This window comes from Haloplanus rubicundus, from assembly GCF_003342675.1.
In the GTDB taxonomy this organism is placed as follows: Archaea; Halobacteriota; Halobacteria; order Halobacteriales; family Haloferacaceae; genus Haloplanus; species Haloplanus rubicundus.
In genome coordinates this window covers 1,212,589-1,443,274 of sequence record NZ_CP031148.1, presented here as the reverse complement: position 1 = coordinate 1,443,274, position 230,686 = coordinate 1,212,589, and the positions used below count along the sequence as shown (strand labels likewise).

Below are 230,686 nucleotides of genomic sequence, written 5' to 3'. Positions count from 1 at the left end.
GAAGGTCCGCAGCGGACGGGGACAACAGCGACTTCCGCAACACCTTGTTGGCGCCGCGCCGGAGGTTTTCGGAAACCGACTGTTCGGTGACGCCGAGTTTCTCGCCGACTGCGCCGAGGGTCGTCCGGCGCGGGACTTCGAAGTAGCCGTCCTGGACCGCGGTGACGAGCGCGCTTCGCTGGGCTTTCGTCAGGTCGAACGAGTAGCCACCGTCCTGATCCTCGGCCAACGTGTAGACTCGATCCAGTTGGAACCGGATTTCGTGGCTCGTACAGTAGTTGTGGAAACCGGTCATGCCGGAGTGGTCGTCGAACCGGATGCGGAAGTGCCACTTCTCGTTACCGGCCGCCTCCAGAATCGTCGCGTTCGTCTCGGCCATGCCGTAGATGAGGCTCTCGACCTGTTCGTCCCACTCGACGCGGTAGAGGGCGCTGTCCTCGACGACGTCGAGTGCGGTGAGACCCTGTACGTACTCGCTGGCGCGAATGGCGGCTTCGAACGCGTCCAGATCGCCTCCCTGTACCCAGACGTAGGGCATCACGCGGCCCGAGGCAGGGACGACACGCTCCATTTCGACGTGGGTGTCCGGGTCGAGTGCGAGAACTTGCCCGAGAATGAACTGATCGGAGTCGATGGTGAACTCGGCGATAACTGCCATGGACATTGATGGCATTCCACCCATGTAGAACCAGGGGGCGTCCACCCCGCACCCGAGCGAGCGGGTTAAGATGCGGGCCGCGCTACCACTAGTCATGAGAACGATCACCTGGGACGACGAGCGCGACTGCATCGTGATGATCGACCAGACGAAACTCCCCGCGGAGCACACTACGTACCACGCCGAGACGGTGCCCGAACTGATCGAGAGCATCGAGATGTTGCGAATCCGCGGGGCCTCGGGGCTCGGGGCGGCCGGTGCCTACGGCGTCGCCCTCGCGACGCGCCGGAACGACGCCGACGACTTCGAGGCGTTCGTCGACGCCGTGGCGACCGACGCCGAGGCCATCGCGACTGCGCGGCCGACGGCGGTGAACCTCTCACGCGAGGTGGACTCGCTGCGCGGCGTCCTCCGGAGCTGTACGTCGATCCCCGAGGCGCGGGAGCGGACGCTCGCGGCGGCCGAGGAACTCGCCGACGTGGACGTGGCACGGAACAAGCGGCTCGGGGAACACGGCGCCGAACTCCTCGACGACGGCGACACGGTGATGACCCACTGCAACGCCGGCGCTCTCGCGACCGTCGACTGGGGGACGGCGCTCGGGGTCGTCTACTCCGCACAGGAGGCGGGCAAGCGGGTCGACGTGATCGCGAACGAGACGCGGCCGCTGAACCAGGGCTCGCGGATCACGACCGTCGAACTGCAAGAGCGCGGCGTCGAGACGACGCTCGTCCCCGACAACGCCAGCGGGCTGTGCATGCAGCAGGGGATGGTCGACGCGGTGATCGTCGGTGCCGACCGGGTCGTCCTCGACGGCGGCGAGGAGTTCGGCGATCAGGGAGTCGTCTTCAACAAGATCGGCACGTACAAACAGGCCGTGCTCGCCGACCGCCACGACGTGCCGTTCGTCGTCGCCGCGCCGCACGCGACGATAGACACCGAGCGAAGCGCCGACGAGGTGGAGATCGAACAGCGCGACGGCGACGAACTCAGAGAGATCTACGGGACACAGAACGCGCCGCCGGAGACGGCCGTCTACAACCCCGCCTTCGACGCGACGCCGATGGAACTCGTCGACTACCTCGTCACGGAGACGGGCGTGTACGAGCCGCCGCTCGACCGCGCGGCCTTCGAGGCCGAAGCGGATCGGGCGACCCCGTGAGCGGCGTCACTCGATCTCGATTTCGACGCCGGCGTCCCGCGTCGGCGTCGAGCCGTCGCGGGCCAGGTCGGCGAGCGCGAGGCCGACGTTCCGCGTGTTGGCCTTCCACGCCGCGTCGAAGAGGTCGCCGACGACTGGCACCGAGCCGCCGGCCACGTCGATACCGATGTGCGCGAGCATCCGGACGAGAGTCCGGGAGGAAACGCCGAGGCGGGCCGACTCGACGACGATGTACAGCGAAAGCACGCCGCTCACCGCGTCGCCGGCGACGGGGAGGAGGCCGAGCAACGGGTCCAGACCGATCCGGAAGTCAGTCCCCGGAATCCGGACGCTGTCGTCGAGGACGCGCGCCACGACGCGTAGCCGCCGAACGGCCGCGCGGTCGACCGACTGGGGCAGGTCGTCGATCGGTGCGTCGAACGCGGACGCGAGGTGGTCGCTCATGGTCGTCTCTCGGGCGCGAGCCGCATAATCCCCGTGGCTTCACTGCCCCGGGACGAGACCGGCGTAACAGACGACGGCGACGGCGGTGACGCCGCCGAGCGCGAGGAAGGCGGCGTCGAAGCGGCCGGCGTCGGCCATCGCGCCGACGAACAGGGAGCCGGTCGATCCGACGAGAAACAGGCACGTGCGGAGAAAGCCCCACGCTGCACCCTGCACGTCGTCGGGGAGTCGCGCCACGACGTAGGCGTTCGTCACGGGGGCGATGGCCATGCGGGTGCCGAGCAGGAAGACCAGGGTCGCCCACGCGAGGCGGCCGTCGACGACGGGGACGACGAGGAGGGTGACGACGGCGAGGGCCGCGACGGCGACGAGGACGGGGCGGGCGCCGTAGCGGTCCGCCGCGGTGCCGACGCCGAGCTGGCAGACGGCGCCGCCGACGAACAGGAGCGCGAAGATGGGGCCGGCGACGCCCTGTCCGATCCCCTCGTGGGCGACGAGATAGGTCGGGAGGAAGGCGGTCAGCCCCTGAAACGCGAAGAGGTAGAACATGATCGCCAGACTGGCGAGGAGGACGTTGCGGTCACGGAGGGCGCGCGGGAGGCGGCGAACCGCCTCGACGGCGGACGGTCCGGGGACGGGCGTCGACCCGCCGTCGGACCGCGTCGCGCCGATAGGCTCCGGGAGCGTCACCCACGCGAGCGCGGCCACGGCCACGAACGCGGGCGTCGTGCCGCCGACGAGGAGGCGCCAGCCGAGCGCACCGACCGCGGTGCCCGCGACGAGCGGGATGACCGCGGAGCCGACGCTTCCCGCCGCGAGCGTGATGCCGAAGGCGGCGCCGTCGTTGTCCGGGAACGCCTTCGAGAGCGACGTGCCGCGCGCGGGACCGTAGAGGCCGGAGCCGACGCCGAACGCCGCGGCGGCGAGGAGGAAGACGGCGAACAGTGGCGCCGCGGCGAGGAGGGCGAGACTCCCGGCGCTGAGCGCGAGACTCGTCGCGAGGACGGTCCGCTCGCCGACCCGGTCGGTGAGCAGGCCGGCGGGAAACTGCATCAGCGCGTAACAGCCCCAGATGACCGTCACGGCGAAGCCGGCGGCGGCGTTGTCGAGGGCGAACGTCGTCTTGACCTGCGGGAGGAGCGTCGGGACGAGGAAGCGAAGCCCGAGCGTGAACAGCCAGCCGGTGGCGACGGTCAGGAGAACCCAGCCCCGCCCGTCGCCACGGAGCGGAGCGAGGGCGTCGTGGAGGCGACGGCGGGAGCGGGTCACGGCTGGTCGAACGAGCGGCGGCGTGAAGAGCGGTTGGGACCAGACGACGGTTGCCGGTTGTGGAGCGACGGTCTCACGACCCCGCCACGAATCGGCGCGCCGACACGGTCACGAAGGGAACGAGGAAGCCGAGCGCGTAACCGAGGAGGTGGCTGTAGAGGTTCAGGACGCCGGCGCCACGCTCCGGTGACGCCGGGAACGCGACGAACGGCACCGCGAACACGAGCGCGGCGGCGACGGCGGTCAGTTCGACCGCACCGGGCGTCCCGAGGAGGCGCCGGCAGCGTGCACGGAGGTCGGACCGCTCCGCCACGACGAGGGCGTACCGAAGGGCACCGAGCGACGCCGCGAGAGCCAGGAGGGTGGCGCGGTCACCGACCAGAGCGAACGCCGACCGGACGCTCAACACCGCGACGAGGGCCAGACTGGACAGAAACAGGGCGGGGGCGAGCTGGGTCGCGGGACCGATGCCGAAGCGGGCGTCGAGGTAGTCCGCGAGCGCGAGCGGGAGGTAGCCGACGAAGGCCATCGCCACCCCGGAGAAGCCGAGCGTCGTCGCCGACCGCGGAACCGCGAGATTCAGATACGAAAGCACGACGGGAAAGACGAGGACGAACGTCGGGAAGGCGGTGTAGAAGCGGCGTCGATGCCCGCTCGCGAGGTCGAGCGCGAGCGACGTGGCGGCGAGGAGGGCGTACAGGACCACGTTGACCAACAGGTGGACGGGGTCGAGATGGACGAATGCCGAAGCGAAGGCCGTGGGCAGCGTCGGCGCCGCGTAGTCGAAGACGAGGGACCGACGCGTCGCCCGCGGGAGCAGCGAGACGAGACCGAGCGTCACCGGGACCGAACCGAGAAGTGCGACGTCGGCGGGGCGGATCCGGTCGCCGAGCGCCGCGCTACGCGGGCCGGCGTGGCGAGGACGGGCGTTCGATTCGGTTGCCATCTCCGTGTCGAGATGGAGGAACGAACCACCCATAACGGTGGCGTCAGCAGTGTCAGAATCGATAACGGGAGCGCCGTGTCGCGCTAGAACACCTTTAGGATCATATGTGGACACTACTATACGGGGCCTGCCGAAACGTCGTGACATGTTAGCACACAGCGCGACGTACGTCCAGAAGGCGTGTGCCTACGTCACCCGCGGCGGGTCGGAGGTGCTGGTGTTCGAGGGGCCGGGCCACGAGGGCTTGCAGATACCGAAAGGAACCGTCGAACCGGGGGAGACGCCGCGGGAGGCGCTGTATCGCGAAGTCGTCGAAGAGAGCGGCCTCGCGACGTTCGGGGACGTCGAACGCCTCGTCACCGACGTGTGGACTCGCCGTGAGTCGCCGCCGAAGCGGTACGTCCGGCACTTCTATCACGTCCCGGTCCACGAACCGCGGGATTCGTGGACCCACACGGTCACCGGAACCGGTGCCGAACGCGGGTCGGAGTTCACCTTCTCCTGGCTCGACCTCGGGACGAACGCTCGTTTCGCCCTCGACCTCGACGACTACCTCGGCACGCTGACCGGCGTGGACGCCGACGGATCGGGACCGGGCGTGGCCGCCGACTGACGGTCGCATAACTACCGAATATCGTACATTTTGTCCGATAATTCTGATATATGAACGTATTTTGGGCGAGACGTCGTTTCGTGGATCGATCGGCTGATTCGGCGTTCACTTCCCCTTTGGCCCGATTTACGGCAGTATCGGCCGATCGATGCACTCCGAGTCTGTGTGCGTCGATTCGGTGAAAATATCGCGTTCATACCCGCTGAAGCGTCAATATCCGCGATAGCGGACTGATTCTGCCGAGGATAGTGCAGATCGAATATTTCGGATTTCATAGTATCACTGATATCCGGAACGTCTTCGTTCCGAAGCAGCCCGACGGGCCGGGGGAACGGCGGGGTGGACCTTAGCGCTGGCCGTAGCCCTCGAACAGCGAGCGGAGACGGTCGACCTCCTCGTCGGGGAGGATGATCGGCTCGCCGACGCTGATGGCCTGATAGTGGATGCGCGCGCAGTATTCGACCATCAGCGCCACCTCGAACGCCGCTTCGGCCGTCTCGCCGACGGTGATCGTCCCGTGATTCTGGAGGAGGCAGGCGTCGTACTCCGTCCCCATCGTCTCGGCCGCGAGTTCGGCCAGTTCCTCGCTTCCGGGTCGGTCGTACCCCGCGACTGGAACCCGATCACCGGCGAAGGCGATCAGATAGTGCGACGCCGGGATGGGGTCGCCGAGCGCGGCGAACGTGCTCGCGTAGGGGGAGTGTGTGTGGACGACGCCGCCGATGTCGTCCCGTCGACGGTAGAGCGCCGTATGCATCGGCGTCTCGCTGGAGGCGTCGAAGTCCCCCGCCACCTGCTCACCGTCGAGGGCGACGAGCGGAACGTCCGCCGCGGTTACGTCCCCGTAGGGGACGCCCGACGGCGAGATGGCGACCGTTTCACCGTCGGCGCACAGTTGGCTCAGGTTGCCGCCGGTTCCCGTCGTCAGTCCCTGTGCGAGCAGTTCGCGGCCGAGGTCACTGACTGCCGTCCGTTCTGCGCCGTGTAGTAAGTCGTCCGTCATGGTGGGTCGGGGTGGCCGTCCGCGGTGTGGTTGGTCGCGACCCCTCCTGAATCCTTCCACGCACGAGCGGGCGACGAGGAGCCACCGCGACGACACGCCGAGCGCTCGGTCGGCGGCGACGCTTCGGACGAAAGATATTCGATCTGTTATATCTGTAGATCGTATATGATGGCGTCAGTGTACGACCAGAGACCTGCGATCAGGCATGTCGCTATCGTAGTCTCTCAAACGCGTCGAGACGTGCGTTTACACTCTTTCACGTCGTTTCGGTCGTTTCGGAGCGTGACTCAGAGACACGACGAGATTCGGCCGGTCGACGAGGGCCCTTTGGCTGCTTATCGGTCGATCGTCGCGTACATCGCCCCGTGATCGAGGTCGTCGTCGCGTTCGGCGACATGAAATATAGTGTAATTGAGAATTGTTAGTAACTATAAAACGTGTGAACTGTCGTATCGTCGTCGAGTGGGTGGCGTGCACGGCCGAAGCGAGCGCGTGGATGCACGAGGAAAGGAGGCGTCGGGACGACGGGCACCCCTCGGAGCGGCGTGTGGCCGTTCCGACGGCCGTCCCGAAACTCGGGCCATTGAGTGATCGACTCCACGTCCGGCTCGACGCAGCGCTGGATCGCGACAGACGCCCGACCCCGTCGGGGAGGCGTGCTGCAGGGCGGGTGGATCGCACACGCCCCGGTAGGCACTGCGGGCCGAACGATCCGATCGACGTTGGCTCTCTATAACAATCTTTCGGTCAGCCGACACACGGGGACGCCTACGGCGAGGGCGACGACGGATACGCTGGCCCGACGGTACGGGATGTACGCGAAATGATAACAGAGTGGCGGCGTGCGTCGCGACGACGAAAGCCAGCCCTCGACGCGAGGAACGGGGTCGGTCGAGGCAGTCGAACGCGAGAGTTCGGAACCGGGGAACGGGTCGCCGCCAGTCGACCGAACGGTCCGGCGGTCGTCGCCTCCCCCCGCGAACGAAACGACGAAGGCACGAGTGCACGCCGGGTCGTGGAACGTACCCTGCCGAACCGGATACCCCTCAGACGAGGGGTAGAATAACACTGATATTTTTGTTATTAGAAGGTAGCCCATCCCCCGCGAGGGCAGTGTCGTTCGGCTTCGAGCACCCGTCGGTCGGTCGGATGTTCGTTTGTAAAATGCAAAAGTCTCGGAGCGGAAGCTTCGCCCGCATGCGGTCGATTCGGCGGCGTACGGACGGTCGAAAGCGTTGCATCGTGCCGGGAAGGGCGGCACACGGGTGTGATTGCGGCCGATAGACGGGGAGAGCGACACCTGTTCGCGTCCGACGAACGCGTTCGTCGTGGACCGTCGGCAACGCCAACCTCTAAATGGCTCCTCGTCGTCCGATTGGACATGCTACAAGCCACCGACGAGGCGCCCGAAGTGACGGCGGCCGATCACGACGGAGAGACGGTGACGCTCTCCTTTGCCGAGCCGACGGTACTCTACTTCTACCCGCGCGACGACACGCCGGGGTGTACGGTCGAGGCCGAGGGGTTCGACGCGGAACTGGCGGCGTATCGCGACGCCGGCGTCGCCGTCTACGGCGTCTCGACCGACGACGTCGAGAGTCACGCCGCCTTCCGCGCGAAGTACGACCTGGATATCGACCTCCTCGCCGACCCCGACGGCGAGGTCGCGACCGCCTTCGGCGTCGCCGTCGAGGGCGGGACCGCCGACCGCGTGACGTACGTCCTCGCAGACGGCGAGGTGAAGCGCGTCTACCGCGGCGTCGACCCCGACGGACACGCCCGCGACGTACTGCAGGACCTCGTCGACGACGGCGTCGTCGCCGGCGAGTGAGGGGCCAGTGGGAACCCCGACCCGCGAGGGACCCATTCCCGCTCACTCGATGCCGGCCCGCCGAACCACGTCGGCGGCCGTGCGTTCGGCCGTCGAGAGGAGGTCGGCGAGGGGGCCGTCCAGCGTGCGCAGCTCACGGTCGTCCATCAGGACCTCGCCGGCACAGAGGACCGTCTCGACTTCGTTGCCCTGGAGCCCGTAGACCAGCGCGTGCACCGGGTCGGGCGCGGGCGTGAGGTGTGGGCGGTCGAGGTCGATCACCGCGATGTCGGCCTGCGTGCCCGGTTCGAGCGACCCGAGGTCGTCGCCGCGTCCGATGGCCGCGGCGGCGTCCCGCGTCACCATGTCGAACGCCGTCGATGCGGGGACGACCCCGGAGTCGCGGTGGTAGCCCTTGTGTGCCGTCGCGACGGCGCGGGCGTCCGAGAGCGGGTTGGCCGTGTCGTTCAGGATGGTGTTGTCCGTCCCGACGCCCACGGTGACGCCGCGGGCGAGCATCTCGACGACGGGCGCGAACCCGGTCGCGAGCCGCATGTTCGCCCGGAAGTTGTGGACGACCGGCGTGTTCGTCTGCGCGAGCAGCCGCACGTCACGGGCGTTCGTCTGGACGCAGTGACCGAGCAGCGCGCGCTCACCCAGATAGCCGACGTTGCGGAGGTACTCGATGCTGGAGACGGCGCCCCGCTCCCTCGTCTCGGCTTCCGCCTCCGCGACGTGGGCCGTCGTCATCACGTCGTGCTCCTCGGCGAGGCGGTACGCCCCACGGAGCAGCTCGGGCGTCGTCGTCGCGAGCGTCGCCGGGGCGGGCCAGACCGACTGCCGACCGTCCGGCTCGTGATACGTCTCGATCAGTGACTCGACGCCCGCCAGACCCGCCTCGGTGTCGACGACGAGCGCGTCCGGTCCCGGGTGGACGGCCCCGCCGCCGGTGTCGGTGATCTCCTCGAACAGGCGCCTGAACTCCGCGTCGGGTGAGCGGTCCCGGAGCCCGGCGCCGTAGACGTTCCGGACGCCGAGTTCGTCGTAGACGCCGAGTTTCCGGCGCGTCGGAGCGAGATCGGCCCAGTCGAGGGCCGTCGCGTTCTCGACGAACGTGGTCGTGCCCGACCGAATCGCCTCGACGCAGTAGAGCCGCGCCGCGAGCGCGTGTTCGTCGGCGTCCATCACGGCGAGTGCGGGCTGTTTCACGTTGAACAGCCAGTCGTACAGCCCCCGGTCGCCCTCGAACGCGCCACGGAGGAAGATGTCGGAGACGTGGGTGTGGGCGTTGATCAGCCCGGGGATCACCGCGCCGCCGTCGGCGTCGACGATCCGGTCCGGATCCGTGTCGGCTTCGAGACGGTCGGCCGACCCGACCGCCGTGATTCGGTCGCCCTCGACGGCGACGGCGCCGTCTTCGATCACCTCGCGGTCCCGGTTCTGCGTGACGACCGTTCCGTCGGTTACCAGTACGTCCGTCATGCGCCTCGACCGCCCTTGGTCCGTCCGTCGACGGTAGACACACTGCCGGTCCGTCGGCTCGGTTGCGCGGATACCATGTGGGTCGATCGGACCCGTCAGCTAATAAATATCCGTGACCGCCCGTGTCGTCGACGCGGCTCGAATCGGGGGGGACACCGTCGGCGTCCCGTGAACGGATACCTCATGGAAAATTTTAACTGCTCCCCTACTACATATCTCGTGCGAGGAAGTAACATGCCGGACATCTGGAGGTCAGGTCGACCGTTCGCCCCGTCGCGGGCCTCGGCGACGCGACGCCTCCGTCGGCACGTGTGGACCGACTTTGCGATCACCATCAAACGGAGATACGTATGGAAATCGATCTCACGCTGAACGACGACGACGTAACGTTCGAGGCCGCGCGCTCGGATACGCTGCTCGACGTCCTCCGGGACAACGGGTACACCGGCGCGAAACGCGGCTGTGACACCGGCGACTGCGGGTTCTGTACCGTGATCGTCGACGGCGAGCCGGTCAAATCCTGTATTCGGCCGATCAGCCAATTCGACGGCGCGGACGTCGAAACCATCGAGAACCTGGGCACACAGGACGACCTGGGACCGGTGCAGTCGGCGTTCGTCGACAACGCCGCGCTCCAGTGTGGCTTCTGTATTCCGGGCATGATCATGCGCTCGAAGGTGTTGCTGTCGGAGAACCCGAACCCCGACGAGGCCGAGATTCGCGAGGCGCTCTCGGAGAACCTCTGTCGGTGCACGGGCTACGAGAAGATCATCGACGCGGTGCAGGACGCCTCGACTCGCATGACCGGCGAGGCGGACGTGGCGGCCGACGGCGGCCGCGTCCCCGGCGACGGCGCCTGTTCGGGCTGTGACTGCTTCGAGGGAGGGGTCGACGAATGAGCAAGACCGACGAGCCGGAGCCGGAAGAGGAGGAGGAGGCCGACGACGCCTCGAAGATCGAGGCGGCCAACCCGATGGAGTGGGACGAGGCGCCGAACAACCGGAAAGCGCCGGCGGAGCGCCGAACGGTCTCACACCGCGAGGAGAAAGACGACGCCACGAAGATCGTCACCGGCGAGGCGAAGTACGCGGCCGACTACGCCCGGGAGTTCCCGGACCTCGCCGAGGCGAAGATCGTCCGCTCGGACATCGCCCACGGCGTCGTGACGGACATCGACACGAGCGCGGCCGAGGCGATGGACGACGTCTACGCCGTCGTGACGCCGGACTCCCCCGAAGTCCCGAACGAGCCCTACACGTCGGCCGGCCAGTCCTACCCCGAGCCCTCCCCGTGGGACCTCCGGGTGCTCCGTCGGAAGGTGCGCTTCGTCGGCGACCCCATCGCCGCCGTCGTCGCCGAGGACGCGGACACCGCGAGCAAGGCCGCGCGCAAACTCGACGTCTCCTACGAGGAGTACGACGCCGTCTTCGACACCGCGGCGGCGACGAAGCCCGACGCGCCACAGATTCACGACCCCGACGAGGTGGAGAACCACCAGCCCGGCGCGGACTACGAGCGAAACGTCGAGTCCAACATGGCGGGCGAAATCGGCGACGTGGACGCCGCCTTCGCCGAGGCCGAGGAGCGGGACGATCTGACGGTGATCGAGACGGAGTGGGAGACGCCCTACCAGTCCCACTGCGTCCCCGAGCCGCATACGACCATCGCCCACCGCGACGAGGACAACCGGTACCACCTCATCTCCAGCACGCAGGTGCCCTACCACACGCGCCGACAGCTCTCCCATCTCTTCGACGTGCCGATCAAGAACATCCAGGTGTCGAAGCCGCGGATCGGCGCCGGCTTCGGCTCGAAGCAGGGGATGCACACCGAACCGATCGCGATGGCGCTCGCGGAGGCCGCCGGTCGGCCGGTGATGGTCGAGACGACGCGGCGCGAGCAGTTCCACGCGGTGCGCAACCGCCGGCCCGCCCGCGTCACGCTCCGGAGCGTCGTGACCGACGACGGCGACCTCCGGGCGCTGGACATGGACGCCGTCACGAACTCGGGGGCCTACGGTCCCCACGGGATGACCGTCGCCAGCGCCGTCGGCAAGAAGCCGCTGCCGCTCTATACGCACACGCCGAACATCCGCTTCGAGATGACGGCCGTCCACACCAACCTGCCGGTCGCGGGCGCCTTCCGCGGCTACGGCGCCCCGCAGGGCCACCTCGCCGTCGAGGGGCACATGGACGAAATCGCCCACGAACTCGACCTCGACCCCATCGAACTCCGGTCGCGGAACGCCATCTCGGAGGGTGACCTCGACGTGGCCTCGGGCATCCTCAAGGAGAAGGAGTACGGCCGACGCATCCGCTCGTGTGGTCTCGACGAGTGCATCGCCGAGGGCCGGGCGGCCATCGGCTGGGACGACGTCGAAGGGCCCGACGCCGACCACCTCCACCGGGCTTGTGGGATGGCGCTCACCATCCAGAGCAGCGGCGTCCCCGGCGACGAACTCGGCGCGGCACACATCAAGATGAACGAGGACGGCTCCTTTATCCTCCAGACCGGCGCCGTCGACATCGGGCCGGGCGCCGACACCGTGATGGCACAAATCGCGGCCGAGGTGCTCGGCGTGCCCCCGGCGGACGTACTCGTCCAGCCGTCGGACACCGACATCTCGCCGTTCGACCACGGCGCCTACGCCTCCTCGACGACGTACATCACCGGGCAGGCGGTCAAGAAGGCCGCCGAGGACGCCCGCGGGATGCTGTTCGAGTTCGCCTCGCGGATGCTCGACGAACCCGAGGACGCGTTCACCGTCGACGACGGGGCGGTCGTCTCGGCGGTCACCGGCGAGTCGGTGTCGCTCGAAGAGATCGGCTACGAGTCCATGTACGGCGACGAGGTGCGCGCCCACGTGATGGGCGACGCGAGCCACTGCACGGAGGAGTCGCCGCCGCCCTTCGGCGCGCAGTTCGTCGACGTGACCGTGAACGAGGAGACCGGCGAGTTCGAGATTCACGACATGGTGTACGCCGTCGACTGCGGCGTCGCCCTCAATCCCGACCTCGTGGAGGGCCAGATCGAGGGCGCGATGCACATGAGCTACGAACTGGCGACCGGCGACGGCATCGGCTTCGACGAGGACGGCCGGCCGGAGACGCTCGGCTTCCGCGACTACGATATGCCGACCACGGCCGACCAGCCCCCGATGGAATCCATCATCGTCGAGACCCACGAGCCGACCGGTCCCTTCGGCGCGAAGTCGGTCGCCGAGATTCCGGTCAACGGGGTGCCGCCGGCGCTGAGCAACGCCGTCCGCCGCGCCGTCGGCGTCCGCATCGGCGACATGCCGATCACCGCGGAGAAGATCAAGAGCGCGCTCGACGACGACTGAGCCGACTCGCCGTTCCCATTTCTCGTTTCGTCGACGATTCCGAGTCCGTCGCCCGAAACGCCCGCTGGCGATCAGGACCGAACCACGTCGACGTGTTCGCCCGCTGCCACGTCGACCAGTCCCCGGTTCGTCAGCCGGTAGGTCGGGATGACCTCCAGCGCGAGGAAGGACAGTTCCATCAGGCCGGCCTCGACCAGCCCGAGGTCGGCCGCGAGCGACTCGACCCGTTCGTACCCCTCGTACACCGTCTCTATCGGCTCGTCGGACATGAGCCCCGCGACCGGCAGCGGGAGCGACGCCATCGTCCCGGCGGCGGGGTCGAAGGCGGCGATGCCGCCGCCGACCTCGCGCAGGTGGTTGGCCACGCGGGCCATGGCGTCGTGGTCCGCGCCGGCGACCACGCAGTTGTGGGCGTCGTGGGCGACGGTGGAGCCGATAGCGCCACGGTGCAGGCCGAGGCCGTGGACGAAGCCCCGTCCGATGCCGCCGTTCCCGCCGTGGCGCTCGATGACGGCCAGCGAGCAGACGTCGTCGTCGACCGGTGGCACCAGCGCGTCCGCGTCGACCGGGACGGCGGTCTCCATGGGATCGGTCTGGAGTCCGCCGACGGCGTCGATGACGCGGACGCGAGCCGTCTCCCCGGCGTCGGCGGGTGCCTCGACGGCGAGGTCCGCGCCCGAGACCGGGTCGAACTGGACGGTATCGGTCGCCAAGTTCGTCGAGTCGGGTCGCTCGTCCGCCGTGGGGTTCAGTTCGCCGTCGACCATCACGTCCGCGACCGTCCACGACGCCAGATCGTCGAGCAACACCAGATCGGCCGGCGCGCCGGGTTCGAGCCGTCCGAACGGCAGGTCGTAGCTCTCGGCCGTGTTGAGCGTCGCCATCTGGACCACCTCGACGGGGTCGGCCCCTTCGTCGATGGCCTTCCGGACCGCGAAGTCGACGCCGCCGTGGTCGACGACGTCGACCACCTCCCGGTCGTCGGTGCAGAGCGAGAGCCGGCGGGTGTCGATGTCGTCGACGAGCGGCAGGAGGTCGGCGAGATTCTTGCTCGACGAGCCCTCGCGCAGGTAGACCCGGACGCCGAGCGACGCCCGCGCCCGCGCTTCGGCGAGCGTGATGCTCTCGTGGTCGGTGTCGAGATACCGGGCGGCCTCGTGGAGGGCTGCGCCCTCGACGCCGGGCATGTGGCCGTCGACCGGGAGGCCGCGCTCCCGGGCGGCCGCGATCTTCGCGTGTACCTCGTCGTCGCCGGCGAGGAGTCCCGGCACGTCCATCACCTCGCCCAGCGCGACGACGGAGTCGAGGTCGAGCAACGACGCCACGGCGTCGGCGTCTATCGTCGCCCCCGCGTCCTGCAGCGATGACGCCGGGACGCTCGACGGGACGGTGAAACGGGCCTTCAGCGGCGTGTTCGCCGCGTCCGCGACGACAGCGCGAACGCCGGCCGCCCCCAGCACGTTCGCGATTTCGTGGGGGTCGTGGACGACGCTCGTCACGCCACGCGGCAGGACCGCGTCGCCGTACTCCGGCAGCGTCACCATGCTCGATTCGACGTGCATGTGCGCGTCGACGAGTCCGGGCGCGACGTAGCCGGCGTCGAGGGTTCGCTCGGCCGGGCGCTCCGCCAGCGCGACGATTTCGCCGTCGTCGACGGCGACGGCGCCGTCCTCGAGGGTCCCCGTGTGGACGTTTACTAGCGTGCCGCGAACGAGGGTATCGACCGCATCGGTCATGGGTCTCGGGGGTCGCGGCGGTGTCGGTCACGGCTCGGACACGCACGGACGCGCGCGGCGACCGCCGGTTCGGGTCGGGTGTCAGGACGCCACATACGAACCGACACTCGGCGGAGGTAGAAAGTAGTTTGGCTCGGCGCGGGTCGCACGAACGCGCCCCTCACGACGTGTCGGAGTGGGTCGTGGTCGTCTCGGTTCGGCGCACCAGATAGGCGAAGACGCTCAGCCCGCCGAGGAGCGCACCGGTGCCCCAGAACAGCAACAGGAACCGGTAGCCGGCGACGGGCCTCGCGAACGCGTTCTGGGCGATACCGGTGAACACGACGGGGCCGACGGTCTGACCCAACCAGAGCATGCTCGTCAGGACGCCGAGCATGCTCGCCCGCAGTTGGCCGGAGACGAGGCCGGCGGTCGTGGTGTCGAGCGAGGGCATCACGACGCCGAAGCCGAGGCCGAAACAGACGAGCATCGCGCCGATGGCGACGGGCGTCGCGGCGGCCCAGACGCCGAGCAGGCTGACGCCGAACCCGACGAACCCGAGCGCGACGAGCTGTCTCGCGGGGAGAAAGCCCGACACCCGACCGTACTGCGACGCCATGGTGGCGTTGGCCAGCGACACCATGCTGAACAGCAGGCCAATCTCCCCGGCCGCGAGCCCGTAGACGTCGCTCAGAAGGAGCGAGAGCGTCGTGAGGACGCCGCCGTAGAAGAGAAAGAAGGTGAAGAAGGCCGCGAGCCAGAGGCCGAGCGCCTCCGGGACGAAGGCTGCAGACGCCAGCCGACCCGCGTAGACGCGAAACGACGGCGGGTCGTCGATGGCGGGCTCGGTGAGCGAAAAGAGGGCGACGACGCCCACGACGAGGCTGACCCCGAAGAAGGCGAAGGGGACGTTCCAGCCGACGGAGGCGAGGGCGCCGCCGATCAGCGGGTACGACGCCGCGCCGATGCCGATGGCGCTGCCGTTGACGCCGATGACCGCGTGACGCTGTGGACCGTCGTAGAAGTCGCCGATGAGGGTGATCGCCAGCACCATCAGGCCGCTCGCGCCGACCCCCTGCAGGAGACGGAGGAGCAACACGACCTCGAAGGCCGGGGCGAAGCCGATGGCGGCGCCGGACAGGCCGAACAGGAAGAGCAGCGGCAGGACGACGGGTCGGCGGCCGAAGTGATCCGAGAGCAGCCCGATAAAGGGCGTGAGGAACACGCCCGGGAGGGTGTAGGCCGTGATGATGAGCCCGGCCTGCGTATCGGAGATACCGAACACGGTCCGGAGTTCCGGCAGGATGGGACTGATGAGCGGGACGCCCATGACGCCGATGAGCGAACAGGCGAGTATCGTCCGGAAGGCGGCGGACGACCAGGGAATCTCGACACGCTGCTCTGCGGACATGCGCTCTCCTCTCGTGCATCCGTCGCCGCGAACAAAAAGCCTCGTATCGTGGGAGGCGCGCCCCCCGTCTCAGCCGCCCATCACGCCGCCGGCGGTGACGTAGAAGTAGAGGACGAACGACCCCGCCAGGATCCACTGAGCGACGTGGATCGAGCGGTGTTCACCCTGTGCCGCCTTGACGATGGGGTAGCTGATGATCCCGGCGGCGATGCCGTTGGCGATGGAGGCCGTGAGGGGCATCATGACGATGGTGAGACCGCCCGGGATGAGCCACTCGGCGTCGTCCCACTGGATGTCGGTGACGCCCTGGAGCATGATGAGGCCGACGAGCACGAGGCCGAGGTAGGAGGCGTAGGTCGGGATGGCCGCGACGACGGGGACGAGGACGAGCGATGCCAGAAAGAGGAGCGCGACGACGAGCGCGGTCATCCCCGTCCGCCCGCCCTCCTCGACGCCGGTCGAACTCTCGACGTAGGTGGTCACGGTGGTCGTGCCGACGATGGCGCCGAAGGTGGTGGCGACGGCGTCGGCCATCAGCGGCTTCTCCATCTCCGGAAGATTTCCGTCGTCGTCGAGGAAGTCCCCGAACTGGGAGACGCCGATGAGCGTGCCGGCGGTGTCGAAGAAGTCGACGAAGAAGAACGTGAGCACGACGATCAGGAACGATATCGGCTCGATGTTCTGAAAGCCATCGACGAACGCCCCGACCAGCGGCGTGATGTCGTAGTTGATCGGCGGGAGGCCGTCGGGGGTGAGCACACCGCCGTCGACGACGCCGGCGAGCGTCAGCCCCCATCCGGCGGCCGCCGTCGCGACGATGCCGGTGATGATGGAGCCGGTCACGTCCATCGCGTAGAGGACGATGGTAAAGGCGAGTCCGGCCAGCGCCAGCAGGGCAACGGGGTCGGAGGCGACGTTGCCGAGCGAGACCAGCGTCGCCTCGTCCGCGACGGCGACGTTGATCTCGATGAGGCCGAGCAGGAGCAAAAAGAGGCCGATGCCGGCGCCGACGGCGAACTTCACCGGCTCCGGGAAGAACTCGATGATGTACCGCCGCGCGCCGACGCTGGACATGGCGATGAAGACGATGCCCTCGACGAACACCGCCGCGAGCGCGGTCTGCCACGGGATTCCGAGCGCGATCACGACGGTGAACGCGAAGTACGCGTTCAGCCCCATGCCGGGCGCGAGGCCGAACGGTCGGTTCGCGTACAGCGCCATCACGGTCGAGCCGACGGCGGCGGCCAGAATCGTCGTGATGGCGAGCATCTGGAACACCTGCCCGTCGGAGTAGCCCTCGATGGAGATGGCCGCCGACAGGATCGCGGGGTTCACGACGATGATGTACGACATCGTCAGGAAGGTCGTGATCCCCGCGACGACCTCCGTCTTCGCGTCCGTGCCGTGCTTGTCGAACTCGAAAAACGACGCTACGCGTGACTGGCTCTCGCTAGTGTCTGTCATCCATGTCACCGTCTCACACCAATATAAAAAAGTTTGTGATTCAGGCGAACGCGTTCGGCCGACTGAGGGGAGTGTCGTTCGGCGGCCGACCCCGAACGACGGGTCGACAGCAGTCGTGGCGCGCGGATCGAGGGCGTTCGTCCCGACGGCGTGTCGGCCCGCCGTCGCCCGCTCCGAATTCAGGGCTTGTGCTGCCGTGCGGACCGCCGTGCGTCCTCCAGATCCATGCCGAGGCCGACTTCCGACGCCTCCCGGCGGACCGCCTCGGCGTCGATGGCGGTCACCTCGCCGCCCTCCTGCAGGACGGTGCCGTCGACCATCGTAAAGCGCACGTCGTCGCCGTGGGCGGCGAAGACCAGGTGCGAGAGCACGTCGTGGAGCGGGGTCGCACGCGTGAGGTCCGTGCTGAGCCCCACGATGTCGGCGCGCCAGCCCTCCCGAATCGCGCCGAGTTCGTCGAAGCCGGCGGCCCGCGCGCCGTTGATCGTCGCCATCTCGAAGATGTCGCTCGCCGGCGTCGCCGTCGGGTCCAGTCGATCGACCTTCCCCAGGAGGCTGGCCTGGCGCATCTCCGTGAACGCGTCGAGCGTGTTGTTACACGGCGGGCCGTCGTTGCCGAGGGCGACGTTGATGCCGCGGTCGAGGTAGTCCCAGACCGGCGCGACGCCGCTCGCGAGTTTCATGTTCGAGGACGGGCAGTGCGTGACGTGCGTGCCCGTCTCGGCGAGCACCTCGCGCTCGCTCTCGTCGGTCCAGACGCAGTGTGCCAGCACCACATCCTCGCCGGTGAGACCGACCTCGTCGAGCCAGTGGATGTTACGCATCCCGGTGTCCGCCTCCACCGTCTCGATTTCGCTCCGATTCTCGCTGGCGTGGGTGTGGATGCGGACGCCGTCGTACGCGTCCGCCAGCTCGCGCGCGCCGCGGAGGCACTCCTCGGAGCAGGAGACGGCAAAGCGCGGCGTCACGGCGTAGCGGATGCGGTCGTCGAACGAGCCGTGGTACTGCTGGATGAGCCGTTCGGACTCGTCGAGGGCCGCCTGGGTGTCTTCGAGCAGGTCGTCGGGCGACCGCTGGTCCATCAGGACCTTGCCGAGGACGCCGCGAATGCCGATTTCGCCCGCGGCCTCGAACGCCTCGTCGGCGTGGGCGACCGAGAGGTGATCGACACAGGTCGTCGTCCCGCTCTCGATCATCTCCAGGTAGCCCAGCTTCGCCGCAATCGCCATCTCCTCGGCGGAGAGCGAGGCCTCCATGGGGAGGATGTAGTCGAACAGCCAGTCCAGCAGTTCGGTGTCGTCGGCGATGCCGCGCCCGAGGCTCTGGACGGAGTGGATGTGCCCGCCGACCAGCCCCGGCAACAGCACGTCGTAGGACTGGTGCTCGTGGTCGGCGTACTGTGGGGCGACCGTCGACCGCTCGCCCACCGCCTCGATCCGCGATCCCGAGACGACGACCGCCCCGTCGGCGATCACCGTCTCCGAGTCCGCGACTACGGTTCCGGTCAGTAACATACGTTAGTTGAAAGCAGTCGCGGAACAAAAGCGTTCCCCCGTCGGAGGGCCGAATCGGGGACCGTCGCGGCCGAAATCGCGGTGGTGACCCGTTCGGCGGGGGCGTCCGTCCGCGACCGGGGTTCAGTCGTCGTCGACCGGTTCGGAGATGGGCGGGACCTCCTCAGTCCGGTCGAACAGCGGGCTGGACTCGCCGGGGACGAACGTGTTCAGCCCGAGCGCCACCAGACCGGTGACGATGACCGGCTCGCCGAAGAACGTCTGGGCGCCGGTCGGCAGCCCCGAGAGCGCGTTCGGCACCGTCGCGACGCCGAGTCCGAGACCGAGCGACGTGGCGATGATGACCATGTTCCGACGGTTCATCTCGATGTTCAGGAAGAGGAGCCGCATCCCGCTGGCGGCCACCATCCCGACCATGATGAGCACGGCGCCGCCGAAGACGGCGGAGGGAATCGTCGTCACGATGGCACCGATCTTCGGCACCAGTCCGAGCACGATCAGGATGCCGCCGCCGATGCCGACGATGTGTCGGCTCATGACGCCCGTGAAGTTGATGATGCCGACGTTCTGGGAGAACGAGGTCTGGGGGAACGAGCCGAAGACGGCGCCGAGGGCGCTGATGAACCCGTCGGCGAAGATGCCGCCGCGGAACTCATCCTCGGTCGGGTTACGACCCTCGGCGGCGGTGATGCCGGACATGTCGCCGATGGTCTCCATCCCCGAGACCAGAAAGAGGAAGGCGAACGTGAGCAGCGGGATCACCTCGAAGCTGAACCCGAACCGGCCGGGGGTGGGCACCGCGATCCACGCCGCTTCGTAGAAGGGGCTGAAGTCGACGACGCCGAACGCGATGGCGACGACGTAGCCGACGCTGATGCCGATGATGACGCTCAACATCCGCCAGACGCCGCGCAGGAGCAGGTTGAACAGGACGGCGATGGAGAGGACCAGTCCCGCGAGCCCGAGGTTCTGCATCGAGCCGAAGTTCTCGGCGCCGACGCCGCCGGCGGCGTACTGGATGCCGACCGGGACGAGATACAGGCCGATGATGACGACGATGAGTCCCGTGACGAGCGGTGGGAAGAAGGACTGGAGCCGCTTGAACTGCCAGCCCAGCAGGAACGGGACGACGACCGCCGCGGCCACGATGGAGCCGAACACGACGTCGAGGCCCGAGTTCGCGCCGATGGAGGACATCGCGCCGACGAAGGCGAAACTCGTCCCCATCACGATCGGGAGCTTCGCGCCGACCGGGCCGACGGTGTAGGCCTGGACGACGGTCGCCACCCCCGCGAAGAGGATCACCATCTGGACCAGGAACGTCGTATCCGCGGCGCTTACCCCCGCTGCCCCCGCGACGATGAACGCGACGGCCGTCGAGGGGACGATCATAACCGATACGTGTTGGAGTGCGAGCAGGAACGATTTCGTCAACGGTGGCTTCTCTTCCAGACCGTAGGCGAGATCTATTCCCTCGTCTGGGCTGTCAGGCATGTCTCGCCATACCAATGCAACTACTGATAATTAAAATCTTCTATCGAGAGAGTATTTTCCACCTCTTGAATATCGAAATAATACTATTCGGGCGGTGAGCCGACGGCACGCTCGGTGCCCGCTCGACGCGGACGGCCGCCGAGAGGGGGATATCTATAAAACCGCAGCCACACAGTTTCGGATATGAGCGACGGAAGCACTCATCCGTGGAGCGTCACGACCGGTGATCTGCGGCGACGGATGCGACGGGAGTTGGACCGCGACGCCGACGGCGTCGTCGTGACCGTGGCGGACGTCGACGGGGCCGCGTACCGCCGACCCGGGGCGAAGATGCTCGTCGACGCCGACGGCGCGCCCGTCGGTGCGGTCACCGCCGGGTGTCTCGAGGATCCGATCACCGAATCGTCGATGGACGTGCTCGATGCGGGGACGCCGCGGCGGGAGACGTTCGACCTGACGGAAGACGACGACGACACCTGGGGCCTCGGCCTCGGCTGTAACGGCGTCGTCGACGTCCTGCTCGAACCGCTCGACCGGAGCTGGGGCGCTCCGCTCGACGAACTCGGCACCGGGACGCCGGTGACGGTGCTGACGGTGACCGACTCGACGACATCCGAGGTGCCGGTGGGCGCCCGATCCTACGTGGTCGACGGCGGGCGGCCCCGCGGGGTGGCGGACCGCGACCCCGTGCCGACGGGCGTCGTCGACGGTGCGGACGCGACCGTCTCGGCGGTACACGGCCGTGAGAAGGCGACGACGGTCGACGTCGAGCACGAACGAGGGACGGTGTCGCTGCTCGTCGAGGGGCTCGAACCCGTCCGGAAACTGCTGTTGGTCGGCAGTCAGCCGGACGTCCACCCGGTCGGCCGCGTCGGCTCGAACGCGGGGTTCGAGGTGACCGTCCACTCGACCCGCGGCGCGCGCGGCCCCGAGGACTTCCCGAGCGCGGAGCGGGTCGAGACCGGTCGGCCGTCGACGGTCGCCGGGAGCGTCGCGGTTCCCGAATACACGTACGCGGTCGTCATGACGCACAACCTCGTCGACGACCGCCTCGCCGTCGAGACGCTCCTGTCCGAGACGGCGGTTCCGTACGTCGGCGTGATGGGACCGCGCGAGCGGTTCGAACGGCTTCGGGCCGAGAGCGATACGATCACGGACGAAGCCCTCGACCGCGTCGCGACGCCGGTCGGTCTCGACCTGGGCGGCGGGGAGCCGGCGGAAATCGCGCTCAGTGTCGTGAGCGAGGCCCTCGCCGTGAGCAACGACCGCGAGGGGGCGCGGTTGAAACGGAGGGAAGGGCCGATCCACGCGCGCCTCGAAACCCAGTAGCGGGCCGAGACGGCGTCAGCTCCCCCGGTACGTGGTGTAGCTCCCGGGGGAGAGCAACAGGGGGACGTGGTAATGCTCGGTCGGGTCGTCGATCAGGAACCGAACCGGCACCGCGTCGAGAAACGTCGACTCGGCGGCGCGCTCGCGGTAGTAGTCGCCCACCTCGAAGACGAGTTCGAAGGTGCCGGCCTCGATTTCGTCGGCGTCGAGCAACGGCTCGTCGACCCGGCCGTCGTGGTTCGTCGTCGCGGCCGTCACCCGCTCGCGCTCGCCGTCTTCGAGTCGGTAGAGCGTCACGTCGACGCCTTCGGCCGGCCCCTCGCGGCTCGTGTCCAGGACGTGCGTGGTCAGGCCGGCGGTCACTCCGCTCCCCCCTCGAGGTCGCTGTGGTCCATCGAGAACCGCTGGAAGCCGGTCGGGCGGGGCGGCTCCCGCAGCACCTTCGCGTCACCCTCCAGGTCGTCTTTGCGCACGCCCAGCCAGGTCTGGTTCCGGGACTCGAAGTTCACCTCGGCCAGCTGCGGGAAGCGCTCGAGCACCCGCAGTCCGATCTGATAGACGAGGTCCTGAATCGAGTTGACGTCCTTCTCGTCGAAGACCACCTGGGCGATGTCCCGAACCTGCTCGGCCGGGACGTACTCCTCGGGGTCCTCGCCGAGCGCCGCCTCGGGGTCGTCGTAGGTCCAGAAGATGTCGAGACCGATGTACAGCGTCCGGTTCTCCCGCTCCGGCAGCGTGGTGTACTCGTCCTGAACGTAGCCGACGAAGGAGTTGTCCTTCACCTTCACCAGTTCGATGCCGGTGACGCCGCTTCGCTGGTCCTCGATGACGACGTCGCCGTCCTCGCGTTTGAGGTAGTACTCGCCGAACGCGGATTCGTTGTCGGAGACGCGGAAGACCAGTTCGCTCGGCTCGAAGCCACCCTCGCCGTCCGGGACGGGCCGCTCGTCGAACTGGAGTTCGTCGGCGGACATGCGGACCGCCTCCATCTGGTCGTAGGTGTCGAGGAACTCCGAGCCGACGTAGTGAAGGAACCCCTCCACCGTCGCGCCGTCGTAGTCGCCGGCGTGGTGCAGGATGAAGTTCTTCATCGAGTCCGTCGCCACGACTTTGGAGTTGTCGCCGTCGCGGAACGAGGGGAGGAACTCCTCGCCCTCGACCTGAGCGCGCACCTCCATCCCGAGAAGCGTGTTCGGCTTCCCGGTGAAGTCCGATTCGGGGATCTCGCGAAGCCCCGTCAGCGGGGTCGCGTACGTCCGGTAGACGTTGACGTGTTTCTTACCGTAGTTCATCGTCCGTTCGTTGGCGTCTCGTTGGTCGTCGGTCATGGATTGTCGTTGGTATCGTCGTCGGTTATCGCTGCCACCGCGTGCAGTGATCGCTGTGCGCCGGCCTGCGGAGCGTAGCTCGCCGTGCTGTGCTCGTCACCGTCTACCAATCCGATTCATACGCGAGGTTAAAATTCTTTTGTTGTCTGATCGACAATTACTGAGACCGTCGTTACGACTCCAGTCGTTCCTCGAGTCGCAGGCGGGCGATGGTGTGGACCTCGTCGATGGCGGTTCGGAACTCCTCGTCCCGGGAGTGTTCGACCCGCTCTTCCATCGCCGCCCTGATTGCGTCGGGCGACTCGTCCCGGACCGCCATGATGAACGGGAAGCCGAAGGCGTCCCGATACCGCTCGTTCAACCGCTGGAACGCCTCGTACTGGTCCGGCGTCAGCTGATCGAGCCCGGCGGAGGCCTGTTCCTCGACGGAGGCGTCGGTCATCTCGGTGCGCTCGCCGAGGTCCGGATGCGCCCGCAGGAGTTCGAGTCGCCGCTCCCGGTCGGCGTCCTCGACGACCCGTTTCATCGACGCGTGCAGATCGTCGACCGAGTCGAAGGGGCGGTCGGCCCACGATCGCTCGGCCACCCACGGTGAGTGTTCGTAGACGCTCCCGAGTCGCTCCACGAAGGAGTCCCTGTCCGCTCGATTCAACGCCGCTATCGTAAGGTCGCTCATCGTCTTCCTGTCGTCGGTCCGCCCGCCACTTAAACCTCGTGCCGAGCGGAACAAGCGTTAAGAGCGGCCCCCGAGTAGCCCGGCGCATGTTCAGCACGGAGACCGACGCGAGACGACTCGACGGCGCGACGCCCGTCCCCGTGGAGCGAGGTGGCTGACGATGGCACGGATCGACACCGTCCTCACCGGGGGAACGGTCGTCACCGCCGACGCGACGTTCGATGGCGCGGTCGGTATCGACGACGGCACCATCGTCGGCGTGGGCGACGAACGCGCGTTTCCGGCGGCGGAGGAACGGATCGACGTAGCGGGCAACCTCGTCCTCCCGGGCGTGGTGGACCCGCACACCCACCTCGCGGGCTACAACTCGATCGACTCCTACGCGACCGGGACGGCCGCGGCGGCGGCCGGCGGCGTCACCAGCCTCCTGACCTTCGCCTGGCAGGGCTGGGACGACGGCGAGTGGGACGACGAAGGGACGCTCGCCGACGCCGTCGAGCGACACCGGCGGGGGGCCGAACCGCTCGTCGACTGCGGGGTGCATCCGGTCGTCACGCGGGAGTCGCGGGCGACCCTCGAGGAACTGCCGGGACTCGTCGACGACGGGGTCACGTCGTTCAAACTGTTCACCACCGACGACATCCGGCTGTCGAACGGGTTCATCGGCGAGGTGTTCCGACGGCTCGCCGACCTCGGCGCCGTCGGGATGGTCCACACGGAGGACTACTCCGTCTGCGAGCACCGGACGGAAGCAGTGAAGGCCGCGCCCGACGGGGCGTCGACGGCGGCCTACCCGCGGTCACGGCCGGACTACGCGGAGGCGATGTCGGCGGGGTCGGTCGCGCGCCTCGCCGTCGCGGCCGACGCGAAGTACTACGGCGTCCACACCACGTCCGAAGCGGCGGCAGAGGCCATCGACGCGGTGCGAACCGACGGCTCGAACGTCCGGGCGGAGACGTGTACGCACTACACCGCGCTCACCGAGGAGACCTACGAACGCCTCGGCAACCGGGCGATCATGGCCCCGCCGCTCCGGACGCCCCGCGACGTGGACGCCCTCTTCGACCGCCTCCGCGACGGGACGCTCTCGGTCGTCTCGACGGATCACGTCCCCCTGCCCCGCGACCGGAAGGAGGGCGGCCCGTGGTGGGAGAGCGCGTTCGGGATCAACAGCCTCCAGACGAGCCTCCCGGTCTTTCACGACGTGGCCGTCAACGAGCGGGGCCTCTCGTATCCGGCGCTCGTCAGGCTCATGTGCCGCAACCCGGCGCGGACGTTCGGCCTGCCGCGGAAGGGGCGGATCGAACCCGGTGCCGACGCCGACCTCGTCGTCTTCGACCCGGACGAGACGTACACCATCACGGCGGCCCGGAACCACTCGAACGCGGACTACTCCGTGTACGAGGGGCGGACGGTGACGGGTCGCGTGAAACGGACCTTCGTGCGGGGGACGCTCGTGGCCGACGACGGCGACATCGTCGCCGACCCGGGTCACGGCGAGTTCCTGACGCGTGCCGTGCCGGACTGGAGTTGAGGCGCGACGGAACTTTTATTCGAGACGCCGTCGTTGCGAGGAACGTGACACAGTTAGAGTTCGACGTCGACGGACAGGTGTTCGTAGCCGACCTGCTCGAGGACGAAGCGCCTCGGTCGGTCGAAGCGCTCCGGGACTTCCTCCCGCTCGAATCGGAGTTGATGCACGTGCGCTGGAGCGGCCACGCGACGTGGATCAACATCGACGAGATCGATCTCCCGGAGATTCCACGCGAGAACCACACGGTCTACCCCTCACGGGGCGACATCCTGCTCTATCCGGGCTACCGGAACGAACAGGAGATTCTGGTCCCCTGTGGGCCGACGTGTTTCAAGAGTCCCGCGGGCGAGCTCGCCGGCAACCACGTCGCCCGCCTGAACGCGTCGCGGGAGGAACTCCGCGAACTGGAGGAGGCGACGCTACAGACCGGCGCGAAGGATATCGTCGTCCGGGAACGGTAGCGGGCTGTCGGGCGATTTTTTCGGTATCGTGGTGGAGAGCCGCGGCTGTGAGTCCGTGATCCGGCCGACGCGCCGGTATATTAACATTGGAGCGGCTGCAAGGGGCGGTAGAGCATGAGCACCACGGAGTCCGTACACCGATGTGTAAGCGAGGAGCGCCTCCGCGACGACATCACCACGAACGCGGAGTTCGGCGCCATCCGGACCGACGAGGGACACGGCCGCACGGTACTGACCGGGACGGACGCGAACCGGCGAGCGCGGGAGTATCTGGTCGACCGACTCGACGCCGCCGGCCTCGACGTGCGGGTCGACGCCGTCGGTAACATCACCGGCCGGTGGGTGCCCGACGGCGCCGATCCGACGACGCGGGCGGTGGCGTGCGGGAGCCACCTGGACTCCGTGCCCGAAGGTGGCATCTTCGACGGCGTCCTCGGCGTCTACGGCGGGCTGGAAGCCGTGCGGGCGCTTCAGGCGGCCGACGCCGACGTCGACCGGCCGATAGAGGTCGTCTGTTTCACCGAGGAGGAGGGCGGGCGGTTCTCCAACGGCGTCCTCGGCTCGTCGGTCGCGAGCGGGAAACGGAGCGTCGAGGACGCCCTCGCACTCGAGGACGGCGACGGGGTGACACTCGACGCCGCCCTCACCGACATCGGCTTTCGGGGCACCGACCGCCTCGACGCGAGCGCGTGGGACTCGTGGCTCGAACTCCACGTCGAACAGGGGGAACGCCTTCAGGACGCGGGTGCGGCCGTGGGGATCGTCTCGGCGATCACCGGGACCATCCGGTGTGCGGTCGAAATCGAGGGGGAAGCGGACCACTCCGGGTCGACGACGATGGCGGAACGGACGGACGCGCTGACCGCCGCGAGCGAACTCGTCCTCGAAGTCGAGCGCGCGACGAACGACGTGGTCGCCGAGAACGGCGACACCGTCGTCGGAACGGTCGGGAAACTCGACGTGGCGCCCAACGCGATCAACGTCGTCCCCGGGCGCGTCGAACTGGGCATCGACGTCCGCGACGTGGAGTACGAGTCGATGGAATGGATCGTCGCCCGTGTTCGGGACTGTCTGTCGACGCTCGAAACCGACCGCGGCGTCGAGACGACGTTCGAGCGGCCGTACGACATCGCCCCGAGCGCGATGAGCGAGCGGTGTACGACCGCACTCCGGGACGCGGCGGCGGCGATGGACGTACCGTCGCTGTCGCTGCACTCCGGGGCGGGCCACGACACCATGCATATTGCGAGCGTCACCGAGGCGGGGTTGCTGTTCGCGCCCTCTCGCGGCGGGTTCTCGCACAGCCCCCGCGAGTGGACGGACTGGAGTAGCTGTGCGACGGCGACGCGGGTGCTGACGGCCGGACTGGCGACGCTGGCACGCGAATGAGGCACGGTACCGAGAGTCACTAAGCGTTCGTCGAATGAAAACAGGTGTGCGACCGACACGTCGAGACGCGATCAGACCCTCGACTCCGACCCGTGGGTGGCCATGTTGATGTTCACCTCGATGACGTTCGCGGCGCGCTGGACCTGCTCGGGGAGTTCCTCGTCGAACGGCGTGCCCTTCAGCCGACTCGTCGGGCCGGCGACGCTCAGCGAGCCGAGGACGGTGTCGTCGCGGTCGATGACCGGGGCGCCGACGGCGCGAAGCCCCTCAACTTCCTCCTCGTCGTTGTACGCGTAGCCGCGCTCGCGAACCGTCGCCAGTTCGTCGTGGAGTTCGTCCCGATCGGTGATGGTGTTTTCCGTCCGCTCGGGCAGGCCGTGTTCGTCGAGGATGTCGTCGACGCGGTCCTCGGGGAGAAAGGCGAGGATGGCCTTTCCCGTCGCCGTGCAGTGGAGCTGGTCCGGCTGCTGGAGTTTGTCCGTCTGGTAGCCGCTCCCGACGGCGTCGCTGCCGCGGACCTTGTAGAGGTTGATCCCCTTGCCGTGCTGCTCGGTGAAGAGGTTCGCGTACTCGCCGGTCGTCTCCGCGAGTTCCTCCACCTCCTCCTTGCCGTACCGATAGAGGAGGTTGCGGTTCCGGACGTACTCACCGGAGAGGAGCAGTTGCAGGCCGAGTTCGTACTGGTCGCCGTTCTTGACGACGAAATCCTCCGCCCGGAGCGTGGCGAGATAGTGGTACGTGGAACTCTTCGACATGTCGAGGTGGTCGGCCAACTCGGTGACGCCGGCACCGTCGAGCGTTTCGAGCGCCTTGATGACCTGCGCGGTGCGCTCCACAGTCTTCAGCGTGCGCGGCGACCCGTCCGGATTCGGTTCGGCTGTCATGCGTTCCCGTACAGCACGGTCGCACTTAATCGTTTACCTCTCGCGAACGACGAAGACGGGAGATTGGACGGACCGATCAGTCCAGCGGCGATTCAGTACCCGAACGAGGGTCCGATACGTCGAATCGCGACTGTCCGTCCACTCTCGGGGCGTGGGACCCGCCTCGAACCGGCGGCGTGACGCGCAGAGGCGTTTTTGAAATGCGAACGAACGGTGCTGGCGTGCCGACGACTGTGATAACAACAATATGCTTGTTATTTGAATGGCGGGAGCGGCCGTCTCACAGCAACGTTTTTACGATCCGCGTTCGAGACACGCGTACGATGGATACGGAACTGCTCGGACAGCAAGCCAGCCTCGAGGTACGGAACGTCGGCGGCATCGACGAGACGGCCGTCGCGTTCGACCCCGGGATCACGATTCTGACGGGACGGAACGCGACGAACCGCACGTCGTTGCTTCGCTCGATCATGGCGGTCATGGGAAGCGACGACGCCTCCCTCAAGGCGGACGCGGACGAGGGACGCGTCGACCTGACGGTCGGGGACGAATGCTACGTGCGAACGTTCACGCGGTCGAACGGCACCGTGACGACCGGCGGCGAGCCATTTCTGGACGATCCGGAGCTCGCCGACCTCTTCGCGTTTCTGCTGGAGTCGAACGAGGCCAGACGGTCGGTGGCGATGAGCGAGGACCTGCGCGAACTCATCATGCGCCCGGTCGACACCGACGCCATTCACGCCGAGATTCGGGAACTCGAACGCGAGAAGTCCCGGATCGACGACGAACTCGACGACTTGGAGGACCTGAAAGGTGACCTGCCGGAGCTCGAACGGAAGCGGAGTCGGCTCGAGGACGACATCGAAGCGAAACGCGAGGAGCTAGCGGCGAAAGAGGAAGACATCGAGGCGCTGGACGCCGACGTCGACGAGACGCGAGAGGAGAAACGGGAGCTGGAATCGCGGCTCGACGACTTACGCGAGAAGCGGTCGGCGCTGGAGCGGGTCCGCTCGGACATCGATCTCCAGCAGGACAGCATCGAGTCGCTCACGGCCGAGCGACGGGAGCTGGAGGCCGAACGCGAGGAGCTTCCCGACGCGCCGATGGGCGAACACGCCGAACTCGACGACGAAATCGAGCGGCTTCGTGGACGAATCGACAGCCTGGAACGCGAAGTGAGCGACCTCCAGGACGTCATCGGGTTCAACGAGGACCAGCTCGACGAGACGGGGGCGATCACGTCACATCTGGACGCGGGTGACGACGAGGGGGCCGTGACGGACGCGCTCGTCGACGACTCGGTGGTCTGTTGGACCTGTGGCTCCACCGTCGAGACGGAGCGAATCACGAGCACGCTCGATCAACTGCGGTCGGTCCGCCAGGAGAAGTTGGAGACGACGCGGTCGCTCGAATCCGAGCTGGACGAGTTGAAAGAGCAGCGCCGGACGTACCGGAAGCAACAACAGCGCCGGGAGTCCATCGACCGCAAGCTCGACGACGTCGCGACCGAACTCGACGACCGCGAGGAACAACTCGAGAGCCTCCGCGAGGAGCGCGAAGACCTCAACGACGACATCGAGGCGCTGGAAGCGGAGATCGAGACTCTGGAGTCCGACGACTTCGGCGACGTACTCGACCTCCACAAGGAGGCGAACCAGCTGGAGTTCGAACTCGGCCGCCTCGAATCCGACCTCGACGACGTGACCGACCGGATCGGGTCGATAGAGGAGCGCCTGACCGAGGAGGAGCAGCTCCGCTCCCAGCGCGAGGAGGTCGACGCGGAACTGCGGAACCTCCGGACACGGATCGACCGGATCGAGGAGAACGCCGTCGAGCAGTTCAACGAGCACATGGCGGCCGTCCTCGACATCCTCGGCTACGACAACCTCGAACGCATCTGGATCGAGCGGGTCGAGCGCACCGTCCGGGAGGGACGACGGAACGTCGACAAGACGCTGTTCGAACTCCACATCGTCCGCAGCACCGAGAGCGGCGCGACGTTCGAGGACACCATCGACCACCTCTCGGAGAGCGAGCGCGAGGTGACCGGCCTCGTGTTCGCGCTCGCGGGCTATCTCGTCCACGAGGTGTACGAGACGGTGCCGTTCATGCTGCTCGACTCGCTGGAGGCCATCGACTCCGAACGCATCGCCGCGCTGATCGAGTACGTCGCCGACTACGCCGAGTTCCTCGTCGCCGCCCTCCTGCCCGAGGACGCACAGGCACTCGACGACGACTACACCCGCGTGACGGAGATCTAGTCGTCCTCGCAGTCACACCCACCGCGTTCGAGCAGTTCGGCGACGCCGTACTGGGCGCCACAGTCCTCACAGAGCACGTCGACGTCGACGAACAGGCGGAACGTGCCGAGGGTGAGCCGGTCGGTCGACCGGAGGCGATCCAGACTCCCCTCGGTGATCGAGCGCAGACGGGATCGAAGGCGCTGGATCGTCTCCAGAACGCTCTCGATCTGTTCGGTCGCGGACGGCTCCTCGTACTCGGCGTCGCGGTACTCGGTCAAGTAGGAGCGAATGGCCTGATACGTGACGAAGTCGCGTTCGAGTCCGTCGACGTCGACGCCGTCGCGTTCGAGGCGCGCCCGCGCCTCCGTCCGCATCCCGCTGCTCACGTCGTCGGCCGTGAGGAGTCGATAGAGGTTCTCCACCTCGCCGCTGACCGTCGATGCCCCGGCCGCGGTCAGCGCGCTCTCGAGGAGCCGCCGGTTGAAGCGGTCGGCGAGGTCACGGAGACTCTCCCGCTCGTCGCCGTCGGCCGTCCAGCGTCGTTCGAGTTCGTCGCCGTACGTCACGCCGAGGTCGTACTCGTCGATCAGTCGGGCGACCTTGCTGGATGGTCGGCCGCCGTCGTCGCCGTCGTGTGCCATATTTCCGTAATCGAGGAGGGCCGAATATATAAATTGCGTGCCGAGGAGCCGACGGCCATATGATGGAGCCGAGTGATGGCGATTGGAGATAACAAAATTATTGATGTTAGTCAGTTTCGGCGAATCACCGATCCGAACGGCTGTTCGGCAGGAGTGAATTTCGGTGGGTCGGCGCGCGTGGGTCAGGAGTACGTCGCTCGGAGCCCGAGGTGGTAGACGTTCCCCTCGGTGACGACGTAGCCCAACTCGACGAGCGTCGTGAGGTGGTTGTGAATCGTACTCTTCGAGGCGTCGAGGTCAGCGGCGAGTTCCGTGACGGTCGCGGACAGTCGTTCAGCGAGAACTACGAGGTCCAGCAGGTGGGCGAGAACCTCGTCTCACAGGCGGCCGACAGCGCTCACCGACCGGGAAGGCGCTGTTCGGGAGCGTCGCACAGAAGGTGACCCGCCAGTCGCCCGTGCCGGTGCACAGCGTCTCGGTGGGGTGTGATTGGTGACGAGAGGACGGTGATCGGCAGAAATGTCATATAAATATTATATTCGAAAAATAAAAGGTAGATGATACGAATGCGTGCGAGGGGCGTCTTCAGTGACACGTACGACGAGCTAACGCCTTTTCGAAGCTTTTTCGATGCGATACTATTTTTTATTTCCCTTTTTTAATTCGATACGAACGACGAGTTGATCGACCGGATCGATTACGAGTTATTGGAGTTTTTCGGTGTTTCAGGCGTTTTGTTGGCTATCGAGGAGTAAGATGGTGCAACGAGCGACCGCGGTCATTTCGTCAAATTCACTACTTTCTTAATATATATTTTTCTGATATTTTCGGTGAGAGGATCGGAAACACGTCTCGACTGGACTCACGACTCTCCGCCGATAGTTGCGGCGGTGGCGCCAGTGGTCGCCGCCTCGGACGGGGTCGGAACCGCTACTATGACGACGTTCCCAGTCGACGAAACGGCAGGGAACTGGTCGGGACGTGGGACCGTCGGGGCGCCGGGAACTCGGTGTGTCCGCGCGGCGGCCACCCCACAAGTCAGCCAAAATGTAATTCTCGAGAACGTACGTGAGCGCACGCTCGACAAGCGGGGAGCCGTCGGCGGCGACGAGAACGATCAGCGAGCGCGGTCACGAGGCAAGTGCGGTCGACGTGCGTGACCGACCGGACTCGTTCACTCCCGAAGAGTATGACGCCGTGGTCGTGGGCGCGTCGATCCACGTCGGCAAACACTAGGACGCAATCCGCGACTTCGTCACCGGCGACCGAGACGCCCTCTCGGGGATTGGGGGATGGATTTCACGTCTGGTCAGCCACTCGTCTGTGCTTTCTGAATCGCCCCAACTCCCCGAATCGATCACGGTGAAGAGTTTGCGTCAGTTAACCCACGAAATCAAGGAGTGTCACTCGGGCCGCAGCCGGCCAGAACTATCGGTGGTGGTTTCCGTGATGCTTCGGATCTACCTCCTTCAAGCGGTTCGGTTGAGCAAAATTTGATTCGATCCGTTCGTCGACAGACCAGCCAAGGGAGCCTTGACGAATAATGAAGTAGGGTCCGTCACGTAATCTGAGGCCGCTGGAAAGTCATTCTCCTCATCGTGGACGCGCTTGCGGAAGTGCTGTCCGCACTGTCGGCAGCTGATGTGTCCGACGACACTGGGGTGCTCCCAGAACCGAAGAATCGCCAAAAGACAGTCCGCGTGTCCGGTTGTTCTGAAACGAATAGTAATCCTACCAACATTTGAGAATTGACAGCAGCTACAAAAGGACTCATCGCGTCTTGAACAGTATGTACGATACCATATTGGTCGCGACCGATGGAAGTGCCGACGCGAACCGCGCAGCGACACACGCACTCGAACAGGCCGAACAGCACGACGCTGAACTTCATGCGATCTTCGTCGTCGATACCGATCGATACGCCGAACCGGCCCTGAGTAGCACGGAACTGGAAACCATGGAGATCGAAGAGTGGGGCAATCAGGAACTCTCGGAGATTGCCGACCGGGGCGAAGAACTCGATATTGCGGTTACTACTCAGTGTTGTCATGGGAAGCCATATATCGAGATTATCAACTACGCTGACGAGATTGACGCCGATCTGGTAGTTCTCGGCTACCACGGGCACTCCCACGCAAAGGGAGAGCAGATTGGGAGCGTGACCGACCGCGTCGTCCAGAATGCGGGAAGACCGGTCTTGGTCGCCACGTAAACTACCCCACCCTACTCGCTCACGGCTCCACCGTTCGCTTCGTTGAGGGTGGGGCTTTCGCGTGGACTCCCGTTCTGGCCGCCGTCGGCGGCAGGCCGGTAATTGCCGTTCACGTTCAATGTCCCGCGATTCAAGCGCACGTTTACGGGTGCGCCTCCGCCCGACGACTTTTGCGCCGAGCGGAGATACTTTAGACCGATATTCTTCGCCGCGTTGTAGTCCGCGTGTGGTGAGTACCCGCATTTCAGGCACTCGAATACAGCCTGTCTGTCCGAGGCCGGGCGGTTGTTTTCGTGAGTGAAGCCGCACTTAGAACACCGCTGGCTCGTGTATGCGGGACTCACCTGTTCAACCGAGATGCCGACGACTTCGGCTTTGTATTCGACGTACTCAAACAGGCGTCGGAACGCCCACGCGTGGAATTTCTTGGCGTTCGGCATCCGCTCACGAATCCCAGTCAGGTACTCGAACGCGATCACGTCACAGTTGTTTTCGACGGCTTCCGCGACGAGTTCCTTCGAGACAGTGTGTAAGAAGTGGTCGTAGCGACCCGTCTCGGTGCATCCGATCGACTGGATGGTTTCGTGGGCGGCCCGTGTTCCATGCTGTTGGAGCGACCCACGCCGTTTCTCGAACTCGCGGTGCCAGTGGTTCAACTCCGACCCGTTCCAGAACGAACCTGTCGAAGTGACGGCGACGTTCTCGATGCCGAGGTCAACGCCGAGGACTGTGCTGTGCTCGTCGTTGCCTTTGTCGGCGGTCTCGAACTCCACATCCGCCTTTGTCGGCGGTCTCGAACTCCACATCCGCCTTTGTTCGGACGTGAAGGTAGAACTCACCGTCGCGGTAGTGGAGTTCCCCGCCCGTCACTTCGTAGTCATCGTTGAACAGATACTCCGAGTGGGGCGTCTCGCGGCTCTCGTCGGGGAGGACGTACTTGGCGGTGATACGCCCTTCGACGGTTGAGAGCGTCGCGTGGTCGTCGTTGAACGTCGCACACCGCTTGTCGTAGACGAGCGTCGGGGCGGTGAAGCGCGGCTTCCCCGCGCAGTCACCTTGCTTCCACCGAGAGACGACGCTCTGTACGGCGTCGGCGGCCTTGTTGCGAGCGTTCTGAACGAGGTTAGCTTGGAGCCTCGTTTCGGCCCGCACGTCGTCGTATGTTTCCCGTTGGAGCTCGGCTTTGCTCGTGGTCTTGTACTCGCCTTGCCACGCGTGGTCGACGACGTAGTTGGCGGCCCACAGGAACTCGGAGATGGTTTCGTGGAGAAGGTCGGCGTCGCTGTCGGCCACGTCGAGTTTAACGGGGACGGTGCGACGTATCTCCATCCGTACTTCAGGTGTGAGTCTATGTCTTTATATTAGTCACGATTCGGTGGGGGAGTCGGCCAGCCATCGAGCGTAGTTAGTGTAGTACCGTGTCGGCTTCCTCTCCGACCTACTCGCTCGCGACGCTCGCTCCTTGAGGTCGGAGGCTCCACCTTGAATTATGCTGAATCTACCCGAAATGGGCTACTGAACACTTCCCAATCTCTCGTAATTGACGGGTTCTCTTTGTCCCTCCGTTGGTGATAGTTCGGTATGTACGAGCAGATACTGCTCCCGACGGATGGAAGTGAAGGAACGCGAGGCGCCGTCGAACACGCAATTAATCTCGCAACGACCTACGACGCCACGCTCCACACAATTTACGTCGTCGATACGAACGTCGGGATCGATGCTTCAGTCCCTGGGACGCTCGATACCCTCGAAGAAGCTGGAGAGAACGCGATCGATGGGGTGCTCCAGCAAGCAGAGGCAGCCGGCGTGAAAACGATCGAAGGCGTCGTTGCACAGGGCACACCTCACCAGGCAATTCTCGATCATATCGACGAACACGATATCGATCTTGTCGTTATGGGAACGCACGGCCGAACGGGGCTGGATCGATATCTCCTCGGCAGCGTTACTGAAAAAGTCGTCCGCCGCTCCGATGCTCCGGTGTTGACGGTTGGTATGCCTGCTGAATCCTCCGACGAGTCTTCGTAATCGGACAGCGCATCGTTCGTACGGATTCCAAGAGCGGTATATTCGACGGTCGTCTCGATGCTTCGTGTTTAGTTAACGATGAAGAGTGAGGCGAGTGAATTTCTTGCTGGTCTATGGCAGAAATCACACGCCTCAGCGGGAATAACGACTGGATTGATTTGGATTTTGTGGAGCGAGAGCGGACACCCGAGCCGGCGATGAAGCTCGGTATTCAGATGCATCTGGCTGGACTATCACTTTCGAATACCGTCTCTGCTCTTGATAGTTTGGGTGTCGAACGTTCTCGAAAAGCGGTTCACGATTGGGTACAGAAGGCCGATCTACAGCCGGTCAGCGGAAAGGCTCCGAATCAGGTTGCGGTTGACGAAACCGTGATTCGAATCAACGATCAGCAGTTCTGGCTGTACGCCGCCGCGGATCCACAGACGAACGAATTACTCCATCTACGGCTGTTTTCGACCACTACAATCGGTCTCACCGAACTCTTTCTCAACGAACTGCGGGAGAAACACGATGTCGAATCCGCCCTGTTTCTCGTCGATGGCGCCAAACATCTCCAAACTGCACTCGACCGATCGGGGCTCCGATTTCAGACAGAACGCCACGGAAATCGGAATGCCATTGAACGTATCTTTAGAGAAGTAAAACGACGAACCTCTTCGTTTTCAAACTGTTTTAGCCACGTCGAACCAGCAACAGCTGAAAACTGGTTGCAGAGTTTCGCTCGCTGGCACAATGCTCCAAACTAAACACGAAGTCTCGATGTCGAGTAATACTCTTGATTCGCCGACGTTTATTGTAGGTTTTCTTGGATAGGGTAGGATAGGTTGCGGCGATTGCAGTCGTTCGGATCACGAAACTACTCACTTTCGTGGGCGAATTACTCCGATGCCCGTGACTCGAAGAGTCGGTTATTCGATGCGGATATGACCACGTTGAGCAGGAGGAAAACGACGAATCCAGCGGCGATCAACGCCCACTCGACGAGGGTGAGGGGAACGACCTGAAAAACGTCGTGAAGCGGGGTATACAGGACTGTGATGTGAACGAGGAGCGAGACACCGATAGCACCGACGAGCCACAGATTCGAACGCAACGGCTGGTCGTACCGCGAGCGGATAACTTGGATACGGATCAACTCGACAACGACGATGAACGTAAACAGTAGCGACTGGGCTCGCAGCAGCGACCCAGTGGTATCGAGGGCGTAGAAGAAGAGCCCGAGGCCCGTCACTGCTAGCAGGGTTGCAATCGTCAGAATCGACACCAACACGCGAGTGTTAATCACGCCTTCGTCAGGGGGTCGTGGTGGCTGGTCCATGAGCCCATCAGCGTGTGGATCGGCCCCGAGTGCAAGCGCGGGAAGCGTATCCGCAACGAGGTTGATCCAGAGGATCAGAATCGGCGTCAAAATCAACGCTTGCGACGTCCCCGAGAACTGTGCGGGGAAGAGCAGACTCCCAAGCAATACGCCGAGGAACACCACCAGTACCTCCCCGGTGTTGGTCGAGACCAGATAGTTGACGAACTTGCGCACGTTCTCGAAGATGCCCCGTCCCTCCCGGATCGCGTCACGGATTGTCGCGAAGTTGTCGTCCCGCAGAATCATATCGGACGCCTGCCGAGCGACGTCGGTACCACGCCCTCCCATCGCGACCCCCACGTCCGCCTGCGTGAGTGCTGGCGCATCGTTGACACCGTCGCCAGTCATCACGACAGTGTGTCCATTGTTCTGAAGCGCGTTAAGCAGACGAACCTTGTGATCTGGCGTCACTCGAGCGAACACATCGATATCTTCGACCGTACTCGTGAGCTGATCGTCCGATTGGTCGTCGATGTCACTGCCCGTAACGGCACCGTCGGGATCGAGCCCGACCTGCTCGCCGACAGCCTCGGCCGTGGTGAGGTTGTCTCCAGTCGCCAGTACAGTCCGGACACCGGCTGATTGGCAGTCGTCGATGGCCGCTTCGACCCCTTCTCGGGGTGGATCGAGCATCCCCTGCAGGCCGAGAAACACCATTTCGTCCTCGATCTGATCCGGTTCGGCCGACGGATCGTCGATAGCCTTCGACGCGAATCCCAGCACTCGAAGCGCGTCCCCGGCAAACGACTCCGTTTGGTCGAGAATTTCCTGGCGTTTGTCGTCCGTGAGATCGTGTGTCTCACCGTCCTCGAGGATAGTATTACATCGATCTAGGACGACTTCCGGTGCCCCCTTCATATAGGCTGTCACCGCTCCATCGTCGACGAGTACGGTCATCCGTTTCCGTTCCGAGGAGAACTGAATGTCACGGCACCGCTCTCCAGTGGGTTCGACATCCGCCTCGTCCGCGATCCGCTGGAGGGCGACCTCGGTCGGCTCACCACGATACTCGTCGTCCGTCCGCTCGACGTTGTTACAGAGCGCGCCACATCGTAACAGTGGAACGAGTGCTGGAGTCGTCAGTTGGTCGCCGTCGGCGGTACTTTGCGCGCTTTCCCCGGGATCACCCTCCGATTTCGTGGTCGAATCGGACAGATCAACGACGGAGCCCGACGTGTACAGCCGCGTCACTGTCATCCGGTTTTCAGTGATCGTCCCAGTCTTGTCGGTGACAATGACGTCGACCGAGCCGAGACTTTCGACGACCGGGAGTCGTCTGACCAACGCGTTCCGGTCAACCATCTCTCGTGCGCCCAACGCCAGCGTGAACGTCACGACTGCAGGCAATCCCTCCGGTACGCCGGCAACGGCAAGGGTGATTCCAACGAGGAGGATGGCAACTGGATCCGTTGCGGTGAACAGAAATTGAACCGCGACGACCAAGACGATCAGCGCGACGACCAGCCCACCGATCTGTTTTCCGAGATGCTCGACCTCTGCCTGAAACGGTGTCTGTTGATCGTCAGCCTCACCGAGCTGGGTCGCGATCCCACCGACCTCGGTCTCCATGCCGGTTTCGACGACGACCGCGCTTCCGCGACCTTTCACGACGGTTGTGTTCTTATAGACCATATTGCGGCGCTCGGCCAGCGGCGTCTCTTCGTCTGCGGTCTCGGTCGCTTTCTCGACGGGTGCGCTTTCCCCAGTGAGCGGTGACTCGCTCGTCCGCAACTCGTCACTCTCCAGCACTCGAGCGTCGGCTGGAATTGCATCCCCTTGTTCGAGGTGGATGATATCACCGGGGACGACCTGTTCGGCATCGATCGTCTGCTTCCGCCCGTCGCGGTAGACGGTCGTATCCGGGCTTGCGAGTTCACGAAGCGCTTCGATTGACCGGGTGGCCTGATAATCCTGAACAAATCCGAACAGCCCGTTGACACCGATGATGAGAACGATGAACGCTGTTTCGGTGTAATTGGGCTCACCGCCAGGGATGAACCCGATACCGAGAGACAGGAGTGCTGCTACGACGAGGAGATAGATGAGTGGGTCACGGAACTGTGAGACAAGTAGCTCGAAAACCGATGTCCGTTCAGCGTCGTGGATGTCGTTCGTGCCGTACTCCGACAGTCTGCGAGCCGCTTCATCGGACGAAAGTCCCGTCTCACCGGTCGCCAACGCCGAGAAGACGTCGTCAGTCGACATCGTGTGCCAAGGCTCCGAGATCTCCGAATCAGGCCGAGTCATACTGTTGGATGGCTTCTGGTAGGGGCACTGCACGCGGCTTCGTTCGATCTGTAAATTCGTTCCACGCCGATCTGCCGCGTGTCATAGTCACGCGACGAAACACGGGCGATACGCAAAACACTCCCGAAGAGCGTACGCCGTTCTCAACACTACCCGGAACCGTCCTTTGTGTCCGCTTCGGGTGCTCGGACCGTCAGTACCGGAATCGGCGATGTACGAACAAGATACTCGGTGACGCTTCCCAGCACGTACCGGTCGAAGCCCGTACGCCCGTGTGTGCCGACGACGACGAGGTCAATGTCGTGGTCGTCGATGTGAGTGAGGATCGCCTTGTGAATCGAGGGGGCGTATTCGACCGTTGTCGACGCTGTTTCGATACCAGCGTTTTCGGCGAACGCCGCAGCCTCGTCAAGCAGTTCGTGGGCATTCTCTTCTAACATCCCCATCTGGATATCGGGGCGAGCATCGGCCCCCAGCGCCGTGATAGCGATCACGGATAGGAGGTGCAGTGTTGCATCCTCACCGTCAGCGACGTCGGCGCCGATGGCGAGTGCTTGATTGGCACAGTTACTCCCGTCGGTGGGGACGAGGACGTTCTGGTAGGGATGAGTAACCCTGACGTCGTCGTCGGGTCGAATCGTGAGTACGGGAACATCTGCCCGACGGACGACTCGCTCGCAGGTGCTACCGAGCAGAAACCGTTCGAGTCCCCGGCGTCCGTGCGTTGGCATGACGACGAGATCGAATCCGTGTGTTTCGGCGTAGTCGGCGATTTCGCGATACGGTTCTCCCTGGCGGACTTCCGTGACGGTGTCTATTCCACGCTGGTGTGCCCGGTTGGCAGCCTCGCTGACTATTCGATCTCCCTCCTGTTCGAGAGAGTCGATATCGTCGCCTCGAATCTGTAGAATACCGTTCCCCGTCGTATCTGCGACGTTGAGGATGTGGACTGTTGCGTCGTGGCGGGCTGCGAGGTCTACGACGTGATTGAAAGCGAATGCTGCTCCGTCACTCCCGTCAGTGGGAAAGAGAATCTGTTCGAACACACCTTCGATGACGGCGCGAGCACACAAAAATCGGACGCGATAGTCTCCGTCGTCGGAGCCGTCGGTGCCACGAGGAACTTCGTAATGAGATAGTTTTGCGACAACGCAGTGAAGAGTCGAGCCGACTCAAGAGCGGTAAGAATAGACGGTCTACGCGACGAAGATTCGGAGCTCTGGTACGACGAGGGCAGTCACTGATTCGGTTTGTGTGGCTGATGTCGAAACAGAGCTAGATCACGTGCGAAGACGTTGCGGATTGAACTACTACCCCGAGGACCTAGTCCCGACCTCACCCGAAGAACGGCACACTGGCAGTTAGATGCCCCAGAACGTGGCGATTCCGAGCGTCGTTACGATTCCCAGAATCACTTGGAGCGGCCCGCCGACACGAGCGTAGTCACTGAAATCGTACCCTCCCGGACCGTAGACAAAGAGGTTGGTCTGATACCCGACCGGCGACATGAACGCCGTGCTGGCGGCGAACGTGACCGCGAGAACGAACGCGAACGCGTTCGCGTTCAGCCGAGCGGCCGCGTCGACGGCGACAGGGATGAGCAACACGACGCTGGCCTGGTTGCTGATGAGGTTGGTCATCGCCACGGTCAGCAGATAGAACAGCCCGAGAACGGCGATTTCGGGCAGGAAGTCAGCCGTGGAGACGACGAACGTACCGAGCAGATCGGCACCGCCCGTCTCCGACAGCGCCCTGCCGAGGGGAATGACGCCGGCGAGCAGGAAGATCACGTCCCACTGGACGGCCCCGTAGGCCTCCGCCGGCTTGACGATTCCAGTCACGATCATCACCATGACGCCGCCAAGCGCTGCGACCATGACCGGCAGGAGTCCGAATGCTGCCACTCCGACGACCGAGAGCACGACACCGACTGCGATCGGGAGTTTCGACGACCGGAACTGCTGGAGGGCGAGTTCACCAGCCACGATCACGTTCGGATCGTCTGCAAGTCGGTCGACAGTGTCCGGTTCGGACTCGATGAGGAGCAGGTCGCCCGGACGGATTCGGTACTCTGTGAGGCGTTCGTAGGCGGTCTCACCGCCACGGCGGATGGCCAGCACAGCCGTCTGATACTGGTCTTGAAACCGTGACGACTCGACCGTTTCGCCGACGAGATCGGACCCGGCGGTGACGACGATTTCGATGAGCGTTTGCCCGGGGCCGAGCGCATCGAGCCCACCTGGCGGCGTGACTTCCGGAACGAACTCGATCCCCTCTACCTCGTGGAGCGTCCGTAACGCGTCTTCGGTGAGCCGGATCGTGAACGTGTCCCCCTCCCGTATCGTCATCGACAGTCTCGGCTCTCGATGATAGTCACCGTCACGAATAAGTTGGGTGACGTTCGCTTCGAAGTCGACCTCTTCGAGCGCTTCCCGGATCGTCGAGCCGATGAACGGTGATTCTTCGCCCACGATCACCTCGGTGAGAAACTCCTCCTTTTGTGTCGTTTCGAGCTTACTGCGAGGGGTCACGTGAGACGGAGCAAGCCAGTACCCGATCGTAAGGAGGTACACCCCGGTGACGAGAAATACCACGAGACCGAGGTGGGTGAACTCGAACATCGAGAACGCGTGCAAGGAGGGATAGTCGGTGGCGAGTCGACTCGCCACGTCGCTGGCCAGAAGGTTCGTGGACGTTCCGATGAGCGTGAGCATCCCACCAGCCATCGACGCGTAGGAAAGCGGAATGAGCAACTTTGACGGCGATGTCCCGTTCTCGTGAGCAAGATCGCTCACCATCGGCAGCAAGACGGCGACGGCAGCGGTGTTGTTGATGATTCCCGAGAGCGGACCGACGAGCCCGACCGTTGCGCCGAGTTGCTTGTGTTCGCTCTCGCCCGTGTAGGAGGCGACCGTCTTTTCGAGACGCTGAATCGCACCCGTCCGACGGACGCCTTCGCTCAGGATCATCATCGCGAGAATCGTGATCGTTGCGGGGTTCGAGAAGCCGGAGACGCCCTCGCGCGGCGAGACGCCCGTCCACGGACCGAGTATCATCAGCGTGACCATGATCCCGATCGCTGTGACGTCGATCGGGACCGGCTCGGTGACGAACAAAACGAGAGCGGCGAGGATAATCAGAAAGACGAGGAACGTCCCAACGGTCGCTGCAGGCATCGATATATGCTGATATAACGATGGGAGTTGGATGTACTGGTCGACGATTACTATCGAGCGAGAATAGCTGTCAAGGTTTTTGGAAATCGTCTACGACTAAGAAGACGTCGAAACAGGACTTTCCCGATCATGACCTACACGCTCGAAATCAGCGACGGCCTCAAAGACCGACTGGACGACCACCTCGAGGAGGACGAATCGTACGAGGAGTTCATCACGGAGTTAGTTTCCATCTACGAGACGGAAGGGGAATTCCTCCAAGAGGGATATTCGGAGTGAGTCACCGTTCGAGGTGAACGTCCGCTATGGAAGAACGCGTCTCCGGCTTTCGTGTCCGCGGATCGTGGGAAGACGTCGTCGCACACGGTGAGCGGATCACCCGTGCGTTGCGGGAGAGCGATGTCGATGAGGACGCACTCGCCGAGTGGGACGACTGGCGGCCGAAAGCCCACGAAGACCTCGGTGAGGAAGTGAGCGAGAAGACCGTCGAGAAGGCCAGTCTCGAACGAGGTGCTGGCGAACGGGCCGGACAGGCTGCCACGGAGGATCTCGAACGGGCGAGCGAGCACGCTCTCGAATCGATCGAGAAAGCCGAAGGGGACGGCCCCGAGGACATGCTCGAGAAGTGGGAGGACGCCCTCGAACATGGGCTCCGTGCGGTCGACACGACCACGCGGAAGGCCATCCGCACGCTAGAAACAGCTGTCTACGAGCGAGTGATGACTCGATTTGCACCATATTACTTCGATAACGAACTCGTGAGTGCGAACCTTCGAGAGACGACACGGCTGGAAGATGGAGACGAGTTCGTATTCCAGGTGAACATTCACGACGACCAACTCAAAGAGAAAGTCAGCCAGCGACTCGACGTGGTCGAAGAGGCCGGCCGAGGGGACGTATGACGCTCCAGGATCGCACGTCGTGGACCGAACCGGGCGACATCGACGCGGCCGTCGCCGACGTCCGCTCGACGGCGCACGGACTGGAACAGCCCTCCGATCTGGATCGTCTTGTCGAGCAATTCGGAGATCGAAAATACGTGTTGCTGGGGGAAGCTTCGCACGGCACCACGGAGTACTACCGCTGGCGTACGCGGCTGACGGCCCGACTCGTCCAAGAGAAAGATTTCTCGTTCGTCGCTGTGGAGGGTGACTGGACGGACTGTTACGAGATCAATCGGTTCGTCAAGGGTCTCCCGGAGTCCCCCGAGACGATCCGCGACGCTCTCGAGGCGTTCGAACGGTGGCCGACATGGATGTGGGCGAACTGGGAGACCCTCGAATTCCTCGATTGGCTGGAGCGTCACAACCAGCGTCTCCCCGAAGACGATCGAATCGGGTTCTACGGCCTCGACGTGTACAGCCTGTTCGAGTCGATGGACGCAGTCGTGGATTATCTCGAAGACGTAGACCCGGATGCGGCAGCCGAGGCCAAGGCCGCCTACCGGTGTTTCGAACCGTACGGTGAAGACGCACAGGAGTACGCGCGGGCGCTCCAGATGGTTCCCGAGACCTGCGAGGACGAGGTGGTGGAACTGTTGACGCGGCTCCGCGAGCAGGTCGCAGCGTACGACCACAGCCGCGACGACTACTTCAACGCCGAACAGAACGCCTTGGTCGCAAAAAACGCGGAACAGTACTACCGAGAGATGGTTCGTGGCGAGGTCGACTCCTGGAACATCCGGGACCGGCACATGGTCGAAACGCTGGAGCGTTTGCAGAAGCATCACGGATCGGATAGCAAGGGCATCGTCTGGGCCCACAACACCCATATCGGTGACGCTAGAGCGACCGACATGGAAGCACGGGGACGACTCAATGTCGGCCAACTCGTTCGCGAACACGAAGGCAGCGCCGACGTGGCGTTGATTGGTATGGGTTCACACCAGGGCACGGTGATCGCCGCGGATTCGTGGGGCGCACGGTTGGAGGAGATGACGGTCCCACCCGCACAGGAGGGAAGTTACGAACACGTCTTCGAGCGGGCGGGTGGAGGCGACTGTTTCCTCGTAACCGGGGAGCTTTCCGACGACTCGCCGCTCACCCGACCTCGGGGGCATCGCGCCATCGGTGTCGTGTATCACCCGGCTCACGAAGCCGGGAACTACGTGCCGACGGTTCTTCCCGACCGATACGACGCATTCATCTATCTCGACGAGACGAGCGCCCTCCATCCGCTCGATGTCCACGCCGACATCGAGGCGATCCCGGATCTGTACCCGTGGGGATTCTAACCGCGCGCGGTTCTCTCGTCGGACGCTCACTGGAGCGCTCGTACTGGGTGTCTTCGGGCCGCCTTCCAATTTCTCTTGCTAACGCCCTCTCGGGCGACGATACACCGTCGAACGTGTCGATTAGCAGGGATGGGCGTCGAGTAGCCGCTGGGGCAACTCGTTTCGCGACGGGCGCTGTTCGTCGCTTTCCAAATATCGGGAACGACCAGCGAATACTTGTAAATCTATATTGAAATGGCACGTGTTACCACTACGGCCGCGGCCGACCCGACCGACAATCAACCGGAGTGGACATCCAAGCAACCATGGACATTGCCGATATCGTCTCAGGAGAGTACGTAGCGCTCTCACCGGACACGCCCGTGTCGAAGCTCGTCGGTGCGTTCGACGATCCGACCGTCAAGGGGGTCGTCGTACACGGCGACGAATTCGAGGGAATCGTCACGAGGAGACAGCTCGCCACCTCGCACCACCAACCCGACGAAAAGGTCGGTTCGCTCGTCTGGCACGTCCCCAGACTGGCCCCCGATGAGGACATCCGCAAGGTTGCCCAGCTCATGATCGACAGTGATGCACAACTCCTCCCGGTCTTCGACGGGGGCGAACTAGCGGGCGTCGTCACCGTCGATGCGATTCTGGAGAAAGTCCGGCCGTTTCTCGACGCGGCGACCGTCGCCGAGGCCTCCACTGCCGACCTCGTCACGCTCGATCCGGAGTCGACCTTCGGTGAAGCACTCCACGTGTTCCGAGAGAATCGGATTACACATCTCCCGGTCGTCGAGGACGACACCGCAATTGGCATCCTGAGCCTCTACGACGTGACCGATCTAACGGTTCGTTCCGCGAAACAGAGCCAAGGCGGCGATGCAGGTGGCACGGACTCGTTCGGCGGGGACATTTCGGCCAGTTCCGGTCGGGCTCACGGCGGTTTCGGCGCCCGGGAAGGAGAACTCGCCCGCATTTTGGATCTCCCCGTCAGGGACGTCATGGTCTCGCCGGTACGCACGATTTACCCGGACGCGACACTCGAGACGGCCGTCGAGGAGATGTTCGCCATCGGCGGATCGTCGCTCGTCGTCACGGAAGACGGCCGGCCCTTCGGTATCGTCACGAAGACCGACGTCCTCGATTCGCTCACGTGGGAGGCTGGCGGCAATCGAGCCGTCCAAGTCTATGGCACCGATTTGCTGGATGACGTGCAATACGAGGACGTCGTTGCGATGATCGAGAAGTTCGACGACCGTGACCACGGGATGTCCGTTCTAGACGCGAAGATCCACCTTCACGAACACGACGAGAAACTTCGAGGGACGCCTCTTCTGCTTGCCCGCATCCGTCTACACACGGATCGAGGGCTGTACATCGCCTCCGGAGAAGGCTATGGGGCGAGTCACGCACTCAACGAGGCACGCGACGTGCTCGAACGGCAGATTCGTGATCGCAAGACGTACGGCGAAAGCAAGAAGCCCCAGACCAAGGAGTTCTGGGAGAAGCGCTTCGGCTGGATGCTCGAATGATGGCCCGTGGCTCCTGTCGCATCGCCGAAGATCGGTGCCCTCCCTTGGTTACACTGCGACAGCGCGGTACGTGTACGGAGCACGCCGGGGGAGTCCCAGCGAGTTGTAATCGGATACGATGTTTTTGTGCGGCTAGGTCCAACGTCCCTCTACGAAATCGACGCTATCGACCACGAGGTGAAAAAGATGAGTTCCGTTCCCCCTGAATCGGACGACTGGGAGCCATTCCGGCCAGCACACGACGAAGCGTTCGTGGCGAACATCACAGAACGAGCGGACGACGTGGAGACGTGTTCGATATCGCCGCTGCCGAGGAGCGAGGGGATGTTGGAGTCCGAGTGGATCACCGCCACGGAGGGATCGTTCGTCCCACTCGACGACATGCGCTAACGAACGCGTCTCCGTGTCTAATCGGCCATCGTCTCTCTCTCCGAACGAAGTATCGACGTCTCTGTGGTATTCCGCTCGATACTCGCCACCATTCGCGTTTCTGCCAGTTCGAACATCCTTCGCCGCCGTCGGTAGTGAGGTGAGAAAGTCAGGACGATATAGATTGATTGCGCACGGATAGATGTTGTCAGAACCGCTGGCCAGCGCCCGATTCGACTTGTGCTACCGATACGGTGGGAGTGGGATTCGAACCCACGAGGCCTCTCGGCCACCTGCTTTCCAAGCAGGCACGATAGTCCACTCTGTCATCCCACCACTCACGATGTTCGTTGGGCCGGGCGCGTAAGGGACCATTGCCAATCGCTCGAAATGTGGGTTTTCGCCAGTGGGGATCAGCGCTCCGGAGTTGCGGCTTACTCTGCTGTGTCGGAGCCACGATCCACATCGTCGAGTTCGTCTCGACTCGTCGCGTCGGGCTGGGGACCGCCACCTGTCTGTGCCTCTGCGGCTTCACTCCATCCGCCAGCATCGACGATTTCGAAAAGCTTGCGCCAGTTCTCCTCGTCCTCGCTTTGGGGGAGCGAGTCGCGCAGTTGTTGGAAATCCGACCCCGGAACCAGCGTCTGTACGATGTCGACGATGACGCGAGCGTGGTAGGCCGCGTCGGCCGGGTCGGCCTGTTCGATGTCGCTGACACGCGAGACGAATTCCTGCCAGTCGAAGCGCTGGCCGTGTTCGTGGACCGCGCCGGTCAGATACCACTTGATCTCTACTGGGAGCGACGCGGCGAGATCTTCGGCGTTGCCCTCGGGAAGACGCTGACCAAGTGTCATTAGTGTCGCCCGGATCGCCCGGAGCGACTCGCCGGTACCGGGTAATTCGAGTCGATGTTGTACCGTGCCGGTGAATTCGTCGAAGTTCATACGACCGACCTGTTGGTCGAGCACCAACATGAATCGACGTACCCTTTCCCACCGCACGAAAAAGGGGACAACGGCTCGACGGCTCCACTCGTGATGAGCGGCCGGATCGATCTGGACAGTCAAAAACAGCACGTCCCACTTCAGGTACACGTTTTTTACCTCAAAACTGCACAGTTAGCATTGTGATCACCGAACACGAAGAACTTTGGAACGCCGTCCGAGAACGGTGTGCAGCCCTAGAGCCTGGGACCGAGCTGGTGACGCCGCTCTCGAACCGGCCGTTTCGAGTCAGGGAGATCTCGATCGACCACCTCCAGATTCGTTTCGACGATAGCGGCGAGAAGCGTTTTCTCTGGCGCGAGCAGTTCGCGGTTCTTGCCGATCGCTTAGAGGAGCATCGACTCGCAGTGTCCGAACTCCCACCCGGTGTCGAACCGTACACGACGGTCTTGACGCTGCTAGCCGACTTCGGCGTCGAAGACGACGAAATTTCCTACGTCCCCGAACTCGAGACGGGCGGGGGAAGTCCGTATCTCCTTTCGCCGGCGGAAGCACGCACTCGTCCGGAACGCCTCCACGATGATGCGCTCCTACTGGCAGACTTGCTCGATACGTCGGCTCCCGTCGCTCCCGAGACACTCGAGACGGACACACTAACCGATCTGTACGTCCTCCTCTCGGACGTGCAACACGAGGCCGATCGACTTCGCCAGACTGCTCGAGAGGCACTTCTGAGCCGCCTCGGTCCGGATCAGGAGTTACACGGCCGGTTCGGCACGGTCCGCCGGACGACACGCGAACGCCGACGACCGAAGGACGACGAGACGATTTTCGATGCTTTGAACGAGCACGATATTCCCCGGGAATGGGTGCTCGGAGTTGATCCCGACAAACTCGACATCGTCTTGACCGCGACCGATCTCGAGGAAGACGAAGTGTACGATGTCGAGGAACAGGTCTACGTCCAGAAAACCGAGGTCGAAGAGGACGAGAAGTACGCCAGACTGCAAGGGCTCGCGGAGCGAATCGAGGAGCTGGAGGACGACGAGACGGCCGAGGAACTGCGCGAGGAACTTCTGAACCTCGAGACGCGACTGGACGAGGCGCTGTCGGCGTGACGGCGCTGGACGGCGTCCCGAACGTCCCCGCTGGCGGCTGACCAGCGGCCCGGCCCGAACGGCTCTTTCCTCCGAGTGGCCCGATATTTTCCGATCGGAGCGGCGCGTCGGGGTCGGGCTACTGAGCGTCGATCACTCGGTCGTGTCGATGCCTGCGGCCTCGTTGATGGGACACTTTTGTGTCGTTCCGGTCACGAGGAGGATCGCTCCGATAACGAGAGCGAGCCCTCCGATCACCGCTCCAGCAGCCCAGTAGCCGGTAAGTGCGGCTATACCCGCTATCGCTATGACGATACCCACGACGATGCGGCCAGTTCGGTCGATTCCGCCCACGTTCTTGTCCATGTGTGTCCCTGGATCCCGCAGCGCTATTGATATTGTAGATTTTTCCCAACACCTTGGAATGTCGGCGTGTCTGATCCACTGGGTGGACACTCTGAGCAGATGACGACGGGTAGCCGAGTCGCACGCCTCCGGAGTGTACCTCCGAGGCAGTTCGCGCTCACCGCAGCGACTCGGCGAACCAGTCGGCCGCTACGTCAGCGACTTCTTCGAGCTCACCCTCGCCCTCGAAGAGATGCCCCGCGCCCTCGACGACGTGCAGTTCCTTCTCGCAGGCGAGTTGGTCGTAGGCCTCGCGGTTGCGTTCGAGCACCTGCGTGTCGGCGCCGCCGACGATAAACAGCGTCGGCACCGTGATTTCGTCGAGAACCTCCGATGCCATGTCGACGCGTCCGCCACGCGAGACGACTGCATCGATCTCGTCTTCCAGCCGAGCCGTTGCTCGGAGGGCGGACGCCGCACCCGTGCTGGATCCGAAATAGCCCACGTTCAGATCACGAGTAGCAGTACGCGAACCCAGCCACTCGGTGACGGCAACGAGCCGATCCGTCAACAACGGGATGTCGAATCGATTCTCTCGGATCCGGTCCTCCTCTTCGGTCAGGAGGTCGAACAGGAGGGTTCCGAGCCCGCGTTCGCGGATGACCTCCGCCACGAAGTTGTTGCGCGGGCTCTTCCGACTCGATCCGCTCCCGTGGGCGAAGACCACCAGTCCCTCCGCCCCGTCCGGAATATCGAGCATTCCCTCGAGTTCGACATCTTCGACCGGAATATGTACGCGATTCTCGGTCGGCTGGGACATAGTGAGCCCGACACCTGCTGTGGGTATTATCTCCACGGTAATTCCGATTTTGTGAGAATAGTCACATGTTACAGGCGACTGTGGCAACTCGTTTTATCGAGGACTTATGCCAAACACTTCCCGATTCAAAGATCGTACTGAGGCTGGCGAGCAACTCGGAAAAGCACTCCGCGAGCGAGAGGTCGACGTGGATATGGTGCTCGCGATCCCGCGAGGTGGCCTTCCGCTCGGACGAGCCGTCGCCGACGTGCTCGACGTCCCGCTCGATATCGTCGTCGCGTCGAAGATCGGCGCGCCAGGCAACCCGGAGTATGCCATCGGTGCCGTCGCCAGCGACGGGAGCGTCTGGCGCAACGAGAGAGCGTTTCGTGGGACGGGATCCGACGAGGAATACTTCCAACAGGAGAAGGAGAAGGAAGCCGAGAACGCGCGTCAGAAAGCCGAGCGCTACCGGGGCGAACGCTCCGAGCCCGACTTGGCCGGGAAGACCGTCGCCGTCGTCGACGACGGTGTGGCCACGGGTTCGACCGTCAGAGCGTGCCTCGAGATGCTCCGGAAGACCGACGCCGATCGCGTCGTGCTGGCAGTCCCCGTCGGACCGCCCGACACCGTTCGCGAGTTACGGGAGTTGGCCGACGAGGTGATCTGTCTCGAGACGCCGAGCAGCTTCAGGGGGGTCGGACAGTTCTACGAGCGCTTCGATCAGGTCTCCGACGAAGAGGCGATGGCGTATTTCGAATCGTCGTCCTGAACCGCGGATTCGTCCGCCACCGTCGGACCGCAGTCTCATCGACTGATACGGATTATTGTAACTGTGTACCGGTGGTTCGCCGAAACAGTCCGGCGAACCACCGGTAATGACTTATAATAAACAGTATGACTCAGTAGCTCTCCACCTCGGTTACCATCCGACGAACGAGCTCCGGTTCCTGGAGGACGTGCCCCTCGTCATCGACGTTTCTGGAACCGATATCTTCGGTCAGAACGACCGTGTCGTCGTAGAGGTCATCGGTTCCGTCGACTCGGTCGAGACGTTCTGGGCACCCATATCGGTCGACGAGGCGGCGCTAGACCGATCACCCATCGCTTTCGACATCGGGGTCGAATGGACTCCGCTCCAGATAGAGGAATTCGAGCAGAAAGATCGCGACGAAAATGCCGAGGATCCAGAGCAGTATTTCGACATCGGTGAGATAGAGGTGATAGAGGACGATCGGGATCGCGACGCCCGTTCCAACGAGACCGAGCGCGGGAACGAGCCGGTTCGACGCTGTCACGTCGGCGAGTCGGAGGTTCGTGTAGTTCGTGACGGCGAACGAGAGAAGGAATGCGACAGAGCCAAACTCGGTAATCTGCTTGAGCGAGCCGAGGGCGGCGAACGCGGCTGTGAGCCCGCCCATGACGACAAGCGCATACACGGGAATTCCCTCCCGATTTCGGAAGGAGAAGGCCCGAGGAAGCGCTCCCTCCGTCGAGATTTTGTGGACGAGCCGCGCCGTTCCGAAGAGGGTTGCGTTGATCCCCGAGGAGGTGCTCTTCATCGCCGAGAGGATGACGAGGACGAACCCGGCGGCACCCAGAACCGGGATATGAGAGACCGCTTCGGCGAGTGCCACTTCCTCGTGAGCCACGAGTTGCTCGGGCGTCAGGTGAAGCGTCGCCATGAACGAGACCGAGACGTAGATCAGGATCGCGATGGCGATGGCGGCGTACATCCCGACCGGCAACACTCGCTCTACGTTCTCGATGTCCTCGTAGTCGTACACCAGCAGCTGAAACCCCTCGTAGGAGACGAAGATGATCGCAAACCCGGTAATTGGGCTGACGACCCCCTCGCTGAAGAAGGTGACAGCCGTCACGCTCCCGTCGTAGAAGACGATCCCTAGGACTGCGAGGGAGAGCAAAATCGCGATTTTGATGTACACCGCGATGTCCTCGAAGAGACCCGTTTCGTTGACACCCTTCAGATTGAGCCCGACGAAGCCAGCGACGATCAGGATAGACATAATCGGACGAAGATACTGTGGAAGCGCGATTCCGAAGACCGCCCGGGCGGCCGTGAGAGTGTATGCACCGAACGCAAACGCGTACATCGCCATCACGCCGACGTAGCCGACAACAAGTACCCACCCGACGTACGCAGCCACCGTCGGACGGTCGACGACGTGCTCGACGAAGGAGAAGACGCCGCCGTGCTCGCCAAAGTGCAGGGTGAGTTTGAGATAGGAGTAGGCGGTCAGCAGCGTGATGATGCCCGCGATGAGATACGATATCGGGACGGCGTTCCCGGCCTGTGCCATCGCGACGCCGAGCACGGCGTAGATTCCGCCCGAGACCATCCCCCCGACGCCCATCGCGATGACCTCCAGTAACCCGAGTTTCCCCGGTCGACTCCGCGTTAGGAGCGATCGAAACGAATTCATATCACGTCACAATCGTTGTTCAGTTCGTCTTCTTCATGACTCAAGATTCCCATCTACTGATAGAAGCAGGTTGGCTATTTGTAACCGAACGACAACTTTCTCCGTGTACTATGCCAGTCAAGAATCTCGCGGTCGGTGTCGTCACGGCCAGTGCGGACGCGTCAGTCAAAGACCTCGCTCGGACGATGCTGGACGAGGAACTCGGCGACCTCGTGATCGCCGAGGACGACAAGCCGGTCGGCATCGTCACCGACCGCGACATCGCCCTCGCAGTGGCCCGATACGACGATCTGTCCGAGCTGACTGCCGAGGATATCATGACGCCGGATCCGGTGACAATTCAGGAAGATGCTACGGCAGTCGACCTCCCCGCGACGATGGCCGACGGCCGGGTTCGGCGAATTCCAGTCGTCGACGACGATGGCAGGCTCGTCGGGATCGCCACGCTCGACGACGTCGTCGCGACTGCCGGCGAAATGCTGGACGACGTCGCTGCCGTGATCGAGAGCCAGTCCCGCGAATTCGAGCCGAACGAGTAATCCGTCCCCCGTCGCAGCGGGTTCTCACAGGATTCGTCCCCCGATCAGTAACTTCATCTCGTGTCCGACCGCTCATGTAATTGGTTCAGGGTGGATACGCCGAAATTGAGGCGGTCGCTCATTCGCTCACATATGTTCCTTGCTCGAAAACGACGTTCGTACTGCAAGTTGTCGACCACCCCCTTCGTATATTTTAAAGAATGAGAGGGATGTCCCGTCGATATCTGGTCGTCATCTTCCAATTTCTCCCCTTCGCGCTGGCATTTCTTCGTGATCGGCGGCGGTTCGTACTGTTCGGATCGGGACGGCAGGTTACTGACGACAGACATCGACAGAGAGCCGAACGGATGCGTGACACGATGCTCGAACTCGGACCGGCCTTCGTCAAAATCGGGCAGGTACTCTCAACACGCCCCGACATTGTCCCACCGATCTATGCCGACGTTTTCGGGACGCTTCAGGACGAAGTCCCTGAAGACGCAGGGGGAGATCCAACGCGGATCGTCGACGAGGAATTCGGTGACGAACTCGATCGGTCGACGCTCGAACCGATCGCCGGTGGCTCACTCGCGTACGTCTATACTGCCCAGTATCAAGGGAAGCGAATCGCGCTGAAAGTGCGTCGTCCCGGTCTGGAACCCCTGATCGAGCGTGACCTCCGGGTCGTCCGCGGGCTGATTCCGCTGGTTAGTCTCTTCGCTACCGAACGCCAGCAATATTCGATCGAAAACGCTGCCGACGACTTCGAGGACATCATCTCGGACGAGCTGGATTTCGACCGAGAGGGGACGATCATGAGAGACATCAGGGAGAATTTTGCCGACGACGATCGCGTCGTCATCCCCGAGGTCTACGAAACCCTGTCCTCGGAGCGTGTGCTAGCCATGGAGTACCTGACAGGCCGAAAAATAACCGACGATGACGCCTTCGACGGGGTCGACGTGACGCCACACGAGATGGCAACTCGAATCATCGACGTGTATCTGGAGATGGGTCTCGTCGACGGAGTGTTCCACGCGGATCCACATCCGGGCAACCTCGCTGTCACGGACGACGGCCGTCTCCTCCTCTTCGACTTTGGGATGAGCGAACGCCTTTCAGCCACTATTCAGGAAGATATCGTCGGGCTCTATCGAGCGCTCGTCCGTCGCGACGTGGACGACCTGGTAGACGCGCTCATCGCGCTGGATGTCCTCGAACCACACGTCAATCGTTCCGAGGTCGGTCGGGTTCTCGAACTCGTCATCGAGAATCTCGAAGGCCGGTCGGAGGTCACCTGGCGGATGATCATTACAGAATTGACGACGATGCTTCGGGACTTTCCGTTTCGCATCCCGCCGGACGTGATGCTACTCATTCGGGTCGGGACGGTCGGGGAAGGCGTCTGTCGGCAGCTAGATCCGGAGTTCGACTTCCTCGCAGTCGTGCGCTCGTTCCTCGCCGAGCAGGGGCTGATCGAGAGCGAACTCGATACGATCATCGAGGAGACGTGGAGGGATGCGCGCCAATCGCTTCCTGCACTGACACGGATTCCCGCTCGGTTCGATCGAACGCTGTATCGGCTCGAACGTGGCGAAGTCGTCGTCCGCACAGAGCCCGTCGATGACCGGAGAGTGGGCGATCCCTACCTCGGATACGCAGTGGTTGTCGGAGCGCTCGTCGTGGCAGCATCGATTCTGACGTTCCACGCTCGTCCGTACGAATTGCCCGTCCTCGCCGTCGCGGCCGCCTTTTTTCTCGTCTACCTCATTCGCCGTCGGGCCTCGTAACACCAGTCGGCACCCAACTGGGAGCGGCATCTACCGCACGGTGAGGACAGGCACGTCGCTCGTTCGGACCGTCCGCTCGGTGACGCTGCCGATGAGATAGCGTTCGAGGCCAGTCCGGCCGTGCGTTCCCATCGAAACGAAGTCGATACCCTCCCGGTCGACGTACTCTTGGATCGCGCGATACGGCGGTCCCTGGACGACTTCCGTCACGATATCGATGTCACGGTTCTCGCATTCCTCCTCGACGACCGTCACGGCTTGCTCGCATTCCTCTTCGAGGCTATCGATCAACTCGGGAATGCCGGGTCCGGCGTCGTAGGCCCCCACGACGCCACCGACATCGACGACCGAGAGCGCGTGGACAGTCGAATCGAATCGGTCGGCGATAGCAACTCCGTGAGCGATTGCTGCAGTCGCTGCCTCACTGCCATCCGTCGGGATCAGGATGCGATCGTAGCGTGAACGGTCTGGTTCGTGTCGGGTCGTGAGAACGGGCACGTCACTCGTCCGAACGACGCGTTCCGTGACGCTTCCAAGCAGCAATCGGTCGAGACCGGTTCGTCCCTGAGTTCCCATCGAAATGAGGTCGATGTCGTGGTCTGCGGCGTAGGACCGAATTTCCTCGTGGGGGACTCCGTGTTTGACTGCTGTCTGGCACGTGACGGGAGGTTCAGTGACCATCTCTTCGAGACACTCGACAGCCTCGGTGGCCTGTTGTTCGAACCCTTCTCGTTGCTCTCCGACCGTCGGGTCGAGGTCCGCCAGCGCACTACTGTACGACCGCTCGTCGACGACACTCAGGAAATGAATCTGGCTATCGAATGCCGTCGCGAGATTCAGCCCATGTCGCGCCGCGGCTTCGGCCCCTTCACTACCGTCGGTTGGAACGAGTATGGAGTCGTACATTGTCCTCACGTGGGATTCGATTACGGCGTAGTAATTGTGTCAAATATCCGAAAATTAGTGCTGGGACTGCTTAGGGCCTCGTCTGTTCGATATTCAGAGATCCCTCTTCGGCGGTCTGTGCTTCCTGTCGCCATACCAGCTCGAATTCGATGCTCTGTTTGGCCTCGGTATCGCCCTCGGTCCAGTCCGATTCGCCTTCGAGTTTGAACGTGATCGGATCGGCGGGATCAAGCTCCACGCGTTGAGTCCCGAGTTCGAGCGTCACAGCGCCACCTTCGTCGAGCTGATCGGCCAATTGACGGAGATACGAGGCGACTTCGGCCCGGGTTTTCTGCGCTTCCGTCTCGAGTTCTCCCATGACCTCGTGTAGCGCGAACAACCTGTTCAATAAGTCGACAAATCTCATCTTTCGGGAACAGCCCCCTGGATATGAATAGTGGGGTCATGATACGTCCGATAGCAGTGATCAGGGGTTCCATCCCTGCGAAGCGGTCAGTTTCTATGCTAGAATGACGAAGAAAGCAGGCTCCAACGTCGGCGAACGCCTGAATTGAGAGGGGCAATTGTAATCCAGTACCGATTTGCAGAATACATATAATCCGCGTCGGCGAGTAGTGGAACGGACCGAGCTATGTCCCAAGAAGCTCCCACAGCACATTTCGAGCGTGTATCCGACATCGACGCGGAATCGCCAACCCTCATCGAGGGGTTGCCCGGACTGGGGATGGTCGCCTCGATAGCAGTGGACCAGATCACCTCCCAACTCGATCTCGACTACCACGGGAACATCCAGTCGGACGCGTTGCCACCCCTGGCTGCGTTTAACGAGGGGCGTATCCGCGATGCCGTCCGCGTTTACGCGGGGCGGGAGCCCTCCGTGATGACGCTCCAGAGCGACGTACCCATCCCGCCGAACGCCATCCAATCGTTGAGCGAGTGCGTCTATCGAGACCTCGCAGACGAATTCGACCGGGCTATCTTCCTCGTCGGGGCACAGGCGGAGTCGGAGGACCAGATCGGAGCGGTCTCCGGGGTCGCCACCTCCGACGAGATGGCATCGGCGTTGACCGACGCCGGCATCTCGTTGGCCGAGGAATCGGGAGCGATCGGGGGCGTCACCGGAGGACTGGTGGTCGACTGCTACCACAACGACATTCCGGCCGCCGTCCTCATCGTCCGCTGCGACCCGCGTCTCCCCGACCCCAGTGCCGCACAGGCGGTCATCGAGAACGCCCTCGAACCACTCGTCGAGTTCGACATCGACACGAAAGAACTCGAAGAACAGGCCGAGAAGATCCGAGAACAAAAACAACAGATAGCTCGACAACTCCAACAGATGCAACAACAGCAGGAGGGCGAACCGACCCAGACTCGGACGATGTTCCAGTGATCGGTGCTTTGACATCCTCCCGCGCCTAAAGACGCGGGAATCCACGAAGTGGATATTCAGGTTGCGCGTTTCCTCGGTTCTCAGGTACGCTTTCGCGTGGAACGTCGAAGGTCGCCACCGAGTTGTGACCAACGGTGTACTTTCCAGCGCATGTAGCCCTGTCAATGGGGCCTTCCTCCCCGCATACAGCGAGCGTCAAAGACGGCTGGCTGTTCAACCAGCGAGGTAGCACGGTTCGCGTCAGCCGAACTGTTACGCCGTGCATGGTTCACCCTCCCGTTGTGCGATATTCTCTGAAGCGTTCAGGTCAGCGTGGCGTCCTCGATCACACGCCGAACACGAAAAGTGGTCGCCATCACGAGTGCCCATCGAACCGCACGCCGAACACCGCTGACTCGTGTGGTACGCATCGACCTTTTCGACGCGAATACCAGCACGTTCGGCTTTGTACGTGATGAACTGTTGGAGTTGGTGGAAGTGCCACGAGTGAACGCCCGACCACGAACTGTTCTCGCGGATGTCTTCGAGGTCTTCCATCCGAATGACGGGGTTCTCGAACTGTTCCGCGAACGTGATGAGACGACGGGAGAGTTTGTGGTTCAAGTCTTTGATTCGACGCTGTTCTTTGTCACCCACACGGTTTCGTGCGCGAAGCGCACCCGCTTGTGAAAGCGACTCGCGTAGGGAACGATATTTGCGTCGAACGTACTTCGCCTCACCACCAGATACCAGCATAGACTCGTCCTCGCCGTAGGCCGTCCCAGCGAGGATGTGCCGTTCGCCAATATCGACACCGATGGACGTTTCACCAGACGCGTCGGCGTCGTAGTCGATGTTGAACGTACAGTACCAGTCATCACCGCGACGGTAGACCTGTAGGCGGGTCTTGTCGGCTTTCCCGTCTAGGAGCTGTTGAACGTCGCCTGCAATGTCGTCGTACACTTCGATAGGCGTGTACCACCATTGGGAGACACACGGAAAGCCAACGACGACCGTTCCGTTCTCAGTCGTGTCGAGTTCCCAATTCTGGTTGTTGACGGCGAACGGTTGACTCTCTCGGTAGCGAACTTCCCCGTCCTTGCTGTGGTCGGATTTGGCCTCTCGGATGGCTTGGTTCTGGATGGCCGAGTAGAGGTCGTTGTCGATGCTGGCAGTGGTCACGGATTTGTCGAAGTCGTCGTTTTCCCATCCGTCGATACAGAACTGCTTGGTGTCACGGTAGAGACAAGCAGCGTGGTGCCACTCTTTGCGCCGTGAGAGGGATGGGTTGTGGAACTTCGCGGTGACAGTCATCGTGACCATTACAAATGTAATTAGTTGCGTTTTCTTAAGTAGCTGTTGGAATATCAGGCCGTGCTATCGACGGTGGATTGTGTAGCCGACTGTCGGATTCATCCTGACCCTAAAGGGTCAGGCATTCTCCTCGGTATTCTGTAAATCGACCGGGGAGGAGGAATACCCTACTCATCAGTGTGGTATCGAAATGGTACGACCACCATCACCTCGGCACCCGAGATATATGGGAGATGTGCTGTTTTGAGAACGACCGTATACAACGTACTGAAGCGCTCAGCGGCTGACGAGCATTCTGGGTTGAACGGGCGATTCGCTCCGGATGGCGTGAGATGGCTTGTCGCCGGACCCCTCGGACGTAGCGTTTTGTGTCTGATGGGACAACAGAACACCATGGCCAAAGGGGATCTTGACGGCGCCGAGAACGTCAGCGAGGACAATCCGTATATTGTCGAACCGGAACGAACGCAAGCGGAAACCGGCGACGAACTGACTGATGTGACGATCGTGTTCACCGGGAGCGTCGAGAGCTGGACCCGGGACGAGCTGGAGGCACTCGTCGAGCGCCACGGCGGTGACGCGACCGATAGCGTCTCCCGGAACACCGAGTACCTCGTGGTCGGCGAGAATCCCGGCGAGACGAACCAGGAGGACGCTGAGGCCGATAATATTTCAGAACTCGATCCAGGCGAATTCTTCGACCTGCTTGCGGATCGGGGCGTCGACTTCGAACGGGAGAGCAGTCAATGATCCCGGAGCCAAATTCACGTGCTGCTGTCACTCGACCGCCGTCGATCTACTGGGCACTATACGATTTCCTCGGGCACCACGTTCGGCGTACTTCGTGGGAGAGCCTCCGGCCTCGAGACACGATTACTTACCCGACGACTGCGATAGTCAGGGGTAGGAGAATCAGTTCGAGATGAAGAACCAGGAAATCGCCACCATGCTCCGCGAGATCGCGGATTTCCTCGAAATTCAAGAGGAAGAGTACAAGCCACGCGCCTATCGGACGGCCGCACGGAATATCGAGTCGCTCTCGGAAGACATCGAAGACATACACGATCGTGGGGAACTCGAAGAGATCGAGGGCGTCGGGGAGTCCATCAGCGAGAAGATCGGGGAGTATCTCGAAACCGGGGAACTGGAGTACTACGAGGACCTCAAAGCGGACCTTCCCGTGGACATCGAGGCGATCACGAGCGTCGAGGGCGTCGGTCCAAAGACGGCCAAGAAACTGTACTTAGAACTCGATGTCCGGACGCTCGACGATCTCGAGAGCGCGGCCGAAAAGGGAGATGTCGCTGATCTCGAGGGATTCGGCGAGAAGTCACAGCAGAATATCCTCGACCACATCGGACGAGCGAAAGAAAGTCAAGAGCGGATGCTTCTTGGCCGGGCCTTCCCCATCGCGCAGGACATCGAAACCCGGCTTCACGACGACGATGCGTTCGACCAGGTTGACATCGTCGGCTCGTTCCGACGGCGCCGACCCACCGTCGGCGATATCGACATCCTAGCGACTGCCCCCGACCCAGAAGCGGCAATGGAGGTCTTCTGCAGCCACGACGACGTCAAGGAGGTCCTCTCCCGGGGGGAGACGAAGTCGTCGGTCGTCGTCTCTGGTGACCTCCAGATGGACCTCCGGGTCGTCGACGAGACGGAATACGGTGCGGCCCTCGTCTACTTCACCGGCTCGAAGGACCACAACATCACGCTCAGGAATCGGGCGATCGACCACGACTGGAAGCTCAACGAATACGGCCTCTTCGACGTCGGTGACATCGACGATGGAGAGGGCGAACGACGCGCCGGGGAAACAGAGGACGGCGTCTACGACACACTCGACCTCGACTGGATTCCGCCGGAACTCCGAGAGGACACGGGTGAGGTCGACGCGGCAGCCACAGGAGACCTCCCGAATCTGATCGAACTGGACGAGGTTCGCGGCGACTTACAACTGCATACCGACTACTCCGACGGCTCTCATAGCGTCCGCGAGATGGCCGAGGCTGCAGTCGAGCGAGACCTGGAGTACATCCTCGTTACCGATCACGGGCCGCATGCGCCGATTCCCAGCACACTCGATCGAGATTCGTTCGAGGAACAGCAGGCGGATATCGAGACGGTGAACGACGACCTCGACATCACAGTTCTCCAGGGAATCGAGGCCGAGATTACCGACTCGGGACTGGAACTTTCCGACGACTGGTACGAACACTGTGATCTGATCGTTGCGGGGATGCACAGCGATCCGTCGAATTCAACCGAGCGAGTGGTCACTGCGCTGCAGGACTTCCCCGTCGATATCTTCGCACACCCCTCGAACCGGTTGATCAACGAGCGAGAGCCGCTGAATCTCGATATGGAGACGGTGATGGAAACGGCCGCCGAGGAGGATGTCGCGGTCGAAATCAACGCCCAGCCAGAACGGCTGGACCTCGATTGGGCGTCCGTCAAGGAGTATCGCGAGACTGTTTCGTACGTCGTCAGTACGGACGCTCACACGACCGGCGAACTGGATTTCATGCACCTCGGGATCGCGCAGGCCCGTCGCGGGTGGTGTGAAGCGAGCAATATTCTGAATACACGCTCGCTCGACGACGTTCGGTCTGTTTTCGAGATCTAACCGCTCGTCGGGTGATGCTCTGCATCGTACTATCGAACCGAATGCTCCGTCACGTCCCGTCGGGTACCGTATCGCTACTCGGCCTCGAGACCGCTCGTCACAGGTTGGCGTGCTTACTCGCCTTCTTTGAGTGACTCGATTCGCTGTTCGAGATCGTCGATGGCGTCCTCGACGCTCTGCTTTGCTTGTTCGCTCATTTCTTCGGTTTCGTTGACCACGTTCTCGAAGGTATCCCTGACTCGCTGCATCGCCTCATCGACGCTGTCGGACTCGCTCATGACGTGAGTTATGTTGTTTGTCCAAGTGATTAATCGTCCGTAGTGTTCTCATCTCTTGGGAACGCCCGAGGACGGGGGTAGTGACTCTGTACGACGAAAGCGTGGTCGAAGACTACATCAGCCGCCGGTGCGGGATATTTCTCAGCAGGGCCTATTTGCACCAGATCGCAACCCTACAGCTCTCTTCCTCCCTCACGCGAGAGTGAGTCTGGTGATCCTCTGGTTGGCGTCACAACGTGCCCCCTGGCGGTGTTCTCACGAAACATTAACCGCAAGCATCGTATTGTCCGAGTATGTTCAGAATCGGTGCCCACGTCTCGATCTCGGATGGAGTCGAGGCAGTCGTCGACCACGAGGTGGAACTGGGCGGAACCTGTGGACAGATTTTCGTCGGATCCCCGCGCGGGTGGGCAGTCAGTGAGATCGACGAGACGGAAGCCGAAGCGTTTCGAACCGCCGCTGACGAACAGGATGTCGGCCCGTGGATCGTCCACGGCACATACCTCATCAATCTCGCTACGCCGAAGGACGACCTCGCGAGCAAGTCTCTCGACTGTGTGCAGGATGAACTCGATGCAGCGGCGACGCTAGACGTTCCGTACTACGTGTTTCACCCCGGAGCCCATACCGGCGCCGGCGAGGAGACTGGCATCGAGAACGTCGGCGAGCGGCTGTCCGAGGTCGACGTACCGAGCAACGTGACGCTTCTGCTGGAGAACACGGCCGGAAAGGGTACCACCGTCGGCAAGCGACTCGACGACCTCGACGACATGGTGGAGACATCAGCCTACGAGTACGGTGATCTCGGGATCTGCCTCGATTCCTGCCACCTCTTCGCCGCGGGGTACGACTTCACCGACGAGACAGCGATGGATGACCTCGTCGCGGAGGTCGATTCGACCGTCGGTATCGAGCACGTGCAGTATCTCCACCTCAACGATTCGAAACATCCGCTCGGCTCGGAAAAAGACGAGCACGAGCACATCGGGGAGGGTGAAATCGGTGAGGCGGGCTTTCGCCAGTTCGTCAACCACGACGCGCTTCGCGAGAAGCCGATGGTTCTCGAGACACCGGAAGACGGGAACGGCTACGAGTGGAATATCGAGAAGATTCGGGAGTTACGGACGGGCGATTGATCCACTCAGACATCGGACCCTCGGCTGCTATCGCACTCCCGATGCTTCCACAAGACGAGAACAGACTCCAGGGGTAAGGCCGATTCGAAACCAAGTGTCGGTCGAGAAGACTATGTACGATCATATCTTGCTCCCAACCGACGGGAGCGATGTTGCACAGGTCGCAACCGCGAGTGCGGCGAACGGATCGGCGCTGATCGACGTGAGCGGAACGACGTTGTCCAGAAACACCATGTGTACGTAGACGAGAAACGAGCCCAGGATGGTAATATTCACACCGGTGGTTCGTGATGTCAAGTAAAGCGATCCGCTCCACGTGGCCATCCAGAGAACGGCAACGCCAAGAGTGCCTACCTGAAGCGACGGGGCGAGCGTCGACACCGCGGTCAGAACGTCGCCAACACCGACGACGGCGAGCAAAACGAGTAGGATGCCGACCCCGACGACGAATCCCATGACCGTTACCCACGTGACTCCGTCTGAGGTACGCATCTACGACGTGGTTCATCACCCGCGTCGTTAATCGTTGCGTAGCATCTCCTTCCTGCGACTGGTTTGTCCGGAGCGCGCGAGTACACATCTCCCTCTTCGGTTGCAGTGGTGCAGACGTTTCCTCCAGTTTCCACAACCAGTGGCTCGTCGGGGCGGTCCACGGAAATCGAGGTTTTGTAGCCCAGAGTACGATGATCCGCCACGGGTGAGAGTTAACTTCCCGTCTGACGAATGGCAGGTATGGAGATAATCGAAGGGTACGATCACCAATCTGGCGGACACTGCGGAGCGATGGCGCTCCGGAACGTTGCGGAGTACTACGGATGGAACTACAGCGAGGCTGCCTGTTTCGGCATCGGTGGCGGCCCGGCGTTCGTCCTCTACGAGTACCCGGACGAGTCTTGGGTCACGTTCCGGGCCAGTCCAACCTGGCTGGAACGGGCCTTTTTCGAGCGACTCGGCATCCCGAATTCGTATCGGCGGGGAGATGACTTCGAGACGGCTTGGGACAGCGTGACCGGACACATCGACGAAGATGATCCGGTAGTCCTGTTTCTCGACCCGACGTCCCTAGACTATCTCTCGGAAGAACCGGATCACGTCCCACCGCACGTCGCCGTGTTGATCGGGTACGAGGACGAGACCGTACAGCTCTCGGACGGGACAATGGAAAACCGCCAGACGATTTCCCGCTCGACGCTCGCGGACGCCTGGGTCGATGAGCGGTTCGTGTCTCTGCAGAACGAATATCTCGTCGTGACGCGAGCCGCACGCACCGAAGACGAAACTGACGCAACCGCAGCCGGCCTCAGACAGGCCGCAACGTACATGCTGAATCCACTCGACGTGAAACGGGATGCGCGCGGTCCCGGCGAGGAAGGACTCCCCGCACTACGGTCGTTCGCGGACTATCTCGGCAGGTGGCCGGACCTTCCGGACGCGGACAGGCCGGTACGTGCGGCCCGTCGAGCTATCGACGAGCACGGAGAGGGCGCAGCGTTCCGCAGCCTCTACGCCGAAGCACTCGGGGAACTGGGACAGCAGACCGACCTCACCCCCGATCTCGCCGACCGGATGCAGCTCGTCAGTAGAGAGTGGCAAACCGTCTCGGAGCATCTGGCCGAGATTCTGGAACAGAATGAGCCCCAGCCGGAACTCTTCGCTGAGGCTGCGAGCATGGTTAGTGACATCGCCGACCGCGAGGAGAGCATTTTCGCGGACCTCGGCGACGAACTGGGATACCGCGGCGGTCGCGAGTGAAGGAACACCGCCACAGCGAAACACAGCCACGTTGTCGGCGCGTGCACCGGCCGAACACGGTCGAGGAAGATATGTTCGGAAGCTCACCAGGTGCGATGCCGGTTCCGGACACGGGCCCCTGTCACTCAGTGAGAATGTCCCCGTTCGTCTAACTACCTCCCAGCCGTCATTACACGAGCGGATAGAGAGTCGAGTCAGAGCAATCGGCTTGCGTTATCCAGACCACTGGCCGATTCGGCGTTCCATCATGGCTGGCGGAAAGCGACCGGACGCTCCGTCCGGATCAGATCGATCATGACCGAAACTGACATCCTCGACCAGGTGTATCGTACGGGCGACTTCGCGTCACGAGAGCAGGCCAAGGCGGTGACGCGTGCGACGCTCCGGAATCTCGGGAGCAGTCTCTCCGTCGGCGAGGCCCGCGACCTCGCGGAGTTTCTTCCCTCAGATTCCGGTAATGTACTCGTCGGAGCGAGTCGGAAAAGAGACGAACCGATGCCCTACGAAACGTTCCTCGAACAGGTGGGGGGAGAGGCTGACATCGCCGATAGTGATGTCGAGCGGTGCGCACGGGCGGTCGTCGCTGTCGTCGCGGGGCGTGTTGGCGTCGACGAACTCGAAAACGCACAAGCCCAGCTCCCCTCGAACTACGGACGCCTCTTCGACGTGGAGCCCGTGCCGGTCGGACGACCGTTCGTGACCCTCGTCGCCGAACGTGCCGCCTTCCCCCCGGACGTCGAGGCAGAAACAGTCGCCCGTGCCGTCATCGAAACGCTGGGCGAGCGGCTCACTCGGGGTGAGGCCGAGGACCTCTCGCGCTATCTCGAGGGTGAGGCGGGGACGTGGGTGATCGATCAAGAGTCTCCCAACGCGGCAGCGTTCTCGGCGGACGAGTTCGTCGACCGAGTCGCCCGGCGAGCTGATGTCTCCAACGAGGCAGCTCGCAAATGGGTTCGCGTCGTCGCCGGCGTACTGGCTGAGGTGGTTCCGTCCCACGAACTCGAGCACGCTCTCGACCAACTACCGACCGAGTTCGACTCACTGTTCGACTTCGAAGTCTGAATGCCTCAATCGACTCTATTACTCTCTTTTCCCCACAACTCGTCGTCGTACGCGTTGTCGGCTACCCTCACAGGTTGTTCTTCGGGGGAATGACTGTCGGTATGAGGCACCGATGCGTGCTCATTCGCACCGACGATATGGCTAGGATCGCCTCATCAACCGATAGTCCCGAATGGTTCGACCGCTGGGGAAGTCCCGGGGTTCGTAGGGAGGCGTTCCCATCGCCGGTCACTACTGCAGCGGACGCGCCCGTCGGTCTCACCGCGTTTGGCAGAACAGGCTGACGAACGGGGGCGCTGCTTGTCAGATCTCGGGGCCGATCTGTTTGACGCGCCCCTCCGCCCCGGATTTTAGCTTCACGAGGATTCCCTCGGGATGAGTTCGTTCATCCGTGAGGACGACGCCTACCTCGCCCACGATGCGATCCCCGTTCACCTGCTCGATCTCCACGGTCATTCCTTGTCTGAGTTCGTCTCTCGTAGGTAGATCAGCTGACATACTTCGACCTCCGACGGCGCACATATAGATGGTGCACATCGTTCTCAGCCGCCGAAAAGAGCCGCGTCGTATCGGTATTTCGTGAGTACGCTCTCACCCCTGCTTGACGGCCTCGACGACGGCTCCGGCCTCTTCCCACTCCTCGCTGTCGAGTGGTCTGCGACGGAGACGAACCGGTCCGCCCGGTTGCTTGCCAGTCGTGAGTTCGTACAACATCCCTCGTTCTTCGTTGCGGCCCTCTGCGTGGAACCCACGCTCCTCGCTCACCTCGACTTCGTCGAAAAATGCGTCGATGGTCTCCCCACCTTCGATCCGGAGTTCCCACGCACCGGAACCGATCTCGCCCATCGTGGTCGCTATCTCGTTCAGTGGCACGACTCAGGTGTGGAGAGCTACGGAGGTAAAGACTTGGGAGATGGCCCGGTCTCGTCGCTAAGATTGGAAGGGCATCGAAGGGTCCACAGTCTCCCGGTGACTGGTCGGGACGATTATATGTATTGCCAACGAATGCTGGTCGAAGGTGGAGCAACCACCGTTTCACCGATGGAGCCATCGCCCATGACAGTAATCGCTCGGTTCGAAGTGATTCCAGTCCACGACGGGAGTCTTTCGGACGACATCGCACAGGCAATCGAGGCGCTCGAAGAGTACGACATCTCGTACGAATTAACCGCGACTGACACCGTCATCGAAGCCGACGACGTTGATACGGTGTTCGACGCCGTCCGTGCGGCACACAACGCCGTTGGGGGCGATCGCGTCATCTCGTCGCTGGAGATCGACGAACTACGAGATCGCGAACAGCACGTCGAGGACCGCGTCGAATCCGTCGCGAGTATACTCGGCCGCGATCCGAAACGTGACCGGGGCGTCTGACACTCGCTCACTCCCCGGCGACCACTCGGGATGCATCGCCAAATCGTGATTCCACCGGTCCGAAGAGAGGGTTCGGAGGAGGCCGTGGAAACAGTATCGATCCAGCTGTCGCGTTCGAGGCGGCGTTGCATACTATCTCCGTCGTCGAACAGGACGGATGATTCGGTTCCGCAGGACCGGGTTCGTCGATGCCGATATAACGGCGACGCTGACTACGGCCTCGCAATCGATCGGACGTGAGCCTGTGGCGGCGGATGGGGTGGCCCGTATCTTGACGTGTACTCGGTTCGATGGTGTAAGTGGTGACCTAATATGACGACCGCTGCCATCGTCGACGGACTCAGAGAGCGAACGGACATCGAGACGGAGGAGCGCGCGCTGGAGGTGATCGAGGCGACGCTTCGGACACTCGCCGAGCGCATCTCGCACGAGGAGGGGCTTGACATCGCGGACTTTCTTCCAGCCGCTCTCCAGACGTGGTCGGTCGATCCCGAATCGTGGTCCGAAGGTTCGTTCTCCTTCGACGAATTCTTGTCACGAGTTGCAGAGCGTGCCGGTCTCGACTCGAAGAATCAAGCGTTGACCTACGCACAAGCTGTATTCGAGGCGCTTCGGGTCGACGTCACGGAACCAGAACTCGACCGCATGCAGACACAACTGCCCGCATCCTACGACACGTTGTTCTCCTAGCGGTCGAGACAGAACGGGGTTCCGACGTCGTCGAACGGTGTCGGGGTCGGCGGCTATGCTGGATACGAGGTGCGTTTCCTGACCGATCGAGTCGACGATCTCCGCTCGGCCGCCGCCACCCACCTCCAGCGAGACATCAAAGAGTGATCCCGACTCGATTCAACGAGGCAGCCGAAGGGGGTATTCGACGCGAATCCACACGAAGTCGTTCTCAACTACTCCGAGGAGATGGAAGCTGATATCGTGCTTATCGGCGAACACGAGGTTCTCGGAGGTCAGGCGGAAGGGACTCGAGGAGAGAGGGAGGGACGGTCACGTCGTCGGAGCGGGCCCCTCCGAACTATCCACGGACTCGGTCACTGAGCCCGCATCGGCTACTATAAAGTACAAATTCTTAATATGTATATTTTAGCAACATTTTTTGTAACATCTATACTCTTGTTACGGGAATATCCAAACACAGGCAACTATCGCATCTCCCACCACATCTGATCGACATGTAACGGGTTCTGCGGAGTTACGGCCCGGGGTGGCCGTCGAGACACGTACGGTGAAGGCAGATTGGTCCGTTGTCCCGGCTACTGTGGCAGCAGAGTTCGCTGTGGATCCATGCAGGGTCGTTTCGCGTCCAGATAGACCTGAAATACGTGCGTTGTCCAATCACGACCTGGCGGCCACCCCGTTCCCGGCACTGTGGTCGGCCTCGCTGCGCGTCGGTCCCCTCGAACGCGGTGTTTTTTATGTCGTCTACGAGACAGGGTGACTGATGCCGGAGTTGCGTCGGGAACTCGGACTCCTCGAAGCGATCGTCTACGGCGTTGGCCTGATCCTCGGCGCCGGTATTTACGCGATTCTCGGCGAGGCGACGGGCGTGACCGGCGGCTCGATCGCGATATCGTTTCTGCTGGCTGCCCTGATCGCGTCATTGACGGGCTTGAGCTATGCCGAACTCGCCTCGATTTTCCCCAAAGCGGAAGGTGATTACATCTACGTTCGCGAGGCGTTCGACCGAGAAATTATCTCAGACGTGACAGCCCTCGGCCGGTTATCCATGGGCGCCATCTCGTCCGCGGCGGTGGCATTGGCCTTCTCGGGCTATCTCTCTTCCTTCGTCGACGTGCCGTCGATCCCGATCGCCGTTCTCCTCGTCGTAGTCATGACCGGCGTCAACTACTGGGGGATCGAACTATCCACCAAAATAAATATCCTCTTTACCGGGATCGAGGTCGCCGGACTGGTGATAATCATCTGGATCGCGAGTGGTTCTTGGGGTAACGCCGAGGTCCTCCACGCCCCGAACGGCGTATTCGGCGTCATCCACGCGGCGTTTCTGATCTTCTTCGCCTATCTTGGCTTCGGATCGATCGTCAATCTCTCCGAGGAGACCGAGGACGCGACCGTGACGATCCCGCGCGCTATCCTCCTCTCTATCGGTATTACGACGCTCCTGTACGTACTGGTCGGGTTATCCGCGGTCGCGCTGGTCGACTGGCGCGTTCTAGGCCGTTCGGCGTCGCCGCTGGCAGAGGTTGCCCGGGTCGGTTGGGGACCGCTCGGGTCAACAGTGCTCGGCGCAATCGCTCTCTTCTCGACGACGAACACTGTACTCATCCTCCAGATCTCGACCTCGCGCCTGTTCTACGGCGTGTCGAAATCGGAGTACCACGTATTTCCGGAGATGTTCTCTCGTGTTCACTCGTCCCGTCAAACACCACACTATGCAGTGGTGGTAGTCGGACTCATCACGATTCCTTTCATTTTCCTCGGCGATATCGGACTCGTGGCAGGATTGGCCAATCTCATGCTATTAATTGTCTTCGTGCTGGTGAACGCCGCGTTACTGAAACTCCGGTATTCACGACCAGATCTGGAACGGGGGTTTCGAACGCCGCTTAACGTCGGCCAACTGTCGATCACCGCAGTTGCAGGGCTGGTTTCGTGTCTCGGGCTGATCGTGTTCTACGTACTCACGTGGTAACATGACTGCCGATTCGAACGGCCACTCCGGAGACCCCATCTACTACGGGAAGCACGGTAGTGCTTGGTGGTCACGAAAGCAGGTAACGCTCCCTATCACCGCCCAGGATTGGAGTGAATCGGCCGAATCACGAGAGCAGCGGCTTGAGAAATGTGATGCCGTACATGATCCCGATACCTCCGAGGATGATGGCGAGCTGGAGCAGCGAATTAGACTCTTCGGTGCGTATCTCGGGCAACAGATCGGCACCGGCCACGTAGACGAAGTTCCCGATCGCCAGCGGGAGGAGGAATCCGATGAGTCCTCCGACACCCGAGAAGACGATAACGCCGATGGCACCGGCGAACCCGAAGACGTTGGTGAGGACGTTGATCTCGACAGCGCGCCACTTGGAAATACCACCCTGCAGCAGGACACCGAAGTCGCCGATCTCCTTGGGAACCTTGTGAAACATGATCGCGAGCGTCGCTGCGACGCCTACGGGCAGCGAGACGTAGTAACTGCTCGCGACGATGATGCCGTCGATGACGTTGTGGATGGCGTCACCGACGACGAGCGTGACCGAGAACGCCTCGAATTCACAGTGGCGGTGACAGTGCCAGTGAACCACCTCTTCGAGCGCGTACGAGCCAACGAGGCTGAGCACGACGACGAGCCCCGCCAACTGAGTGAACCCGAATCCGGCGGCGTATCGAGGAATCAGATGGATGAATGCACCGCCGAAGATCGCCCCGACAGAAAGAGATGTCAGGTAGCGCTTCCACACGTCGAGTCGTTCCTCACCGAACACGATGATCAGTGCCCCACTTGCCGAAAGCAAGCTGGCGACGAGGAGACTGCCGATGATGTATACGGGTTCGTTCACGAGTGTTGTATCCTCCCTCTGCCTACAAATTCAAACGGATCGAAGCCGACCGAGACGGCGCGTCCCGTGGCGCCGTCTAGTAGGGTGGTGATTCCGCCTCGATGACGCCAGCGAGATTCCTCAACTCGCCGGTCAGAAGAACGGTCAGGTCGTCGAGCGTAATGATCCCGGCGAGTTCACCGTCGTCAACGACGGGCATCCGGCGGACTCCTTCCTCACACATCCGGCTACACAGTTCGAAGACTCCGGTGTCGACATCGACCGTGACGGGGTCCTCGGTCATTATGTTTTCTGCGGGCATCGCCGCCGGATCGAGTTGATCCGCAGCGACTCGAACGGTGATGTCGCGGTCAGTCACGAGTCCAGCGGGGATATTATCCTCCACGACGACGGCGCTTCCGACGTTTTCGTCCCGCATCGCGGTCGCTACCTCGTTGACCGGCGTCTCGGGGGATGTCGTTACGACTTCCTTCCGCATCAGGTCGGCAACTGTCATGGTGTGGGCCTCATGTGATACTCGAAACACGAGTACGAACAGTGGCTCGCCCATTCTCACAGGTTGGGAATGCTCAGTAACCAACCCCGTGGCGGACGGCACGCTCTCGCTCGGAGTGCCTGTCTGCGATCATGAGTACTCTACTCGGACGCCTGCTATAGGGTGTCCTCGATGGTACTCGTCTGGTTTGGGATAGTGTAATTTGGTGTCGAGTACGGGCGTCCCATTCACCAGATCAAGCCCCTCGACGTGGAGCACGGTATCCCTGATATCGATCAAGCGGACGACAGTGAGACTGATCGGGGTCGGCCGCATCGGGCCGGGCGTGTCGAATGGCGAACGGACGACGCCGATTGGATGGTAGACGACCGTGGCCATGGCCATCGTGTGACCTCCCGTACGGCACCGGCGTACGTCGGAACGGTCACACTCGTCTGCGTAACCGGAGTCGATAGCCGTCGGCCCGCGTCGCGCGTCTCAGCGGCCATGCGTGTACCCCCTATCGGGAAGCGGCTCGTCATCGATTAGCACGTCACGATCGGTGACGTTTCCGACGATCGAGATCGGGACTGGGGATGCGTCTCGTGCAGCGTCGATCCGATCGTGGGGAATCGTGAACACGAGTTCGAAGTCCTCGCCCGTGTAGAGCCCGAATTCGCGTCCTTCCGCGTCTGTCGTCGCCAGCTCGCTGACTGTCTCGTCGAGGGGAACCCGATCCCATTCGATCGCGAAGCCGCAGTCGCTCGCGTCAGCTAACTGATGGAGCGAGCGAGCCAGCCCGTCGCTCGAATCCATCATCGCGGAGACGTACGGGGCGATGGCCTGGCCAGCCGCGACTCGGGGTTCGAACTGAAAGAGGGCATTCGCCCGCTCATGCGCGCCCCGCTCGAACAGTCGCAAGGCCGCCCCTGTCCGTCCGAGCGTCCCGGTCACACAGACGACGTCTCCGGGGGATGCCGTCGACCTGAGCGTGGGGGTGTCGGTGTGTCCGATCACTGAGGAAGCAACCGTGAATTCATCGTGCTGGTCAAGATCACCGCCGACGTATCGACTGTCCGTTAGTTCGCACACGTCTTGGGCCCCCTCAATGAAGGCATGCAGTTCGTCGGGATCGAATTCGGGGGCTGCGTACACGGCGATGGCGGCGGTCGCGTCGGCTCCCATTGCGGCGACATCGGACAGGGAGGCACCCACGGCCCGCCAGCCGGCCGTATATCGTGTCGTCCCCGACGGAAAATCGGTCCGCTGGTGGAGCATGTCGGTCGTGAATATCAGATCATCGACGACGGCAGCGTCGTCACCGGCATCGGGGAGCCACTCGTAAATCGCGGCGAGTGATTCACGTTCGTCCATACTCAGAGCACGGAAGCCACGATGGACTATTTTTCCCCGGAATACACTGCTGGCGATGTCCACGGGAGATCCCCCGTTTACAGTTCGTCATCTCGATGGGAATCCAATCTCGTTTCCATCGGAGTGGTTTCATAGGTTACGTCGACCGCCAACAGAATGACGCGGCCGGATCGGGCCAGGTGAAGGAGCGCGTATTCAGCAGTGGAAGTGAGCCAATACTGGGCTGCGGCTGCTACATGGTTGCCTTGATACCGACGAAGGACCCGTCACCGTGCCCTTCTTCAACCGGTTCGGGCTCGTCGATCTCGTCAGGCCAGTGGTAGATGGTCTGCACAAACTCGAACTCCGAGAACCCCGCAACGTGGAGCGCGTCAACGAGTTCGTCGGTCGAGACGAACACCGCCTCCCGATAGAACGGGTTCTCCGACTTCGTCTCCTGATATATCTGACCGACTGGGCTGTCCTTGTCGATGTAGCCGATGACGAGCGATCCGTCCGGACGCAGCACTCGCCGGGCTTCAGCCAGTGTCTGGGGGATGTCGTCGACGAAACAGATCGTCGTGACGATCAACGCAGTGTCGAACGTTCCGTCTCTGAACGGGAGGGATTCGGCGACGCCTTTGACGACGTCGATCCCTCGCTCGCGGGCGTGAACCAGCATGTCGCCAGCAGGATCGAGCCCCACTTGCATCCCGAGCGGGGCCGCGAACCGGGCGCTGCCGACGCCGATCTCCACACCGAAATCTGGCTGCGGAATTAGTTGCTGGAGTGCCTCGACTTCGGACTGGTAGGCGGCTTCGTGTGTGTCGAACCAACCCTCGTATCGCTCGGTGTATCGTTCGAAAGGTGCGGACTTGGGCATGGTAGTCGTTCACGCGTGGTCCCCTTACGAGTACTGGAAAATCACTTGACGTATTCTGAGGCTGAAGTTGCCACCGATTGCGATAGAGACTAGTCGGCATCTCTGTCGTGGTCATTCTCGTGAGTGTTCGGCTACAGTTGTTCTTTGCGCACCATGAGAACGGGAACCGAAGAGTGGCGGACCACACGTTCAGCGACACTTCCCATCACGAAGCGATCGATGCCAGTCCGGCCCTGCGTCCCCATCACGAGGAGATCGATCCCCTGCATCGCACTATACTCCAGAATCTCTTGAGGTGGAACCCCTTCAACGACCTCTGTGACGACGGTGAGCCCGGCTTGAGTCCCTGCCACCTCGAGGTCCCGTACTGCCTTTCGCCCTTCGAGCTGGAGCGATTCGAGAAGCGGACCGGATCGTGACACTCGCGTATCGACCACGTACAAGGCATGAACCGTGGCTTCGTACTGTTGTGCGATTTCGAGTCCGTGTTCGATAGCTTCCTGCGCTCCCGGGCTTCCATCCGTGGGGATCAAGATATCGGAGTACATACTGTCCACTTAGTCGTATGAGGGCATCAACCCTGTTCCACGGGAACAACCACGTAGAGTTTCGCGGCTCGATTAGGAAGGAGTAGATATAACCGTGAAATGAGGCGCCCCGATCGATCGACGACACAGTCCAAGAGGAGTTCGATCTCGGGACGCGCCGCCAGACGAAACAGAAGGAGGGGTCCCGTCGGAGCGTATACGAGAAGTCCCTGCGAGAGGTTAAACGAGTCGCCCGGCGATAAGGAGATTGAGGTGCTGAAGCGGTGGATCATTCAGTTCATTCAGGAGAATGAACGCTTCCCATCCGGTCGAGAAACCCACGCGGAAGCATATCTCCACGGCTCTGTTGAAGCCCTCTAGAGTTGGCATTCGGAAGAGCAGCTTCTCACGCGAGTTTTCGCGGATCCGGTGAGAATCTGGCTTCTCATCAAATCGCCAGACGTAAAGAGGATTTCAACAAAGCCATCTCCACGGATTCGTCCCCCGGTTCTGATCTGTCCCGTTTTATTCGCTATTTGAGGCTGGTGACTCGGACCTCCTGTCTGTCACGGTGACGCCCCCCGAAAGCAACTGCGCGGATGGGGGAGCGAGCGTAATATCTTCCTCATCGAAGTGCCGTTTCACTGATCGGCGGAAGTCAGAACGAATCGTTAGAATATCCGTGTGTCTCGGATTCTCGGTCCAGAATTCGGCTTGTATCGTGATTGCATTCTCCCCGAGTTTGACGATACGTGTGTTCGGCGCTGGATCACCAAGAACCGATTCGAGGTTCGTGGCGATCTGTTGTAACTCCAGCAGGGCCCGCTCGGTGTCCTCGTAATAGGCGACGTATACCTGTTCGGTCAGTCGATACCTGTTCCGACCGTAGGGCCGGGTGATCGCGTTGGTTGTGAGTTCAGTGTTAGGGACCGAGATCGTTTCGTGGTTCGGTGTCCGGATACGGGTGACGCGAAAATCGACTGCTTCAACAGTACCTTCTCCGCCCGGCCACTCGATCCAGTCGCCGACATTGAAGTCTGGATCGGCGACGAGGAACATCCCACTGATAAGCGACCCAAACACTTTCTGGCCAGCGATGCCGAGGGCGAAGGTGAGGGCGGCGATGATGATCGCTGACTCGGAGAGTATCCGTCCGTAGCCAGCGGCGATGATACCCGTTAGCGTGGCGAATCCGATCAGAACGACCCGAAGGTACGTTTTTGTTGCTGTCTCAATTGTTGGGTTATTGCGATTACGCGATCTGACGACCTGGGTCGCGAGTGGAATGAGAAAAACCCGGCTTATGAGATACACGACGCCAAATCCCACGATGAACCAGAACAATTCCGACAACACCTGCTCGTACGCCGCTAGGATGTCTATCAACCACTTGGGTGGAGAAACCTGGCCGATCATACACCCCGTGTCGGAGCAGACGGATAAAAAGCCTCATCGCTGGCCGCTCACGTCGTGTTAGGGTAAAGAGGTATTGTCGGTGTGCATGACTCCTGGCTTCGACCGGATTCCGTTCAGTTGCTGATTCTGGCAGTAACGGCGGATATTCCCCTTCCTAGGTGGACGGAAAGCCAGAATGAGGACGACAGGACGTCAAACGCTCGCTCCGTCCCTATTGTTTGACAATCCACTGGCTGGAAAGGCTACACAATGGTCGATCCTACAACTGGTCCTCTTGTGGGGACCATCTTCCATCTCCTGCTCGCAGCTGGCCTCGGCGCACTCATCGGTCTGGAACGGGAGCAAAGCGAGTCGGGCGGATCGTTCGCCGGGAGTCGGACGTTTCCGCTGATCGCGCTCTATGGGGCGCTCGTTCAGGCCTTCTTCCCGTCCGTACTTCCGGTCGCTGTGGGTACGCTCGTCGTGCCACTCACGGTCGCGTACGTCGGGAAGATCTGGTACGAGGGTGATATCGGCCTGACGACGCTCGTGGCCGCCCTCGTCACAGTCATCCTCGGTGCAATGGCGATGCATTCCGACCGCGGCGCGATCATCGCGATCATCGGCGGCGGCGCCATCACAGTACTGCTCTCCGTGAAAGACCCCGTACACGAGTTCGCCAATCAGATCGAAGAAAGCGAACGGCGGGCGTCGGCGAAGTTCATCATCGTCGTCCTCGTCGTCCTACCAGCGCTCCCCGACCGATCGCTCGGCGTCCTCTATGGCCTCAATCCGAGATTCATCTGGTTGATGATCGTCTTCGTCACTGGCCTCGGATTCGCGGCGTACGTGCTCGGACAAATGCTCGGCCCGGAACGGGGGATCGCCCTCACGGGGATCGTCGGTGGGTCCGTTTCGTCCACGGCCACCACGGTCTCGATGGCGGAGAAGACGACCCAAAACGCGACGCTCTATCACGTCTGCGCATTCGCGGTCGTCACCGCCTCCATCGTGATCTTCCCCCGAGCACTCATCGAGATCGCGGTGGTCAACCCCGATCTGCTCTCGAGCGTCGCGCTGCCGCTGGGAGCGATGACTGTCGTCGGTGCGGTTGCTGCCGGGGTGTTGTACTGGCTGACTGCATCCAACGAGACAGTCGAACCGGAGGAGCTCAAGAACCCGTTTCGCCTGCGGCCTGCCCTCCTCTTCGGGGTCATATTCGCGGCCGTATTGCTCGTCTCCGAACACGCCAACGAGTGGTTCGGGGCATCGGGCGTGTACGCGACGGCGTTCGTCTCCGGGCTCGCCGATGTCGATGCGATGACGATCACGTTGAGTCAACTCGCAGCCGAGGGGGCAGTCTCGACGGAGGTCGCCACGACGGGAATCGTCATCGCGGCGATCGCAAACACCCTCCTCAAGGCCGCGTTAGCGTGGGTTCTCGGTACCCACAGGTTGGGACGGCTCGTGTCTATCGTCCTCGGCGCCGTCGTCCTGAGCGGTCTGGCTTTTCTCGTCGTTTGAACGGTCATCCGACCCGCGCACGTTCGCGAACGCCGTCTCGCACGGTTGTGGAGGCCGACTACTCTACTTCCAACCCGACATCGTGTGGTGATCTGTCTTTACGATTCGATAGATGCTTTTCGACCTATAGTAGCGTTTGTAGGTCATTGCACACCTGACACGCTGTCCTGCGGTCAGGTGTGTAAACAGTTCCAAACGCTACTATAGTACCAGTCACCTGTTCCCCGAACCACGTATTCGATGACTGCTTTGACAGCGGCGAATCCATACAGGACGAAAAGGGTGGTGCAACGAGCCAAGCGATCCCAAACCGGGGGAGAGGGCCGCGACGACAGTCGAGAGATCGTATCATGACTGCGAGTGCTACGACTACACAGAGCGGTATCATCGGCAATATTCCAGGCTCAATCACGGACGGTACGAGGAACTTCGAACGGAGTGAGGTCAACAGGACGCCACCCAGGATTCAACGCGCCCCTATCGTGGGAAGTTCCCTCTGACGGCGTAACCTTTGTGCGCCTGCCGCGTGGTCATAAAAATAAGATCCGTGGTTTCGAACGTCGACGAGATACTGGCCCGAGGGCGTGAATCCGGCCAATTAGTCGTTGGCGCTTTCGTCTCTTTGCTCTTGTTCCTGTTCGCAGTCCAGTTGTTGGGTGCGTCCACAGCGGCCGCGGCCGCTCCGCTCGAACGGTTCTTCAGGCGATACGTCGCCGGGAGTGGACAAGCCCTGGGTGCAAGCTGGCTCGCCACGTACGTGCTCACCAACGGATCAGTAGTAGCGGCCCTGTCCGTCTCGCTGTTCAAGACCGGCATCCTCACGGCCTCACAGCTGTTCCTGATGCTTGCTGGCTCACGCCTCGGGGGCGCCGCTATCGTACTCCTGATAGGGGCGCTGGACTACTTCCAGAAGCGGCGCTATTCGTTCAGCGAGGCGACCGAGTTGGGGGTGCTGACCTTCCTCTTGTCACACTCAATTTATTTACCAGCGACTGTCCTCGGATATCTCCTGTTGCCGAGACTCCAGACGGGATTCGGGGACATCAGTACCCGGATCGAACTCTCGTTTGCTCCGCTGGCGGTCTTCAATCCGGTGACGGGAGCCATCGTCGATACTGTTGGTGTGGGTCTGGCACTCGTGATGGCCATTCTCGTGTTGTTTGGTAGCCTCACTCTCTTCGATCGGGTACTCAAGCGGATCAACACCGAATGGCTCCGCAAGCGGTTCTTTCGCCGATTTCAGCACAAGTGGACCTCGTTTGGACTCGGTATCCTCATTACCGGCGCGACGACCAGCGTTGCGTTCTCGCTGGGAGTCATTGTTCCGCTCTACAATCGTAACTACATCAAACGGCAGGAGATCGTTCCCTACGTTCTGGGGGCTAATATCGGAACCTTCTTCGACACGATCGTCATCGCTGTGCTTCTGGAATCCCCACCGGGGGTAGCTATCGTGCTATCACTCGTGGCCATCGGCACGATCATAACGGTCGGAACACTGGTTCGGTTCTCGACGTACTTCCAAGCCGTCGAGACCATCCAAACCCGTCTCGTTACCAACCGTCGGTACCTGACTGGGTTTCTCGTCTCGTTGGTTATTCTCCCGATAGTGCTGGTTCTACTCCCATTCTAGTTCTGTGGCCGAGACAGCCCGTTCTATCGGGAGAGGTGGGACCTCATCTTCCGCAGGCTCAGTTGTCCCCGTGCCTATATGTGGCTTTGACGCGTCTCCCAGAGTATGTCCTCCGTCGACGAGGTACTCGTCGCGTTCGATGGGACCCCGCTCTCGGAGAAGGCGCTGGCACACGCGCTCGACGTGTACTCGGATGCATCGATCACCGTCTTCCATGTCATCGACTACATCGAAGAGAGCTACACCGCGAAAGCACTGGTCGGGGACGAAACGCTCCGGAAACGGGCCCAGGAACGCTCGGCAGAACTGCTCGCCGAGGCTGAAGCGAAGGCTGCTGAGCACGACCGGGAGGTACAGACGGCGAGCAAGGTTGGCAAGTCCGCAGACGAGATCCTCAAGTACGCGGAAACACACGGCATCGACGTGATCGTCATCGGGAGCCACGGACGTTCGGGTGTCGCTCGAATGCTCATGGGTTCGGTCGCTGAAACGGTGATGAAGCGTGCATCAGTGCCTGTGACTGTCGTCAGGTGACCGCAAACTGTGCCTCCAGATTCGCCCTGAAACGGTGAACCACAGAGCAAAAGGCTCTCGATCTGGATAGCTGGCGAGTGCTTCTCATAACCCTTCAGTTTCGAATTGACATGCTGATTTTTACATTTCCTTGTCCTACGAACAGCCATGGCACGAATTCCAGAGGTCAAGTCGATTACGACAGAGGACGAGTACATCCACGTTCGGTATCGGGACCCTGACCAGTTCGATCAAATTCGGACGCCAGACTGGGCGGACCGTGTCTCTGATTCCGTCTCGGAGGGAAGCGAGGTCCGGATGGGGAAGCGGGAAGCCCCCGATAATTGGGTAGTCCAGTCTGTGTTGATCCAGAAGAACGTGGGTGAGCAAAAAGCTCGTGAGCAAGCCGACGAAATTATCAGAGAGATCGAGTCGTGATCGGGTGCTTCGTCTCCTGTGGTTGTTGAATCCGACTTGGAGACTCATTCAGAAAATCTCTGGCAGTTGGGTCAGACAAAAACGCCGCCAAGCGGGGATGTTGTCTTGGAATCGGAGACAGAACAATAATCCATACAAGCCAGGAGATATCGACTCTCGCCGGAAATCTCCGCAAAAATACCGATTCGCCACAGAGAACCGCCTTCACTCGATTTCCAACCCACCACCGCTTTCACCGTTTCCGACGTCTCCATCTTCAGCCCACTCGATCTCGAACTCGATACTCAGCTCACCAGGACTATCGGTCGGTCCCTCGCGCTCGGCTTTCACCTCGAACGTCGGTTGGGAAGGGGGTGTCATTGTCACTGACTGTTCGCCAGCGGTCAGGGTGATATCGTCACCGGCATCGAGTTTGTCTGCGACTCGACGAAGATACGACGCGATCTCCGATCGACTTTGGGATCCCTCTGACTGAAAGAGGACTTCTTCGGGCATACGGTATCTCGTTGGACACACAGACCCATAAGTGGGGGCTGTAGCCGACTGGCTTTGATTCGGGTCCGAATAACCCTGGCAGTCGATGGCAATCAAAGTGGTCTACAGCTGAGATGATATCGAATCTTTTTGCCATTGCTCGACAAATTCGTAGTTGTGAACCTCAGCAAGGGGTTTGTCCTCGCCCTCATCGTCACCCTCCTCGTGCTATCGGCCATGCTGATCCAGCCGTTTCTCCAGTACGTCCTCGGTGCCGTCCTCCTCGCCTACGTGCTCTATCCGCTGCAGATCCGCCTCGAAGCGTACGTATCGCCGATGGTCGCTGCCCTCTCGCTCGTGATCCTAGCAGTTTCCGGATTCGTCGCACCGCTCGTAGTCGTTCTCGGAACGGTCGTGGATAGTGCTGACCGGGTCCTCGAGGACTTCGACACTGACCCAGTGCAGATCGAGATGATCGAATCCCGGATCGAGGAACTCACCGGACAAGAGGTCGATATCACAGGCGAGCTCGTTAGCTCAGGGCGGGAAATCGGGACGATCGTATTCGAACGGTCGACCCAAGCGTTCGGGACGATCACCTTCCACCTCATCGGAATCGCGTTAGCACTCTTTCTCGTGTACTACCTTCTCAAAGATGGCGACGACCTGGTCAACTGGCTCCACCGAACGGTCCCCCTCCCAATGGACAGTCAGCGCGACCTCTACATCGAGATTAACGACGTGATGTGGGGCGTTCTCTTCGGACACGTCTTCGTTGCCATCGTCCAGGGGGTCGTCGCCGGAGTCGGGCTCGTCGTTACTGGCGTCCCCAATGCGTTGTTCTGGACGGCCGTCATGATCGTTCTCGCGATGGTTCCGCTCGTCGGTGCGATCCCCGTCTGGGGCGGGGCAGTGGTCTATCTGTATCTCACTGGCGAACCGCTGCTCGCCGCCGGATTATTCGTCTACAGCGTCATCGTGGTTGGGCTCACCGACGACTATCTCCGTCCATTCGCCGTCGACAGGTACGCGAAGCTCAATCCTGCCGTCATCCTCCTCGGTATCCTCGGTGGGGCGTACGCATTCGGGATTATGGGACTGTTCTTCGGTCCCGTTGTCCTCGGGGCACTCAAAGCTGCCCTCCGCGTCGGCTTGGATAATTGGTCCCAGCTCGACGAGAGCGACATCGGTTGACCAACCGATCGTAATCAATCGAACAACAGCTCTTCGAGTCGCGTCCCCAGCTTCGGAGTCCCGAACCGACGGCGAAACTCCAAGAGCACCTGCCCGGCGCCGAGGGGCACCAGGCTCATTCCAAGCACGACGAGCCAGCTTTCGAGACCGATGGAGGCGGTGCTCAGTGCCAGCGAAACCCCCGGCAGGTAGACGGTGCCGATCACCAGCAGGGCAGACAGGCCGAGGGCACCCCAGACGTACGCGTTCTTGGTGACCTCGTTGCGCACGATGCCGGATGTGAGCTCTCGCATGTTGAACACGTGCCAGAGTTGGGCGAACGCTAGCGTGAGGAACGACATGGTGACGACCTCTTCGGCTCCCATGCCGCCGGCGTACATGCCACCCCCGATCACGAACGTGCCGACAGTCGCGACTGCGATCATCGTTCCGTATAACCCCAGTTCGGTCCAGTGCGTCCGGGTCAGGATCGACTCGTCGGGATCTCTCGGCGGCGTGTTCATTATTTCCTTGCTGCCCCCACAGGCCCCCAGCGCGAACGCCGGGAAGATGTCAGTCACGACGTTGAGAAAGAGGATCTGCAACGGGAGCAACGGCAGCGGAAAGCCCAGCAGTGCGGCGATCAGAATAGCCAGCAATTCACTGAGATTACAGGACATGAGATACAGCACGAACTTCCGGATGTTCCGGAAGATGATCCGCCCCTCCCTGATGGCGTGGTAGATACTGGTGAAGTTGTCGTCCCGTAGGATCATGTCCGCCGCCTCCTGGGCCACTTGCGTTCCTCGCTGACCCATGGCGACGCCGATGTCGGCCCGCTTCAGCGCCGGCGCGTCGTTGACCCCGTCGCCGGTCATGGCCACGATCGACCCGACTGCCTGGTGAATCCCGATCAGATCGAGCTTGTTCTCCGGGGCGACCCGCGCGAAGACCGACGCGTTCACGAACCGCTCCATCTCGTCCTGGGACAGGTTCTCGGGGTCGTCGAGTTCGCTCCCCTGGATGACCTCGTCGTCTTCCGGATCCATCAACCCGACACTCCGGGCGATGTTTCTAGCCGTCCCAGGATGGTCACCGGTCACCATGACAATTCGCAACCCCGCGTCCAGACAGTTCTTAATAGTCGATTTGACCTCCTCGCGTGGTGGATCGATCATGGCGACCAACCCGAGCAGCGACAGTTCCTCGTACGGCGGGTCGTCCGTACTCTCGACCTCCTTCCTGGCGAGAGCGAGGACGCGCAATCCGTCTTCGGCCATGTTTTCGCTCTTCTGAATCCACTCTTCTTTGTCATCTTCCGAGAGGGGATCGGTGCCGTCACCCGTTACCAGCCGGGTCGACGACTCGACGACTGCCTCCGGCGCCCCCTTCACGGCAACCCTGTAGTTCCCGTTCAACTCGTGGTAGGTCGCCATCATTTTGACGGACGGATCGAACGATACCTCGTGGGCCTCCGGCATCGACTCGAGGAGACCGTCCCGATCGATCCCGGCCTTCAATCCCGCTACCAGGAGGGCAGCTTCCGTCGGATCACCCGTCACAGCCGTCTCGTCATCCTCCTCAGTCACTGACGCGTTGTTACAGAGAACGCCCACTTCCAGCGCTTCCTGGAGGGCAGGATCCTGTGGCTGATCCCGATCCTCGTCGCCGTGCTGGAACGTCCCCTCGGTGTCGAGTCCGGTCCCGGTGACGGCGACCGAGCCGTTGGCCAGCTCGTACTGGCTGACGGTCATCTCGTTCTCCGTCAGCGTGCCCGTCTTGTCGGTACAGATGACGTTCGTCGAGCCCAGCGTTTCGACGGAGCCGAGGTTGTTGATCAGGGCGTTGCGGTCCGCCATCCGCCACATCCCGCGCGCGAGCACGAGCGTGGCGACTACCGGCAGCCCCTCCGGAATGGTCGCGATCGCCAGTGCGATGGCCGTCTCGACCATCAGATACAGATCCTGGCCCCTGAGCCATCCAGAGACGAGGACGATTGCAGCCACGACGAGCAGGAACGGAACGAGTTTCCGCCCGAGACCATCGAGCTTCTGCTGGAGCGGCGTCTTCTCCTCAGCCTCTCCCAGAAGGGACGCCGAGATCTTACCGAGTTCCGTGTCCATCCCCGTGGCCACCACGATCGCTTCGGCGGTCCCCCGCGTCACGCTCGTCCCCTTGTAGAGCATGTTCTCCCGCTCGGCGAGGGCCACGTCTTCCTCGAGGACGTCGCTCGTCTTTCCGACGGGAACGGACTCGCCGGTGAGGGCCGATTCGTCGGCCTGGAGCTTGGAGGGCTCGATCACTCGAAGGTCGGCCGGAACGACGTTCCCGGCGTTGAGGACCACGATGTCCCCCGGTACCAACTCTTCCGCGGAAACATCCCTGATCTCCCCCGCACGCAGAACGCGGGCCTCGATCTCGACCATCTCCTGGAGACTCTCCATCGATTTGAGTGCCCGCATCTCGGTCACGAACCCGATGAGCCCGTTGATGAGGAGGACGACGAAGATAGCGACGCCCTCGATGTTCTCGTTCAGTGCAAAAGCTGCCACACCCGCCACCGCCAGCAACAGGACGATAAAGCTCTTGAACTGGTCCGCCAGAACCCCCCACCAGCCCCGCTGCTCCGCTTCGCGCAACGCATTCGGGCCGACCCGCTCGCGCCGGGTTGTGGCTTCGTCCTCGCTCAGCCCCTCGTCTACAGAAACCTCGTAATGCGCTACTATCTCATCAGACGATTTCGCCCACGGCGTTTGAATCGGATGTTCATCCATTTCCAGCGGAGAAGTCCCTGTGAGTAGCCATGGTCGATAACAGTAAAAAAGCGGTGTGAGTCACATCCCCTGTCTCCGGCCACGAAAGCAGGACAGTGACGAGAATCCAGACATTCCGTGTCTAGGTACGGCCGTGAGTAGGAAACTGCCGTACACAAGTATACTGGGTGACGGAGCGAGAATTATCGAGGTTAGGCGTTCGCACACCCTCCGTGTATTGCACCAGTGTTAGCTGAGCACCGGGGATGTAGAGGCGCGAACCGTACTACTATGTTGGCACCACGAGAATTTACTCCCGGTTGATTCGTGACGACCGTACTGCTCGGATCCGTACCGGCACCGCTGGCACTACTCCAGCAGTTTCCCGTGCAACTGCCAGTCTCTGTCGACGTACTCGTCGTTCTTGCGGTCATCGTCGTCGCGCTCGTCCTGTTCATCTTCCAGCCGGTTTCGATCGACACCACCGCGATCGCCCTGATGGTCGTGTTGATCCTCCTCGGTCCGTGGACGGGTGTCTCCCCCGAGGAAGGCGTCTCGGGCTTCTCGAATCCCGCGACCATCACTGTGCTGGCGATGTTCGTCCTCAGCGAGGGGGTACGACAGACCGGAATCATCCAGATACTCACGCGAAAGATGGAGACGTTCGCGGGCGACAGCGAATCCCGTCAACTCCTCGCGACAGTCGGGCTGGGTGGCCCGTCAGCGGGTTTCGTCAACAACACCCCCATCGTCGCCGTACTGATCCCCGCTGTCACGGAGCTCGCCCGGAAGACCGGCACCTCGCCGTCGAAGCTTCTCATTCCGCTCTCGTTCGCCGCGATGCTGGGCGGCATGCTCACCGTCATCGGGACGTCGACGAACCTACTCGCGAGCAAGTCTCTCGACTGTGTGCAGGATGAACTCGATGCAGCGGCGACGCTAGACGTTCCGTACTACGTGTTTCACCCCGGAGCCCATACCGGTGCCGGCGAGGAGATGGGTATCGAGAACGTCGGCGAGCGGCTGTCCGAGGTCGACGTACCGAGCAACGTGACGCTTCTGCTGGAGAACACGGCCGGAAAGGGCACCACAGTCGGCAAGCGACTCGAAGACCTCGATGACATGGTGGAGGCATCAGTCTACGGGTACGGTGATCTCGGGATCTACCTCGACACGTGCCATCTCTTCGCTGCGGGGTACGACTTCACCGACGAAGCGGCGGTGGACGATCTCGTCGAGGAAATCGATTCGACCGTCGGCATCGAGAACGTGCAGTATCTCCACCTCAACGACTCGAAACATCCGCTCGGTTCCGAGAAAGACGAGCACGAGCACATCGGCGAGGGAGAAATCGGTGAGGCGGGCTTTCGCCAGTTCGTCAACTATGACGCGCTTCGCGAGAAGCCGATGGTCCTCGAGACGCCTGAAGACGAGAGAGGATACGCGTGGAATATAGCGAAGGTGACGGAACTACGAACCGACGACTGACAGAACCCCATTTGCGAGCGTGCCACTCGTCGATGCTCTGCGAGAGTTTGTGAGTGTGTGGAGTGAGAGCACGTCTTAAGACAACGCGCAACTCGTCTAGACCTATGGACTCACTCGACAGTGTTGCCGAGACCGTTCTCCATCGGCGGTATCTGCAACAGGACGAGGAGGGAACCATCGTCGAAACGCCGGACGAAATGTTTCGTCGGGTCGCTGCAGATCTCGCGACGGCCGAGGCACAGTTCGGTGGTGATGTCGAACCGACCGAAGAGCGATTCTACGAGGCGATCAGCAATCTCGATTTTCTCCCGAACTCTCCGACACTGATGAACGCTGGCACCGAACTCCAGCAACTCGCTGCCTGCTTCGTCCTGCCGGTCGAGGACTCGATCGACTCGATATTCACGGCCGTCAAGCAGACCGCACTCATTCACCAGAGCGGCGGGGGGACTGGTTTTTCGTTTTCGCAGCTACGTCCCGAGGGCGACGTCGTGAAAAAAACGGGTGGTGTCGCGTCGGGACCGGTGAGCTTCATGAAAATATTCGATGCCGCGACCGAACAGATCAAACAGGGGGGCCGCCGCCGCGGCGCGAATATGGGTGTCCTCGACGTGACACATCCCGATGTCGAGGAGTTCATCACCAGCAAATCGGACGACGACGTACTGCGGAATTTCAATCTCTCCGTGGCGACGGACGCCGAGTTTTGGGAGGCCCACGCGTCCGGAGACGCCTACGAGATCGTGAATCCACGAACGGATGCCACCGTTCGGCAAGCGACTCCCGACGCTATTCTCGATGAAATCGCCGAAGCAGCGTGGGAAACCGGCGATCCGGGACTGTTGTTTCTCGATACGATCAACGAGCACAATCCGACACCCCACCTCGGACGGATCGAGGCGACGAACCCCTGTGGCGAAGTGCCCGAACTCCCATACGAGGCGTGTATCCTCGGCTCGATCAACCTCGGCCAGCACACCGACGGCGAGGAAGTCGACTGGGAGAAGCTCCGCGACACCGTCCACCTCGCCGTGCGCTTTCTCGACAACGCGATCGAGATGTCGGAGTTCCCCGTGCCCGAGATCGAGGAGATGGTGACCAACACGCGTAGATTGGGTCTCGGCGTGATGGGCTTTCACGACATGCTCGTCGACCTCCGAATTCCCTACGTCTCCGAGGGAGCCGTCGAGTTCGCGGACGAGTTGATGGAGTTCGTTCACGAGGAATCGTGGGCGGCGTCTCGGCAACTGGCGGACGAACGCGAACCGTTTCCGGAGTGGGAAAACTCGATCCGGGAGGCGCCGATGCGGAACGCCACGACCACGACCATCGCCCCCACGGGGACGATTTCACTCATCGCGGGGTGTTCAGCCAGTATCGAACCCATCTACAACGTGGCGTACACGAAGCACGTGATGGGCGGGCTAGACATCGTCAACGACCGTTTCGTCGATATGGCGAGAGAACGAGGGTTCTATTCCGAGGAACTCGTGGAAGACCTCCATGGTCGGACCACGATCCAGAATGTCGAGCGGATTCCGGACGACGTGAAGCGGCTATTCCAAACGGCCCACGACGTCCCAGCCGATCACCATCTCCAGGTTCAAGCGGCGTTCCAGGAACACGTCGATAACGCGGTGAGCAAGACGGTGAATCTCCCCCAATCCGCCTCGGTCGACGATGTAAAAGAGATTTTCCTGTCCGCGCGTGATCTCGATCTCAAGGGAATCACCGTCTTCCGAAGTGGGTCAAAGCCCGAGCAGGTACTCGGTGAGAGCCCACTCAAAGAAGAGTGCGTGGGTGAGTGTGATTATGTTTCCCCCCGCCAAGAATCGTGAGACGGGGGGCAGGTTGCTTCGCTTGAGGAACGGTGATTCTCTTTGAGCACTTCAGCGACTTTTCGCAGTCGCACATGCGAATGAGGTGTATCGCCCTCTACCGACCTGTCCCGATTGTCTCCGAGTTACGTATGGGCTCGGTCTGAGTCGAGCACTACAGCACAGAGAGGTGTTAGTCCACATGCTCCGAATAGTGCTGCGCCTGTTGCGAGATGGGAACAAACGGTGGTGTAATACCCATTCGCAATTGCCGACGCATGGGAACCTGGCTCATCTACTTTGTTTTGGCTGTTGTAATACTGATCGAGAACCGATGCAATTAGAGGGAAAAACCGCGATTGTCACGGGTGGGTCATCAGGCATTGGGAAAGCGATTGCGACTGCGTACGTCGAGGAAGGTGCGAACGTCGTCATCGCGAGCCGTACCGAGTCGGAGGGAACCGAGGTTGCCGACGAAATCGGATGCACGTACGTCCAGACCGACGTTCGGGAGTACGATCAAGTCGAGGAACTCGTCGAGACGACCGTCGACGAGTTCGGCAAACTCGATGTGATGGTAAACAACGCCGGCATCGCGAGCGAAACCCCCGTCGAGGAGATGGAGTTAGACGAATGGGGAAATGTCGTCCAGACTGACCTCGACGGCGTCATGCACGGGACGAAAGCTGCACTCCCACACCTGGAGGAGACGGATGGCTGTATCATCAATACGGCCTCGATCTATGGGCTGGTTGGGGGCAAAGGCGCAGCGGCCTACTCCGCGGCGAAGGGTGGCGTCGTGAACTTCACCCAACAGGTTGCCGTCGACTACGCCGAAGAGGGCGTCCGCGTCAACAGCATCTGTCCGGGATTCGTCGAAACCCCGATGACCGAGGAGTTGCTCGAAACCGATCGCTTCTACAGTTACGTCCGGGACAACACGCCGATGAACCGGCCGGCACAGCCCGAGGAGATCGCCCCACTCGCAGTGTTTCTGGCCTCCGACGGAGCGGGCTACGTAACCGGCGCGAACATACCGATCGACGGCGGGTGGACGGCCCACTGAGGCCCACCGATCGTCAGTCGATCGACGGCTCCGTCCCGAGTAGCCGATCGGCGGCCATCGACAGCAGGTAGTTGCCGACGACGACGACCGACACCGCGGCGACGATGTCCAGCCACCCAGAGAGGTCGATGCCGTAGACGCCGAAGAGTCCGGCGATCGGGGTGTAGAGAACGAGCAACTGGAGGATCAGCGAGGACACTACAGCGCCCACGAGCCACCGATTCGAGAGCACTCCCTGGCCGAACCGGCGTCGGATGACTTGGATGATTCCCATCTCCGAGACGACGAAGAAGGTGAACAGGAGCGTCTGGGCGACGAGTAGCTCCTCGAACGTCGCCAGTGCCTCGAAGAAGACCACGAGACCGACTACGGTCAGGGTCACGCCGATCGTGAGGATGGACATAAGAACACGCGTGTCGATGACTGGTTCGTTCGACTCCCGGGGCTCCCGTTCGAGGACATCCGGCGACTTTGGATCGACGCCGAGGGCAAGCGCCGGCAGGCCGTCGGTGACGAGATTTATCCACAGTAGCATGACCGGCGTGAGGATGAGCGCCTCCGACTGGGCCGCGAACAGTTCGGGGAAGAGAATACTGCCGACGAGGACGCCGATGAAGACGGTGAGGACTTCCCCGGCGTTCGCCGACAGTAACAGATTGACGAATTTCCGGATGTTGTCGAAGATGCCGCGTCCCTCCGCGATCGCATCCCTGATCGTCACGAAGTTGTCGTCCTGGAGTACCATGTCGGACGCTTCCTGGGTGACGTCAGTCCCACGGATGCCCATGGCGATGCCGACATCGGCATTGCGAACTCCGGGCGCATCGTTGACACCGTCGCCCGTCATCGCCACGCGGTGGCCGTTCGCCTGCAACGCCTCGAGGATGCGGACCTTGTGGTCGGGGGAGACTCGGGCAAACACCTCGACATCCTCGACGGCCTCCCGGAGTTCCTTGTCGCTCAACCCCTCGACGTCGGCACCGGTCATCGCACCATCGGGGTCGAATCCGATCTCCCCGCCGATCGCCTTCGCCGTCTCGAGATTGTCGCCAGTCGCCATGACGACGCGAATACCAGCGTCCCGACAGTCGGTGACGGCTTCGTCGACTTCCGCACGTGGTGGGTCGATCATGCCCTGCAAACCGAGAAAGACCAGTCCTCGTTCGAGCGAATCCTCGTCGGCGTCCGGATCGTCGACCGCTTTCCGGGCGAACCCGATCACTCGAAGTGCGTCGCCGGCGAACGATTCGGTCCGTTCGAGGATCTGCCGTCGCGTCTCGTCGGTTAGCTCCCGCATCTCGCCGTCGACGAGGACGCGGTTACACCGCTCCAACACGGTTTCGGGAGCGCCTTTCATGTACGCGACGTGGTCGCCCTCAGCCTCGACGACGACGGTCATCCGTTTTCGCTCGGACGAGAACGGGACTTCACGGACGCGCTCCACGTCATTTTTGATACCTGCTTTCTCGGCCGAGACGAGCAACGCCACTTCCGTCGGATCACCGTAGTACTCCTCGTCCTCCGAATCGGGGGCTCGCTCGGCGTTGTTACAGAACGCGCCACATCGTAACACCGGTTCGAGCGTCGCCGGGTCGACCGTCTCGTCGTCACGTCTGAATTCGCCCTCGAGGTCGAGTCCAGCACCCGTCACCTGGTACACGTCGTCGCCGAACGCGATTCGTTTGACCGTCATCTGGTTCTCGGTGAGCGTCCCCGTCTTGTCGGTTAGAATGACATCGACCGCTCCGAGACTCTCGACGACGGCGAGGCGGCGAACCAGCGCGTTCTTGTCGACCATCTTCTTCGACCCGAGCGCGAGCGTCAGCGTCACCACTGCGGGGAGGCCTTCCGGAACGGCGGCCACTGCGAGGGTGACGGCCGTCAGGAGAATCGCAATCCCGTCGGCTTCGGTGAAGAGGAACTGCACGACGACGACGAGAGCGATGAGCGCCCCGACACCGTAGCCGATACGCCGTCCGAGTTCGTCGACCTCCTCTTGAAACGGCGTCTTCCCCTCTTCCGCTTCCTGGATCTGGGACGCGATCCCCCCGACTTCAGTATCCATCCCCGTCTCCACGACGACGGCCTTACCGTGGCCTTTGACCGCGTCCGTGTTCATGTAGACCATGTTGGACCGCTCTGCGAGCGGCGTCGCCGCGTCGAGTGCGCCGGTCTCTTTGGCGACGCTGGCGCTCTCGCCCGTCAGCGGGGCTTCCATCGTCTCCAGGTTCGTGACCTCGATGAGTCGGGCGTCCGCGGGAATCGCGTCACCCTGTTCGATGACGACGATATCACCGGGGACGACTTGGGTAGCGGCTATCGTCCGTTTCTCTCCGTCCCGCAGTACAGCCGTCTCCGGGGCGGAGAGCTCCCGTAATTTCTCCATGGCCTGTTCGGCGCGGTAGTCCTGCACGAAGCCGAAAATCCCGTTGCCGAGCAGGATGAGGAGGATGAGTCCCGCGTCGACGTAGTTCGGGTCCTCACCCGGAAGGAACCCAACTCCGAGCGAGAGGAGAGCCGCGAATATCAGGATATAGATGAGAACGTCCCGAAACTGTGAGACGAAGAGTTCGACGGGTGAGATATCCTCTCCCTCGTGTATTTCGTTGTGCCCGTACTCCTCCAGACGACTCTCGGCCGTCGCCTGTGTGAGGCCGTCTTCGTTCGTGTCGAGGTCGCCGAGAACTCGGTCGACGGAACGCGTGTGCCAGTCGTCCCCGTTCGTGTCGAGGTCGGCTTCGGTTTCGGTACTCATGTTCGTCTACCCCCCGACGACGAGGTCGACGGCAGTGGCGTACACGACGATGGCCCGATGCGCGCCTCCGTCAATAACGTCGGTCGGCACGAGGGGATCCTCGTACATATAGTGACAGTTATGGCGGCATCTCATAACGTTCCTTGTCGTTACCGTTCGCTGAGAAGTATTCACCCGTAGGCGGGAGATGCCCCGGCGACGACACCCACTCGTCCGTCACTGATGGTGGCGGATCGTAGCGGAATCGATGCTCGCCCGAGTCACTGGATTCGAGAGTCGTTGCGATGCATCGGTCGTACTCCTCGGCCACTCGAGCGCATCGCGGAATACGATTTCGCCCCGCACCAGTTCTCTTGTACTGGAAATCGTCGCCGGACTTAATGGTTGCAAGATTAACACGACGACCATGCCGCCGAAGATAGCGAGCGTTGCGAGTACGAAATACGACGAACACCCCGACTCGTCCTCGCGGGAACTGTTCGTCGAAGCCGCCATCGACGCGTTCGAGGAGACGGACCTCGGTCCGAGCGACCTCGACGCCGTCTACGTGGGGAACTTCATGGGCGACCTCATCGAAGACCAGGGGCACATGGGTGCGCTCCTCGCGGACCACGTCGGCGCACGCGAGGTGGCGTCGATCCGCATCGAGAGCGCGTGTGCCTCCGGCGGCGCGACGTTTCGACAGGCGGTACACGCCGTCGAGTCGGGGGCCGCGGATGCGGTCCTCGCGGGAGGCGTCGAGCAGATGTCCATCGCTAACATCGAACACGTAACCGACGCGCTCGCCAACGCTGCCGACGATGTCTACGAGAACGAACAGGGGCTGACGTTCCCAGGTATCTACGCCCTCATGGCCCGGCGCTACATGCACGAGTTCGGCGCGAGAAAAGAGGACCTCGCTGCAGTGTCGGTCAAAAACCACAACAACGCCGTCGAAAATCCTCTCGCACAGTTTCAGAAAGAACTCACCGTGGACGACGTACTGGCATCGAAACCGATTGCCACCCCGCTCGTCCTCTACGACGCGTGTCCCGTTTCCGACGGCGCGAGCGTGGTCATCGTCGTCAGCGAGGCGTTCGCCGCCGACCACAGCCTCGACACGTCGGCTAGCGTTCTGGGAACGGGGCAATCGAGTGACGCCGTCGCGCTTCAGGACCGAGCAACCATCACGCGAACTCCTGCAGCCGAGCGCGCGGCCGAGGAAGCGTACGACGAGGCCGATACTGCCCCCGAAGACATCGACGTCGTCGAAGTCCACGACTGTTTCACCATCGCCGAGATTCTCGCACTGGAAGCGCTCGGGTTCTACGGCCGAGGAGAAGGCACTCGCGGCGCAGTCGACGGCGAGACGGCACTCGACGGGAAGCTCCCAGTCAATACGTCGGGCGGCCTCCTCGGGAAAGGCCATCCGGTCGGTGTGACGGGTATCGGACAGATAGTCGAGCTGACGAAGCAAATCGACGGACGACACCCAAATCAGGTCGAGGGTGTAAATACCGCCCTCGCCCACAACGTTGGCGGGAGCGGCGCGAGTACGACGGTGACCATCCTCGGAGGTGAGTGATCATGCCGAAATGGTTCGATAGCTTCACGGACACGATCGAGTCGGACGAACAGCAATACCTCGCCTGCGAGACGTGCGGACACGGGACGCTTCCGCCTCGTCGGCTGTGTCCGGCGTGTGGGTCGGCCGACCTAACCCGAGAGCCACTCTCCAAACGCGGAACGGTTCTCTCGTTCACCGAGATCTCGATCACGATCCCGAAATTCCACGGTGAGACACCCTACACCGTTGCGCTCGTCGAACTAGACGAGGAGATCACACTCACTGGACAACTCCGGGATGCAACTGCCGACGATATCGCCATCGGCGATGCGGTCGTACTCGGGACGGAACCACGCGACGCGGGAACGGCTGTCCTCACGTTCCGACCGGCGGAGGAGTGAACTGATGCCGGACCTGTCGGGGCTGTTCACTCCGGATCGCGTCGCCATCATCGGTGCGAACGACGAGGAGGGCTCGGTCGGGCGAGCGCTGCTGAAGAATCTCTCGTCGTTCGATGGCGACGTGATCCCAGTCAATCCGAACCTGGAAACGGTGCTCGGCCGGGAGTGCTATTCGGAGATCGGCGACGTTCCCGACGCCGCATCGATCGATCTCGCCGTCGTCGCCGTTCCGGCGACGGTTGCCGTCGACGTCGTTCGCCAGATCGGACACGCTGGGATTACCGATGTCGTCGTTATTACGGCTGGGTTCAGCGAAACCGGAGGGGAGGGCGAACAGCGGGAACAGGAGTTGATCGACGTCGCCGAGGAGTACGACCTCAACCTCGTCGGACCGAACTGTATCGGCATCATCAGTACCCCGTCTGGACTCAACGCGACCTTCGTACGAGGTGAGCCTCCGGTGGGTTCGATCTCGTTTATGAGTCAGTCCGGCGCGTTCATCGCGGCGGTACTCGGCTGGGCGGCCCAGCACGGCGTCGGATTCAAAGACATCGTTTCCCTGGGAAACGAGGCCGTTCTCGACGAGATCGATTTTATCGAACAGTGGAGCGACGATCCAGACACCGACGTCATCTTGGCGTATCTCGAGGACATCGGTGACGGCCAGCGCTTCATCGAAACGGCCCGCGACGTGACGATGGAGACACCGATCGTGGTCATCAAATCGGGCCGGACGGAGGCCGGGGCTGAAGCCGCAGCCTCACATACCGGGTCGATCGCCGGGAGTGAGGACGCTTACGAGGCCGGTCTTCATCAAGCTGGGGTCCTCCGGGCAATGAACATCCAAGAGGTCTTCGACTACGGGCAGGTGCTCGCCGGACAACCGCTACTCGAAGACGACGACATCGCAGTGGTCACGAACGGTGGGGGGCCCGGCGTTCTCACGACCGACGCCGTCAGTGATTCCCGACTGACGATCGCGGAGTTCGGCGACGACGTTGGGGCCGAGCTTGCAGACGTGCTTCCAGGCGAAGCCGACGTGGCGAATCCCCTCGACATCATCGGCGATGCGGACATCGACCGGTTTCGCGAGTCTCTCGACATCGTACTGGGTGGCGAGAGCGTCGCCGGGGCTATCGTCCTCTGTGTGCCGACAGAAACGCTCGAGTTCGATGACCTGGCCGACGCCATCGGCGATCTCCAACGCCGGCACGAGAAGCCGGTCGTGACCTGTCTGATGGGCGGCGAGGAAGCGGATCGTGCAGCCAATACGCTGGAATCGTACGGCATCCCTAACTATTTCGACCCAGAGAGGGCGGTCTCCAGCCTCGAGGTACTCGCGAAGTATCGGGACGTCACAGAACGCGAGTACGAATCTCCCGAAGCATTCGATATCGAGAAAGAGCGCGCCCGAGAGATTTTGATGCAGGCGGCCGAGCGTGACGTGGATCATCTGGGTGTCGAGGTGATGGGGTTACTCGACGCCTACGGGATCCCCATTCCAGCAAGTGACCTCGCCGAGAGTGCTTCAGAAGCCGAATCGATCGCCGAGGAGATCGGTGGCCCGGTCGCCATGAAGATCGTCAGTCCAGACATCCTCCACAAGTCCGACATCGGTGGCGTCGAAGTGGACGTTCCAATCGAGGCGGTTCGTGGCACCTACCAGACCCTCCGCGAGCGGGCGATCGATCACGATCCAGATGCGACCGTTCTCGGGGTACAGGTCCAGGAGTTCGTCGACCCGGACGAGAGTACGGAGACGATCGTCGGTGTGAAGCGCGATCCGCAGTTCGGCCATCTCGTGATGTTTGGACTGGGAGGAATCTTCGTCCAGATTTTCGAAGACACGGCGTTTCGCGTAGCCCCCGTCAGCGAACGGGAGGCACGCGAAATGACCGAGGAGATCCAGGCAGCGCCGATGCTCCAAGGAGCACGCGGACGCACTCCGGCCGATGTCGACGGCGTCGTGGAGACCATCCAACGAATATCCCAACTCGTCACTGATTTCCCCGCGATTACCGAATTCGACATCAATCCGCTCGTCGTTTCTCCGGAGGGCGTGCATGCCGTCGATCTGCGATTGACTGTCGACAGGGAGGCGCTACCAGTCGAGACAGCGCGGGAGACCGACGGATGAGAGACCGTATCCGGCGTGAGCACAGACTGACTCGCGAGATCGACCAGCCTCGACAGGCAATCTCCTGTGAACGCAGTCGCTGTGGCGGTCCAGCGGCTGAACTATCCTCTCTCGACGGTGATCTCTCGTGAATCTCGAAGTGTTCTGTCAGATCGGCGGGGGTGCCGTCGCTGGGTATCAGCGCCGAAGGGCCATCGTCTGTGCGAGCCACCCCGACGCGTCGACGGGGGTCTGTACAGACCGTGTTGGCATATCTCCGGACCACGGACGGATCTGGTGATCACGAGTACATGACTGGACCGGACGAGACATCTGAGGCGGCTACGCGGGCCACGAGACTGCTAGAATTCGTATCCGAATCGGGGCCCCTCTGGGCCGGCGGGCTCACGGCACTTCTCCTGTTTCTGTTTGCCGTCCAGTTACTCGGGACGGCAACGGAAGCGGCGGAGCCCCTCATCGAGCGCCTCCTCAGGACGGTCGTCGTCGACAACGGCTCCGCACTCGGACTGAGTTGGCTGGCGACCTACGGGGTGACTAACGGATCGGTGGTGGCGGCACTCACGCTCTCGCTGCTCCGGTCCGGTATTATCTCCGCGTCGGAGGCGTTCCTGATGATCGCTGGTTCCCGTCTCGGGGCGGGCGCTATCGTCGTCCTCGTCGGCACGCTGGACTATTTTCAGAAGCGCCGTACGCGTACTCTGAGGGAGAGAACGAGCCTCGGACTGCTAACCTTCGTGGTGACGTTCACCGTCTACCTCCCGGTGACCGCGCTCGGGATCGTCGTCCTGACGACGTTCCAATCTGAACTGTTTGCCGCAACCGGCGGACTGTCTCTGCCCGTCCGATCGCTGCGATTTTTCGAACCAATCACCGAGACCGTCACCCGTTCGTCCGGACCGGAGATAGCACTCGTCATCGCGATCGCGTTGCTGTTGGGGAGCCTCTGGCTGTTCGACGAGGTGTTAGAGCGCGTGGAGACGGAATCAGTCCGGACATACCTGTTCCGACACTTCGAAGGGCAGTGGACGGCCTTCGGAATCGGATTCCTGATCACGGGCGTCACGACGAGCATCGCCTTCTCCCTGGGTGTGGTCGTGCCGTTGTACAACCGTCAATTCGTCCGGCGTGACGAGATCGTGCCGTACATCCTCGGCGCGAACATCGGGACGCTGTTCGACACTCTCGTCGTGGCGTTCGTGCTGGAGACGACCGTCGGCGTCGCTATCGTCCTGCTTCTGATGACTCTCGGGACGTTGCTCACGCTTACGGTACTCGTCGGGTACGAGCCCTACACCCAGATCGTGGACGTCACACAGGACAGGCTCCTCACGGATCGCCGGTTCTTCGTCGGATTCGCCATTCTGTTAGTCGCCGTACCACTCGCACTGTTACTCGTCCCGCACCTCTGACCGACACACAACAAACAATGCTGACGGATCCATACGAAAACCCATGACAGACCACCTCCTCGTGCCGATGGACAGTTCGCCGATGGCGAAACGGGCGCTCGAACACGCCCTCTCGACACGGCCCGATGCACGGGTCACAGTCCTTTACGTCATCGACTATATCGAAGAGAGCTATGGCGCCCGAGCACTGATCGGGACCGAGAAACTCCGGGAGCGAGCCCAGCAGCGGGCCGAGGAACTCTTCGAGGAGGCAACGGAGATCGCCGACGAGTTCGACGAAGCGATCCAGACCGAGACCGTCGTCGGCGATCCAGCACGTGAAATCGTCGTCTACGCCGAAGACCACGACATCGACCAGATCGTCATCGGAAGCCACGGTCGGTCGACGATGTCACGCATCCTGCTCGGGAGCGTCGCCGAGGACGTCACTCGACGGGCGCCAGTTCCCGTCACCGTCGTCAGATAGGCCAGCCGAGCGATGGTCAGACTCCAAAACCGGTGGTTGCCGGAGGTCAATCGCCCCTGCCCCGAATGTCACCGGTACCGGTGTAGAGTCGGTCGCCGCCGAACGGTCCCGCTGATCGCGTACCTATCTTTCTTCAAGGCGAGAATCCCGCCCTTTAGGGCGGGCGTGAAGCCGACAACTGCCTCACGTTCCACCGTCGGTTGCAGGCCGAATACCCCACGATGGCAAACCTTTTATTAAAATTGGGTGTGTAGAAATTAGTATGGCCAAATGAAGTACAACCTCGAAAAAGGGTCGCAAACGGTCTACGCGCTCCAATACCACTTTGTGACCGTCACAAAGTACCGCGCGGACATCCTCACCGACGAGATAGCCGAACGGATCGGTGAGATTGCCAGCGACATCTCCGAGGACTTCGGCGTGAGCATCCAGAACGTCAACGGCGGTTCCGACCATGTTCACATCCTGTTCACGGCGAAGCCCACCACGAACCTCACCAAGCTCATCAACTCTCTCAAAGGCGTCTCGTCTCGCAAGATTCGGGACGAGTACCCCGAGACTCGGCAGGCGCTCGACAGCGCGTTCTGGCAACCGGGGTACTTCCTCGCAACCACCGGACAGGTGAGCATCGACGTGCTGATGGAGTACGTGGAGGAACAGTAGCGATGTCCACGACCGTCACGAAGACGTTGCAGGCGACGTTCGCGCCACCCACCGCGCACAAGCAGTCGAAACTCAACGACCTGCTCGAAACCTACCGCGACGGTCTGCAAGAGGCGTTCGACTCCGGGGCGAGTACCATGTCGGCGGTGAGCGACATCGTGACGCCCTATGACCTCCCGTATCAGGCCAAAGCCGCACTCTGCAACTACGTCCCGAAACTCCGCAAGACGTACAACGCGAAGGAGTTGGACGACGAACACCCGATACGGCTCACCAACCAAGCCGCGAAGTTTGACCACTCCGAAGAACGCGACTACGAGTTCACGTGGTGGGTTCCCCGGCCGGGACGGGGAACGAACTTCTGGATACCGCTCCGTATCAATCCCGAGCAAGAAGACCTCTGGCACGACCTCGTATCGGAGGACGCGAAGGCGGGCGAGATACGGCTTCAACAGCATCGGAAGAACTGGGTACTGCACGTCACCGTCGAGTACCCGGTCGAAGAACCAGCGACGGACGGTGACGCCACGCACATCGGCTTGGACATCGGAGAAACCGCCCTCATCACGGGCTGTGCCCTCAAGGACGGTTCTCCGACTGACCCGCTCGTGCGTAGCGGAAGCAGAGCGAAGCATCTCCGCAAAGAGATGCACACCACCCTGAAACGACTCCAAGAGCGTGACGCTTCGGAGTGGCGTACCGACGAACGGTTCGACCACTACCAGAACGCGCTCACCGACATCGTGGAGAAGGCGTCTCGGGAAGCCGTCGAGTACGCCAAACGGTTTGAGGACCCGGTGTTGGTGATGGAGAATCTGACGTACATCCGCGAACGACTCGACTACGGGAAGTACATGAACCGTCGCCTTCACTCGTGGGCGTTCGCCCGACTCCAAGGGCGCATCGAAGACAAGGCGACGGAAGCAGGTATCCCGGTCGAGTACGTGAATCCGGCGTACACCAGTCAGACGTGCCACTCGTGCCACCGCATCGGTCGGCGGGACTCCCAAGCCGAGTTCCGGTGTCCGAACGACGACTGCCACGTCTCGACGTTTCAGGCCGACATCAACGCTTCCGCGAATATCGCACGACGGGTTGACCCGTGGGGAGAGAGCGTCCCGCTTGACAAGGCGGAACGCGATGACTCGTCTCGGGATGGGAGCGGTAGTGACACCGCCACGACTCACCGTGAGATGAGCGAGACACCCTCGCAGATGACGCTCACGGCGTTCCAAAAGTCGGAACCCTCTGCCAGCGACGACTGACTGGTATTCCCCATGCAGGGGAAGCCTCGCCGTTTACGGCGAGGAGGATGTCACTTCTCTGTCGGCCCGACCAGTTCGCGTGCCCGATTGATCCAGGTCCCGGCGAGTTCCTCAGTTGCCTCGGCGGCCTCCGCGACGCGTGCGTCGTCGGCGACAGCGAGTTCGGGGACCGACTCGATCCCCGCGGCTCGAAGCCGCTTGGCATACGTCGCCCCAATTCCGTTGACATCTTCGAGGTCGTACGAGCCAGCGATGGCGACCTCTTCAGCGGCCTCTTCGACTTCGGTGCGAATCGCTTCGCCGATATCCTTGACGACCGTTGTCACGACGCCCTCGTCAGTTTCGACCTCGACTGCGATCCCCTCCGGGCCGGTATCTAGGCCGATTTCGACGCCGAGGGCGTCCTCGAGAAACGTCTCGATAGCTGTCGGATCCCGCGTTATCACCTCACGTGCGATTTCACCGTCGTCGTCTGCAAGGACGACTTCCACTTCGTCGACATCTCCGACCGTGACATCGGTTTCGACATCGACGCCGAGTGTTTCCTCGATACCGTCGCCGATAACATCGGCAAGGGTCGGCCGCTCGGAGTGTTCGAGAAACCACTCCGCGACTTCGGGCCAGAGATCCCGATGAGCCCCGTTGGACATCGCAAGGCCGACGTGACCGCTCGGATATTCGATAGTCGTGGCATCATCTGTACCCACGACGTCGTTGAACGGTTTGCTTGCTTCTGGCGGCACGAGATTGTCATAGTCACCGAGGATCTGCAGGAGTGGCATATCGATATTCGTTACGTCGACGTGCTCGCCGCCGATTGTCAGTTCGTTTTCGTAGAGGCGATTGTCCTGATAAATGTCCTCGAGGAATTGGGCGTAAACCTCACCCGCCACGTCGACGCTATCCGAGAGCCACTGCTCCATTCGGGCGAAGTTCCTGACGAAATCCTCGTTTTCGAGGCGGTCGTAGAGATGTGCGTATTTCGTGACGTTGTTTGCCACCGGATCCATCTGGTCGAATCCGGCGGCGAGAAATTCGCCAGGGACGTTCCCGAACGTCTCGGTCACTGACCGGGGATCGTAGTGCTTCTCGTCGCCCCACAGCTCGAGAATACCGCCGGTATCGTCGAAGTACAATCCGGTCGCCATTAGGCCGAGTGCGTTCACCTTCTCGGGGTAGAGAGCAGCGTACATGACTGACATCGTCCCCCCCATGCAGTATCCGAGGACGTTGATTGCGTCCTGGCTCGATCGCTCGCACACTTCGTCGACGCAGTTGCGGATGTAGCGATTGACGTAGTCATGCAGCGAGAGGGACGTATCGAGTTCGGAGGGTTCGTGCCAGTCGATGAGGTACACGTCGTGACCGGCTTCCAGCAACCGACGAACGATCGATCGGTCCGGCTGAAGGTCGAGGATATACGGCCGATTGATCAGGGCGTAGACGATGAGAATCGGCACCCGGTGTTGGTGCTCGGTGAGCGACTCGTAGCGAAGCAATTCGAGTTTGTTCTCCGTGTAGACGACCTCGGAGGGAGTCTGGCCGACGTCGGCGGACGCGGCGTCTTCGAGACGATTCGGGACGAGCGTCGTCTTGTGAAGCCCCTCAGTAGCCGTTTGGAGTACGGTCCGTTGGGATGAGAGAAGGATATCGAAAGGGAACCGTAGTTCCGGCCGTTGGTCAGTAGGCATGGTGAAGAGCCATCTCGAACGAGGCATTAATTTGGAGTGTGACGATCATCAGCTTTCACTCTCCCTCTGTCTCTTGCTCCTCAGCCTCGATGACGCGAACTTCACGGTCACTCGCTTCGAGGACCTCCCGTCCAACGCCCGAGAAATGCTCCTCGTGGCTCCCATGTTCCCCCACGACGATGAGTTCTGCATCTATCTCGTCGGCGTACTCGCGAATGACTTCGTGCGGAATTCCGTGCCGAGTGTCTCCTTCCACACGAACGTCGTGTGCCTCTGCCATAGCCGTTACCTCGCCCACACAGACTGCGGCATGATCCTCCGCATAGATGGTCGCCAGTTCCGACGAACTAAGCGCAGGGTCGCCAAATCGCCGCTGGTCAACGACACAGATGACGTGCAGCGTTGCGCCCCGTTCCTCCGCGAGTTCGATGGCTCGTTCGGCCGCCTGCCGTGCGTACTCGCTCCCATCGGTGGCCAACAGAATAGTTCCCATAGCCAAGGATTTCGATGCGGAAGGATTAACAGTTTGTCATGGTTCCCAGCGATTGACCTCCTCCCGCGCCTGAAGACGCGGGAATCCCACCACGGGATTTCAGGCCTGTCGTGACCCTATGGTTTCAAGACGCATACGTCCCAAGCGTCTCTTGCTTGGTAGCATCGGCTTGGGTGTCTTGCGGGGCGGTCAAACGCCCCCCATCCTCAACCGAGTCATTGCCATCCGTGTGTTCTCTTGAATGGCTCTCTCCGCTGAGGTAGCGGTCCGCTATGTTAATCGCGCCGTTCACGTCCGCTTGGTACTCACCCATCCAGCAAGCGTCGTTCGTACACTTGAACGTCGCCTGTCGCGGGCGGTATCCTACCTCACCGCACGCATGGCACTCCTTCGACGTGTTGCGCGGGTTCACCGTCTCGACAGGGATACCCTTCTCGACGGCCTTGTAGCGTATCTGCGCGTGGAGTTTGGCGAATCCCCATCCGTGGAGACGCCGGTTCATGAAGTCGCCGTAGTCCATCGACTCCCGTATGTACGTCAGGTCTTCCAGAACGAGAACCGGGTTCTCGACGGACTCGGCGTATTCCACGACTTCGCGGGTGACGCGGTGGAACACGTCATCTATCTGTCTCCACAGGTCGTCTCCGAAGGACTCCGCGATACGCTCGCTTCCTCGCGTCTGGAGTCGGCGCTTGGCGGTGAAGTAGGTCTTGCGGAGCCGACGAACGGTCTTGCCCTCGTCGGCCCACAGTTCGGGAGCGGTCGGAGAACCGTGTCTGTCGCGGTGACACACCGTGACGAGTGACGCTTCCCCGATGTCCACTCCGATGGGCGTCCGTTCTTCGGCGGACACCCCGGAGCGTTCCTCCACCTCGCGGGTGGCGGTAACGTGGAGATACCACGTCTCGTCCCGCTCGAACAGCCGACTCTCGCCCATCGTGGCGTCTCCCGCGTTCAACGCTTCCAGCCAACCCCGCTGTTCGGGGTTCGGTTGTGCTGGCATCCAGAGGTGGTAGTCCTCGTGGTGCGGGATTTTGACGTACCACTCGATAGCGTTCTCGGGCTTGTGGTCGAGCCGTAGCCCCTCGTTGGTGAAGCGTACAGGGTGGTCGTCGTGAAGTTCGCCCGCGTTATAGGTCGTCGTGAGTTGCGGGACGTACTTCTTGAGCGCGTTCTTCGCGTACCCACTCAGGTCGTAGTTGACCACCACGTCGTTCGCTTCGGTCTGCGTGGTACATCGGGCGTCGAAGGCGTCTTGGAGGGCGTGCTGGTACGCTTCTCGCGTCTCTCGGAGTTTCCTCCGCTTGTGGGCGTTCGGGTCCACAAGTTTGAGTTCGAGCGTCTTCGTGAGTTCGGTCACGAATCGCCCTCCTTGTGTTGCTGGATGTAGTTCTCGACTGTCTCACTCGAAACGTGCCCGGCGGTCCCTGCGTAGTATCCTCGGGCCCATCCGATTTTCTCGCCGTCGTGGTCGGCGTATCGGTGGTTGTACTTGCGTGAGGAGATACCCTTGAACCAGTTGGCGAGTAGCGCCGGTTCGTTCTTGGGCGGGCTACTGACGAACAGGTGAACGTGGTCGGGCTGTACGGTGAGGTCGAGAATTTCGACGCCTTTGTCGTCGGCTATTTCGTGGAGGATGGTTTTCACACGGCTGGCGACTTCGTTGACGAGTACCGATTGACGGTACTTCGGCAACCACACTATGTGGTAGTTGAGGTTGTAGGTCGCGTGCCGTGTGGTCTTCATCCGTGTTGCACACTATGGTCCGTCGGCGTCTTAATACTACCGATAGAACGGTGGGAAATCCAGCCGTAGCGTCGTCGGTGGGAGTGTAGGCTATTGTCCGCTTGACCCCCGCCTAAAGACGGGGGTATGCGCTCGTATCTTCATCGACCACATCTTCGCCTTCGAGGACGATTTCCGGACGCTAGGGATGATCCGTGTCCCGGTCGACACCGGCGACGTGTGACGGATGACACGGATCGACCGAGACGAACCCCGGGGAGTGGCCGCCAGCACACTCGTCGCGTCCGCAGTGTGCGCTATGCCGAGTCTTTCCGAGCGCCTGGATCACCGGGGTCGTCCTCGTCGCTCTCGGGATCGGTCGAGGTTCCTTCCGTCGGTGGATCGAGTACCTGCACGACGAACTGGTAAATTTCTTAAGGAAGCGGATTAGGTCCGCTAAACCTCTTCCTGACGGATCGACAGTTATCGTGCCGAACCGGTGCTGCTAGCTTGCGCCAGCAATGCATTCTTTGAGTGAGTGGATAAAATTCTATGGATCTAGCTCTAGTAAGTCATCCGTCAGCTCGCCGCCGACGATTCTGGTAGTGAGCGATCATTTCGGGTGTGGAGTACGCAGTAGCGGCGCTGGGGAGGAGGGCAGGGAGTTATCGCGCAGGCCGCGGGGGGGGTCGATGAGCGGCCTTTCGATAGCGGGGATTTGGGTGCCCATTGCAGGGCAGAGTAACGTCCCTCAGCAGGTGATTTAAATCCTCGTCAGACAGGAGTCAGTGTACAATTCATTCAACTCTACAAGATTCCATGACCGATACGCACTCTGTATCGGCCACGTCGCTACTGAGCGACGTTTGAGAGGTCCCTATCCGTGATGGACACGACGCAGTGCATCAGCCGTTGCTGTCCCCGAGATACGGCTGTATTTCTGCGCAGTCGCCAGATCGCTCCACCCCATTAGAGCTTGGAGCGGCACCGGGGCGACACCCTTGTAGGCGTGGTAGCTGGCGGCGGTCGCTCGCAGACAGTGTGGATAGACACGTCCCGGGAGATCAGCTGCGCTCGCGGCAGCCTGTACTCGTCTGTTGATTGTTGACCGTGACCGGGGAAACGTATCGTATCGTATCTGTTAGCAAAACACTCGACACACAGCTCCAGTCGAGAGGTCAAACGGAATGAGTCAAGCCGAGTCCACTGTCTTCGGATGCCAGCGAGATGCGATAGCATCCTCGACACAAAGGCCGTCATTGTGGGCAGTTTCCTGTCGAGTCTGCCGTCGGCAGTACCCGCACTGGCACGGTTCGTGTTGTGGGATGCGAATCGTGCGGCGGTTACAGTTCACCCACGCGGTCTGGAAATGTGCAATCTCCCCAGCGCGAAGCCCGAGTCGCCCTGCGAGGAGACAAATAAAATCGCGCTTCAAAATCGTGTGGTGCTGGAAGGGCCGAGCATGCTTCCAGTAGAAATTCAAACTGACGGTCGGTGAGAACATCTTCGTGAGTGTGCCGAGTCGTGAGTGTCCGCCGATGACGATCTGCCCATTCTGTCCCGGGTTGGCTGTGATGAGACATCCGTGGTCGTCCTCATGCTGGCGGGTTGGGAGTACCGTTGAGTTGTGCTGAATGTACAGCGCAAATACAGCACGACGGTATTTCCCGATTGAGATTATCCACTACCAGATTTAGTATTCTCGAAGAATTGGATCAATTCAGAGTCGATCAGAACGGAGTATCCCCATGATTAGATTGAGATTGTGGTCGGAGCATCTGAATCAGAGATTAGTGTCTCAAGAGCATTTGGATTGACGGAATCGGACAACGTTTCTTTATCGATTCCAACATTTTCTCCTGCTTTCGAAAAATGCAGTTACGACCGCAACCGCGATGGGTGTAGTAGTTTGGTTATAAGAATAATTGACCAGTAATTCACGGTTTATTTCTAATTCTCCCTTCACGATTATAATTGCCTCGGATAGACATGTAGCACCACTTGAATTAATTCACAAAATCGTAATATCTTCTCACTGAGGGCACACAACTTCGTCACAGGTCGGATAGTTATCGACGAGGATCGACGAGGATCGACCCGCGCCACTTGAACCGTAGGAGTCCGGCGCTTGATGCAGGAGGGAACGCTCTCCGAATTCACTGTTTCGATACGCGAGCGTTGGTGTGTGACTCTCTCGTGGCCAGTTGGTAATTCGGGACATATCGATTAGAAGTGGATGTCTGCGGGGACGATGCAGAGCATCTGGCTGTCTTCCTCTTCCTCAAGGGCACGATCGAGCTGATCGTGGTGACGAATCCCCATGGCGTGCTGGTCGTACGTCGGGACTGATGCTCTCTCGTAGGCGCCGAGTTGAAAGAAGACGTGCCGGGCGAGACTCTCATCACGCATGATCGCCTCGTCGCTGAGCTCGTTAAGTCCCTCCTTCACGCGATTGGCAACGGACAGCCAAAGCTACTGACGGCCCCGCACTCACAGGTTTCCACCCATTATGATACTAGTCTGATAATAAGTACCGACCGCTGATCCAGTGTTGACATCCGATAACGAACAACGTCTCCGATATATCGTTGATCTCAAATATGTAGAAACAATATATCAATTAAATTGAAGAGACGAAAGGTATTGGGACTCACAGCCGCGGGAATGACCTCTCTCGCTGGATGTTCTCAGCGAATTCGACAAACAGTTTCAGGCACCGCTGGCGACGAGCCGGCAGCCACCGGAACCGTCTCCACAGGTGGTGACACGCTATCGGACGCGTCGGTGACCGCTTATCGAAATGGCAGCGAAATCGCACGAGCCACGACCGACGTCGACGGAACGTACGACCTCTCTCTCGGTGGTTTCCCGGCTTGGGTTCGCTTCGACCACCCGGAACACAGCTCAGTCACGAGGGCAATCGCACCAGGCTCGACGAGGACTATCACGCTGGCTTCGGGAGAGGAGGCGGTCAGTTTAGCGTTCGGCGGAGACGTGATGTTTGGACGGCGATACTACGAACCGAGAGACGATCCGCTTCGGTTTTATTACCGGTTACAACCGGGCGACCGCCGGGACTCTCATGACCGATTGCTCGACTCGGTTTCGCCGCTCTTCCGGGACGCCGATATTGCGTCGATCAACCTAGAGACACCGCTGACGTCATCAGAATGGCGGCATCCATCGAAGGCGTTCGTCTTCACCAGCCATCCCGTCGCTGCAGCGGCGATGGCCGATGCCGGAATCGATTACGCGGCACTTGCGAACACGCACGCCTTCGATGCCCTCACGCCGGGGCTTGAGGAGACGGTTGAGTCCCTCGATGAGGCTGGTATCGGCCATTCCGGCGCCGGTTCGGACCCCTCCACCGCCATTGCTCCGGCCGTTCTCGAACGCGACGGGGTGACCGTCGGCTTCGTTTCGGTGACGACGACCGCGGGCAGACAGTACGACCGCGACTGGGCGGCTGACGAGACGACTGCGACGTACACTGTCAACCGCGACGGCCAAACCCTCTCGGTTCGGGATCGTGCAGGGGTTGCCGAAGCGACGCCCGAGACGATCCGCGCCGGCGTACAGGCTGCAATCGACCGTGCGGATGTGGTCGTGACACAGATCCACGGCGGCGAGGAGTACCAACGGACGCCCACGCGGGAACTCCAGAACCTGACCGACACCGCGATCGCTGCCGGCTCGGATCTGGTGGTAAACCACCACCCACACGTGTCGGGGGGACTCGAGACCCGCGACGGCGCGCTCGTCGCGTGGTCAATGGGGAACCTCTTTTTCGACCAGAACCTGTGGGCCACATATCGGTCGTTTGTCCTACAGGTGACAGTCACTCCGGACGGAATACAGTCGGCACGAGCAGAACCGATCCTCATTGAAGGGTACGTCCCACGTGGCGTGACCGGACCGCTCCGAAACCGGCTGACGTGGGAACTCGCCGGACTCTCGGACAGTTCGTTCACGATCGCCGACGATACAGTAGCGTACCGGCCTGACGACGAAAGATATCCACCCGAACAGTTGACCCTCGACGGTGGGATTCAACGCAGAGCCCGCGGGTGGGTTACTGAATCCGATGACTCGGTGCAACTCGGTCGCGAACGGTTCATCACCGGATCGTTCGACGATCACGATGTCGACAGCGACGCGTACGAAGGCACGCTGTGGCGCTACGGCCGTGAATCGCGTGGCAGCGACCAACCTATCGGGCAAGACGGGTCTGGCGGTATCGAACTCGTACGCGTTCGAGCGAACGAGAACCGAGCATTGCTGTCGCCGTGGAACCGCCTGCCAGTCTCCAACGAGGATTTCACGCTATCAGGAACGTACCGAACGAACGCAGACGGAGAGCTTCGCCTGCTCGTCTCGTGGTACGACGATACCGCCGGGAGTTCGTTCCAATCCCAGGAGACGTCGCTCGCGTCGACGGAGCGTGAATGGACCGATTTCGCACTCGATCTTGAGCGGCCCGACGATGCCACACATATCGACGTCTTCCTGCTCTTGACCCCACCAGACGGCGTCGACATTCTGCGTGTGGCGTTCGACACGCTGAGCCTCGTCGAGTGGGAGCCGGCCGATGTCGCCGGTGGCCGGCAGTTCGATGCTATCCGAGGCTCGTCCGGAGCGACCGTCCGTGCAGTCCCGGTCAACGGTGAGGTGCGCTGGCAGTGATCGTCACAGTCATCGTCACCGCGTTCGGACTCCTCGCAGTGGTGGGATTGACACAGGTGTACGGCTACCGGCTGGGAGGCACGATTGCGATACCGATTCTCGCCGTGTACACACTGAAAAGCTTCGTCATGCTGCCGATCTACGTCCTCAGTGCCGCGGTCGCGTACCTCGGACTGAGCCTACTGAAGAACAACACGCTGATCTATGGTCGTGCCGAACTGATCTACGCGATCCTCATCGGGAGTCTGATACCGGTCACAATCTTCCTGACCTTTGGCTTTCTTATTCGAGATATCTTTCAGACCGTCGTGTTTGTCGGGAGTATTCTGCCTGGCCTTGCCGCATATAATTATCACCAACTCGACGCAGAGACCCGTCGCTGGGACCTACTGACCGCAGCGGTGTTGTTCGGATGTCTGTTCGGGCTTGGATGGTATCTCGTCTCGGCGGAGTTTGCACCCACACTTGCGACTGCGGCGCCCGTTACGCTCTACTCACGCACAGCAGATGTGGCGACGTGGAAAGGCGTTGCCGTCAACGAGCCCTTGTCGCCGGTTATCCTCCCCCGGCTTGTAACCGTGTTGTTGTTCGCGATCGGGATGCTCCTGTCAGAACGTGTCCGCGAGCGGTATGACATCCGTATCGGTGTGGTTTCGGTGGCGTTGCTTGCGATCTTCTCGCTTGCGGACCGCCGGCTCGTCTATCTATACATCTGTCTAATCGTGATATCGTATGTCGCCGTGCAAGCGATTCACTATTCATCGCTGTTGTACGGGCGCGTACTCGTCGGTATCGGGGCAGCGTTTGGCATCGTCGCGGCCGTGCCGTTGTCGATCGAACTGGGAATCACACGCGGTCTCTCGGCGTTCTTTGTCGGGATTCTCGCGGGGGTGAACGCGTACAACGTCCACGTCGCACAGCCATCAAGTCGACGGTTGTTCGTCCCGCTTCAGTTTGGATCGTTCGTATCCTTGCTGTGCTTGACGAGGCTCACCGGAGCAGTCCTACCGAGGGGGTTCCCCCGCCAGTTCGGCATCACCGAAGCAGTAATAGGCTTGAGTATCATCGCCGTCTGCTTCGGGTACGCTGAGTGGCGAACGATTCGGAAACCCGACGAGGAAGCGATTTCCGATCGATCCATTTTGAACCAACCTAGTACTGCCCACGAGACTGCCACTCCGCTTGATGAGACATCGCGAGAGATGGACCCATGACCGAGGGGATTCGCTTCGAGGTGTACGACACCGACGCCGGGTGGCGGTGGCGATTGCGAATCGACAGCCTCGTCTTGAACCCGTCGAAGGAGACGTTTTCTTCACCCGATCAGGCTCGCGCGGCCGTCAATCGCGTCCGTGCAGCGGCATCAGTCGTTGAGGATCTGCCGGAGCAACAGTTCAACGGTACCCACGCAGGTGACCACGTTACTGACGTGCAGTGTGCGACTGTCGATGTTGCCGGCCAGTACGAGTGGGTTCTTACTGCGGACGGCGACGTGCTTGCGCGATCAACGTCGGCATACGAAACCGAATCTGGCGCGCTGACGGCTGCAACGGAATTCTGTACATATGCTAGCGTCACAGAGACCGTGTTCATCTTCAGGAACCAGGACCAGCCATCATCGTTCGATGTCGGCTCAACATCGATACTGGCGGCGCTTCGATCGTTAGCGACGCTCCCAATCCGGGGGTTCAAACACCGTCGAGCGCTCCAGAAGATCGACACCCGGATCGTCGTTTCTGGTATCCGTGGCAAATCTTCGACTACCCGCCGACTCGACGACGTGTTAAGACGTCGCGGGAACGACACACTAACAAAAATCACAGGTAATCAGCCACATCTGATCCACAATGGTGGTGTGGTCCCGTTGAACCGCGAAGGACCCAGAACGACCCTGTATGAAAATATCGACGTTTTCAGAGAATACGTCCCAAAACTCGCGAAATACGCTCCTGATGATGTCGCAATTTTCGAGAATCAAGGTATCACGGAGTACACGACCCGTCTGATTAACGAATCGTTCCTGGACCCACACGTTATTGTTCTGACCAACATCCGTCGTGATCATCAAGACACGCTCGGCGAAACCCGAGCTGACATCGCACGGTCGTTCGCCAAAGCAATCCCTCCCAGTACCCACGTCGTGTGCGGTGAGCAGCACCCGATCATCTACGAGTATCTGGAACGTGAGGTCACGGCTGTCGGGTCGACAATCGAACAAGTAGCGATCCCGGAGGAACACCAAGGACTGCTCGGGGCGGAAACGGTTCACGCGGTGAACCACACGCTCACAGCCGTCGGTGAGCCTCCCGTTCCTGACGATGAGATTCGAACGTATCTCAAACAGATCCAGCCGAAATGGACGACCGTCCCGAACGGGCTCGTGTTCAACGCAGCCGAGGTGAACGACGTCGAGAGCACGGAAGCGGTCAGACAAGCACTTGAGAACTCTGATTGTATCACCCCATTTGTCTTCTTGCGGCCGGACCGACGCGGGCGAACCGCCTCGTTCGTGTCGTACTTCGATCACCTCGCCGATCGTGGAATTATCGACGTCGGATACGTGATGGGTAGTGACAGCGCAGTATTCGTAAATGAGACGACGTGTGGGGTCACGGAGATCGACTCCGACGCCGATCCGGGAGCCGTGTTGGATCGGCTGCTTGATCGTGATCGACCGGTGATACTCATGGGCAACACCGTTGACGAATTCATGCGAGAGCTTGATGCTGAAATCGAGTCGCGAGCACAGCGTAGGTTTCTGGTGGACAGGCCACGAGGGTCGCCAGCCGCGTAGTTCTCATACGATTGCTCCCACGGTCTCCCGGCGGGGATCACCGTGCTGTGACACATTCGTCTATCGCCACCGTGTACCTCCTGTCCGACAGAGCGGTCGCTCCTCATGAGTACAAGCGTCAGCGGAACCATACCACCCAGCCATTCTAATGTCGCTGTTATGCTGAACTCATCCGGATCCGCTGTCGCGTCTCAATCCGGTGTACACCGTCGGCAACCAGATCAAGGAGTCACTACGACTCCATCAAGGACTCCGCGGGAAATCGGCGACAGAGGAAGCAATCGCACTATTAGAGGCCGTCGGTATCGCGGATGCACCACGACGACTCAACGAGTCCCCCCACAAGTTTTTCGGGGGAATGCGCCAGCGGGCGGTGATCGCCATGGCACTCGCCTGCGACCCCGATGTGTTGATCGCCGACGAGCCGACGACAGCGCTCGACGTGACCACCCAAGCACAGATTCTTGAACTCCTTGCGAAACTGCAGGCCGAGCGCGATTTGGCGATTCTGTGTATCACAAACGACATGAGCATGATCGCGGAGGTCTGCGACCGGGTAAACGTCATGTACGCCGGCGAAATCGTCGAGACGGCCGCGGTCGAGAACCTCTTCGCCGCCCCGGCGCATCCGTACACCCAAGGACTCTTAGCAAGCATCCCGGGTACGCAGTCGAGCACACAACGGTTACGGACCATCGACGGGGAGGTGCCGACGCCGACGGAGGCAGCGACGGCGTGTCGGTTCGCACCTCAGTGTCCGAAGGCGTTCGAGGAGTGTGAACAGGTCCACCCACAGTCGGTGGCGGCGAGTACCGACGACCCGGATCACACAGTCGCCTGTCTGCTGTATCCTGAAGACCAGGATCCCGAAGCGGAGGCGACTTCCCGATACGGCGAGGACCCACAACGCCAGGCCGACAGCGCCGACCGAACTGCGGGCAGAACCACCGCTCTCGGGAGCGGTGCGGTGCCGAGCACGGACGATCCACATCCTTACGAGTGGGACCGCTCCGACGAAGGGGGTGGGACGCTGGTCGAAGTGCGTGACCTGAAGAAGCACTACGGCGTCGGGCTGAACCTGTTTACCCCATCGAAGGTCAGTGCAGTCGACGGCGTCACCCTCGATATCCAGCGGGGCGAGACGCTAGGCCTCGTCGGAGAGTCGGGGTGTGGCAAAACAACGCTTGGGCGCACGCTCCTCCAGTTGGAGTCGGTAACAAGCGGCACTATCCGATACGACGGTCGCGATCTCACCGATCTGTCGGCCGCGGAGCGCAGACGGTGGCGGCGCAACGTCGGGATGGTGTTTCAGGACCCCGAATCAAGTCTGAATGACCGGATGACGGTAAGCGAACTCGTCCGCGAACCACTTGACGTCCACGACTGGAAAACACGGCCGGAGCGTCGAGAGCGGGTTCGCACCCTTCTCGAGACGGTAGGACTGCAACCGGTTCATTACCACCGCTATCCCCACCAGTTCTCGGGCGGCCAGCGTCAACGGGTCGCCATCGCAAGGGCGCTGGCACTGAATCCCGAGTTTCTCGTCCTCGACGAACCGGTGTCGGCACTGGACGTCTCGGTGCAGGCGCAGGTACTCAACCTCCTCGCGGATCTACAGGCCGAATACGGCCTCACGTATCTGTTCATCGCTCACGACCTCTCCGTAGTCAGACATATTTGCGACCGAGTCGCGGTGATGTATCTCGGGAACATACTCGAACGCGGCGAGACGGCAGCGCTGTTCGAGTCCCCCGTAAATCCGTACACCATCTCGCTTTTGTCAGCAGTCCCGACGGCCGAACCGACGGACGAGACGGCCCGCCTGACGCTCCGTGGATCGCCACCGACGCCACGCGACCCGCCAACTGGGTGCCCGTTCAGCACCCGTTGTCCGATGAAAGTGCGACCGTGTGGTGGGCGTAGTACTCGCAGCTCGGGTGATGCGCGAGCAGCAGCGGGTCGCGCTCGCCCACCGACCGAACCACACGGCGGATCGGGTTCGGCCTCATCGGTACTCGTCGAGGTCGGCGCTACACTGGCTGCACGTCGACGCGTTCACCGGGATGGTCTCCCGACACTCCGGACAGACGGCGACCTGCTCGCGGTTGTCCAAGTAGTAGTAGAGCCCGAAGGGGAGACAGCAGAGGGTCCCGACGATTATCCAGCCCGTGTCGCCGGTGAACGCGTATTTCGTCTCGATGCCACTCGCCGCGTTTCGGTCGCCGGACCCGGGCTCGGGCTCCGACCCGTCGTTCTCGTTCGCTGATATTACCGACGTATTCAGGCTTCACATTCATTATATTATGCGTCGCCCCTAGGCGTCCCGGTACCGCCGTCGGAGTACGTCACGTGACGTTCGTTTCGTAGTAGCACGCGTGTTTCGTCTCCTCTCTCAGGCGTAGAGTTCGGTGAACCGCTGGACCCCTCGTCGGTTTCTGCGATCATGAGTTCGTCCCCGTCTTGTACATTTTGGGGATTCTCTGTGACTCCTCGAGTTAGGCGATGATGTTCGTGTTGGCGTTTGAGTCCCGAGCCACGAGTGCCCTGAACTCGGCGGTCGCGTCCTGGGGAGCACCAGAATGGCCGCGCTGGTGTCGCCGATGCCCGTCCCTCGAAGCGACTTGAGCTCGGTTGCGTCCCCGACCACGTCGACACCCTCCAAGTCGGTCCGGTCGACGACCGTGCATTGAACCCCGGCGTGGGTGAGCGCATCGGTGACGGTCCGACCGATCTCCGCGTGTCCGACGACGACCGTGTCACTCCGGTTCGGCCGTCGCATCCCCGATCGCGTGAGGTCCTTGAGTCGTGCAAGCTGAGCCTCGCGATCGGTGGCCAGCAACACCGTGCCGTTCGTCAGCATCACGTCGGGATCAGGTGACGTCTCGAACTCGCTGCGGAACCAGGCCCCGATGACGTTGACACCGGCCCATTCACGGATGCCACTCTCCGCGAGTGTCGTCCCGACGAGCTGACTCCTGCGGTGGATCGGAAAATCGGCGATTTCGAAGTCGTCACCGATTTACATCACGTCCCCCAGTTCACTCGTGACTGAAGTCGTCACCTTCGAGGCGAGACTCTGGCCGAGCAGCGGACGCGGGGAGAGAACCTCGTCGGCTCCATCGAGACGGTCGTAAACATCTTTGAGGAGACCGGCTGCCTTCCGCTGGTGGGTCAGGTCCCGGGGTGTTGCGTCGCCGTGGTGACCTACTAGCAGTTCTCAATTGTGGAGCCCACACGGTGAGAGAGGGACAACAGGGGAAACGGTGTTCCATATCGAGAACCTACTAGTAGACACGAGTCTGCAAAGCACTAGCAATCAGAGCCAATTCTCCGAATCGAACCCCTCGATCCGGATATGATTTTGGAGAGTTGCTGAATACAGAGCGCGTATGTCGCGTGGAGGACAGCTGACGTTGGCGCCGAAATAGTCCGTATAGTGGTCTCTGAAGTCGTCTCCACCTGGTCGAAAGGTGGTTTTCCACGGTGCAGAGTTCGGTGTCGGTGAGCCACTGAGCGTCGGCGAGCACGTGCCGAACCCTAGCCGTCTTGGGATCGAACCGTGCCTCCCATCGTGGCATCGCCTAGCCAGTCGACGAAGGTTCCCTGGACGAACGTCTCTTCCTGCCTGTCGATGTACGTAGTCTGCATCTCACGAATCGCGTCGGAGAGTGACAGCCCTTGGTCCACGTACTCAGTCACGCGATCGTGCTTCCACCCGGCCGGCGAGGTCCGTCGATCGACTCGCTCCTCGAGCGGGGACACGTAGGTGTCCACCTCCGCCGGTGTCAGTCCAAAGGACCCGAGTCCCTCGCGAGCGTACTCGAACAGTTCGGTAAAGATGGCGTCAACGTCGGTGGTTTTCGCACCCTCGACCGTACGCCAGACCAAGTCAGCCTCGAACCCGTCCCTGACTGCGGCGTAGAAGTTCTCCTTCGCTCGCTCCCACTCCAGCCGAGTCAGCGGGTGGTCCTGACGAGTGAGTCCCTCCAATAGTCCGCCGAACACCGCTTGGAACGCCACCGTATCTCGAAGGGTCGGTTGGGCCGAAAGTGGTCGAAATTCGATGCGTGCGTTCGCAGCTACTCGATCCTCGGCGCTGAACATCGGGCGGATCCAGCGCCAGTAGGTCCCACTCTTCCTCAGGAAATGTGCGAAGTTGTCGTCGAATCGAGCACCCAGTTTCACGTCATCGTGTGGGAGAGCGACGGGATCGGCCGCGATCCGGTCGATCGCCTCGTCGATCGATTCGATGTCGCGTGGGAAGCCGACCTTGTCCGGGACAGTACTCTCACCCTCTGCGGGATTCAGGGCCGACTCGAACACGGGAATTCGATTTTCCATCCAGCAATCATCAAGAATCGCTTCCTGATCGTCGACATCGTAGAGGTCGGGCGGGAAGAACGGTGAATTCGCACCCAGTACGACGAGCGGGCCAGCGATCCGAACCGCGTACTCGAAGTATTGGGGGAAATCTTGGGCCTGCGGTACCTGGTAGTGGGGCTGGATCGAGGTTGTGAGCATCTCCGGGCGACCTCCCTCGAATATCACGTGTGGCGTATCGATTCGCATCTGCGAGAGGTATTCGGAGTTGGCGATTCCGTGATACCTGACGTCGTCACTCACGTTCGTCCCGAACTCGATGCCGTGATTGATGACGCGATCGCTAAGATACTCCGCTGCAGTCTCACCTTCGGGCGGAATTGTCCACATTCCGTCGCTCACCAGTCGGACGGTCTCGGCCTCGGCCCCTTGGAGGGCAACCTCGAATCGCGCCTGGAGTTCCTCACGCTGGGCTCGCAAACCAGCCGCCGAGAGCGGTTGCGGTTCCGTGTTCATCTCGGCGTTGTGCAGCCCCAGTTCCGGCTCGAAACCTATGAGACCGAGGATCCGGCGCGGGAGTCGCCGCAACTCGCTGGTTCGTTTGTCGACGCCGTAGAGCTCGAACTCGAGGCCAACGAGTGCCTGCTGGTTGTCGAATGACCCGTCCTTGATTTCCGCTTTGAGCCACTCGGCATCGCGGGCGACCTGGTCTTGGTAGGCTTCTACGTCGGCCGCCAGGCGTTGACGCACTCGCTCGACGGGGTCGGTTCCCCTCATACGCTGCCATTGCCGATCGGTACGTTTCAAACTACTGAACATGAAGGGCGGATCGCGAGTGGCCATGGAGTGACCGATTCGACGGTCACCGTACTGACTGATCGATTAGCAGCGAGTTCGTGACGGCGACGGGGTCTGTCCGCGTCCGAGCGCCCCCACTCCATCCGACCTCGAATACCCCATCCATCGAAACGTTGATTGCCCAAACTTGGTTACTCCGAGCCGACCAAGATCGACCATGACTGATAGACCCCGGCTCGCGGTGATCGTCTACGGCAGTTTCCTCCATCCGGACGACCTTGCGGAGCTGTTCGACGACGTCCCGAGCCGTGTCGTTCCGGTCGAAGTACGGGGATTCGGGCGACTCTTCAATCAGGAGGCCAGCTGGCGAGAGACGAACGGGGACCGGAAGGCGGTGCTGAACGTGACTCCAGCGAGTGACGAGTGGTTCAACGGTATCCTCGTCGTGGATCTCTCCCGCGAGGAGTTCCGAGAGTTCCGCGAGCGCGAGCGAGGCTACCGACTCATCGAAGTGGGCTTCGACGCGATCGAGAGCTACGACCGATCCACCATCGAGACCGACCTTACAGTCGACGAACCAAATATCGAGTCACAAGACCTCGTACTTACCACGACGGGTCTCAAGACACGGAACTCTATTGACCCCATAGATAGCTACGTCGACCTCTGTTACGACGGGGCAAGTCAGTGGGGAGCGGAGTTCCTCCACGATTTCCTCCGAACGACTAAACTGAGCACCGGCGAATCGCTCGAGTCGTACGTTTCGGAGTAATCGTCCTGTAGAACGGGAATCGGCACCCGCCGGCGCTCTACAGCCGACTCCGACTCTCGACGAACAAGACGCCGAACCAGAGGAGTACCCCAGCACTCCACAACAGGAGCGTCGCGACCCGTCCTTGGACCTCGAATCCGGTCGCGAACAGGACGATGACGAGCGGAATCGAGAACTCGTGTAGCTGCTGTTGAAAGAGATACCACGAATCCCGGTAGACGCGTACGGGGTGACAGACGCCGTCTGTTCCGGTGTCGTCCAGCCCGAGCCGCGATCTTGTCTCCTCGTCGATCCAGAGTTCTGGAAGGTCGACTTCTGTTCGACGGATCCGATCTAGGTCGAGGAGGTCTGCACACTGGGGGTACCGGTCCTCGTCGCGTTCTATTTGTGCTTTTTTCGTCTCTCTCCGTTCCCTGTCGATTTCGAAGGCCTTGATCCCCCGTACAATCCGTTCGCCCCGTGAAGATTCGATCGTGATGTCGTCGCCCTCGTCAACGCCAATCATTTCGAGCGTGTTCGACGGGAGACGACACACCTTGTCTTCGAGGTCGGGAAACACGCCCATCCGAACCCGACAGACTTGGGGACGAACCCCGAGAAGGTCGTTCAGCTGTCGTCGCTCCCACCGCCCTTCCGGATTGGAAACTGATTCGACTTCGACTTCCCCTGCCGATTCTGCCTTGCTGTACTCGATATCCCGTGGCGAGGGGACACCGAGTGCAGTTCTCACCGTGAAGTCCAGCCCGATCAGTTTATCGCCCTCGCTGACGCTCCGGTCGTCTACGGCCATCTCATAAAGATCGTCGTTGACGAACACCCGAGCGTGAATTTCGAGCGACGGGTGTCGCGTACTCCGGATGAGCAGGAACTCGCCTTCATCCGTTTCGGGAAACTGTTCCGAGAAGTCTGCCTCCGTCAACTGGGTGATATACTCCTGCTGGAAGTCGCGATCGGACGTCGGACAGACCTGGAACCGGGCGGGTTCACCCCCAGTCACAGTCAGGTTGTTGTGAGTAGAGACACTTGAAATCACACGTGGTATCCGGCGGATTTCGATCCCCTTGCGAGGTTCACCGTCACTCGTTCGTGCTGAGCTCGCCCTCTGTATCTCGCACGCCGTGTCTATCAATTACTGAGAGTTTCAACAGAGTCGCCACGCTCACTCCAGAAAAGAGAGTCAGTGTGAAACAGCACCCGATGACACCCGACATGTTCCTCGAGTGAGTGGGTTACCAGTGCAACGCCGCGACCCGCCGTTACTTGTCCAGCTTGTCCCAGGCGTCATCGAAACGTTGTTTGAACGATGGTTTGGTACAAGGTGGGAAGGCTGTTCAGGACCCCTCTTACGACGCGACGGGTATTCGCGGGATTAGTGTTTACCCGACTCGCCACCAACGATGTCAACATCAAGATGGACCCACTTGGCAAGATATAATTTTGTTGAGTTTGCATCTCAACAAAGGAGAATGGTGCCTGCGACGGTCGTGTACCGGGAAGAAGACGAGAAGCCGGACGGAGCCGGTACGAGATGGTCGCGTGGCAGGTCCCGGTGCGTGAGGACTTCCCGCGGGGGCTGAAGTACAGCTTCCAGTACATGGACGCTGGCGGCAACACGCTCCTGCGGTACGATAACGCGATCTACCACCTAGATGTCGGACGGCATCACACACCGGAGGCTGAGCGATATCGGTTCAATCGTGTGTCTGATTCAACCGTTCCTTGAGCGTTTCAGCGCGAACCTGGAATTGGGTTGCTTTCGCCCGGACATCCTGTCCAACGCGCTCCAATTGCGCAAGCGCAAGCTGACTCTCTAACCCAGTCTGTCCCATCCCATCCGTCTCTGCGGCGGCCCGTTCCTCGTAGGCCTGCGTGACTGTCTCAATGGTCACCTCGGGGTTGAACAGAATATCATTCGCCGACCGGATGTACCGATCAAGGGCGACGCCTTCTCGCCCGGTAAAGAAGTGCGTCAGGGCATACGTCGCACCGGAGTGGAGTGTCCACATGTCAATTTCTGTTGATGTATCGGCCGCTGCCCGGGCATCCTCAGCCGCTCGTTTGGCTAAATACTCGGGGAGGTCGAGTAGCGTGTAGAACTCACTGAGAGTGAACGGGACATCAGTGAACTGAATCGTGAGTTCACTAGCCCCCTCAATGAACGCGCAGAGATCGTTGGCGACCAGCCCAAGTTGGGCGAGGATTGACTGCCACCATCCCTCAAAGTCACCCACGTCACCGACGTGTTTGACTGTCTCACGATCAGTCAATTGTCGGATCGAGTTCGCACAGGCAGTATCCCGGGCAAATCCCTCGACATAGACCGCGTGGCCGCCGAAGAAGTCGTAGCCGGCCGTCACACCCATCGTAATTGGCTCACTCCGGCTGGGGAGGTCGACGGTAAGTCCGTCGAACAGGATATCCATGTGTACTTCACCACCGCCACGGTACTGCCGGACTTCGCCGAACATCACCTCTGCGAGCGGACGACCGTCAATTGTCTCCGTTCGGAGGACGGCTTCCAGTGGTCCGAAGATATCGAGTGGATTGATGACGCTGTAGCTATCGGTAGGGATGAAAAACAGCGGGTCATCACTCGTCTCACTGTCCGCCTGCTTCACGAGTCGCGTCGGCTCAACGATCGCATTGTGTCGGTCCGTCTGCATCCATTCGTCCACGTAGGGATTGTGGTAGGCAACCTCGGTGGTCGTCGCTTGCGGAAGCGCGCGAACGGCCGTCGTGAACGTCGTTGATTCCTCACTTGATCGTTGTCGTGCGTACCACGCTGGGAGGTGAGTCTTTGTTCGCCCATCCAACCCGGCAAATACCATCGTCGTCTCTGGGTTTGTCATCACTAGTCACACTCCGCAGGTGCTCATTCAATCACACCTGCACCACATTGTGGATGATAAAGTCCCGAAGCACAGCCCTGCCGACCTCGCCCATCAATTCAAGTCGTCCTCTAGTACCCACTTGCTAGAGCGGCATCCCGAGATCCAAGAATCGTATTTCTGGGGTGATGGATTCTGGAAGGTTGGGTACGACATGACTACATGGGAACAACGGGAGCGGGGTCGGAAGAAGTAGGTGAACAGTATATCGAGGAGACAGAGCAGTAGGCCGAGTGTCAGGCTTCACCCCCGACCTAGTGGTCGGGGAACTCGCTCTCGCAACTAGTTCATAACTAGTAGGTCTCGACTGGCACACCCAACGCTTCGAAATCTTCGACGTTGTCTGTCAGGACCGCGTCGTCAAGGACGTCGGCCATCGCGGCGATGTACCCGTCATTCGTCCCGACGCTGGCGTTCCCTCCCCCACGGTCGTCTGCCGCCGCGAGTAGTTTCCCGGCTTTCCGCGCGATCTCTTCGTCAACGTCGATGCGCGGGTACCCGAGGATGCGATTCCGCACCTCCTTCTCGGTGGTATTGCTACGGGCCGTAAAGACGCCGTAGTAGGCCTCAGCGACCACCGGAGTTGGCAACCACTGCATCTCGCCGTCCTCGACGAGTTCCGCACCCTTCGAGAACGCATCCGGGTCCTCCGCCATCAGGTCGAAGAGATACGAGGAATCAATGATCATTCATCCGTCCCTCGCTTTCAAATGCGCTGCGGGCGGTATCGAGGCGGTCGCGGTCACGCCCGCGCAGACGGTTCACCGCTTCCTTGGCGTCCGCGGCTTCCTCCTCGGTCAGGAGACCGGCAACGTCGCCAGGGTGAGGGCCGCGCGTCATCCGGCGCAGCGTTTCCTCCATCGTCTCGTCGTCCTCCTTGTGGGCGCTGAGCCACTTGTGGTACTCCTCCGAGACTCGGATAGTTTTGACCATGCGATATATTGAGATATATGCGTCTAAGAGTCTTACGGAGCTACTTTTACTCACCGCCTGATGTTGCGAAGACACCTCTATGATACATAAATTTCATAACTAATCAAACTGAAAGAAGGGGCCCCGTGGCTCTCGAAACGCACTTCTGAGAGACCTATCGGATACCGTTCCAGAACTTGCCGGAGAAACCGTCTTCAGGACAGCGCCGCGGCTCCCGCGAGCTGGAGAACGCCAGTGGAAACGGAAGGGTTAGTGAGGTGGATCGAGGCCGTAGCTTTTCTTCGCGAACGTCAAGAACGAGTTTGCCGTGATCGCCGGTTCGTCGCTGACCTCGCCGTACAACTCCAACTGAACGAGGATGTCGACGAGACGCCAGCAGTTGTACAGCACGCAGGCGAACACGAAGTTGAAGTACCGGAACCAATGGTCCGGCGACTGCGTCTCCGGTGAACTACCCGACCCTACTCGCTCACCGCTGACGCGGTTCGCTCCTTGAGGGTAGGGCTTCCTGCTTCTATGACGCGCTTTGCAGATACCGAATCGGTATCCACAGGAAGAGCAGTCTCCACAGGCGTTCGTTCGGAGTGTCCCACTCCTACTTTTTCGATACCGCGAGAAAGGATGTTCCACGCCGCGTTCGCATCCCTGTCCGTCTCAAACCCGCAGGCAGGACAGGAGTGTTCCCGAACCCACAGCGGTTTCTCCGTCGAGACGCCGCACGACGCGCACTCCTTGGTCGTGCCGCTCGGGTTGACCGCGACGAAGTGCGTTCCCTCTCGCTTGCACTTGTATTCGAGCAACGAGAGGAACGTCCGCCACGCGGCAGATGCCGTGTTGCGGCTGTTCGACGGCGACTCCATCATCCCCTTCACGTTCAGGTCTTCTACCGCCACTAGGTCGTACTCCCGAGCGTAGTAGTTCGAGAGTTTGTGCAAGAAGTCGCGGCGCTTTCGCTTGAGGGCGGCGTGGCGTTCAGCCACGACCTGCCGTTGTTTCTCCCAATTCGCGGAGCCGTGTTCCTTCCGCGAGAGGTCGCGCTGTTCGCTTTCGAGCCGTTCGCGCTCGTCGGAGAGGTCTGGCGACCCGACCGCCGTGCCGTCGGTGTCGTGAGCGTACTTGAGAATCCCCACGTCGATGCCGACGCACTTCTCGGGGTTTTCGGGCTTCGCGGGTGGTTCGCGGTCCATTTCGACGCCGAAGGAGGCGAACCACTCGCCCGTCGGCTCCTTCTTGAGCGTGACCTGCTTGAGTGTCGCGTCGTCAGGGATGGCGCGGTGGAGCCGAATCGGTATATCTCCGAGTTTCGAGAGTGATAGGACAGTCTGACCGCCCTTCTTGTCGAGCTTGAAGCCAGACTGACTATACGTGAAACTGCGGAACTCCCGTGGTGGCTTCCATTTGAGTTGGCCGACGCCGTATCCGTTCTCCTTGAGCTTGGAGAGTCCTTTAACGTTGTCGAACAACCGTTCAACGACGGTTTGGAGAACTTTCGAGTACACGTCGGAGAGATCGTCCCACCACTGTTTGAGGTCGGGAAGTTCCGACCGCAGGGTAGTCATGGACGGCAATTCGCCGTGTTCGTCTTGGTACTCGTTGAGGCGGTAGAGCGTGTGGTTGTAGAGTTGCCTACAAATGTCTCGGTGGCGGTCCAACTCCTCGCGGTGTGCGTCGGACGGCTTGAGACGGTACTTGTAGGCGTAGTACATCTGTTACTCTCGTTCTTCAATTAGTTCGTCCAGTTTTTCGCGGACAAACGACGAGAGGTTGAGGTGTTGGTCCTCAATCCACTCGTCTTGGTCCTCCCGAATGGTGATTGTCTTCCGTTTCACCGTAATGCACACTATGCACATTATACATATGGTGTCTTCGGTGGCGTGGGCCTGTGGGCCGAGCGTCGAACGTGTTTGAGAACTGTGCAGCACTGTATCCCCTCCCTACTGCGCTACTCGGTCGCTTTGCTCCCTGCGTTGCTCCTTGAGGAAGGGGGCTTAGTGCCTCGATTCAGCTAAGAACGTCTTCGATTTGCGAAACGCGTTTTCGACGCCCCAACGTCGCTTATAGAGGGCCATCACGCGGCCAATTTGATGCTTCATCTCCCGCTCATCCGTAGGGTCAGTATCGACGAGAGGGAGGTTGGTCTCGAACGGCACGGTCAGTGCCTCGATCTCCTCGCTATCGCGTTCTTCTGCCTCATCGTGGATGTCCTCAGGAGATCAGCAAACGGCGAGTCGTCATCGGCGTCCGATGGCGTGTCCATCCCCAGTGTGTCGGTGAAGTCTTCTACCAACTCTTGACGAATCATGACATCTGTGCCGTCGTCGTCTTCCTCTTCGCGCTCCCACTCGCGCTTCGGGAGGTAGACGGCCTTCCGGCTCGGCCCATCGTCCAGCCGCTCCTGCTCGACAACGGCGAAGTCCTTCTCTTCGCTGGCGAGCTTGGCGATCTTGTACTCGTGGTCGCTGCTGGAGCGGACCGTACTGGGATTCAGCATTTTCGAGGTGGAGTCTCCGACCTCAAGGAGCGAACGGAGTGAGCGAGTCGGGTGGAGAGGAAACCGACATGGTACGACACAATCGGCATACTGCGACCACCCGACTCCCAGATATTTAAGAATCATTAGCACTACATCTGAAATATGGAGGTCCGGCGTACCGCGCTCGTCAAACTCGTCGTTCCCGATGAGCGACGCGACGACCTCCACGAATCCGCCCGGCAGTTCCTTCACTGCGCTAACCGTGCCGTTGAGTTCTGTTGGTCTAACAGCTCCTACACCGAGTGCGTCACGGCCAACACGACCGCACGAGACGCGCTCTACGACGAGCTCCGCGACGAAACCGATCTCACCGCGAATCTCGTCCAAGAAGCCATCCGACGCGCCGTCCAGGCCGTCAAAGGATGCGTCGAACGGTGGAAACAAGCGAAACGAGTGAGTCAACCGGAGTTCACCTCGTGGAGTATGCTCTACGACAAACGGAGTGCCACATTCTACCGGAACAAAGTCTCGCTCTCCACCGTCAACGGGCGTGTCGAGTGCAGCTTTGAACTTCCTTCGGACAGCCCTACGCCGTATGAGCGATACGTGTTGTCCGAGGAGTTTGAGTTCCGAGCGAGTACACTCCAGTACGACGCAGTGGACGACGAGTTCTACTTCCACATCCCCACTCGAAAGTACGACTCTGTAGGAGACGGCGAGTCGTCCGAGATTTCGGAAGATACCGAGCACCAAACAGTCCTTGGTATCGACCTCGGCGTCAATTCACTCGCCGTCTCCTCCACGGGGAGATTCTGGCAGGGAGACGACTACGATCACTGGTGTCGGGAGTTCGAGAAGCGACGTGGAGAACTGCAACAGTGCGGCACCCAAGCCGCGCACAACGCCCTTCTTCGACTCGGCAAGCGCGAAGACGCGTGGCGGAAACAGTACATCCACACGGTCGCCAACGAGCTCGTCACCGAAGCCGTTGAACACGACTGTAACGTAATCGTGTTCGAAGACCTAACCAACATTCGAGAGCGTCTCCCGCAGGCGAAGTGGCACCACGTGTGGGCGTTCCGACGCCTGTACGAGTACGTTTCCTACAAGGCCCCCGAACAGGGTGTCTCCGTGGAGCAAGTCGAACCGAACCACACGTCTCAACGCTGTTCTCGAATTGACTGTGGGTTCACGCACGAGGATAACCGCCACGGAGAACACTTCTGTTGCCAGAAGTGCGGGTACGAAGTGAACGCGGACTACAACGCTGCGAAGAACATCGGGACGCGGTACGCTCGTAAGCGGACACACAGACTCCGTTCCTCGCCCAAGTCGGGGAGCGGAGACGTACCAGTAAACGTGCGTTTGAATGGTGGGATGTTGAACGGCAAGAGTTACCAGCGTATTGCTGGCGACTGATTGCCGGGAATCCACATCAAAGCACCACCCTCGAAGACCGAGGCGCGGAGCGCCGAGGGAGTAGGGTGGGGTAGTTTACGCCGATGCGGCCGATTCTGACCCTTCACCGCGGGGGAGGCCGAACTCAACCTCGATTCGGACCGTGTCGTAGGGAACGTACGGCCTCTTCGCGCGGCCGTCCTCCTCGAAGTGGATGATGTCGTACTCGGCCAGCAGGTGCAGATCGTCGTGGACGTCGTGCACGTCACGGTCAAGGCGGTTAGCCAGCGCGCGGATACTCTCGGGCGGGCGCTCCATCACCGCTTCGAGCAACTCCATCCGCCGGTCGGTCAGCAACTGGCGGAGCCGCGAACGGTCTTCGAAGTTGACGACGTGCGGAACCTCCTCGCCGTCCTCCCACTGTTCGGCGCGCTCGATGGCTGCCGCCTGCGCCTGCTTCGCGGGGAGCGACGTGATGCGGAGGGTCGAAGGGTACTCGACCTCGTCCGGGTCGGGCGTAAATTCGTCGTGTGTGGGTTCGGTGTCAGTTGGTTCGTTGCTCATAGATTTCGGTCACCTCGTTCTGGAAGTCCTCGATCAGGTCGGAGAGGTCTGTAAACTCCAGTTTCGTGATGTCGCCCTCAGGTGGGTGCCGATGATGCCGTCCGACATCCAGGTGGTAGGGCGCGTTGTCGTACCGCAGGAGTGTGTCGCCGTCAGCGTCGATGTACTGGAAGCTGTACTTCAGTCCCTGCGGGAAGTCCTCGCTCACCGGGACCTGCCACGCGACCATCTCGTACTGACTTCCGTCCGGTTTTTCGTCTTTTTCCCGGTACACGACCGTCGCTGGCATCGTTCTCCTATGTTGTGCTACAACCCCAACAGAGTTAAATCTTACCGTTGGGAACGAACCCCAACAAACAGATTCGTAGCAGTAGTTCCTAATGCAAGTCGGCGATGGCGACATCTGCAATACAGACAGTCTCGGTCTCGGCGTTCTCCTCTCAGTCGATGAGGAGGGCCTGGAGGTGTTTCCAGCGAGTACGTAGCGTCACCGGCGTAATGCCCGCTGCATCAGCTAGCACACGCTGTGTCACTCGTTCGCCTTGCTCTAGCCCAGCCTGGTAGAGACACGCCGCTGCGATACCGGCTGGCTTACAGCCACTGATGGCGCCGGCAGCGATCATCACGCGGGCGAGGTCCGCAGCCCGTCGACGAGTCGCTGGCGAGATATCGAGCTCTGAGGCGAGACGAGGGATGTATCCAGCAGGACCAACCGTCATCGCCGGAAGCCGGAGTTCTCGGTTGAGAACGGTGTAGGCATTTTGCACGCGGTCATGCGGGACGGCGGCCACAGCCGTGATTTCCTCAAGCGGCCGAGGAAGCCCAGCACACCGGCAGGCGGCATAGACACTTGCAGCGGTCATCGCCTCGATCGAGCGGCCGCGCATGAGACCTTGTTCGGCGGCGATCCGGAAGATCTGGCAGGCCTGATCGCGAAGGCTTCGTGCCAAGTTGAGTGCGCCACTCATTCGTCGCACATCAGAGAGCCCGTGAGCAAGGTTCTTCTCTGCCTTGCTGGCCCACCGCCCTCGACGATTTTCTCGCCGGAGGCGGGCAAGCTGCCCGGTCTTCCGACCCGACAGCGCAATCCCGTTCGCGTCAGTCCGGTCGAAGCCGATCTCACTCGATAGCCCGCGATCGTGACGGGCAGGCGTCAGCGGTGGCCCAGTTCGCTTTCGTTCGGTGCGCTCGCCCCCGTCGAGTGCTCGCCACTCCGAGCCGTGGTCAATCGGACGATCCTCAAGGACCAACCCACAGTCTTCACAGGTCGTCTCAATGCTGTTCGTGTGGACAAGGCCGCCGCACTCGGGACAGCCTCTACTGGACTGGCCGGCAGCGGGAACGTCCTCGTCGAAGTTCCGCTCATAGACATCTTTCAGTGGCATGGTTCACACGAGGGCTCAACGCTCTCGGTCGGGTCCTCGCATCCCATTGTGAATGCTAAAATAGCTCGCAGCGAGCCCTATTTGGATTTCAGTAGGAAGGGACGCCGTTCGAGGATTACTGGACTGATGAATTGGAGAAACGCGAAGCAACGCTCCACAAGCGAGATGGCACGTATTCACTTCACGTCGCCGTGAAGAAAGGAATCGAACCAGATTCTAGCGACGACGAATCCGAGAACGGAGTGGTTCTCGGTGGAAACCACAACGTCGATGGCTACAGCCACTCGAAACAGAAATAATCCAGTGCTCGTTAAATATAAATCGCTTTAGGCGGTAGCTCCAAGTACGGACTTCACAAATGGATATCACCAACATTCCCGATGAGGCGTACGCTGGCGACGAATCACCGCCCGATTCCGGCGAACTAGAGTCACTGGAATCGCTCCTCACGGGCGGACCGATCCGCGAGCGGCTTCTTGATGTCGTCACTGGGCTTCGAACCCCCGCGAAGGTCTCCGAGATCGCTGACCTCGCTGGCTGCGATACCGAGACTGCCCGAGACTATCTAGCGTGGTTTGACGAGATGGGAATGGTCCACCGCTACGGCGGCCGCCCTGTCCGGTACGAACGGAACGATGCGTACTTCCAGTGGCGACGCATCGACCAGATCCGCGAAGGATACAGCGATCAGGAGATCGTCGGGGCGCTCTCAGACGCCATCGAACAGATCGAAGAATACAGATCCCAGTTCGACGCAGACGATCCCGACGATGTCTCCCTCGTCGAAGCGAGTCGGAATATGGCAACCGAGGACGCGTGGGAGGCACTTTCTGAGTGGAAGACGCTCGAACGCAGAGCGGCCCTGCTTGACGCGGCGCGACGTGGCTACCCGGCCCTCAGGAAAGGCCCAGATCATATCGATGCCTGACTCCCCGGCCGAACCGCCCAGTACTGGCCCCATCGATGCCGAGATTCTCGATCGGATTGCCACTCACCTCGCCCGGAGTGCTCGATTCGACGACGTCCGAGTACGCCCATCGTATGCGCCGAACGCTGTCGTCGCGGATTACGATCTCGGCTACTTCCCAGGTGGGATCACGCGTGCGTACCTTCGAATCCGGTGGTTCGAAACCGACGACTTCAGTATCCATTACTCCGAGCAATATCGGACGAGGGACTCGTGGGAGTGCCGCTGGGATCGTCACCCAAACGATCACAATACCCGCGAACACTTCCACCCACCTCCAGATACACCAACCCTAGGCGAAGACAGTGACTATCCAGTGGAGTGGCGGAAGGTGCTCGCAACCGTACTCACTCGTCTCGACAATCGGATAGAGGCTTTCTGGGAGACATGAGATTGCTCCGATGGGCCGGTCACGTGTCGACGCCGAGTACCGCTTCACGACCATCGGCGCCAGAGCCACCGCTTCAGCCGTGACGGTCCGTCGTCGTCGGATGGTACGTCCGCTGTCTCGCGGTCCAACTCGGATGGCCTAAGCGTGTGCTTCGTGGACTCGCCAGCATCCCGGGTACTGAGACGGAGCTCCTCGCTATCGAGAGGTCCCTCAGGCGGGGCAGCAGGTTCGCCTGGAGGATCGATATCGTGCGTTGCGAGTGCGTTCTCAAGCGGGACGCTACTATGGCCTGACAACTCACGGGAGTGGATATCAAGCGCGATGCGGTACCATCGAAGCCGTGTTTCAAGAGCCACGATCCGCTGTTCGTAGGCGTCGAGTTGCGCCTGTTGGCGCTTCAGCTTGATTGCCAGCCGCTGGACATCCTCAACCGCATCCATCTCGATTGGCTGTGCTGCACTGTCCCCAGACGGCCGCGTTGTACTGTCACTAGACGCTTCGGTGGAATGATTCCGATTTGATTCGTAAATCGCCTCGGGGTCAAGCCCCGAGGCTTTCGCGTGGACTCCCGTTCTATGCCCCAGTAGAGGCAGGGGGGACGTACTCCCCGCTCACGTTCAGCGTCCCGCGATTCAAGCGCACATCTACGGGTGCGCCTCCATCGTTTGCATTTTGCCGACGACGGAGATACTGCAAACCGATGTTCTTCGCAGCGTTGTAATCCGCGTGATTCTCGTACCCACACTTCTGACACTCGAACGACTCTTGGTGGCGGTTGTCGTCGTGGGTAAACCCACACGTCGAGCAACGCTTCGACGTGTTACGCGGGTCAACCTGCACAGCTTCGATGCGGTGTTCTTCGGCCTTGTATTCGACGTACTCGTAGAGGCGTCGGAACGCCCAGACGTGTTGCCACATCGCCTCGGGGATGTTCTTCCGAATGTGGGTCAAATCCTCGAACACGATATGCGAACAGTCGCTCTCGACGGCCTCCTCAATGATCTCGTTCGCCACAGTGTGTAGGTGTATCTCGAAACGTCCGTACTCTTTCTGCCCGACGTTCTCAATGTTCTCGTGGGCATAACGAGAACCACATTGTTGGAGTGATCCACGGCGTTTTTCGTATTCTCGACGCCAGTGGTTGAACTCGTCTGCCGACCAGAATCGCCCCGTTGAAGCAACGGCGAAGCTATTCACACCCAAATCCACACCGAGGACTGTTCTGTGCTCGGACTCGGATTCGGACGATTCCTCGCCTGCTTCGACCTTTCGCATCGAGGCGTGGAGATACCAGTCACCGTCGCGGTACTGTAAGTGCGCCATCCGAAACTCGAAGTCCCCGTCGGAGACGTACTTCGTTGGCGGCGTCTCCGAGCCGTCGGGAAGGATGTAGTCGCACGCAACGCGCCCGTCAACGGTGGAGGGATACGTGGTCGCGGTGGAACGTTGCACTTCGTTTGTCGTACACCGCGCTGTCTGCCGAAAAATACGGTTGCGACGTGTTTTCTCCACGTTTGAGCCGTTCGACTCCGCTTTTGACGGCTTCGACAGCTCTGCGAATCCCTTTCTGGACGAGATTTGCGGTGAGGTCGGTTTCGTCGCGGAGTTGGTCGTAGAGGGCACGTTCCGCTTTGGCTTTCGAGGTGACGTGGTATCCGTCGTCGCCGTGCCAGCACCAGTCGCTCGCGGTGTTGGCGCAGTATTTGAATTGCTCGACAGTCTCTTCGAGGAGCGAGTCGGCCCCTTCGGGAGTGTCGAGTTTGATGACGGCGGTGCGACGGTATTCCACTATATATTCACATATATGGCTGGTGTTACTTATACATTTACCAGTCGGCCTGCCATCGTGACGTGATTTGTGTCATCAGTGGCTGGCTTCCTCCCCGACCTCAAGGGTCGGGGCATCCGCCTTGCCGATCTGTGAACACTCCTGTCCCGCCTGCGGGTTTGAGGCGGACAGGGACGCGAACGCGGCGTGGAACATTCTTTCTCGCGGCCTCAAAGACGTAGGAGGGGGATACTCCGAATCAACGTCCCCAGAAATCGAAGATTTCTGGTGTGCGAACGAATCGCTTTGCGATTCGTTAACGCCTGTGGAGACTGCGCTCCCTGTGGATATCTCGGTATCTGCAAAGCGCGTTGTGGAAGCAGGAAGCCCTACCCTCAAGGAGCGAACGGCGTCAGCCGTGAGCGAGTAGGGTAGGGTAGTTCACAAACTGGTTCATCCACGCGACAGGCGAGTTCTCTACGTCATGGGCCTTCCAGTCGTCGATTGTGCCGGTTTCGGCATCGTGAAGCTTGTCAAAGCGCCGGGTTTACGGCGCGGCAGTGGCCGTGTCGCCAGCCTCTGGATCGAACGGGAGGTTGATGACGAGTTCGTCGAACCAGACGACCGGGCGCTTACTCTGGCCGTCTTCCTCGAAGAAGATGATGCCCAGCTGGGCGAGCCAGCTGAGTTCCTCGTGGACGTTCTTCACGTCCCGGTCAACGACCCGTGCAGTCTCGTTGATGCTGGCTGGCTCTTCCCGGCGGATGGCTTCGATGAGATCGAGGACGCGCGGCGTCAGCGTCTCCATCAGATCGTCGTAGCTGGTGAACGAGAGCGTCGGCGTGGAATCCACCACGTCGCCCCGTTCGAGCGTCTCGATCCCGTCGGTGACGTCGTCGTGGAACTCACTGGACGACTTTACAGTCACGACGAGGGTTGATTCGGCCCGAAGCTGTTCGCGCTCCATCGGGTGCAGCGGCGGCGTGGTATCGTTCATGGGTATCACCGTGGTGTGATGGGCTCACTTGACCTCGAACTCGGATTTCGGGATTTCGCTCCAGAACCGGTCCCAGAGTTCGACCATCCCGGGGAACGTGATGATGTCTGGGTTGGGGGCCGGTGCAACGTGCAGTTCGTGCCCTTTGGTGTCCTCGTGCGAGTTGTCGTACCGACGGATCGTCCCATCGTCAAGCGTGCGGGGCGGGTCCGGCTCCGTCGCACCGTAGTGGAGCTTGTAGGCCCACCCAGACGGGTACGCGTCACGGTCTGTCCGCATGCAGAACACGCGGACGACAGTCCCGTCGGGGTACTTTCGCCCCTCGTTCACGCCATTGAGGTCGTCGTCGGTCAGTGAGGCCATCCTCACCTATTGGTACACGGGCCAATACGATAGGTCTATTGGTCTGGGGAACAATAGCAGTCGTCGCACTCCCAATACTCATACGAGTCCTCGTCACCAGTCCATTTCACCACGTTGTGTCCCACCCGTTCGCCTGTCTGCTTGTATTCTCCGTCGCTGTCTTCATCAGGGACAGTAAATTCGCCGAAGTAGTGGCCTCCCTGGTATGTGTTGTCCTCGTAGACCGTGATTTCGATTGTCTTGCCACACTCTATGCAGTCTCGTTCGATTGTGCGTTTCTCTCCGTCCCCATCACTCATTTTTCGAGTCCTCACTCGGCCGTTCCTCAAGCATCTCCTGAAGGCGGTATGCCTCACCATGGGCGACAGGGTACATCGTGGCCCGAACCAGACTGAGTACCCTTTCAGCCTGTGCTACGAGTTCTGGATCTGGATGATCGGACTCATCAATGTCGCACAGGTTCTCTTTGCTTGCTGTGTTTCCCTCGGCGATGTCCTCAATCCCGCGAAGGACACCCTCAGGTACCTCGGGCCGCTCTTCGTTTTCGCCGTCATCCTCACAGTCGTCACACGTCATCTTCGGGGCGTTCCCGCAGTTGCTCTTCAGACAGTCCTCCGAGCAGTTCTTCATCGTCGATCGTCACTCGGAGCCCGTCATCTTGAACCCCTTCTACGCAGACATTCGGGAGAGATGTTCTTCTGACCATTCACGAGCAAAGCGGTCGAAATCCGTATCTATACGAAATCGCAAGACTGCAAGAGAGTTTCAACAAGGCCAACCTAGTAGGTCTCGACTGGCACACCCAACACTTCGAAATCTTCGACGTTGTCTGTCAGGACCGCGTCGTCAAGGACGTCGGCCATCGCGGCGATGTACCCGCCGTTCGCCCCGACGCCAGCGTTCCCTCCACAGTCGTCTGCCGCCGCGAGTAGTTTTCCGGCTTTCCACGCGATCTCTTCGTCAACGTCGATGCGCGGGTACCCAAGGATGCGATTCCGCACCGCCTTCTCGGAGGTATTGCTGCGGGCCGTAAACACGCCGTAGTAGATCTCAGCGACTACCGGAGTTGGCAACCACTGCATCTCACCGTCCTCAGCGAGTTCCGTGCCCTTCGAGAACGCATCCGGGTCCTCCGCCATCAGGTCGAAGAGATACGAGGAATCAATGATCATTCATCCGTCCCTCGCTTTCAACTGAAACGGTAGCGCGGAGTCCCCCTCCGCAAGGAGCGACCGAAGGGAACAAGTAGGGAGGAGAGGAGCGCGTTCGTATAGGATACGAACACTATTTTTTAAGCAGCCACCTGCATACATTGAATATGTGGCAGACGACTACGTGCGTCGGACAGCAATCACCCGCCTCTCAGTGGATGGTGAGCAACGCGAGTTGCTAGAGGAAACCATCTCCGAGTGGAAGCGTGGGTGCCAACTCGCTACGGACATGGCGTGGGGCAAATGCGACGCCAAAAGCGACGTACAGCCCCTCGCCTACGACACCGTCCGCGAAGACACCGACCTCAGGAGTCAGCACGCGATTCTCGCCACCCACCAGGCCGCACAAGCCATCACCGGCTGTCTCGAACGCCGGTCAAAAGGCAAGAAGGTGAGCAAGCCCACCTTCACTGCACCGACCGTGAAATACGACACTCGAACGATGACACTGTTTGACGACGATACGGTGTCCCTCTCCACCACGGAGAGTCGCGTCCGGTGTGACCTTGCTCTCCCTGACGCCGACGACGGCTACCAACGGCAGTACCTCGACTCCGAGGAGTGGAGCGTCACGGAAAGTACGCTCACTGCCCGCGACGGCGACTACTTTTTGCATATCGGTTTCCGCCGACACAAGAACGATACCGAACGGAACACCGCCAAGGACGGAACGGTTCTCGGGGTTGACCTCGGTATCGAAAACCTCGCCGTTACGAGTACCGCCTACTTCTTTAGCGGGCGAGAACTAACCCATGACCTCCGCGAGTTTGAGAAGGTACGCGCTGGACTCCAACAGACCGGGACGAGAAGCGCCCACCGAACGCTTGACCAGTCCAGTGGTCGGGAACTTCGCTACGTCAGAGACGTGCTTCACCGAGCGTCGAACGCCATTATTGCGGAAGCACTCCGGTACGAGTGCGACGTGATCGCGTTCGAGGACTTAACCCATATCCGCGACCGTACGGGAGCGTCGTGGGGCCACAAGTGGGCGTTCCGAACGCTCTACGAGCAAGTGGAGTACAAAGCTGAAGCCGAAGGTATCTCGGTGAAACAAGTTGGTTCGGCGTACACATCAAAGCGGTGCGCCGAGTGCGGATTCACGGCTGACGAGAATCGACCGACTCGCAACGACTTCAGATGCGTGAAGTGCGAGTCGGAGGCGAACGCGGATTACAACGCCGCGAAGAATATTGGACTGCGGTATGTCCGTCGGGGCCAACAGTCGTCTCGACGAACGGGCAACAGTCAGCTTGCCCTAAAGTCTGGAACAGTGACGCCGAGTGGCGGATTCATCGCCCACCCTGACGGGGTCGAGGCCGAGGACACGGACAAGCCCCACCCTCAACGAGCGAACCCGTCAGGGTGAGCGAAGTAGGGTGGGGTAGTTGACTATCGTACGTAGCGCTCTCGACCTCAGGTGAGTCGTCGGAAAAAGACGCGTCGCTGGACTGGTGATTGAGCGCGATCCGGTACAACCGAAGGTGTGTTTCGAGGTCCGCGATCCGCTCCTCGTAGGCGTCAAGTTGCGCCTGTTGGCGCTTCACCGTGGTGGCCAGCCGCTGGGCATCCTCAACCGCGGTCATATCGATTGGCTGCGCTGCACGATTGGCAGACGGCCGCGTTGCACTGTCCCCGGACGCGTCCGTGGAAGGATTCCGGGGTAGTTCGAGAGGAGATTGGGAGATATCGGTTCGTCCAGTCGGTTCCTTCGGAGCCGGCCACTGGCTCGCGTTGGTATCCGCTCCAGAGCCACCGCCTGGAGGAGTATAGTAGTCATTGAGTTTCAGCAACGTCCGAGCAATACAGACATTTCCATAGGTCGCCCCATTGGCGTAGTGACGCCGGTCCCACTTCTCGCGCATCAACCCGGACTCACGGAACAGTCGATCAATTCGCTCAGGATCGCCGCCCGTCCAGAAGGCCAAATAAAAGCACAGCCCCATATCGGCCTCAGACTGCGAAGGATACCGGCTGTCCCGCCCGCACCACAGCGAGCTATCGCCGTCCAAGAGTGCCTGGATAGTCCGGCCACTTTTCGAGGCTGTTGCCCGCCTGAGCAGTTCCGTATCGGAGAGATTCACGCCAGGACCGGCAGCCTCGTCGATCGTTCGGGGGATCGGTTCAGGAAGGTCGTTCAGCGACAGCCCGTGCAGCGCTGCCTCAAGCGCTGGATCGTCCACTACTGAAAAATCATGGGCGGACGGTCCGTGAGTCTCTGAGTTTGGACCACTCAGACGAGTGGATGATGATCTTCTAGTTACCTCCGCTTCATCCACCTCGGTCTGTGACGGACGATTTGTTGCCATCTCCGGCAGCGTCGTGGCCTCGTCCATGTCGCCGGCGGTTTGGACGTAGTCATGATGCACGGCTTGCAGAGCATCCTGTCGACGAGCGATATCTTCGCGCGTCTCGGGCACGTGAGAACCGGTCACGGTGAAAAACCGATCCCGATCATACATCTCGACATCACCCCGGCGATTCCGTCCCGGGTGAAGTTCACCCTTGACGAGGACGTGGATGCCCGTTCCCGAGGGAGAGACCTCCGTGTAAGAGTCCAGTCGGTCGATAATGTCGACAGCCCACGGCTCCAAGTCTCCACTCTCAGCGTCGCGACAGTTGTCCAGGTCAACGCCGACGATCTCCGCCTCGGGGTCGAACACGAATCCGACCCCGTCGGTGCGGAAAGCGCTCTCGCGATGATACGTGAGTGCGGTCTCGAAATCCCGCCATGTTCCAGAGTCGGTCACGCTCGCGAGCGGGTTGCCACTAGTCCGGTACGGTTTGATCGGGACCTTCGTCGGCTTGCCGTCGCGCTCGTCCTCGCGCCAACAAATCCACTGCTCGAACGACCGGATTGTATCAGGAATCTTACTGTCGGTGACAGTGTTCATCGACATAGATGTAATTGGGTGCTCACCAGCATTTCTCGGCCTGGTTGACCCGTTCGCGAAGCGGCTGGTTCTTCAGTATCTTTTCCTTCGAGCGTTGCTCCCCGGGGTGGACTAGTCCAAAATGGGCGGCGGCGGTGAGAGAGAGCAGATTTGTGCGCGTTCCCAATACCCTACCTAAGCCAGTCTTTCGGTGAACTAGTCCAGTAACGCGCCAGATCGGCCGAGAAAAGCTATTGAGCGCACTCAGAGCGCCGCAACTAGTCAATGGCTGCATCTCCTGATTCGGCGTCGAAATTCCGCACGGCTTCGACGATGTCGCTCCCACTGTGGACCTGCCACTCGCTGTGTTCGCCGAAGACGACGTCTGCGATACGTGTATGATTCTGGAGAGATTTTGGCGGCACCGTGTCGACTCGTCCGGCGTCGTGGAGCGCCCGGACGAGGTCATGGGTGACGGTGATGTCTTTCACGATCCAGTGTTTGGTGACCCCATCGTACTGGGCAAAGTCGTCATAGTGTTTGATCACCCGTTCAGGCTTGACAACCGTGATGACTTCCCCGATTGCGGTGAGGTTCTGCTGGCCGCCCGGAAGGTCAACGAAGCCGGCCACGTCGAACACCATTCCGCCGCCCATCGGTTCGTAATACTTCTCGACATGGTGACCCTCCGTCTGTTCGAGATATCGGGCAAAACACTCAGTGAATACCTTGTGGTGGACCTTCTCGTGAAGGTCACCGTAATCACGGCCGGTGTAGAGTTTGCGGTCGACCGCCTGCTGCCCTTTTTTTGTGACGTAGTAGTACTTCCGGGTCCCGACGTAGGGATTTTCGAGATAGCCTTCCGCAACCAGTTTGTCTTCGTCGATATTGCTTCCCGAGCGGTTCCGGATCGTGGTCATCGAGTCGGTGAGCTCATAGCCGTCGAGTTCGCCGTTGAACGCCGCGATCACGTTCCGGAGGAATCGGCGCTCGTGTTCGGTCAGCGCGTCTCCCGAGATACTCCCGCTGGCGTCCGTCGGTGAAGTATCGGTGTTCGACGGCGGAGAATCGCTGCGAGACGAGTCCGATCCCGATCGGTCTGCATCGCGAGGTCGATCAGGTGTCTCGCCGGCAGGGCTGTCTGTCGCGTCCGGCGTGGGTGCGGTGCCGGTTCCGATAACGGTTCCGTACTGATTCGAGGCACCACCTGGCCGAGACTGCCGCTCATCGTCAGTCCCTCCCTTCTGTGTTCCGCGGTCGCCAGACGAAGACGCGTCGTCGGCATCTGTACTCTCCGGGTCAGTGTCGATATCAGCCTCTGCCTCAGCGTGTTCGACCGGCATCGGCGCATCTTCGTCGCCACTCTCGGAGTTCGTGGCGCCGACCCCCCAGCGGGCGGCGCGCTGTGCGGCGTCAGGGGGACAGTTCACGCCCGGCAGCAGGCAGTAGGTGAACCGAGTGCGTGACCACTGAATGTAGTCGGCCTCCTGATAGGTTTGTCCGGGACTGTCCGGATTAGCAGGATCAGCGCGATGCGTCCCGGCGTCAACGGGGTCGTCACTGTCACTATGCCCAAGTGGTATCGGGAGTGGTTTGAGCGTCACCAGTTCCGGCGTGTCGGTCATAAACCCCGTATCGGGGAGCTGGGCCAGCCACTCGCCACGCGGAAGGGAGGCGATCCGGTTGGCCAGTCCCTCCGCGTCGAGTCCCTCGTGGAATAGCGTGGCCGCGAGTTCGTCGTCGATGGCGAGCTTGCCGATGAGCTTGGTGTTGATATTCCGGAGGATCTCTTGGTACGCCCGCGTATCCAGCGCGTCACGCTTGACCTGTGCTGGGAAGTGAACGATCACCTCGAAGGCGAGGGCGAACTCCCGAGCGTCGGGGATCATCTCATCACGGACCAGACTGGCCTGTAAGATCGGCGCCGCCTCGTCAATAATCAGATTGACGCAGTAGCCGTCGGCAGGGCCGGGTACCCCTCGGCCCCATCGCTTGCGAAGTCGAACCCACGACCAGAGACAATCGAGGAGCAAGACGGTGAAGAGGTTGCTGGAGGCAGGCCGAAGGTCGCCCGTGTCGATAAGGACGACTTTCCGCGAATCGAGGATAGCGTCTAGATCGAACAGCATCTGGCCGTCGGTGTAGGCCTGTGCATCCTCATCCCATTCGGGGACGAAATTGAGCAGCCGCCAGATGAAATCTCGCTCGCGAAGCTTCGTGATGCGGTTCATGACGGCGTCGATCGAGGTGGTGAACCGACGCTCTTCGGCGTCAAAATGCCGCGTGAGTGTCGCCTCCAGTTCGGGATCACTCACCTCGGGCACACGGCGTTCAGTCTGCATCCAGCGGGCCGCTGAGAGCAGATCGCTGATGGCGAACGCGTCGTCGCCGTGAATCGGGTCAAACAGCGCGGCGATCAGATTCGAGAGGATTTCATGTGCGACGAACGCTTGGGTGTGTTGTTCCTCGCCCAGGACGTATGTGAGTAGCTCGTTGTAGCGGTCGATTTTCTCCTGGACGGCGGTCTCACGGGAGACGCCAGCGGCGAGTTGCGGCCGAATATCGAAAAACGGGAATGCCGGCAGTTCACCATTCGGCCCGGGAACTGGCAGGTGGATGATATCGTCGAGATCGCCAAATCGATGGAAGTGGGCCTGCTTGTACTCGCTAGTCATACTGCCGCCCTTCTTGTCAAAGATGAAGATCGGGCCGTCGAGTTCCTCGTACGCAGTGAGCGCGTCATTGATCATCGCGGTCGTCTTGCCACTGCCCGTCGTTGAGGCGCGGAGAATATGATGAACGAGCTGTTCGGCGGTGAGGTGGACGGGGATGTTTGGTCGAGAGAGCGCGGCTGTTTCAGCCTCGCCAAGACACATACCATGGTCGAATGTGCCGAGCAGTTCCTCGTTAGTGGCCGTCAGTGGCGACCGCACGTCGGGCGTCCCCCCAGAAGCTCCGCGACTTGCTTTGGGGAGAGCATCCGTACTTGGGACAGTCACGAAATTCGCGAGTTCGTCCGGGCTCGCAACTATGACCGGCGAGTCGTCCCTGAAGCGGGTCCAGAATCCACCCTGGCCAAATCCCGCGTCGACGAGCTGCTCGTACTCGCGCTCATCCTCGCCGAGGACGCTGCCCTCAATGCCGTAATAGGGACCACTGAGGGCGGCAAACGCGCCCGTCAGCCCGCCGATAACGGCTCTGTCGCCCGCAGCACGGATGGAGACATCGAATGTCACAGCGGGCTGTTTGAGATCGATCTGGCCCATCCGGCTATGCTGAGTGGACTGCCCGCTCGTGTCCGGCCCGCTGATCGTGCCGCCGATCTGTTCGGGTGTATCCGGGCGGTGACGCTGGCGTCGCTCCTCCTCGGAAGTGCCGAGGAGCACGGCGGCCGCCTCCTGTGTGAACGCACTCCACAGACCCGTCGTTCCCATCTTCAGGTTGCGCTTGTGTTGTTCGGCGTCTTTCGTCCAATCACGTTTGGGGGTGAACACCACCTGGTAGACGAGCGGGTCGTCAGTCGCAAGTGCCTGTTCGAGGAGAACGCTCAACGGCGAGCGGTACCCATCGTCGGCGTCGAGGGAGAGTTCACTGAACCGGGAGAGTAAGGTCATCCAATCGTTGTTCTTTGCTTCGACACCATGCCATCGGATGAGGTCGGCCGTGGCAGCCTCTTCGAGAGCGGGGTCAGTCTCGCCTTCGAGGGGAGCTTGGACATCACCATCGACCAGTTCGAATCCGTCCAATTGGTCGAGTTCATCGATGCCCTCGAAGGCAGCGAGTTGGGCGCTCGTTTCACCGTCGGCAGTCGGGTCGAACACCTCACTCACTGAAAAGGGCACAATCTCGAAACGGAACGACTCGGGGTACATCGCTCGAACGTTCGCCGCGAGCGTCTCGAAGGCCTCGCGTTCGTATGGATGGACACCGAGATAGAAATCAAACCGCTGGGTGTGGCGTGGTTTGTGGATTAGAAACTCGAAGCTGAAGTGCGTCCTGACGGACGAGAGCCGCCGTTCGAGGCCGAATGGTAGCTGTCGGCCGCTCCCCGTCCGGTAGAGTCCGTATAGCGCCTTGACGATGTGGCCAGGAGTGACCTGCTCGCGGGCCGGCGTGATCTTGATAAACGGTCGCGTCGTCTCGTCCGGCTCGGTCGTAGCGGATGCATTCGATGATCCCTCAGCAGTGTGTGTATCTTCGCCGAGATTCGGGTGGGTATTGGACGTCTCATGGGTCTCTGGGCCACTGCCGATCTGGCCTGCAGACGCAGACGGGGAGATGTCCTCGCTGTCGGCATTGCACTGCAGTGAGTCTGTCTCCTGAAGCCGGGTCTTGACCGCTCGACGGAGTTCGTCGTCACTAACGGACGGGATCCGTCCGTGACGGTCCGATCGATCCCAGTCGCTCATCGGCACTCCTCCGTCCGTATCCGCTGGCCAGACTGCGTGCTATTTTTCTGGCTTTCAGTTGATACGACAAGGCGTTGAATACACAGTAGATCCGTGGATAGTGTGTGGCAAAGGATCGGCAGGTTACGGAAGTTCGAGGAGAAAGCCTCGCCGTTCACGGCGGGGATGAATCCGCCAACACCGTCACAACCGCCGGAATTAAGCCCCGTGACAGCGTATTGTGCGGTAAGCACAGCGGGCAAAAACTGGCGGTTGGATTGGGGTCTGCCCGGATGACGAAGGCTACCACACCGTCCCCGAGAGGGCGTCTCCGAGGCCGTGGCGACACGGCAGGCAAAAAGCAACCCTCGCCCGATTGTGCCTGCCCACTGTGGCACGAAGGGCAGGCAGGCCGATGGCACGGCCCGTGCCCGGACGCAGGGAAACCTGCGACCGGGGGCACCCCCGCCGTCTCCCCGAGACGAACGGGATGCACGGTGCAAGCGGATACCGCGTCCGAACGGACGCCGAACACGCCACACCCCTCGCGGGGCCGACGTATCGCGCACGAACCCGGTATCGCCTTGCTGGACCCCGTTCGGCGGGCGAGAAGTTGCCAGCGGGGATGTGGGACTGGCCCGCCGTCCCACGGTGGAATCCTCGCGCTTCAGCGCGGGGAGGATGTCAACCAAGGATTGGCCGGAAGAGAGAGATGAATGCTCTAACCCGGAGGCGGCGATCACCATCGCAGGCCCATCCATTGTCAACGTCATGTGACTCTCGGTGCGCTGGGGGCGTCACTCGTCGCGATCCACATATCCAATCCACGCATGAGAATGGGTAAGCCAGCGTATTCTAGTGTGAGGAAGGGAGCAGTATCCAGACGATCAAGGGTCGTCCTCCACCTCGCCGTTGTGCCACCACCATCACGCATCGGCGTCTGTGCCGCGACTCTATTAGCAAGGAGTAGGACGGTGCTGAAAACGCGGTTACAGCTCACGGCCGATTTCGGGTATTCACGCTGAATCGATAGTCGTCCAAGTGTGTGTTTTGCGATCATCTCACGCCTGTCGTTCGCAGCCACCCGTTATATTTGCTCCAACAGTGCGCACTGCGCACGTGTACTCGCTGCGCACATTGGCGAGTGAAATCGATCAACTAACTGAATTAGGTACGCTCCACATCGAGATCGGTGCCGAACTGTCCGTGGGATAATCGAGAGATGGCAAACGACTCCCACCTAATAATAGCGACTGCTAGCAACAGCACGTAACACGGAACGTACGGATTCATCCCACGGCTAAAGCCGTGGGCTTTCTCCTGTACCTTCTCTAATGGAGAGAACTATGCGCGGATCTAACACTTAGTCAGAGATAGCTGAACGTAGGTATGAGGGTCGGGGCTGCCCGCGAAACCCTCCTTCTGGCCGAAACTGGGTGAGGAACTACCGTCGCTCGGATTCACCGCCCGGATTTTGAAGTCAATTGGCCGTTGCTTATCCTTGAGAGACGGTTGCCCTCGGATACAACAGTTAGTACTCTCATGCTGACATTATTCGTCGGCGCAACGACGCTACGCGACTTGTTGTCCGCCGGACTACGTCGGACGACCACGTTGGAGTCGCTGTGGAGTTCGTATCCCCACCTGCGGTTCGAAAACCAGCCGTCTGCTCCGCGATTCGTCGACAATTGGTGTCCGGCCGCCGAACACATTTGCAATGAACACGTGGGTGGGATGGGTTCGACCAGGATGCCGTCCGCAGTGGCTGTCCATTCGAGACTGTCCTAGAATTCGCGACATACCCCGTTGTGCATCTGTCGCGTGGGGCCGCCATTCCCATTTTCGATTCGGCGACATCGGTGTCGCACCGGTCGAGGTTAGTACATCGTTGAGTTTGAGAGTGCTGATAGCAGTCGGTATGTTAGGTCCAGTACGGGCGCAGTCTGTGAGTTTTGTTGAGAATAGGTACTCAAGAGAAGTCGGTGTGGAACATGATGGATATAGTAGGTATTGGCGTATTCCCATCGCTGCATTTGCACCCGCGGAGCCGGATCGAAGCCCGCAGTTCGAATCCTCGCAGCTAACTATATACACTCTAGCGGCGATACGGGTGGCGGTGCAGGATCGTATGCAGTTCGCGTCTCACCCCCACTCAATCCGCTCACCGGCGCCTTGCCGTCCGCCTCGAACGCCGAGGGCGCGACGCAACGAGGCAGTCGCCTCAGCAAGCGTCACGCTCCAGTCCCGGCAGCGCAACAACCACCAAGATTCAGCATGAGCAAATCCCCATCGCGACCAACCGGAGACGACACACCTGAGGAGCCAGCACGAACAGTCGAGGGACCGGTCTTCAGCGAACAGCCCCGCCGCGAAATGGCGCTTCGACTCTGCTTACCGGGACGTGACACTGTCGATCATCAACTCTCGCCGGAGACAGCCTTCCCGCTGACGAATACGCTGATCAAGGGGCTCTCTCAGCCACCACACGTCAAAGAGCTTGAAGTGCTTGCCATCTCGGGTGAACAACAACTGGAGTATTTCATCACGCCACGACTGGAGTCGGCCCCGATAGCCTCGCGAGCCGTGCCATTCCAACAGTCGCTATCCGAGTATAGCTCGGAGACGCCGACCGTCCCTGACAGCACGACCGACAAGCTCGCCGGGGTAGCTTCGAAACACTTGCCAGAAGAACTGGGGATCGAACTCTGCGATGTGGATCTCAGATCGATCCGGATGTGGCCGGTGACGACCGGGCGCGTTCTCTTAGAGACGAACGGCGCGCTTCGGCAATCCCACTTCGACTGGAATGATCCGTTCGTCGAAACGGTGAGACACTTAGCTGCGACGGCGCGACCGTTCGTCGTTCAACTCCTCGTCGGTTCCGGGTCGCGTGCGAAGTACGTCGCGACACTCCGGTATGCAATCCTTCATCCGAACTACGCGATCGCTTCGGGGCGCGACGAGAGTGAGCATCTCGACACGGGGAGACAGCATCCGATCGAGCACATCTGGCAGAACGCTGGCCTCCGGACGAACTACGACTTGCCAATCTCGGAGTTCGCCTCACCCGGGCTGTGGGCATCCCATCTCTATTGGCGAGCGCTAGAGCCTGAAGATCAGAAACCACGGCTGCGCAAACGGCAGTACATGGAACGTTCAGATTCACGGACAGCGCTCGACCTCTATACGGGCACGACCGAGTATCGGGCACTGTTCCATGGGCGGCCAAGTTCGAATAAACTCTACGAGAAGCTCGGCTTTCACGCCCGAATTCCGCTCAACGACTACACGCTCCGCTTGTTCGGTGCCGTCGTGCCGTTGTATTATACTGAATCGCCGTGGGACAGCGTTCCGGGGCGGGCAGCCCCCGTGATCACGACGCGCGCAGTAATTCGGCAAGCGCCCGGAACGGAACACTCGCATGGGCACACAAGTCGGTCGTCCTCGACAGACCACACCTCCGGAGTGACCGTCAACACTGGCAGTGAGGGCCACGATCAACTCCTGCGATTCGCCGTCGAGTACTTCCGCGGCCAGGGTGACGATGCCTGGATCGAAACCCAAGATGGCACGTCCATACCAGATGGCGGACATCAACCAATCGATGGCAGAGTGCGAACGATCGAAGTCGAATTTTCGAGTCTCTCGAAGCCTGCAAATCCCCTGACCAACTACGCTCGTGCAGTCGCAGCAGACCGGCCAGTCGAATTCGTCGTGACGAATCAGCAGAAAGCACGCCGGCTATCGGAGATGCTTCGCCAGCCATGGAAGGACGTAACTGATACTGGAGTTCATCTGCACACACAGACCGCGACAGTCCACCTTCCGACCGGACAGATTCCCGTGGTGCCTGCGAAAGGGGACGAGTCCAACTGGTATCTCGACGCGACCGGTGAACTCACACTACGTGATAAGACGGGTGTGGTACTAGCGAGCGGATCAGCCACTGAATCGGTGTGTACCCTCGAATACGACAATCCTCGATACGAGTACAGTGAAAGTGACGAGTCCCATCGCATCGTCACTGCCGACGGTGTGACGAAAGCGACCTATCGGACTCGGAGCCAACTCTTGGATAAGTGGACGCTCGTCCACACCCCGTTTGTCCCTGGGCACCTCCACTGCCTGTCGGGTGTGTACATATACTATCAGTCGGGCGACGAACTCGTCGAATTCGACATCCAGGCCAGTTGGGACCGGACCGCAGAGTCGGCAACGGAGCGCTTCCGCGGCGGTCTGCGAGAGTTCGTCGAGACGTACACCACGGAAGCGCCCGGTGAGTCGATACTGTATTCGACCTTTCAGGAAGAGTGCCAATCGCTGTTTGCCGTACGGTCACACCATGAGCCACCGAACAAGACACATATTGGGCGAGCGCTCCCCGACGCTGTTGCTGTTGACGACCCGAGCGCCAGCGACCGGAAGATACGCGATCGCACGCTCCTGTATCCACCCGGACTACGCTCACCTGATTTGCCGTTTCACAAGCAGGGAGGGGATGAAAGTAATCCAGATACTGCCGATACTGCCAGTGGGGAACTCGACGAAGAGGACTAAAACCTGCCCTGAAGAGCGAGGAGGATGTCAACGGGAATCCGTCTGACCCAGTCGTCGTGGTCAGTGGCTGACTGGCGATGCCAAACCGCTGTTACACAAGATCGTTAATCGCGTCGAGGAACGCTTGGAAGTCCTCAGCTCCGGCCTGTTCGGCGATGCTCTTCAGCGTCAGGGACTGGCCGCTCGTGGAGCACTAGTGCCTCAGCGAGATTCGCGAGCGCTTCGGCCCGCGTTTTCCCCTGGCTCGCGACACCCGTCTCCTCATCGCGAGCGACGTACCACTCGTCCTCAAGGGAGAGCGATACGTCGCCAGCGTCGTCGGAGTCGTGGGCCTGACTCATACTAACCACATCGTGGCTATTGGTGATATGCCTTCAGGACAACGTCGACGAACCTCGCATCGGCCCTCGGTGCGAGACTGCTCACCTGTGAACGTGCGGCGGTGCCGCGAAGGCGGCGTCTAATTCGCAGCCAGTCGTGATAGTATACCAGACACATATCGGTACCTGACTCGTGACGATGAGATTTTCTGCGGATTTCGAGCCATCTCCGTGGGATTCAGGCGACACTTGATAACAGATAATCCGTCGCAGGGGTGCACAGGATGGGCAATCGGCGGTGGCGAAGCCGTCGCAGGTACCATGCAGGAGGAGTCGTCAGTCGATTCTCACCTCCATCGGTTCCCCCATCGGGACACTCGCTGAATGCCGGACGAATTGGATGGCCCCGTATTGCGGCACGGACCGTCGAGCACCGGTTCTATCTATCCTCCTGCCCGATCGACTCGCCGGCCCCACGACAGTGGTCGGTAAGACACGTCTCGGCCGAATCGATCGAATCGGGGCATACAGATTGGATCAGTCCGTATGGTCGGATTTAACTGTAATTAGGCGCTAAGTCCCCTTCCTTAAGGAGCAACGCAGGGAGCGAAGCGACCGAGTAGCGCAGTAGGGAGGGGATACAGCGCCGCACGATTCTCAAACACGTTCGCTGCTCGGCCCACAGGCCACCCCCACCTTTATGTCTATCCAAAGTCTATACATCGGTGATGGATAGGTTTGAAATCGAAGGAGAAGAAGTCCTCGACGGAACTGCAAAACCGTCGGGAAATAGTGCCCACGTCATCGTCCCCAAACGCTGGCGTGGAGCCGACGTGAAAGTCGTCCGCGTCTCCGACCCCGACTCTGACGAATAGCCTATGCACTACAACTACAAGTATCGACTCAACCCGTCAGAAGCCCTCGAAGAGGAGCTTCTGCACCACGTCGATACTTGTAGGCAACTGTACAATCACGTCCACCACCTGCTCAACGAGGCAGACGACATTCCCGCTCGCTACGAGGTGCAGGGGCGACTCCCCGACCTCAAAACGTGGTGGGACGACCTCGGAGATGTCCACTCGAAAGTTCTCCAGATGGTCGTCAAGCGCGTCTACGACAACCTCTCAACGCTCAAAGCACAGAAGGAGAACGGACGCGCCGTGGGGATGCTCAAGTGGAAACCACCTCGGGAGTATCGGTCGCTCACCTACAACCAGTCCGGCTTCGAACTCAAGAACACGAGTGGTCGGCCCACGTTGTGGTTGAGCAAGATCGGCGAGATCCCGATTCACCTCCACCGAGACATCCCTGAGAACGCGACCATCAAACAAGTCGCGGTCAAACGCGAACCCACGGGCGAGTGGTATGCCACGTTCGGTATCGACGTGGACGAGGATACACCAGAGATGCTGGAGAACCCCGAGAGGGTGGTCGGAATCGACGTGGGCATCCTCAAGTACGCACACGACACCGACGGGTACGCCATCAAAAGCCCTGACTTCATCGAGGAGCGCAAACGACTCGAATGCGCTCAACGCGATCTCTCGCGGAAGGAACACGGCTCTGAGAATTGGGAGAAACAGCGGCAGGTCGTTGCCGAACGACACGCCAACCTCAAGCGGAAGCGTCGGGACTTCCTTCACAAGTTGTCGAACTACTACGCCCGAGAGTACGACCTCGTGGCTGTGGAGGACTTGGACGCGAAGGGGTTGGTCGAACTGCCGGGCAACTCGCGGAACCGGGCAGGAGCGGCTTGGGGGACGTTTCTGCGGATGCTCGAATACAAGTGCGAGCGCGAAGGGACGTACTTCGTCGCAGTTGATCCGAAAGATACGACGAAGGAGTGCGCGTCCTGCGGCGTCAAGACGGACAAGCCGCTGTGGGTTCGCGAACACTCGTGTCCGTCGTGTGGGTTCGAGGCGGACAGGGACGCGAATGCGGCGTGGAATATTCTTTCTCGCGGTCTCGAAGACGTAGGAGTGGGATACTCCGAATCAACGCCTGTGGAGACTGCGCTCCCTGTGGACACCGTTGTGTCTGCAAAGCGCGTCGTGGAAACAGGAAGCCCCACCCTCAAGGAGCGAACCGCGTCAGCGGTGAGCGAGTAGGGTGGGGTAGTTCACTTGCGTACTGTACTTATGCGGAGTCGAATGCCGACGGTTCCGAACTCGCTAGCCGCATTTATCGAGCGCGGGGAGACGCGTGATCTGTCGCTGGCCGTCGTCAACCGAACGCGCCCACGACCGATCCAGCACATGCTGGAGGAGACGTTCGACGAGCGAACAGTCGGCGTAGAGGAACTCGATCTGCCGGACGCGGCCGAGAACGTGGTCGTGTTGCTCGACGACGACGACGTCGTCGCCTCCTAGCCGCTCGAAGCGCTCGAACGGGAACTACTCTTTGTCAACTCTGATCTGTACGTCACGGGGACGAAATCCCTCGGCGACGTGACCCTGCCGGCAGTCATCGAGGGACTCGAGGAGACGCCGTTCAGGGTTCGGGGATATCCGGCCTCACACTCGGAGAAACTCCCACTTATCGTGATCTCGCGGTACATCGAACAGCTCGCTTGGCAACACGGCTCTGGACGCCTGCGCTCGTCGTTCCAGCGGCTCTCCCGCCTCGACGACGAACGCGGGACGCGGGAGGTGTATCGGACGGTCGGCGAAACCGACGTGGCGGTTCACGTCTACGGCGTCCCCGACTGGATCCCACCGAGGTCGTTTCCGGGGGTCATCCACGCGGGCTATCGCGGCGAGTTTCGCTCCTCGTGGTTCGTCGTCTTCCACGTCGACGACGCGGACGCCCGAACCGCCGCGCTCGTCGCCGAACAGGTCAACGACAACGAGTGGGTGGCGCTGTGGACGTTCGACGATGACCGAATCCGGTCGGTCAACCGGTACATCGAGCGAGCGTTGTGAGCGCGTAACGCTATTGTGGCAACGCCAGCATACGAGTATGCGACTGGAGTGACACATGATGACACACGTCTCGGCGCTCGACTTGCTCGATCGACTCAACGACGAGAACGGAAACTACGCTGAAGTGTTGGACGAGGGGTCGATGCGGGTGGAAATCGGCCGCCACGCTGCGGGCGACGCAGCGCCCAAGAACCCGCATACCGAGGACGAACTCTACTACGTCGTCGCCGGCTCGGGGAAGGTTCGGGTGGGCGACGACGTCCACGCCGTCGAACCGGGCGATACGGTCTTCGTCGAGCGAGGACTCGAACACGACTTTTTCGCCATCGAGGAGGACCTCGTCACGCTCGTCGTCTTCGCCGACTCGTCGAATCCGAGTTCGTACTCACTACGAGAGTAAGCGGTCCCGGAGCGCCGCCCCACCGACGAGACAGGCTAAGAGCACGGCGTACCAGACGAGATGTGCGGGGCTGTCGGGCAGGAACCACACCTCGATGGCGACCATTCCGGCGGCGTAGGCGACGCCGCCACCAACGGCGAACGACAGAACGTCGACACCGGTGAGCCACGCGAACGCCGCGCCGAAGGTGACAGCGAGGAGGCAGACGACGGCGAGTGTGACGCCGTCGCCGACGACGGCGGCGAGGCGCATCCAGTAAACCGCACGCGGCGGCCAGAGCGCGAGGCCGGCGAGGAAGGTGGCGACGGCGCTGCCGGCCACGGAGCGACGGTGGAGGGCCATCGGTGGTCGTTCGCCGTATAGGATCAAAACAGTAGGGGAGAACCAGTGTGTCCGTCGTGACAGTCCGTATGTCCTGACTGAATTCACATAGATCCAAGGAGGGAGCCCACGGCTTCAGCCGTCCCCAGAACGTTCCGCATTCTGGTGGGCTGCACAAGCGCGTCGCTCTTGTGAACGTAATAGTAATCTGACACCGGTGATCGACCAGTAGTTGAAAACGGATCAAATCCGGAAGTCGGTTCTATTTCGTTCGTATCATCTTGAATCATTTTCTTCCGTGGTTGTCGCCAGTCATATGCTCCGGCACACTGACAACGCTTACAGTAATACGAAGATAATACAGATGTATGTCCGACTCTGACGCAGGGGCCAACGACGACCCCAACATGACCACCATCACGCTCAAAATTCCGCAGGCGTTCCTTGACGACCTCGATGCGACCTGGCGGGCCGAAAACTTTCCGTCCCGGAGCGAGTTCATTCGGTGGGCGCTCCGTGACGCCGTGAAGCACCCCGCGTTCTCGCGGAAGGGCTGGAAAGACATCGCCGCCAGTGAACACCGGCTGGCGACCGGTGAGGGACGAACCTACAGCAGCGACGAGATTCGAGCGCGTCTGAACGAGGACACGGATGCCGACGAGTGACGACGAATGGGACTGGAAGCTCACTAATCCCGCAGAACGTGAATACGAGAAGCTCCAGCCGCACGAGCAGGAGCGCATCGTCTCGAAACTCGACGAGATCGTCACCGACCAGTGGCGTGATCCGAGCGACTACTTGGAACCGCTCACTGGTGCGCCGCATTCGAAGCTCCGTATCGGTGCGTTTCGTCTTGGCTGTAAGGCAGTCCAGGCTGACCACGTTCTGTGGGTCTACACCATCGAGAAGCGTCCAGGGGCCTACAAACCCGGCGACGACTAATCGGCTAGCCGAGAGCTAAAACAGTCGTCGCACTCCCAATACTCGTACGAGTCCTCCTCACCAGTCCATTTTACCACGTCGTGTCCTTCCCACTCGGCCGTCTTCTCGTATTCTGCTTCGCTGTCTTCATCAGGGACAGTGAATTCGCCGAAGTAGTGGCCGCCCTCGTATGTGTCGTCCTCGTAGAGCGTGATTTCGATTGTCTGGTCGCACTCCATGCAGTCTCGTTCGATTGTGCGTTTCTCTTTCGGCATCGTATCAGTCGCTGCATGTGATCTCTACCAGCTGGCCGTCCGTGAACTTCGCATCGAGACTGACGTAGTCGCCATCGATGGTTCGATGGAACTCGAATATCCCGTGGTACTCTGTATCTGACCAACCCTGGTGGATCTTCTTTCTGCTTTCCCGGGCACGTTCAATTCCGTTCTCAAACCCGCCAATCTCTTCGTTGTATCCAGGCCGCTCTTCCTCAGGAACGTGCTCATACTCGGCAACTTCCTTGAACAGACGCCCGTTTGCCGTTACCTTGTAGTTCTCCATCATCGGCTCGTGGCGAGCGATGGACTTCGTCTGCCACGTGACCTCGAACGGATCAGCATCGATGTCCGGGAACTCTACGTCAAGACCGTCTTCGAACGTGAGCCTATCGAACAGTCCCATCGTTACTCCTCCTGGTCTTGAGATGCCCTCCACCACTCCCAATCGATGTCTTGGAGATCGAGGCCGCGGTCACGTGCTTGGTCAAGATGCTGTTCTGTTCGTTCTACGGGATCAAAGCCCCTTGCCTTTACGTCTTCAAACCGCTCCACTGCGTCTGTATATGCGCGGGCGTGGTATCCCTCTTCCCACGCTTGTGCCGTCTCATCATCAGCTTTCTCGACATTCTCTACAAGATGACTCGGCACATCATGGAGTGGAGCTGTCAGTTCGAGAGGCCATCTATCGTCTTTGAAGACCTCAAAGAGATGCGCGACAGTATCGACTACGGTACGCGGATGAACCGACGCTTGCACCACCTCCCGTTCCATGCCCTTCAGTTCTATACGTCGTACAAGGTATCGTTTGAGGAGATTCCGACCGCTTGGATTAATTCTGAGTCACGAGCTAGCGGTGTCTGATGTGCGGACACACGGAGCGAGCGAACCGCAACAAGAAGCGATTCAAGTGTCGGGACTGTGAGCATCAAGACCACAGCGACCGTGGTGCAAGCGTAAACATCGCCGTGAAAGGTGTGAAGAAACTCGATTGGAATGTGCCTGCTCTCAACAGCCTTCCCGTTGTTCGGACGGTGCGACGGCAGGCATCGGGGGCTGTGAACGCCCCGACCGTGACCCACCCAACCGTTCGAGGCTACCCTGCCGATGGTCGAGTGGGAGTGTCTAATTAAACCACGGGAAGCCTCGGGGCTTGACCCCGAGGCGGTTCACGACATCCTCCTCGGAATCACGTCGCCAATGACGTACACGGAGATTGCAGAGCGTGCAGATTACTCTTCGAATGCCGCAAAAAAGCATCTCGAACGCTTAGCCGAGATGGGTATCGGCCGCGCGAATCGGGAGAGTCGCCCGGCGAGATATGAACGCAACGAAGGCTACCTCGAGTGGCAGGACGCCAGCCGGATCGCGACGGAACTCTCTGTCGAAGAGATTATCGACCGCGTGAAACCGCTCGAAGAGCAACGCGCAGAGTACGAAACGCAGTTCGGGACGACAGACCCGAGTGCGGTGTCCGCCTTCGGTCACGACGATCACGAGACGATCCACGAACGGATGACGACGATTAGTGAGTGGCAGGGCGTGGTCAGGGATATCCAGCTGTACGAACTCGCTCGTCAACTTGCCCAGAACGATGGCCACCTGCTTCCAGCGTAGATGAGCCACCCACCGGACGATACAGCTCCTGAATCGATGGGACCACTGGATCGACAGACGCTGTTTCTTCTGGAGCGACATTTGGCGTCGGACGCACTCGTCGTCGACACGACGTTCGATCTGGACGTATACGAACCTCGTCTGCTTCGTGGATACCTCGATGCGGGGCGCTATCCGGATTCGGTGACGGCAGGTCGACTCGACATCCGATGGTTCACCACAGGTTATTTTTCGCTCCACTATGTCGAGGAACACAACGATAGAGACCACTGGGAATGTCGCTGGGACCGACATCCGAACGCACACAACACCCGATTGCATTTCCACGAACCGCCATCCGCGACCGAAATCGTCGATCTCGAACTCCCCTCACTACACCCGCTTGACGTGTACGGGACGGTCTTCACGGCGATAGCACAGCGAGTCAAGACACTGTGGTCGACTGAAGGCTAGCCACCAGCAGCGCCACCGCCGACACCACGACGGTCGACAACCAGACCGCCGTCGGAAGCGGGAGGAGGTGGACGACGAACAGCCACCCGAGGAGGTAGCCCACCGGGGCGACGGCGACGACGACCGAGACGGCTGCAATCGGATCGAGCGGAGAGAGGCGGGAGCGCACCGACATACTGGACGATGACGCGGGGAGGACATGAAGTCGGCGTCGAGCAGCGGGGAATCGAGGGATGGATAGGGCCGGCGGCCACACGCCCACGCATGGACCCGACGTTCGTCTACGACGACGACTGCGGCTTCTGTACGTGGTGGGCCGATCAGTTTGCGACGCGGACTGACCTCCGTATCGTCGGCTTCTCCGAACTCGATGACCGGCTTCGCGACCGGCTTCCCGACGACTACGAGGACTGCGCGCACCTCGTGACCGACGACGACGTCCACTCCTGTGGCGCCGCCATCGAACGAGCGCTCCTCCGGATGGAACAGGCCGAAGACGCCCAGCCTGTCGTCGACTTCCTCCGGCAGTTCGAGGACTACGAGCGACTGCGCGAGCGGGCGTATCGCTGGGCCGCCGACCGCCGGGAGAAACTGGGGCTGATCGTCTCGAAGACCCCGCCGGCACGACGGGAGCGGGACGAGGACTGAGAGGCGGTATCGTACCCGTCCATAGATTCCCCTCGGGCCGTCCCGACAAGAATCGCTGCTGACGTCCGATAATCTACGAGCGTCGGGGGCCGACGCGACCGAATCGGCAGGATAGCTTTTGTGCCCCACCGACGAAGTGCCGACCATGTCCGGGTCGCTCCCACGCCAGCGGTTCGTCCTCGATACGTCGCTGTTCATCACCGAGGAGATTCGACGGGACGACGAGTCGCTGGAGGCGGCGGTCCGCCGACTGCTCGACCTCGTGGCGACGGCGCGTCTCGAACTCAACATCTCCTGTTACATGCCGCCCTCGATCCACGACGAACTCGCGGCGATGCTGCGGGACCGCGGCGTCGACGACGAGGTGTTCTCGCGACTCGACACCTGGGTCGTCCGCAAGAGCCCCGACCGCTACGGCGTGACCATCCCCGCGAACATCGTCTACGACTTCATCGACGAGATGAGCGACCGGGTGGACCGCGGCCTCCGCGTCTCCGAGGAGGCGCTCCGCGAAGTCGAGCAACTCGGTCCCGACGACATGACCGCCGACGATCCGAACGAGTACATGACCGCCGCCGACCGCGTCCTCTCGAACATGCGCGATAAGTACCGGCGGGCGCTCCGCCAGGGCGTCCTCGACTCCCGCGAGGACTTCGACCTGCTCGTCCTCGCGCGCGAACTCGACGCCGGCGTCGTCACCGAGGACCGCGGTATCGTCTCCTGGGCCGACGAGTTCGGCCTCCGGTACGTCCGCGGCGGGCAGTTCCCGACGCTGCTGGAAGAGTACCTGCGGGCGACCGGCGTCGACGACCGGGCGTGAGCACGGCGGACGCGGCGTCGGCGACCGGTTTCGTTATCCGAAACCGGGAATCTACGGGAACTATTTAGCGTGTGTGAGACACCAACCGGTATGGGCGAGACGACCGGGTCGGGGCGCGTCCTCTACGTCGACGACGACGAGGAGTACGCGGCGCTGACGGCGACGTTCCTCGAACGAACGAGCGATCACCTCGTCGTGTCGACGGCGGCGAGCGCGAGCGACGCGCTCGACCGACTGGACGACACGACGTTCGACTGTGTCGTCTCCGACTACCGGATGCCCGGGATGGACGGCCTCGCGTTGTTCGAGCGGGTTCGGGACCGGGACGACGACCTTCCGTTCGTCCTCGTTACCGGTGTGAAAGACGAGTCCATCGCGAGCGAGGCGCTCGCCCGGGGCGTGACGGACTTCGTCCGGAAGCGGCCGGGATCGGAGGCGTTCGAACTGTTCGCCAACCGGATCGAAAACGCCATCGAGCGGTACCGGGCGACGCGGCAGTGCCGACAGTTCCGGAGTGCGGTCGAACACGCCGGTCACGTCGTGTTGATCACCGACGCGGACGGGAGAATCGAGTACGTCAACGACGCCTTCGAGGCGGTCACCGGCTACTCGGCGGCGGAAGCGGTCGGCCGACGCCCGTCGATGCTACAGTCCGGACAGCACGGCGACGCCTTCTATCGCAGCCTGTGGCGGACGATTTCGTCCGGCGAGGTCTGGGAGGGCGAACTCGTCAACGAACGCAAGAACGGAGAACAGTACGTCATCGACCAGACCATCGCGCCGATCACCGACGAGGGGGAGACGATCACCGGCTTCGTCGCCATCAACCGAAACGTCACGGAGCGCAAGGAGCGGGAACTGAATCTGGCCTTCCTCAAGCAGGCCATCGATCAGGCGGGCATCGGCATCGGCACCTACGGCGCCGACGGCTACGCCACGTACGTCAACGAGCGGCTCGCGGAACTGTTCGGGACCGGCCGCGACGACCTCCGGACGCGCCACATGGCCACGCTCGATCCGGATCTCGATCCCGACCGCTTCGAGGCGTACTGGCGGTCGTTCGACGACAGCGAGCGGCGAATCTACGACACGCGGATCGAGCGGGTCGACACCGGCGAGGAAGTGCCGGCGGAGGTCGTCACCGCCCGGGTGACGATCGAGGGCGAGCCGTATCAGGTGAACACGGTGCGCGACGCCGCGGCTCGCAAGCGACAGGAGCGTGATCTCGAACGGTTCCGGAGCGCGGTCGAACACGCCGGCCACAGCGTCCTCATCACCGACGTGGAGGGAACGATCGAGTACGTCAACGACGCCTTCGAGGCGGTCACCGGCTACTCCGCGGCGGAGGCGATCGGTCGGACGCCCGCGATGCTCCGCTCCGGCGAACACGACGCGGCGTTCTACCGCGATCTCTGGGAGACGATCCTCGACGGCGACGTCTGGCAGGGCGAGGTGGTCAACGAACGCAAGGACGGCACGCGGTACGTCGTCGATCAGACCATCGCTCCGATCGACGGCGACGAATCGATCACGGGCTTCGTCGCCATCAACCGCGACGTGTCGGCCATCAAGGAGTACGAACGGGAACTCGAAGCCCAGAACGAACGGCTCAAACAGTACGGCCAGACGGTCGCCCACGACCTCCGCAACCCGCTCGCGCTCCTCGACGCCGAACTCACGCGGTTCGAGATGGCCGTCGACGACGCGGGCGGGACGGTCGACGCCGAACGCGTCGAACGACTGTGTGCGGACATCGGTACGACCGTCGACCGGATGGAGACGCTGATCGACGACTTGCTGGCGATGGCCGAACAGGGACAGCGCGTCCTGGAGTTCGAATCGACGTCGGTCGAGGCCGTCGCGACCGAGGCGTGGGCACAGATCGACACGGCGTCGGCCGCACTGTCCGTCGAGGACACCGACGTCGACGCCGATCCGGACCGCCTGCGGGAGTTGCTGTCCAACCTGTTCCGGAATAGTGTGGAGCACGGCTCCGAGGACGTACACGTTCGGGTGACGCCGCTCGACTTCTCCGCGGGCTTTGCCGTCGCGGACGACGGCCCCGGCATCCCCGAGGACGAACGCGACGACGTGTTCAACCACGGCTTCACGACCGCCGAGGACGGCACCGGCTTCGGCCTCGCCATCGTCGAACGGATCGCCCACGCACACGGCTGGTCCGTGTCGGTGACCGAGGGCCGAGACGGGGGCGCGCGGTTCGAGTTCCGTACCGACGAAGACGGGTAGCGGCGGCGCGAACGTTTATCTCGTCGCCGCTGCAATCAGTGTTCATGCTCATGTTCAGACCCGTTCGTGGTGAGCGCTGAGCGTGGCGGGAGTCGGATTCTGGGCGCTCGTCGTCGTGGCGACGCTCACCAGTTTCGGCACGGCGTGGACGCTCGGCGCCAACAGCAACTCGCCACCGTTCGCCCCAGCCATCGGGGCCAACGCCATCTCGACGATGCGCGCGGCGTTCCTCATCGGCATTCTCGCCGCACTCGGCGCACTGACACAGGGTGGCGCCATCTCCGAGACGGTGGGCGCCGGCCTCGTCGGCGGGGTGCAGATCACGTCGCTGGCGGCGACGGCCGGCCTCCTGACCGCGACGGGCTTTATGGCCCTCGGCATCTACACCGGCTACCCCATCCCCGCGGCCTTCGCCACCACCGGCGCGATGGTCGGCGTCGGCCTGTCGCTCGGCGGCGACCCCGCCGTCGACACCTACCGTCGCATCGGACTCTTCTGGGCGCTCGTGCCGCCGACCTCCGGTGGCCTCGCCTACCTCACCGCGACCGTCCTCCGCCGCGACGACATCCCGGAGACGCTCGGCGTTCCCCTGCTCGCGGCCGTCGTCGGCGGCATCGTCGCGAACGTGCAACTGGGCGTGATTCCCTCGCCGCCCGGTGCGACCCAGAGCTCCGTCGCCGGCTTCGTCGCACGACGACTCGCGCCGACCGTCGGCACCGTCGACCCCATGATCGTCCTCGTCACCCTCGTCGCCGCCGCCGCGAGCTTCCAGTTCATCCGCCGCCGAACGCAGGCGTCGGTCGAGGACGGCGTCCGCACCTTCCTCGTCCTCCTCGGCAGCGTCGTCGCCTTCTCCAGCGGCGGCAGTCAGGTCGGGCTGGCGACCGGACCGCTGGAGAACCTCTACGGAACCGAACTCGGCCTGCCGGGAGTCGTCCTCCTCACCCTCGGCGCGACGGGCATCCTCGCCGGGGCGTGGATGGGTGCCCCCCGCCTCCTACAGGCCACCTCGCGCGAGTACGCCCAACTCGGGGTCAGACGCTCCATCGCCGCGCTGGTTCCGGGGTTCATCATCGCCCAACTCGCCATCGCGCTCGGCATCCCCATTTCCTTCAACAACATCATCATCTCGGGCGTCATCGGCGGCGGCCTCGCCGGCGGGTCTGCCGGCGTCTCGAAGCGGAAAATCGGCGTCACCCTCACGTTCTGGATCGTCACGCTCGTCACGTCCATCGCCGTGGGGTTCGGCCTCTACCGGGGTCTCGCGGCCGTCCTCGCTTAGCGCACGACCGTCACCGTCACCGGCGCCTCACCGACGACAGCCGTCGCGACCGTCCCGAGCAACCGCCGGGCAACGGCGCCCCGTTCGCCGCCGTGGCCACCCATCACGACCCGGTCGACGTCGTGGTCGTCGATATAGGCGAGAATCGTCTCCGCCGGATCACCCGATCGAACGACCGTCTCGACCGTCCGGTCGGCGTCTGCTGCCCGGTCCTGCGCCTGGTCGACGAGGCGGTCGGCGCGGTCACCCGCGCGCTCACGCCGGTCCCCGCCAGCGTCGAGAACCCCGCCCTCGCTCATCCCGGTGTCGAGCGGCGTCACGACGTTCAACACTGTGATCCGACAGTCGAAAAGCGAGAGCGCCTCCGCGAGCGCCGCGTCCGCGAGCGGTGAGCCATCGAGGGGAACGAGGATGTGGGCTGGGGGCATGGGTGTGAACCGCCTCGGGGTCAAGCCCCGAGGCTTCCCGTAGGTTAGTCGGACACTCCCATCAGACCATCGGCCTGATAGCCTCGAACGGTCGAGTGGGTCACGGTCGGGGCGTCCACGGCCCCCGATGCCTGCCGTCGCACCTTTCGAACAACGGGAAGGCTGTTGAGAGCAGGCACATTCCAATTGAGTTTCTTCACGCTTTTCACGGCGATGTTGACGCTTGCACCACGGTCGCTGTGGTCTTGATGCTCACAGTCCTTGCACTTGAACCGCTTCTTGTTGCGGTTCGCACGCTCCGTATGCCCACATATCGGACATCGTTGACTCGTGTACTCAGGATTAATCCACGCGGTCGGGATGCCCTCGAACGACGCCTTGTACGACGTATAGAACTGAAGGGCGCGGAACGGGAGGTGGTGCAAGCGTCGGTTCATCCGCGTACCGTAGTCGATACTGTCGCGCATCTCTTTGAGGTCTTCAAAGACGATGCACGACTTCTCGAACTGCTGACTCCACTCCACGATGTGCCGAGACACCTTGTGGAGTCGGTCGCGGACAAACCGTTCCTCACGCCCTTCCAACGTGTCGTGGACGCTTTCCTTCCCCGCGTTCTGGACGCGCTTCCGCATCGTGAAGTAGCGGTGGCGCTCGAACTTGATTTCGGGAGAGTCGATAACTAGCGTGTTCTCAACCCCGTCTTCGGACAGAGCGGTGAGGGCTACGTTGTCTTCGTTCACGTCCACACCGATGACCGTCCGCGAGTCCTGCTTGTCTCGAACAGCCTGCTCGGTGTTGGTGATATTGACGTGCAACTCAGCGTTGTCGTTGTGGAAGAGGGCTTCCGCTGTCCCAATCTTCCACTCGTCTCTCGTGAGCGCAGTCTTGAGAATATCGAGGTGGGAGTCACTCCCTTCGAGGACGCCCTTGACGTGTTTGTACGGCTTCGCGCTGATACGGAACGCCACGTCACCGTCGTCGGTGGGCGATAGGTTGTACCCTTCCTCGTAGTTCGCACGAATCGGGTACGCACCGTCCTTGGTGTGACTGGGGAGTCCGAAGTTGTCGTACTCGTAGTAGTTCTCCATCGCACCGAGAGCCTTGGCAACGACGCGCTGAGTCGTGTTCTTCACGAGGTTGGCATCGTCGGCCACGCGGCCGGGAATGGCGTCCCAGTCTACGCCGTCTTTGGCAAGTCGGATGGTTTCGTTGTACACTCGACGGGCTTCGAGTGTGGCGTCGTACAGCAGACCCTCGTTGTCACTCTGGATGTTGAGCTGGAAATCCAGAGTCTTGACGAGAGCCTGTGAGTCGCTCATTCTTCGTCTTGTTCGGTGGGTTCTGAGGTTCGGACGACTTTCACGTCGGCTCCACGCCAGCGTTTCGGGACAGTGACGTGGGCGCTGTTCCCGAACGGTTTGACCTCGCCATCGAGAACTTCCTCGCCGTCGATTTCAAAGCGATTCATCATACCCGCGTATATCCTTTGGATATACTTAACTGTGCTGGTGGGGTGGGTTCGATATGGGTGAGAAGCGGTTGAATCACACGGTGTACAACGTCAACTACCATTTCGTGTGGTGTCCGAAGTACCGCCACGCCATCCTCGAACCAATCGAGAATTCGCTGGAAGCGAGTTTCCGTGATGGGTGCAATGAGTACGGCTACGAGATACTGTCGTCGTCCGAAAATCTCCGATTTTTGTGATCACGAGAGACGGAGTCTCTCGAACGACTCCACTTCTCACCCGACCACGTACACCTGTTCCTTTTCGTCCACCCGAAGCACGCGCCGAGCAAGATTGTGCGGACGGTCAAGAGCATCACGGCGCGGGAGATGTGGGAACAGCACGAGTCATTATTGGAGGAGTATCTGTGGGGCGGTGGGTTCTGGGAGGAATCGTACTACGTTGGGACGGCAGGCGACGTTTCGACAGACACGATTGAGCAGTATATCGAACGCACGGAACACGTTTAGCGGAGCGTACGGCCTTCACCCTCGGGATCAAGCCTCGAGGCACTCGGCCTGCTCAGCCTGTAGACTTGCGCGGATCGAATGCATCAACCCGTTCGAAGTCGGCCAACCGGCTGCTGTGTCAGGCCGGTGCGGGCTCTTCGTCCGGTTCTCCGCCGGCGAGTTCAACGTCGAGGTGAATCCGCTCGTAGGGCAGGTACGGCCGCTTCGACTGCCCCTCGTCGACGACGAAAAGGAGGCCGTAGTCTGCGAGCAGGGAGACGTCGTCGTGGACCGTCCGGTAGTCGCGGCCGAGATCCTCGGCCAGCGCTGAAATACTCTCGGCAGCACCGTCGGTATTCAACAGCGTCCGGAGGAGTTCGATGCGGCGGTCGGTCAGCATCTTCCGCAGCTCTCCGACCGTCGCGAACGACACGACTGCCGGTGCCGATTCTCTTTCGGCAACTGCGTCGACAGCCCCGACCGTACCCTCGCGGGCCGCGTCGAACGACTCGACAGTCACGCGAAGGATGTCTGGGTGCGGACGGTCGCGGGGGTCGCTGTACTTGTCGGGCCAGCCGTCGGTGGTGTGATCAGTCATGGTTCGTGTCCTCGATATCGGTGAGGTGGACGACCTCTTGGAGGAAGCGGGCGACGTGCGCACTGATGTTCTGGAACGGAATCTCGGAATCCTCGCCGAATCGAACGTGTCGGTGGTGCCAACCGAGATCGTCGTCATCGTGCGCGTTGTCGTAGCGCAGGAACTCGCCCTCTTCCGGGTGGTAGTACTGGAACTGGTAGAACCAATCACCGGGATACTCGTCGCGGGTCGCGAACAACTCCACGCGGCCACCTGGGACGGCGCGATTGAGTTCAATCGGCTGGTTCTCCGGCATCCTGCTATTCTATATGATTTATGACCTCATAGGACATAAAGATTTGCGGAGCTGTGCTATAATCAACCACGAACAGCAGGCTGTAGTCGGATTCCTCCCATGGCTGAAGCCGTGGGCTTCCACCTCGCATCTCTGTGAGCGACAGGGAAGGTTGGTTCTGCGCTCGTCGTCTTCCCTACTGGTCGTCGACCTGTGTGTCCCGTTTGCGGCGTTCGTGGCGGAGATACCGCGAAAACGCTGTATCGGCATACTCTTCGTGGCCGGACCGATCGGGCACGTAACACGGCGCGCTCTTGGTGGGAGAGAAGATCGCCGCTTCGATATCGGCATCCTGCCGGTCATGTGGAGGTCGACACAGTGTGACTGGCGGCGTTTGCCGAAGGGTCTCCGGGCTGATCGAGTCCCGGTGGATATCGGCCGCCTTGGGTGGCCGCTTGCGAGTCAGCGGTGGGAGCTCGTCACCGTCGAGATCCTCAAGCGTGAGCAGGCGGACGTCAAAGGCCTGGGCGAGTCGCCACGCCCGATCCGTGAGTCTTGAGGTGTGACAGAGAACGGGCATGGCCCGACCCAGGAAGGCAAGCAGACAGAGGCGGATGATCACCGACTCGTCGATGGCGCGACTTTGCCAGTCTTTGCATTCGGCGACGAGGTAGTCGGCGGGCTTATCTCGGGGCTCTTGGCGACAGGCGACGACATCCGCGGTGAGTGCGACGAGGGGTTCACGACGGGCGGCGGCATACCCCCACTCTTCAAGGGCCTGCTGGAGTTGGATCTCGAGCCACACGCCTTGGCCGTGGCCCCGTCCACGGGTAGTGTCGCGTGGGGGGTCGTGGACGGGCTCGTCGTCACCGGAGTCGTCACGATCGCTCATGGCGCACCTCCTGCTCAAGCGGGTCGTCTGGTGTGGGAGATGACTCGTGGGTGTCAGTGCTAGTGGCCGTCGTCGAGGATTGACTGTTCTCTGGAGCCGACTCCGGGGTAGTCTTGAGTTGCTCGGCTGCGTGTTCAAGCGCGCGGGCGAGGTCACGGGCTTGGGTTGGTGTGAGTTCGGTGGTGGTCGTCCCCCAGTGGCCACCGAATCCGACGAGGAGCGTTTGGTCGGCCGTCGCTTTGGAGGTAACCTCGAGAGCGGCTTTGGAGTATTCGTCTTCGAGCTGGCGGGTGACACCGGTCTCGACGGTGAAGCCGGTCTCAGTGGTGGGCTGATCGTCGTCTGGGAGGTGTGTCATTGGTGGGTGGATGGGGTGGTACTGGCCGGTGACTGTGCGGGGCTGGGACAGACCGCTTCAAGGACCCACGACTGGGGGAGCTGTCGCGTGTGGAGTCCGCGGAGGCCACAATGGTGTGTGGCGAGAATGTGCAGAATTCGGGGTGGGACGAAGGTGCCTGGGCCACCGACGACTTCGAGGACCGGATGGTTGAGGAGGGGATTGTCGGTGCAGACGTCCGCGGCCTGGACGCCGGAGACGGGTGAGAGTGCGTCTGCACACCGCTGGAGCGTCGCTGTGTGGGTAGTGCGGGACCGGGGGTGGGCTGGGTCGGGAGTGATCCGAGTCGTCTGGGGGTGGGTGCTGGGCGTGTCCTGGCAGGTGTGGATCGCGATCCGTTCTGGGAGTCCAACGACACCGCAGACAAGACAGCGGTGGAGCTGTGAGTCGGCTAGGTCGTGGTCCAATGACTGTGCGACAGGTTCTTTATTTGGTGGATCAGAGTTCGTCATGCTTCGTAGGGGTTAGCGAAGCACGGGTCGGTGTTGCAGCACCGGCCTCGGTTTTTCTGAGACATCCCGTGCGTCGCACTTTTATGTATTTCCCCACCCGTATTAAAACTTGCTCTATACAGCAACCATGCAGAATAGTAAGTCTCTCTCGGAGGCACGAAGTCAACAAAGATTAGATAGCTACAAGCAAACAATGTATTGTGTCAACTGGACGTGGACTACTCACCGACTACGAAAAGAACTGCCTTGCAGGTGAGAAAGAAAAGCAACGAGAGTATGAGGCACGCTCTCGAATCCGTGCGCGAATTGAAGGGCCACTTATGAATGATATCGTACATTTGAAAAAACACGATCCAGAGTTGCTCAACGAGCTTCGCCAAGTCGTATGTGACGATGTAATTGAGTAGTGGTCTGATTCAGCAGGTTTTATTTCGGTACAAGCGTCAGATCTCACAGATATCGGGCGTTCTTGAGCTGGTTTTTGAGCAACAATTCACGGCCCTCCAACCACCAACTCCGCAGGCACACGGTTGCGTTGAGCGTGCACTTGATGCTAGATTAGAGCCGGGTTGTCAGACAAATAAATATCAGAATTAACCGCTCCTCCCACACCCCACCGTGTCGAATGTTCTCCAAACGAGGTTGGGGCAGAGTTGGATATCTCCATCAACTGTGACGAACTCACCCCACCATGTCGAATGTTTAGTTACGTGGAATCGTAGAATAGCGTGGTTATACAGTCTATATTGCTTAGTCTATCTTCTCCAGATCTTCGATTATCTTCATTCGACGCACTTGACGCAGTGGTTTTATTACCCCTGAATCAAGAGGTATGAGTAACTGATGCCGACGTTCACTCGTGACACCCATATCTTCCGCGACGAGGATATGCTTCGGGATGATTACCAACCGCAATCAATCATGGCTCGAGAGGCGGAACTAAGTGCGTACAAAACCGCACTCCAACCGGTAATAAACGGTGCCCAACCACGGAACGTTTTCTTATATGGGAAAACTGGTGTTGGGAAGACAGCTGTCTCACGGTATCTGCTCGAACAACTGCAACAAGACTCAGCCCAGTACGACGATGTTTCTCTGTCGGTGTTTTGGCTTAATTGTACGAATCTCTCTTCGTCGTATCAAGTAGCAGTCAACCTCGTCAATACACTACGTCCAGCTGAGGATCAAATCAGCACAACTGGATATCCCCAACAACGTGTCTTTGATCTCCTGTATGAGGAACTCGATGCAGTCGGTGGAACAGTCTTGATCGTCCTCGACGAGATTGATCACATTGGTACCGACGATGAGATCCTTTATGAAATTCCACGAGCGCGCTCAAACGGCTACCTAACAGCAACGAAACCCGGAGTAATCGGAATTAGCAATGACTTCGGCTTTCGGGATAATCTCTCTCCGAAAGTGAAAGACACACTTTGTGAGGAAGAGATCCACTTCTCACCGTACAATGCGCCCGAGCTGGAAGCAATTCTTGATCGACGAGCGGAGGGTGCTCTCTTTGATGATGCCACTGAATCGGGCGTACTCGCATTATGTGCTGCTATTGCCGCACAAGACACAGGGAGTGCAAGACAAGCGCTTGATTTGTTGTACCAAGCCGGCGAACTCGCACGAGCTGCAAGCCATGACAAAATTACCAAGGACGATGTTCACGAAGCCCGGAACAAACTTGAGCGGAGCCAAATCGAACACGGGATGCGCGAACTCACACGCCATGGACATCTTTCGCTCGTGGCGGTCCTACAATTAGCTCTTGAGTCAGGAGGGCCATTTCGCGTACGGGACATTTACCCACAGTATCGTACAATATCTGAGCAGTCGGATATCGATCCGCTGGTTCGCCGTCGTATGCATGACCACCTTGCTGACCTTGCAATGCTTGGTATCCTTGACCGTCGTTCTCGTAACGAGGGCCGTTCCGGAGGACAGTACTACGAGTACGAGTTCGCTGTCGGCCTCAATCTTGTTGCTAACGTTGTGAGTGACTTTGAGGCACTCACGCTACCGCGGCGTGTCGTAGAATTGATTCAGTCAATGGAGTAGATTGCCTTGGGGAAAGTGCTAAGATCAATAGCTTTCCAGCTTATAGAACCTCTATCGGAACACTTGACGCGGTGGGGTGTCGGACGTTAATCACAGCATCTAGCCTTGTTTAGACCTTTCGCCGCAAGGTTCGGTAGAGGAACTCTCTTAGCCACTTGCGACCATAGCAACAGAAACTATCCCGCATACGGAACTGCAAGATATTAAGCGAAATAACAGAATTGAGCAATTCTGAGATGAACACTTGACATGGTGGAGTGGTGAGGAGGCAGTCCCGAATAGCTACTCGAAACATTCGGCACTCGCGAACCGATGAGTTCGGTATCGGGAATTGCTGAGAACACTCGACACGGTGGGGTGTGAGAAGATGATTCCAACTCGGTACTGAAGTCCTCATCAAGAGTGCCGAAGACAGCTAGAACTGTCGCATAGCGTTCAGATTCTACTCCTTCAATTTCGCTTGGTGTAGGTGGAGTGACGGCGCATATTCACGGCCTGAAAGCCGTGGTATTGCGCCTGTTCAGCGTATGATTGCTCTTTCGCCGCAGTATTGCCGCCATTTTTCGATCAGACGGTTACAGAGTCTCCCGACTGGACCATGCGTTCGGTGATTTCGACGGTCCGTTCCTCCACTCCGATGCGGTACGTCCCCGGATTGGCGACCGTCACCTCGAACGTCCCGTCCGTGACCGTCGCCCGTCGGACGTATTCGAACTCGTCGCCAGGAATCGACACGTCGGCAGCGAGCCGAACGCGCGCCGTCTCCGCCGGTGCAGGGCCGCGGATCGTCGCTCCGGGGACGACGCGGAACACCTTCCGCGCGCCGTCGTCGGTGGCGAACATGGCCCGGAAGTGACCGACGCCGCCGATGTTGCTGATCGTGGCGCTCCCGAAGCGGTCGTGGAGCGTCGACTGCACGGTCGACGCGGAAATCAAGCCGAGATGCGGCAGGTCCCGGGTGACCACGAACCCAACGCGGTCCGCAAACTCGTCGTACCACGAGTCGGCGTCGTTCGAGAACAGGAACTCCTCGTACGTGCGCTCGGCGTAGGCATAGGACGCCGCCTCGCCGTTCGCGAAGTAGTTGTAGACGCGGTTGCGGCCCCACTTGCTGAGGACGTAGCTCTGCGGGTAGGGAATATTCCTCTCGTCAACGTATTCAGTGATCCAGCGCGCCGCCTCGTAAGTGGCGTCGGTGATCACGAGCCGGCGATCGATGAGTGCGGCGTAGAGGGAACCGGAGCCGACGGCGACGCCCGCGAGCCCGGCGAGCAGCGCCACGCGGGTTCGATCCGGGACGACGAGGTCATCGTCGTCATCGCCCCCGTCGGCGGCGACGGCTGGGGTCGCAGTGTCGTCGCTCCCGTCACGTCGGGGTACTGGCGGCCGCACAAGGTCGAACCACGACGCCAGCATCACGAAGCCCACGCCGCCGAGGATGGCGGCGAAGGGGGCGAGTTCGCCGGCGAATCGCCGCTGGAGCGCCGCGATCACCCCGAAGTGGACGGTGTACACGACGACGACGAACCAGCCGGGGTCGAGCCGTTGCCAGCCCCACTTAGCCGCGAAGGGGAGCATCGGCGCCGCGAGCACGGACGCGAAGCCGAGGATGACGAGCACGCCGACCGCCCCGTAGTTGGCGCCGACACCAGCGAGTTCGGCCGGACCGCTCCGCAAGAAGAAGGAGAGCCCAGACTCCAGTTCGGTCGCGACCGGCGGGAACTGACGAACGGCGACGATGGCGACGACGCCGAACACCACCTCGGTGGCCGCGAGCCACGCCCACGACACTCCTGCCCGTCGGACGGCGACGACAAGCGCCAGTAACCCGACGCTCCCGAGCGCAAGCAGGTTGAGCGCGTAGATTACGGCTTCGTACTGCCAGCCGAGCAGTAGGTGAACGAGGGAGGCAAGCGCCGCCCCGCCGACGAGACCGACGACGACCGGTGCGAGCCGTTCCGGCCCGTCCCGGCGAATCTCCACCAGTGCAACGAGAGCGAGCGCAGGGGCGAGTGGGACGAGCAGGAGTGGTGCAGCCTCCCACGCGAGCGCCTGTCCAGCCACCGCGACGGCAAAGGCACCCGCGGCGAGCCACGTTCGACGGTCACGCTCGCTCCGTGCGAGCAGTTCGATCACGGCCAGCGCCGTCAGCGCGAGCCACACGTAGTCGAAGGCGTGGTGGTCGGCCACGCCGAGGGCCGTCCGGTAGGCGTGCGCCGGCGTGACGGCCAAGAGTCCAGCCGCTGCGAGGCCGACTCGCACGTCGCCGGTGAGTCGTGTGGCGGCGCCGTAGACGAACGCGGCCGTGAGCACGGCCGCGACGACGGGATACCACGCGACGACGAACCCCGAGCCCCACGTGCCCGCGCCGAACGGCCACGCCGCCACCGAAAGCGTCGCGACGAGAAGCGGTTCACCACGGATCGCCCGGTCGGGAAGCGATGGGAGCGGGCCACTCGACAGCGTCTGATCCACTAGATAGCGGTAGAAGTAGGGGTCATTCGAAGCGAGGACGACCCAGTCGTCGCGAAACACCTCCTGAATCGTCGGGAGGCGGACGAGAACGACGAGCAAGAGGGCGAGCAACAGCGCCGTCCGGACAGGAATGTGACGTTGTCGGTCTGCCTGATCCGCTGGCTCGTCAGACCGCTCGGCTTCGCTCATCTCGTTCCCCACTCAAAATAATCAGGATCCTTCACCGCCATTCGACCAGACTGTGGGGATAGAGATACATATAGCCGCCCATCTACCGAAATGTGCCAGATTCACCAGCATAGAGCGTGCGCTGATCGGCTGTGAGTCGCTCCAGACTTTGCTGGTGGGTTCTAGCGCGCTACCCGACAGCCGCCGTAAGCTCTGTGTCGCCGAGCTGATTCACACCAGCATCGCAGGCATGACGAGCAGCCTCCCGGAGGATACAAATCCCAAGGTGGACGTCACCGCCGGTGACTTGAGCGATCTACTCAAGAAACCGATCCGAAACCGCAGACAGCTCGTGTAACGCGCGAGCTGAGAGAGTCCTGAGAAGGTATAGCGACCGAACTGTAGACGTTGTTTCCGGGATGGTATCTCCCCTCAAATGGAAATCAGCAGCTCAGTAACCTCGTTGTAGACGTTGACGATACAGGCAATACTCTGGCTGGGGGCGTCAACCAATTATTGGGGCGGCGCGGCCTCGTCAACTATCTCCAGTTCGTCTAAAACAACGAGTCCAGCCGTGTCAGTTGGTTGCTACAGTGCGTCCACGCGCCTGGTGCGAGCCGTCGAATTGTGGGAGATAACATCCAGTCCAAACCGATCACCGACCTAGGCCGACAGATGATAGTCATCGTAATCGGTCCAACAGTCGACATAGGCCGTCCGAATATTGTCCTGCTGGGCCACATGTCGGAGTGCATTCCGCGCAATCAGGGTTTTCCCGGTTCCTGGCGGCCCAGTCAGCATAAACGGCGATGGCATTTCTGCAGCCGCCATGCGTTGGAAGGAGACACGCACGTCCTGGAGGTGACCCCCGCGGTGGACGATCAGTTCCTGATCCGGGACCTCTTTTGGATCAAGGACCCGCGAGCGACATATCATATCCTGGGAGTTTGGCGGGTGGGAGAATAAAGCCCGATGTGGGGGGTTCACAAAAGCGGACTCGTGGCAGCTGTAGCTCTGTAGGCCCTTTCTACGAAAATGTCCTCGAAATGGTCAAGTAACCAGCGGACCAACCGTCGACGCTGGTTACACGGGGAGATATTCGTGTTTCCTGGATGTATCTTTGACATATTACCTGGATGAAGACATCGGAAAACGGGTAGTACGAACTAGCCGACGCAGTCGATCGGTTGTTCAACAAGTATGGGGTGATGTACCTCTGATTCGCCTGAATGGGTGTATAACAAACGGGAACATAGTTCGGAGTAGTAAGAACGTGAACCAGAGGACCTCCCGCGGATCTTGTTCGACAGAACTCACGAGGATGTCCGTGCAAATATGTTGCGCTGTGTTTGATCTGGCGATAATTTAAACAATGCCATTGATAGAGTATAGATATGCGCATTCGATCCAAACTAAATAAATTATTTTTACTAGAAGGTTCGGTTTGCAATATTGGGGTATGCCTCGCTGTCCTTTTTGGGATCGGTCTTCGTTTCGCACCCCTCAAAACTGGGTTTCCCCTCGACTATCCTCTTAATGGCGGTGGCTTGTACCTCCAGTTTATCCGCACGATTTTGAATATGAATTTTACATATCCAACTACTATTCCGTATTATTCCGACGGTGGGCTCCCTTTCGCGTATCCGCCACTCGTTTTTTATATATTGGCCGTGATAGCAACCGTCTTACCAATATCCGCGTACGATCTCCTTCTTCATACACCCTTTCTGTTTAGTGCGGCCACAGTCCCTGTGTTCTACCTTTTGAGTCGTGATATCTTTGACTCAAACGAACTTGTCCTTATCAGCACGCTGCTCTATGCGGTCCATCCAGCAACGTATAATGATTTTCTGGTCACGGAAGGGCTCATAGAGGCCGCTGGAACATTTCTATTCCTTCTCGGAGCACGGGAAGCACTCCGGCTCACACGTATTCCATCGCGATTGAACGCCCTCAGACTTGGAGGTATTCTTGGGATCACCGTTCTTGCATCACCTGGCGGCGGATATGGTCTCGCCTTGCTCAGCGTCAGTTGTGGTGTCGTGACGATTGGATTAACGCGAACGCGAAAGACGGTGGCCTCCTTTTGTTTAGCTGCTGTGATCGGTATTGCTATCAGTGCTTTTTGGTGGGGAATCGTCGCTCTCAAACACGGATTTGAACCAATCGCAAACGGAATCCTTCGATCCACTCGCTATACATTTGACCAGTTCATTCTCGATATACTCCACTTTCGGGGAGATAAGCTCATAATATCTCTAACTGAACCAATATTTGTTTCACTTTTCTTTATCGGTACTGTGATATTTTTAACAGGTGACCGGGTTTGGATGTCGATCGCAGTTGGGGGGGGCGCTGTCCAAATATCCCAAGAACTCGGATACATAGTCCCAATATTTGCATTTCTTGCGGTTACAGCGGGGATTGCAGGAACAGCAGATCTTGCCGCAGAGAGGTTATCAATGCAATGGGAAGAAGCAGAATTCAAGCTATTGGCTATTAGTGAAATCCCCGTACAACAAATACTCACTTGGCTGCTCACAATCTTTCTTATATTGACAACCGTTACATCAGCAGCGGCGATCGCTATGCAGAGTCAACAGCCGGACCGCGTCACTGAGCGAATTGAAGGAGAAATGACGGCGATGACATGGGTCGCCAGCGAGACACCGAGCGACGCATCATTTCTAATGATCACAGGACGTGATGAGTGGTGGGCTCGTGACTGGGGTCCAACCCAGATGCAGCGCACCGTCGTTAACGTCCCATACGGTCGAGAAGTTATTGGGCCAGATGCTGCACGACAGTACCGACTTGAGAACCAACGACTCCGCCGTCATACAACAGTCGCCGACGTTGAATCCCATTCCCGACAGCTCGGATGGAAGTATGACTATGTATACATATCAACGGCAGATAGCGAAGACCAATTACTCAATTCGTACCGAACTACGGATTGTTATGTAGCGGAATTTTCCAATAAAGAAGCTGTTATTTTTCATCGACAGTGCTGGAACACGTAACAAGCGAAAAACCGTACCACTACTTGAGTTCATTATCGGATTTTACCCCATAGGATTCAGTAACTAGGTAGGCACACCAGCGCCAGTAATACTACTGCGTCCAGCGCGACAGCAGATCTCTCGATCTTCGAATAGTCCCAGCCTTAGCGCGGAGAGGTCTTTCGCTTTGCTGCCCCCCGTTCAATAATCGAGCAACACCAGCTGAAGCTGTTAATTGGATAGGGCTGCTATCTCTAACACACTACGTAATCATATATTTCAGGATATGGCAATTCACAGTGACCATAGGACGATAACGTTATATGACGAGATTGATCATGTTCCTCCAAATGGCCAGTGGGAACCACCACAGTTGATATAGATGTCATTATCAGATTCTGAACCAGCATCTAGACTCGAAAAGATCAACGCACTACTTGACGTTGCGCAGTACAAACCTCGATTTACTGTTGGTATTTTAGTACTTGGAATACTAGCAGCAATACTGGAAGGCGTCGGATTAGGGTTTATCCTCCCAATTGTCGAACTGGTCCAACTCGAAAACCCTGCAGCGCGGGCAGACGGTGTGCTCGGGGTATTTGTAAACGTGTATCAACTAATCGGTGTCCCGTTCACACTCAGATACGTGGTTGTCGGTGTGTCACTTGTGATGGTCGCACGGTACACCACAAGCTTCACTGTTGCGTGGCTCCGCGAGGCAGTCCGAACCTATTATATCCGCGATCTTCAAGACCGAGCGTTCCGGAATGCGCTTAATGCAGAAGTCTCTTATTTCGACGAGGAGGGTTCCGATGATATTCTAAACGCGATCGTGACCCAGACAACGTATGCGGGCCGAGTCATCGCACGCGGAATTCAGTTTCTTCAGCAAATGTTTCTCGCCGCCGTTTACTTTTTCATCGCGCTGGTGATTGCACCCAAGCTAACGATTGCGACAGGCATCGCCCTCGGCGGATTTACTATCTTTTTCAGGCGGGTGCTTGAATCTGGATACGATATCGGAGATCGTGTCGCCGATGCGAACGAGGAACGTCAAGAGGCGGTGCAAGCCGGAACGCAAGGGATCCGCGACGTTCGGATCTTCGACGTTACTGAGGAGCTATATGACGATTTTAGGGATGCGATCGAGAAGTTTACTATTGAGCAGATATCTCTCCGTCGGAACGAGGCAGCGTTCAAAAACTTCTATAACCTCATCGTCGCGGTGTCAGTATTCGTGCTCATCTACTTTGCGTTGGCATTCGCCAATCTTTCTCTTGGGTCGTTAGGGGTGTTCTTATTCGCGATGTTCCGTCTTGGTCCGAGGGCAAGCAATGTAAATCGGCTATTTTATAAGATCGAAAATGATCTTCCCCATTTAGTCCGAACACTCAAATTCGTTGAAGAGCTTGAAGCTCGACAGGAACCCCAACATGGAACAATCGCTGTACCCGATGAAGTGACACATATTGAGTTCGATGATGTCCACTTTTCATACGGTGACGACGAACAAGTACTCCGTGGCATCAACTTTGAGGTAAAAAAGGGTGAGTTCGTCGCCTTCGCTGGACAGTCTGGCGCTGGGAAGTCAACAATTGTTTCGCTTCTCGCTCGAATGTACAAAGTGAAAGATGGCGAGATCCGTGCAAATGGTGAGCCTATCAATGCGATGGACATCAGAGAATGGCGCGACCGGCTCGCCATAGTTCGTCAAAATCCCTTCGTATTTAATGACACTCTGCGGTACAACCTGACACTCGGGAATCGAGATGTTTCGGATGCCAAGCTCAATCGAGTATGCGAGATCTCAAAAGTCAATGAATTCATAGATGATTTACCAGATGGTCACGATTCACTTCTCGGGGATGATGGGGTACGTTTGTCCGGCGGCCAGAAACAGCGTGTCGCGCTAGCGCGAGCACTACTAAAAGATGCCGACATACTCATTCTTGACGAAGCTACTTCGGATCTCGATTCGAATTTGGAAAACCAAGTTCAGCGGTCTATTGAAGAGATGAATCGAGATTATATGATCATTACAATCGCCCATCGACTATCTACCATCAAGAATGCAGACCGGATATACACTCTTGAGAATGGAGAGATTATTGAATCGGGAGAGCACAAAGAACTTATAGATGGTGATGGCCAGTATGCAAGATTATATACTATTCAATCAAATAAACGGTAGCTTCTCGACCAATGTTTTTGGGCTAAAATGACAAAGGTTATTCAATGTCTCTAATAAAAAAAGGAATTCGGATTTTAATAGCTGATGGTCCCGTAGAATTTGCTCAACGATTGTATCGTTCAGCTAACTCCCGGGCAGCAAGGAGAGTAATTGATTTGTTATACGATTCAATTGTGATTGATTCAAATGAATTAAAACAACTATCTTCTGAATACTATACTATAGAAAATACTGCAGAGTTGCCAACCCCCCAGGAACAAAGTAGTTTAGTACCACTAAGTGCATCAGAATATACTGAGTTACATTTAGAGCCAAGATATCGATTTAGAGATCCATTCGTAGCATCTATATCTAATGTGTTTGTAGCTGGAAAAAACAGCTTGGCATATCCAGAGCGAGGTGGAATGATTGGGGATACGATCGATTTTGATATTTACAATGAAATATTCACTGTAGATAGAATTAGACGCTGTTTAATAGAGGATATCAGCAAGGATCCTGGGTCGATTTATCCACTCCTATTCGGTCTCTCATCGCCGAAACAGTGCTCGAACTACTCCTACGTAACGATACTACACGGGCGATCACATACCTACTATCAATGGATGATCTATCATCTTCTCAAGATTCGAGCTGCTGAATATTACAAAGATAAGACAGGGAATGAAGTACATCTGATTATACCCCCGGATCCGCCAGCATATATTAAAGAATCCCTTCAATTATTAGGATACAGTGAAAATGAGTACACAGAATGGAATGGAAAGACAATTAAAGTAAAAAAGTTAATCGTGCCATCGTTTCCCGAACCGACGCCAAAGGCAATCCAATGGCTGCGCGGTCGGTTATTAGCACAAGTTAGCAAAGAAGAAACAGTATCAAAATGGGTCTATATTTCAAGGCAGAGCGCAGATAAACGCCGAGTACTAAACTTTCAGGAAATAGAACAAGTATTGAATGAATATAATATCGAAATCATAGAGCTCGAAAAATACCCTTTATCCAAACAAATAAGTATCATTCATAATGCGGATGGAATTGTCGGACCACACGGAGCGGGACTGGTGAATATGATCTGGGCAGATAACCTTACTGTTGTTGAGCTGTTCGGCGAAGTCGTAGATGCCCCGTTTTTTATATTAGCAGATATTCTTGGCCATAAATACAAAGCTCTATCTGGTAAACAGGTAGATTCCGATAAAATACATCGAGATGCAGATTTTGAAATCGAAACTAAAAAGCTTAGAGAAATATTAGATTCAGTAATTCACAATGGAAATTAGGTCCCTGGTCGAAGTGACAATTGAAAATAGCGACGCGATGATAAAAAAAACCAATGTTAATGTGTTAAATCTAACCAAGGCAATTGGCATAATCTCACTTATTCCAATATTTGTAATATATATTTTCAGGTATCATTTAAACAGGTATGTTTATATACCATTTCCCCCAGTAGAGATTGCAAGCTATTATTATTTAATAATCTTCGCGGTAGCCGGTATATTAATTATTTATCCGAATTTTTGCCGAAAGCGTATCACCATCAAATCGTTAGGTGTTTGCGTTCTTCTCTTTTCGTACTATGCCATAACAAGTCTTTGGACACCGGAGACACATTACAGCATGATAAAAACATATCGTATAATAGTCGAACTTCCAACAATACTTTTATTTTCGGCTATATTGTTTTCAAGAAACAAGTCATTGGTAAAGATATTTTATATCATCATATTCCTATTTGTAGGATCTGTTGCTCTTGAAATGGTATACGAATATATGATCATTGGTCACCTAATTTCGCCCCACTTCATCGAACGTTACATAACAATCAATCGTATTTTGGGGATAGGAATTCCCATCTCACTTTTTATTATATTCAATTATGAAAAATTACTGGTGCAGAGCATTGCTAGTATCTCTATCATAGTTTTCTTTTTCTTTATGCTACAAACAGGCGGTCGAGGACCAGTGATCGCATCAATCACTTCAGTAATTGTCTACTTTTTCTGGGTTTCTTTGAATAATAGGACACATATATCTTCAAATATAAAAAAATATTCTGTTGCAGCAGGTGTTATTTTCGGCATTCTTTTCTTTTTGGGGCCATCGTTATTAGATGGGGAAACTCTATACAGGATCCAATTGCTCCTGACAGAGGGCCCAGGAGACAGTTTGCAAGGGCGGATAAATATGATAAAAGAGAGTCGCATTTTATTTATAGAAAATCCAATTTTCGGCCATGGAATTGGATCTTTCAAGTCGATGTATGAATTAGGTTCATTTAGATATCCTCATAATATCTTCTTGGAATTTTTAGTTGAAGCTGGATTGATAGGGTTTGTTTTGTTCACATCGTATATACTCACTATATTTACAATTATAATCCGATTCGGGAGGAATAATCCAATATATTCAGGCCTCATACTATCAGTATTGGTTTTTTCACTACTCAATGCTATGGTATCTGGAGACATTCCATCCAATAATAAAATATTTGTCTACTCAGTTACTGCCTTTTCTCTAATAGATCTGGAGGAGAACAGTTGATCAATGAAAGATAGAATACTATTCCATACACCCCAACCGTTAGAAGATCTTGATAGCGGCTCAAGTGTTCGACCAGCAAAGATGATCGAAGCATTTGAACAATTGAATTATACAGTAGAAACAATCATCGGAAATGCTGAGGAGAGACGCGATAAGATTCGTGATCTTCGACAAAACGAATCTGAATACCGTTTTTGTTATTCCGAGCCCACAACTTGGCCGCTAAACCCACTTGTGGACTACCAGCTATATTGGTACCTTTGGAAAAAAGATATACCGACTGGCATTTTTTACAGAGATATATATTGGCAGTTCCCAAAGCTATTCGACCATTCGGGGTTAAAATACTGGGAGCTACAAGCTCGATATCGATTAGATCTATCCGTGATCTCAAGGATTGGGGATTGCATATACGTACCGTCTTCCTCGTTTGGCGAACAACTTTCTCTCAAATCATCTACAACGCCTCTTCCACCAGGAGGAATAGACCGAACCGAAACAAATAAATCCACGTCCCAGCTGAGGCGCGTAATATACGTTGGCGGTGTCTCGAAAAAATACGGAACTGAGCTTCTGTCTAAATCTTTGGAAACAGCCGCGGAGAACCAGAATATTACTCTTATCCTTATTTGTCGTGAGGCAGAGTTTCAGTCACTACCGAAAACAGTCCGCGATCGCTTTGATTCGGATTGGGCAGAGATCCATCACGTGCATGGTGAAGAACTACACTCCCTCTATCAATTCGCCGATGCAGGAATTATCCCGATACAGCCAACCACTTATAATAATATAAGTATGCCAGTAAAGTTATTCGAGTACCTTTCGTATGGTCTCCCAGTAATCACTACCAATGTTGATGAAGTCGCTTCATTCGTGCAGTCCTCTGACTGCGGTATTGTGTGCAAAGCAAACTACGAGCATTTGGCTCAGGCATTAACCGAGCTTTCAACAGATGAAAAGCTATACCAGCGTAAAAAAGAGAATGCAATACAGACACTGAAACAAAACCGATGGATTGATCGCGCCGATCAAGTCGCCTCGGATTTAATTGACGGAGGATCCCCTAACGACAATTTCTAACTTCTTTAAGGGTTATTCTCATGACATCTCACCACGCACTACTATCAAACAATAACGTTCCGGATATTCGTTCATCAACAAGTACAGGCCCACAGGCGAAACGATAGGGGGTTTTATTGACTCCGTATGTTCCGAACCATCCAAATCGGCTAGACTGCTGAGAGTAATTTCGAAAGGTCCTAGCTATAGTCGACACGATTGTTTCACGTTTAGGTTCTGATACTGTGGGCTGAAATTTTTACTCGGGCTTGCACTTTGAAGTAGGACTGTGACGTAGACGGTAGCAAGGACGGTGATCCCGACTACAGATTCTGCGTCTCCTGTTGTCCGCGAATGTGTTCGACGAATTCGAACCCCTGTCACCGTCACAACGTCATCACGCCAGAATCTACGTTACAAGTCTTGTTGCGACCAGCAACAAGATCATGACAGGTATCGCACCAGAGGTCCTTCCAGCAAAGCGCAAACGCACCCTTAACAAGTCTCTCACTAAGTACGACTGGGATGTCAGGATTTAGTTGGTTGGGAGCTCAACCATCACAGATACATTTCGCCTACGTGATGTTGATCAAAGATACCCCAACGCTTCAAGCTCTTCTTGCTTCTGTGCAGTTACGCCTGATGTCGGCGGGTGCTGTTGCGTCAATTTTTCAAGGGCCCCCTCAACATAGTTGCGGACAATATCTGGTGCCTCCCTGACATTTTTGGGCGCGCCCGCGCGCCACGCGTGACGATCCCCGCCTGAACTGGCCACCAACTTCCAGTCATCCAGATATCCAACTACCGTATGACGGCTTAGTCGATCAGCGAGTGATTCCTCACTTGCTTTCGGGTATTTCTCACGTATTTCCTCACCGCCAACAATGGGGTATTCTGCTAATATTGGTGTGCCTGGATCAGGAAGTAGTGTAGATAGTACATCATCCGATTGCAATTTTCCTGAATCCAGTCGAATTATCAGATCATGGAGCGCCCGGATTGACATTCGTTGGTCAACAGTCTGGGCGGAGAGGTCAGGGTGGGCAATCAATAAGGGTACATGAAGCAACTGATCGCTAACTGATGATTCATGCCCCATTCGTCGCCGTCCAAAGGAGTCTTGTTCACCAAGATTCTCGCCGTGATCGGCGGTCACAATAATAAGTGTATTATCACGCATGCTGTTGGCTTCCAATTCTGTTAGTAGTTGTTTTAGATGTGTATCAACACGTTCAACCTCGGCAGCGTACAGCTGGCGAATCATCCGAAGATCCGTTTCCGAAATTTCCTCTCCGCTATCTACAGCTTCAATAAACTTCCATGGTGGCATCAATTTCTCTGTCAAGCGATCAAATTCGGACGGTGAAATATCGTCATCAAGATGTTTCTTCCGAAACTCTGCGGGCGGATCGTACGGCCGGTGGCAGTCCATATAATTCGCGACGATAAACCACGGCCGATCAGATCCCTGGGCCCGCTGGAGAATTTCTAGTAATTTTTGCGTGTTACGTTTTGCGGAGTATTCAGATGGTCTGGCGGATATTGATGTGTGCGCAGCCATCAAGTTATGCAATTCAGTTCGCAGCAGATCGCCGAGATTTGCGAGGCTTCCTATCGTGTTTTCATGCTTAAATGAAGATTTTAACAGATCGAAGAAAATATCGGGTTTAGAATAGCCTTGGCGTCGCATATGATATGCTCTGCTTCGTGCAGGAAGTCCACTACCGAATGGCTGGAAGCGCTCACGCGAATAATAGAATTCATCGAATGCGGTCTCAAATCCGTATCTAATGGAAAAAAAGCCGTTGCCAGAGACTGCAAAGCGCTGATATGTTTTTTTTTCTAACTCTGAGCCAATTGTAAGTTCCGAGACTGAATGGTTCAGATGGTACGTACCATGTGTGTGCGGTAACGTGCCGGTGAATAATGAGGTATGTGACGGCAGTGACCACGTGGCTGGGGCAATGGCATTTGTGAATGAGAGATTGTCTGACGCCAACTGGGAAAATGTCGGGGCGTGTTCCATTACATAATCAAACCGGGCAGAATCCCAAATGAGAAACAGAATATTAGGTCGGGTCATGACAGCGAATACCTTTTCAGGAATAATAAAGGTAGTCTCTGTAGCTGCGGAATAGGGTACAGAATTTTACCGATGAGGGATATCCAAGCGGAGATCGTAGACAGTCACTTTGAGCAGTATTTCATAGAATTCAAATCGCCACCTCTCGCACGCACCGGGGTACCCGCATATTCTTAAGATTATAACGCGGTGAGCGTGTCATAGAAAGCCTCCCGTGGGAGACCGCGGGGCTTGGATACTGTATCCACCAGCTCCGACACCCTGCAAGACGTAGCTTCAGTCAACGACTTCTTGAATGCAGCGGCGACCGAAACAGTACCGCTGTTTGAACACCTTGAGTTCGGGTTTCTGCTGGATTACGACGTGTTCGCCCCCTCGAAGCGGGGGCGAACACGAGTTCACGAGCCACCAGACCTTTTTTGCGGCTTTCTGCACTGTTACTACGAGGGTGCGACCTCGGGCGCGGACGTGCCCGAGGCCGCGTCCACCCACGAACAGAAGTGTTCGTTGCGCTCTGTCTACGACTCGTCGTTGCAATCACCAACTACGAGCAAGGAAACAATCCAGGCTGTGAGAAGCTATGAGATGGGTTCTATGACACGCTCATGAGGTATCAGATTGGGACAGACACCGTTTCACCGATATCATCGCAGAAGACTCCTCGCCGTAGTCCCAATCAACGGCCTACGATCTCACGTTTATTCGGTGATCGCCTCTCAGTCCTCACCAGAACTTTCGTTCACAATCATTGATCCACATACACCTATCAACACCACAGCTGTCGGCGAACGACATTAATATTTCCGTCAGAAAATCAGAAAAAAGCAATGCAGGCCTTAGGATAGAGCAGGTGGATTGATGATGCAGCGCGACTCCCAGTAATTTATACACACAATGGATATCCTCATCGTTTCACATCTGTTTCCGACCCCAAACGACTCCGTTAGGGGGATATATGTTCTACAACAGGCCAGGGCCTTGTCCGAGAGAGGACACAATGTGGAAGTGATTTCTCCCATTCCTAGGGTGCCAGAGATCGCCGCCAAGATTCTTAATCGCACCTCCTCAAAGAATGTCCCTGAGTCGGACTCATATGATGATATCACTGTCCACTATCCGCGCTACTGGTCGCTTCCATGCTTGGGGACGTTGCCGATCGTTGCGTACTCCTTCCGGAGGACATTATATCAAAATAGACATCTATTCGAATCCGCGGATCTGATCAACGCACACGTAGCACTTCCTGATGGATTTGGGTCGTTGAAACTCGCTCATTCATTAGACGTACCACTAGTGACAACAGTACACGGCTTTGATCTTCAACACTCGATTCATCACAGGTTTTGTAAATCCCAAATAAGATCAGTTTTTCAATCGTCAACTCGAATTATACTCAACAGTGGAAAATTAAAACGAATATATGCTGATAATTTTGATGATTTGAAAAAAGTTGAAGTCGTACATAATGGGTTCTCCGTAGAAAAAGCACTTAACGCTCAGTCAGTCGAAGCGCCGAGATCGAGTCTGCGAATCACTAGTGTCGGGAATTTAGATCCTGAAAAAGGCCATAGATACGTCTTAGAAGCCTTATCAGATCTTTCGCTTGATTATGAGTATGTGGTTATTGGAGACGGTCCGCTTCAATCAGATCTTGAAGAAAAGGCTAAGACACTCAATATAGACAATAAAGTCTCCTTTATTGGAAAAGTTGATCACGAGGAAGTCTTCTCGTACCTCAAATCAGCAGACTTGTTCGTTCTTCCAAGTTATGAGGAAGCATTCGGGATTGCGTATCTGGAAGCGATGGCCTGCGGACTACCCGTTATTGCTTGTGAAGGAGAGGGTCCAGCCGACTTCATTACACATAGAGAGACGGGATTCTTAGTCCCACCTCAGAATTCAGGAGCAATCACTGATCTGATCCGGGAACTCAATGAAAATCCAGAGTTACGGCGCCACATCGGAGATCGGGCACAGAGAACAGCACTTAATGGATTCAGTTGGGAACGGAACGCCGAGTCCATTGAACGAATCTTCCGGGAGGCAATCAAGGATCACAACTAAACTGTACCGCACCAGTTATTGGCTTACTATACCCTGTTTGTAATCATGGATAGTTTACACTTGACAACGGTGCATAACCCAACTGATACCCGAATCTTCGATAAAGAGGCGATTAGTTTAGTCAACGCAGGTTTCGACGTCGGCATTCTTGCTCATAATACCCAAGACCAGAATCGAAACGGAGTCAGGTTCTATGGCCTCGGATCGGTTTCGACACGTTTGGAGCGATGGCAGAGTATTCCGACAGTCGCCCGAACCGCGAAACGCCTCGACGCGTCGATCTACCACTTTCATGATCCGGAGTTAATCCCGGTTGGACTTTATCTCTCAGCGACAACTGATTCAGCTGTGGTGTATGATGTCCACGAGGATTATGGACATGTGGCCACGACACGTGAATGGATCCCCAAGCCGGCATCGATTCCTCTGTCTTATGCTATCCCCAAGATAGAACAGAGAGTAGCAGAGGAGTTCGATGGGATCGTTACGGTTTCTGACTGGATCGCTGCTCCATTTCGGGATTGTGAAATACCCGTTACGGTCGCACACAATTTCCCACGGACGGAATCGTTACAACCAGCTACAGGTCAGGTAGAACGGAATCAAGAACATGTCCTCTGTTATGTTGGTGGGCTACAGAAGCTGCGCGGGATCTACCGAATGCTTGAACTTCTCGAGGCATTGTTAGAGCGTGGCGTCGATGTGGAGTTATGGGCACTTGGAGAATGGTCACCAGATGAGGATCAAGCACACGTGGAGCGGTTCATTCACCAACGAGATCTAGAACGCTACGTTCGATTTCCTGGATATCTTGCATACGATGAGATGTTCCAGTATCTCCACTCGGCTGATGTAGGACTCGCATTGGTTGACGTTGAACACTACAAAAAAACCGTACCAACGAAGTTTTTTGAATATCTCTATGCCGGATTACCGATTGTCACCACACCTGTCAACGCAGTTAAAGCATTCATGCCGGAACAGTATTGTCATGTTGTTCCGCAGGGGGATACCGAGGCTGCGGCAGATGCCGTCGAAACCGCCATACAACAGGATTACGATCCTGTTCAAATGCGCTCACTCGTCGAGACTAAATATAGCTGGGAAGCCGAAGCGAAAAAACTTATCGCCCTATATGAGCAACTTCTCGAATAATGTGTTCAGCAATTGAATGGTCTGTTACCTGTAATATTATTTATGATTTTCCGAGTTTGAGATGATAGAGGAGAATTCCATCTGGGCCAATTATGGTATTTCGACTCTATTGAAATCTCCCAGAACTGCAGAAGAGAGCGATTCTCCGACAGACTTCGCAGACACGTCGAAAATTGGCTGTTTAACAAATCACAAGACTGCAAGAGGATTTCAACAAAGCCGCAAGATGGCCATATTGAAACTGTCAAACGCTGTGCACAGCATTGACGGCGCAGGAGGTTCGGTGATGTTGGTTGCTTTCCGAATGCGAGGCATCTCAAAAGGGTTGTCGAGGAGAGTTCGATAGGTCGTGTCCTTCCGCACTTTGAGACACAGGAGATGTGTTCATGAAGCGTGTAGCGCTGTTTCGAGAACTTCGGTGAATATCGAGCTACAGCACGTTGCACTAACTGAAAGACTTCCTCGGCAAATCGAAGCAACCGAGATCTTAGAGGGTCTGCATTCGGTTACACTACTGGGCCAACATGTAGCTTGTTAAGTATTTCAACAGAGCCAAAGAAGCCTATCAGTTCGTCACCTCCGAAGATGATAAGTTACTAAGAACGAGTCTTAGCTTATGGTAGATGAAGTTCCATTTGTAGATATCACAATCGATGATAAAATGATATCCGACGCTGTGAACGTACTTGAGAGTGGACGTCTTGTAAAGGGGCCTGAATGCGAGGCTCTTGAAAATGCATTTGCCGATCTATGCTCAACCGACCATGCAATTGGTGTCTCGAACGGAACTGCAGCTCTTCTGTTGTCAATGAAGGCGCTCGATATCGATTCGGGGGATCACGTGTTCGTTCCAGGGCACACGTACTTTGCGACGGTTAGCCCCGTTCTTGAACTCGGGGCAGACCCCGTCTTTGTTGATGTTGATCCTGACCGCTACGCGATGGATCCTAAGCTATTGAAAGATGCTATAGATGAAGCTACGAATCCGGAGGCAGTCGCTGTTACTCATATGCACGGTCAGCCAGCGGAGATGGATGAAATTCTTGAGATCGCCGATGAATATGGGCTTACAGTTATTGAGGACGCAGCCCAAGCACATGGGGCGACACATAATGATCAGCCAGTAGGATCATTCGGAGATGTTGGTTGTTTTTCCTTTTATCCTACTAAGAATATGACCGTGGGCGGTGACGGCGGCATGATTACGACGGATGACCACGAACTTGCGTCTGAAGCTCGTGCTCTCAGAAATCATGGTCGCGATGAGAGCGGAAAGCACACTCATCTCGGATTAAACTACAGGCTAGATGAAGTCAAGGCAGCTATTGGTCGAGAACAACTCACGCGTCTTTCTGACTGGACACAGGCCCGTAGAAAGGCAGCTTCACAGTATGATGAGCGGCTACAACATATTGAGGAGATCACTATTCCCAAAACATATACTCAGTCAAAACACGTGTATCACCACTATCCCGTATTAGTACCAGCAAGAGAACGAAAGGAATTCAGAGCACACCTTGACGAACATGGGATCGGTACAGGAATACACTACGAAAATGCGGTTCACCAACATGAGGCCGTTCGTGATCGAGTGGCGAGCACGACTGTGCCTATCGCTGAAGACATCTGCTCACGAACCGTTTCACTTCCCATGCATCCTCAACTGAGTGAACCAGATGTCAAGTACGTCTGTGATCAGATTCGGGAGTACTTCCAATGAAACTTGGAGTGATCGGCACAGGCTACTGGGGCTCAAACCACGCACGCGTCGCGGTGGAACTCAAAGAAAATGGTCTCTTAGAAGAAGTCATCTTTTGCGATGTCGATGAGAATCGCGTTGCAGAACTCGCCTCCAATTACGGAGTTGAATTCGTCACCGATCATCGAAAGCTAATTGCAAGGGTGGACGCTGCAATTATCGCGACCCCATCGCACACCCACAGAGACATAGCTATAACCTTACTCTCAAACGGCGTGGATTGTCTTGTAGAGAAACCATTAGCAAATCACGGTGATACAGCATGGGAGATCGTTGATACGGCGAAGCAAAACAACCGAATACTCGCAGTTGGGCATATTTTCCGCTACCATCCTGCGTTACAGGCTGTCAAAGAACGGATCGAGCGGGGGGAACTCGGTCAAATCAAATATCTTCATACCAATCGGTATTCCTTCCGTGTCCCCCGTGAATCAAGTGGGGTCCTACATCAACTAGCAGTTCACGATATTGATGTGTATCGCTATCTGTTAGGAGAACATCCTGATCGACTATTCTGTGCGACAAACTCGTGGATCCGAGACGATGTTGAGGAGACGGCAACGTTAACACTCAACTACGGAAATACTATTGGCACCATTAACGAATCGTGGCAAGTTCCCGTATTCGGGAAGAAGCGTGAACTTATTGTTGTCGGCACGGAGAGATCTATCCACCTCGATTATTTAAAGGACACAGAATTCGAGATGTTCGACACGCGAATTCGGCGTGAAAATAACGAGTTCCGGGCGATTGAAGAGGGTCAGACAGCTCATGAGACACGGAACGCAGAGCCTCTTCGAGAGGAAGTTACAGATTTCCTCATGGCAATTGAGGATGATCGATCACCTCTTGCCAATGGACAGATCGGCGCTGAAGCAGTCTCGCTGTTGGATCTGGCCACCGAATCAGATCAGACCAATAAAGCCGTTCATGTAGATGCGGATCAACTCCGTATGAATAAATAAGTCAGTACCTCAACTCAGTCTCTGTAGTCAATGATCTCAGCTGGATTGCCTGCTACAACAGCATTTGGAGGGACGTCGTCAACAACGACTGCCCCTGCCCCAACCATTGCATTCTCGCCAACTTCAACAGGCATAATCACAGCGCCGGTCCCAAGCGACGCTCCTTGACGGATCGTCGTCGATTCCCAAGAGTCTGAATTGCCACTCGGAGGGTAACGGTCATTGACAAATTTAACACCATGGCTAACGAAGACATCCTCTTCTATTTCTACTTTTGAGCAGATAAATGCGTGCGATTGGATCCGCGTACCTCGTCCGATAAGCACATCCTTTTGAATCTCTACTAAACTCCCGATCATACACTCTGAACCAACCTTACAACCATACATATTGACGAACCGCCAAATTCGACAATTAGATCCAATTTCGGAGTCTTCAATCGACACGAAATTGCCAATTGTTGTTCCATCACCGATAGCGCAGTTTTTGATCTGCCTCGTATTCATATTTGTTTTTCTAACAGGATAGAAGTTATACGTTCGCATTAACCCCAACCGCCAAGTAACCAGTAGACCTGCTTTAGCGGATCTGCTAAAGGAAGTCAGAAGATCTGAATTCTTTGCAATGGCCTTGTTAGACGCGGTATAGCTCATCCGTCACGACCGTTGCCAAAAGAAGTAGATCGATAAGAGGAGAGCTCTTTGTAGATTCTGCATTCTCAATAGAGCCACTAACCGGCGTCACGAACGTCTAAACAAGGCTCTTTGCGTCTATATGAATAAGTTCAGCATATACTCACGATATCATATACCGAAGTGGACGATGACAGAATGACCGATAACACGTGAAGAGATATTTTAAGTCCGTGTCTTAATATAACCGTACTATGAATCGGTGGCAGACAGCACAGCAAGCAGAGAGGAACCACTCTGCACATACCTCGATTGTTTCGGACCAGGAATCTGCAAAATCGCTGTTTGAGAGACTCTGGCAAGAAGATATATCAGTATTGTCAAATAAGGACATGTTAGCGGTCGGGGGTGGAACGGGGATAATCCATGCTCTGGAACATCCCCGGTTACAAGTTTCAATTGATCCACTCTATGAAGAGAAGCGGATTCCACGTACCAAAACTAACGCAGAGATTATTTGTGGAAGTGGTGAACACCTTCCTTTTTCCAACAACTCCTTTGACATCGTATATTCTCAGAATGTACTTGACCACACACGAAATCCAAATGAGGTTTTAGATGAAATAAGTAGGATTCTAAAGCGTGATGGTCAGTTTTTCTTCTCAGTCAACACATTCTCGCTTCCTAAAATAATCCGAAATAAACTTGACGTGGTTGATACACCACACCCACATCACTTCGGTCCGGAAGAAATCAAACAAATGCTGCAATCCTCTGGATTTAAGTTAGAAAACATTCATATGAGAACCCATTCATTTACTGAAAAGAGCGTTTTCTCGCTATTGTGTCAAAAAGAGTTTAAGAAGGCAGGTGGGAAACTCGCTCAGATTAAAGATTTCTGTGCTATCTGTCGTCTCTCTTAATTTTAATTAGTGTCTTTTCTCAAAATAGTTTCGTTGCTGATTTAATGACTACTTTTAGATATTTTCAAGTGGATCATGGCACTCGATGCTCATCTATTCACACACTATAAGACTAATTTGATAATTGTATTAACTAATAGATGATCAAGCAATATATAGAATCCGTAATTAGACTAAAACTATGCCTCCTCTCACTGCAACATACTTATATCAAAAAGCGCCGATTGTATCGGTTGATGAACAGTAGTAGCTCCAAAACGGCTTCGATTTCAGTTATTGTGCCTACATATAATGAAGAGCAAACAATAAAAAACTGTTTAGACGCGTTAATTTTTGCGGATTATAAGGGCCGTAAAGAGATTTTAGTGGTCGACGGTCGGAGTGAAGACCGGACTCGGGATCTGGTTTCGTCGTATGAGCATGACCACCAATGTGTATCTCTCTATGACAACCCTGGCCGAACAACACCACACGGAATAAATGTCGGGATTAAAAACGCGACTGGTGACATCGTTTCGTTTATTAGCGGGCATAGTATCGTACCTCCTCAATTCTTCAACGATATAATGACCGCATTTGAGCGCGCGCCTGATGCTGATGTGGTTGGTGGTCGAATGATTCCCAGGGCGGATACCTACTTTGAGCACTCAGTGGCAGCTGCACTCGTCTCCCGGTTAGGAGCAAGTAGTGCACGGTTTCGTCCTGTGGAAGGCTATGTTAATACGGTGAATTTCGGAGCTTACCGACGTGAAGTTATTGACACGGTTGGGAAAATGGATACCGATCTCCCCCGGGCACAAGATTACGAGTATAACAAGCGCGTTCGTGCAGCTGGCTTTCGTCTTTATCAGTATCCAGAGCTACAGATCAGCTATATCCCCAGATCAACACCGTTGGCACTTGGAAAACAGTACTATGGAAACGGTTACGGGAAAGCCAACGTCTTCGACAAATTAGACGAATACCCGCTCTCACCGCGTGTTTGTGGCTTAGCTATGATTTTTCTTAGTGGTGTCACTGTTCCACTATGGTCACTGATACTCGGTATATATCTTGTTATCATTAATCTCGTGGCTATCTCATCGATTAGAGCGTCAGAAGTGGATGCAGGTATTAGGCATATTCCCGGAGCCATGCTCGCATTATTCATAATGCACTCCAGTTTTGCTTTTGGACTCCTGCACGGCTCGATTTTTCCATAGGATCATATGAATTTAATCATTCGGTAGTGAAGAGAGATGACCAAGAACAACAGAAAATTATAAAATATCATTGGTAAATAAAATTTAATTTATTGACTTCTTCGCTGTTCATTCAGCAACATTCTCCCGCAACTGGTCCGTGAGGGTCCGTCAAACGTAGAGACTACACCGTATCCACAAAAATAAACCTACATCTAAGCGTGCAGTCAACCAGCCAAGCTACACTCGTGAATGGATCCTTGTCTTCAGTTAAATTGTTAATGAAAGGGTGCATTCCCTTGAGTTCCTGTCATTCACCCGTGGATTGCCTGCCTTTCTTTAGCCAGTAATTTTTCCATCACCTGTGCGAGGCACTCCGGACTCTACTGTCCTACTCACGGAATGGTCTATCGCTACTGAATCAGGGAGTTCCCCTGTCGCAGTTATCACCGACAATTTTAGTACCTGAATAAACTCCAAACCACCTTGATCATCTGTGTCAATACAGAATTCTTATCGGCCCTCAAAAGAGAATTCGAGATCATGAAAGCTGTCGTACTCGCGGCTGGGAAAGGCACGCGTCTCCGGCCGCTAACTGAAGATAAGCCCAAGGGGATGGTCGAAGTCGACGAGGAGCCACTCATTACTCACTGTTTTGACAAGTTGATTGAACTTGGTGCGGACGAGCTCATCGTCGTTGTCGGATATATGAAGGAGATCATCATAGATCACTACGGCGACGAGTACGATGGCATCCCGATTACCTACACCCACCAGCGCGAGCAGAAGGGACTTGCCCACGCCCTCCTGACAGTTGAAGAGCACATCGATGACGATTTCATGTTGATGCTCGGCGACAACATCTTCCAGGCGAATCTCCAGGACGTGGTCCGCCGACAACATGAAGACCGTACAGACGCCGCTTTTCTCGTTGAAGAAGTTGAGTGGGAGGAGGCGTCCCGGTACGGCGTGTGTGACACTAACCAGTACGGCGAGGTCACAGATGTAGTGGAAAAACCGAAAGATCCACCGAGTAACTTGGTGATGACTGGGTTCTATACCTTCTCACCCGCCATCTTCCACGCATGTCATCTCGTTCAGCCATCGGAGCGCAACGAGTACGAGATATCCGACGCCATCGACCTTCTCATTCAGTCGGGGCGCACTATCGACGCTATCGGCCTCAGCGGCTGGCGGATCGACATTGGGTACCCTGAAGACCGCGAGGAGGCTGAACGCCGCCTCTCAAATAATTCATATTAACAGCGTAGCGACAATTAAGACAGCTGATCCGGCGACGAGAGAGGCAAAAATCATCGAATTATCTATACTACCCTAACCAGGGATTGCGATTTCTGTAGAATTTCGCCTAATGGCCTATATTTCGTTGCGGAAACCAGTTATATGAAAGCAGTCGTACTCCCAGCGAGGGAACCATCAACATGATGAGCGCGTTGATGGCATTGAGCCGACCAAACACACGTCGGTTATCAACTCCATACGAGATCTCCCGGGATCTGAGAGGATCAGAATCCACTAAATCTCAGTCACGAAATGTGGACTATCGAATCAGTCCAACTCAATGATTTTTAGCTGTGATACGCGATATAACGGCTAATGAGTCGGCTGCAGACGATTAGCGCAACCATTGTTTCCTTTTTTTACGATGATAATAAGGAGGTGGATTATGGCGGCGAAAATTCAAAACGAGAGCCACGATTCCAGTCGCCAGTTGAACTTTTCCCTCGAGCTGCAAAAATATAGGTTGCTCCCGAGGACAAACTGGAGACACTTTCACTGAACGATCCCGTTGACGTGAGCGTCTCTACCGACGTAAAGTCGGCTGTCGACGACTTCGAACCCTTCTCCCAATACTTGAAGTACACATCCACCGAGTCAGCACCACCGAGACTCTCCAATGTGCCGTTCAGTGTGGCACTTGCTGAGTTAATGGTTGCCTCCATCGTCGAGATGGAAAGGCTATCTGGAACAAATTCCAGACGTGTTCCGCGATTCCAATCTCCATCCGAAGCTTTCCCGCGAGCCGCGAATACGTAAGTTGTCCCCGACGACAATCCAGACAGATTGCTACTGAATGGTCCCGTCGATGAGAGCGTCTCTACCGACGTAAAGTCGGCTGTCGACGACTTCGAACCCTTCTCCCAATACTTGAAGTACACATCGACTGAATCCGCTCCACCGAGACTCTCCAGATCGCCATTGAGAACGACAGAGTCTGATTGGATATCTGAAACTTCAAGGGAAGATATACTAAGCTCGGTTGAAGATGGAACAGTGGCTTCCGCGTTCAACAACCCGTTCCCACTTTCCGACGCGGATAAGCCGATATCCTCCGTACTCCCTTGCAACGCCGACCGCGCCTCACTCCCGTTGTATCCATTCGCCATCAACAGACCACCAACCCCACTCACGTGTGGACACGCCATTGACGTCCCGGAGTAGTACGCGTACCCACCGGGAACCGTCGACTTGACCGACGATCCAGGTGCCGCGATATCGATCTCCGGCCCGGTCGAGGAGAACGAGGCCAGGTCGTCCGAACTGTCGGTCGCGCTCACGGCAACGACCGAACTGTACTTCGCGGGATAGGACACACAGTCCGAACAGGGGCCGTCATTACCCGCAGCTGCAACCACCAGCACGCCCTGATCCACGGCATACTGACACGCATCCTTGAGCGTCGAGTAATCAGAGGAGGAGCCGAGGCTCAGGCTCGCCACGTCCCAACCCTGATTGGTCGTATATTCGACGCCAGCAGCGATGTCGGAGAGATACCCAGTTCCGCTACAGGAGAGTGCCTTGATCGCGTGGAGCGTCGCGCCCGGAGCGACACCGATCACGCCCTCACTGTTGGCGACGCCGGCGGCGGTGCCGGCGCAGTGGGTCCCGTGGTCGTTGTCGTCGTCCCACGGCTCGTGATAGGTGTTGCCATTGCCGCTACAGCTACTTCCGTCGTAGTCGGTACCGGCCTCAACATACGCCTTCCCCGCTCCAAGATTGTCGACCAAATCTGGGTGATCGCTGTCGATGCCGGTGTCGATGATAGCGATATCCGCGCCGTCGCCGGTCGTGCCGCCATCGTGGACGGTGTCTGCATCAATGCGGTCGGCGCCCCACGGGAGTGACTCGCCGATAGCTTCGAACGTCGCGTCGGGTTCGACGTAGCGCACGTCGGGGCGGTTCTGAAGCGCCTGCTGTGCCTGCTCGGGAAACCGCCCTGCGACGGCCTTGCCCCGGTCGCCGAAGTCGAGTTTGTGGCGGACCTCACGAGCCTGCTGTGCGGCCTCGTCAGCCGCGGCCTGTGTCGTCGTTCCGACGATGACCTGGTCCGGCGGACCACGACCTTGCTCGACGCGGTCGTTGTTACCCGCGGGATTATTTCGAACCGGCCGATTATTGCCGGCGCCGTTACCGTTTGGACCACGTGCCTCAGCGGCGGCCGAGGCGCCAAGGCCAATCGCCGTCGCGCCAGTCGTAAGCCCGACCAGAAGCTGCCGTCGTGTCGCGCCGTCAGTGCCCGGAGAATCGTCAGTCGTTGCGTCATCGCCCGATGAATCGCTGCCCGGTTGGGGGGTGCCCGTTCCCATACACAATGCCCGATTTCGGGGGATTTAGACGTTGTGGCAGCAAAATCAAACTTGATACTTAGGTTCAATTTATCCTTGAAATCGCCAGACATCGCCCTCTGTCCTCTGGCCTATATAATGATCAAATATGATTATTCGAGAGAGCGTTGATGTCTAAAGCCAAGGAATGGGGAGATGAAATCAGTGAGAGAGAGCATAGAGTATCCGGTTGGACAGTAAGCAAGTCACAACGAACACACAAGTCGCCCTCGGGTCGGTGGCCTACCAAATTGAGCTACCCACCCCTAAAGCGGTGGGATTCAGCGTGGACTCCCGTTCTGGCCGATTCCTCGGCAGGAGAATAGCCTCCGTTCACGTTCAACGTCCCGCTGTTTAAGCGCACGCCCAAGGGTGCGCCTCCGCCGTTCCCAGTTTGGTTCCGGCGGAGATACCGCACCCCGATATTCTTCGCGGCGTTGTAATCCGCGTGGTTCTCGTACCCGCACTTCAGGCACTCGAAGTCAGCGCCATCGCGGTTGTCGGGATGGGTGAAACCGCAGTGCGAGCAACGCCGACTCGTGTTCTCGGGGTCAACCTGTTTGACCGCAATATCGTATTCTTCGGCCTTGTACTCAACGTAGTTATAGAGGCGGTCAAACGCCCACTTGTGCCCCCACGACGCACCAGTCCGTTCACGAATGTCCGCCAACTCCTCGAATGCGATGACCGAACACTCGTTCTCGCGGGCTTCTGCAGCGAGTTCGTTGCTGATGCGATGGAGCATCTGTTTGAACCGGCCTTCCTCTTTCTGTCCGACTGAGTGGATGTTCTGGTGTGCCCATCGCGTGCCGCACTGTTGGAGTGAGCCACGGCGGTTCTCGTATTCTCTGCGCCAGTGATCGAATTCGTCTCCTGTCCAGAACGTGCCTGTCGAGGTGACCGCGAGGTTGTTCACGCCGAGGTCAACACCGAGAACCGTTCCGTTCTCAGGTGGTGCCTGTTTCGACGTGTCGGACTCCACTTCCTTCTTGCAGTGGATGTGAAGTGCCCAGTCGCCGTCTTGGTAGTGTAGTTCCGCACCCGTAATTTCGTGTTTATCTGCAAACAGGTACTCCGAGTGCGGCGTGTCACTATCCTCGTCAGGCAGTACGTAGTCGGCTTCAATCCTGCCGTCTGTGGTGGCGAGGCTTACGTAGTCGTCGTGGAAGGTGGCGGTGCGGTGGTCGTAGACAACGTGTGGACTGGTGAAGCGTGGCTTCGACGCTTTCTTGCCGTTTTTCCAGCGTGCGACGACGCTTTTGCAGTCGTCAGCGGCCTTGTTCCGAGCGGCTTGTACCAGTCCACCGTTGAACCCGTCCGTTTTCTCGCGTACGTCGTCGTAGGTTTCGTCGTCCAGCGTGGTCTTGCTGGTGGTGACGTACTCGCCTCGGAAAGCGTGGTCTACGACATACTGTGCCGACCAGAGGAACGTGTCTACGGTGTCTTCAAGGAGTGCGGCGTCATCACTGTCCACATCGAGCGCAACGGGAACAGTACGCCGCACCTCCATATCTTATATGTAAGACGGGCGCTTCTTGAGTATTGGGGAGTCAGCCTGCCACTGTCGCGTGGTTTGATTCCTAGTTGTCGGCTTCATCCCACGGCTCAAGCCGTGGGTTTTCGCCTCACACTTCCTAAAATACGCGATGAGCGGTTCTGTGTCGAACACGTAGTCCGTCATTGATGCCGCTCAAGTCGCTCATCGCGCTCGCGTTCGAGCTTCTTGTCTTCGTCGTTCATCTCGCGTAGGTGCTCGAGGACTTCGCCCTTCTCGTAGCGACCAGCGTGGACGCCCTGCATCTCTTCGACCGAGGGGAGGGGTTCGACCACGATCTTCCCATCCTCTTCGTGGATGAGTACCTTTCCTGGCGTGTCGATACCGAACCGTTCCCGCAGCTCCTTCGGGATCGTCGCCTGTCCCTTCTTGGACACGCGGATGACTCCTCCATCGCCAGTATTACGGGACATATCTGTATTAAATTTAGAGTTTGTACTACTAAATGTCTTCCGTGCTACCTGTCGCTTCATCTATAGATCATCGACAGCTCGTCGACACAGCCACGCTCGGTCCCCGATCCGACCCCGTAGTAGCACCGCTCCTCACCGCTCGGAGTCGAAGAGTGTCGCGAGCTCCGGGATGCCGTACAGCGACGCGTCGGACCGCCCATCGACGACGGTCTGTAACTCATCTGTAAAGCCGGCCCGCGAAAAGATTACGTACTGCACCTCCCGGTCGGGTCCCTGCCACCGAACCTCCGATTCGAGGGTCTCCAGCTCGTCGAACACCGCTCGTCCAACGGGTTCTGTGGTCCACTTACATTCGCCGAGCAAGAGGGTCCCGGTCTCTCGATTGATCCCGGCGACGTCGATCTCCTCGCCGCCGTACCACCAGCGGCCGACCCGCGAGCAGGAGACGGGAAACGCCGGCGTCCGAACCGCCTGCTGGCACACGGTCTCGAAGGTCCGACTCGTATGCGTCGGCAGCGTCTCAGCGATCGCCGATCGGACCGGTGTCGTCCGCCCCTGTTCGAGCGTTCCTCGATTGGGCGCCACGTACCGAAACCAGAACCGAAGGAAATCGTCCGTCAGCCGATACAGTCCCCGACCGTCAGGGTCCGTCACCGGCTGCTCCCGCTCGAGGATCGCCAACTGCATAAGGTTCTGGAGATACCGGGAGAGACTGCTCGCGTCGCGACCGATCTCGTTGGCAATCTCGGTGACACGCGTTGCGCCCCCAGCGATGGCTTCGAGGATCGCCATGTACGTCGCGGGCTCACGGAGTTCTTGGCGTAACAAAAACTCCGGCTCCTCGTACAGGAACTCGCCTTTCGAGAGGATGGCCCGCTCGACGTTCTCGAGGAGTCTCAGACCTGGATCGAACTGTTCGAGATACGCGGGGACGCCTCCAAGCACGCTGTACAACTGGATCTGCGTCTCCAGATCGTCGTCCGGGAAGAATGCGCGAACGTCCGCGAACGAGAGCGGGGCGAGCTCCCACTGTCCGGTTCGGCGCCCGTATAGCGGGCTCTCATAGCTCAACACGCCCTCCTCCATCATCGAAATCGATGACCCTAACAACACGAGCGAGACGTCTGTCCCTGCGAGTACGTCGTCGACAACGGTCTGAAACACCGACGGGATCGTGTCGTCCTCGCCGACGAGATACGAGAATTCGTCTAATGCCACCACACACGGACCGTCGGTGCGCGCCGTGAGATACTGAAACGCCTCAACGAACCCGTCGACATCCGGAGTGATGTCATCGAACGCGGCAGCGCACTGTGCCGCGAATCGCCGAGCGTTGTGCGTTGCGCCCCGCTCGTCGCAGAGATAGTAGACTGACGTGTCTTCGAGTGCGTCGAGCGCCGACGTCACCAGCGTCGTCTTTCCCACCCGCCGTCGCCCGTATATGACGAGAAGCTGTCGCTCGTCTCGTGAGAGGTGCGACGTGAGCCACTCGAGTTCCGTCTCTCTGTCTATCATTATGCATACAATAATATTATCGTGTTCATAATAACTGTTTGGGTCCGCTGTGGTAATTGTTCTCAGGGATCAGCGCAAGAAAGCCGCCTACAGTTTAGTGCCAGCGCCGTTCGAACTCCCGATGTTTAATACGTTGTTGTCGGCCGCGTCCGACCTAACAGCGTGCGGTTCGTATCCGTCACATCGGCCACGTCCTTGAGCTACCCACCGCTAAAGCGGTTGGATTCAGCGTGGACTCCCGTTCTGGCCGATTCCTCGACAGGAGAACAGACGGGTTCAACGGTAGCCTTGTGCAAGCCGTTCGGAACAAGGCCGTCGACGCCTGCAAGAACGTCGTCGCCCGCTTGAAGAACGGGAAGGAAGCGTCGAATGGAGATCGGGGGCTGTGAACTACCCTACCCTACTCGCTCACGGCTTGTGCCGTTCGCTCCTTGGGGATAGGGCTTCCTGTTTCCACGACGCGCTTTGCAGATACGAGTGTATCCGTAGGGAGCGCAGTCTCCATGGGCGTTGATCGTTCTCAACAACATTAACGGAGTTTGTGTTGAGAGCCAGCTCTGGACATGGTGTAAGACTAATAATACCGTAGCACATATAATACTCTATGGGAAGTGTCAGTTTCCGTGTCCCCGACGAAGTGAAAGCACGGATGGATGAACACGATGACGTAAACTGGAGTGCAGTGCTCCGTGACCACATCGAGGAGGAACTACAGAGTCTGGAATCGCGGAACCTCGCCCATGCAGTTGCGACCAGCGAGCGATTGAGCGGTGTCATCGACGCCGACGAGGTAGCGACGACGAACACGGCAGAACAGATTCGTGAATTCCGTGACACCCGATATAGCGAGGAGCGATCCTAATGGCCGATGTCGTCGTCGACACTAGTACTGTCGTCAAGTGGTACATTCCCGAGCAGCATCACGAACAGGCCCGAGCACTTCGTGACGAGTTCCTCAACGGCAAACACGACCTGTGCGCACCGGCGCTCATGCCTTTCGAGGCGGTCAATGCACTCAAGTACAGCGGCCACTACGATGGCGAGCGACTCCATGAAGCCGCAAACTCGCTTGACAACTACGGTATCGAACTCGTTTCGTTCGGATCAGTCGGCCCCATCGCGGAGATCGCGAACACCGTTGACATCACGGCCTACGACGCTGCCTACGTCGCACTCGCCGTCGAACGGGATGGGATAGCCTACACCGCCGATGGGAATCTCTTGCAGGAGTTAGATGGGAGTGAGTATGAGGGCACCGTCGCCCACATCCAGACCTACTGAGCGATGAGTTGCGTTTTCTGCTGCACACAGCCTCTTCCTCCGCAAGTTCAGAAGAGTATTACAAAGATTAAAGTATTACCGAGAACCCTCATTACACATGAGCGAGTCTGAAGACGGGACGACCGTAACGGTCACCAGCAAGGGGCAAGCAACGATCCCGAAGGAGTTTCGTGACAAACTGCATATTGACACCCCAGGCCGGGTCCGATTCGTCGAGAATGAACAGGGCGAGATCGTGGTCCGGCCGGTCAAGCGTCCGGCTGAGCTTCGGGGCGCACTTGCATCTGAAGATGAGCAAGAGCAAACGCAGTCGGCCACGGAACAGCTTCGTGCCGAACGAGAGCGAGACAAGAACCAGACCGACGAGAAGTACGAACTGTCGCAGCAGGATAAATGACGATCGTCTTCGATGCCGAGGCACTGCTCGCCTTTTCCTTTGACGAACCGGGCGCAAGCGAGGTCGAACGCTGGCTTGACCGCGTGTACGACGGCGAACGCGACGGATACATCGCCACGATCAACCTCGCGGAATTCCGGTACATCACCACCCGAAGAACATCTGTCGAACAGGCTGATACCCATATTGATGCCCTCCGAGATATAGGTGTGACCGAATACAACGTCGACCCCCTGTGGGAAACTGCGGCAGACGTGAAAGCCACGTACAGCCCAGCTATCGGAGACGCATACGCTATCGCCGCCGCCAAAGACCTCGACAACAACAGTAATCGGACTGTCATTCTCCTCGTTGGTGCTGATGACGACTATGACGTGTTCGAGGACGAAGACGGGTATGAGCACCTCATCGAACGCTTTCGTGACGAGTCCGCCTAACGCGAGCGTGGGTGAGACGACTCGTTTGAGACAAGCCGTTCTCTGAATCACACGTCGCGACCGAATCAGTAACAGGCTCACTCGCAATTACCCGATCAGTAGCCTCTAGAATTCTCTACAGCGGAATTCGTCGGTTTCCATCTTGAATATTTAATGGTTCGTCAAGGAGCATCAATCTCATCAAGCATGTGAGTTTGGAACAGATTCTCAGGGTGTCTCCATATCAAGCGTAGGTAGAGACTGCCGCACTTTCGTGGCGATTGTGACACTGCCACTCACGAATCCGATCGACAGAAATGCACACGCAAGGACAGCATTCCCGGTCGCGACCGGCCACGGGACAGAGAGCCGAAAGCCAATCAAACTCAGGAATGTTATAGAGAACCCGGCAACCAACGCAAGCAAGGGCAGGAGGAGGGGCGTCGGGGGCGAGGGATAACTCATTGGGTCCCCGGCAGCTGGGTCCGGACTATCGGACGTTGCCGATTCTTGTGAAGGCGTAGCATCCAGCGAGTAGGCTAGCCAGTAGCGGTGTGCTTGGCCTTTTTTATCTTGATTTAGGATATCGGCCTTCACGAGTTTGTTCAGTGTGTTGTTACTCGTTGATCTAGTATTATCAAAAGAGAAATCGTCACTACGCTGTTCAAGTGACTTTTCTACCATTTCGCGCGTAAGTGCTTCTTCATACGTGTCAGCCCCTTCACGGACGAAGACATCTGCATAGGTCCACGGTGAGTGTTTTGGCTCTGGATCAAATCCTGCGTCCTTGAGAGCGGCACGTATCTGACCCGGGAGTCCTCCAAGTCCCGTTGTCATCTCACATACCTTTGTGTCGCAACCCCTATTAAATTTCGCGGGGCGGTGAATTCAGTGATATGCATTATGAGAATATAATCTAAGATAATAATACGGCCGTATGTCTTGTGCAAAGCGGCGGATACACCCGTACTGGTAAAAAATGGCTGATTATGCCCCCGTCCGTTAACTGATTCGCTCGCTCATGATGAACGAGAGAGACTGGGGGAATCCCCTCCCCCCCGACGATGGTAGTATCGTCCACGACACACTCGCCCCCGACGAATCGACCACCGAAGACGGTGTTATGAAGGTGACTGGTGCCTGCAGGCCGGGAGCGCTCGGCCAGCGGCTGAAAGCGGCCACCCAGACGGGCTCGACCACGCGCGTGATCGTCCCGAACAAACACGTCGCCAGGGCAGTCCATGAATTCGCGAAAGCTCCTATGAAGGACCTGACCGACAGCGGGGCCGTCCCGTACCGGACGGCAGCGTCGCTTCTGACACCTGCTGGAGACCGCCTCGTCCGAGAGACAAGCACACCCCCGGCCACGGTTGAGTTGCTCGCCACCGGTGGGGTCAACCTCACTGTTGGCACGGAGACGCTCCGACTGCCGGGCGGTGAGGCTGCGATCGACGCCGATACCGACCTGCCGGATGGCGTCTTCATCGCCAAGGATGAGGACGGAACGGCTGAAATGAAACTCACGCGAGGTGGCGGGACGACTGTCGCCACCCTCGACTCGGAGGCCGACCTCAGGGCGTCCTATGCCCCCATCCAGGGCTGGTTCAGGCCGGATCGTCTCAGCTACCGGTGCGACATCACGATCCACTACCCGGATCCAGCCGACAGCGACACGCTCTGTACCCACGACTGCCCGCCACAAGAGTCGACTATGGCGACGCCGGCCACGCTGACTGCGTTCTTTGAGCAGTTCTCAGTCAGCGCTGAAGGTCATCAACTGGAGAAAGCGGATCTCCGCAGTCGCTACAGAGCTTGGCTGGATGCCGCTAATCAGACGCGCCTGTGCAGTACCGAATTCGGCGAGGCCCTGCATAGTGCGCCGAAGATCGAGACCACAAGGAGAGAAGAATCGACGGTGATCCCGGATCGAGCCTGGCGGTTCTCGGTCACCTACGAACGCTGACCGGATCGGCACGCAACGACCAACCGAATCTTCATTTTTCGACAACTTGAGGTATTGAGCCGGCGTCCACAGCGAACACCAACCGACGGATTTGGTTCAACCGAGGAGAGATCGTACTTCACAGGACGCCCCTCCAGCAGGGGACTTCTGTCCCGCCGGAATTTCACCGCCAACCTCTGCGCAATATTCTTCGCAGCATTGTAATCCGTATTCACAACGTAGAAGCAATCCAAGCAGTTGAATTGTACTGGATGTCTTCCACTCAGAATTGTTCCAGTAGTACACTTGATCACCGGTCCGATAGACACAGAGAAATTTAGTCAAGTAAATCGTGTACTGAAATTGAGCCTTGATCTTGGTCAACTAGCCCAATATAGACGAAATCAAGGATTCTCTTTCATCGGAGCCGGATCAGTAAGGTCAATACACAGAACAGCCGGTTCAGGCCACCACTCCGCAACGTACCGGGTTGTGGTCGTATGGTGGTAGTTATGTTGCTGGAGAAACCGCCGACAAGTTATTTCGCCGGTATAGCGGGTATCATCTATTTTGTAGGCGAACTCGGTAACCTCCTTAGGTGGGTCCCCAGTCTCAACGGTTACCGGTCGCACGAAAATCAGATCCAAGTTCGGGTGTGTCCCGAGGCGAGCGTACTCTGTATTGGTGAAATGTGGCTGGTACACGCCTGCGTTCAACCGTAGTTCATCGTCCTGAGAGACAGTAACTGTCTTACCAGCCGAGCTGTTGGGAGCAGTTTGGTCGGTCATTGGAAGGGTGAGTACAACAGGTGATCAGATAGCGATATCAAATATCGGTCTCCAAACCATCTGCTGTCTTCGATTCAACTTCACTCCGATGATCGAGCCCGTAGATCAGCGGCTCCCGGAGCACGTCTTCAGAAGCGATGTTCCAGCGATCGGGGAAGATTGGCCTAGTGTCGAGTCCAGGCAGGTCTAGGGAGACGAGCCCGCGTGGATAGCGGAATGAGATACCAGGATAGCTAGGCTCCATTCCAAATTCCGTTGAGATCCGCTTGCGTGGATAGTAATCTTTTCTGTAGTTTCCGAAGATATTATTTCCCGGATGATCGTGAGTGCTGAGCTGCGCGATCCAGTCTTTGATAAATGGTCGGCACTCCCGCTCGAGGATCGGCTCGTCGTTTTCGTGTTCGACGAGGAACGCCTCAAACGCCTGCTGATGACTTTTTTCGTTTCGGGTCGAGGCCTGTTCGACGTCCCACTGCGCGGTCATCTCTTGTTGGACGAGTTCTTTGGTGTCCGGATCATAACAGTAGAGCGCCTCCACGAATCGAAGATAACTCAGATCGACCGGCCGATGGCACGGGCGTATTTTGGTGTTTTCGATGTCTGATTCGTCTTCGTATGTCTGGACGGTTTTCCCATATTCGTTTTCGACGACGTAGTGGTCGTCTTCCTCGTAGTATCGCGGGAGATTGAACTCAAATTCCTTGAACTGCTCCGTCGCGTCCCCGCGTGCGAGTATTTCGCCATCGTGAACGAGTAGAAACTCGGAATCACAGGTTAACCACCAGTTTGATTCAGAGACCCCTTCAGGCAACAGCATCGTTTTGCCGTCGACAACTATCGTCCCTGTACCGTTGTGAAGCTGTGTTTTGGTTGGATCACGATGTTTCATCGGGATTGCAAGGCTGTTAAGCGCCCATGTGCCGAGCGTATCGAGTGATTCAGTATTCCCTTCATCATCTTTTTGCGCTACCATTACGCAGATAGTCTTATATCCCCAGACAGCCTGCCGGATGAGATTCGTATAGACGCTCGCAGGTTTAGATCTCGTTTGGCATTCGACTTCGACGGCGAAGATTTCGCCATCATCACGACGGACCCATAGGTCTGGACGCGACCTTGTATCTTGGACGACGACCCTGACGTCGTACCCTTCGCTTTGGAAGGCAATGGCGACATGTTTGATTGCTTCCCGGTGTGCTTTACTGCCGTCGTTGGCAGTCGTTAGGGCTTGATCAAACTCGCTATCCTCTATTGGTGCATTGACGCCGATTGTCATTTTTTCCGGGAGCAGTTCTTCGGGATCGGCACCGATATCGTCAATATCCAAGCCGATCGCCTGCGGGGCCTTTTGCCAAGGATCGACGCCCGGATCGATTGTACCGAGTCCGACGTAGTGTTCGAGATCGATCTCCCGAGCAAGGAGGCTCGTATACGCACAGCGATCCTCAAGCAGATCGGAGGCACCGTACTGACCTCGCTGCATCTTTGTGAACTCCCTTTTGCCGGTGATAAGCGATTGTCCCGCGGTAAAATTCGGGAGCCCGCTCTCCCGAGTGGGCATCACTACATCATCATCAAGCCACGAGACGTTATACCCGTCATCAATTACAGCGAGACTCGATGAGACTCCAAGGTCCGCAAATGAGTCAGCAGGGTCACATTCTCGACCGAACCGAAGACAGCGGGCGTATTCACTTTCAGTGCTGATCTTATATTTCGGATTGAACAGGAAGATCCGAACGGTAACCTGATACTCGTTGCTTTCTGGGAGCCCGCTCGACTGGCGGTATAGCACGTGATAGAGGAACGGTTCTCCGGCAAGATCTTCGAAAAGCGCGTTTGCGTCCGCCTCGGACACTTTTCCGCGACCAGCAGGCTTCTGATTTTTATCCTCCATCACAAGTCGTGTTCCAAGCGCTGGCGACGACCCGAAAAGTCCCAGCGGGAGTGTACCGATACGTATCTTGAGTGCGTCCGGCAACTCAATACTTAGTGTCTCATAGACCGTTTGTAGCGGCTCTGGAAGCGGTTCACCGTCTGCTCCGCTGGGTTGTACTCTCTTCTGTGTCGTCGATTGGACCGTCGAGCTGTATGCACCGAAAGCATACATCAGCCCGTCAGCGACGGGCCAGGTAAACTGTTCAACGTCGTCAACCTCGGTTTGGGTTTTCGCGAAGATGTCTGCAAGTGCGAGCGTGCCTTTCGTTGGCCCGGAGTCGAAGGTACTTTTCATCGACGCAGGGACTTTGACGAAAACGACCTTCTCGCGGTCGAATTTGGTCTCCTCAACGATCGGGGGACGAATACCGATTCCGAGCTGGGAGTCCGAATCGTCAGTTGTTGCCATGGGTGTGTGTGGCGAGTGGCGAGTGGTGTTTCGCGAGCCGTGCGCGATACGTTGTTAGCCACCCCATCGCTGGCTTGGTCCGCTCGGGCGGCGTCACTTCAGTCCAGCTGGCAGGGGAGTGTCTGTATTGCTGAGAGGCCCCACGCCGTGGGATGGCTATGTCGATCAGTCGATAGTTTTGATTGACTTTCATCGTGGTAATTGGAGGGGTATATAATACAAATTGTTAGAGCTAGCAATTCTACCGCGTATCTCGGGAGAGTATTCGAAAGTTCAAGAACAAAGACAGTCTATCCCAGGAATATCCATCCGAAAAGGACAGTATCTGTACTCGCGACCTTACCACGGAATCAGTTTGTTCGGGCCCTCAAGTTCGACTCACTCATGCCGCACATTCGACTGAGAGTCCAATCGCACTCCATCGTGAGCATGTTGAGAGAGACCCTAGCAGGATCCGCGAACCACCTCAGCTCGATGCTAGAAGGGGGACAAATGTCCACCAAGACAGGATTGGGACAGCGACAACCTTTCATCAAGATAGCGAGGGGGATTCAGCCAGCTCTCCACCAAGACAGAGACAAGGGATCCCTCACCAAGGCGACGATAGGTCAGCCAGATCTTCACCCAGACGAAGACAAGATCCAGCCAACTCTCCACCCAGACGAAGACAAGATCCAGCCAACTCTCCACCCAGACGAAGACAAGATCCAGCCAACTCTCCACCCAGACGAAGACAAGATCCAGCCAACTCTCCACCCAGACGAAGACAAGATCCAGCCAACTCTCCACCCAGACGAAGACAAGATCCAGCCAACTCTCCACCCAGACGAAGACAAGATCCAGCCAACTCTCCACCCAGACGAAGACAAGATCCAGCCAACTCTCCACCCAGACAGAAACAAGAGAACACCTCAACTATCCCTGTCCTACTACTGGTGGAGACCACCGAAGCGTGAGCCATAGATTCGGATAGCTGTCTCAAGAACCGCTGCTTGTTTCCTAGAGACACACCGCTTGCACACTCGCCCACCCCATGCGATTCTCTCGTTTGGCCCCATCAACAAACAATCAAGAGTGGACTCCGGACGACCCCGCTCCCAATCTCGTCCATCCGACGATCGGGAGCAAAACTACCCCAAGTGATCCCCGCTCCTAAGACTGAGATGGGATCACTACGGCACGTGGTCGTCTCTGTGGGGACCGCTCAGAGGAGTGGTCGATGACCATTCTAGACCAGGTCCCGGACCACAGCCAAGACATCTGCAGTCACGTTCATCTCGGCCGCAGGTTCCTCGCAGGACCACTCCTGGGGAGCGGGGATGAAGATTACCTGTGGCACCACTACCGATGGGCTTGCGATGACGACGATGACCAGTATAGTCTTCGATCACGAGAGGTAGTAGTTGCCCATGAAGAAGGGACGTGGAAGAGTCCCGAAGGGGACACAAAAGGTCTGCGTGAGGCGCTCGTGAGTTTCTCATGGAGGGTCCAAGGGAGTCTTACGCAGGGCTCGGAACGCTTCGCAGAGAGGCACCATCCCCATCTCTACCTCAGATCTAACCGGTATCGTAAGCACAGCAATCATCGACAAGAGACGGCGTCGTCTAGATCCCGTATCGTTGGTATGCCCCCCAGCATCAACACCGAACGGCATGGTGTGAGGCACGGTGGGCAGCACCGCTCAGACTGGGCGGCATGCCCCTGCCTAATCGCTAAACGGCAGCAGGTGTGTGGCACTCAGCACCGACTGATATAATACTAATAGCCATGCGTAACACCAGTAGTTGCCACCAGCCACTCGGGCCGCCCAGGAGGGGCCCAAGTACCTCACCACCGGCGGCTCTTAGCTGGGACACCAACAGAGAGGGCCCTAGCAAAAACTGTCTGTGGCTTGGCTCCCACCACGATACTAGACCCTCGTCGATACCGACCAACCGTGTTGGTGAAACCGATAGTGTGGCCGGACCGACAGGCCTCCAAAATCAACGAACATCACTGCACCGACAACGGTGGGACACCAGCGATCGATCGAGACGCATGGCTTCTGTGTCCGCGTTCCGAAGCGGACGTCTCACGACCGTCCCAAGTCCGAAGCAACATCAGCTCGGAACACCCCGCGGACCACAGCACCCCCGAGTGCTGACCAGGCTACCGGGCGCGGGAAGATGGTCGCGATCATTGATCGGGGAGCGACACATCGGCTCCATGGTCAGTGTTGCTGTGTTCGCCCAAGTCGGGCGCTGGGTGGACCGCGGCCGCGGCGACGAGCGCGGCGTCACGACTCGGCCTACAAACTGGTGGGAGCACGCAGCGACATCAAGTCGAGACCGGACCACGACAGTGACCAGTTGGCTCAAGCAGCGTATCGGACCTGTCGGTGAGAGACAGTAGCTCGGACCACGGTAGGTGGACGCAGCAGTGGAGTGTTGGGAGACACACTCAACCCACCCCGATACAACAGAGAGACCGATGGATGGATTACGTCGGCTCCCCTCCTTGTGACGGGGCCCATCGATGTCGGAATGATGCACCCGGAAGTGTTGCTACGTGTCTGCGTGACCGGATCGTCAGTCTCGGAGCGACCTCCTCTCCCGAGTGGTGGCGACCAGACAGCGTCTCGTGTGTTCTACATGCACACCGACGAAGCGATCCACCACTCCACCGACAGGCATCTCATCGACTCGACCCGGATCGTTACCGGAGAGGTCGCCCCATCATCCGTGACCCCTGTCAAACTATCTCATGCCAGCCATTCCGGTAGGTGCGGATGCGGGTACATGTGTGATGCTCGCGGTTCAAATGGGACGATCGCACGCAAACGCCAAATATGTAATTGATATAACTGATACGCAGTTCAGTAAATTGACCACTCAGCGAAATAAAAAATATCTGGAATAGAAATTGATTGGGACACACTATTCTCGAAGGACCCAGCCCGCAGTCGAATGGTGCTCAGGGCTATCGTAGGGGTGTCGCCCTGTCGTTGGAACCGGTTCTTTTTCATCCCACTCAATGGCATCTACGATCGCTTTGCGGGGTGCTGTCTCGCGGTCTGGCGGTTCGTACTCAATCCCGATTTCGTCCAGTACCCGTGGTAGGTACGCCGGTGCATAGGTGACCCCAAAGGTCGTGTCAAGAATCTCTACGACCTCTGTTGTGGTACAGGGTTGCTCTCGCTCAATGATCGCTCGAAATCGCTCCCGTTCTTCCTTGGACAGTTTTGGCGGCCGCCCACCAGCATAGTCGGGCATCATCGCCGCAATCCCGCCTGCATTCCATGCCTTGAGCCATCGATAGCCGGTTGAACTGGAGAAGCCCTCCCGGGCGATTGCCTCCCGAACCGAATCACCGCAATAGAGATTTTTGATAAAGCCAAGTCGGCGGATGCGTGGTCCCTCGTTTGCTGCCTGCAGCCGATCGTCTAACTCCGCTTCGGAGAGCCGCCGTGTAACCGTCACCGACTCGCTCATACAGACGCTTATTCTCAAACCTTTTCTATATGCTGGTTATTGATGCGCTGCTACCCGGGACAGCGTTCCCCGCTCCCAGCGGTCCGCTATTCCGGTCTACGTACTAGGCACCTCCCCAGCCTGTGATCGCCGACGCCGGGGCCGCCGTGCCGGCCGGTCGGCATGTTGTGCCCTTGATGGGGGGTCCCCTCTGATCCGTCATCACACTCTATCGGCAGAGCAACTGATAGCTGTACTATTAGTATTATATCAGTCGGGGTGGAGTGCCACACACCTGCTGCCGTCTAGCGATTTGGTGATGGAGTGCCTCCCAGTCTGAGCGATGCCACACACCGTGCCTCACACCGTGCCTTACACCTCGGAGATTACTCTCTAAAGCGGTATGAGCATCTCGTCCAGTGTGACTTCTCCCACGACTAAAGTCGTGGGCTTCCCTCACTGAGGGTTAGGCCCACGTCGGCTGGGGAGTTCGCAGGTTCCATCTCACCGTTGGTTCCCTTGAGTACGACCTGCGTTTTGGGCTGAGCCACAACAGCCCCCACCGTCGATAGCGGACTCTGAATGTTCTTACCGACGGCTCGTTTGCCGATGTTCGTCGCGCCATTCTTGTCGCCGTTGTCGTCCAATCCACAGTCGTGGCACTCGACACGCCCCTGCACCTCCCGACTCGTGTTCTGCGACCCACACCGCCAACACGTAATAGACGTGTCGTACTCGTTCACGGAGAGGCACTCCCGCCCGTCAAGATGGGCTTTGTACGTGAGGATGTTCGCCATCTTCGCGTATGGCATCTTGTGGGTCTTGTCGTTCACGTACCGACCCTTGTCGTTATCGAAGCGCAACCCCGTCATATCACCGAACACGATGACAGCGTTGCGCTCCCGAGCGCGAGCGACGAGTTCGTTCGCCACTTGGTGCAGTTCGTGTTCAACCGTTCTGGATTCCTTGTCCCCGAGGCGTTCGATGACCTGCGCTCCCGAACGTACCTTCGCCTTCCCGATGCTCTTGCGGAGTTGCTTGTAGTGTTCACGGACGCGACGGACTTCCGCTCCGTGGAACTGCGTGTCGCGGTCAGAGAGGAACGTGCTGACGGCGATCCACTTCGCACCCATATCAACGGCGAGAACGTCATCGTATTCGTCTGCAACGGCCACAGACCGCTTGCAGACGAGATGGACATACCACTCGTCGTCCTGGTGGACGAGTTCCGAGTCGCGGATGTACCCGTCTTCGAGGAGGTTCGTGTCCTTCTCGGGGACGCGGACGGGAACCCAGATGCTATCCCCGCGTTCCTTCTTGGGGTTGTAGACGGGGAGTTTGAACCACCACGACGAGAGAACCGTGTCCTCGTCGTGTTCGATAGTGATGCAGTCGTTGCGGAGGACGACCGGTTGCTCGGTGTCTTCTCGCGGGTTCTTGTTCGAGCGGACTTTGCCCGCCTGTTGTTTGGTGGCGGAGTAGAGGTTCGCGTCATCGTCACCGTGCACGGCGTCTTGGAACGCGGTGTATTCGCGTTCGACAAGTCGGGCTTTCCGCCCGGTGAGCGAGTGGAGTTTGACCCGTACCGTGGTGGTGACTTCTCGATGCATCCTATTGTCCGGTCTGTGCTTCGATGTACTCCTCGATGGTCTGACTCGACACCTCTCCTGCCGAGGAGACGAAGTACGAGCGCGTCCACAGCGAGGGGAGGCCGAAGTCGAACTCCTCGCGGAGGTTCCGCGAGGTGTAGCCCTTGACCTGCTGGATGATTTTGTTCGGGGCAAGTTTCGGGTCGCCAGTGATGAACAGGTGTACGTGGTCGGGCTGGATTGCCAGTCGGAGAATGTCGAGGTCGAGTTCGTCGGTCTTCTCCTCGATGAGTTGTTCGAGGCAGTCGGCAACCTCGTCTGTGAGTACCGGCTTGCGGTACTTCGGGCACCACACGAAGTGGTAGTGGAGGTTGTGAACCGACGTTCGCTCTCGACTGTACCCGCGTGGCATACGATTAGATAGAAACCATCTGTATTATATGCTACTCCACTATCAACCCTCGGTCGGCTATCGAGGAGTGATTGTGTCGTGTGTGGTCGGATTCATCCCACGACTGAAGTCGTGGGCTTTTCGCCTCGATTTCGTGTAAACAATAGGATGTGTCGGTGAATTCCGATTCTGTCGACCCGCACGTTTCAGGTTCGCAGTCCACCTAGCAGACCACCAGTCCTTTCGGGCACAGGGAGTCCCCCAGCATCGGACTGGTAGACTAGCAGTTCCAAGCCCTACCCCTTTCCTCGACTTGGGAGCCGCCGAGAATTCTAAGTTCGCCACTAGAGACTACTGAATCACCGATGAGTGAGACTCCGGATCCAACCGAGGACCCACTCGCGGCGGTCCGCACCCGCGTCCGCGGTGATCTCCACGTTCCCGAGACCGATCATGGCCGACGTATCGTCCACGAACCCAGCGGCACGGAGCTCATTTCCGGGCGCCGGTTCGAGCCAACCCGATGGGTCGACCGACGCTCGCGATTCGGGAATCCGTTCAAACTCGTCAAGGACGGTGGCGAGGTGGAATCCCGGGAGCAGTCGGTAGCGCTGTATGAGGGCTGGTTTCGTGGGAACCTCGTTGAGAACGGCGAGTTTGCTGAGGCTGTTCAGGAACTCTACGGCGAACGATTGGGGTGTTGGTGTCTTCCACAGCAGTGTCACGGCGAGGTCATCCTCAGGCATCTCGCCGCGGCGTACGATTCGTAGTAGACGCTCGGGGAGACATCATAAGATGCTTGAAACTACACTCGCAGCACCCACGCGGGCAATCCCGACGATGGCGAACAGATCCGGGCCACCAGCGCCACCTACCGATTTTTGTCCCCGCGCCGAACAGCGTCCCTATGCTTCTGAGCAGTTGGATCGGTCCCGTCCTCAAGCGGCGATCTCTCGCCAAGCTCCGAAGCCGTTTCCCGAACGAGTTCTTCTAAGCGCTCGATGATCTCTTCGGGGTTATTTGCCACTTCAATGACTGCCTTCCCGTCTTCTTCATAGATCTCGACTTCTGTACCGGGGGTGAGTCCAAGGCGATCTCGTATCTCTTGGGGGAAGATGATCCGACCTTTTCGATCCACCTTCACCATGTGTCTACTCAGAGGAGGAGCAAATATACCCATTTTGATCAGAATACTGATTTGCGTTAGAACCCCGTCTGTGCCATCGTCGGCGGTTGAATACTGTTGGTCAGCTTCATCCCAACCCTGAAGCGTGAGGCTTTCGCCTCGAATTTTCCGTAAAATCCCAACGTGCCAAAGGCCTATGTCACGTGGCGGAAACCTGCGAGTATGAAAGCAGTCGTACTCGCAGCGGGGAAGGGACGACGGCTCTGGCCACTCACAGAGAACCGTCCAAAGCCCATGCTCCCGGTCGCAAACCGTCCCATTCTTGAGCATATTATCGATGCACTCACCCAAACTGCGATTACCGAGGTACTCGTTGTCGTCGGATCGAATCGAGATCGCATCCAGAGTTACTTCGAAGACAGCTACGGCGATCTGGAAATTTCCTATATCGTACAGGAGCAACAACTTGGCACGGGCCACGCACTGCTCCAAGCAGAATCGCATCTCGGCGACTCATTTATCGCATTAAATGGCGATCGAGTCATCGACACAGCAGTTATTGACGCAGTCATCAATCGCCGGAAAGAGACAAATGAGCCAGTGATGGCGATCACCCGCATCGAACGGCCGAGTCGATACGGAGTCGTTGAATTTGACGGGCAAACTGTCGTCGGATTGGAAGAACAGCCACATCCCGACCGCACAAAATCAGACTACATCAACGCCGGTGTCTATGCCTTTGGACCCGAAATCTTCGCTGCGATCCGGCGTATCGAGACACACGGCGAACAGGCGCTGACAGACGCGTTGGACACGTTTATTGACGACCAGCGACTAGAAGCGGTTCGATACCAAGGGACGTGGTTAGACATCTCGGAGCCGTGGGATCTACTCACGGTCAATACTGCGCTTCTCGGGACGGAGCGATCGCCAGGCGCAATCTCCGAGAGCGCTACGATTGACCCCTCGGCAGTGGTCAGAGAGTCCACAACGATCGGAGAGAATACCGTTGTCCACCCACAGGCAACCGTATTGGATGGGGTTAGCCTTGGTGACAACGTTAGTATCGGTGCTGGGGCAATCGTAAAAAACGCGATCATTTTATCTGATGTGACAATCGATAGTGGAGTTGTAATGGAAGATTGTATCGTCGGCGCAAATACAACACTCGGCCCGAACACCACGGTTGAAGGCGGCCGTGCTGACGTTGTCCTTTCGGATACCGTCCATCACGATGTCACACTTGGAGGGTTGATTGGCGATAATGTAGCCGGAGGAGGCAACGTAACCATTACTCCGGGGACAATCGTCGGAAACAACGCCACACTCGACAGTGGGACCTACGTGTCGGGTCGGATTGACGACCGCAGTCACGTGCAGCGAGGATAATCGCATGTGTGGAATTATTGGCTACATCGGCCCAGACGATACGGGACGGATCGTCCATCAGGGACTCAAAAATCTCGAATACCGGGGGTACGACTCAGCGGGGATCGCACTCACCGGTGAGACGCTTACGCTCGCCAAAACCGCAGGGGAAGTCGACAAACTCACCGCGCCACAGTCGGCTGACGCCACAGTGGGGATTGGGCACACGCGGTGGAGCACGCATGGTGAACCTACCGAAACGAATGCCCACCCACATACGGATTGTACGGGCGAGGTCGCTGTTGTACACAACGGCATCATCGAAAACTACGATGCCCTCAAACAAGAGCTCAGCGAGCAGCATGTCTTCCAGAGCGAGACCGACACCGAAGTGATCCCGCATCTCATCGAGATCCATCTCGCTGACGGCATTTCTCTGCTGAGCGCGGTTCAGCGGACAACCCAACGACTAGAGGGAAGCTACGCGATCGCTGCAACAGCAGCTGGTCACGAGGGGATCGTCGTTGCACGCGAGGATAGTCCACTGCTCCTCGGTCACAGTGATGACGCGACATTCATTGGGAGTGACGCTACCGCGTTTATCGAGCATACAAATCGGGTTACGTATCTCGAATCGGGCGATATTGCGCACCTGACGGCTGATGAGATTACAATCTACAACGGCGGTGAACGAGTTGAGCGGCCAATCGACACACTAGATTGGGATGCCGAAGCCGCGGGCAAAAGTGGGTATGACCATTACATGCTCAAAGAGATCCACGAACAACCGCGCGCACTCCGGCAGGCAATCTCTGGCCGGATCGACGATCTCGCTACGAGTGTCGACCTCGAGATTGCTCTCCCCACGGAATATCTCCAATCCATCGAAGAGATTCAGATCATCGCCTGTGGCACCTCATATCACGCCGGCCTCTATGCGAAAGAACTCCTCGAAACGCACGCTGGCGTCCGCGTGACGGTACACATCGCCAGCGAATACGAGTTCAGAGGGGACCGCGATCCATGGCGGACACTGGTGCTTGCCATCACCCAGAGTGGAGAAACAGCGGATACACTCGCTGCACTCCGCGAGGCTACTCGAGCAGGCGCACGAACACTCGCGCTCACCAACACGCTTGGGAGTACCGTGACTCGGGAAGCCGACGATACGGTCTTTATTCGTGCCGGGCCGGAGATTGGCGTCGCAGCGACCAAAACGTTCGTCTCCCAAGTGGCAACCGCCACACTCCTCACAGTACATCTAGGACAGATTCGAGAAACACTCACGTCACAGGCCACAACGGAATTTCTCGAAGGGCTTCGAGACCTCCCTGGGGCAGTCCAGCAGGTGCTGGATCAGGAAGCGACGATCAAACGCGCTGCTGAGACCTACGCCGATAGTAAGGCGTTCTTCTATATTGGCAGAAAGACTGGCTACCCAGTCGCACTTGAAAGCGCCCTCAAACTCAAAGAGATCTCCTACGATCACGCCGAAGGATTCGCTGCTGGCGAGTTGAAACACGGGCCACTCGCGCTGGTGACTCCTGAGACGCCCGTCATCGCGATCCTCACTGATCAAACGTCGGCCAAAAAGACCGTCAACAACGTCAAAGAAGTAGAATCCCGGGGGGCGCCTGTGATCGGAGTGACGAGTAATCCGTCGATCACCTCGAATGTCGATACCGTATTCGAGATTCCGGCGTGTGGGCCGCTAGAGCCAGTCGTCGCGAATGTCGCTCTCCAGTTGTTTGCGTACCATGTCGCAAACGAGAAAGGGCGTCCGATCGATAAACCACGCAATCTCGCAAAAAGCGTGACCGTGGAGTGAGGGAGTTGTCGCCAGCTGTTGAGTTGAAATGTGCTGATTTTCCCAGAGATCTACGGTCCGCACCGTTTCAGAGGTGTAGTGATCGATAGGGGCAACCCACATCGAACAGCGCTCCTCCGCAGGCGTTCCCAACGATGTCGAGGATACTGTGGCTATGCGGCGATTGGATCCCGCTTCGGAAATGATTTAGTCACTCGTTAGTTATCAACGGACAACATGCGTACGGGGGGCGGAGTCAATGCCACTGATTGACGACGAGGGGAATCTGTTCGGTGTGATTAATGTTATTGATGCGCTTGTTATTTTACTCGTCCTTGCTGTTGTTGCTGCAGGTGCTGCGTTCTTACTGCAGCCGGCTGATTCGGGGCCAGATCTCAGCTCGACCCATGTGACACTCGATATGGGTACACAGCCAGACTATGTAGTGACGGAGATTAACGAAGGAGATACATACAGTCCGAATGGCAATAACCAACTCACAATTACGGATGTCCATCTGACGCCGTCGGAGGAGGGGACACGCGTCATCGTCCGCGCGGAACTGCAGGGCCCGATGAACGGTGAGAGTATTATCTACGCTGATGCACCACCCCGGTTAGGACGAACCCTGGATATCGAGACGAACCGATACGTCGTGAACGGGCAGATTCGAGAGATTGGTGACAGTGATACGCTTGCTGGTGACACAGCGACGGTCGTCCTCCGAGATACGATGCAGGCTTCTGACGCCCGAGAGGTCACTGTTGGTGATACGATCCGCGTCGCCGGCCGTACCGTGGCGACGATTAACGATGTTGCCGCCTATGCGACCGATAATGGTGTCGAGCGGGGGGTGTTCGTGGAAGCGACCCTGCAAACACACCGCGAGCAGGGACAGCCCCACTTCGGCGGCAATCCATTGCGGCGCGGGCAAGTCGTGCCGCTCTCGACTGGAGACTACACGTATAACGGCCGCGTTGAGCGCGTTGGTGGTGGGTTCGAACGCGGGAGTGCAGAGGTGTTGCTTGAGACAGTTGTTGATATTGAAACGGCCAGCCGAATGGCCGAAGGCGACATCGCCACCGTCGCCGGGCACAGAACAGCAGAGATTGAGAGTGTCACAACCTATGCCACGCAGAATCCGGATCGAAAACGGGTATTCGTCGGAGCCTCACTGCAAACACTTGGCTACGGCGAGCGCGAACAGTTTGGGTCGACGCCGATCCAACGGGGCAACACGATCAGTCTCGAAGCTGAGAACTATCAATTATCGAGTTCGATCGAACGCGTGGGAGCGGTTGAACCCCGCGGAACATCGACAACTCGGACCGTTGTGCTCCGGATGAGTGAGATTCGTGAACAGTTTGCAGAGTCGATCCAACCAGGGATGACCGAGCGGGCCAATGGACAGACGATCGCGACCATCAACCATGTGGCCGTGGAACCGTCGCTCATCATCACGACCGGAGACAACGGATCGGTAAACGTTGTTGATCATCCCATTAACCGTGATGTGACAATTACCGCCCAACTCCGCGTCCGCGAGACGACTAGTGGCCTCCGCTTCAAGGGCCAGAGTATTCAGCAACAGTCACAAGTCGTCATCGACCTAGGTACAATAACCATTGAGGCAACGGTCGTCTCTGCATAGGCATGTCCGCCCACGATTCAGACACGACAACGAACTCCGATCTGCTGGCCGGCTCCACGATAGTAGCGATCCTACGATCGATTCAGGAGACATTCCGCCCTCGGCTGTCCACTTTGGGTTCGTGGGCAGGCCGTGTTATCCGCAGTTCCTTGCTCTATCGCTGGTTCACCATGGAACCCGAGCCCGAAGTGATTGTTATTGATTTGCGGAGAACACGCACCGTTGGGCCATTCATCGCGATCCTCGACAGGATTGTCGAGACATTGGCTCCTTACTTCGAAGACTCGCAACTGAAAACCGGTCTCGACGTGCTCGCTGCCTGGATCAGCGCGCTGGCTGAGACTCGTGTCGGCCAACTGATTGTGACCCTTCTTGAACCGCCAACAACCCCAGATCAGCCAGAAGAGCCTAATCGCACCGGCAATTCAAAAGATGACTGTGACCGACTGGAGTGAATCGATATCGAGATGTGGTCGCAAAATTGTGGCCGGCCGGTAGCATTCTATCTTATTCACTACTGACTGTCTTCGTGTAATTCCAGCGGCTTCAATTGCGGCGCAGTATCAGCGGTCGAGTTCATGGGTCGCAATCCTGACTAAAGGCCGATTGGTACTCACAGAGGCTCATGGCGGAATCCAACTGAGATACACTAATCCTCAAGAAGAGGCATATGTACTGGCTCCAGATGCACCGTCAAGTACGATTCGATCGAAAGCCAGCAATGGCATCTCGGAAGACCTTCAAGATCTGCATGATAACGAGTTGCAGGTCATACGGGAACGACTGATCACGCACATACTCCAGATCATATCGGATTTTCGTCTCGGGGTCAGCCCCAGTAACGCCGTGTACCTGTGCCGGCCCTGTCAGCCCTGGTTTCACGAACCACCGCTTTTGCCAGTCACCCACGCCAGCTTGGATAGCTGATTCCAGTTCAGGTCGTTCCGGACGGGGACCGACAGCACTCATATCACCCTTTAGCACCGACCACAATTGCGGGATTTCGTCCAGATGTGTCTGGCGTAACACCCGCCCAACGCGGGTAACGCGAGGATCGACCTCGCCAGCGTCTTCATCACTGATTGTGGCCCCGGTTTGGGCTTCGGCATCCTCAATCATCGACCGGAATTTGTACACGTCGAATCGGTCGCCAAACAGCGCCGTTCGCTCCTGTTGGTAGAGAATCGAGCCACCATCATCGAGTTTGATCGCAATGGCGATCCCCAGACACACAGGGAGCAAGCAGAGTAAGCCAACGGTCGCAAACACAAGGTCGAAGCCACGTTTGATCAGGTGGTCTTGGAGGTCCCAGGGCTCAATCTCGACATCAACGAATGGCCCAACCGCATCACCAGGGACGAGAACCGAGTCAGCATGCTCGCGATGGACTTTCACGCTGACGCCATGCTCATAACAGGCATCCAAGACCCCAAAGAATTCGGCGCGATCAGCCTGATTAAAGGCAAGGACAACGGTGTCAATATCCTGTTCGACAAGGACGTCTTCGATCCGTGAGAGCCCGCCCAGCCGCTCAAGATCAACGTTCAGCCCTCCATCAGTCGCTGGTAACCTGGAGTCCGATCGCGCCAGTAGTGCCTGTGTCGGGGCTAGATAGCCGACGATCGGCAAGTCAAGTTCGGGAAGAATCTGAGTGAAGAGCTCGGGGTCATCACCAACGAGGAGCGCCCGTGCCTGATCGGAGGCTGGCTGCTGGCGAATCCCCACAAACCACAGTGGCAAGACAATCAGCAACAGCGGCGTGACTAAGACTACGGTCAGTCGCGGGAGGCGATACGAATAGTCGAAATAGCCAATCGCCGCTAGGGCGAAGCTCCCGACGAGGACGCGTTTGTGCACCAAAAATACGATATCGAGCGCGCGTCGAGGCCGGGGCTTGTAGAGGGGGATGAAGACACCCGTCATCACTGCCGTAGTGACGAGAATTTCCATGGTGTACTCAAGCCCAACGGGTGGATCCGCCGGCAGTCGGTTGAGTATCGGGATCTGCATCGCTAGCGTCTGAATGGTCGTATTATTGACAATACCAACCGCAAACGCGGTGAGGCAAACAACACCAAGAACGCTAGTCCCCCGATAGCGCCATCCCCGTTCCATCACAGAAATACTGTGTGGGAATTACGTTAAAGGCTATGAACCAAGGGCGCCCATGCCATCATGAGACACAATTAGGATCCCTGCGCAGCCGCGACCAACTCCTCGGCCTCGGCAAGGAGTGTCTCAGCCCGAGCCTCCGTGCGTGCTTCCGCAGTCAGTCGAATGAGTGGTTGCGTGCCGCTAGCTCGAATCAGCAGCCAGCCCGCCTTTGTCTCAATTCGGACGCCATCAAGCGTCTCAATCGCGCTGGCATCGTATCGCTCCGCGACGAGTTCTTCGATGACGGCCATGCAGTCGGCCTTCGCAGTCACCTCGATATTCTGCCGGCGGATCGGATACGTCTCAATATCCTCCATGAGAGTCGAAAGCGGCCCTTCGGTGGCCACGAGCGCAGCGAGTTTACACGCCGCCAGAGAGCCATCCGGACAGAGCGTCTCGGCCGGCCAGATCCACGCCCCGCTGGGCTCACCACCAAAGACAACGTCGTCGTCGGCCGCCCGCTCAGCAACATAGACATCGCCGACTTTCGTCCGCGTGACGGTGCTGTCCTGTGTGGCCAGCGTGTCGTCGACGAGCAGGCTCGTATCGACGGGCGCAGCGACACGGTCACCGGGCACAGCTGCCTGCCGAGCAAACAGCGCTAAGAGCACATCTCCGGACACAAAGGCCTCAGTTTCATCCACGGCGAGCATCCGATCAGCATCGCCATCATGGGCAATGCCGAGATCGGCATCGGTATGGGCGACGGTCTGGCAAAGCGTCGTGCAGTTGTCGGCCGTTGGTTCGCTCGGCCGGCCCGGGAACCGACCATCGGGTTGGGCGTTGAGTGTCTCGACGCCACAGCCGAGTTCGAGTAGCGTCTCCACCGTCACGCGCCCGGCACCGGTCCCCAAATCAACGATCACAGACAGCTCAAGCGGGGTATCGATCGCGGCACACAGTGCCTGCATGTAAGCTACCACGCCCTGAAGGGCGTGGCATTCAGCGTGGACTCCCGTTCTAACCCGATAAAGGGGTAGGCGAATATTCGCCGTTCACGTTCAATGTCCCGCTGTTCAAGCGCACGCTTACGGGTGCGCCTCCACGTCCAGACTTTTGCTGGTCGCGGAGATACTTCAAGCCGATATTCTTCGCCGCATTGTAATCCGCGTGAACCTCGTACCCGCACTTCAGACAACTGAACCCGTCCTGTCCGTTGTTGTGTGGGCGATTATCCTCGTGTGTGAATCCACACTTCGAGCAACGCTGACTCGTGTACGCCGGATTAATCTGCTTCACCACAAGCCCCACGGATTCGGCTTTGTACGTGACATACTCGTACAGGCGGTGGAACGCCCACTTGTGAACTGCTTTCGCGTGCGGTAGGCGTTCGCGGATGCCTTTGAGTTGCTCGAACACGATGTGCGTACAGCCTCTTTCGAGGGCTTCCTCTACGAGTTCGTTCGAGATTGTGTGAAGCATCTGTTCGAAGCGTCCGGTCTGTTTACGACCGACTCGCTGAACGTTCTCGTGTGCCCACCGTGTTCCAGTCTGTTGGAGGTTGCCCCGGCGGCTCTCGTACTCTCGATGCCAGTGGTTGAGTTCGCCGCCGCTCCAGAACGTTCCAGTTGAGGTGACTGCGATGTTTGTGATGCCAAGGTCAACACCAAGGACGGAGACGTGCTTGGCATCGCCTTGTTCGGCCTCTTCGTTCTCCACGACGGGCTTTGTCCGCACGTGAAGGTAGAAACAGTCCTCAACTGTATCGTAGTGGAGCGTGGCTCCTTTCACGTCGTAGTCGTCGTTGAACAGATACGCAGAGTGTGGCGTGTCACGCTGTTCGTTCGGGAGGACGAAATCTGCGGTCACTCGCCCGTCGATGGTGGCGAGTGTGGCGTGGTCATCGTTGACCGTGACGGTTCGTGCGTCGTAACTGGCAAAACGCGAGGTGAAGTGTGGTTTCGACGCTTTCTGGCCTTGCTTCCATCGTTCGATGACGCCTTTGACGGATTCTGCGGCTCGGTTTCGTGCGGCTTGCACGAGGTTGGCCGGTAGTGGTGAGTCGTCTCGAACGTCGTAGTACGTGAGGTCGTGGAGTTTTTGTTTGCTGGTGATTTTCCAGTCTGGTTCCCACGCTACGTCTACGACGTAGTTGGCAGCGTCGAGGAAGTGGTCGGTTGTCTGGTGGAGGAGGTCAGCGGCACTCTTGTCCACATCGAGTTTGATGGGAACGGTTCGAGTGCGTGAGTCTTCCACCATCTGTACTTCATAAGTAGTCATGTGTATTTATATTCATTCGGATTGGCGTAGGGAGTCAGGACTGCTATCGAACGTGGGGTGTGTAACAGGTTTTTCGGCTTCCTCCCGCGCCTGAAGACGCGGGTTTCCGCCTTGCAATCATTATGATCGTCACTGGCCCGATCGTACTGGACCGTTGCTCCCAACTCATCCCACGCCGCAAAGTCGTAATCACCCGCCTCGATACGGGCAGCGACCCGCTCTCGTTGGTCCGGGCCGAACGCCTGCCCAGACGGCGTCCACAATTTGAATCCATTATCGGTGGGTGGGTTGTGCGAGGCCGTAATCGAGACGCCAGTCGCCGCGTCGTGCCAGCTGACACTCCGGGCAACGGTCGGCGTCGCGGCTTAGCCAAGCTGGATCACGTCGGCGCCGCATTCGGTCAGCCCGCTGCACAGCGCGTTCGCAAGCATCCGCCCGCTCTCGCGTGGATCGCGGCCAACGACGACTGTCGAATAGCCCTCTGAGGCGAGCGCGCGCCCGACCGACAGGGCCGTCCCCGCAGTGACTGTCTCGCCGATCGGCCCGCGAATCCCACTGGTCCCAAACATACCCTGCGTTCCGATGGGTTGCTACATTGTTCTTGGGTTGCTGCCGGGAGCCGTCTGGCACGCGGACTCGGTTGTATCGAGACGCAGTTCCGGTATTGACTTGGGACCCACGACCGTGATCCGGACCATGCAGACCCTCATTCTTGCAGCCGGGCAGGGCACTCGCATGCGCCCGCTGACCGAGCAGCGGCCGAAACCAATGTTGCCAGTCGCCGGGCAGCCATTAGTTGCGCACACGGCCACGGCAGCCATCGACGCTGGAGCGTCGCGGTTGGTGCTTGTCGTTGGCTACGAGGCCGACGCCGTGCGGGCCTTCTTTGGGAGTGAATTCAAGGGCGTCCCAGTTGACTACGCTGTCCAGGACCAACAGCGCGGGACGGCAGATGCCGTCCGGGCGGGCGCCACCAAACTCGAAGAGGCCCCATTTGCCGTCCTGAATGGCGACAACCTCTACGATGGTGAGTCACTCGCCAAGCTGTTTGACCGCGGGCCGAGTGTGGGCTCCTATCAGGTGGCGTCACCAAGTGCCTACGGCGTCCTCGATATCGAGGGCGAGCAGGTCACCAGCGTCATCGAGAAACCCGACACGCCGCCCTCAAACGTGATCAATACCGGTGGGTATGTCTTCCCGACGGCAGCCCAAGACTGGCTCGACGTCGACAGTAGCGAGCGTGGCGAACTCGAAGTGACCGAGGTGCTCAATCAGGCCTGCCAGGAAACCGCGGTGACGGCGGTACCACTGAGTCGCTGGCTCGATGTGGGCCGGCCGTGGGAGCTACTTGAAGCAAACGAGTGGAAACTCGAGGAGTGTTCCCGGCAGATCAATGGCGAAGTGCACGCCGACGCCGAGCTACGGGGTCCTGTGATCGTCGAATCGGGGGCGACGGTTGAGGCGGGCGTCGTAATCGAGGGGCCAGCCCTACTGCAAGCGGGGGCGACGGTCGGCCCGAACGCCTACGTTCGTGGGGCAACGCTGCTTGGCCCCAAGACGACAGTCGGCCATTCAGTCGAGGTGAAAAATAGCGTGCTCATGGAGGGGGCGACAGTGGGGCATCTCTCGTATGTTGGCGATAGCATCCTTGGCCGTAACGTGAATTTCGGGGCCGGAACGACCGTCGCCAATCTCCGACACGATGAAGCACCAATCACCTGCCCGGTCAAAGGCGAGCTGGTGTCGACGGGCCGGCGCAAGTTCGGTGTGGTCTGTGGTGATGGCGTGAAAACCGGGATTAATACGAGTCTAAACGCTGGGGTGGTTCTTCCAGGCGGGGCTACGACCGCACCCAACGAAACGATCCTCAAATCCGCAGCGAATCGCCGTTGAAGCGGTGAGATTGATCGGGAGGGTCTGCCTGTCTCTCCGGGGGCCGCCTGATTGGGAAGCAAAAAGCTCAGGAGGGTGTTGATCATGCTATCGACACGAGATACGGTACGCACACTCCCGATTCCGCTCGTTCCTCGATGGCTGCGCTATCTCGGCGCTGGCGCCTCACGATTGGTCCTTGTCGTTGGCTACGAGGCCGACGCCGTCCGCTCGTTCTTCGGACAGGAATTCAAGGGCGTTCCTGTCGACTACGCGGTCCAGGACCATCAACGCGGGACGGCAGATGCCGTCCGGGCAGGCGCCACAGCACTTGAGGAGGCTCCATTTGCCGTCTTGAATGGCGACAATCTCTACGATAGCAAATCACTCACACAGAATCGAGGAGGAAGCCCACGGCTGAAGCCGTGGGAGGAATCCGACAAGGCTCGAAACAACTACGAGCGATAGTACCCCGACTCCCCTACCCCAGTCGTAGATTATATAAAGAGTCAATCCGATATGTGAAATACGGATGGAGGACGTGATTCGCACCGTCAAAGTCAAACTTGACGTACCCGAAGAGCGGTGCGACGACCTCCATCAGACGAAACAACAGTTCCTCCACTGTGCGAACACCACCGCAGAGTGGGCGTGGAGACACCCGAACGACTACTGTGTAACCTCGAAACAAAAAGCCGAACAAGCCCTCTACGATAGCCTTCGCAACGAGACGGAGTTGACTGCAAACCTCGTCCAGAAAGGGATTCGACGCGCTATCGAGGCCACAAAAAGCGGTGTCGCCCGACTCAAAAAAAGAGAGAACACGAGTCAACCGCAGTTCGATGCGTGGAGCGTCGTCTACGACAAACGGAGTGCGACGTTCCACCGCGACCACGTTTCCCTTTCCACAGTGAACGGTCGGGTTGAGTGCGACTACGTGCTTCCCGACGACGCAGAGAGGACACCGATTGGTGAGTACCTGCTGAACGAGGACTACGAGTTCAGAATGTCCACGTTACAGTACGACCGCCAAACAGAATCGTTCTACCTCCACGCTCGGATGCGCCGAACCACGGATCAACAAGAGCAATCCACGACTTCCTCGTCCGACGCCAAGCACAGAACAGTCCTTGGTGTTGACCTGAACGTGGATGGCTCGCTCGCTGTGACTTCCACAGGCGCGTTTATTGGGAACGCCGATGAGATGAACTACCGACGCCGAGAGTTCGAGAAGACTCGCGGGTCGATGCAACAGGCAGGAACGCGGTCGGCGCACCTGTCGATTCAATCGATGAACGACCGCGAACACCGCTGGATGCAATACGAACTCCACCGTACCGCGAACCGGATTCTCGATGAAGCCCGCGACCACGACTGTACGCATATCACGTTCGAGAACCTGACCGATATTCGTGACCGGATGGTTGGGGCGAAGCGGTTCCACGCGTGGGCGTTCAGACGCTTGTTCCAGTACGTCGAGTACAAAGCCGAGATGTACGGCATCGAGGTTGAGCAAGTGAGTCCTGCGTACACGTCTCAACGGTGTTCGTCGTGTGGATTTACGCACGAGGACAATCGGCGGTCGAAACACCAGTTCGTGTGTCAGAAGTGTGAGTACGAACTGAACGCGGATTACAACGCGAGCAAGAACATCGCTCGCAAACTTCTCAAGAAACTCCACTCGGGGCAGAAGTCTTCGGGTGGAGGCGCACCCTGTCAGTGTGCGCTAACGTCAGGGACGCTGAACCTGAATGGCGATTACACCGCCTCCGTCGATTCGACGGCAGAAGGGGAGTCCACTGACAAGCCCACGACTTCAGTCGTGGGTCACTGACTCGGGGATGCCCTCGCCAATGTCGTGGGGACGCTGCTTGCGAGTCTCTGGTTCGGTATCGAATCCCGCGTGCGATATATCGAGCTGTAAGCAGACGCAGTAGCAGCGATTTTGCAACAATACAAAAGGAGTGTACAGTCTTAAGACAGCGGTAGATTTAGTAATACAGAATTTTATAGATACTACTAACAATGTCAGGTAGTACAAAAGATCAAAGAGTAGTACGTGTGTCTCAGAAGGGACAAGCCACGATCCCAAAGGAACTACGGGAGAAGTTTGGGATCAAGGCGCCGGGCGAGGTATTCGTCTACGAAGAGCAGGGTCGCATCATCATCGAGCCGGTTCCGTCTCCAGATGAACTGCACGGAATCCACGCTGGTGAGCATGAGTGCGGAGAGGTGCTGGAACGAGTACAAAAAACGAGGGATGAAGAAAAGCGCCGGGAAGAGGCGCGAGTTGAACGGCTTCGCCCCTCCGAGAACGGATGAGTGGCGGATACGTCTTCGACACTGAGGCGATCATCGCCTTCCTCTACACTGAACCCGGCCACGAGAGCGTGGCTACCCTTCTCGATCAAGTATTCACTGGTGGTGCTGACGGAGTTCTGACCGAGACGAATGCAAGCGAGGTATTCTATCTCGTTGCTCGATTCGAAGGATTGAATGATTCACCGACAGAAATCTCGCTTCGGGAAGCAGACCGTGATATTCGTGCGCTCGAACAGCAAGGCCTGGAAATAGAAGCCGCTGACTGGCGTCTCGCAGCCGAGATAAAAGCCGATGGAAACATTTGTCTTGCTGATGCGTACGCCGTTGCACTCGCCTACGAACGTGAACTGACATTGGTTGTGGGCGCAGACGATGATTTTGATGACTTAGTCGTGGATATTGACTTACTCAGGTTCCGCGAAGACGGCACCTAAACTGGGATCGACGACGAGTGCAGTTGTTTTTCGAGTGATTCGTACGCATTCCCGTAGTCTGGGGGAAAGCCACGACATGAACCCATGGCGGCAGCGGTGGCCTGCCGAATTAGAGCAAGAGCAGACCACCACCGACGGCAAGCCCACCCAGCCCGACGCAGACGCCCCAGAACGGAACCCGATGGACGACACGCATCAACACATCGATCGTCAGATACCCCACCACAGCAGCCGTCAGGAGCGCCACTGCACCACTGACAAGAGTAATGCCCGCGAGCCCGGTATCAAGTGCGGCTAAGAGTCCGCCCCCGATCGCAGCGGGGATCGAGAGCAGAAAGGAAAGTCGAAACGAGGCTGGACCCTCATAGCCACGGAGTAAAAGGACACCGGTGGTCGAACCGGAGCGTGAAATCCCGGGCAAAATCGCAAGGCCCTGCGCAACGCCGACCAGAACAGCATCCCACAGCGTCGGTGTCGTTCGGGGTGTGCGATCGACGGTTGTTGAGAGACGCTGGAAACCCCCAGTAAGAATGAGGAGGATGCCGATAACGAGGATGACGGCCCCACCCGTCAGCGCCGACACGACCTGTTCAAGCAGCAGGTACGCGGCAATGCCGACAACACCGGAGACAAGGGTTGCGATGCCGAGGAAGGTTGTCGTGGCGTAGCCAGCCTCCCTCGCACACCGTGGCCGCCAGGTTCGAAGGACAGCCAATTCTTCTTGGATATCATCGCGGTAATACGCCGTCGCCGAGAGCGCGGTCCCCAGGTGCAAAAACAGTGCAAAGGCGACGGCCTGCTCGGGATTCGTTCCCAGCCACGCAAGCGCAATTGTAACGTTGCCCTCACTTGAAATCGGCAACCACTCAAAAAGCCCCTGGAGAGCACCAACGACAATCGCGATCAACAGCGACCGATCCATACAGGGAGAAAGCGACTGTGACATCCTCCCCGTCGTAAACGACGGGGCTTCCCGTACCGCAGGTGGGATATTTGCTGGTTTACGACACGACCTGTTCTCTCGTGTGAAACGTCCCGCTCTCGCGGTCGAACAAGTATGCCGATGGCTGTGCCACACAGCCGTTACTCCTATCCTCGCCGTGAGGACTCGGAGTTATCTTTTGCCTCATATTCTCCGCCCCGTTGCAATCCGCGTTTCCGACCAAACCACACGACTGGCAAACGTACAAGCCACGCTCAACACGGTTCGATTTCGTGTCGTCACCACACTTTGAGCAGGTCTTCGATGTATTCCGCTCGTTCTCCTTCAGTACCTCGACGCCTCGTATCTCGCCTTTGTATTCGAGGTACTGGTAGATGCGGTCGAACGCCCACGTATGGAGTTTCTTGTTGCCGGTCTTGCCCCAATCCGACTCACGCACGTCTTCGGGCCAACTCACTGCAAGCGTGCCCACACCGCGTTCGACACACTCGGTGATGATGGTGTCCGTCAGCGTGTGGTAGAAGTGCGTCTCGCGGTCTGCAAGTTTCCGACGCGCCCATCCAGATTTCTCAGATGGCCCGTTCTCCCCCTCTGTATCGTACTCAGCACGTTTGAAGTAGTGCTTGTCTTGCTTGATCGAGTTGCCGGGGTAGAGAACGTATTCGTCGGGAAAGGCGACCGTGGCGATGTTCTTGATGCCAAGGTCGATACCAGCAACATCGTCGCCTGCGGAGTCGTTCGTTTCGAGGTTGACTTTGCAGACAAAGTGCAGTTCCCACTCCTCACCATTCCAGACAGTGCGAACGTTCTGTACCTTGTTGATTTTCGAGAGGTCTACGTCGGGGCGTGTCTGGTACTCGCAGAGCAGGAAGTCCGAGAAGTGTTCTTTGAGGTTCGAGCCTTTTGAGAGTCGGACGCGGTTGTTCTCGGGGTCGTGTTTGAACCCGTCTGCTTTGAACGTGACCGTACTACGTGGTCGTTTGTCGCCGTGTTTGCGGTAGCCGGGCGGATTCGCCTTGTTGTCTTTGTGTCGCAGGTCGAACCATGACTGGAAAGCGTCGGAAAGTTCTTCGATGACTTTCTGACTGGATTGTGCGTTCAAGTCTTTCCAGCACGACTGGTTCTTCATGTACGATTTGAGCGGGCCTTCGTTGGGGATCTCACCGGTTTCGTCCCAAATCCGGTCTGCTGTCCATCGTGCGACGTTCCAAATTTTCGAGGCGGAGTCTCCGAGCGAGTCAAGGCCGTCGCAGACCTGTTGCTGGTTCTGGATGGAACCAACGTAGGTGCGCGTGACCTGAATCGCCATACATAGCCTATGTCGATGAACTTACTTAATGCTACGGATTAGCGTTGAATATCCAGCCTGCAATCGACGGTGGTTTGTGTAGGAAGTGTCGGATTCACTCCCGCCCTAAAGGGCGGGATTCTCTCCTCGCAAAAAGATAGTTGTAAGTGAACTCCGGTCATCGGACGTGCGAAGCGACGACCAGCCGCGTTAGTCAGTTATCCACGACTGAATCGTTAGCTTTCCCCTTGCATCTCTGTGAGTGCGACTCGGTATCCGGCACCGTATCAGCCGATGAAGCCGGCTGGTTCGCTGCGTTCGTCCGATCCAGTATCGTCCCCAACGGCCTCGGTTGCGTCTGCGAGCGCAAGAGCGGCTCGCGCGAGCTTCAAGTTTCGACGCGCCGTCTGCCACTCTGTCATCGCCGCCGCATCTAGCTCTGTGTCAGCGATAGCCGCGGCGCGTGGGGATTCGGCTCCGGTCTGTGCCTCGAACTCGCGAACAACCTCGCGAAGCTCCGTGACACGGGTCGACAGCGTCTCACTGTCGATCGAGTCGAGGATCTGCTGGGCGCGTTCGAGGACGACCGATTGAGGGGCGCGTCTGTACCACGTCCCGCGCTCGTCCGGCGGAGAGACGGCGTCGACAAAGCCGTCATCGGCGAGAATATCCAGATGCTTGCGGGCAGTTGGCTCCGACGTGAGTGCCCGCTCGGCAATGGTGGCGACTGTCTGTGGCTCATACGTCCGCTTCATGACGGTGCGAACGCGCTCGCCAGGATTTGTCTCCGTTTTCCACTCCTCAGTGACGCGCTCGGTCACCTCATCGGGGCGGTCGTCGGTCATAGATAGTCTCGCAGATATGAGAATATTAATTTTGAGACATATACGCATGCTGAATGTTGAACACACTGTCGTGTCGCCCTAGTCTGCGCCTACCGGGTGCCAGGAACCTAACTAGGCGATCAAGAGACAGAAACCGTCTCGTTCTGCCTGATAGCGGTCGTCGAGACGTCGACTCGATTGCCATTGACGGTATAGGTGCCGGCATACGGGACGGTGACTGCATAGCGCCCGCCGGCCGTCGCCTCCACGGTTCTGGAGTAGGTGAACTGATGGCCGTTAACCGACTGCGTTGTAGAAATCGACACGTCGGAATTCGGTGGTGCAGTGCCGACCAGTCGGGCGCCAGGCACCAGCGTGAAGACCTTCACCGAGCCATCCGGACTCACATAGACCGCGCGATAGTGGGCGAGGCCTGGGGCTGCAGCGCTACCACTCCCATACTGGGTATGAAGACGGGTCTGGAGTGACTGCGCAGCAAAGGTCGTATCCTCCTGAAGCGGATCCTGTGTGACGATAAACCCAACCCGATCGCGGAGCCGCGTATACCAGGCGTCACCATCCGTGGCGGTGATAAACGCCCCATAATTCGATTGGGCGTAGCTATAGGACCGGGACTCACCATTGACGAAGTAGTTATAGACGCGGTTCCGCCCCCACGGGCTGAAGACGTAATTGTCGGGATACTCCCAGCCTTGCTGGTCTGCATACTCGTCCATCCACGTCGCTGCCTGGTACTGATCGTCCGGGATGGTAAGCTGATTCGTTTTGATTGGGACCATGATGAAGCTCATACTCCCAACGAGAAGGAAGGCACCAAACAGCGCAAACGCTGTTTGCCGGTCCGGCATTGTGGGCACAAACGAGTGTGTCGAAGACTGAGCTTGGGGATTCGTTGCTGGTGGTGACGATGAGTCTGCGTCAGAAGAAAGATACGCCACCTCGTCTGAGATATCCAACCACGATGTAAGATGGACGAATCCCAACCCAGCAAACAGGGCGATTGGGATGGCTAATTCACCGGCAAAGCGAAGCTGTACGATCGCTAACAGTAGGAAAAACCAGCCATAGATAACGGGGATGAGTACTGTTGGCGTATGCTGGCGATACGCGCGGAGACTCAACCAACACAGATACGGAAGCGCGAGGAATAATGTCCAGCCGAAGAGCAACGCGGGGCCAAAAATCGAGCCGAGTTGGCCACTCAAGATCGACGTTGTCTCGGCGATACCTTCAGTCTGAAGCAGGAAGTCAACACCACGATCAAGCCCAGTCGCAACAGCAGGCAACACACGGGGGAGAATGACGGCCCCCGCGACGAGCCCGATAAATTCAATACCAGCAAGATATTTCGGCGCCAAACCAGTTCGGGAGGCGAGTTCGGTCGCCACGAGGACAGCAAGACACCCTAGAAGCAAGAGAAACGGAGCGTACGCTACCACAGGGGTGTGCCAGGTGAATACCTGATGTGCCACATGCGTGAGAAGCGCACCAACACCAAGCCCGATCAATAGCGGGCCACCAGAACGAAGTGGGGAGCTCTCAGTCCGGAGTGCAGATAACGACTGGCCCACGAGGTAGATGCCAACGGGAAGTAAGAGGAGTGGCCCCGCTTCCCACGCAAGTGTCTGCCCGGCAATGGCAATTCCGAGTCCACTAGCAGCCACCCACGGCCGCCAGTCACGGAGCGTCTCCAAGTCGGAAAGAACCACCAGCGCAGCCATTGTCAGTGCCAGCCAAACATAGTCGAATGCATGATGATCGGCATACCCGAGGCTAGTTCGAAACGCATGCGCCGGAATCAAGGCAAGCATGATGACGGCAGCCAGCCCAACGCGTCGATCCGCAAACAAGTGGCTGCCAAGAAGATAGATAACCAGTCCCACAACTAGTGCTGAGAGAACGGGATACCACGCCAGAACAAGCCCCGCAGCCCCAGCGTCGCCACCGAGAAGCGTCGCGAGGATCCAGAGTGTCGCCACCAGCAGCGGTTCACCCCTGCTGACCAAATCCGGCAGCGATGAGAGCACCTGTAGCTCATTGATCCCACTCGATTGGGTCAAGAGGTGTTCGACCCAATAGCGGTAGTAGTACGGATCGTTTCCCAGAAGCACAACATCGCCGTTGCGGAAGACCTGCGGATAGGCAAGGAGCCGCAACACGACGACCACGAACAGACTACCCAAGATAGCCCCCACAACTCGAGAGTCAACCGTAGCGCTCGTAGGCAGTGCGATCTGCGGGCGGCGCGAGTCGCTTGAATCAGCAACCACCTGTGGCTCGCCAGTAAGTGCCGCTTTGACCGCCTGCTGATCAGCAAGACGATATCCCTCAGGGACTTGCTCAGCGATGCCGCGAGAAACAAGTTCTCCGAACCGCCCCGAGTCAAGTGGAATCTCGTCGAATGTCCACGCACCTTCTCGATCAAGCTCAAGGATAGACTGGAGTGCTTCCTCAGACTCGGGATAATCAGTTAAAAATGAGTCTGTCGCCTCTCGTACGCCAGCCATGTCTTCACGACAGATGAACGAACGCATAAAACCCGCGGCATCTGTCCCGTTGGATATCACGTGGATATTCTGGCTAAAACAACGACTGTGCCGGTGATCGTCGAAACTAGGTGGTAGTCGATGTCTCTAGCGCTGATGAGTAGCGCCGATAAAAGAATCCGCATCGGGTGACCGCTTTCGGCGGTCAGTCGTGATTCAGTCGTTTAGTTGTCGCGCCGGACGGCCAGCAGCGCAGCCGCGATGAGCGCGATGACGGCGACGATGGCACCGAAGCCAGGACCGCCACCCTCAGTGGGCGTCGGCGTGGCCGTTGCCGTGTCCGTCGGTTCCGGCGTCGGTTCCGGCGTCGGTTCCGGCGTCGGTTCCGGCGTCGGTTCCGGCGTGTCAGTCGGCGTCGGCTCCGGCGTCTCCGTCGGTTCCGGCGTTGCCGTCTGGACGCTCTGGACGATCTCTACCTGAACGAGGTCCGTGTTCTCACCGTCGTCGGCTTCGAGGTCGTACGTGCCCGTCTGGACGTCTTCCAGCTCGAGGCTCGTCGACCACGTGCCGTCGTAGGACCACTCGTCGGTGGTCGCGAGGGCGACCGAGTCACCCTCGTCGGTCATCAGTTCGACAGTGATCGAGTTGTCGTCCGGACGCAGGTTGGTCGAGCCTCCGACGACCATCGTGTCGTCGACGCCAACCGGGTTCACACCGGAGGCCTCCATGCCTTCGGGGTAGACCGTCTGGATCTGCGTCTGCGCGTCGGAGTACCGGAAGTTCGCCGTGACCATGCGGTCGTCACTTCCAGTCTCCTCGATCGTGTCTGCGACAACGTTCTCACGGATCTGCTGTCCCGTGGAGGTCTCGAAGTTCTTGGTGGCGAGGTAGCCGTCGATATCGGACTCGCCAGTCGTGCCGTATTCGCCGTCACGACCGGGGATCAGGATGTGGACGCTGACGCGCTGACCATCCTCGAGACCGCTGATGGACACGTCGTCCTCTTCGAACGTGTTGTCATCGTCGACCGAGATGTCCTGGGTCCAGGTACCACCACGGTCGCCGATGAACAGGACATCGACGTTCGAAGCACCGAACGCGCTGCCCGAGATGTTCACCGTCGCGTCAGTGGTCGAGACCTGACCGCCGACGGTCTTGACCGTCGCCGACAGTTCCGTGTCGGTCACCCGCAGCGACTGCTGGGTGCTCGTGTTCGTGTTGAACTCCGAGGGCGACAGGCTGTAGTCGTCGTTGGTCTCGGGCGAGCCCGAGAGGCCGCCGACGTCAACCACACCGAAGCGGTAGGTACCGGGGAGCGAGATGATGTCGTTCCCGGAGCCGTCCCCTTCGCTGAGGACGACGTCTTCCTCTTCGAACGTACCGTCGGCGTCGACGGTCAGCGTGTTGGAGCCGTCGATTTCGACGATCTCGTAGTCGTTGTTACGGCGGGCGAAGAAGGCAACATCGTCGATGCCCTCGGACGCCGTGCCGTTGACGTCGACTTCGCTGCCGACAACGTACGCGTTACCGGGCGATTCGATCGAGAGGTCGCCTTCCTGAACCTCGAGGGACTCGTCGTCCACTTCAGCCTCGTCAGCTGCCGTGGAGCCCTGATCGAACGGAACGGGGAAGTTCTGCTCGTACAGGAAGACATCGATGTCCGTCTCGTCGAGGTACTGCGTCTCGATCTGACCGACGCCGACACCCGTGTCGTCGTCGACCTCGATGGTCGCGTACGCGTAATCAATGTCATCATTGACCGGGGTGCCACGCGGCGCGACGGTGGTGCCACCGTCGGTCACGACACCGACTTCGTTGGTGTCACCAACATTACGGAAGATATGCTGGGCGTTGTCGTTAGAGACACCATCGCGGAAGTCGTCAGCCTCGATGATGACCACGTGCTCGTCACCAGCGTCCGAACCCTGAATCTCGAAGCGGACGTCCTCACCGCGGACGACGCTGTCCGAATCGAGGCTAAGGCTCGGGTCGTCGTCACCAGTGACGGTGATGGTCGTGGACTGGGACGCCTCACCGAAGTCGAGGTCGTCCGTGCCAGCGAGGCTAATCGTGTACGTTCCCGTACCGGTGTTCGAGAGGTCGACATCGTAGCCGACCTCGTTCTGCGAGATCGACTGACCGTTGACGTCCGTCCCAGTATCGGCACTGGTCTTGACTGCGTCATCAACGGAGTCACCGGTCACGTCGAGACCGGAATCGTCCTCGACCGTCAGTTCGAGGTTTTCGGCGTTCTCGAAGTTCCAGGCGCCAACGACCGTGAGCTGACCTGCACCACTCGAGTCAGACTCGCCTTCGGCGACGGAGCCGCCAGCGATGTCATTGCCGTTGGTGTTGAGCACCTCAAGCGTCGTGACGCGCGGCTGTTGGACAGTGACGGTGTTTCCGCTACCGTCATCGTAGCGTCCAGTTTCCTGGTTCTGCGGGATGTTCGGCGTGTTGAGCGGGACGCCTTCTGCGTCACCAGCCGACTTCGTCAGGTCGCCCTCGAAATCCTCACTGGGGAAGACATCGGATTCGCCCTGGAAGAGCGTCGCATCGGGGAGGAAGTACCCTTCACCGTCGGCGGTGTTGAAGGCACCCGTCCCGTCCTCGTTCGCGGCGCGGTTGTCATCGTCGGGGTCAACGCCGCCGTTTCCGTTGTCACCGTTGCCACCATCGGCTTCTTCGATGGTAACGGTCGTGTCAACGGTTGAGGTGTCGTCCGTCCCCGAGATCGTACCATCAGCGGTCACCGTTGCATCGCCCGTGGACGCGTCGTCCGCGACCTCGAACGTAACGGTCACCGACTGGCTCTCGCCAGGCGCGACCTCGCCGAAGACGTAGGCGCCCTCGACGTCGAACTGACTTTCGGGATCGTAGTTCGTGACCTGTACGCCATCAGGGAGCTGGAATTCAAGTCCAGCCGTCCCGTTTTCGTCGCCGTCATTCGTGAATTCGTACGTGATCTGGAACGTCTCGCCCTGCTGTGCTGTATCAGGGGTAGACGTCGTCTGCAGGGCGGGCTGTGGCGCCGCCGTTACAGACATCGGAATGGCGAAGACTGACAGCACCATAAGCGCCGCCAGGCTGATCGCCCTGATTGATTGTTTCTTATTTGTCATTATTGTTGCTTAGTTGTTTTCGTTGTAGGCTTGGATGATTTCCAGGACTTCACCGAGCTCAGCGTTGTTGTTGTTGTACTCCTGGATGACGTTCAAGACGTCAGTGATGGTCGTTTCACCGTTGTTACCGCTGCTTTCGATGGTCAGCGTTGCCGTCTGGCTGTCGTCCTCGGTGTACACACCGTGCGTGTAGGTGCCAGCCGAGAGGGCCGACGTGCTGACGTTTTCGAAGGTCACGGTCGTGCTGTCGTTCACGTTCAGCGAGACCTGCTGACTCGCAACGACGTTGTTACCGACACGGAATTCGACCGCTTTCGTGTCGTCGACAGAGCCATTATTAGTCACCGTTGCCGAGACCGTGATCTCGTCACCCTGCGTAACGGTCACGTTCTGCGGGTTGAGGTTCGAGACCTGGAAGTCAGCCGGGCTCGGTTCGGCACCAACGACGACGATGTCGTTGGTTGTCGTCCCGCTCGGGATGTTAGGGACGGTCGTAGCCTGGCCTTCTAGGCCAGCGTCGGTCGTGGCAATCATGCGGTACTGCTCATTAGACCGAACGTTGGTGAACACGTACGAGCCCGAGGATCCGATCTCAGAGACTTGGCCAGTCGATTCGTACTCGCTAGTCTCATTGAGGATGAACAGTTCGACCGTAGCCTGGCCACGGGCGAGTTCTTCGTCATCCTCGTTCACGACGTCACCGGTGATTTCAGCCGTCGAGAAGACGGAGACAGTCGCCTCTTCGCTACCGGTCGTGTTGTAGACGTCCCCATCACTGTTCTCAGTCGAAGCAGTGATGTTCGTCTCACCAGAATTCTCCGCTTGGAACGTCACCTGTGCTTCACCATTAGCGTCCGTGGTGACATTCTGGCTATCCGGTTCCAAGGGGAGATTATCGGTCGTTTCAACGGTGATGTCTTGGTTTGCAGCATCACTGTACGACACGGAGCTACCCTCAGGGCGCTGTTCAACGGTGACCGTTGCCGTCACCTCAGTCCCTGCAGGAGCTTCGACTGTCTTATTGCCGTCGTCAACCGTCACGTCAAGCCGGTATTCCTGTGTCGGGCCACCTTCCTCAAGCGTGAGGTCGTGGTTCTCGGTCTGGCCGGCGGTGACGGTTTCCGTTTCGTCTGCAGCCACGTAGGTGCCAACATCGTCACCAGTCCGATTCAGACGGTTATAGCCGTCTGCAACGGCGTAGATGTTGATATCACCCGCTACGATATCTTCGATGACGTACTTCCCTTCAGAGTTAACACCACTAACGAGCCATGGCTGGGTCTGCTCCGCGTAGGCAAGGGTCTGGTTTTCGCCAGGGTAGGCGGCCCAAACCGTTGCGCCCCCAACTATAGAGCCAGTGGTGTTCTCAATAACTTCACCCTGCAGGTACGCGTCGCCACGCTCATTACGGAAGGACGGCTGAGCGAAGGTCTGAACCGTCGTGTTGTCATCAACAGTAAAGCTGACATTCACCTGCTCAGCTTCACTGTCGGAGACAGTAAACACGGCAGTACCGTTAGCCGTGCTGCCGTCCGGAAGCGTCACTTCCTGCGTAGTATCCGTACCAGGTGAGAGAGTGACACTACCTGTGTTGGGATCGTTTTCGACGGCTGAACTGACATCGAAGCCATCCAGTGGCTGATCCTCCTGCTCACCGAACTGACCAGTCACCTGCGCGTAGTAGGTGACCTGGTCAGTTCCGTTGGCGATAGCAGACTCGCTAGCCGGGTCAGCTGCGATGATTTCGATATTCTTTGCAACTCCTTCCGGAGTGATCGTCACGTCCAGTTCACGTGACTCTCCCCGTGGAACGGAGGCAATCTGTGAACTGGACTTCGTGAAGCCGCCCTTGTTGGCATCTGCGCGGATGTTCACACCAGGTGCGACACGGACGGACGACGTTGCGCCACTGGACTGGGTAATGCGCTCAGCTATAATCGTACCAGTATCGTTATTCACGAACTGGACAGTAGCGTCCTCAACGGTCGATCCGTTGGCTCCAGTTCGCTTGACCTGGGCACTAACGAAGGTGTCCGAAATGACAACGGTCTGACTGCCAGCCGTGTCATACGGAGTGTTTCCTTCGAACTGCGTGCCGGACGCGGTGTCGGTGACGGTCACACCTGCGTCGATAGCATCTCCGTCAGATGCACTACTACTCACCTTGGCAAGGACCTGCAGTCGACCAACCTCGTCACCGGTTGTTGCGTCAGTCCCTTCGAATGAGACGTTTACTGGTGCCTCGTCGTAGATTACCTGACCGCTCTCTGCGACTGTACCGTTGTTGTTATCCAGCAGGATGACACTCACGGACTCAATGTCACTCGTGTCAATGCCATTGGCATCGCTGCCATAGCTGGCATTAACTTCAACGTGAGTAACATTACCAGGGGTCTGGAATCCAACATCAGCGATTTTTGTTGTCAACCCCGTCGTTGTGTCCGTAGTGGGAGTAGCATCCCCACCAGGAGCGTTTCCTGCGGCATACGCCCCTGAATCGGGCGCATTTGCAGCGGCTGTCCCAGCGAATGCTACGGATCCTCCCACCACTGAGAGGACCATTAGCATGGCCAAGAACAGGCTGCGCAATTTATTTGTTGAGTTTGTCATGTCTTATCGTGGTTTGTTTCTAGCGGCGTCAGCGAGCTTCCGCCCAGTGCGATTGTCCACTTACCGCAGAGTGGTCCTTGCAAGGGGGTACTCACTCCCAACACCATGGGTAGGGGTACGGTCAAACTGTGATGCGCCGCTTATAAATTCTTTGTGGTACTCGGGTATGTGTTAAGCGTTAGCAAGGCTGAAACTACGCCATAGAGTACATCTACTGAACGTTAGGAAATTTTCATATACCAATCACGCTCTTGGGTAGAGGATTGTTGGTCAGTTCTCAGCAGTAGCTGGAAGTCACAGCGGGCAAGGGTGACGCGACCGCGTCACCCGACGAACGATGTTCCCAATCAAGACGTTCGTCTCGGAGCGTCGGGCCGCGAATCTGCTGACACAGATTCGCTGGCGTGACGGCGTCTATTGCCCACGCTGCCGTGCCGAATCTGTGATTCGGTACGGCAGCTATCGGGTGTTTCAGCGGTATCTGTGTAAGGATTGCGACCGCACGTTCAACGATCAAACAGGCACGGTGTTCGAACACTCTGCGGTGGCACTCAGAAAATGGTTCCTCGCGGTCTACACGTACATCCGGTTCAACACGAGTCTCAGGCAGTTAGACGTAGAGATCGACGTTTCTTACAAGACGATCTACCGGCGCGTCCAGCGCTTTCTGCGAGCGCTGGACGCACCTCGGCTACAACTTGAAGGCCCGATTGAGATCGACGAGTTCTACCTGAAAGCTGGACTCAAAGGCCGCGAGCGCGACGGCTGGTCGCGCTCGCGTGGCCTATCCACGCGCGGACGTGGAACATACGCTGAGGACAAGCTCCCCGTCTTTGTTCTCGCAGATCGAGGCAGTGGTGAACGGTACGTGATCCCGGCGAAAGCCGCGACCGAATCGAAAATTCGACTCCTGCTGGCGGACCGCCAGCAGGAGTCGTTGACCATCTATACTGACGGCTTTCGGGCGTACGAACACGCTAGAGGAGGACGATGCATTCACTCGTGAATACGTCGTCCACGGCGACGGCGAGTACGTTGACGGAGACGTGCACGTGAACACCTGCGAGAGCCACGCGTCGCTGGCGCGACGGTGGCTCTCGCCGCATCGAGGCGTCTCCAAAGACAGACTCACACCGTATTTCCGAGCGTTTCAGCTCCGCCGAGAAGTGTTCCGCAAACCGGGTGAGGAAGCACTCAAAACCATCCTCGAAACTGTGCTGTGACTCACCAACAATCTACGCCACAAGAGCGTACCAATCAAATCTGTGTCAGACCTTTGTTAGACGGACAGCATACAAAATGATGATCTCACTCAGCCAGTTGGCAATTGAAATCTTGCTTCGCGCGCACCCGCGCAGACAATAGTAAAATCGGACTGTCGAGATGATCCCAGTTTGACTGGCTTATC

Annotated in this window: 200 protein-coding genes, 1 tRNA gene and 17 pseudogenes (2 of these 218 running past the window's edge); 109 read left to right on the top strand and 109 right to left on the bottom strand. The window is 59.0% G+C overall.

Annotated features, from left to right (window positions below):
- Positions 1–664 carry the 5' portion of a helix-turn-helix domain-containing protein gene (locus DU484_RS08260; protein ID WP_262342904.1) on the bottom strand. Its footprint begins 8 nt before the window's first position, so the window shows 664 of its 672 coding nt (coding positions 1–664); it begins with the start codon at positions 662–664; the stop codon falls past the left edge of the window.
- An 88-nt stretch (positions 665–752) separates the two neighbouring features.
- On the opposite strand from DU484_RS08260, the gene mtnA reads away from it, so the two are divergent.
- Positions 753–1,820 carry an S-methyl-5-thioribose-1-phosphate isomerase gene (gene mtnA, locus DU484_RS08255; protein ID WP_114605669.1) on the top strand — a complete coding sequence of 356 codons (1,068 nt, stop codon included), beginning with the start codon at positions 753–755 and terminating at the stop codon, positions 1,818–1,820.
- Between the two features lie 6 nt (positions 1,821–1,826).
- On the opposite strand, the gene DU484_RS08250 is transcribed toward mtnA, so the two are convergent.
- The 3 genes from DU484_RS08250 to DU484_RS08240 form a co-directional block, all read right to left on the bottom strand.
- A complete protein-coding gene (locus DU484_RS08250) occupies positions 1,827–2,264 on the bottom strand; it encodes a DUF4112 domain-containing protein (RefSeq protein ID WP_114605668.1) in 438 nt (145 codons plus the stop codon).
- Between the two features lie 39 nt (positions 2,265–2,303).
- Positions 2,304–3,533 carry an MFS transporter gene (locus tag DU484_RS08245; RefSeq protein ID WP_114605667.1) on the bottom strand — a complete coding sequence of 410 codons (1,230 nt, stop codon included), beginning with the start codon at positions 3,531–3,533 and terminating at the stop codon, positions 2,304–2,306.
- Between the two features lie 73 nt (positions 3,534–3,606).
- Positions 3,607–4,479, bottom strand: a complete 873-nt coding sequence (locus DU484_RS08240) for a hypothetical protein (protein ID WP_262342903.1) — start codon at positions 4,477–4,479, stop codon at positions 3,607–3,609.
- Between the two features lie 145 nt (positions 4,480–4,624).
- Between DU484_RS08240 and DU484_RS08235 the strand changes: the two genes are divergently transcribed.
- Positions 4,625–5,092, top strand: coding sequence for an NUDIX hydrolase (locus tag DU484_RS08235; protein ID WP_114605666.1), 468 nt, complete (start codon positions 4,625–4,627; stop codon positions 5,090–5,092).
- A gap of 346 nt (positions 5,093–5,438) precedes the next feature.
- Here DU484_RS08235 and DU484_RS08230 read toward each other — a convergent pair whose 3' ends face one another.
- Positions 5,439–6,095 (bottom strand): class II aldolase/adducin family protein, encoded by a 657-nt coding sequence (locus DU484_RS08230; RefSeq protein WP_114605665.1) that lies wholly within the window; start codon positions 6,093–6,095, stop codon positions 5,439–5,441.
- A 1,381-nt stretch (positions 6,096–7,476) separates the two neighbouring features.
- Between DU484_RS08230 and DU484_RS08220 the strand changes: the two genes are divergently transcribed.
- Positions 7,477–7,926 (top strand): peroxiredoxin, encoded by a 450-nt coding sequence (locus DU484_RS08220; RefSeq protein ID WP_114585552.1) that lies wholly within the window; start codon positions 7,477–7,479, stop codon positions 7,924–7,926.
- Positions 7,927–7,968: 42 nt separating this feature from the next.
- On the opposite strand, the gene DU484_RS08215 is transcribed toward DU484_RS08220, so the two are convergent.
- A complete protein-coding gene (locus DU484_RS08215; protein WP_114585551.1) occupies positions 7,969–9,387 on the bottom strand; it encodes an amidohydrolase in 1,419 nt (472 codons plus the stop codon).
- Between the two features lie 350 nt (positions 9,388–9,737).
- On the opposite strand from DU484_RS08215, the gene DU484_RS08210 reads away from it, so the two are divergent.
- Together DU484_RS08210 and DU484_RS08205 are read left to right on the top strand one after the other, a co-directional pair.
- On the top strand, positions 9,738–10,286 hold the full coding sequence (locus tag DU484_RS08210; RefSeq protein WP_187347790.1) for a (2Fe-2S)-binding protein: 549 nt from the start codon (positions 9,738–9,740) through the stop codon (positions 10,284–10,286).
- Positions 10,283–12,730 carry a xanthine dehydrogenase family protein molybdopterin-binding subunit gene (locus DU484_RS08205; protein WP_114605664.1) on the top strand — a complete coding sequence of 816 codons (2,448 nt, stop codon included), beginning with the start codon at positions 10,283–10,285 and terminating at the stop codon, positions 12,728–12,730. The genes DU484_RS08210 and DU484_RS08205 overlap by 4 nt, the downstream gene beginning before the upstream one ends.
- A gap of 71 nt (positions 12,731–12,801) precedes the next feature.
- Here DU484_RS08205 and DU484_RS08200 read toward each other — a convergent pair whose 3' ends face one another.
- From DU484_RS08200 to DU484_RS08180, 5 genes are all read right to left on the bottom strand, one after another.
- A complete protein-coding gene (locus DU484_RS08200; RefSeq protein WP_114585549.1) occupies positions 12,802–14,466 on the bottom strand; it encodes an adenine deaminase C-terminal domain-containing protein in 1,665 nt (554 codons plus the stop codon).
- Positions 14,467–14,626: 160 nt separating this feature from the next.
- Positions 14,627–15,856, bottom strand: a complete 1,230-nt coding sequence (locus DU484_RS08195; protein WP_114605663.1) for an MFS transporter — start codon at positions 15,854–15,856, stop codon at positions 14,627–14,629.
- Between the two features lie 69 nt (positions 15,857–15,925).
- Positions 15,926–17,320: an NCS2 family permease gene (locus tag DU484_RS08190; RefSeq protein WP_114605662.1), complete on the bottom strand. Its 1,395-nt coding sequence runs from the start codon at positions 17,318–17,320 to the stop codon at positions 15,926–15,928.
- 179 nt (positions 17,321–17,499) lie between these two features.
- Complete coding sequence (locus DU484_RS08185) at positions 17,500–18,834, bottom strand: 5'-deoxyadenosine deaminase (RefSeq protein WP_114605661.1); 1,335 nt, start codon at positions 18,832–18,834, stop codon at positions 17,500–17,502.
- 123 nt (positions 18,835–18,957) lie between these two features.
- The gene (locus DU484_RS08180) at positions 18,958–20,328 is read right to left on the bottom strand and encodes a uracil-xanthine permease family protein (RefSeq protein WP_114605660.1); all 1,371 of its coding nucleotides are present in this window, start codon (positions 20,326–20,328) and stop codon (positions 18,958–18,960) included.
- A gap of 183 nt (positions 20,329–20,511) precedes the next feature.
- On the opposite strand from DU484_RS08180, the gene DU484_RS08175 reads away from it, so the two are divergent.
- Positions 20,512–21,657, top strand: a complete 1,146-nt coding sequence (locus DU484_RS08175; protein WP_114605659.1) for an XdhC family protein — start codon at positions 20,512–20,514, stop codon at positions 21,655–21,657.
- 15 nt (positions 21,658–21,672) lie between these two features.
- Here DU484_RS08175 and uraH read toward each other — a convergent pair whose 3' ends face one another.
- The 3 genes from uraH to uraD all read right to left on the bottom strand — a co-directional run bounded on the left by uraH (position 21,673) and on the right by uraD (position 23,661).
- Positions 21,673–22,020, bottom strand: coding sequence for a hydroxyisourate hydrolase (uraH, locus tag DU484_RS08170; RefSeq protein ID WP_114585543.1), 348 nt, complete (start codon positions 22,018–22,020; stop codon positions 21,673–21,675).
- Entirely contained in the window at positions 22,017–22,985 is a 969-nt protein-coding gene (pucL, locus tag DU484_RS08165) for a factor-independent urate hydroxylase (RefSeq protein WP_245957306.1), read from the bottom strand. Before pucL ends, uraH begins: the two co-directional genes overlap by 4 nt.
- 172 nt (positions 22,986–23,157) lie before the next feature.
- Positions 23,158–23,661, bottom strand: a complete 504-nt coding sequence (gene uraD / locus DU484_RS08160) for a 2-oxo-4-hydroxy-4-carboxy-5-ureidoimidazoline decarboxylase (RefSeq protein ID WP_114585542.1) — start codon at positions 23,659–23,661, stop codon at positions 23,158–23,160.
- A gap of 160 nt (positions 23,662–23,821) precedes the next feature.
- Here uraD and DU484_RS08155 point away from each other — a divergent pair, with 160 nt between their 5' ends.
- From DU484_RS08155 to DU484_RS08145, 3 genes are all read left to right on the top strand, one after another.
- Positions 23,822–25,195 (top strand): dihydroorotase, encoded by a 1,374-nt coding sequence (locus DU484_RS08155; RefSeq protein ID WP_114605658.1) that lies wholly within the window; start codon positions 23,822–23,824, stop codon positions 25,193–25,195.
- A 44-nt stretch (positions 25,196–25,239) separates the two neighbouring features.
- On the top strand, positions 25,240–25,656 hold the full coding sequence (locus DU484_RS08150) for a DUF3830 family protein (protein WP_114585540.1): 417 nt from the start codon (positions 25,240–25,242) through the stop codon (positions 25,654–25,656).
- Positions 25,657–25,770: 114 nt separating this feature from the next.
- Positions 25,771–27,045, top strand: a complete 1,275-nt coding sequence (locus tag DU484_RS08145; RefSeq protein ID WP_114605657.1) for a Zn-dependent hydrolase — start codon at positions 25,771–25,773, stop codon at positions 27,043–27,045.
- 71 nt (positions 27,046–27,116) lie between these two features.
- Here DU484_RS08145 and DU484_RS08140 read toward each other — a convergent pair whose 3' ends face one another.
- Positions 27,117–27,929, bottom strand: a complete 813-nt coding sequence (locus DU484_RS08140) for an IclR family transcriptional regulator (RefSeq protein WP_114605656.1) — start codon at positions 27,927–27,929, stop codon at positions 27,117–27,119.
- 323 nt (positions 27,930–28,252) lie between these two features.
- Between DU484_RS08140 and DU484_RS08135 the strand changes: the two genes are divergently transcribed.
- The gene (locus tag DU484_RS08135) at positions 28,253–30,190 is read left to right on the top strand and encodes an archaea-specific SMC-related protein (protein ID WP_114605655.1); all 1,938 of its coding nucleotides are present in this window, start codon (positions 28,253–28,255) and stop codon (positions 30,188–30,190) included.
- Here DU484_RS08135 and rdfA read toward each other — a convergent pair.
- A complete protein-coding gene (rdfA, locus tag DU484_RS08130; protein ID WP_114585536.1) occupies positions 30,187–30,813 on the bottom strand; it encodes a rod-determining factor RdfA in 627 nt (208 codons plus the stop codon). The two genes, DU484_RS08135 and rdfA, sit on opposite strands and share 4 nt — an antisense overlap.
- 182 nt (positions 30,814–30,995) lie before the next feature.
- Positions 30,996–31,142: a helix-turn-helix domain-containing protein gene (locus tag DU484_RS08125; RefSeq protein ID WP_245957315.1), complete on the bottom strand. Its 147-nt coding sequence runs from the start codon at positions 31,140–31,142 to the stop codon at positions 30,996–30,998.
- A gap of 86 nt (positions 31,143–31,228) precedes the next feature.
- On the opposite strand from DU484_RS08125, the gene DU484_RS20380 reads away from it, so the two are divergent.
- The 3 genes from DU484_RS20380 (at position 31,229) to DU484_RS08110 (ending at position 33,025) form a co-directional block, all read left to right on the top strand.
- Positions 31,229–31,309, top strand: coding sequence for a hypothetical protein (locus DU484_RS20380; RefSeq protein ID WP_394338759.1), 81 nt, complete (start codon positions 31,229–31,231; stop codon positions 31,307–31,309).
- A 572-nt stretch (positions 31,310–31,881) separates the two neighbouring features.
- Positions 31,882–32,049, top strand: coding sequence for a flavodoxin domain-containing protein (locus DU484_RS08115; protein ID WP_262342902.1), 168 nt, complete (start codon positions 31,882–31,884; stop codon positions 32,047–32,049).
- A 553-nt stretch (positions 32,050–32,602) separates the two neighbouring features.
- Positions 32,603–33,025, top strand: a complete 423-nt coding sequence (locus DU484_RS08110; RefSeq protein WP_114585535.1) for a universal stress protein — start codon at positions 32,603–32,605, stop codon at positions 33,023–33,025.
- Positions 33,026–33,036: 11 nt separating this feature from the next.
- On the opposite strand, the pseudogene DU484_RS08105 reads toward DU484_RS08110, so the two are convergent.
- A pseudogene (locus DU484_RS08105) lies at positions 33,037–34,354 on the bottom strand (RNA-guided endonuclease InsQ/TnpB family protein).
- 252 nt (positions 34,355–34,606) lie between these two features.
- On the opposite strand from DU484_RS08105, the gene DU484_RS08100 reads away from it, so the two are divergent.
- Together DU484_RS08100 and DU484_RS08095 are read left to right on the top strand one after the other, a co-directional pair.
- Positions 34,607–35,053, top strand: coding sequence for a universal stress protein (locus DU484_RS08100; RefSeq protein ID WP_114605654.1), 447 nt, complete (start codon positions 34,607–34,609; stop codon positions 35,051–35,053).
- A 113-nt stretch (positions 35,054–35,166) separates the two neighbouring features.
- Positions 35,167–35,802, top strand: a complete 636-nt coding sequence (locus DU484_RS08095) for an IS6 family transposase (protein WP_114605184.1) — start codon at positions 35,167–35,169, stop codon at positions 35,800–35,802.
- Positions 35,803–35,933: 131 nt separating this feature from the next.
- Here DU484_RS08095 and DU484_RS08090 read toward each other — a convergent pair whose 3' ends face one another.
- The 3 genes from DU484_RS08090 to DU484_RS08080 form a co-directional block, all read right to left on the bottom strand.
- A complete protein-coding gene (locus DU484_RS08090; protein ID WP_262342901.1) occupies positions 35,934–38,621 on the bottom strand; it encodes a cation-translocating P-type ATPase in 2,688 nt (895 codons plus the stop codon).
- Positions 38,622–38,812: 191 nt separating this feature from the next.
- Positions 38,813–39,709 carry a universal stress protein gene (locus DU484_RS08085; protein WP_114585532.1) on the bottom strand — a complete coding sequence of 299 codons (897 nt, stop codon included), beginning with the start codon at positions 39,707–39,709 and terminating at the stop codon, positions 38,813–38,815.
- A gap of 315 nt (positions 39,710–40,024) precedes the next feature.
- Positions 40,025–41,839 carry an SLC13 family permease gene (locus DU484_RS08080; protein WP_114605653.1) on the bottom strand — a complete coding sequence of 605 codons (1,815 nt, stop codon included), beginning with the start codon at positions 41,837–41,839 and terminating at the stop codon, positions 40,025–40,027.
- 129 nt (positions 41,840–41,968) lie between these two features.
- Between DU484_RS08080 and DU484_RS19970 the strand changes: the two genes are divergently transcribed.
- The 5 genes from DU484_RS19970 (at position 41,969) to DU484_RS08060 (ending at position 45,979) form a co-directional block, all read left to right on the top strand.
- Entirely contained in the window at positions 41,969–42,118 is a 150-nt protein-coding gene (locus tag DU484_RS19970) for a DUF7557 family protein (protein ID WP_187347789.1), read from the top strand.
- 26 nt (positions 42,119–42,144) lie between these two features.
- Positions 42,145–42,741, top strand: a complete 597-nt coding sequence (locus DU484_RS08075; RefSeq protein WP_114605652.1) for a DUF5828 family protein — start codon at positions 42,145–42,147, stop codon at positions 42,739–42,741.
- Positions 42,738–44,072, top strand: a complete 1,335-nt coding sequence (locus tag DU484_RS08070; protein ID WP_114605651.1) for an erythromycin esterase family protein — start codon at positions 42,738–42,740, stop codon at positions 44,070–44,072. Before DU484_RS08075 ends, DU484_RS08070 begins: the two co-directional genes overlap by 4 nt.
- A 305-nt stretch (positions 44,073–44,377) precedes the next feature.
- A complete protein-coding gene (locus DU484_RS08065) occupies positions 44,378–45,589 on the top strand; it encodes a CBS domain-containing protein (RefSeq protein ID WP_114585528.1) in 1,212 nt (403 codons plus the stop codon).
- A 186-nt stretch (positions 45,590–45,775) separates the two neighbouring features.
- Positions 45,776–45,979, top strand: a complete 204-nt coding sequence (locus DU484_RS08060; protein ID WP_114587196.1) for a DUF7511 domain-containing protein — start codon at positions 45,776–45,778, stop codon at positions 45,977–45,979.
- Positions 45,980–46,210: 231 nt separating this feature from the next.
- On the opposite strand, the gene DU484_RS08055 is transcribed toward DU484_RS08060, so the two are convergent.
- Both DU484_RS08055 and DU484_RS08050 read right to left on the bottom strand, forming a co-directional pair.
- Positions 46,211–46,294 (bottom strand) — tRNA-Ser (locus tag DU484_RS08055).
- Positions 46,295–46,392: 98 nt separating this feature from the next.
- Entirely contained in the window at positions 46,393–46,902 is a 510-nt protein-coding gene (locus DU484_RS08050) for a DUF2267 domain-containing protein (RefSeq protein ID WP_114606743.1), read from the bottom strand.
- Positions 46,903–47,084: 182 nt separating this feature from the next.
- On the opposite strand from DU484_RS08050, the gene DU484_RS08045 reads away from it, so the two are divergent.
- Positions 47,085–48,020 (top strand): hypothetical protein, encoded by a 936-nt coding sequence (locus DU484_RS08045; protein WP_187347788.1) that lies wholly within the window; start codon positions 47,085–47,087, stop codon positions 48,018–48,020.
- A gap of 132 nt (positions 48,021–48,152) precedes the next feature.
- On the opposite strand, the gene DU484_RS08040 is transcribed toward DU484_RS08045, so the two are convergent.
- Together DU484_RS08040 and DU484_RS08035 are read right to left on the bottom strand one after the other, a co-directional pair.
- Entirely contained in the window at positions 48,153–48,365 is a 213-nt protein-coding gene (locus DU484_RS08040) for a YgaP family membrane protein (protein ID WP_114585526.1), read from the bottom strand.
- 157 nt (positions 48,366–48,522) lie between these two features.
- The gene (locus tag DU484_RS08035; RefSeq protein ID WP_114605650.1) at positions 48,523–49,164 is read right to left on the bottom strand and encodes a dienelactone hydrolase family protein; all 642 of its coding nucleotides are present in this window, start codon (positions 49,162–49,164) and stop codon (positions 48,523–48,525) included.
- Between the two features lie 106 nt (positions 49,165–49,270).
- Here DU484_RS08035 and DU484_RS08030 point away from each other — a divergent pair, with 106 nt between their 5' ends.
- A complete protein-coding gene (locus tag DU484_RS08030; protein ID WP_114605649.1) occupies positions 49,271–49,915 on the top strand; it encodes a phosphoribosyltransferase in 645 nt (214 codons plus the stop codon).
- A 325-nt stretch (positions 49,916–50,240) separates the two neighbouring features.
- Here DU484_RS08030 and DU484_RS08025 read toward each other — a convergent pair whose 3' ends face one another.
- Positions 50,241–51,587: an APC family permease gene (locus tag DU484_RS08025; protein ID WP_114605648.1), complete on the bottom strand. Its 1,347-nt coding sequence runs from the start codon at positions 51,585–51,587 to the stop codon at positions 50,241–50,243.
- Positions 51,588–51,697: 110 nt separating this feature from the next.
- Here DU484_RS08025 and DU484_RS08020 point away from each other — a divergent pair, with 110 nt between their 5' ends.
- Positions 51,698–52,126, top strand: coding sequence for a CBS domain-containing protein (locus DU484_RS08020; RefSeq protein WP_114605647.1), 429 nt, complete (start codon positions 51,698–51,700; stop codon positions 52,124–52,126).
- 200 nt (positions 52,127–52,326) lie between these two features.
- Complete coding sequence (locus tag DU484_RS08015) at positions 52,327–53,895, top strand: ABC1 kinase family protein (protein ID WP_114605646.1); 1,569 nt, start codon at positions 52,327–52,329, stop codon at positions 53,893–53,895.
- 30 nt (positions 53,896–53,925) lie between these two features.
- Here the strand turns inward: DU484_RS08015 and DU484_RS08010 are convergent, their stop codons facing one another.
- A complete protein-coding gene (locus DU484_RS08010) occupies positions 53,926–54,801 on the bottom strand; it encodes a universal stress protein (RefSeq protein WP_114605645.1) in 876 nt (291 codons plus the stop codon).
- A 70-nt stretch (positions 54,802–54,871) separates the two neighbouring features.
- A complete protein-coding gene (locus DU484_RS08005; RefSeq protein WP_114585519.1) occupies positions 54,872–55,159 on the bottom strand; it encodes an amphi-Trp domain-containing protein in 288 nt (95 codons plus the stop codon).
- 273 nt (positions 55,160–55,432) lie between these two features.
- On the opposite strand from DU484_RS08005, the gene DU484_RS08000 reads away from it, so the two are divergent.
- Positions 55,433–56,191 carry a proteasome assembly chaperone family protein gene (locus tag DU484_RS08000; protein WP_114605644.1) on the top strand — a complete coding sequence of 253 codons (759 nt, stop codon included), beginning with the start codon at positions 55,433–55,435 and terminating at the stop codon, positions 56,189–56,191.
- A 252-nt stretch (positions 56,192–56,443) separates the two neighbouring features.
- On the opposite strand, the gene DU484_RS07995 is transcribed toward DU484_RS08000, so the two are convergent.
- Positions 56,444–57,493, bottom strand: a complete 1,050-nt coding sequence (locus DU484_RS07995) for an RNA-guided endonuclease TnpB family protein (RefSeq protein WP_114605643.1) — start codon at positions 57,491–57,493, stop codon at positions 56,444–56,446.
- A gap of 384 nt (positions 57,494–57,877) precedes the next feature.
- Between DU484_RS07995 and DU484_RS07990 the strand changes: the two genes are divergently transcribed.
- A complete protein-coding gene (locus DU484_RS07990) occupies positions 57,878–58,234 on the top strand; it encodes a BRCT domain-containing protein (RefSeq protein WP_222844890.1) in 357 nt (118 codons plus the stop codon).
- Between the two features lie 172 nt (positions 58,235–58,406).
- Positions 58,407–60,113 (top strand): DNA polymerase/3'-5' exonuclease PolX, encoded by a 1,707-nt coding sequence (polX, locus tag DU484_RS07985; RefSeq protein ID WP_114605641.1) that lies wholly within the window; start codon positions 58,407–58,409, stop codon positions 60,111–60,113.
- A gap of 113 nt (positions 60,114–60,226) precedes the next feature.
- Here polX and DU484_RS07980 read toward each other — a convergent pair whose 3' ends face one another.
- Positions 60,227–60,391: a YtxH domain-containing protein gene (locus DU484_RS07980; RefSeq protein ID WP_114605640.1), complete on the bottom strand. Its 165-nt coding sequence runs from the start codon at positions 60,389–60,391 to the stop codon at positions 60,227–60,229.
- 293 nt (positions 60,392–60,684) lie between these two features.
- On the opposite strand from DU484_RS07980, the gene DU484_RS07975 reads away from it, so the two are divergent.
- Positions 60,685–61,527: a deoxyribonuclease IV gene (locus tag DU484_RS07975; RefSeq protein ID WP_114605639.1), complete on the top strand. Its 843-nt coding sequence runs from the start codon at positions 60,685–60,687 to the stop codon at positions 61,525–61,527.
- A gap of 120 nt (positions 61,528–61,647) precedes the next feature.
- Here DU484_RS07975 and DU484_RS07970 read toward each other — a convergent pair whose 3' ends face one another.
- Positions 61,648–62,019 carry a hypothetical protein gene (locus DU484_RS07970; RefSeq protein WP_114605638.1) on the bottom strand — a complete coding sequence of 124 codons (372 nt, stop codon included), beginning with the start codon at positions 62,017–62,019 and terminating at the stop codon, positions 61,648–61,650.
- Positions 62,020–62,259: 240 nt separating this feature from the next.
- On the opposite strand from DU484_RS07970, the gene DU484_RS07965 reads away from it, so the two are divergent.
- Positions 62,260–63,279 carry a BtrH N-terminal domain-containing protein gene (locus DU484_RS07965; protein WP_114605637.1) on the top strand — a complete coding sequence of 340 codons (1,020 nt, stop codon included), beginning with the start codon at positions 62,260–62,262 and terminating at the stop codon, positions 63,277–63,279.
- 294 nt (positions 63,280–63,573) lie between these two features.
- Complete coding sequence (locus DU484_RS07960; RefSeq protein ID WP_114605636.1) at positions 63,574–64,341, top strand: DUF2267 domain-containing protein; 768 nt, start codon at positions 63,574–63,576, stop codon at positions 64,339–64,341.
- A 303-nt stretch (positions 64,342–64,644) separates the two neighbouring features.
- Here the strand turns inward: DU484_RS07960 and DU484_RS07955 are convergent, their stop codons facing one another.
- Both DU484_RS07955 and DU484_RS07950 read right to left on the bottom strand, forming a co-directional pair.
- On the bottom strand, positions 64,645–64,839 hold the full coding sequence (locus tag DU484_RS07955) for a DUF2196 domain-containing protein (RefSeq protein WP_114605635.1): 195 nt from the start codon (positions 64,837–64,839) through the stop codon (positions 64,645–64,647).
- A gap of 93 nt (positions 64,840–64,932) precedes the next feature.
- A complete protein-coding gene (locus DU484_RS07950) occupies positions 64,933–65,214 on the bottom strand; it encodes a hypothetical protein (RefSeq protein WP_114605634.1) in 282 nt (93 codons plus the stop codon).
- 183 nt (positions 65,215–65,397) lie between these two features.
- On the opposite strand from DU484_RS07950, the gene DU484_RS07945 reads away from it, so the two are divergent.
- From DU484_RS07945 to DU484_RS07935, 3 genes are all read left to right on the top strand, one after another.
- A complete protein-coding gene (locus tag DU484_RS07945; RefSeq protein ID WP_114606741.1) occupies positions 65,398–65,715 on the top strand; it encodes an MTH1187 family thiamine-binding protein in 318 nt (105 codons plus the stop codon).
- Positions 65,716–66,027: 312 nt separating this feature from the next.
- Complete coding sequence (locus DU484_RS07940; protein ID WP_114605633.1) at positions 66,028–66,405, top strand: DUF2267 domain-containing protein; 378 nt, start codon at positions 66,028–66,030, stop codon at positions 66,403–66,405.
- Positions 66,406–67,171: 766 nt separating this feature from the next.
- On the top strand, positions 67,172–68,383 hold the full coding sequence (locus DU484_RS07935) for an APC family permease (protein ID WP_114605632.1): 1,212 nt from the start codon (positions 67,172–67,174) through the stop codon (positions 68,381–68,383).
- Positions 68,384–68,510: 127 nt separating this feature from the next.
- Here the strand turns inward: DU484_RS07935 and DU484_RS07930 are convergent, their stop codons facing one another.
- The 7 genes from DU484_RS07930 to DU484_RS07900 all read right to left on the bottom strand — a co-directional run bounded on the left by DU484_RS07930 (position 68,511) and on the right by DU484_RS07900 (position 73,902).
- Entirely contained in the window at positions 68,511–69,248 is a 738-nt protein-coding gene (locus tag DU484_RS07930) for a ZIP family metal transporter (RefSeq protein ID WP_157969539.1), read from the bottom strand.
- Positions 69,249–69,324: 76 nt separating this feature from the next.
- Positions 69,325–69,744, bottom strand: a complete 420-nt coding sequence (locus DU484_RS07925; RefSeq protein ID WP_114605630.1) for a CBS domain-containing protein — start codon at positions 69,742–69,744, stop codon at positions 69,325–69,327.
- A gap of 129 nt (positions 69,745–69,873) precedes the next feature.
- The gene (locus tag DU484_RS07920; RefSeq protein ID WP_114605629.1) at positions 69,874–70,128 is read right to left on the bottom strand and encodes a TrmO family methyltransferase domain-containing protein; all 255 of its coding nucleotides are present in this window, start codon (positions 70,126–70,128) and stop codon (positions 69,874–69,876) included.
- Between the two features lie 93 nt (positions 70,129–70,221).
- Entirely contained in the window at positions 70,222–71,097 is an 876-nt protein-coding gene (gene thiL / locus DU484_RS07915; RefSeq protein WP_114606740.1) for a thiamine-phosphate kinase, read from the bottom strand.
- Positions 71,098–71,329: 232 nt separating this feature from the next.
- Entirely contained in the window at positions 71,330–71,959 is a 630-nt protein-coding gene (locus DU484_RS07910) for a class I SAM-dependent methyltransferase (RefSeq protein ID WP_114605628.1), read from the bottom strand.
- A gap of 131 nt (positions 71,960–72,090) precedes the next feature.
- Complete coding sequence (locus DU484_RS07905; protein ID WP_114605627.1) at positions 72,091–72,507, bottom strand: universal stress protein; 417 nt, start codon at positions 72,505–72,507, stop codon at positions 72,091–72,093.
- A gap of 504 nt (positions 72,508–73,011) precedes the next feature.
- Entirely contained in the window at positions 73,012–73,902 is an 891-nt protein-coding gene (locus DU484_RS07900; protein WP_114605626.1) for a mechanosensitive ion channel family protein, read from the bottom strand.
- Positions 73,903–74,151: 249 nt separating this feature from the next.
- Between DU484_RS07900 and DU484_RS07895 the strand changes: the two genes are divergently transcribed.
- The 4 genes from DU484_RS07895 (at position 74,152) to DU484_RS07880 (ending at position 77,989) form a co-directional block, all read left to right on the top strand.
- A complete protein-coding gene (locus DU484_RS07895; RefSeq protein WP_114605625.1) occupies positions 74,152–75,405 on the top strand; it encodes an MgtC/SapB family protein in 1,254 nt (417 codons plus the stop codon).
- Positions 75,406–75,952: 547 nt separating this feature from the next.
- Positions 75,953–77,038, top strand: a complete 1,086-nt coding sequence (locus DU484_RS07890) for a sodium:phosphate symporter (protein ID WP_187347787.1) — start codon at positions 75,953–75,955, stop codon at positions 77,036–77,038.
- 105 nt (positions 77,039–77,143) lie between these two features.
- Positions 77,144–77,572, top strand: coding sequence for a universal stress protein (locus DU484_RS07885; protein ID WP_114605624.1), 429 nt, complete (start codon positions 77,144–77,146; stop codon positions 77,570–77,572).
- 147 nt (positions 77,573–77,719) lie between these two features.
- Positions 77,720–77,989 carry a hypothetical protein gene (locus DU484_RS07880; RefSeq protein ID WP_114605623.1) on the top strand — a complete coding sequence of 90 codons (270 nt, stop codon included), beginning with the start codon at positions 77,720–77,722 and terminating at the stop codon, positions 77,987–77,989.
- Between the two features lie 204 nt (positions 77,990–78,193).
- Here DU484_RS07880 and DU484_RS07875 read toward each other — a convergent pair whose 3' ends face one another.
- Entirely contained in the window at positions 78,194–78,484 is a 291-nt protein-coding gene (locus tag DU484_RS07875; protein WP_114605622.1) for an amphi-Trp domain-containing protein, read from the bottom strand.
- A 129-nt stretch (positions 78,485–78,613) separates the two neighbouring features.
- Between DU484_RS07875 and DU484_RS07870 the strand changes: the two genes are divergently transcribed.
- Positions 78,614–79,657, top strand: a complete 1,044-nt coding sequence (locus DU484_RS07870; RefSeq protein ID WP_114605621.1) for an AI-2E family transporter — start codon at positions 78,614–78,616, stop codon at positions 79,655–79,657.
- A 14-nt stretch (positions 79,658–79,671) separates the two neighbouring features.
- On the opposite strand, the gene DU484_RS07865 is transcribed toward DU484_RS07870, so the two are convergent.
- Positions 79,672–82,410 carry a cation-translocating P-type ATPase gene (locus tag DU484_RS07865; protein ID WP_114605620.1) on the bottom strand — a complete coding sequence of 913 codons (2,739 nt, stop codon included), beginning with the start codon at positions 82,408–82,410 and terminating at the stop codon, positions 79,672–79,674.
- A 342-nt stretch (positions 82,411–82,752) separates the two neighbouring features.
- Between DU484_RS07865 and DU484_RS20375 the strand changes: the two genes are divergently transcribed.
- The 3 genes from DU484_RS20375 to DU484_RS07850 all read left to right on the top strand — a co-directional run bounded on the left by DU484_RS20375 (position 82,753) and on the right by DU484_RS07850 (position 86,760).
- Entirely contained in the window at positions 82,753–83,877 is a 1,125-nt protein-coding gene (locus tag DU484_RS20375; RefSeq protein WP_114606738.1) for a deoxyribonuclease IV, read from the top strand.
- A 104-nt stretch (positions 83,878–83,981) separates the two neighbouring features.
- Positions 83,982–85,715 (top strand): adenosylcobalamin-dependent ribonucleoside-diphosphate reductase, encoded by a 1,734-nt coding sequence (locus DU484_RS07855; protein ID WP_114605619.1) that lies wholly within the window; start codon positions 83,982–83,984, stop codon positions 85,713–85,715.
- Between the two features lie 313 nt (positions 85,716–86,028).
- Positions 86,029–86,760, top strand: a complete 732-nt coding sequence (locus tag DU484_RS07850) for an SDR family NAD(P)-dependent oxidoreductase (RefSeq protein WP_114605618.1) — start codon at positions 86,029–86,031, stop codon at positions 86,758–86,760.
- A 13-nt stretch (positions 86,761–86,773) separates the two neighbouring features.
- Here the strand turns inward: DU484_RS07850 and DU484_RS07845 are convergent, their stop codons facing one another.
- Positions 86,774–89,515, bottom strand: a complete 2,742-nt coding sequence (locus DU484_RS07845) for a cation-translocating P-type ATPase (RefSeq protein ID WP_114605617.1) — start codon at positions 89,513–89,515, stop codon at positions 86,774–86,776.
- A gap of 406 nt (positions 89,516–89,921) precedes the next feature.
- Between DU484_RS07845 and DU484_RS07840 the strand changes: the two genes are divergently transcribed.
- From DU484_RS07840 to DU484_RS07810, 7 genes are all read left to right on the top strand, one after another.
- Positions 89,922–91,079, top strand: coding sequence for a thiolase domain-containing protein (locus DU484_RS07840; protein WP_114605616.1), 1,158 nt, complete (start codon positions 89,922–89,924; stop codon positions 91,077–91,079).
- Between the two features lie 2 nt (positions 91,080–91,081).
- Positions 91,082–91,462, top strand: a complete 381-nt coding sequence (locus tag DU484_RS07835; RefSeq protein WP_114605615.1) for a Zn-ribbon domain-containing OB-fold protein — start codon at positions 91,082–91,084, stop codon at positions 91,460–91,462.
- Between the two features lie 4 nt (positions 91,463–91,466).
- Complete coding sequence (locus DU484_RS07830) at positions 91,467–93,599, top strand: acetate--CoA ligase family protein (RefSeq protein WP_114605614.1); 2,133 nt, start codon at positions 91,467–91,469, stop codon at positions 93,597–93,599.
- 290 nt (positions 93,600–93,889) lie between these two features.
- Positions 93,890–95,008: a sodium:phosphate symporter gene (locus DU484_RS07825; protein WP_262342899.1), complete on the top strand. Its 1,119-nt coding sequence runs from the start codon at positions 93,890–93,892 to the stop codon at positions 95,006–95,008.
- A 43-nt stretch (positions 95,009–95,051) separates the two neighbouring features.
- Positions 95,052–95,474 (top strand): universal stress protein, encoded by a 423-nt coding sequence (locus tag DU484_RS07820; RefSeq protein ID WP_114605613.1) that lies wholly within the window; start codon positions 95,052–95,054, stop codon positions 95,472–95,474.
- Positions 95,475–95,744: 270 nt separating this feature from the next.
- A complete protein-coding gene (gene tnpA, locus DU484_RS07815) occupies positions 95,745–96,137 on the top strand; it encodes an IS200/IS605 family transposase (RefSeq protein WP_114605612.1) in 393 nt (130 codons plus the stop codon).
- A gap of 2 nt (positions 96,138–96,139) precedes the next feature.
- On the top strand, positions 96,140–97,402 hold the full coding sequence (locus DU484_RS07810) for an RNA-guided endonuclease TnpB family protein (protein ID WP_114605611.1): 1,263 nt from the start codon (positions 96,140–96,142) through the stop codon (positions 97,400–97,402).
- A gap of 50 nt (positions 97,403–97,452) precedes the next feature.
- Here the strand turns inward: DU484_RS07810 and phaC are convergent, their stop codons facing one another.
- The 7 genes and pseudogenes from phaC to DU484_RS07770 form a co-directional block, all read right to left on the bottom strand.
- On the bottom strand, positions 97,453–99,093 hold the full coding sequence (gene phaC / locus DU484_RS07805) for a class III poly(R)-hydroxyalkanoic acid synthase subunit PhaC (protein WP_114605610.1): 1,641 nt from the start codon (positions 99,091–99,093) through the stop codon (positions 97,453–97,455).
- Between the two features lie 55 nt (positions 99,094–99,148).
- Positions 99,149–99,586: a universal stress protein gene (locus tag DU484_RS07800; protein ID WP_114605609.1), complete on the bottom strand. Its 438-nt coding sequence runs from the start codon at positions 99,584–99,586 to the stop codon at positions 99,149–99,151.
- A gap of 124 nt (positions 99,587–99,710) precedes the next feature.
- The gene (locus tag DU484_RS07795) at positions 99,711–100,946 is read right to left on the bottom strand and encodes an RNA-guided endonuclease InsQ/TnpB family protein (protein WP_114605608.1); all 1,236 of its coding nucleotides are present in this window, start codon (positions 100,944–100,946) and stop codon (positions 99,711–99,713) included.
- On the bottom strand, positions 100,943–101,332 hold the full coding sequence (gene tnpA / locus DU484_RS07790) for an IS200/IS605 family transposase (RefSeq protein WP_114605607.1): 390 nt from the start codon (positions 101,330–101,332) through the stop codon (positions 100,943–100,945). The genes DU484_RS07795 and tnpA (DU484_RS07790) overlap by 4 nt, the downstream gene beginning before the upstream one ends.
- A gap of 856 nt (positions 101,333–102,188) precedes the next feature.
- Positions 102,189–102,449 (bottom strand): tyrosine-type recombinase/integrase, encoded by a 261-nt coding sequence (locus DU484_RS20745; protein WP_222844910.1) that lies wholly within the window; start codon positions 102,447–102,449, stop codon positions 102,189–102,191.
- A 943-nt stretch (positions 102,450–103,392) separates the two neighbouring features.
- Positions 103,393–103,532, bottom strand: a pseudogene (locus DU484_RS20810) (DUF7568 family protein); the annotation flags it as partial.
- A 5-nt stretch (positions 103,533–103,537) separates the two neighbouring features.
- A pseudogene (locus DU484_RS07770) lies at positions 103,538–103,765 on the bottom strand (hypothetical protein); the annotation flags it as partial.
- Positions 103,766–103,975: 210 nt separating this feature from the next.
- On the opposite strand from DU484_RS07770, the gene DU484_RS07765 reads away from it, so the two are divergent.
- From DU484_RS07765 to DU484_RS07750, 4 genes are all read left to right on the top strand, one after another.
- Positions 103,976–105,994, top strand: a complete 2,019-nt coding sequence (locus DU484_RS07765) for a CapA family protein (RefSeq protein WP_187347786.1) — start codon at positions 103,976–103,978, stop codon at positions 105,992–105,994.
- Positions 105,991–107,208 (top strand): poly-gamma-glutamate biosynthesis protein PgsC/CapC, encoded by a 1,218-nt coding sequence (locus DU484_RS07760; RefSeq protein ID WP_187347785.1) that lies wholly within the window; start codon positions 105,991–105,993, stop codon positions 107,206–107,208. Before DU484_RS07765 ends, DU484_RS07760 begins: the two co-directional genes overlap by 4 nt.
- Entirely contained in the window at positions 107,205–108,788 is a 1,584-nt protein-coding gene (locus DU484_RS07755; RefSeq protein ID WP_114605604.1) for a hypothetical protein, read from the top strand. The genes DU484_RS07760 and DU484_RS07755 overlap by 4 nt, the downstream gene beginning before the upstream one ends.
- A gap of 181 nt (positions 108,789–108,969) precedes the next feature.
- Positions 108,970–111,054, top strand: a complete 2,085-nt coding sequence (locus DU484_RS07750) for an ABC transporter ATP-binding protein (protein ID WP_262342908.1) — start codon at positions 108,970–108,972, stop codon at positions 111,052–111,054.
- Between the two features lie 126 nt (positions 111,055–111,180).
- Here DU484_RS07750 and DU484_RS07745 read toward each other — a convergent pair whose 3' ends face one another.
- Together DU484_RS07745 and DU484_RS07740 are read right to left on the bottom strand one after the other, a co-directional pair.
- Positions 111,181–111,774: a TrkA C-terminal domain-containing protein gene (locus DU484_RS07745; RefSeq protein ID WP_262342907.1), complete on the bottom strand. Its 594-nt coding sequence runs from the start codon at positions 111,772–111,774 to the stop codon at positions 111,181–111,183.
- A gap of 551 nt (positions 111,775–112,325) precedes the next feature.
- Positions 112,326–113,885 carry a hypothetical protein gene (locus tag DU484_RS07740; RefSeq protein WP_114605601.1) on the bottom strand — a complete coding sequence of 520 codons (1,560 nt, stop codon included), beginning with the start codon at positions 113,883–113,885 and terminating at the stop codon, positions 112,326–112,328.
- Positions 113,886–114,123: 238 nt separating this feature from the next.
- Here DU484_RS07740 and DU484_RS07735 point away from each other — a divergent pair, with 238 nt between their 5' ends.
- Positions 114,124–114,678, top strand: a complete 555-nt coding sequence (locus DU484_RS07735; RefSeq protein WP_114605600.1) for a hypothetical protein — start codon at positions 114,124–114,126, stop codon at positions 114,676–114,678.
- Between the two features lie 37 nt (positions 114,679–114,715).
- On the opposite strand, the gene DU484_RS07730 is transcribed toward DU484_RS07735, so the two are convergent.
- A complete protein-coding gene (locus tag DU484_RS07730) occupies positions 114,716–115,675 on the bottom strand; it encodes a hypothetical protein (protein ID WP_114605599.1) in 960 nt (319 codons plus the stop codon).
- A 472-nt stretch (positions 115,676–116,147) separates the two neighbouring features.
- Between DU484_RS07730 and DU484_RS20130 the strand changes: the two are divergent.
- Positions 116,148–116,401, top strand: a pseudogene (locus DU484_RS20130) (toxin-antitoxin system TumE family protein).
- Here the strand turns inward: DU484_RS20130 and DU484_RS07720 are convergent.
- The gene (locus DU484_RS07720) at positions 116,370–117,527 is read right to left on the bottom strand and encodes a hypothetical protein (protein WP_114605597.1); all 1,158 of its coding nucleotides are present in this window, start codon (positions 117,525–117,527) and stop codon (positions 116,370–116,372) included. The pseudogene DU484_RS20130 and the gene DU484_RS07720 overlap by 32 nt on opposite strands.
- A gap of 64 nt (positions 117,528–117,591) precedes the next feature.
- On the opposite strand from DU484_RS07720, the pseudogene DU484_RS07715 reads away from it, so the two are divergent.
- Positions 117,592–117,794 (top strand): annotated as a pseudogene (locus DU484_RS07715) (transposase); the annotation flags it as partial.
- Between the two features lie 65 nt (positions 117,795–117,859).
- Here the strand turns inward: DU484_RS07715 and DU484_RS07710 are convergent.
- From DU484_RS07710 to DU484_RS07690, 5 genes and pseudogenes are all read right to left on the bottom strand, one after another.
- Positions 117,860–118,255, bottom strand: coding sequence for a PIN domain-containing protein (locus DU484_RS07710; protein ID WP_114585483.1), 396 nt, complete (start codon positions 118,253–118,255; stop codon positions 117,860–117,862).
- Entirely contained in the window at positions 118,245–118,499 is a 255-nt protein-coding gene (locus DU484_RS07705; protein WP_114605596.1) for a hypothetical protein, read from the bottom strand. Before DU484_RS07705 ends, DU484_RS07710 begins: the two co-directional genes overlap by 11 nt.
- 249 nt (positions 118,500–118,748) lie before the next feature.
- A pseudogene (locus DU484_RS07700) lies at positions 118,749–118,943 on the bottom strand (ISNCY family transposase); the annotation flags it as partial.
- A 17-nt stretch (positions 118,944–118,960) separates the two neighbouring features.
- Complete coding sequence (locus DU484_RS07695) at positions 118,961–120,205, bottom strand: RNA-guided endonuclease InsQ/TnpB family protein (RefSeq protein WP_114605595.1); 1,245 nt, start codon at positions 120,203–120,205, stop codon at positions 118,961–118,963.
- A gap of 288 nt (positions 120,206–120,493) precedes the next feature.
- Positions 120,494–120,987 (bottom strand): annotated as a pseudogene (locus DU484_RS07690) (ISNCY family transposase); the annotation flags it as partial.
- 147 nt (positions 120,988–121,134) lie between these two features.
- Between DU484_RS07690 and DU484_RS07685 the strand changes: the two are divergent.
- Positions 121,135–122,391 carry an RNA-guided endonuclease InsQ/TnpB family protein gene (locus tag DU484_RS07685; protein WP_114605594.1) on the top strand — a complete coding sequence of 419 codons (1,257 nt, stop codon included), beginning with the start codon at positions 121,135–121,137 and terminating at the stop codon, positions 122,389–122,391.
- A gap of 75 nt (positions 122,392–122,466) precedes the next feature.
- On the opposite strand, the gene DU484_RS07680 is transcribed toward DU484_RS07685, so the two are convergent.
- From DU484_RS07680 to DU484_RS07670, 3 genes are all read right to left on the bottom strand, one after another.
- Complete coding sequence (locus DU484_RS07680; RefSeq protein ID WP_114605593.1) at positions 122,467–122,934, bottom strand: HVO_A0114 family putative DNA-binding protein; 468 nt, start codon at positions 122,932–122,934, stop codon at positions 122,467–122,469.
- On the bottom strand, positions 122,915–123,223 hold the full coding sequence (locus DU484_RS07675) for a toxin-antitoxin system TumE family protein (RefSeq protein ID WP_114605592.1): 309 nt from the start codon (positions 123,221–123,223) through the stop codon (positions 122,915–122,917). Before DU484_RS07675 ends, DU484_RS07680 begins: the two co-directional genes overlap by 20 nt.
- A 151-nt stretch (positions 123,224–123,374) precedes the next feature.
- Positions 123,375–124,319, bottom strand: coding sequence for a transcription initiation factor IIB (locus DU484_RS07670; protein WP_114605591.1), 945 nt, complete (start codon positions 124,317–124,319; stop codon positions 123,375–123,377).
- A 358-nt stretch (positions 124,320–124,677) separates the two neighbouring features.
- On the opposite strand from DU484_RS07670, the gene DU484_RS07660 reads away from it, so the two are divergent.
- Both DU484_RS07660 and DU484_RS20740 read left to right on the top strand, forming a co-directional pair.
- Entirely contained in the window at positions 124,678–125,247 is a 570-nt protein-coding gene (locus tag DU484_RS07660) for a DUF7342 family protein (protein ID WP_114605590.1), read from the top strand.
- The gene (locus DU484_RS20740) at positions 125,240–125,677 is read left to right on the top strand and encodes a hypothetical protein (RefSeq protein ID WP_114605589.1); all 438 of its coding nucleotides are present in this window, start codon (positions 125,240–125,242) and stop codon (positions 125,675–125,677) included. The genes DU484_RS07660 and DU484_RS20740 overlap by 8 nt, the downstream gene beginning before the upstream one ends.
- A 44-nt stretch (positions 125,678–125,721) precedes the next feature.
- On the opposite strand, the gene DU484_RS07650 is transcribed toward DU484_RS20740, so the two are convergent.
- The 3 genes from DU484_RS07650 to DU484_RS20370 form a co-directional block, all read right to left on the bottom strand.
- Positions 125,722–126,117, bottom strand: a complete 396-nt coding sequence (locus DU484_RS07650) for a hypothetical protein (RefSeq protein ID WP_114605588.1) — start codon at positions 126,115–126,117, stop codon at positions 125,722–125,724.
- A 133-nt stretch (positions 126,118–126,250) separates the two neighbouring features.
- Entirely contained in the window at positions 126,251–127,129 is an 879-nt protein-coding gene (locus DU484_RS07645) for an RNA-guided endonuclease InsQ/TnpB family protein (RefSeq protein WP_262342897.1), read from the bottom strand.
- The gene (locus tag DU484_RS20370; RefSeq protein WP_262342896.1) at positions 127,089–127,466 is read right to left on the bottom strand and encodes a hypothetical protein; all 378 of its coding nucleotides are present in this window, start codon (positions 127,464–127,466) and stop codon (positions 127,089–127,091) included. Before DU484_RS20370 ends, DU484_RS07645 begins: the two co-directional genes overlap by 41 nt.
- A gap of 133 nt (positions 127,467–127,599) precedes the next feature.
- Between DU484_RS20370 and DU484_RS07640 the strand changes: the two are divergent.
- Positions 127,600–127,875 (top strand): annotated as a pseudogene (locus DU484_RS07640) (zinc ribbon domain-containing protein); the annotation flags it as partial.
- 117 nt (positions 127,876–127,992) lie between these two features.
- Here DU484_RS07640 and DU484_RS07635 read toward each other — a convergent pair.
- The 5 genes from DU484_RS07635 to DU484_RS07615 form a co-directional block, all read right to left on the bottom strand.
- Complete coding sequence (locus DU484_RS07635; protein ID WP_187347783.1) at positions 127,993–128,442, bottom strand: HVO_A0114 family putative DNA-binding protein; 450 nt, start codon at positions 128,440–128,442, stop codon at positions 127,993–127,995.
- A 24-nt stretch (positions 128,443–128,466) separates the two neighbouring features.
- The gene (locus DU484_RS07630; protein ID WP_114605587.1) at positions 128,467–128,805 is read right to left on the bottom strand and encodes a toxin-antitoxin system TumE family protein; all 339 of its coding nucleotides are present in this window, start codon (positions 128,803–128,805) and stop codon (positions 128,467–128,469) included.
- 35 nt (positions 128,806–128,840) lie between these two features.
- Positions 128,841–129,104 carry a hypothetical protein gene (locus DU484_RS07625; protein ID WP_114605586.1) on the bottom strand — a complete coding sequence of 88 codons (264 nt, stop codon included), beginning with the start codon at positions 129,102–129,104 and terminating at the stop codon, positions 128,841–128,843.
- Positions 129,097–129,435, bottom strand: a complete 339-nt coding sequence (locus DU484_RS07620) for a hypothetical protein (RefSeq protein ID WP_114605585.1) — start codon at positions 129,433–129,435, stop codon at positions 129,097–129,099. The genes DU484_RS07625 and DU484_RS07620 overlap by 8 nt, the downstream gene beginning before the upstream one ends.
- A gap of 149 nt (positions 129,436–129,584) precedes the next feature.
- A complete protein-coding gene (locus tag DU484_RS07615) occupies positions 129,585–129,977 on the bottom strand; it encodes a PIN domain-containing protein (RefSeq protein ID WP_114605584.1) in 393 nt (130 codons plus the stop codon).
- A gap of 148 nt (positions 129,978–130,125) precedes the next feature.
- Here DU484_RS07615 and DU484_RS07610 point away from each other — a divergent pair, with 148 nt between their 5' ends.
- Positions 130,126–131,382 carry an RNA-guided endonuclease InsQ/TnpB family protein gene (locus DU484_RS07610; RefSeq protein ID WP_114605583.1) on the top strand — a complete coding sequence of 419 codons (1,257 nt, stop codon included), beginning with the start codon at positions 130,126–130,128 and terminating at the stop codon, positions 131,380–131,382.
- On the opposite strand, the gene DU484_RS20610 is transcribed toward DU484_RS07610, so the two are convergent.
- Positions 131,306–132,907: a phage NrS-1 polymerase family protein gene (locus DU484_RS20610; protein WP_157969538.1), complete on the bottom strand. Its 1,602-nt coding sequence runs from the start codon at positions 132,905–132,907 to the stop codon at positions 131,306–131,308. The genes DU484_RS07610 and DU484_RS20610 overlap by 77 nt on opposite strands.
- A 257-nt stretch (positions 132,908–133,164) precedes the next feature.
- On the bottom strand, positions 133,165–137,295 hold the full coding sequence (locus DU484_RS07600; RefSeq protein WP_114605581.1) for a hypothetical protein: 4,131 nt from the start codon (positions 137,293–137,295) through the stop codon (positions 133,165–133,167).
- Between the two features lie 2,253 nt (positions 137,296–139,548).
- Here DU484_RS07600 and DU484_RS07595 point away from each other — a divergent pair.
- A complete protein-coding gene (locus DU484_RS07595) occupies positions 139,549–141,831 on the top strand; it encodes a hypothetical protein (RefSeq protein WP_157969537.1) in 2,283 nt (760 codons plus the stop codon).
- A 134-nt stretch (positions 141,832–141,965) separates the two neighbouring features.
- Here the strand turns inward: DU484_RS07595 and DU484_RS07590 are convergent, their stop codons facing one another.
- Positions 141,966–142,172, bottom strand: coding sequence for a type II toxin-antitoxin system HicB family antitoxin (locus tag DU484_RS07590; RefSeq protein WP_114585476.1), 207 nt, complete (start codon positions 142,170–142,172; stop codon positions 141,966–141,968).
- A 704-nt stretch (positions 142,173–142,876) separates the two neighbouring features.
- Here DU484_RS07590 and DU484_RS07585 point away from each other — a divergent pair.
- The 5 genes from DU484_RS07585 to DU484_RS07570 all read left to right on the top strand — a co-directional run bounded on the left by DU484_RS07585 (position 142,877) and on the right by DU484_RS07570 (position 145,472).
- Positions 142,877–143,026, top strand: a complete 150-nt coding sequence (locus DU484_RS07585) for a DUF2080 family transposase-associated protein (RefSeq protein ID WP_114585475.1) — start codon at positions 142,877–142,879, stop codon at positions 143,024–143,026.
- A gap of 3 nt (positions 143,027–143,029) precedes the next feature.
- The gene (locus tag DU484_RS07580; protein WP_114585474.1) at positions 143,030–144,259 is read left to right on the top strand and encodes an RNA-guided endonuclease InsQ/TnpB family protein; all 1,230 of its coding nucleotides are present in this window, start codon (positions 143,030–143,032) and stop codon (positions 144,257–144,259) included.
- A 42-nt stretch (positions 144,260–144,301) separates the two neighbouring features.
- Entirely contained in the window at positions 144,302–144,520 is a 219-nt protein-coding gene (locus DU484_RS20360; RefSeq protein ID WP_262342895.1) for a hypothetical protein, read from the top strand.
- Between the two features lie 78 nt (positions 144,521–144,598).
- On the top strand, positions 144,599–145,072 hold the full coding sequence (locus tag DU484_RS20355) for a DICT sensory domain-containing protein (RefSeq protein WP_262342894.1): 474 nt from the start codon (positions 144,599–144,601) through the stop codon (positions 145,070–145,072).
- Positions 145,073–145,127: 55 nt separating this feature from the next.
- The gene (locus tag DU484_RS07570) at positions 145,128–145,472 is read left to right on the top strand and encodes a cupin domain-containing protein (RefSeq protein ID WP_222844888.1); all 345 of its coding nucleotides are present in this window, start codon (positions 145,128–145,130) and stop codon (positions 145,470–145,472) included.
- Here the strand turns inward: DU484_RS07570 and DU484_RS07565 are convergent.
- Positions 145,461–145,814, bottom strand: a complete 354-nt coding sequence (locus tag DU484_RS07565) for a hypothetical protein (protein ID WP_114605578.1) — start codon at positions 145,812–145,814, stop codon at positions 145,461–145,463. The two genes, DU484_RS07570 and DU484_RS07565, sit on opposite strands and share 12 nt — an antisense overlap.
- A gap of 347 nt (positions 145,815–146,161) precedes the next feature.
- Here DU484_RS07565 and DU484_RS07560 point away from each other — a divergent pair, with 347 nt between their 5' ends.
- A complete protein-coding gene (locus DU484_RS07560; protein WP_114605577.1) occupies positions 146,162–146,458 on the top strand; it encodes a ribbon-helix-helix domain-containing protein in 297 nt (98 codons plus the stop codon).
- Positions 146,445–146,735 (top strand): type II toxin-antitoxin system RelE family toxin, encoded by a 291-nt coding sequence (locus DU484_RS07555; RefSeq protein WP_114605576.1) that lies wholly within the window; start codon positions 146,445–146,447, stop codon positions 146,733–146,735. Before DU484_RS07560 ends, DU484_RS07555 begins: the two co-directional genes overlap by 14 nt.
- Here the strand turns inward: DU484_RS07555 and DU484_RS07550 are convergent.
- Entirely contained in the window at positions 146,732–146,953 is a 222-nt protein-coding gene (locus tag DU484_RS07550) for a hypothetical protein (RefSeq protein WP_187347782.1), read from the bottom strand. The two genes, DU484_RS07555 and DU484_RS07550, sit on opposite strands and share 4 nt — an antisense overlap.
- A gap of 40 nt (positions 146,954–146,993) precedes the next feature.
- On the bottom strand, positions 146,994–147,395 hold the full coding sequence (locus tag DU484_RS07545) for a hypothetical protein (protein ID WP_114605574.1): 402 nt from the start codon (positions 147,393–147,395) through the stop codon (positions 146,994–146,996).
- Positions 147,396–147,613: 218 nt separating this feature from the next.
- Here DU484_RS07545 and DU484_RS07540 point away from each other — a divergent pair.
- The 3 genes and pseudogenes from DU484_RS07540 to DU484_RS20735 form a co-directional block, all read left to right on the top strand.
- Positions 147,614–148,122, top strand: a pseudogene (locus tag DU484_RS07540) (IS200/IS605 family accessory protein TnpB-related protein); the annotation flags it as partial.
- Positions 148,097–148,606, top strand: a complete 510-nt coding sequence (locus DU484_RS07535) for a winged helix-turn-helix domain-containing protein (protein WP_262342892.1) — start codon at positions 148,097–148,099, stop codon at positions 148,604–148,606. The pseudogene DU484_RS07540 and the gene DU484_RS07535, both read left to right, overlap by 26 nt.
- Positions 148,607–149,059, top strand: a complete 453-nt coding sequence (locus DU484_RS20735; RefSeq protein WP_114605573.1) for a hypothetical protein — start codon at positions 148,607–148,609, stop codon at positions 149,057–149,059.
- Here the strand turns inward: DU484_RS20735 and DU484_RS07525 are convergent.
- A complete protein-coding gene (locus DU484_RS07525) occupies positions 149,031–149,234 on the bottom strand; it encodes a hypothetical protein (protein WP_114605572.1) in 204 nt (67 codons plus the stop codon). The two genes, DU484_RS20735 and DU484_RS07525, sit on opposite strands and share 29 nt — an antisense overlap.
- An 89-nt stretch (positions 149,235–149,323) precedes the next feature.
- Here DU484_RS07525 and DU484_RS07520 point away from each other — a divergent pair, with 89 nt between their 5' ends.
- The 4 genes from DU484_RS07520 (at position 149,324) to DU484_RS07505 (ending at position 154,056) form a co-directional block, all read left to right on the top strand.
- Complete coding sequence (locus tag DU484_RS07520; RefSeq protein WP_114605571.1) at positions 149,324–149,707, top strand: DCC1-like thiol-disulfide oxidoreductase family protein; 384 nt, start codon at positions 149,324–149,326, stop codon at positions 149,705–149,707.
- A gap of 145 nt (positions 149,708–149,852) precedes the next feature.
- Positions 149,853–150,527, top strand: a complete 675-nt coding sequence (locus DU484_RS07515; RefSeq protein WP_114605570.1) for an RNA ligase partner protein — start codon at positions 149,853–149,855, stop codon at positions 150,525–150,527.
- Between the two features lie 90 nt (positions 150,528–150,617).
- Entirely contained in the window at positions 150,618–152,774 is a 2,157-nt protein-coding gene (locus tag DU484_RS07510; RefSeq protein ID WP_114605569.1) for a hybrid sensor histidine kinase/response regulator, read from the top strand.
- An 82-nt stretch (positions 152,775–152,856) separates the two neighbouring features.
- Positions 152,857–154,056, top strand: a complete 1,200-nt coding sequence (locus tag DU484_RS07505) for an inorganic phosphate transporter (RefSeq protein WP_114605568.1) — start codon at positions 152,857–152,859, stop codon at positions 154,054–154,056.
- Here DU484_RS07505 and DU484_RS07500 read toward each other — a convergent pair.
- The 3 genes from DU484_RS07500 to DU484_RS07490 are packed head-to-tail and all read right to left on the bottom strand — an operon-like array spanning position 154,053 to position 155,955.
- Positions 154,053–154,484 (bottom strand): universal stress protein, encoded by a 432-nt coding sequence (locus tag DU484_RS07500; protein WP_114605567.1) that lies wholly within the window; start codon positions 154,482–154,484, stop codon positions 154,053–154,055. The two genes, DU484_RS07505 and DU484_RS07500, sit on opposite strands and share 4 nt — an antisense overlap.
- Positions 154,485–154,528: 44 nt before the next feature.
- Complete coding sequence (locus tag DU484_RS07495; RefSeq protein WP_114605566.1) at positions 154,529–155,803, bottom strand: RNA-guided endonuclease InsQ/TnpB family protein; 1,275 nt, start codon at positions 155,801–155,803, stop codon at positions 154,529–154,531.
- Complete coding sequence (locus tag DU484_RS07490; protein ID WP_114605565.1) at positions 155,800–155,955, bottom strand: DUF2080 family transposase-associated protein; 156 nt, start codon at positions 155,953–155,955, stop codon at positions 155,800–155,802. Before DU484_RS07490 ends, DU484_RS07495 begins: the two co-directional genes overlap by 4 nt.
- Before the next feature lie 53 nt (positions 155,956–156,008).
- On the opposite strand from DU484_RS07490, the pseudogene tnpA (DU484_RS07485) reads away from it, so the two are divergent.
- Positions 156,009–156,461 (top strand): annotated as a pseudogene (gene tnpA / locus DU484_RS07485) (IS200/IS605 family transposase).
- 118 nt (positions 156,462–156,579) lie between these two features.
- Here tnpA (DU484_RS07485) and DU484_RS07480 read toward each other — a convergent pair.
- From DU484_RS07480 to DU484_RS07465, 4 genes are all read right to left on the bottom strand, one after another.
- A complete protein-coding gene (locus DU484_RS07480; protein WP_114605564.1) occupies positions 156,580–157,038 on the bottom strand; it encodes an HVO_A0114 family putative DNA-binding protein in 459 nt (152 codons plus the stop codon).
- Positions 157,031–157,282 (bottom strand): toxin-antitoxin system TumE family protein, encoded by a 252-nt coding sequence (locus tag DU484_RS07475; protein WP_262342891.1) that lies wholly within the window; start codon positions 157,280–157,282, stop codon positions 157,031–157,033. The genes DU484_RS07480 and DU484_RS07475 overlap by 8 nt, the downstream gene beginning before the upstream one ends.
- A 226-nt stretch (positions 157,283–157,508) precedes the next feature.
- Complete coding sequence (locus DU484_RS07470; protein WP_114605562.1) at positions 157,509–158,204, bottom strand: hypothetical protein; 696 nt, start codon at positions 158,202–158,204, stop codon at positions 157,509–157,511.
- A complete protein-coding gene (locus DU484_RS07465) occupies positions 158,191–158,562 on the bottom strand; it encodes a hypothetical protein (protein WP_114605561.1) in 372 nt (123 codons plus the stop codon). The genes DU484_RS07470 and DU484_RS07465 overlap by 14 nt, the downstream gene beginning before the upstream one ends.
- Before the next feature lie 89 nt (positions 158,563–158,651).
- Between DU484_RS07465 and DU484_RS19510 the strand changes: the two genes are divergently transcribed.
- On the top strand, positions 158,652–158,807 hold the full coding sequence (locus DU484_RS19510; RefSeq protein WP_157969536.1) for a hypothetical protein: 156 nt from the start codon (positions 158,652–158,654) through the stop codon (positions 158,805–158,807).
- A gap of 696 nt (positions 158,808–159,503) precedes the next feature.
- Here DU484_RS19510 and DU484_RS20730 read toward each other — a convergent pair.
- Positions 159,504–159,611: pseudogene (locus DU484_RS20730) on the bottom strand (IS5/IS1182 family transposase); the annotation flags it as partial.
- Between the two features lie 285 nt (positions 159,612–159,896).
- Here DU484_RS20730 and DU484_RS07455 point away from each other — a divergent pair.
- On the top strand, positions 159,897–161,117 hold the full coding sequence (locus DU484_RS07455) for an orc1/cdc6 family replication initiation protein (protein ID WP_114605559.1): 1,221 nt from the start codon (positions 159,897–159,899) through the stop codon (positions 161,115–161,117).
- Positions 161,118–161,684: 567 nt separating this feature from the next.
- Here DU484_RS07455 and DU484_RS07450 read toward each other — a convergent pair.
- Positions 161,685–163,781 carry an STT3 domain-containing protein gene (locus DU484_RS07450; protein WP_157969535.1) on the bottom strand — a complete coding sequence of 699 codons (2,097 nt, stop codon included), beginning with the start codon at positions 163,779–163,781 and terminating at the stop codon, positions 161,685–161,687.
- A gap of 1,373 nt (positions 163,782–165,154) precedes the next feature.
- On the opposite strand from DU484_RS07450, the gene DU484_RS19505 reads away from it, so the two are divergent.
- The 5 genes from DU484_RS19505 to DU484_RS07420 all read left to right on the top strand — a co-directional run bounded on the left by DU484_RS19505 (position 165,155) and on the right by DU484_RS07420 (position 172,580).
- Positions 165,155–166,783 carry a hypothetical protein gene (locus DU484_RS19505; RefSeq protein ID WP_157969534.1) on the top strand — a complete coding sequence of 543 codons (1,629 nt, stop codon included), beginning with the start codon at positions 165,155–165,157 and terminating at the stop codon, positions 166,781–166,783.
- A gap of 361 nt (positions 166,784–167,144) precedes the next feature.
- Positions 167,145–168,953, top strand: a complete 1,809-nt coding sequence (locus DU484_RS07435) for an ABC transporter ATP-binding protein (protein ID WP_114605555.1) — start codon at positions 167,145–167,147, stop codon at positions 168,951–168,953.
- A 44-nt stretch (positions 168,954–168,997) separates the two neighbouring features.
- A complete protein-coding gene (locus DU484_RS07430; protein ID WP_114605554.1) occupies positions 168,998–170,236 on the top strand; it encodes a glycosyltransferase family 61 protein in 1,239 nt (412 codons plus the stop codon).
- On the top strand, positions 170,226–171,500 hold the full coding sequence (locus tag DU484_RS20605) for an O-antigen ligase family protein (protein ID WP_114605553.1): 1,275 nt from the start codon (positions 170,226–170,228) through the stop codon (positions 171,498–171,500). The genes DU484_RS07430 and DU484_RS20605 overlap by 11 nt, the downstream gene beginning before the upstream one ends.
- Positions 171,501–171,503: 3 nt before the next feature.
- Positions 171,504–172,580: a glycosyltransferase gene (locus DU484_RS07420; protein ID WP_114605552.1), complete on the top strand. Its 1,077-nt coding sequence runs from the start codon at positions 171,504–171,506 to the stop codon at positions 172,578–172,580.
- A 568-nt stretch (positions 172,581–173,148) separates the two neighbouring features.
- Here the strand turns inward: DU484_RS07420 and DU484_RS07410 are convergent.
- A complete protein-coding gene (locus tag DU484_RS07410; protein ID WP_114605551.1) occupies positions 173,149–174,642 on the bottom strand; it encodes a sulfatase-like hydrolase/transferase in 1,494 nt (497 codons plus the stop codon).
- A gap of 231 nt (positions 174,643–174,873) precedes the next feature.
- On the opposite strand from DU484_RS07410, the pseudogene DU484_RS07405 reads away from it, so the two are divergent.
- The 4 genes and pseudogenes from DU484_RS07405 to DU484_RS07395 all read left to right on the top strand — a co-directional run.
- A pseudogene (locus tag DU484_RS07405) lies at positions 174,874–175,089 on the top strand (IS5/IS1182 family transposase); the annotation flags it as partial.
- Positions 175,083–175,226, top strand: a pseudogene (locus tag DU484_RS20725) (IS5/IS1182 family transposase); the annotation flags it as partial. The pseudogenes DU484_RS07405 and DU484_RS20725, both read left to right, overlap by 7 nt.
- 310 nt (positions 175,227–175,536) lie before the next feature.
- The gene (locus DU484_RS07400; protein WP_114605550.1) at positions 175,537–176,706 is read left to right on the top strand and encodes a glycosyltransferase; all 1,170 of its coding nucleotides are present in this window, start codon (positions 175,537–175,539) and stop codon (positions 176,704–176,706) included.
- Between the two features lie 45 nt (positions 176,707–176,751).
- Positions 176,752–177,861 carry a glycosyltransferase family 4 protein gene (locus tag DU484_RS07395; protein ID WP_114605549.1) on the top strand — a complete coding sequence of 370 codons (1,110 nt, stop codon included), beginning with the start codon at positions 176,752–176,754 and terminating at the stop codon, positions 177,859–177,861.
- A gap of 216 nt (positions 177,862–178,077) precedes the next feature.
- Here the strand turns inward: DU484_RS07395 and DU484_RS07390 are convergent.
- Positions 178,078–178,363, bottom strand: a pseudogene (locus DU484_RS07390) (IS5/IS1182 family transposase); the annotation flags it as partial.
- Positions 178,364–178,477: 114 nt separating this feature from the next.
- Between DU484_RS07390 and DU484_RS07385 the strand changes: the two are divergent.
- Positions 178,478–179,581 (top strand): DegT/DnrJ/EryC1/StrS family aminotransferase, encoded by a 1,104-nt coding sequence (locus tag DU484_RS07385; protein WP_114605548.1) that lies wholly within the window; start codon positions 178,478–178,480, stop codon positions 179,579–179,581.
- Positions 179,578–180,585 carry a Gfo/Idh/MocA family protein gene (locus DU484_RS07380; RefSeq protein ID WP_114605547.1) on the top strand — a complete coding sequence of 336 codons (1,008 nt, stop codon included), beginning with the start codon at positions 179,578–179,580 and terminating at the stop codon, positions 180,583–180,585. Before DU484_RS07385 ends, DU484_RS07380 begins: the two co-directional genes overlap by 4 nt.
- A gap of 14 nt (positions 180,586–180,599) precedes the next feature.
- On the opposite strand, the gene DU484_RS07375 is transcribed toward DU484_RS07380, so the two are convergent.
- Positions 180,600–181,091 carry an acyltransferase gene (locus DU484_RS07375; protein WP_114605546.1) on the bottom strand — a complete coding sequence of 164 codons (492 nt, stop codon included), beginning with the start codon at positions 181,089–181,091 and terminating at the stop codon, positions 180,600–180,602.
- 380 nt (positions 181,092–181,471) lie between these two features.
- Here DU484_RS07375 and DU484_RS07370 point away from each other — a divergent pair, with 380 nt between their 5' ends.
- From DU484_RS07370 to aglF, 3 genes are all read left to right on the top strand, one after another.
- Positions 181,472–182,140 carry a class I SAM-dependent methyltransferase gene (locus DU484_RS07370; RefSeq protein WP_114605545.1) on the top strand — a complete coding sequence of 223 codons (669 nt, stop codon included), beginning with the start codon at positions 181,472–181,474 and terminating at the stop codon, positions 182,138–182,140.
- Between the two features lie 236 nt (positions 182,141–182,376).
- Positions 182,377–183,342: a glycosyltransferase gene (locus DU484_RS07365; protein WP_157969532.1), complete on the top strand. Its 966-nt coding sequence runs from the start codon at positions 182,377–182,379 to the stop codon at positions 183,340–183,342.
- A gap of 522 nt (positions 183,343–183,864) precedes the next feature.
- Positions 183,865–184,584 (top strand): UTP--glucose-1-phosphate uridylyltransferase AglF, encoded by a 720-nt coding sequence (aglF, locus tag DU484_RS07360; protein WP_114606734.1) that lies wholly within the window; start codon positions 183,865–183,867, stop codon positions 184,582–184,584.
- 422 nt (positions 184,585–185,006) lie between these two features.
- Here aglF and DU484_RS07355 read toward each other — a convergent pair whose 3' ends face one another.
- From DU484_RS07355 to DU484_RS07340, 4 genes are all read right to left on the bottom strand, one after another.
- Positions 185,007–186,929, bottom strand: coding sequence for a S8 family peptidase (locus tag DU484_RS07355; protein WP_114605543.1), 1,923 nt, complete (start codon positions 186,927–186,929; stop codon positions 185,007–185,009).
- A gap of 274 nt (positions 186,930–187,203) precedes the next feature.
- Positions 187,204–188,457, bottom strand: coding sequence for an RNA-guided endonuclease InsQ/TnpB family protein (locus tag DU484_RS07350; protein ID WP_114605542.1), 1,254 nt, complete (start codon positions 188,455–188,457; stop codon positions 187,204–187,206).
- A gap of 167 nt (positions 188,458–188,624) precedes the next feature.
- Positions 188,625–188,915, bottom strand: coding sequence for an AbrB/MazE/SpoVT family DNA-binding domain-containing protein (locus tag DU484_RS07345; protein WP_114605541.1), 291 nt, complete (start codon positions 188,913–188,915; stop codon positions 188,625–188,627).
- A gap of 132 nt (positions 188,916–189,047) precedes the next feature.
- On the bottom strand, positions 189,048–190,430 hold the full coding sequence (locus DU484_RS07340; protein WP_114605540.1) for an ATP-binding protein: 1,383 nt from the start codon (positions 190,428–190,430) through the stop codon (positions 189,048–189,050).
- 649 nt (positions 190,431–191,079) lie between these two features.
- On the opposite strand from DU484_RS07340, the gene DU484_RS07335 reads away from it, so the two are divergent.
- The 5 genes from DU484_RS07335 to DU484_RS07315 all read left to right on the top strand — a co-directional run bounded on the left by DU484_RS07335 (position 191,080) and on the right by DU484_RS07315 (position 194,487).
- Positions 191,080–191,292, top strand: coding sequence for a hypothetical protein (locus tag DU484_RS07335; RefSeq protein WP_114605539.1), 213 nt, complete (start codon positions 191,080–191,082; stop codon positions 191,290–191,292).
- Positions 191,292–191,711: a type II toxin-antitoxin system VapC family toxin gene (locus DU484_RS07330; RefSeq protein ID WP_114605538.1), complete on the top strand. Its 420-nt coding sequence runs from the start codon at positions 191,292–191,294 to the stop codon at positions 191,709–191,711. The genes DU484_RS07335 and DU484_RS07330 overlap by 1 nt, the downstream gene beginning before the upstream one ends.
- Positions 191,712–191,808: 97 nt before the next feature.
- A complete protein-coding gene (locus tag DU484_RS07325; RefSeq protein ID WP_114605537.1) occupies positions 191,809–192,108 on the top strand; it encodes an AbrB/MazE/SpoVT family DNA-binding domain-containing protein in 300 nt (99 codons plus the stop codon).
- Positions 192,105–192,545, top strand: a complete 441-nt coding sequence (locus DU484_RS07320) for a PIN domain-containing protein (RefSeq protein WP_114605536.1) — start codon at positions 192,105–192,107, stop codon at positions 192,543–192,545. The genes DU484_RS07325 and DU484_RS07320 overlap by 4 nt, the downstream gene beginning before the upstream one ends.
- A gap of 1,000 nt (positions 192,546–193,545) precedes the next feature.
- Positions 193,546–194,487, top strand: a complete 942-nt coding sequence (locus tag DU484_RS07315; protein WP_114605535.1) for a hypothetical protein — start codon at positions 193,546–193,548, stop codon at positions 194,485–194,487.
- An 804-nt stretch (positions 194,488–195,291) separates the two neighbouring features.
- Here the strand turns inward: DU484_RS07315 and DU484_RS07305 are convergent.
- Positions 195,292–197,601: a hypothetical protein gene (locus DU484_RS07305; protein WP_262342888.1), complete on the bottom strand. Its 2,310-nt coding sequence runs from the start codon at positions 197,599–197,601 to the stop codon at positions 195,292–195,294.
- A gap of 492 nt (positions 197,602–198,093) precedes the next feature.
- Between DU484_RS07305 and DU484_RS07300 the strand changes: the two genes are divergently transcribed.
- The gene (locus DU484_RS07300; protein WP_157969530.1) at positions 198,094–198,564 is read left to right on the top strand and encodes a hypothetical protein; all 471 of its coding nucleotides are present in this window, start codon (positions 198,094–198,096) and stop codon (positions 198,562–198,564) included.
- A 1,952-nt stretch (positions 198,565–200,516) separates the two neighbouring features.
- Here the strand turns inward: DU484_RS07300 and DU484_RS07295 are convergent.
- The 3 genes from DU484_RS07295 to tnpA (DU484_RS07285) form a co-directional block, all read right to left on the bottom strand.
- On the bottom strand, positions 200,517–201,071 hold the full coding sequence (locus tag DU484_RS07295; RefSeq protein ID WP_114605532.1) for a helix-turn-helix domain-containing protein: 555 nt from the start codon (positions 201,069–201,071) through the stop codon (positions 200,517–200,519).
- Positions 201,072–201,487: 416 nt separating this feature from the next.
- Entirely contained in the window at positions 201,488–202,660 is a 1,173-nt protein-coding gene (locus DU484_RS07290; RefSeq protein ID WP_114605531.1) for an RNA-guided endonuclease TnpB family protein, read from the bottom strand.
- Position 202,661: 1 nt separating this feature from the next.
- Positions 202,662–203,051: an IS200/IS605 family transposase gene (gene tnpA / locus DU484_RS07285; protein ID WP_114605530.1), complete on the bottom strand. Its 390-nt coding sequence runs from the start codon at positions 203,049–203,051 to the stop codon at positions 202,662–202,664.
- 344 nt (positions 203,052–203,395) lie between these two features.
- On the opposite strand from tnpA (DU484_RS07285), the gene DU484_RS20720 reads away from it, so the two are divergent.
- A complete protein-coding gene (locus tag DU484_RS20720) occupies positions 203,396–203,800 on the top strand; it encodes a DUF4326 domain-containing protein (protein WP_114605529.1) in 405 nt (134 codons plus the stop codon).
- Between the two features lie 101 nt (positions 203,801–203,901).
- Here DU484_RS20720 and DU484_RS07275 read toward each other — a convergent pair whose 3' ends face one another.
- Positions 203,902–204,177, bottom strand: coding sequence for an AbrB/MazE/SpoVT family DNA-binding domain-containing protein (locus tag DU484_RS07275; protein ID WP_114605528.1), 276 nt, complete (start codon positions 204,175–204,177; stop codon positions 203,902–203,904).
- 201 nt (positions 204,178–204,378) lie between these two features.
- Between DU484_RS07275 and DU484_RS07270 the strand changes: the two genes are divergently transcribed.
- From DU484_RS07270 to DU484_RS07255, 4 genes are all read left to right on the top strand, one after another.
- Complete coding sequence (locus DU484_RS07270; protein WP_114605527.1) at positions 204,379–205,545, top strand: sugar phosphate nucleotidyltransferase; 1,167 nt, start codon at positions 204,379–204,381, stop codon at positions 205,543–205,545.
- Between the two features lie 4 nt (positions 205,546–205,549).
- Positions 205,550–207,352 carry a glutamine--fructose-6-phosphate transaminase (isomerizing) gene (gene glmS / locus DU484_RS07265; protein ID WP_114605526.1) on the top strand — a complete coding sequence of 601 codons (1,803 nt, stop codon included), beginning with the start codon at positions 205,550–205,552 and terminating at the stop codon, positions 207,350–207,352.
- Between the two features lie 238 nt (positions 207,353–207,590).
- Entirely contained in the window at positions 207,591–208,982 is a 1,392-nt protein-coding gene (locus DU484_RS07260; protein WP_114605525.1) for a DUF4330 family protein, read from the top strand.
- A 2-nt stretch (positions 208,983–208,984) separates the two neighbouring features.
- Positions 208,985–209,437 carry a hypothetical protein gene (locus DU484_RS07255; protein WP_114605524.1) on the top strand — a complete coding sequence of 151 codons (453 nt, stop codon included), beginning with the start codon at positions 208,985–208,987 and terminating at the stop codon, positions 209,435–209,437.
- A 238-nt stretch (positions 209,438–209,675) separates the two neighbouring features.
- Here the strand turns inward: DU484_RS07255 and DU484_RS07250 are convergent, their stop codons facing one another.
- The 4 genes and pseudogenes from DU484_RS07250 to DU484_RS07235 form a co-directional block, all read right to left on the bottom strand.
- The gene (locus tag DU484_RS07250; protein ID WP_114605523.1) at positions 209,676–211,097 is read right to left on the bottom strand and encodes a sugar transferase; all 1,422 of its coding nucleotides are present in this window, start codon (positions 211,095–211,097) and stop codon (positions 209,676–209,678) included.
- A gap of 71 nt (positions 211,098–211,168) precedes the next feature.
- A pseudogene (locus DU484_RS07245) lies at positions 211,169–212,038 on the bottom strand (phosphoglucosamine mutase); the annotation flags it as partial.
- A 58-nt stretch (positions 212,039–212,096) separates the two neighbouring features.
- A complete protein-coding gene (locus DU484_RS07240; RefSeq protein ID WP_114605521.1) occupies positions 212,097–213,335 on the bottom strand; it encodes an RNA-guided endonuclease InsQ/TnpB family protein in 1,239 nt (412 codons plus the stop codon).
- Between the two features lie 137 nt (positions 213,336–213,472).
- Positions 213,473–213,925 (bottom strand): annotated as a pseudogene (locus DU484_RS07235) (phosphoglucosamine mutase); the annotation flags it as partial.
- A 127-nt stretch (positions 213,926–214,052) separates the two neighbouring features.
- On the opposite strand from DU484_RS07235, the gene glmU reads away from it, so the two are divergent.
- The 5 genes from glmU (at position 214,053) to DU484_RS07210 (ending at position 217,984) form a co-directional block, all read left to right on the top strand.
- Positions 214,053–215,249: a bifunctional sugar-1-phosphate nucleotidylyltransferase/acetyltransferase gene (gene glmU / locus DU484_RS07230; protein ID WP_114605520.1), complete on the top strand. Its 1,197-nt coding sequence runs from the start codon at positions 214,053–214,055 to the stop codon at positions 215,247–215,249.
- An 84-nt stretch (positions 215,250–215,333) separates the two neighbouring features.
- Positions 215,334–215,696: a sugar phosphate nucleotidyltransferase gene (locus tag DU484_RS20715; protein ID WP_114605519.1), complete on the top strand. Its 363-nt coding sequence runs from the start codon at positions 215,334–215,336 to the stop codon at positions 215,694–215,696.
- Between the two features lie 64 nt (positions 215,697–215,760).
- Complete coding sequence (locus DU484_RS07220; protein WP_114605518.1) at positions 215,761–217,062, top strand: RNA-guided endonuclease InsQ/TnpB family protein; 1,302 nt, start codon at positions 215,761–215,763, stop codon at positions 217,060–217,062.
- 191 nt (positions 217,063–217,253) lie between these two features.
- Complete coding sequence (locus DU484_RS07215; protein WP_114605517.1) at positions 217,254–217,550, top strand: AbrB/MazE/SpoVT family DNA-binding domain-containing protein; 297 nt, start codon at positions 217,254–217,256, stop codon at positions 217,548–217,550.
- Positions 217,547–217,984 carry a PIN domain-containing protein gene (locus DU484_RS07210; protein WP_114605516.1) on the top strand — a complete coding sequence of 146 codons (438 nt, stop codon included), beginning with the start codon at positions 217,547–217,549 and terminating at the stop codon, positions 217,982–217,984. The genes DU484_RS07215 and DU484_RS07210 overlap by 4 nt, the downstream gene beginning before the upstream one ends.
- Before the next feature lie 109 nt (positions 217,985–218,093).
- On the opposite strand, the gene DU484_RS07205 is transcribed toward DU484_RS07210, so the two are convergent.
- The 6 genes from DU484_RS07205 to DU484_RS07180 all read right to left on the bottom strand — a co-directional run bounded on the left by DU484_RS07205 (position 218,094) and on the right by DU484_RS07180 (position 229,278).
- The gene (locus DU484_RS07205; protein WP_262342885.1) at positions 218,094–218,930 is read right to left on the bottom strand and encodes an undecaprenyl-diphosphate phosphatase; all 837 of its coding nucleotides are present in this window, start codon (positions 218,928–218,930) and stop codon (positions 218,094–218,096) included.
- Between the two features lie 55 nt (positions 218,931–218,985).
- Positions 218,986–220,236, bottom strand: a complete 1,251-nt coding sequence (locus tag DU484_RS07200; RefSeq protein WP_114585412.1) for an RNA-guided endonuclease InsQ/TnpB family protein — start codon at positions 220,234–220,236, stop codon at positions 218,986–218,988.
- Positions 220,237–220,502: 266 nt separating this feature from the next.
- Positions 220,503–221,060: a DUF7342 family protein gene (locus tag DU484_RS07195; protein ID WP_187347781.1), complete on the bottom strand. Its 558-nt coding sequence runs from the start codon at positions 221,058–221,060 to the stop codon at positions 220,503–220,505.
- Positions 221,061–221,179: 119 nt separating this feature from the next.
- Positions 221,180–223,567 (bottom strand): STT3 domain-containing protein, encoded by a 2,388-nt coding sequence (locus DU484_RS07190; protein ID WP_114605514.1) that lies wholly within the window; start codon positions 223,565–223,567, stop codon positions 221,180–221,182.
- Between the two features lie 203 nt (positions 223,568–223,770).
- Complete coding sequence (csg, locus tag DU484_RS07185) at positions 223,771–226,593, bottom strand: HVO_2072 family ArtA-dependent S-layer glycoprotein (RefSeq protein WP_187347780.1); 2,823 nt, start codon at positions 226,591–226,593, stop codon at positions 223,771–223,773.
- A gap of 84 nt (positions 226,594–226,677) precedes the next feature.
- Positions 226,678–229,278, bottom strand: a complete 2,601-nt coding sequence (locus DU484_RS07180) for a surface glycoprotein (protein WP_114605512.1) — start codon at positions 229,276–229,278, stop codon at positions 226,678–226,680.
- Between the two features lie 337 nt (positions 229,279–229,615).
- On the opposite strand from DU484_RS07180, the pseudogene DU484_RS07175 reads away from it, so the two are divergent.
- A pseudogene (locus DU484_RS07175) lies at positions 229,616–230,501 on the top strand (IS1595 family transposase).
- Between the two features lie 85 nt (positions 230,502–230,586).
- On the opposite strand, the gene DU484_RS20710 reads toward DU484_RS07175, so the two are convergent.
- Positions 230,587–230,686, bottom strand: partial view of a zinc ribbon domain-containing protein gene (locus DU484_RS20710; protein WP_114605511.1) — the 3' portion only. Its footprint extends 431 nt past the window's final position; only the last 100 of its 531 coding nucleotides appear in the window; its start codon lies beyond the right edge, outside the window — the gene reads right to left on this strand; its stop codon occupies positions 230,587–230,589.

What these genes read in the sequence shown, in the direction of transcription:
- mtnA (WP_114605669.1), top strand. Translation starts at nt 753, where the DNA reads ATGAGAACGATCACCTGGGACGACGAGCGCGACTGCATCGTGATGATC.
- DU484_RS08250 (WP_114605668.1), bottom strand. Translation starts at nt 2,264, where the DNA reads ATGAGCGACCACCTCGCGTCCGCGTTCGACGCACCGATCGACGACCTG.
- DU484_RS08240 (WP_262342903.1), bottom strand. Translation starts at nt 4,479, where the DNA reads ATGGCAACCGAATCGAACGCCCGTCCTCGCCACGCCGGCCCGCGTAGC.
- DU484_RS08235 (WP_114605666.1), top strand. Translation starts at nt 4,625, where the DNA reads ATGTTAGCACACAGCGCGACGTACGTCCAGAAGGCGTGTGCCTACGTC.
- DU484_RS08230 (WP_114605665.1), bottom strand. Translation starts at nt 6,095, where the DNA reads ATGACGGACGACTTACTACACGGCGCAGAACGGACGGCAGTCAGTGAC.
- DU484_RS08220 (WP_114585552.1), top strand. Translation starts at nt 7,477, where the DNA reads ATGCTACAAGCCACCGACGAGGCGCCCGAAGTGACGGCGGCCGATCAC.
- DU484_RS08215 (WP_114585551.1), bottom strand. Translation starts at nt 9,387, where the DNA reads ATGACGGACGTACTGGTAACCGACGGAACGGTCGTCACGCAGAACCGG.
- DU484_RS08210 (WP_187347790.1), top strand. Translation starts at nt 9,738, where the DNA reads ATGGAAATCGATCTCACGCTGAACGACGACGACGTAACGTTCGAGGCC.
- DU484_RS08205 (WP_114605664.1), top strand. Translation starts at nt 10,283, where the DNA reads ATGAGCAAGACCGACGAGCCGGAGCCGGAAGAGGAGGAGGAGGCCGAC.
- DU484_RS08200 (WP_114585549.1), bottom strand. Translation starts at nt 14,466, where the DNA reads ATGACCGATGCGGTCGATACCCTCGTTCGCGGCACGCTAGTAAACGTC.
- DU484_RS08195 (WP_114605663.1), bottom strand. Translation starts at nt 15,856, where the DNA reads ATGTCCGCAGAGCAGCGTGTCGAGATTCCCTGGTCGTCCGCCGCCTTC.
- DU484_RS08190 (WP_114605662.1), bottom strand. Translation starts at nt 17,320, where the DNA reads ATGACAGACACTAGCGAGAGCCAGTCACGCGTAGCGTCGTTTTTCGAG.
- DU484_RS08185 (WP_114605661.1), bottom strand. Translation starts at nt 18,834, where the DNA reads ATGTTACTGACCGGAACCGTAGTCGCGGACTCGGAGACGGTGATCGCC.
- DU484_RS08180 (WP_114605660.1), bottom strand. Translation starts at nt 20,328, where the DNA reads ATGCCTGACAGCCCAGACGAGGGAATAGATCTCGCCTACGGTCTGGAA.
- DU484_RS08175 (WP_114605659.1), top strand. Translation starts at nt 20,512, where the DNA reads ATGAGCGACGGAAGCACTCATCCGTGGAGCGTCACGACCGGTGATCTG.
- pucL (WP_245957306.1), bottom strand. Translation starts at nt 22,985, where the DNA reads ATGACCGACGACCAACGAGACGCCAACGAACGGACGATGAACTACGGT.
- uraD (WP_114585542.1), bottom strand. Translation starts at nt 23,661, where the DNA reads ATGAGCGACCTTACGATAGCGGCGTTGAATCGAGCGGACAGGGACTCC.
- DU484_RS08155 (WP_114605658.1), top strand. Translation starts at nt 23,822, where the DNA reads ATGGCACGGATCGACACCGTCCTCACCGGGGGAACGGTCGTCACCGCC.
- DU484_RS08145 (WP_114605657.1), top strand. Translation starts at nt 25,771, where the DNA reads ATGAGCACCACGGAGTCCGTACACCGATGTGTAAGCGAGGAGCGCCTC.
- DU484_RS08140 (WP_114605656.1), bottom strand. Translation starts at nt 27,929, where the DNA reads ATGACAGCCGAACCGAATCCGGACGGGTCGCCGCGCACGCTGAAGACT.
- DU484_RS08135 (WP_114605655.1), top strand. Translation starts at nt 28,253, where the DNA reads ATGGATACGGAACTGCTCGGACAGCAAGCCAGCCTCGAGGTACGGAAC.
- rdfA (WP_114585536.1), bottom strand. Translation starts at nt 30,813, where the DNA reads ATGGCACACGACGGCGACGACGGCGGCCGACCATCCAGCAAGGTCGCC.
- DU484_RS08110 (WP_114585535.1), top strand. Translation starts at nt 32,603, where the DNA reads ATGTACGATACCATATTGGTCGCGACCGATGGAAGTGCCGACGCGAAC.
- DU484_RS08100 (WP_114605654.1), top strand. Translation starts at nt 34,607, where the DNA reads ATGTACGAGCAGATACTGCTCCCGACGGATGGAAGTGAAGGAACGCGA.
- DU484_RS08095 (WP_114605184.1), top strand. Translation starts at nt 35,167, where the DNA reads ATGGCAGAAATCACACGCCTCAGCGGGAATAACGACTGGATTGATTTG.
- DU484_RS08090 (WP_262342901.1), bottom strand. Translation starts at nt 38,621, where the DNA reads ATGTCGACTGACGACGTCTTCTCGGCGTTGGCGACCGGTGAGACGGGA.
- DU484_RS08080 (WP_114605653.1), bottom strand. Translation starts at nt 41,839, where the DNA reads ATGCCTGCAGCGACCGTTGGGACGTTCCTCGTCTTTCTGATTATCCTC.
- DU484_RS19970 (WP_187347789.1), top strand. Translation starts at nt 41,969, where the DNA reads ATGACCTACACGCTCGAAATCAGCGACGGCCTCAAAGACCGACTGGAC.
- DU484_RS08075 (WP_114605652.1), top strand. Translation starts at nt 42,145, where the DNA reads ATGGAAGAACGCGTCTCCGGCTTTCGTGTCCGCGGATCGTGGGAAGAC.
- DU484_RS08070 (WP_114605651.1), top strand. Translation starts at nt 42,738, where the DNA reads ATGACGCTCCAGGATCGCACGTCGTGGACCGAACCGGGCGACATCGAC.
- DU484_RS08065 (WP_114585528.1), top strand. Translation starts at nt 44,378, where the DNA reads ATGGACATTGCCGATATCGTCTCAGGAGAGTACGTAGCGCTCTCACCG.
- DU484_RS08060 (WP_114587196.1), top strand. Translation starts at nt 45,776, where the DNA reads ATGAGTTCCGTTCCCCCTGAATCGGACGACTGGGAGCCATTCCGGCCA.
- DU484_RS08050 (WP_114606743.1), bottom strand. Translation starts at nt 46,902, where the DNA reads ATGAACTTCGACGAATTCACCGGCACGGTACAACATCGACTCGAATTA.
- DU484_RS08040 (WP_114585526.1), bottom strand. Translation starts at nt 48,365, where the DNA reads ATGGACAAGAACGTGGGCGGAATCGACCGAACTGGCCGCATCGTCGTG.
- DU484_RS08035 (WP_114605650.1), bottom strand. Translation starts at nt 49,164, where the DNA reads ATGTCCCAGCCGACCGAGAATCGCGTACATATTCCGGTCGAAGATGTC.
- DU484_RS08030 (WP_114605649.1), top strand. Translation starts at nt 49,271, where the DNA reads ATGCCAAACACTTCCCGATTCAAAGATCGTACTGAGGCTGGCGAGCAA.
- DU484_RS08025 (WP_114605648.1), bottom strand. Translation starts at nt 51,587, where the DNA reads ATGAATTCGTTTCGATCGCTCCTAACGCGGAGTCGACCGGGGAAACTC.
- DU484_RS08020 (WP_114605647.1), top strand. Translation starts at nt 51,698, where the DNA reads ATGCCAGTCAAGAATCTCGCGGTCGGTGTCGTCACGGCCAGTGCGGAC.
- DU484_RS08015 (WP_114605646.1), top strand. Translation starts at nt 52,327, where the DNA reads ATGAGAGGGATGTCCCGTCGATATCTGGTCGTCATCTTCCAATTTCTC.
- DU484_RS08010 (WP_114605645.1), bottom strand. Translation starts at nt 54,801, where the DNA reads ATGTACGACTCCATACTCGTTCCAACCGACGGTAGTGAAGGGGCCGAA.
- DU484_RS08005 (WP_114585519.1), bottom strand. Translation starts at nt 55,159, where the DNA reads ATGGGAGAACTCGAGACGGAAGCGCAGAAAACCCGGGCCGAAGTCGCC.
- DU484_RS08000 (WP_114605644.1), top strand. Translation starts at nt 55,433, where the DNA reads ATGTCCCAAGAAGCTCCCACAGCACATTTCGAGCGTGTATCCGACATC.
- DU484_RS07995 (WP_114605643.1), bottom strand. Translation starts at nt 57,493, where the DNA reads ATGGTCACGATGACTGTCACCGCGAAGTTCCACAACCCATCCCTCTCA.
- DU484_RS07990 (WP_222844890.1), top strand. Translation starts at nt 57,878, where the DNA reads ATGGCCAAAGGGGATCTTGACGGCGCCGAGAACGTCAGCGAGGACAAT.
- polX (WP_114605641.1), top strand. Translation starts at nt 58,407, where the DNA reads ATGAAGAACCAGGAAATCGCCACCATGCTCCGCGAGATCGCGGATTTC.
- DU484_RS07980 (WP_114605640.1), bottom strand. Translation starts at nt 60,391, where the DNA reads ATGAGCGAGTCCGACAGCGTCGATGAGGCGATGCAGCGAGTCAGGGAT.
- DU484_RS07975 (WP_114605639.1), top strand. Translation starts at nt 60,685, where the DNA reads ATGTTCAGAATCGGTGCCCACGTCTCGATCTCGGATGGAGTCGAGGCA.
- DU484_RS07970 (WP_114605638.1), bottom strand. Translation starts at nt 62,019, where the DNA reads ATGCGTACCTCAGACGGAGTCACGTGGGTAACGGTCATGGGATTCGTC.
- DU484_RS07965 (WP_114605637.1), top strand. Translation starts at nt 62,260, where the DNA reads ATGGAGATAATCGAAGGGTACGATCACCAATCTGGCGGACACTGCGGA.
- DU484_RS07960 (WP_114605636.1), top strand. Translation starts at nt 63,574, where the DNA reads ATGACCGAAACTGACATCCTCGACCAGGTGTATCGTACGGGCGACTTC.
- DU484_RS07955 (WP_114605635.1), bottom strand. Translation starts at nt 64,839, where the DNA reads ATGTCAGCTGATCTACCTACGAGAGACGAACTCAGACAAGGAATGACC.
- DU484_RS07945 (WP_114606741.1), top strand. Translation starts at nt 65,398, where the DNA reads ATGACAGTAATCGCTCGGTTCGAAGTGATTCCAGTCCACGACGGGAGT.
- DU484_RS07940 (WP_114605633.1), top strand. Translation starts at nt 66,028, where the DNA reads ATGACGACCGCTGCCATCGTCGACGGACTCAGAGAGCGAACGGACATC.
- DU484_RS07935 (WP_114605632.1), top strand. Translation starts at nt 67,172, where the DNA reads ATGCCGGAGTTGCGTCGGGAACTCGGACTCCTCGAAGCGATCGTCTAC.
- DU484_RS07925 (WP_114605630.1), bottom strand. Translation starts at nt 69,744, where the DNA reads ATGACAGTTGCCGACCTGATGCGGAAGGAAGTCGTAACGACATCCCCC.
- DU484_RS07920 (WP_114605629.1), bottom strand. Translation starts at nt 70,128, where the DNA reads ATGGCCATGGCCACGGTCGTCTACCATCCAATCGGCGTCGTCCGTTCG.
- thiL (WP_114606740.1), bottom strand. Translation starts at nt 71,097, where the DNA reads ATGGACGAACGTGAATCACTCGCCGCGATTTACGAGTGGCTCCCCGAT.
- DU484_RS07910 (WP_114605628.1), bottom strand. Translation starts at nt 71,959, where the DNA reads ATGCCCAAGTCCGCACCTTTCGAACGATACACCGAGCGATACGAGGGT.
- DU484_RS07905 (WP_114605627.1), bottom strand. Translation starts at nt 72,507, where the DNA reads ATGTACTCCGATATCTTGATCCCCACGGATGGAAGCCCGGGAGCGCAG.
- DU484_RS07900 (WP_114605626.1), bottom strand. Translation starts at nt 73,902, where the DNA reads ATGATCGGCCAGGTTTCTCCACCCAAGTGGTTGATAGACATCCTAGCG.
- DU484_RS07895 (WP_114605625.1), top strand. Translation starts at nt 74,152, where the DNA reads ATGGTCGATCCTACAACTGGTCCTCTTGTGGGGACCATCTTCCATCTC.
- DU484_RS07885 (WP_114605624.1), top strand. Translation starts at nt 77,144, where the DNA reads ATGTCCTCCGTCGACGAGGTACTCGTCGCGTTCGATGGGACCCCGCTC.
- DU484_RS07880 (WP_114605623.1), top strand. Translation starts at nt 77,720, where the DNA reads ATGGCACGAATTCCAGAGGTCAAGTCGATTACGACAGAGGACGAGTAC.
- DU484_RS07875 (WP_114605622.1), bottom strand. Translation starts at nt 78,484, where the DNA reads ATGCCCGAAGAAGTCCTCTTTCAGTCAGAGGGATCCCAAAGTCGATCG.
- DU484_RS07865 (WP_114605620.1), bottom strand. Translation starts at nt 82,410, where the DNA reads ATGGATGAACATCCGATTCAAACGCCGTGGGCGAAATCGTCTGATGAG.
- DU484_RS07855 (WP_114605619.1), top strand. Translation starts at nt 83,982, where the DNA reads ATGGACTCACTCGACAGTGTTGCCGAGACCGTTCTCCATCGGCGGTAT.
- DU484_RS07850 (WP_114605618.1), top strand. Translation starts at nt 86,029, where the DNA reads ATGCAATTAGAGGGAAAAACCGCGATTGTCACGGGTGGGTCATCAGGC.
- DU484_RS07845 (WP_114605617.1), bottom strand. Translation starts at nt 89,515, where the DNA reads ATGAGTACCGAAACCGAAGCCGACCTCGACACGAACGGGGACGACTGG.
- DU484_RS07840 (WP_114605616.1), top strand. Translation starts at nt 89,922, where the DNA reads ATGCCGCCGAAGATAGCGAGCGTTGCGAGTACGAAATACGACGAACAC.
- DU484_RS07835 (WP_114605615.1), top strand. Translation starts at nt 91,082, where the DNA reads ATGCCGAAATGGTTCGATAGCTTCACGGACACGATCGAGTCGGACGAA.
- DU484_RS07830 (WP_114605614.1), top strand. Translation starts at nt 91,467, where the DNA reads ATGCCGGACCTGTCGGGGCTGTTCACTCCGGATCGCGTCGCCATCATC.
- DU484_RS07825 (WP_262342899.1), top strand. Translation starts at nt 93,890, where the DNA reads ATGACTGGACCGGACGAGACATCTGAGGCGGCTACGCGGGCCACGAGA.
- DU484_RS07820 (WP_114605613.1), top strand. Translation starts at nt 95,052, where the DNA reads ATGACAGACCACCTCCTCGTGCCGATGGACAGTTCGCCGATGGCGAAA.
- tnpA (WP_114605612.1), top strand. Translation starts at nt 95,745, where the DNA reads ATGAAGTACAACCTCGAAAAAGGGTCGCAAACGGTCTACGCGCTCCAA.
- DU484_RS07810 (WP_114605611.1), top strand. Translation starts at nt 96,140, where the DNA reads ATGTCCACGACCGTCACGAAGACGTTGCAGGCGACGTTCGCGCCACCC.
- phaC (WP_114605610.1), bottom strand. Translation starts at nt 99,093, where the DNA reads ATGCCTACTGACCAACGGCCGGAACTACGGTTCCCTTTCGATATCCTT.
- DU484_RS07800 (WP_114605609.1), bottom strand. Translation starts at nt 99,586, where the DNA reads ATGGGAACTATTCTGTTGGCCACCGATGGGAGCGAGTACGCACGGCAG.
- tnpA (WP_114605607.1), bottom strand. Translation starts at nt 101,332, where the DNA reads ATGAAGACCACACGGCACGCGACCTACAACCTCAACTACCACATAGTG.
- DU484_RS07765 (WP_187347786.1), top strand. Translation starts at nt 103,976, where the DNA reads ATGACCTCTCTCGCTGGATGTTCTCAGCGAATTCGACAAACAGTTTCA.
- DU484_RS07755 (WP_114605604.1), top strand. Translation starts at nt 107,205, where the DNA reads ATGACCGAGGGGATTCGCTTCGAGGTGTACGACACCGACGCCGGGTGG.
- DU484_RS07740 (WP_114605601.1), bottom strand. Translation starts at nt 113,885, where the DNA reads ATGAGGGGAACCGACCCCGTCGAGCGAGTGCGTCAACGCCTGGCGGCC.
- DU484_RS07735 (WP_114605600.1), top strand. Translation starts at nt 114,124, where the DNA reads ATGACTGATAGACCCCGGCTCGCGGTGATCGTCTACGGCAGTTTCCTC.
- DU484_RS07720 (WP_114605597.1), bottom strand. Translation starts at nt 117,527, where the DNA reads ATGACAAACCCAGAGACGACGATGGTATTTGCCGGGTTGGATGGGCGA.
- DU484_RS07710 (WP_114585483.1), bottom strand. Translation starts at nt 118,255, where the DNA reads ATGATCATTGATTCCTCGTATCTCTTCGACCTGATGGCGGAGGACCCG.
- DU484_RS07705 (WP_114605596.1), bottom strand. Translation starts at nt 118,499, where the DNA reads ATGGTCAAAACTATCCGAGTCTCGGAGGAGTACCACAAGTGGCTCAGC.
- DU484_RS07695 (WP_114605595.1), bottom strand. Translation starts at nt 120,205, where the DNA reads ATGTACTACGCCTACAAGTACCGTCTCAAGCCGTCCGACGCACACCGC.
- DU484_RS07685 (WP_114605594.1), top strand. Translation starts at nt 121,135, where the DNA reads ATGGAGGTCCGGCGTACCGCGCTCGTCAAACTCGTCGTTCCCGATGAG.
- DU484_RS07680 (WP_114605593.1), bottom strand. Translation starts at nt 122,934, where the DNA reads ATGAGCAACGAACCAACTGACACCGAACCCACACACGACGAATTTACG.
- DU484_RS07675 (WP_114605592.1), bottom strand. Translation starts at nt 123,223, where the DNA reads ATGCCAGCGACGGTCGTGTACCGGGAAAAAGACGAAAAACCGGACGGA.
- DU484_RS07670 (WP_114605591.1), bottom strand. Translation starts at nt 124,319, where the DNA reads ATGCCACTGAAAGATGTCTATGAGCGGAACTTCGACGAGGACGTTCCC.
- DU484_RS07660 (WP_114605590.1), top strand. Translation starts at nt 124,678, where the DNA reads ATGGATATCACCAACATTCCCGATGAGGCGTACGCTGGCGACGAATCA.
- DU484_RS20740 (WP_114605589.1), top strand. Translation starts at nt 125,240, where the DNA reads ATGCCTGACTCCCCGGCCGAACCGCCCAGTACTGGCCCCATCGATGCC.
- DU484_RS07650 (WP_114605588.1), bottom strand. Translation starts at nt 126,117, where the DNA reads ATGGATGCGGTTGAGGATGTCCAGCGGCTGGCAATCAAGCTGAAGCGC.
- DU484_RS07635 (WP_187347783.1), bottom strand. Translation starts at nt 128,442, where the DNA reads ATGAACGATACCACGCCGCCGCTGCACCCGATGGAGCGCGAACAGCTT.
- DU484_RS07630 (WP_114605587.1), bottom strand. Translation starts at nt 128,805, where the DNA reads ATGGCCTCACTGACCGACGACGACCTCAATGGCGTGAACGAGGGGCGA.
- DU484_RS07625 (WP_114605586.1), bottom strand. Translation starts at nt 129,104, where the DNA reads ATGAGTGATGGGGACGGAGAGAAACGCACAATCGAACGAGACTGCATA.
- DU484_RS07620 (WP_114605585.1), bottom strand. Translation starts at nt 129,435, where the DNA reads ATGAAGAACTGCTCGGAGGACTGTCTGAAGAGCAACTGCGGGAACGCC.
- DU484_RS07615 (WP_114605584.1), bottom strand. Translation starts at nt 129,977, where the DNA reads ATGATCATTGATTCCTCGTATCTCTTCGACCTGATGGCGGAGGACCCG.
- DU484_RS20610 (WP_157969538.1), bottom strand. Translation starts at nt 132,907, where the DNA reads ATGAACACTGTCACCGACAGTAAGATTCCTGATACAATCCGGTCGTTC.
- DU484_RS07600 (WP_114605581.1), bottom strand. Translation starts at nt 137,295, where the DNA reads ATGAGCGACTGGGATCGATCGGACCGTCACGGACGGATCCCGTCCGTT.
- DU484_RS07595 (WP_157969537.1), top strand. Translation starts at nt 139,549, where the DNA reads ATGAGCAAATCCCCATCGCGACCAACCGGAGACGACACACCTGAGGAG.
- DU484_RS07590 (WP_114585476.1), bottom strand. Translation starts at nt 142,172, where the DNA reads ATGAGTCAGGCCCACGACTCCGACGACGCTGGCGACGTATCGCTCTCC.
- DU484_RS07580 (WP_114585474.1), top strand. Translation starts at nt 143,030, where the DNA reads ATGCACTACAACTACAAGTATCGACTCAACCCGTCAGAAGCCCTCGAA.
- DU484_RS20360 (WP_262342895.1), top strand. Translation starts at nt 144,302, where the DNA reads ATGCCGACGGTTCCGAACTCGCTAGCCGCATTTATCGAGCGCGGGGAG.
- DU484_RS07570 (WP_222844888.1), top strand. Translation starts at nt 145,128, where the DNA reads ATGATGACACACGTCTCGGCGCTCGACTTGCTCGATCGACTCAACGAC.
- DU484_RS07565 (WP_114605578.1), bottom strand. Translation starts at nt 145,814, where the DNA reads ATGGCCCTCCACCGTCGCTCCGTGGCCGGCAGCGCCGTCGCCACCTTC.
- DU484_RS07560 (WP_114605577.1), top strand. Translation starts at nt 146,162, where the DNA reads ATGTCCGACTCTGACGCAGGGGCCAACGACGACCCCAACATGACCACC.
- DU484_RS07555 (WP_114605576.1), top strand. Translation starts at nt 146,445, where the DNA reads ATGCCGACGAGTGACGACGAATGGGACTGGAAGCTCACTAATCCCGCA.
- DU484_RS07550 (WP_187347782.1), bottom strand. Translation starts at nt 146,953, where the DNA reads ATGGAGTGCGACCAGACAATCGAAATCACGCTCTACGAGGACGACACA.
- DU484_RS07545 (WP_114605574.1), bottom strand. Translation starts at nt 147,395, where the DNA reads ATGGGACTGTTCGATAGGCTCACGTTCGAAGACGGTCTTGACGTAGAG.
- DU484_RS07535 (WP_262342892.1), top strand. Translation starts at nt 148,097, where the DNA reads ATGGTCGAGTGGGAGTGTCTAATTAAACCACGGGAAGCCTCGGGGCTT.
- DU484_RS20735 (WP_114605573.1), top strand. Translation starts at nt 148,607, where the DNA reads ATGAGCCACCCACCGGACGATACAGCTCCTGAATCGATGGGACCACTG.
- DU484_RS07525 (WP_114605572.1), bottom strand. Translation starts at nt 149,234, where the DNA reads ATGTCGGTGCGCTCCCGCCTCTCTCCGCTCGATCCGATTGCAGCCGTC.
- DU484_RS07520 (WP_114605571.1), top strand. Translation starts at nt 149,324, where the DNA reads ATGGACCCGACGTTCGTCTACGACGACGACTGCGGCTTCTGTACGTGG.
- DU484_RS07515 (WP_114605570.1), top strand. Translation starts at nt 149,853, where the DNA reads ATGTCCGGGTCGCTCCCACGCCAGCGGTTCGTCCTCGATACGTCGCTG.
- DU484_RS07510 (WP_114605569.1), top strand. Translation starts at nt 150,618, where the DNA reads ATGGGCGAGACGACCGGGTCGGGGCGCGTCCTCTACGTCGACGACGAC.
- DU484_RS07500 (WP_114605567.1), bottom strand. Translation starts at nt 154,484, where the DNA reads ATGCCCCCAGCCCACATCCTCGTTCCCCTCGATGGCTCACCGCTCGCG.
- DU484_RS07495 (WP_114605566.1), bottom strand. Translation starts at nt 155,803, where the DNA reads ATGAGCGACTCACAGGCTCTCGTCAAGACTCTGGATTTCCAGCTCAAC.
- DU484_RS07490 (WP_114605565.1), bottom strand. Translation starts at nt 155,955, where the DNA reads ATGATGAATCGCTTTGAAATCGACGGCGAGGAAGTTCTCGATGGCGAG.
- DU484_RS07480 (WP_114605564.1), bottom strand. Translation starts at nt 157,038, where the DNA reads ATGACTGATCACACCACCGACGGCTGGCCCGACAAGTACAGCGACCCC.
- DU484_RS07470 (WP_114605562.1), bottom strand. Translation starts at nt 158,204, where the DNA reads ATGAGCGATCGTGACGACTCCGGTGACGACGAGCCCGTCCACGACCCC.
- DU484_RS07465 (WP_114605561.1), bottom strand. Translation starts at nt 158,562, where the DNA reads ATGACACACCTCCCAGACGACGATCAGCCCACCACTGAGACCGGCTTC.
- DU484_RS07455 (WP_114605559.1), top strand. Translation starts at nt 159,897, where the DNA reads ATGCCGACGTTCACTCGTGACACCCATATCTTCCGCGACGAGGATATG.
- DU484_RS07450 (WP_157969535.1), bottom strand. Translation starts at nt 163,781, where the DNA reads ATGAGCGAAGCCGAGCGGTCTGACGAGCCAGCGGATCAGGCAGACCGA.
- DU484_RS19505 (WP_157969534.1), top strand. Translation starts at nt 165,155, where the DNA reads ATGCGCATTCGATCCAAACTAAATAAATTATTTTTACTAGAAGGTTCG.
- DU484_RS07435 (WP_114605555.1), top strand. Translation starts at nt 167,145, where the DNA reads ATGTCATTATCAGATTCTGAACCAGCATCTAGACTCGAAAAGATCAAC.
- DU484_RS07430 (WP_114605554.1), top strand. Translation starts at nt 168,998, where the DNA reads ATGTCTCTAATAAAAAAAGGAATTCGGATTTTAATAGCTGATGGTCCC.
- DU484_RS20605 (WP_114605553.1), top strand. Translation starts at nt 170,226, where the DNA reads ATGGAAATTAGGTCCCTGGTCGAAGTGACAATTGAAAATAGCGACGCG.
- DU484_RS07420 (WP_114605552.1), top strand. Translation starts at nt 171,504, where the DNA reads ATGAAAGATAGAATACTATTCCATACACCCCAACCGTTAGAAGATCTT.
- DU484_RS07410 (WP_114605551.1), bottom strand. Translation starts at nt 174,642, where the DNA reads ATGACCCGACCTAATATTCTGTTTCTCATTTGGGATTCTGCCCGGTTT.
- DU484_RS07400 (WP_114605550.1), top strand. Translation starts at nt 175,537, where the DNA reads ATGGATATCCTCATCGTTTCACATCTGTTTCCGACCCCAAACGACTCC.
- DU484_RS07395 (WP_114605549.1), top strand. Translation starts at nt 176,752, where the DNA reads ATGGATAGTTTACACTTGACAACGGTGCATAACCCAACTGATACCCGA.
- DU484_RS07385 (WP_114605548.1), top strand. Translation starts at nt 178,478, where the DNA reads ATGGTAGATGAAGTTCCATTTGTAGATATCACAATCGATGATAAAATG.
- DU484_RS07380 (WP_114605547.1), top strand. Translation starts at nt 179,578, where the DNA reads ATGAAACTTGGAGTGATCGGCACAGGCTACTGGGGCTCAAACCACGCA.
- DU484_RS07375 (WP_114605546.1), bottom strand. Translation starts at nt 181,091, where the DNA reads ATGAATACGAGGCAGATCAAAAACTGCGCTATCGGTGATGGAACAACA.
- DU484_RS07370 (WP_114605545.1), top strand. Translation starts at nt 181,472, where the DNA reads ATGAATCGGTGGCAGACAGCACAGCAAGCAGAGAGGAACCACTCTGCA.
- DU484_RS07365 (WP_157969532.1), top strand. Translation starts at nt 182,377, where the DNA reads ATGAACAGTAGTAGCTCCAAAACGGCTTCGATTTCAGTTATTGTGCCT.
- aglF (WP_114606734.1), top strand. Translation starts at nt 183,865, where the DNA reads ATGAAAGCTGTCGTACTCGCGGCTGGGAAAGGCACGCGTCTCCGGCCG.
- DU484_RS07355 (WP_114605543.1), bottom strand. Translation starts at nt 186,929, where the DNA reads ATGGGAACGGGCACCCCCCAACCGGGCAGCGATTCATCGGGCGATGAC.
- DU484_RS07350 (WP_114605542.1), bottom strand. Translation starts at nt 188,457, where the DNA reads ATGGAGGTGCGGCGTACTGTTCCCGTTGCGCTCGATGTGGACAGTGAT.
- DU484_RS07345 (WP_114605541.1), bottom strand. Translation starts at nt 188,915, where the DNA reads ATGTCCCGTAATACTGGCGATGGAGGAGTCATCCGCGTGTCCAAGAAG.
- DU484_RS07340 (WP_114605540.1), bottom strand. Translation starts at nt 190,430, where the DNA reads ATGATAGACAGAGAGACGGAACTCGAGTGGCTCACGTCGCACCTCTCA.
- DU484_RS07335 (WP_114605539.1), top strand. Translation starts at nt 191,080, where the DNA reads ATGGATGAACACGATGACGTAAACTGGAGTGCAGTGCTCCGTGACCAC.
- DU484_RS07330 (WP_114605538.1), top strand. Translation starts at nt 191,292, where the DNA reads ATGGCCGATGTCGTCGTCGACACTAGTACTGTCGTCAAGTGGTACATT.
- DU484_RS07325 (WP_114605537.1), top strand. Translation starts at nt 191,809, where the DNA reads ATGAGCGAGTCTGAAGACGGGACGACCGTAACGGTCACCAGCAAGGGG.
- DU484_RS07320 (WP_114605536.1), top strand. Translation starts at nt 192,105, where the DNA reads ATGACGATCGTCTTCGATGCCGAGGCACTGCTCGCCTTTTCCTTTGAC.
- DU484_RS07315 (WP_114605535.1), top strand. Translation starts at nt 193,546, where the DNA reads ATGATGAACGAGAGAGACTGGGGGAATCCCCTCCCCCCCGACGATGGT.
- DU484_RS07305 (WP_262342888.1), bottom strand. Translation starts at nt 197,601, where the DNA reads ATGGCAACAACTGACGATTCGGACTCCCAGCTCGGAATCGGTATTCGT.
- DU484_RS07300 (WP_157969530.1), top strand. Translation starts at nt 198,094, where the DNA reads ATGTCCACCAAGACAGGATTGGGACAGCGACAACCTTTCATCAAGATA.
- DU484_RS07295 (WP_114605532.1), bottom strand. Translation starts at nt 201,071, where the DNA reads ATGAGCGAGTCGGTGACGGTTACACGGCGGCTCTCCGAAGCGGAGTTA.
- DU484_RS07290 (WP_114605531.1), bottom strand. Translation starts at nt 202,660, where the DNA reads ATGCATCGAGAAGTCACCACCACGGTACGGGTCAAACTCCACTCGCTC.
- tnpA (WP_114605530.1), bottom strand. Translation starts at nt 203,051, where the DNA reads ATGCCACGCGGGTACAGTCGAGAGCGAACGTCGGTTCACAACCTCCAC.
- DU484_RS20720 (WP_114605529.1), top strand. Translation starts at nt 203,396, where the DNA reads ATGAGTGAGACTCCGGATCCAACCGAGGACCCACTCGCGGCGGTCCGC.
- DU484_RS07275 (WP_114605528.1), bottom strand. Translation starts at nt 204,177, where the DNA reads ATGGTGAAGGTGGATCGAAAAGGTCGGATCATCTTCCCCCAAGAGATA.
- DU484_RS07270 (WP_114605527.1), top strand. Translation starts at nt 204,379, where the DNA reads ATGAAAGCAGTCGTACTCGCAGCGGGGAAGGGACGACGGCTCTGGCCA.
- glmS (WP_114605526.1), top strand. Translation starts at nt 205,550, where the DNA reads ATGTGTGGAATTATTGGCTACATCGGCCCAGACGATACGGGACGGATC.
- DU484_RS07260 (WP_114605525.1), top strand. Translation starts at nt 207,591, where the DNA reads ATGCCACTGATTGACGACGAGGGGAATCTGTTCGGTGTGATTAATGTT.
- DU484_RS07255 (WP_114605524.1), top strand. Translation starts at nt 208,985, where the DNA reads ATGTCCGCCCACGATTCAGACACGACAACGAACTCCGATCTGCTGGCC.
- DU484_RS07250 (WP_114605523.1), bottom strand. Translation starts at nt 211,097, where the DNA reads ATGGAACGGGGATGGCGCTATCGGGGGACTAGCGTTCTTGGTGTTGTT.
- DU484_RS07240 (WP_114605521.1), bottom strand. Translation starts at nt 213,335, where the DNA reads ATGGTGGAAGACTCACGCACTCGAACCGTTCCCATCAAACTCGATGTG.
- glmU (WP_114605520.1), top strand. Translation starts at nt 214,053, where the DNA reads ATGCAGACCCTCATTCTTGCAGCCGGGCAGGGCACTCGCATGCGCCCG.
- DU484_RS20715 (WP_114605519.1), top strand. Translation starts at nt 215,334, where the DNA reads ATGCTATCGACACGAGATACGGTACGCACACTCCCGATTCCGCTCGTT.
- DU484_RS07220 (WP_114605518.1), top strand. Translation starts at nt 215,761, where the DNA reads ATGGAGGACGTGATTCGCACCGTCAAAGTCAAACTTGACGTACCCGAA.
- DU484_RS07215 (WP_114605517.1), top strand. Translation starts at nt 217,254, where the DNA reads ATGTCAGGTAGTACAAAAGATCAAAGAGTAGTACGTGTGTCTCAGAAG.
- DU484_RS07210 (WP_114605516.1), top strand. Translation starts at nt 217,547, where the DNA reads ATGAGTGGCGGATACGTCTTCGACACTGAGGCGATCATCGCCTTCCTC.
- DU484_RS07205 (WP_262342885.1), bottom strand. Translation starts at nt 218,930, where the DNA reads ATGTCACAGTCGCTTTCTCCCTGTATGGATCGGTCGCTGTTGATCGCG.
- DU484_RS07200 (WP_114585412.1), bottom strand. Translation starts at nt 220,236, where the DNA reads ATGGCGATTCAGGTCACGCGCACCTACGTTGGTTCCATCCAGAACCAG.
- DU484_RS07195 (WP_187347781.1), bottom strand. Translation starts at nt 221,060, where the DNA reads ATGACCGACGACCGCCCCGATGAGGTGACCGAGCGCGTCACTGAGGAG.
- DU484_RS07190 (WP_114605514.1), bottom strand. Translation starts at nt 223,567, where the DNA reads ATGGCTGGCGTACGAGAGGCGACAGACTCATTTTTAACTGATTATCCC.
- csg (WP_187347780.1), bottom strand. Translation starts at nt 226,593, where the DNA reads ATGTCTGTAACGGCGGCGCCACAGCCCGCCCTGCAGACGACGTCTACC.
- DU484_RS07180 (WP_114605512.1), bottom strand. Translation starts at nt 229,278, where the DNA reads ATGACAAACTCAACAAATAAATTGCGCAGCCTGTTCTTGGCCATGCTA.